The 227,398-nt window shown below is 75.2% G+C and carries 189 protein-coding genes and 5 pseudogenes (2 of these 194 running past the window's edge); 109 read left to right on the top strand and 85 right to left on the bottom strand.

All coding sequences use genetic code 11. The features are described 5' to 3' along the window. Positions 1 to 728: the 3' portion of an alpha/beta hydrolase family protein gene (locus ACSU53_RS28935; protein WP_437032494.1), read on the top strand. Its footprint begins 193 nt before the window's first position; the window shows 728 of its 921 coding nt (coding positions 194–921); the start codon falls outside the window, past its left edge; its stop codon occupies positions 726 to 728. A gap of 21 nt (positions 729 to 749) precedes the next feature. On the opposite strand, the gene ACSU53_RS28930 is transcribed toward ACSU53_RS28935, so the two are convergent. From ACSU53_RS28930 to ACSU53_RS28900, 7 genes are all read right to left on the bottom strand, one after another. Further along, the gene (locus tag ACSU53_RS28930; protein ID WP_437032492.1) at positions 750 to 1,544 is read right to left on the bottom strand and encodes an alpha/beta fold hydrolase; all 795 of its coding nucleotides are present in this window, start codon (positions 1,542 to 1,544) and stop codon (positions 750 to 752) included. An 84-nt stretch (positions 1,545 to 1,628) separates the two neighbouring features. Continuing rightward, positions 1,629 to 2,783 carry an alpha/beta hydrolase gene (locus ACSU53_RS28925; protein WP_437032489.1) on the bottom strand — a complete coding sequence of 385 codons (1,155 nt, stop codon included), beginning with the start codon at positions 2,781 to 2,783 and terminating at the stop codon, positions 1,629 to 1,631. After that, entirely contained in the window at positions 2,780 to 5,419 is a 2,640-nt protein-coding gene (locus tag ACSU53_RS28920; protein WP_437032488.1) for a thioester reductase domain-containing protein, read from the bottom strand. The genes ACSU53_RS28925 and ACSU53_RS28920 overlap by 4 nt, the downstream gene beginning before the upstream one ends. 27 nt (positions 5,420 to 5,446) lie before the next feature. Beyond that, positions 5,447 to 20,077, bottom strand: coding sequence for an SDR family NAD(P)-dependent oxidoreductase (locus ACSU53_RS28915; protein ID WP_437032486.1), 14,631 nt, complete (start codon positions 20,075 to 20,077; stop codon positions 5,447 to 5,449). Between the two features lie 208 nt (positions 20,078 to 20,285). Further along, a complete protein-coding gene (locus ACSU53_RS28910; RefSeq protein WP_437032484.1) occupies positions 20,286 to 22,013 on the bottom strand; it encodes a fatty acyl-AMP ligase in 1,728 nt (575 codons plus the stop codon). Between the two features lie 363 nt (positions 22,014 to 22,376). Further along, a complete protein-coding gene (locus ACSU53_RS28905) occupies positions 22,377 to 22,613 on the bottom strand; it encodes a hypothetical protein (protein WP_437032482.1) in 237 nt (78 codons plus the stop codon). Positions 22,614 to 23,224: 611 nt separating this feature from the next. After that, positions 23,225 to 24,721: a helix-turn-helix domain-containing protein gene (locus ACSU53_RS28900; protein WP_437032480.1), complete on the bottom strand. Its 1,497-nt coding sequence runs from the start codon at positions 24,719 to 24,721 to the stop codon at positions 23,225 to 23,227. A 469-nt stretch (positions 24,722 to 25,190) separates the two neighbouring features. Between ACSU53_RS28900 and ACSU53_RS28895 the strand changes: the two genes are divergently transcribed. The 5 genes from ACSU53_RS28895 to ACSU53_RS28875 all read left to right on the top strand — a co-directional run bounded on the left by ACSU53_RS28895 (position 25,191) and on the right by ACSU53_RS28875 (position 30,638). After that, entirely contained in the window at positions 25,191 to 25,811 is a 621-nt protein-coding gene (locus tag ACSU53_RS28895; protein WP_437032478.1) for an L-threonylcarbamoyladenylate synthase, read from the top strand. Between the two features lie 2 nt (positions 25,812 to 25,813). Beyond that, a complete protein-coding gene (locus ACSU53_RS28890) occupies positions 25,814 to 26,569 on the top strand; it encodes a dienelactone hydrolase family protein (protein ID WP_437033469.1) in 756 nt (251 codons plus the stop codon). A 480-nt stretch (positions 26,570 to 27,049) separates the two neighbouring features. After that, complete coding sequence (locus ACSU53_RS28885) at positions 27,050 to 28,576, top strand: metallophosphoesterase family protein (RefSeq protein WP_437032476.1); 1,527 nt, start codon at positions 27,050 to 27,052, stop codon at positions 28,574 to 28,576. A 558-nt stretch (positions 28,577 to 29,134) separates the two neighbouring features. Further along, positions 29,135 to 29,965, top strand: a complete 831-nt coding sequence (locus ACSU53_RS28880; RefSeq protein ID WP_437032474.1) for an aldo/keto reductase — start codon at positions 29,135 to 29,137, stop codon at positions 29,963 to 29,965. A 61-nt stretch (positions 29,966 to 30,026) separates the two neighbouring features. After that, entirely contained in the window at positions 30,027 to 30,638 is a 612-nt protein-coding gene (locus ACSU53_RS28875; RefSeq protein ID WP_437032472.1) for a DNA polymerase ligase N-terminal domain-containing protein, read from the top strand. 195 nt (positions 30,639 to 30,833) lie between these two features. Here ACSU53_RS28875 and ACSU53_RS28870 read toward each other — a convergent pair whose 3' ends face one another. After that, a complete protein-coding gene (locus tag ACSU53_RS28870) occupies positions 30,834 to 31,310 on the bottom strand; it encodes a peroxiredoxin (protein WP_437032470.1) in 477 nt (158 codons plus the stop codon). A gap of 477 nt (positions 31,311 to 31,787) precedes the next feature. On the opposite strand from ACSU53_RS28870, the gene ligD reads away from it, so the two are divergent. Together ligD and ACSU53_RS28860 are read left to right on the top strand one after the other, a co-directional pair. After that, complete coding sequence (ligD, locus tag ACSU53_RS28865; RefSeq protein WP_437032468.1) at positions 31,788 to 32,768, top strand: non-homologous end-joining DNA ligase; 981 nt, start codon at positions 31,788 to 31,790, stop codon at positions 32,766 to 32,768. 132 nt (positions 32,769 to 32,900) lie between these two features. Beyond that, complete coding sequence (locus ACSU53_RS28860) at positions 32,901 to 33,677, top strand: NPP1 family protein (protein WP_437032467.1); 777 nt, start codon at positions 32,901 to 32,903, stop codon at positions 33,675 to 33,677. A 75-nt stretch (positions 33,678 to 33,752) separates the two neighbouring features. Here the strand turns inward: ACSU53_RS28860 and ACSU53_RS28855 are convergent, their stop codons facing one another. Next, complete coding sequence (locus tag ACSU53_RS28855) at positions 33,753 to 34,274, bottom strand: hypothetical protein (RefSeq protein ID WP_437032465.1); 522 nt, start codon at positions 34,272 to 34,274, stop codon at positions 33,753 to 33,755. 563 nt (positions 34,275 to 34,837) lie between these two features. Here ACSU53_RS28855 and ACSU53_RS28850 point away from each other — a divergent pair. Then, positions 34,838 to 35,644 carry a SigB/SigF/SigG family RNA polymerase sigma factor gene (locus ACSU53_RS28850; RefSeq protein ID WP_437032464.1) on the top strand — a complete coding sequence of 269 codons (807 nt, stop codon included), beginning with the start codon at positions 34,838 to 34,840 and terminating at the stop codon, positions 35,642 to 35,644. Positions 35,645 to 35,777: 133 nt separating this feature from the next. Here ACSU53_RS28850 and ACSU53_RS28845 read toward each other — a convergent pair whose 3' ends face one another. Next, complete coding sequence (locus tag ACSU53_RS28845) at positions 35,778 to 36,098, bottom strand: ANTAR domain-containing protein (protein ID WP_437033467.1); 321 nt, start codon at positions 36,096 to 36,098, stop codon at positions 35,778 to 35,780. A gap of 265 nt (positions 36,099 to 36,363) precedes the next feature. Here ACSU53_RS28845 and ACSU53_RS28840 point away from each other — a divergent pair, with 265 nt between their 5' ends. Then, on the top strand, positions 36,364 to 37,164 hold the full coding sequence (locus ACSU53_RS28840) for a VOC family protein (protein WP_437032462.1): 801 nt from the start codon (positions 36,364 to 36,366) through the stop codon (positions 37,162 to 37,164). Between the two features lie 78 nt (positions 37,165 to 37,242). Here the strand turns inward: ACSU53_RS28840 and glgX are convergent, their stop codons facing one another. Together glgX and ACSU53_RS28830 are read right to left on the bottom strand one after the other, a co-directional pair. Continuing rightward, positions 37,243 to 39,387, bottom strand: a complete 2,145-nt coding sequence (gene glgX / locus ACSU53_RS28835) for a glycogen debranching protein GlgX (protein ID WP_437032460.1) — start codon at positions 39,385 to 39,387, stop codon at positions 37,243 to 37,245. After that, positions 39,384 to 39,896: a pep a2 gene (locus ACSU53_RS28830; RefSeq protein ID WP_437032458.1), complete on the bottom strand. Its 513-nt coding sequence runs from the start codon at positions 39,894 to 39,896 to the stop codon at positions 39,384 to 39,386. Before ACSU53_RS28830 ends, glgX begins: the two co-directional genes overlap by 4 nt. A 340-nt stretch (positions 39,897 to 40,236) precedes the next feature. Between ACSU53_RS28830 and ACSU53_RS28825 the strand changes: the two genes are divergently transcribed. The 6 genes from ACSU53_RS28825 to ACSU53_RS28800 all read left to right on the top strand — a co-directional run bounded on the left by ACSU53_RS28825 (position 40,237) and on the right by ACSU53_RS28800 (position 49,133). Beyond that, positions 40,237 to 40,536, top strand: coding sequence for a DUF5133 domain-containing protein (locus ACSU53_RS28825; protein ID WP_437032457.1), 300 nt, complete (start codon positions 40,237 to 40,239; stop codon positions 40,534 to 40,536). Positions 40,537 to 40,609: 73 nt separating this feature from the next. Next, the gene (locus ACSU53_RS28820; RefSeq protein WP_437032455.1) at positions 40,610 to 42,607 is read left to right on the top strand and encodes a maltotransferase domain-containing protein; all 1,998 of its coding nucleotides are present in this window, start codon (positions 40,610 to 40,612) and stop codon (positions 42,605 to 42,607) included. After that, positions 42,604 to 44,322, top strand: coding sequence for a maltose alpha-D-glucosyltransferase (gene treS, locus ACSU53_RS28815; protein ID WP_437032453.1), 1,719 nt, complete (start codon positions 42,604 to 42,606; stop codon positions 44,320 to 44,322). The genes ACSU53_RS28820 and treS overlap by 4 nt, the downstream gene beginning before the upstream one ends. A gap of 28 nt (positions 44,323 to 44,350) precedes the next feature. Further along, positions 44,351 to 45,709 carry a maltokinase N-terminal cap-like domain-containing protein gene (locus tag ACSU53_RS28810; protein ID WP_437032451.1) on the top strand — a complete coding sequence of 453 codons (1,359 nt, stop codon included), beginning with the start codon at positions 44,351 to 44,353 and terminating at the stop codon, positions 45,707 to 45,709. Between the two features lie 3 nt (positions 45,710 to 45,712). Then, a complete protein-coding gene (glgB, locus tag ACSU53_RS28805) occupies positions 45,713 to 47,938 on the top strand; it encodes a 1,4-alpha-glucan branching protein GlgB (RefSeq protein WP_437032449.1) in 2,226 nt (741 codons plus the stop codon). Between the two features lie 109 nt (positions 47,939 to 48,047). Continuing rightward, a complete protein-coding gene (locus ACSU53_RS28800) occupies positions 48,048 to 49,133 on the top strand; it encodes a glutamate--cysteine ligase 2 (RefSeq protein WP_437032447.1) in 1,086 nt (361 codons plus the stop codon). 28 nt (positions 49,134 to 49,161) lie between these two features. Here ACSU53_RS28800 and ACSU53_RS28795 read toward each other — a convergent pair whose 3' ends face one another. Beyond that, a complete protein-coding gene (locus tag ACSU53_RS28795; RefSeq protein WP_437032445.1) occupies positions 49,162 to 49,395 on the bottom strand; it encodes a DUF6480 family protein in 234 nt (77 codons plus the stop codon). A gap of 150 nt (positions 49,396 to 49,545) precedes the next feature. Here ACSU53_RS28795 and ACSU53_RS28790 point away from each other — a divergent pair, with 150 nt between their 5' ends. Next, on the top strand, positions 49,546 to 51,447 hold the full coding sequence (locus ACSU53_RS28790; RefSeq protein ID WP_437032443.1) for an AMP-dependent synthetase/ligase: 1,902 nt from the start codon (positions 49,546 to 49,548) through the stop codon (positions 51,445 to 51,447). Between the two features lie 273 nt (positions 51,448 to 51,720). Beyond that, a complete protein-coding gene (locus ACSU53_RS28785; protein WP_437032441.1) occupies positions 51,721 to 52,155 on the top strand; it encodes an ATP-binding protein in 435 nt (144 codons plus the stop codon). Positions 52,156 to 52,198: 43 nt separating this feature from the next. Here the strand turns inward: ACSU53_RS28785 and ACSU53_RS28780 are convergent, their stop codons facing one another. Continuing rightward, entirely contained in the window at positions 52,199 to 52,570 is a 372-nt protein-coding gene (locus ACSU53_RS28780) for a PRC-barrel domain-containing protein (protein ID WP_437032439.1), read from the bottom strand. A 441-nt stretch (positions 52,571 to 53,011) separates the two neighbouring features. Here ACSU53_RS28780 and ACSU53_RS28775 point away from each other — a divergent pair, with 441 nt between their 5' ends. The 10 genes from ACSU53_RS28775 (at position 53,012) to ACSU53_RS28730 (ending at position 68,876) form a co-directional block, all read left to right on the top strand. Beyond that, a complete protein-coding gene (locus tag ACSU53_RS28775) occupies positions 53,012 to 57,019 on the top strand; it encodes a HAMP domain-containing protein (protein WP_437032437.1) in 4,008 nt (1,335 codons plus the stop codon). A 118-nt stretch (positions 57,020 to 57,137) separates the two neighbouring features. Beyond that, positions 57,138 to 59,513: a SpoIIE family protein phosphatase gene (locus tag ACSU53_RS28770; RefSeq protein WP_437033465.1), complete on the top strand. Its 2,376-nt coding sequence runs from the start codon at positions 57,138 to 57,140 to the stop codon at positions 59,511 to 59,513. A 378-nt stretch (positions 59,514 to 59,891) separates the two neighbouring features. Continuing rightward, positions 59,892 to 60,290: an STAS domain-containing protein gene (locus ACSU53_RS28765; protein ID WP_437032436.1), complete on the top strand. Its 399-nt coding sequence runs from the start codon at positions 59,892 to 59,894 to the stop codon at positions 60,288 to 60,290. A gap of 150 nt (positions 60,291 to 60,440) precedes the next feature. Then, positions 60,441 to 61,340 (top strand): STAS domain-containing protein, encoded by a 900-nt coding sequence (locus ACSU53_RS28760; protein ID WP_437032434.1) that lies wholly within the window; start codon positions 60,441 to 60,443, stop codon positions 61,338 to 61,340. After that, positions 61,337 to 61,762 carry an STAS domain-containing protein gene (locus ACSU53_RS28755; protein WP_437032432.1) on the top strand — a complete coding sequence of 142 codons (426 nt, stop codon included), beginning with the start codon at positions 61,337 to 61,339 and terminating at the stop codon, positions 61,760 to 61,762. Before ACSU53_RS28760 ends, ACSU53_RS28755 begins: the two co-directional genes overlap by 4 nt. Continuing rightward, complete coding sequence (locus tag ACSU53_RS28750) at positions 61,762 to 62,202, top strand: anti-sigma regulatory factor (RefSeq protein WP_437032430.1); 441 nt, start codon at positions 61,762 to 61,764, stop codon at positions 62,200 to 62,202. Before ACSU53_RS28755 ends, ACSU53_RS28750 begins: the two co-directional genes overlap by 1 nt. Beyond that, positions 62,202 to 63,293 (top strand): SpoIIE family protein phosphatase, encoded by a 1,092-nt coding sequence (locus ACSU53_RS28745; RefSeq protein WP_437032429.1) that lies wholly within the window; start codon positions 62,202 to 62,204, stop codon positions 63,291 to 63,293. Before ACSU53_RS28750 ends, ACSU53_RS28745 begins: the two co-directional genes overlap by 1 nt. Then, positions 63,290 to 64,993: a PP2C family protein-serine/threonine phosphatase gene (locus ACSU53_RS28740; protein WP_437032427.1), complete on the top strand. Its 1,704-nt coding sequence runs from the start codon at positions 63,290 to 63,292 to the stop codon at positions 64,991 to 64,993. The genes ACSU53_RS28745 and ACSU53_RS28740 overlap by 4 nt, the downstream gene beginning before the upstream one ends. Positions 64,994 to 65,177: 184 nt before the next feature. Then, positions 65,178 to 66,554, top strand: a complete 1,377-nt coding sequence (locus ACSU53_RS28735) for an NAD(P)/FAD-dependent oxidoreductase (RefSeq protein WP_437032425.1) — start codon at positions 65,178 to 65,180, stop codon at positions 66,552 to 66,554. Positions 66,555 to 66,632: 78 nt separating this feature from the next. Continuing rightward, positions 66,633 to 68,876, top strand: a complete 2,244-nt coding sequence (locus ACSU53_RS28730) for an FUSC family protein (RefSeq protein ID WP_437032424.1) — start codon at positions 66,633 to 66,635, stop codon at positions 68,874 to 68,876. A gap of 439 nt (positions 68,877 to 69,315) precedes the next feature. Here ACSU53_RS28730 and ACSU53_RS28725 read toward each other — a convergent pair whose 3' ends face one another. From ACSU53_RS28725 to ACSU53_RS28705, 5 genes are all read right to left on the bottom strand, one after another. Beyond that, positions 69,316 to 69,744, bottom strand: a complete 429-nt coding sequence (locus ACSU53_RS28725) for a hypothetical protein (protein WP_437032422.1) — start codon at positions 69,742 to 69,744, stop codon at positions 69,316 to 69,318. Between the two features lie 91 nt (positions 69,745 to 69,835). After that, complete coding sequence (locus tag ACSU53_RS28720) at positions 69,836 to 70,672, bottom strand: DUF1206 domain-containing protein (RefSeq protein ID WP_437032420.1); 837 nt, start codon at positions 70,670 to 70,672, stop codon at positions 69,836 to 69,838. A 128-nt stretch (positions 70,673 to 70,800) separates the two neighbouring features. Continuing rightward, entirely contained in the window at positions 70,801 to 71,040 is a 240-nt protein-coding gene (locus ACSU53_RS28715; protein ID WP_437032418.1) for a DUF5133 domain-containing protein, read from the bottom strand. Positions 71,041 to 71,211: 171 nt separating this feature from the next. Next, positions 71,212 to 72,075 (bottom strand): SigB/SigF/SigG family RNA polymerase sigma factor, encoded by an 864-nt coding sequence (locus tag ACSU53_RS28710; RefSeq protein ID WP_437032416.1) that lies wholly within the window; start codon positions 72,073 to 72,075, stop codon positions 71,212 to 71,214. Between the two features lie 214 nt (positions 72,076 to 72,289). After that, entirely contained in the window at positions 72,290 to 72,730 is a 441-nt protein-coding gene (locus ACSU53_RS28705; protein ID WP_437032413.1) for an ATP-binding protein, read from the bottom strand. Between the two features lie 161 nt (positions 72,731 to 72,891). Between ACSU53_RS28705 and ACSU53_RS28700 the strand changes: the two genes are divergently transcribed. The 3 genes from ACSU53_RS28700 to ACSU53_RS28690 all read left to right on the top strand — a co-directional run bounded on the left by ACSU53_RS28700 (position 72,892) and on the right by ACSU53_RS28690 (position 75,514). Continuing rightward, complete coding sequence (locus ACSU53_RS28700; protein ID WP_437032412.1) at positions 72,892 to 73,110, top strand: hypothetical protein; 219 nt, start codon at positions 72,892 to 72,894, stop codon at positions 73,108 to 73,110. A gap of 61 nt (positions 73,111 to 73,171) precedes the next feature. Then, complete coding sequence (locus tag ACSU53_RS28695; RefSeq protein WP_437032411.1) at positions 73,172 to 74,650, top strand: aminotransferase class I/II-fold pyridoxal phosphate-dependent enzyme; 1,479 nt, start codon at positions 73,172 to 73,174, stop codon at positions 74,648 to 74,650. A 405-nt stretch (positions 74,651 to 75,055) separates the two neighbouring features. Further along, entirely contained in the window at positions 75,056 to 75,514 is a 459-nt protein-coding gene (locus ACSU53_RS28690; protein WP_437032409.1) for a cyclic nucleotide-binding domain-containing protein, read from the top strand. A 164-nt stretch (positions 75,515 to 75,678) separates the two neighbouring features. On the opposite strand, the gene ACSU53_RS28685 is transcribed toward ACSU53_RS28690, so the two are convergent. Further along, positions 75,679 to 76,296 carry a LysE/ArgO family amino acid transporter gene (locus tag ACSU53_RS28685; RefSeq protein ID WP_437032407.1) on the bottom strand — a complete coding sequence of 206 codons (618 nt, stop codon included), beginning with the start codon at positions 76,294 to 76,296 and terminating at the stop codon, positions 75,679 to 75,681. Between the two features lie 71 nt (positions 76,297 to 76,367). Between ACSU53_RS28685 and ACSU53_RS28680 the strand changes: the two genes are divergently transcribed. Continuing rightward, the gene (locus ACSU53_RS28680) at positions 76,368 to 77,351 is read left to right on the top strand and encodes a LysR family transcriptional regulator ArgP (RefSeq protein WP_437032405.1); all 984 of its coding nucleotides are present in this window, start codon (positions 76,368 to 76,370) and stop codon (positions 77,349 to 77,351) included. Between the two features lie 151 nt (positions 77,352 to 77,502). Here ACSU53_RS28680 and ACSU53_RS28675 read toward each other — a convergent pair. Beyond that, positions 77,503 to 78,210 (bottom strand): annotated as a pseudogene (locus ACSU53_RS28675) (TetR/AcrR family transcriptional regulator); the annotation flags it as partial. Between the two features lie 165 nt (positions 78,211 to 78,375). Between ACSU53_RS28675 and ACSU53_RS28670 the strand changes: the two are divergent. Together ACSU53_RS28670 and ACSU53_RS28665 are read left to right on the top strand one after the other, a co-directional pair. Beyond that, positions 78,376 to 79,596 carry a saccharopine dehydrogenase family protein gene (locus tag ACSU53_RS28670; RefSeq protein WP_437032403.1) on the top strand — a complete coding sequence of 407 codons (1,221 nt, stop codon included), beginning with the start codon at positions 78,376 to 78,378 and terminating at the stop codon, positions 79,594 to 79,596. Between the two features lie 100 nt (positions 79,597 to 79,696). Next, the gene (locus ACSU53_RS28665; protein WP_437032401.1) at positions 79,697 to 79,948 is read left to right on the top strand and encodes a WhiB family transcriptional regulator; all 252 of its coding nucleotides are present in this window, start codon (positions 79,697 to 79,699) and stop codon (positions 79,946 to 79,948) included. Positions 79,949 to 79,978: 30 nt separating this feature from the next. Here ACSU53_RS28665 and ACSU53_RS28660 read toward each other — a convergent pair whose 3' ends face one another. After that, the gene (locus ACSU53_RS28660) at positions 79,979 to 80,428 is read right to left on the bottom strand and encodes a DUF6098 family protein (protein WP_437032399.1); all 450 of its coding nucleotides are present in this window, start codon (positions 80,426 to 80,428) and stop codon (positions 79,979 to 79,981) included. A 190-nt stretch (positions 80,429 to 80,618) separates the two neighbouring features. On the opposite strand from ACSU53_RS28660, the gene ACSU53_RS28655 reads away from it, so the two are divergent. Then, positions 80,619 to 80,969, top strand: coding sequence for a DUF488 domain-containing protein (locus ACSU53_RS28655; protein WP_437032397.1), 351 nt, complete (start codon positions 80,619 to 80,621; stop codon positions 80,967 to 80,969). A 49-nt stretch (positions 80,970 to 81,018) separates the two neighbouring features. Here ACSU53_RS28655 and ACSU53_RS28650 read toward each other — a convergent pair whose 3' ends face one another. After that, positions 81,019 to 82,692, bottom strand: a complete 1,674-nt coding sequence (locus ACSU53_RS28650) for an FAD-binding dehydrogenase (RefSeq protein ID WP_437032396.1) — start codon at positions 82,690 to 82,692, stop codon at positions 81,019 to 81,021. 38 nt (positions 82,693 to 82,730) lie between these two features. Next, positions 82,731 to 83,345: pseudogene (locus tag ACSU53_RS28645) on the bottom strand (TetR/AcrR family transcriptional regulator); the annotation flags it as partial. A 223-nt stretch (positions 83,346 to 83,568) separates the two neighbouring features. Between ACSU53_RS28645 and ACSU53_RS28640 the strand changes: the two are divergent. From ACSU53_RS28640 to ACSU53_RS28630, 3 genes are all read left to right on the top strand, one after another. After that, positions 83,569 to 84,216 (top strand): alpha-ketoglutarate-dependent dioxygenase AlkB, encoded by a 648-nt coding sequence (locus ACSU53_RS28640; RefSeq protein ID WP_437032394.1) that lies wholly within the window; start codon positions 83,569 to 83,571, stop codon positions 84,214 to 84,216. A gap of 78 nt (positions 84,217 to 84,294) precedes the next feature. After that, positions 84,295 to 85,539 carry an acyltransferase family protein gene (locus tag ACSU53_RS28635; RefSeq protein WP_437032393.1) on the top strand — a complete coding sequence of 415 codons (1,245 nt, stop codon included), beginning with the start codon at positions 84,295 to 84,297 and terminating at the stop codon, positions 85,537 to 85,539. 277 nt (positions 85,540 to 85,816) lie between these two features. After that, on the top strand, positions 85,817 to 87,076 hold the full coding sequence (locus ACSU53_RS28630; protein WP_437032391.1) for a DUF4032 domain-containing protein: 1,260 nt from the start codon (positions 85,817 to 85,819) through the stop codon (positions 87,074 to 87,076). A gap of 48 nt (positions 87,077 to 87,124) precedes the next feature. Here the strand turns inward: ACSU53_RS28630 and ACSU53_RS28625 are convergent, their stop codons facing one another. After that, complete coding sequence (locus tag ACSU53_RS28625) at positions 87,125 to 87,997, bottom strand: universal stress protein (RefSeq protein ID WP_437032390.1); 873 nt, start codon at positions 87,995 to 87,997, stop codon at positions 87,125 to 87,127. Between the two features lie 87 nt (positions 87,998 to 88,084). Here ACSU53_RS28625 and ACSU53_RS28620 point away from each other — a divergent pair, with 87 nt between their 5' ends. The 9 genes and pseudogenes from ACSU53_RS28620 to ACSU53_RS28580 all read left to right on the top strand — a co-directional run bounded on the left by ACSU53_RS28620 (position 88,085) and on the right by ACSU53_RS28580 (position 97,994). Beyond that, the gene (locus tag ACSU53_RS28620) at positions 88,085 to 88,459 is read left to right on the top strand and encodes a VOC family protein (protein WP_437032388.1); all 375 of its coding nucleotides are present in this window, start codon (positions 88,085 to 88,087) and stop codon (positions 88,457 to 88,459) included. A 103-nt stretch (positions 88,460 to 88,562) separates the two neighbouring features. After that, positions 88,563 to 88,910, top strand: a pseudogene (locus tag ACSU53_RS28615) (response regulator); the annotation flags it as partial. A 1-nt stretch (position 88,911) separates the two neighbouring features. Continuing rightward, a pseudogene (locus ACSU53_RS28610) lies at positions 88,912 to 89,112 on the top strand (histidine kinase); the annotation flags it as partial. A 154-nt stretch (positions 89,113 to 89,266) separates the two neighbouring features. Further along, positions 89,267 to 89,617: a UBP-type zinc finger domain-containing protein gene (locus ACSU53_RS28605; RefSeq protein WP_437032386.1), complete on the top strand. Its 351-nt coding sequence runs from the start codon at positions 89,267 to 89,269 to the stop codon at positions 89,615 to 89,617. A 60-nt stretch (positions 89,618 to 89,677) separates the two neighbouring features. Next, positions 89,678 to 92,674 (top strand): helix-turn-helix transcriptional regulator, encoded by a 2,997-nt coding sequence (locus ACSU53_RS28600; RefSeq protein WP_437032384.1) that lies wholly within the window; start codon positions 89,678 to 89,680, stop codon positions 92,672 to 92,674. 134 nt (positions 92,675 to 92,808) lie between these two features. Further along, complete coding sequence (locus tag ACSU53_RS28595; protein WP_437033463.1) at positions 92,809 to 94,041, top strand: serine hydrolase domain-containing protein; 1,233 nt, start codon at positions 92,809 to 92,811, stop codon at positions 94,039 to 94,041. A 76-nt stretch (positions 94,042 to 94,117) separates the two neighbouring features. Then, entirely contained in the window at positions 94,118 to 94,795 is a 678-nt protein-coding gene (locus ACSU53_RS28590; RefSeq protein WP_437032382.1) for an AIM24 family protein, read from the top strand. A gap of 221 nt (positions 94,796 to 95,016) precedes the next feature. Next, positions 95,017 to 95,976 carry a threonine/serine dehydratase gene (locus ACSU53_RS28585; protein ID WP_437032381.1) on the top strand — a complete coding sequence of 320 codons (960 nt, stop codon included), beginning with the start codon at positions 95,017 to 95,019 and terminating at the stop codon, positions 95,974 to 95,976. Between the two features lie 389 nt (positions 95,977 to 96,365). Continuing rightward, complete coding sequence (locus ACSU53_RS28580; protein ID WP_437032379.1) at positions 96,366 to 97,994, top strand: serine/threonine-protein kinase; 1,629 nt, start codon at positions 96,366 to 96,368, stop codon at positions 97,992 to 97,994. 25 nt (positions 97,995 to 98,019) lie between these two features. Here ACSU53_RS28580 and ACSU53_RS28575 read toward each other — a convergent pair whose 3' ends face one another. Next, positions 98,020 to 99,465, bottom strand: coding sequence for a serine hydrolase domain-containing protein (locus tag ACSU53_RS28575; protein WP_437032377.1), 1,446 nt, complete (start codon positions 99,463 to 99,465; stop codon positions 98,020 to 98,022). A gap of 71 nt (positions 99,466 to 99,536) precedes the next feature. On the opposite strand from ACSU53_RS28575, the gene ACSU53_RS28570 reads away from it, so the two are divergent. Both ACSU53_RS28570 and ACSU53_RS28565 read left to right on the top strand, forming a co-directional pair. After that, complete coding sequence (locus ACSU53_RS28570; protein ID WP_437032375.1) at positions 99,537 to 100,508, top strand: LLM class F420-dependent oxidoreductase; 972 nt, start codon at positions 99,537 to 99,539, stop codon at positions 100,506 to 100,508. A gap of 114 nt (positions 100,509 to 100,622) precedes the next feature. Then, on the top strand, positions 100,623 to 101,048 hold the full coding sequence (locus tag ACSU53_RS28565) for an SsgA family sporulation/cell division regulator (RefSeq protein ID WP_437032373.1): 426 nt from the start codon (positions 100,623 to 100,625) through the stop codon (positions 101,046 to 101,048). A 79-nt stretch (positions 101,049 to 101,127) separates the two neighbouring features. On the opposite strand, the gene ACSU53_RS28560 is transcribed toward ACSU53_RS28565, so the two are convergent. Next, entirely contained in the window at positions 101,128 to 101,673 is a 546-nt protein-coding gene (locus tag ACSU53_RS28560) for a DUF6328 family protein (RefSeq protein ID WP_437032372.1), read from the bottom strand. Positions 101,674 to 101,825: 152 nt separating this feature from the next. Here ACSU53_RS28560 and ACSU53_RS28555 point away from each other — a divergent pair, with 152 nt between their 5' ends. Next, the gene (locus ACSU53_RS28555) at positions 101,826 to 102,170 is read left to right on the top strand and encodes a hypothetical protein (protein WP_437032370.1); all 345 of its coding nucleotides are present in this window, start codon (positions 101,826 to 101,828) and stop codon (positions 102,168 to 102,170) included. Positions 102,171 to 102,213: 43 nt separating this feature from the next. Here the strand turns inward: ACSU53_RS28555 and ACSU53_RS28550 are convergent, their stop codons facing one another. Both ACSU53_RS28550 and ACSU53_RS28545 read right to left on the bottom strand, forming a co-directional pair. After that, the gene (locus ACSU53_RS28550; RefSeq protein WP_437032368.1) at positions 102,214 to 103,197 is read right to left on the bottom strand and encodes an aldo/keto reductase; all 984 of its coding nucleotides are present in this window, start codon (positions 103,195 to 103,197) and stop codon (positions 102,214 to 102,216) included. A 13-nt stretch (positions 103,198 to 103,210) separates the two neighbouring features. Continuing rightward, positions 103,211 to 104,437 carry an FAD-dependent monooxygenase gene (locus ACSU53_RS28545; protein ID WP_437033461.1) on the bottom strand — a complete coding sequence of 409 codons (1,227 nt, stop codon included), beginning with the start codon at positions 104,435 to 104,437 and terminating at the stop codon, positions 103,211 to 103,213. A gap of 399 nt (positions 104,438 to 104,836) precedes the next feature. Here ACSU53_RS28545 and melC1 point away from each other — a divergent pair, with 399 nt between their 5' ends. Continuing rightward, positions 104,837 to 105,292, top strand: coding sequence for an apotyrosinase chaperone MelC1 (melC1, locus tag ACSU53_RS28540; protein ID WP_437032366.1), 456 nt, complete (start codon positions 104,837 to 104,839; stop codon positions 105,290 to 105,292). Positions 105,293 to 105,327: 35 nt separating this feature from the next. Next, a complete protein-coding gene (gene melC2, locus ACSU53_RS28535) occupies positions 105,328 to 106,149 on the top strand; it encodes a tyrosinase MelC2 (RefSeq protein WP_437032364.1) in 822 nt (273 codons plus the stop codon). Here melC2 and ACSU53_RS28530 read toward each other — a convergent pair. After that, positions 106,137 to 106,856 carry a ribonuclease H family protein gene (locus tag ACSU53_RS28530; RefSeq protein WP_437032363.1) on the bottom strand — a complete coding sequence of 240 codons (720 nt, stop codon included), beginning with the start codon at positions 106,854 to 106,856 and terminating at the stop codon, positions 106,137 to 106,139. The two genes, melC2 and ACSU53_RS28530, sit on opposite strands and share 13 nt — an antisense overlap. Positions 106,857 to 106,911: 55 nt before the next feature. Next, a complete protein-coding gene (locus ACSU53_RS28525; protein WP_437032362.1) occupies positions 106,912 to 107,706 on the bottom strand; it encodes a VOC family protein in 795 nt (264 codons plus the stop codon). Between the two features lie 313 nt (positions 107,707 to 108,019). Between ACSU53_RS28525 and ACSU53_RS28520 the strand changes: the two genes are divergently transcribed. Next, positions 108,020 to 108,976, top strand: a complete 957-nt coding sequence (locus ACSU53_RS28520; protein WP_437032360.1) for an SGNH/GDSL hydrolase family protein — start codon at positions 108,020 to 108,022, stop codon at positions 108,974 to 108,976. Positions 108,977 to 109,295: 319 nt separating this feature from the next. Here the strand turns inward: ACSU53_RS28520 and ACSU53_RS28515 are convergent, their stop codons facing one another. Continuing rightward, the gene (locus tag ACSU53_RS28515; RefSeq protein ID WP_437032358.1) at positions 109,296 to 109,778 is read right to left on the bottom strand and encodes a VOC family protein; all 483 of its coding nucleotides are present in this window, start codon (positions 109,776 to 109,778) and stop codon (positions 109,296 to 109,298) included. 302 nt (positions 109,779 to 110,080) lie between these two features. On the opposite strand from ACSU53_RS28515, the gene ACSU53_RS28510 reads away from it, so the two are divergent. Next, complete coding sequence (locus tag ACSU53_RS28510; protein WP_437032356.1) at positions 110,081 to 110,737, top strand: ATP-dependent Clp protease proteolytic subunit; 657 nt, start codon at positions 110,081 to 110,083, stop codon at positions 110,735 to 110,737. After that, positions 110,737 to 111,339, top strand: coding sequence for a ClpP family protease (locus tag ACSU53_RS28505; RefSeq protein ID WP_437032354.1), 603 nt, complete (start codon positions 110,737 to 110,739; stop codon positions 111,337 to 111,339). Before ACSU53_RS28510 ends, ACSU53_RS28505 begins: the two co-directional genes overlap by 1 nt. A 72-nt stretch (positions 111,340 to 111,411) precedes the next feature. Here ACSU53_RS28505 and ACSU53_RS28500 read toward each other — a convergent pair whose 3' ends face one another. Further along, complete coding sequence (locus ACSU53_RS28500; RefSeq protein ID WP_437032352.1) at positions 111,412 to 111,846, bottom strand: helix-turn-helix domain-containing protein; 435 nt, start codon at positions 111,844 to 111,846, stop codon at positions 111,412 to 111,414. A gap of 283 nt (positions 111,847 to 112,129) precedes the next feature. Between ACSU53_RS28500 and ACSU53_RS28495 the strand changes: the two genes are divergently transcribed. Beyond that, entirely contained in the window at positions 112,130 to 113,017 is an 888-nt protein-coding gene (locus tag ACSU53_RS28495) for an RNA polymerase sigma factor SigF (protein WP_437032350.1), read from the top strand. Positions 113,018 to 113,267: 250 nt separating this feature from the next. Here the strand turns inward: ACSU53_RS28495 and ACSU53_RS28490 are convergent, their stop codons facing one another. Continuing rightward, a complete protein-coding gene (locus ACSU53_RS28490; protein WP_437032348.1) occupies positions 113,268 to 113,723 on the bottom strand; it encodes an ATP-binding protein in 456 nt (151 codons plus the stop codon). A 176-nt stretch (positions 113,724 to 113,899) separates the two neighbouring features. Here ACSU53_RS28490 and ACSU53_RS28485 point away from each other — a divergent pair, with 176 nt between their 5' ends. Together ACSU53_RS28485 and ACSU53_RS28480 are read left to right on the top strand one after the other, a co-directional pair. Further along, positions 113,900 to 114,484: a PRC-barrel domain-containing protein gene (locus ACSU53_RS28485; RefSeq protein ID WP_437032346.1), complete on the top strand. Its 585-nt coding sequence runs from the start codon at positions 113,900 to 113,902 to the stop codon at positions 114,482 to 114,484. Further along, a complete protein-coding gene (locus ACSU53_RS28480; RefSeq protein WP_437033460.1) occupies positions 114,484 to 114,942 on the top strand; it encodes a PRC-barrel domain-containing protein in 459 nt (152 codons plus the stop codon). The genes ACSU53_RS28485 and ACSU53_RS28480 overlap by 1 nt, the downstream gene beginning before the upstream one ends. A gap of 110 nt (positions 114,943 to 115,052) precedes the next feature. On the opposite strand, the gene ACSU53_RS28475 is transcribed toward ACSU53_RS28480, so the two are convergent. Further along, positions 115,053 to 116,222 carry a DUF6777 domain-containing protein gene (locus ACSU53_RS28475; protein WP_437032344.1) on the bottom strand — a complete coding sequence of 390 codons (1,170 nt, stop codon included), beginning with the start codon at positions 116,220 to 116,222 and terminating at the stop codon, positions 115,053 to 115,055. Positions 116,223 to 116,405: 183 nt separating this feature from the next. Here ACSU53_RS28475 and ACSU53_RS28470 point away from each other — a divergent pair, with 183 nt between their 5' ends. Beyond that, a complete protein-coding gene (locus ACSU53_RS28470; protein ID WP_437032342.1) occupies positions 116,406 to 117,692 on the top strand; it encodes a streptophobe family protein in 1,287 nt (428 codons plus the stop codon). A gap of 64 nt (positions 117,693 to 117,756) precedes the next feature. On the opposite strand, the gene ACSU53_RS28465 is transcribed toward ACSU53_RS28470, so the two are convergent. From ACSU53_RS28465 to mgrA, 5 genes are all read right to left on the bottom strand, one after another. Beyond that, positions 117,757 to 118,740 carry a serine/threonine-protein kinase gene (locus ACSU53_RS28465; RefSeq protein ID WP_437032341.1) on the bottom strand — a complete coding sequence of 328 codons (984 nt, stop codon included), beginning with the start codon at positions 118,738 to 118,740 and terminating at the stop codon, positions 117,757 to 117,759. Further along, on the bottom strand, positions 118,730 to 119,779 hold the full coding sequence (locus ACSU53_RS28460) for a hypothetical protein (RefSeq protein ID WP_437032339.1): 1,050 nt from the start codon (positions 119,777 to 119,779) through the stop codon (positions 118,730 to 118,732). Before ACSU53_RS28460 ends, ACSU53_RS28465 begins: the two co-directional genes overlap by 11 nt. Before the next feature lie 8 nt (positions 119,780 to 119,787). Continuing rightward, on the bottom strand, positions 119,788 to 122,118 hold the full coding sequence (locus ACSU53_RS28455; protein ID WP_437032337.1) for an FHA domain-containing protein: 2,331 nt from the start codon (positions 122,116 to 122,118) through the stop codon (positions 119,788 to 119,790). Between the two features lie 68 nt (positions 122,119 to 122,186). Next, positions 122,187 to 122,597 (bottom strand): hypothetical protein, encoded by a 411-nt coding sequence (locus tag ACSU53_RS28450; RefSeq protein WP_437032335.1) that lies wholly within the window; start codon positions 122,595 to 122,597, stop codon positions 122,187 to 122,189. Positions 122,598 to 122,923: 326 nt separating this feature from the next. Continuing rightward, positions 122,924 to 123,916, bottom strand: a complete 993-nt coding sequence (mgrA, locus tag ACSU53_RS28445; RefSeq protein ID WP_437032333.1) for an L-glyceraldehyde 3-phosphate reductase — start codon at positions 123,914 to 123,916, stop codon at positions 122,924 to 122,926. A gap of 129 nt (positions 123,917 to 124,045) precedes the next feature. Between mgrA and ACSU53_RS28440 the strand changes: the two genes are divergently transcribed. Together ACSU53_RS28440 and ACSU53_RS28435 are read left to right on the top strand one after the other, a co-directional pair. Continuing rightward, entirely contained in the window at positions 124,046 to 124,945 is a 900-nt protein-coding gene (locus tag ACSU53_RS28440) for a LysR family transcriptional regulator (protein WP_437032331.1), read from the top strand. A gap of 91 nt (positions 124,946 to 125,036) precedes the next feature. After that, entirely contained in the window at positions 125,037 to 125,552 is a 516-nt protein-coding gene (locus ACSU53_RS28435) for a mycothiol transferase (RefSeq protein WP_437032329.1), read from the top strand. Here ACSU53_RS28435 and ACSU53_RS28430 read toward each other — a convergent pair. The 4 genes from ACSU53_RS28430 to ACSU53_RS28415 all read right to left on the bottom strand — a co-directional run bounded on the left by ACSU53_RS28430 (position 125,534) and on the right by ACSU53_RS28415 (position 129,686). Continuing rightward, positions 125,534 to 126,610, bottom strand: a complete 1,077-nt coding sequence (locus tag ACSU53_RS28430; protein ID WP_437032327.1) for an adenosine deaminase — start codon at positions 126,608 to 126,610, stop codon at positions 125,534 to 125,536. The two genes, ACSU53_RS28435 and ACSU53_RS28430, sit on opposite strands and share 19 nt — an antisense overlap. Further along, complete coding sequence (locus tag ACSU53_RS28425) at positions 126,607 to 127,044, bottom strand: VOC family protein (RefSeq protein ID WP_437032325.1); 438 nt, start codon at positions 127,042 to 127,044, stop codon at positions 126,607 to 126,609. The genes ACSU53_RS28430 and ACSU53_RS28425 overlap by 4 nt, the downstream gene beginning before the upstream one ends. A 261-nt stretch (positions 127,045 to 127,305) precedes the next feature. After that, complete coding sequence (locus tag ACSU53_RS28420; protein WP_437032323.1) at positions 127,306 to 128,685, bottom strand: phospholipase; 1,380 nt, start codon at positions 128,683 to 128,685, stop codon at positions 127,306 to 127,308. Between the two features lie 110 nt (positions 128,686 to 128,795). Next, positions 128,796 to 129,686, bottom strand: coding sequence for a glycoside hydrolase family 19 protein (locus tag ACSU53_RS28415; protein WP_437032321.1), 891 nt, complete (start codon positions 129,684 to 129,686; stop codon positions 128,796 to 128,798). A 438-nt stretch (positions 129,687 to 130,124) separates the two neighbouring features. On the opposite strand from ACSU53_RS28415, the gene ACSU53_RS28410 reads away from it, so the two are divergent. The 4 genes from ACSU53_RS28410 to ACSU53_RS28395 all read left to right on the top strand — a co-directional run bounded on the left by ACSU53_RS28410 (position 130,125) and on the right by ACSU53_RS28395 (position 136,836). Then, positions 130,125 to 130,565 carry an SPW repeat protein gene (locus ACSU53_RS28410; protein ID WP_437032319.1) on the top strand — a complete coding sequence of 147 codons (441 nt, stop codon included), beginning with the start codon at positions 130,125 to 130,127 and terminating at the stop codon, positions 130,563 to 130,565. A gap of 573 nt (positions 130,566 to 131,138) precedes the next feature. Beyond that, positions 131,139 to 131,624 (top strand): nucleoside deaminase, encoded by a 486-nt coding sequence (locus ACSU53_RS28405; protein WP_437032317.1) that lies wholly within the window; start codon positions 131,139 to 131,141, stop codon positions 131,622 to 131,624. 119 nt (positions 131,625 to 131,743) lie between these two features. Further along, the gene (locus tag ACSU53_RS28400) at positions 131,744 to 136,102 is read left to right on the top strand and encodes an aminotransferase class I/II-fold pyridoxal phosphate-dependent enzyme (RefSeq protein ID WP_437032315.1); all 4,359 of its coding nucleotides are present in this window, start codon (positions 131,744 to 131,746) and stop codon (positions 136,100 to 136,102) included. After that, the gene (locus tag ACSU53_RS28395) at positions 136,099 to 136,836 is read left to right on the top strand and encodes a class I SAM-dependent methyltransferase (RefSeq protein WP_437032313.1); all 738 of its coding nucleotides are present in this window, start codon (positions 136,099 to 136,101) and stop codon (positions 136,834 to 136,836) included. Before ACSU53_RS28400 ends, ACSU53_RS28395 begins: the two co-directional genes overlap by 4 nt. 21 nt (positions 136,837 to 136,857) lie before the next feature. On the opposite strand, the gene ACSU53_RS28390 is transcribed toward ACSU53_RS28395, so the two are convergent. Further along, the gene (locus tag ACSU53_RS28390) at positions 136,858 to 137,295 is read right to left on the bottom strand and encodes a chaplin (protein ID WP_437032311.1); all 438 of its coding nucleotides are present in this window, start codon (positions 137,293 to 137,295) and stop codon (positions 136,858 to 136,860) included. 286 nt (positions 137,296 to 137,581) lie between these two features. Between ACSU53_RS28390 and ACSU53_RS28385 the strand changes: the two genes are divergently transcribed. The 3 genes from ACSU53_RS28385 (at position 137,582) to ACSU53_RS28375 (ending at position 142,067) form a co-directional block, all read left to right on the top strand. Beyond that, on the top strand, positions 137,582 to 139,171 hold the full coding sequence (locus ACSU53_RS28385) for an alpha/beta hydrolase (protein ID WP_437032309.1): 1,590 nt from the start codon (positions 137,582 to 137,584) through the stop codon (positions 139,169 to 139,171). 79 nt (positions 139,172 to 139,250) lie between these two features. Next, on the top strand, positions 139,251 to 140,345 hold the full coding sequence (locus ACSU53_RS28380) for a chemotaxis protein (RefSeq protein ID WP_437032307.1): 1,095 nt from the start codon (positions 139,251 to 139,253) through the stop codon (positions 140,343 to 140,345). 306 nt (positions 140,346 to 140,651) lie between these two features. Beyond that, complete coding sequence (locus ACSU53_RS28375) at positions 140,652 to 142,067, top strand: PP2C family protein-serine/threonine phosphatase (protein ID WP_437032305.1); 1,416 nt, start codon at positions 140,652 to 140,654, stop codon at positions 142,065 to 142,067. 47 nt (positions 142,068 to 142,114) lie between these two features. On the opposite strand, the gene ACSU53_RS28370 is transcribed toward ACSU53_RS28375, so the two are convergent. After that, positions 142,115 to 143,608: a DNA-binding protein NsdB gene (locus tag ACSU53_RS28370; RefSeq protein WP_437032303.1), complete on the bottom strand. Its 1,494-nt coding sequence runs from the start codon at positions 143,606 to 143,608 to the stop codon at positions 142,115 to 142,117. A 232-nt stretch (positions 143,609 to 143,840) separates the two neighbouring features. Between ACSU53_RS28370 and ACSU53_RS28365 the strand changes: the two genes are divergently transcribed. After that, on the top strand, positions 143,841 to 144,977 hold the full coding sequence (locus tag ACSU53_RS28365; protein WP_437032302.1) for an aminoglycoside phosphotransferase family protein: 1,137 nt from the start codon (positions 143,841 to 143,843) through the stop codon (positions 144,975 to 144,977). A gap of 102 nt (positions 144,978 to 145,079) precedes the next feature. On the opposite strand, the gene ACSU53_RS28360 is transcribed toward ACSU53_RS28365, so the two are convergent. The 3 genes from ACSU53_RS28360 to ACSU53_RS28350 form a co-directional block, all read right to left on the bottom strand. Further along, the gene (locus ACSU53_RS28360; RefSeq protein ID WP_437032300.1) at positions 145,080 to 145,577 is read right to left on the bottom strand and encodes a hypothetical protein; all 498 of its coding nucleotides are present in this window, start codon (positions 145,575 to 145,577) and stop codon (positions 145,080 to 145,082) included. Positions 145,578 to 145,738: 161 nt separating this feature from the next. Beyond that, positions 145,739 to 146,641: a universal stress protein gene (locus ACSU53_RS28355; protein ID WP_437032298.1), complete on the bottom strand. Its 903-nt coding sequence runs from the start codon at positions 146,639 to 146,641 to the stop codon at positions 145,739 to 145,741. Positions 146,642 to 146,819: 178 nt separating this feature from the next. Further along, complete coding sequence (locus tag ACSU53_RS28350; RefSeq protein ID WP_437032296.1) at positions 146,820 to 147,062, bottom strand: DUF397 domain-containing protein; 243 nt, start codon at positions 147,060 to 147,062, stop codon at positions 146,820 to 146,822. Positions 147,063 to 148,363: 1,301 nt separating this feature from the next. Here ACSU53_RS28350 and ACSU53_RS28345 point away from each other — a divergent pair. Beyond that, positions 148,364 to 149,974, top strand: coding sequence for a sulfatase (locus ACSU53_RS28345; protein WP_437032294.1), 1,611 nt, complete (start codon positions 148,364 to 148,366; stop codon positions 149,972 to 149,974). Between the two features lie 210 nt (positions 149,975 to 150,184). Then, complete coding sequence (gene paaK / locus ACSU53_RS28340) at positions 150,185 to 151,480, top strand: phenylacetate--CoA ligase PaaK (RefSeq protein WP_437032292.1); 1,296 nt, start codon at positions 150,185 to 150,187, stop codon at positions 151,478 to 151,480. A gap of 242 nt (positions 151,481 to 151,722) precedes the next feature. Here paaK and ACSU53_RS28335 read toward each other — a convergent pair whose 3' ends face one another. Continuing rightward, positions 151,723 to 153,234 (bottom strand): acyl-CoA synthetase, encoded by a 1,512-nt coding sequence (locus ACSU53_RS28335; protein WP_437032290.1) that lies wholly within the window; start codon positions 153,232 to 153,234, stop codon positions 151,723 to 151,725. A gap of 354 nt (positions 153,235 to 153,588) precedes the next feature. On the opposite strand from ACSU53_RS28335, the gene ACSU53_RS28330 reads away from it, so the two are divergent. Continuing rightward, entirely contained in the window at positions 153,589 to 155,379 is a 1,791-nt protein-coding gene (locus ACSU53_RS28330) for a serine hydrolase (protein ID WP_437032288.1), read from the top strand. Between the two features lie 115 nt (positions 155,380 to 155,494). Here ACSU53_RS28330 and ACSU53_RS28325 read toward each other — a convergent pair whose 3' ends face one another. The 4 genes from ACSU53_RS28325 to ACSU53_RS28310 all read right to left on the bottom strand — a co-directional run bounded on the left by ACSU53_RS28325 (position 155,495) and on the right by ACSU53_RS28310 (position 160,668). Continuing rightward, on the bottom strand, positions 155,495 to 155,686 hold the full coding sequence (locus ACSU53_RS28325; RefSeq protein WP_437032286.1) for a DUF2795 domain-containing protein: 192 nt from the start codon (positions 155,684 to 155,686) through the stop codon (positions 155,495 to 155,497). A gap of 127 nt (positions 155,687 to 155,813) precedes the next feature. After that, a complete protein-coding gene (locus tag ACSU53_RS28320) occupies positions 155,814 to 157,400 on the bottom strand; it encodes a phytoene desaturase family protein (RefSeq protein WP_437032284.1) in 1,587 nt (528 codons plus the stop codon). A 131-nt stretch (positions 157,401 to 157,531) separates the two neighbouring features. Further along, positions 157,532 to 159,793, bottom strand: coding sequence for a tetratricopeptide repeat protein (locus ACSU53_RS28315; protein WP_437032282.1), 2,262 nt, complete (start codon positions 159,791 to 159,793; stop codon positions 157,532 to 157,534). 503 nt (positions 159,794 to 160,296) lie between these two features. Next, entirely contained in the window at positions 160,297 to 160,668 is a 372-nt protein-coding gene (locus tag ACSU53_RS28310) for a four-helix bundle copper-binding protein (RefSeq protein WP_437032280.1), read from the bottom strand. Between the two features lie 95 nt (positions 160,669 to 160,763). Between ACSU53_RS28310 and ACSU53_RS28305 the strand changes: the two genes are divergently transcribed. The 7 genes from ACSU53_RS28305 (at position 160,764) to ACSU53_RS28275 (ending at position 166,288) form a co-directional block, all read left to right on the top strand. Continuing rightward, a complete protein-coding gene (locus ACSU53_RS28305; RefSeq protein WP_437032278.1) occupies positions 160,764 to 161,141 on the top strand; it encodes a DUF6479 family protein in 378 nt (125 codons plus the stop codon). Between the two features lie 134 nt (positions 161,142 to 161,275). Continuing rightward, positions 161,276 to 161,626 (top strand): hypothetical protein, encoded by a 351-nt coding sequence (locus ACSU53_RS28300; RefSeq protein ID WP_437032276.1) that lies wholly within the window; start codon positions 161,276 to 161,278, stop codon positions 161,624 to 161,626. Between the two features lie 255 nt (positions 161,627 to 161,881). Next, the gene (locus tag ACSU53_RS28295) at positions 161,882 to 162,388 is read left to right on the top strand and encodes a SigE family RNA polymerase sigma factor (protein ID WP_437032275.1); all 507 of its coding nucleotides are present in this window, start codon (positions 161,882 to 161,884) and stop codon (positions 162,386 to 162,388) included. A gap of 12 nt (positions 162,389 to 162,400) precedes the next feature. Next, positions 162,401 to 162,946: a cellulase gene (locus ACSU53_RS28290; RefSeq protein WP_437032273.1), complete on the top strand. Its 546-nt coding sequence runs from the start codon at positions 162,401 to 162,403 to the stop codon at positions 162,944 to 162,946. 146 nt (positions 162,947 to 163,092) lie between these two features. Then, complete coding sequence (locus ACSU53_RS28285; RefSeq protein WP_437032271.1) at positions 163,093 to 164,376, top strand: glycosyltransferase; 1,284 nt, start codon at positions 163,093 to 163,095, stop codon at positions 164,374 to 164,376. Next, a complete protein-coding gene (locus ACSU53_RS28280) occupies positions 164,373 to 165,761 on the top strand; it encodes a hypothetical protein (protein ID WP_437032269.1) in 1,389 nt (462 codons plus the stop codon). Before ACSU53_RS28285 ends, ACSU53_RS28280 begins: the two co-directional genes overlap by 4 nt. 119 nt (positions 165,762 to 165,880) lie before the next feature. Continuing rightward, positions 165,881 to 166,288, top strand: coding sequence for a hypothetical protein (locus tag ACSU53_RS28275; RefSeq protein WP_437032267.1), 408 nt, complete (start codon positions 165,881 to 165,883; stop codon positions 166,286 to 166,288). A gap of 29 nt (positions 166,289 to 166,317) precedes the next feature. On the opposite strand, the gene ACSU53_RS28270 is transcribed toward ACSU53_RS28275, so the two are convergent. Continuing rightward, positions 166,318 to 166,662: a DUF6343 family protein gene (locus ACSU53_RS28270; RefSeq protein ID WP_437032265.1), complete on the bottom strand. Its 345-nt coding sequence runs from the start codon at positions 166,660 to 166,662 to the stop codon at positions 166,318 to 166,320. Between the two features lie 280 nt (positions 166,663 to 166,942). Here ACSU53_RS28270 and ACSU53_RS28265 point away from each other — a divergent pair, with 280 nt between their 5' ends. The 3 genes from ACSU53_RS28265 (at position 166,943) to ACSU53_RS28255 (ending at position 170,641) form a co-directional block, all read left to right on the top strand. Beyond that, a complete protein-coding gene (locus tag ACSU53_RS28265; RefSeq protein WP_437032263.1) occupies positions 166,943 to 169,054 on the top strand; it encodes a SpoIIE family protein phosphatase in 2,112 nt (703 codons plus the stop codon). Between the two features lie 230 nt (positions 169,055 to 169,284). Beyond that, positions 169,285 to 170,088 (top strand): polyphosphate kinase 2, encoded by an 804-nt coding sequence (gene ppk2, locus ACSU53_RS28260; protein WP_437032261.1) that lies wholly within the window; start codon positions 169,285 to 169,287, stop codon positions 170,086 to 170,088. Between the two features lie 106 nt (positions 170,089 to 170,194). Then, positions 170,195 to 170,641 carry a universal stress protein gene (locus ACSU53_RS28255; protein WP_437032259.1) on the top strand — a complete coding sequence of 149 codons (447 nt, stop codon included), beginning with the start codon at positions 170,195 to 170,197 and terminating at the stop codon, positions 170,639 to 170,641. Positions 170,642 to 171,110: 469 nt separating this feature from the next. Here ACSU53_RS28255 and ACSU53_RS28250 read toward each other — a convergent pair whose 3' ends face one another. After that, positions 171,111 to 171,914 carry a CBS domain-containing protein gene (locus ACSU53_RS28250; RefSeq protein ID WP_437032257.1) on the bottom strand — a complete coding sequence of 268 codons (804 nt, stop codon included), beginning with the start codon at positions 171,912 to 171,914 and terminating at the stop codon, positions 171,111 to 171,113. 302 nt (positions 171,915 to 172,216) lie between these two features. After that, positions 172,217 to 173,566: a PP2C family protein-serine/threonine phosphatase gene (locus ACSU53_RS28245; protein WP_437032255.1), complete on the bottom strand. Its 1,350-nt coding sequence runs from the start codon at positions 173,564 to 173,566 to the stop codon at positions 172,217 to 172,219. 234 nt (positions 173,567 to 173,800) lie between these two features. On the opposite strand from ACSU53_RS28245, the gene ACSU53_RS28240 reads away from it, so the two are divergent. From ACSU53_RS28240 to dhaM, 4 genes are all read left to right on the top strand, one after another. Continuing rightward, entirely contained in the window at positions 173,801 to 174,016 is a 216-nt protein-coding gene (locus ACSU53_RS28240; protein WP_437032253.1) for a lipopolysaccharide assembly protein LapA domain-containing protein, read from the top strand. A 297-nt stretch (positions 174,017 to 174,313) separates the two neighbouring features. After that, on the top strand, positions 174,314 to 175,306 hold the full coding sequence (dhaK, locus tag ACSU53_RS28235) for a dihydroxyacetone kinase subunit DhaK (protein WP_437032251.1): 993 nt from the start codon (positions 174,314 to 174,316) through the stop codon (positions 175,304 to 175,306). Between the two features lie 49 nt (positions 175,307 to 175,355). Next, entirely contained in the window at positions 175,356 to 175,973 is a 618-nt protein-coding gene (gene dhaL / locus ACSU53_RS28230) for a dihydroxyacetone kinase subunit DhaL (protein ID WP_437032249.1), read from the top strand. Beyond that, positions 175,966 to 176,373 (top strand): dihydroxyacetone kinase phosphoryl donor subunit DhaM, encoded by a 408-nt coding sequence (dhaM, locus tag ACSU53_RS28225; RefSeq protein ID WP_432055657.1) that lies wholly within the window; start codon positions 175,966 to 175,968, stop codon positions 176,371 to 176,373. The genes dhaL and dhaM overlap by 8 nt, the downstream gene beginning before the upstream one ends. Before the next feature lie 197 nt (positions 176,374 to 176,570). On the opposite strand, the gene ACSU53_RS28220 is transcribed toward dhaM, so the two are convergent. Continuing rightward, on the bottom strand, positions 176,571 to 177,269 hold the full coding sequence (locus ACSU53_RS28220) for a glycoside hydrolase family 75 protein (protein ID WP_437032247.1): 699 nt from the start codon (positions 177,267 to 177,269) through the stop codon (positions 176,571 to 176,573). A 515-nt stretch (positions 177,270 to 177,784) separates the two neighbouring features. On the opposite strand from ACSU53_RS28220, the gene ACSU53_RS28215 reads away from it, so the two are divergent. Further along, positions 177,785 to 178,732, top strand: a complete 948-nt coding sequence (locus tag ACSU53_RS28215; protein ID WP_437033458.1) for a fibronectin type III domain-containing protein — start codon at positions 177,785 to 177,787, stop codon at positions 178,730 to 178,732. 172 nt (positions 178,733 to 178,904) lie between these two features. Then, the gene (locus tag ACSU53_RS28210) at positions 178,905 to 179,441 is read left to right on the top strand and encodes a hypothetical protein (protein ID WP_437032245.1); all 537 of its coding nucleotides are present in this window, start codon (positions 178,905 to 178,907) and stop codon (positions 179,439 to 179,441) included. Between the two features lie 280 nt (positions 179,442 to 179,721). Here the strand turns inward: ACSU53_RS28210 and ACSU53_RS28205 are convergent. The 3 genes and pseudogenes from ACSU53_RS28205 to ACSU53_RS28195 form a co-directional block, all read right to left on the bottom strand. Further along, positions 179,722 to 180,258, bottom strand: a pseudogene (locus ACSU53_RS28205) (PadR family transcriptional regulator); the annotation flags it as partial. Positions 180,259 to 180,368: 110 nt separating this feature from the next. Further along, positions 180,369 to 182,384: an FAD-dependent oxidoreductase gene (locus ACSU53_RS28200; protein WP_437032244.1), complete on the bottom strand. Its 2,016-nt coding sequence runs from the start codon at positions 182,382 to 182,384 to the stop codon at positions 180,369 to 180,371. Between the two features lie 153 nt (positions 182,385 to 182,537). Beyond that, entirely contained in the window at positions 182,538 to 182,909 is a 372-nt protein-coding gene (locus ACSU53_RS28195; RefSeq protein WP_437032242.1) for a hypothetical protein, read from the bottom strand. Positions 182,910 to 183,211: 302 nt separating this feature from the next. Between ACSU53_RS28195 and ACSU53_RS28190 the strand changes: the two genes are divergently transcribed. Further along, positions 183,212 to 185,290 (top strand): SpoIIE family protein phosphatase, encoded by a 2,079-nt coding sequence (locus ACSU53_RS28190; protein ID WP_437032240.1) that lies wholly within the window; start codon positions 183,212 to 183,214, stop codon positions 185,288 to 185,290. On the opposite strand, the gene ACSU53_RS28185 is transcribed toward ACSU53_RS28190, so the two are convergent. Then, positions 185,262 to 186,071, bottom strand: coding sequence for a putative protein N(5)-glutamine methyltransferase (locus ACSU53_RS28185; protein ID WP_437032239.1), 810 nt, complete (start codon positions 186,069 to 186,071; stop codon positions 185,262 to 185,264). The two genes, ACSU53_RS28190 and ACSU53_RS28185, sit on opposite strands and share 29 nt — an antisense overlap. 449 nt (positions 186,072 to 186,520) lie before the next feature. Here ACSU53_RS28185 and ACSU53_RS28180 point away from each other — a divergent pair, with 449 nt between their 5' ends. From ACSU53_RS28180 to ACSU53_RS28155, 6 genes are all read left to right on the top strand, one after another. Further along, on the top strand, positions 186,521 to 187,126 hold the full coding sequence (locus tag ACSU53_RS28180; RefSeq protein ID WP_437032237.1) for a sulfite oxidase-like oxidoreductase: 606 nt from the start codon (positions 186,521 to 186,523) through the stop codon (positions 187,124 to 187,126). A gap of 34 nt (positions 187,127 to 187,160) precedes the next feature. Next, positions 187,161 to 187,901, top strand: a complete 741-nt coding sequence (locus ACSU53_RS28175) for a ferredoxin reductase (protein ID WP_437032235.1) — start codon at positions 187,161 to 187,163, stop codon at positions 187,899 to 187,901. Positions 187,902 to 188,097: 196 nt separating this feature from the next. Further along, positions 188,098 to 188,682, top strand: a complete 585-nt coding sequence (locus ACSU53_RS28170) for an Rv1733c family protein (protein ID WP_437032233.1) — start codon at positions 188,098 to 188,100, stop codon at positions 188,680 to 188,682. A gap of 91 nt (positions 188,683 to 188,773) precedes the next feature. Further along, a complete protein-coding gene (locus ACSU53_RS28165) occupies positions 188,774 to 189,742 on the top strand; it encodes an acetylxylan esterase (protein WP_437032231.1) in 969 nt (322 codons plus the stop codon). A gap of 175 nt (positions 189,743 to 189,917) precedes the next feature. Beyond that, complete coding sequence (locus ACSU53_RS28160) at positions 189,918 to 191,084, top strand: serine hydrolase domain-containing protein (protein WP_437032229.1); 1,167 nt, start codon at positions 189,918 to 189,920, stop codon at positions 191,082 to 191,084. A 130-nt stretch (positions 191,085 to 191,214) separates the two neighbouring features. Continuing rightward, positions 191,215 to 191,955 carry a GntR family transcriptional regulator gene (locus ACSU53_RS28155; RefSeq protein ID WP_437032227.1) on the top strand — a complete coding sequence of 247 codons (741 nt, stop codon included), beginning with the start codon at positions 191,215 to 191,217 and terminating at the stop codon, positions 191,953 to 191,955. A 73-nt stretch (positions 191,956 to 192,028) separates the two neighbouring features. Here ACSU53_RS28155 and ACSU53_RS28150 read toward each other — a convergent pair whose 3' ends face one another. Beyond that, positions 192,029 to 192,757: a class I SAM-dependent methyltransferase gene (locus ACSU53_RS28150; protein WP_437032225.1), complete on the bottom strand. Its 729-nt coding sequence runs from the start codon at positions 192,755 to 192,757 to the stop codon at positions 192,029 to 192,031. Between the two features lie 69 nt (positions 192,758 to 192,826). Continuing rightward, positions 192,827 to 193,423, bottom strand: a complete 597-nt coding sequence (locus tag ACSU53_RS28145) for a PadR family transcriptional regulator (protein WP_437032223.1) — start codon at positions 193,421 to 193,423, stop codon at positions 192,827 to 192,829. A 70-nt stretch (positions 193,424 to 193,493) separates the two neighbouring features. Here ACSU53_RS28145 and ACSU53_RS28140 point away from each other — a divergent pair, with 70 nt between their 5' ends. Next, complete coding sequence (locus ACSU53_RS28140) at positions 193,494 to 193,898, top strand: nuclear transport factor 2 family protein (protein WP_437032222.1); 405 nt, start codon at positions 193,494 to 193,496, stop codon at positions 193,896 to 193,898. Positions 193,899 to 194,122: 224 nt separating this feature from the next. Then, positions 194,123 to 195,328, top strand: coding sequence for a D-alanyl-D-alanine carboxypeptidase family protein (locus tag ACSU53_RS28135; protein WP_437032220.1), 1,206 nt, complete (start codon positions 194,123 to 194,125; stop codon positions 195,326 to 195,328). A 46-nt stretch (positions 195,329 to 195,374) separates the two neighbouring features. On the opposite strand, the gene ACSU53_RS28130 is transcribed toward ACSU53_RS28135, so the two are convergent. From ACSU53_RS28130 to ACSU53_RS28110, 5 genes are all read right to left on the bottom strand, one after another. Next, positions 195,375 to 196,307: a glutaminase gene (locus tag ACSU53_RS28130; RefSeq protein ID WP_437032219.1), complete on the bottom strand. Its 933-nt coding sequence runs from the start codon at positions 196,305 to 196,307 to the stop codon at positions 195,375 to 195,377. A 25-nt stretch (positions 196,308 to 196,332) separates the two neighbouring features. After that, complete coding sequence (gene crcB, locus ACSU53_RS28125) at positions 196,333 to 196,707, bottom strand: fluoride efflux transporter CrcB (protein WP_437032217.1); 375 nt, start codon at positions 196,705 to 196,707, stop codon at positions 196,333 to 196,335. Further along, positions 196,704 to 197,198 (bottom strand): fluoride efflux transporter FluC, encoded by a 495-nt coding sequence (locus tag ACSU53_RS28120; RefSeq protein ID WP_437032215.1) that lies wholly within the window; start codon positions 197,196 to 197,198, stop codon positions 196,704 to 196,706. The genes crcB and ACSU53_RS28120 overlap by 4 nt, the downstream gene beginning before the upstream one ends. A 410-nt stretch (positions 197,199 to 197,608) precedes the next feature. Continuing rightward, a complete protein-coding gene (locus ACSU53_RS28115) occupies positions 197,609 to 197,866 on the bottom strand; it encodes an ArsR family transcriptional regulator (RefSeq protein ID WP_437032213.1) in 258 nt (85 codons plus the stop codon). Positions 197,867 to 198,126: 260 nt separating this feature from the next. Further along, complete coding sequence (locus ACSU53_RS28110; protein ID WP_437032211.1) at positions 198,127 to 198,531, bottom strand: SseB family protein; 405 nt, start codon at positions 198,529 to 198,531, stop codon at positions 198,127 to 198,129. A gap of 179 nt (positions 198,532 to 198,710) precedes the next feature. Between ACSU53_RS28110 and ACSU53_RS28105 the strand changes: the two genes are divergently transcribed. Both ACSU53_RS28105 and ACSU53_RS28100 read left to right on the top strand, forming a co-directional pair. Next, entirely contained in the window at positions 198,711 to 200,156 is a 1,446-nt protein-coding gene (locus tag ACSU53_RS28105) for a glyceraldehyde-3-phosphate dehydrogenase (protein ID WP_437032210.1), read from the top strand. A gap of 408 nt (positions 200,157 to 200,564) precedes the next feature. Next, complete coding sequence (locus tag ACSU53_RS28100; protein ID WP_437032208.1) at positions 200,565 to 201,536, top strand: hypothetical protein; 972 nt, start codon at positions 200,565 to 200,567, stop codon at positions 201,534 to 201,536. Between the two features lie 23 nt (positions 201,537 to 201,559). Here ACSU53_RS28100 and ACSU53_RS28095 read toward each other — a convergent pair whose 3' ends face one another. After that, a complete protein-coding gene (locus ACSU53_RS28095; protein WP_437032206.1) occupies positions 201,560 to 203,218 on the bottom strand; it encodes an FAD-dependent oxidoreductase in 1,659 nt (552 codons plus the stop codon). A gap of 299 nt (positions 203,219 to 203,517) precedes the next feature. On the opposite strand from ACSU53_RS28095, the gene ACSU53_RS28090 reads away from it, so the two are divergent. The 7 genes from ACSU53_RS28090 to ACSU53_RS28060 all read left to right on the top strand — a co-directional run bounded on the left by ACSU53_RS28090 (position 203,518) and on the right by ACSU53_RS28060 (position 208,880). Then, complete coding sequence (locus ACSU53_RS28090) at positions 203,518 to 204,639, top strand: SchA/CurD-like domain-containing protein (protein WP_437032204.1); 1,122 nt, start codon at positions 203,518 to 203,520, stop codon at positions 204,637 to 204,639. Positions 204,640 to 204,706: 67 nt separating this feature from the next. Next, positions 204,707 to 205,174 (top strand): cupin domain-containing protein, encoded by a 468-nt coding sequence (locus tag ACSU53_RS28085; protein ID WP_437032202.1) that lies wholly within the window; start codon positions 204,707 to 204,709, stop codon positions 205,172 to 205,174. Then, positions 205,171 to 206,439, top strand: coding sequence for a beta-ketoacyl-[acyl-carrier-protein] synthase family protein (locus ACSU53_RS28080; protein WP_437032200.1), 1,269 nt, complete (start codon positions 205,171 to 205,173; stop codon positions 206,437 to 206,439). Before ACSU53_RS28085 ends, ACSU53_RS28080 begins: the two co-directional genes overlap by 4 nt. After that, on the top strand, positions 206,436 to 207,719 hold the full coding sequence (locus ACSU53_RS28075) for a ketosynthase chain-length factor (RefSeq protein WP_437032198.1): 1,284 nt from the start codon (positions 206,436 to 206,438) through the stop codon (positions 207,717 to 207,719). Before ACSU53_RS28080 ends, ACSU53_RS28075 begins: the two co-directional genes overlap by 4 nt. Positions 207,720 to 207,745: 26 nt before the next feature. Next, positions 207,746 to 208,006, top strand: coding sequence for an acyl carrier protein (locus ACSU53_RS28070; RefSeq protein ID WP_437032196.1), 261 nt, complete (start codon positions 207,746 to 207,748; stop codon positions 208,004 to 208,006). A gap of 2 nt (positions 208,007 to 208,008) precedes the next feature. Then, entirely contained in the window at positions 208,009 to 208,491 is a 483-nt protein-coding gene (locus ACSU53_RS28065) for an SRPBCC family protein (protein ID WP_437032194.1), read from the top strand. 56 nt (positions 208,492 to 208,547) lie between these two features. Continuing rightward, positions 208,548 to 208,880: a TcmI family type II polyketide cyclase gene (locus ACSU53_RS28060; protein WP_362100571.1), complete on the top strand. Its 333-nt coding sequence runs from the start codon at positions 208,548 to 208,550 to the stop codon at positions 208,878 to 208,880. 186 nt (positions 208,881 to 209,066) lie between these two features. Here the strand turns inward: ACSU53_RS28060 and ACSU53_RS28055 are convergent, their stop codons facing one another. The 5 genes from ACSU53_RS28055 to ACSU53_RS28035 all read right to left on the bottom strand — a co-directional run bounded on the left by ACSU53_RS28055 (position 209,067) and on the right by ACSU53_RS28035 (position 214,653). Continuing rightward, positions 209,067 to 210,092 carry a methyltransferase gene (locus tag ACSU53_RS28055; protein ID WP_437032192.1) on the bottom strand — a complete coding sequence of 342 codons (1,026 nt, stop codon included), beginning with the start codon at positions 210,090 to 210,092 and terminating at the stop codon, positions 209,067 to 209,069. 62 nt (positions 210,093 to 210,154) lie between these two features. After that, a complete protein-coding gene (locus ACSU53_RS28050) occupies positions 210,155 to 211,219 on the bottom strand; it encodes a right-handed parallel beta-helix repeat-containing protein (protein ID WP_437032190.1) in 1,065 nt (354 codons plus the stop codon). Between the two features lie 349 nt (positions 211,220 to 211,568). After that, the gene (locus tag ACSU53_RS28045) at positions 211,569 to 211,787 is read right to left on the bottom strand and encodes an EF-hand domain-containing protein (protein WP_437032188.1); all 219 of its coding nucleotides are present in this window, start codon (positions 211,785 to 211,787) and stop codon (positions 211,569 to 211,571) included. Between the two features lie 110 nt (positions 211,788 to 211,897). Then, entirely contained in the window at positions 211,898 to 213,004 is a 1,107-nt protein-coding gene (locus ACSU53_RS28040; RefSeq protein ID WP_437032186.1) for a cobalamin B12-binding domain-containing protein, read from the bottom strand. Further along, on the bottom strand, positions 213,001 to 214,653 hold the full coding sequence (locus ACSU53_RS28035; RefSeq protein ID WP_437032184.1) for a SpoIIE family protein phosphatase: 1,653 nt from the start codon (positions 214,651 to 214,653) through the stop codon (positions 213,001 to 213,003). Before ACSU53_RS28035 ends, ACSU53_RS28040 begins: the two co-directional genes overlap by 4 nt. Positions 214,654 to 214,860: 207 nt before the next feature. Here ACSU53_RS28035 and ACSU53_RS28030 point away from each other — a divergent pair, with 207 nt between their 5' ends. After that, complete coding sequence (locus ACSU53_RS28030) at positions 214,861 to 215,229, top strand: STAS domain-containing protein (protein WP_437032182.1); 369 nt, start codon at positions 214,861 to 214,863, stop codon at positions 215,227 to 215,229. Positions 215,230 to 215,407: 178 nt separating this feature from the next. On the opposite strand, the gene ACSU53_RS28025 is transcribed toward ACSU53_RS28030, so the two are convergent. The 7 genes from ACSU53_RS28025 to lnt all read right to left on the bottom strand — a co-directional run bounded on the left by ACSU53_RS28025 (position 215,408) and on the right by lnt (position 223,138). Then, positions 215,408 to 216,223 (bottom strand): GvpL/GvpF family gas vesicle protein, encoded by an 816-nt coding sequence (locus tag ACSU53_RS28025; protein ID WP_437032181.1) that lies wholly within the window; start codon positions 216,221 to 216,223, stop codon positions 215,408 to 215,410. Continuing rightward, positions 216,220 to 216,534 (bottom strand): gas vesicle protein K, encoded by a 315-nt coding sequence (locus ACSU53_RS28020; protein ID WP_164335082.1) that lies wholly within the window; start codon positions 216,532 to 216,534, stop codon positions 216,220 to 216,222. Before ACSU53_RS28020 ends, ACSU53_RS28025 begins: the two co-directional genes overlap by 4 nt. Before the next feature lie 253 nt (positions 216,535 to 216,787). After that, positions 216,788 to 217,726 carry a gas vesicle protein gene (locus tag ACSU53_RS28015; RefSeq protein WP_437032179.1) on the bottom strand — a complete coding sequence of 313 codons (939 nt, stop codon included), beginning with the start codon at positions 217,724 to 217,726 and terminating at the stop codon, positions 216,788 to 216,790. Next, the gene (locus ACSU53_RS28010; protein ID WP_437032178.1) at positions 217,716 to 218,297 is read right to left on the bottom strand and encodes a gas vesicle protein; all 582 of its coding nucleotides are present in this window, start codon (positions 218,295 to 218,297) and stop codon (positions 217,716 to 217,718) included. The genes ACSU53_RS28015 and ACSU53_RS28010 overlap by 11 nt, the downstream gene beginning before the upstream one ends. A 78-nt stretch (positions 218,298 to 218,375) precedes the next feature. Beyond that, a complete protein-coding gene (locus ACSU53_RS28005; protein WP_437032176.1) occupies positions 218,376 to 220,565 on the bottom strand; it encodes a helix-turn-helix domain-containing protein in 2,190 nt (729 codons plus the stop codon). 113 nt (positions 220,566 to 220,678) lie between these two features. After that, positions 220,679 to 221,158 (bottom strand): NUDIX hydrolase, encoded by a 480-nt coding sequence (locus tag ACSU53_RS28000; protein WP_437032175.1) that lies wholly within the window; start codon positions 221,156 to 221,158, stop codon positions 220,679 to 220,681. A gap of 342 nt (positions 221,159 to 221,500) precedes the next feature. Then, positions 221,501 to 223,138: an apolipoprotein N-acyltransferase gene (lnt, locus tag ACSU53_RS27995; protein WP_437032173.1), complete on the bottom strand. Its 1,638-nt coding sequence runs from the start codon at positions 223,136 to 223,138 to the stop codon at positions 221,501 to 221,503. A 371-nt stretch (positions 223,139 to 223,509) separates the two neighbouring features. Between lnt and ACSU53_RS27990 the strand changes: the two genes are divergently transcribed. Further along, positions 223,510 to 224,511, top strand: a complete 1,002-nt coding sequence (locus tag ACSU53_RS27990; protein ID WP_437033455.1) for an O-antigen ligase family protein — start codon at positions 223,510 to 223,512, stop codon at positions 224,509 to 224,511. 33 nt (positions 224,512 to 224,544) lie between these two features. Here the strand turns inward: ACSU53_RS27990 and ACSU53_RS27985 are convergent, their stop codons facing one another. Then, positions 224,545 to 225,090: a hypothetical protein gene (locus ACSU53_RS27985; protein ID WP_437032172.1), complete on the bottom strand. Its 546-nt coding sequence runs from the start codon at positions 225,088 to 225,090 to the stop codon at positions 224,545 to 224,547. Positions 225,091 to 225,179: 89 nt separating this feature from the next. Further along, positions 225,180 to 225,965: a glutamate racemase gene (locus ACSU53_RS27980; protein ID WP_437032170.1), complete on the bottom strand. Its 786-nt coding sequence runs from the start codon at positions 225,963 to 225,965 to the stop codon at positions 225,180 to 225,182. Between the two features lie 39 nt (positions 225,966 to 226,004). Between ACSU53_RS27980 and ACSU53_RS27975 the strand changes: the two genes are divergently transcribed. After that, entirely contained in the window at positions 226,005 to 227,198 is a 1,194-nt protein-coding gene (locus tag ACSU53_RS27975; RefSeq protein WP_437033454.1) for a glycosyltransferase, read from the top strand. 19 nt (positions 227,199 to 227,217) lie between these two features. Here the strand turns inward: ACSU53_RS27975 and ACSU53_RS27970 are convergent, their stop codons facing one another. Further along, a protein-coding gene (locus ACSU53_RS27970; RefSeq protein WP_437033452.1) for a TerD family protein crosses the window boundary here: on the bottom strand, positions 227,218 to 227,398 show its 3' portion. The gene runs 1,088 nt beyond the window's last position; the window shows 181 of its 1,269 coding nt (coding positions 1,089–1,269); its start codon lies beyond the right edge, outside the window; its stop codon occupies positions 227,218 to 227,220.

Raw genomic sequence — 227,398 nt, 5'->3', positions numbered from 1 at the left:
GGGCCGCCGCCGGCTTCGTGGTCCTCCAGCCCACGCACCTCGACTCCCGCACGCTCGCCCTGCCGGCGACCGACCCGAGGACCCCGCGGATCTGGCGGTACCGGGTCGAGGACCTGGTCCGCGTGCTGGACGGTCTTCCCGCCCTGGAGAAGGCCCTGCCCGGGCTCGCGGGGCGGGTCGACCGGGAGCGCGTCGCCGTCGCCGGTCACTCGTGGGGCGCCCAGACGGCGGGCGTCCTGCTCGGCGCGCGGGTCCTCGGAGCCGACGGCGAGCCCGGCGAGGACCTGTCCGACGCCCGGGTCGGCGCGGGCGTGCTGCTGGCCGCGGCCGGCCTGGGCGACGACCTCACGCCGTTCGCCGTCGAGCACCTGCCCTTCATGCGGCCGCATTTCGCCACCCTGACGACGCCCACGCTGGTCGTCGCCGGGGACCGGGACCGGTCCGCGCTGACCACCCGGGGGCCGGACTGGTTCACCGACGTCCACCGGCACGGTCCGGGGGCCGCGGACCTGCTCACGCTGTTCGGGGCGGAGCACTCGCTCGGCGGGATCTCCGGCTACGAGGCCGCGGAGACGACGGACGAGAGCCCGGCCCGGGTGGCCCTCGTCCAGCGGCTCACCACCGCCTACCTGCGCAGCGCCCTGCGGCCGGACGACCCGTCGTGGAAGGAGGCGGCCGCGGCGCTGGGCGCGCAGGCAGAGCCGCTCGGGGAGCTGCGGAGCAGGTAACCGCGCTCGGGGCCGGCCCCGTTACGCGGTCGGCTCCGGGGCCGGGGCGGTGAGGAAACGGTCCAGGGCGGCGGTGAGTTCGGCGGGCCTCTCCACCGGGAGTTCGTGTCCCGCGTCCACGATGCGGATCACCGCGTCCGGGTAACGGGTCGCCATGCGCAGCATCTGCCGCACCGGCAGCTGGATGTCGTGCAGGCCGTGCACCAGCAGGACCGGGACGCGGATCTCGCCGACCCGGTCCAGGACGTCGAAGGCCCGCATCGCCGCGTACAGGGTCATGACGACCTCGCGGGGCGTGGCCGCCGAGTCGCGGATGTACCGTCTCACCTCCTCCCGGGGGTGGCCGGGGCCGAAGGCCCGCTGGATGTTGGCGGCGACGAACACCTTGAATGGCACCCGGGTGGACGCCGCCATCAGCAGCCCCCGCCCCCGGCTGTAGGTCATCCGGCTGATGGAGTTCACCAGCACCAGGCGCTCGACCCGGTCGGGGTGGGCGAGGGCCAGGGTCTGGGCGATCATGCCGCCCATGGAGTGGCCGACCGGGACGAAGCGGTCGACGCCGAGGTGGTCCAGCAGCGCGACGACGTCCCGGGCCAGCGCGTCGATGGTGGGCACGCCGGCGCCGCCGCTCTCGCCGTGCCCGCGCAGGTCGAGGCGGATCACCCGGCGGCCGGCGCCGAAGTGGGCCACCTGGTGGTCCCAGCGGCGCCGGTTCGCCGTCCAGCCGTGGATGAACACCAGGGGGGTGTCCTCGGCGTCGCGGGGCCCCTCGTCGTCGTACGTCAGGTCCGCTCCGTCGACAGCGAACTGCGGCATGGGGGTCGCCTCCTGGGGTGCGATCCGGTGCGTCGGGCGCCATCCGGTTACTGGCGGGTAGCGTAGCGGGCGGCGGGGCGGCCGTCAGCGCCGTTCGGCGAGGAAGTCCAGGATGTGCCCGTACACGTCCAGGGCGGCCCCGCGGCCGAGGAACGTGTCGAGGTGGCCGTAGCCCGGGATCTCCGTGTACCGCACGTCCAGCTGCGGCTGCCGGCGGGTCAGCACCTCGTGGCAGAGCTTCTGCGAGTCCAGCCAGAGCCCGTTCTCGCTGCCCGACAGCAGCAGCAGCGGCGCGTCGATCCGGTCCGCGGCGTCCAGCGCGTTGGCGGGCAGGGCGCGGTAGCGGTGGTCGGTGTCGTGCCAGCGGACCACCGAGCGGGCCAGTTCGATGCGCCGCAGGTGGGGCAGGATCCACAGCGGCGCGGGACCGAGCAGGTCGGCGAGCCGGTCGTGGGTGGCCGCCGCGAGGTTCTCGTGCCGGAACAGTGAGGCGCCGCTCCCCCAGGCCGAGTGGTGCAGGATCCGGCAGGTGGGGTCCGGGCAGCCCTCCCCGCGGGAGGCGAGGGCGAACAGCGGGGTGTACTTCGACCACAGGCCGACCTTCCGGAAGTCGACCGGGATGTGGTCGGTCCGGTTCCTCAGCAGCTCCCCCGCCAGCGACATCCGCAGGGAGGTGCGGCCGGACAGCTTCGGCGTCAGGAACACCCCCTGGGCGACCACTCCGGCCAGTTCCGGGACCAGGCCCGCCGTCATGCTCAAGGACAGCGAGAGGGCACCGATGCAGTGCGCGACCACGAACAGCGGCCGGTCGCCGACGCGGGAGCGGACGTGCTCGACGGCCGCCGGGATGTCGTACAGGGCGACGTCGTCGTAGGTGTAGCGCCCGCCCGTCTCGTTGTAGGGCAGCCGGCAGCTGCCGCGCCAGTCGAGCAGCCAGGGCTGGCAGCCGTCGTCCAGGAGCACGTCGACGAGGTTGCGCACCTCCGGCAGGAGGAACATGTCGGCGGACGCGGTGTGCCCGTGCAGCAGCAGCACCGCCGGCCGGCCGGGGCCCCCGGGGCCGACCCGGGTCAGGCCGAGGCGGACGCCGTCGCCCGCCCGCAGGGGGATCTCCTCGACGGCGGCCGGGTCGAGCCGGTGCCGCAGGGGCCGCAGGGCGGGACCCGACCGGACCCTGCGCAGGGCGGGCCGGGGGGCGGAACGGGCGGTACGGGCGGAACGGGCGGAACGGAAGATCATCGGTGGCGCTCCGTGAGGGTGGTGGTGCGGCGCAGGTCGAGGAGGTCCGCGGTGACCCGGGCGAAGGGGGCGAGCAGGCCGCGGCCCATTTCGAGACCGAACCAGGCGAGCCAGGCCAGCTTGGCGGCCCGCGCCTCCCGCTCCGTCAGCCGCGGATCGGTCCGCAGGCCGTCGATCTGGTCTGGGACGTAGGAGTCGGCGGGGACGACGACCTCGCCGTGGAAGGCGGCCGGCTCGCCCTCGCGGCCGATGCGCACGCCCAGCGCGCGGGCCTGCCGCCACAGGTCGCGGCGGGCCCGGGCGTGCTTGCGTCCGTCCAGCCACCAGTGGCCGCCGTCGGGGTCCCGCAGCCGCAGCCGGTAGCGGATGAGCTGGTGCGTCGTGCCGTGCTCCTCGGGGATGCCCTCCTCGGGACGCACCCACAGCGCGCCGCGCTCCACCGTCAGCGGACCTGGGTGCACGGCGGGGCAGGTGACCTCGCCCCGGACGTCGACGCGGCGCTCGGTGACCAGTTGGTGCATGCTCGCCACGGACAGCGTCAGCGCCATGGAGCACGGGCCGGCCGCCTCCTCGCCGACGGGCCCGACGGTGCCCCCGGTCGTCTCGGTGAACCACAGCAGGGGCGGGTCGGCGGCGCCCGGCAGCCGTCCCAGGCCGTCCTCGGCGAGCCGCTCGAACGTCTTCAGCCGGGCCCGCGCGTCGTAGCGGGCGGCGCGCGGCAGGTCCAGTGCCTCGACGAGGGCGGCGGTGCGTTCCGCCCCGGCGGCGGGCCCCGTGAGGGTCGCCTCGCACAGCTTCAGCGCGGTGGGGCTGCGCAGCACCCGGGTGAGGAAGTCCAGCGCGGGGACCGGCTCGGCCTCCAGCCGGGCCAGGACGTCGGCGCGCCACTCGTCCCAGTCCCGCACCCGGACGTGCAGACCGCCGGCCGCCATGTCCCGGACGACGTCGTCCAGGGTGTTGGGCACGCCGGTGAGGTGGTAGTCGAAGCCCCACGCGTCCGGTTCGCAGATCACCGCGACGGCCGTCCGGCTCACCCAGTCGACCGGCGCGGCGTTCAGATGACGGAAGGCGGGGACGGTGCGGAAGCGGCCGAAGGCCGAGAGCAGCCCGCTGCTGAGGTCCTGCGGGTTGTACGCGCCGGTGCGGGTGTGGCCGCCGATGCCGCCGGGACGCAGTGCGGTGACGACCAGCCCGTGGTCGCGTGCCCGGCGCAGCGCCACCTCGGCGGCCCACTTGCTCTGGTCGTAGCCCGCGACGAGGCGGTCGACGTGCGCGAGCGGGTCGTCCTCCCCCATCGAGACGATCCCGGCCTGGTTGAACACGGCGATGGAGGAGACGTGGTGCAGCGGCTTGGGGCGTCCCGACGCGGCCAGGTCGGCGAGGGTGAGGGCGCCGAGGACGTTGCTGCCTCGCAGCGACGGGTAGCCCCGCAGGAAGTCGACGGCGGCGGCCACGCCGACGACGCCGTCCAGCTCGTCCGCGAGGCGGGTCCAGGTCTCCTCGGTCAGGCCGAGACGCGGGCGGCGCAGGTCCCCGGGCAGGACGGTGATCCGGCGGCGCACCTCCGACGACCAGGGCAGGCGGTGGCTCCGCAGCGCCTCGCCCAGGCGGTCCAGTCCGGCCCGCTCGTCGGCGGCGCGCACCAGGCAGTGGACGTGGGCGTCGCTGTGCCGCAGCAGGTCCAGCAGCATGTGACCGCCGAGGAATCCGGTGGCGCCGGTGAGGAGCAGCCGCCGGGGCGGCACCGGCTCGGGGTCCGCCGTGAAGGGCAGGCGGTCGGCCAGGGCCAGGTCGGCGAGGATCTGGTCGAGGTCCTCGCGCCGGGCCCCGGTGGGTGCCCGCTCCGTGACGGCGGCGACGGGCGCGGGGCCCCGGGCGGGGGGCGGTGGCGGCGCGGGGGCGTGAGGGGTGCGCGAGGTGCTGACGGCGCGGGGCGCGACGTCCTCGGGGGCCGCCGGCGGCTGCGGCACGAGGGCTGCTCCCGGGCCCGTGCCGTTCGCGGGCGGTGGCGCATCGGTGCTGAGCGCCGGGCCGGTGCCCGGGTCCGGTACGAGGGCGGCCGTCCGTGAGCCGGTCGCGGTCCCGGCGGCGGGCCGGCAGCGGCGGGCCAGGCTGTGCGGGCGGGCGTCGGCGAAGAGGTCGTCGAGGTCGAGGACCAGGCCGAGTTCGTCCTCCAGGGCGGCGGCGAGTTCGACGGCGTGGACGGAGGTGCCGCCGGCGTCGAAGAAGTCGGCGTCGGCCGGGAGGTGCCCGTCGGGCAGGAAGCGGGCGGCCAGCGTGGCGATGGCGGCGGCGAGGCCGTCCGGGTCGTGCGGGGCGGCAGCGTCGGACGGGGGCGTGCCCGCCGGGGCGGCGGGGCGGGGCACGTCCGCCGTCGGGGTGTCCGCCGTGGGGGTCCCGGTCGCCGTGGGGGTCCCGGTCGCCGGCGGGGTCCCGGTCGCCGGCGGGGTCCCGGTCGCCGGCGGGGCGTCGGCGGAGGCGGGGTGTGTCGCCTCGGCCGGCGGGGCGTCGGCCCGGGCGGGCCGTGCGGCCTCGGCGGCCTCGACCCGGGCGAGCAGGTCCGCCACACCGAGGGGGCCGCCGCCGCGTTCGATCGCCTCGGCCCGGGCCACCGCGTCCTGGTCCGTCTCACGCATCGGGGTCCCCCGCCGCCTTCGGTTCCGTCACTGTTCGGTGTCCTTCCGTTCCGCAGTCGCGGATGCGGTCGCCGGTGAGTCGTCCGTGGGGGGCGGCGGGGCCTCCGCCGCGCGCCAGGACCGGAAGGTGCGCAGGTGTTCCGGCGTCACGACGGCCTCCAGCCGGTCGTCGTCCGGTGCCCCGCCGCCGAGCGCGGCCAGCAGCCGGCGGGCCGGGGCGTTGCGCGGGGTGCGGTCCGCCGTCAGCCGGACCTTGGTGCAGCCCAGGGCACCGGCGCGGTCGGCCAGCCACTGGAGCAGTCGTTCCTCGACGCCGCGGCCGAGGGCCCGGCAGCTCATCGACCAGGCGAGCACGTCGAGCAGCTCGCCGTCCGCCCGGACGGCGAGCAGGGCGATCTGGCCGTAGTCGCCGAAGCGGTCGCGGGCCGCGGCCGTCCACACCTCGCCGGCCGACCGCCACCTCTGCAGGTCCCGGCCGTCGGACGCCCGGGCACGCAGCGTGAACTGATTGGTGCGGCGCACGAGTTGCTCAGCGCGCCGCACGTCGGCGCCGGTCAGCGGGCGGACGTCCACCGTCAGCCGCAGTCCGGCCAGGAACTCCTCGAAGCCCGCCTCGGCGCGGGCTGCGTCGCGCTCGCCTTCCTGGGCGTAGAAGCGGGCACGCAGTCCGTCCTCGGCGGTCGTCGCGGCCGGGACCAGCGGCCACAAGCGCTGGAGCAGATCCGGCAGTTGGGCAGCCGGCGGGCAGGTCACCGACAGCACCCGCGGGTGCGCGGAGCGCATGCGGGCGATCTCGGCGGGGTTGTCGTCCAGGAAGAGGAAGGTGTCGAGACCCAGGCCGAGGGTGCGGGCGGCCCGGGCGAGGCGTTCCGGCTTGGGCTCCCAGCCGGCCGACAGCACACTGAAGTGCTCGGGCGCCAGCGGGCTGTCGGGGCGGTCGAGCACCGCGCGGACGACGTCCTCGTCGTTGTTGCTGACGAGCACCAGCAGGGTTCCGGCCTGCCTCCAGCGCAGCAGGCGGCGTGCCAGCAGGGCCCGCGGTCCCGTCAGATCCACGGCCCCGGGGCCGCTCTCACCCGCCACGCTGCCCCACAGGGTCTCGTCGCCGTCCACGGCGATCACCTTCGGGGCGGGGCGGCGCACCGCCTCCACGACCTGCGCGAGGGTCAGGGCGACGGCCGCCTGGAACTCGGCGGTGAACGGCAGGTGGGCGAGCCGTTCGGTGCGCTCGTCGAACCGCTCCCCGACCGGGTGGTGGCGGGTCCAGTCGTCCGGGCCGAGGACCGCGACGCCCGGCTGCTCGGCGAGGGCCGCCGTGACGTCCCGCTCCCACGCGGTGAACCGCTCCTCGGGGCGGGCCGTGGGCAGGACGCCCACGACGAACGGCTTCCCCGTCCGTGCGGCCAGGTCGCGCACGGCCTCCGGGAGAGCGGTGCCCAGCTCGGCGAGCACCGCCTCGTCCACGGGGCCGAACCGGGTGAGGTCGGCTCCGCGCAGCAGCACGACGCCCACGGCCGTCCGCGGGTCGGCGAGGACACCGGACGGGTCGCGGAGCGCGGTGACCACCTGGTGGTACGGGGCCTCCGCGACCGTCACCCTGCCGTGCTCCCCCGATCCGGGCGCGCCCCCCTGCCCGGCCTCGACGGCCGCGGCGCACATCAGAGGCAGGCGGCCCGTGGCGAAGGTGGCGGCGAGGGCCAGACGGACCGCGTCCTCACCGTCGGCGGTTCCGGCAGCAGGGACGGGAACGGGGGCGGGAACGGGAGCGGGGCCGGGGGCGGCACCGGAGTCGGCGTCGGTTCCGGTGCCGAAGTCGGCGTCGGCGTCGGTGTGGACTCCGCTGCCGGAGTCGGCCCCCGTGACGGTGCCCCGGTCCGGCTCCGCCGCGACCGTGCCCGAGGGGTCCTCGGCCGCCGTCTCCAGCAACTCCAGGAACGCGCGGGCCAGTTCGCCCGTCGCCCGGGCGTCGAGGATGTCGAGGTTGTGGTCCAGCAGGATCCGGCCCGCGTCCGGCGTCATGGTGATCATCAGGTCCAGGTCGGACCAGCCGGTGCCGGCGGGCAGCACCTCCAGGTGCTCCGGCCGGGCGGCGCCGGAGCGTACGTGGTTGAAGTAGACCTCCACCAGCGGTGCCTCGGGCCGGTGCAGCCCCTGCCGGGCCAGGGCCGGCAGCACGTCGGAGAACATGGCGCCCCGGGTGAGGATCCGCCGCAGCCTGCGGTCGGTGCGGCGCAGCACCTCCTCGATCCTCTCCCCCGCCCCGGCGCACGCCGGGAACGGCACCGGTACGCCGAAGAAGCCGACGGCACCCTGGGCGTCGGCGTGGATGCGGGTGTCCACGGGCACGGCGAGGACGAACCGTTCCCGCTGCCGCAGCCGGGCCAGCAGGACGGTGAGGGCACCCAGGCAGAAGGCGGCGGGGGTGACGGCCAGGCGGCTCGCGGCGGCCGCGATCCGCGCGGTGAGGCCGTCGGGCAGGGGCACGGTGACGCTGCCCGCCCGGTACGTCCGGCGGGCCGGGCGGGGGTGGGTGAGCGTCAGGTCGAGCCGGGCCGCGCCCTCGAAGGCCGCACGCCACTCGGAGGTGCCGGGGGCGTCCTCCGCGGAGGCCGCGGCGGGCGGCTGGGCCTCGGCCAGCAGGGCGAGGCCGCGGTTGTCGGGCGTGCCGTCCAGGACGGTGCCGGACAGTTCCGCGTCGATCTCCCCGGCGACGAGGAGCAGGGACTGCAGGTCGCTCACGACGTGGTGGGCGCCGTAGAGGAGAAAACGGCCGCGGGCGCCGCCGTCCACGAACTCGAACCGCCACAGGGGCGGCTCCGCCAGGTCGAACGGCGGCTCCAGCAGCGCCCGGAGCCGTTCGGCGGGGTCCAGGTGCCCGGAGCCGGGGACCGTGGTCCAGCGCAGCAGCGCCCCGCCCGGCTCACGGTCGGCGCGCAGCAGCGGGCCCCCGTCGGCGCCGGACACCACGGCGGTGCGCAGGGCGGCGTGGCGGGCGGCGAGGCGGGTGAGGACGCCGGTGAGGTGCTCGCGGGTGACGGGGGTGGTGACGCGGACCGCGAGGCCGACGGCGTGGGCGGCGGCGGGCATCCCGGGCCGGGCGCTGCGCAGCAGGCGGACGACGTCACGGGTGGCCGGGAACAGCTCGCTGCCGGGCACGGGCGCCGGAGGGCGTGTCCCGGGTCCCGGCGCCGGTGCCGGTGCGGCCGTCCGGCCGGGGAGGGCGGCGGCCAGCATCCGGGTGAGCCCGCGGGTGTCGGCGGCCGCGAACACCTCGGCGGCCGGGATCTCGATGCCCAGGTCGCGGGCGAAGTCGTTGCGCAGCCGGACCAGCATCAGGGAGTCCAGGCCGAGTTCCTTCAGCGCCGCGGTCACGGACACGTCGGCGGTGCCGCCGGAGACGGCGGTGATCCGGGCGCGCACGTACACCTCCAGCCAGGTGGCGCGGTCGGCGTCGGTGGTGGCGGCCAGGGCCCTGGCGGCGAGGCCGTCGGTGTCGCCGGGTGCGGTCGTGCCGTCGGCCAGGCCGGCGAGCAGGGGCCGGGTGCGGACCAGGCCGGGCGCGAGTGCCAGCAGTTCCCGGTCCAGGGCGAGCGGGGCGAGCTGGCGCCGGGGGCTGCCCAGCACCCGTTCGAAGAGGGCGCCGCCCTCCTCCGGGGTGAACGCGACGAGACCGGAGCGGCCGGTCCCGGCGGCCCGCGCGTCGGACGCGGCGACCATGCCGACGCCGCTCCAGGCGCCCCAGTCCAGGCTCAGCGCGCGGCGGTCGGCGCGGGACAGGTGGTGGGCCCAGGCGTCCAGGAAGGCGTTGGCGGCGCAGTACGGCGCCTGCCCGGCCGACCCGAGGAGTCCGGCGGCGGAGGCGAACAGGACGACGGTGCCCGCCTCGGGGGCGAGTTCGGTGAGCAGGGCGGTGCCGAGGACCTTGGGCGCCAGGACGCGGCGGACGCGGGCCTCCGTCAGGTGGGCGAGCGCGGCGTCGTCGAGGACGCCGGCCGCGTGGACGACCGAGGCGATGGGGCCGGCGTCGCGGCGCAGGGCGTCCAGGGCGGCGGTGAGGGCGGCGCGGTCGGCGACGTCGGCGCGGGCCAGGTGCACGGTGACGCCGCGGGCCTCCAGGCCGGCGATCCAGGCGGCGGTGTCCGCGTCGGGGGTGTGGCGGCTCATCAGGGCGAGCCGTCGGGCGCCGCGCCGGGCCAGCCGTTCGGCGACGACCCGGCCGAGGCCGCCCAGGCCGCCGGTGACGAGGTGCACGCCGTCCGGGGAGGGCGGGGCGCCGTCGTCGTCGGGGCGGGTGCGGGTCAGGCGGGGCACCAGCCGTCCGGTGTCGCGCAGGGCCACCAGGCGTTCGTCGTCGGCGTGGGCGACGGCGGTCCACAGGGCGTCGGTGCCGCCCTCCTCCGGCAGGTCGATCAGGGTGGCCGACAGCTCCGGGTGCTCCTGGGCGACGGCGAGTCCGAAGCCCCAGGCGAGGGCCTGCTGCGGGTGGGCGACACGGGTGCTGCCGCCGGCCGCCTGGCTGCCCCGGGTGACCACGAACAGGCGGGGCGCGGGGCCGCGTCCGGTGAGCGCCCGGACCAGGTGGAGGGTGGTGAGGCAGCACAGCCGGGCGGCCTCGTCGGCGGTGTGCTCGTCCACGACGGCCGGGGCGTCCAGGGCGGACAGCTGGACCACCCGGGCGGGCGGGGCGCCCGCGAACGCCTCGTCCAGGAGCCGGCTCAGCTGGTGCGGGTCGGCGGGGTCGAGGACGTAGCGGCCGGGGCCCTCGGCGGTGTACCGCGGCCCGCGCCGGGCGACGACGTGCGCCTCCGCCGCACCGAGGCGGCCGGCCAGGCCGTCCGCGGCGCCGGTGTCGTCGGCGAGGATCAGCCAGCGCCCGCCGGCGGGTCGCTCGGACGGTTCGGGACGGGGCTGCCAGCGGGTCTCGAACAGGGCGCCGTCCAGGGGCGAGAGGGCGGCCAGCCGGACCTCCTCGGCCTCCAGGACGAGCTGCTCGTCGGCGTCCCACAGCCGCAGGTCGCACAGGGCGCTGTCACCGGACACCGAGCGCAGGGCGCAGGTCACCCACGTCGGGGCGGTGCGCCGTCCGGTGTACCGGAGGCGGCCGACGCCGGCGGGCACGAAGGCCCGTCCCTCGGGCGCCCCGCCGGGCAGGGCGGCGGTGTGGAGGGCCGCGTCGAGGAGCGCCGGGTGGATCAGGTGGCCCTCGGCGGACCGGCCGGTGAGGCGGGCGAGGGCGGCGCCGTCGGTGCGGTGGCCCTCGGCGAGAGCGCGGAAGGCGGGGCCGTAGTCGATGCCGAGGGCGGCGAACGTGCCGTAGAGGGCGGGCAGGTCCGCCTCCCGCGTGCAGCGGGCGCGCAGCGCCGAGGGCGGTTCGGGTGCCGTCGGGACGGCCGGGGGCGTGGTGGCGAGGCGGCCGGTCAGGTGCTGTTCCCAGCGGGCGCCGGGGGCGGCGGCCAGGACGGTGACGTCGTGACCGCCGTCCTCGGCGGGCCGCAGCACCAGCTGCAACCGCACCGGCCCCTCCTCCGGGAGGCGCAGGGGGCGCAGGAGGACGGCGTCGGTCAGCTCGACGCCCTCTCCGGGACGGAGCACGGCGGCCGCCTCCAGGACCGCCTCCAGGAAGGCGGCGGCGGGCAGCCACACCTCTCCGCTCACCCGGTGCTCCGCCAGGTAGGCGAAGCGGCTGTCGCGCAGGTCGACCGTGCTCTGGAACAGGTGCCGTCCGGGCTGGTCGGCGGCCTCCACGTGGGTGCCCGCGAGCGGCCGGGCGCCGGGGGCGGCGGCCGGGGCCGGGGCGAGCCAGTGCCGGGAGCGGGCGAAGGCGTAGGTCGGCAGGACGGCGGGCCGTCCGGCGGGGAACAGGACCGAGGTGTCGGGCGTGTACCCGCCCGCGTACAGCTCGCCGGCCCGGCGCAGTAGCGCGTCCGGCCCGTCCTGCTGGCGCCGCAGCGATCCCACGGCGCACACGGGGGTGCCGGTCTCGGCGGCCACCGCCTCGACGGCGCCGGTCAGCGAGGGGTGCGGGCTGAGTTCGACGAAGTACCGGCAGCCGTCGTCCAGCAGGCGGCGGACGGTGTCGGCGAAGCGGACGGGGCGGCGCAGGTTGTCGAACCAGTGGGCGGCGCCGAGCCGTTCGCCCGGGACGGGTCCGGCGTGCACCGCTGAATAGAGGGGGACGTCGCAGGGGCGGGGCCGGACGGGAGCGAACCGTTCCAGGAGTTCGTCGCGCAGGGGCTCCATCAGCGGCGTGTGGGAGGCGAAGGGCGTCGACAGCGGGCGCACGGCGACCCCCCGCTCCTCCAGGCGTCCGCGCAGCGCGGCGAGCGCGCCGGACTCGCCCGAGACGGCCGTCGAGCGCGGGCCGTTGACGGCCGCCACGAACAGCCGCCCGGCCTCGGGGGCCAGGAGTTCCCCGACCTCGGCGGGCGGCAGTTCGACGGCCAGCATGCCGCCGTGTCCGACGTGCGGGACGACGGCGTGGGCGCGGGCGGTCACCACGGTCACCGCGTCGTCGAGGGCGAGGGCGCCCGCGGTGTACGCGGCGGCGATCTCGCCGAGGCTGTGGCCGACGACCGCGTCCGGGCGGACGCCGAGGCCCCGCCAGGCGGCGGCGAGGGCCGCGTCGAGCGCGAACAGCACCGGCTGGAGGTACTCGGTGCGCTGCAGCGGGGAGAACTCCTCCGGTGCGCGCAGCACGTTGAGCACCGACCACCCGGCGTGCCGCCGCACGGCCTCGTCGACGCGGTGCAGTTCCTCGTCGAACTCCGGTGACCGGCCCACGAGTCCGAGGCCCATGCCGGGCCACTGCCCGCCGTGCCCGGCGAACACGAAGGCCACCTTGCCCGCCGGGTCGGCGGCGGCCGGGGCCACGGGCGTGCGGCCGCTCGCCAGCGCGTCGAGGCGGGCGCGGAGTTCGTCGCGGTCCCGGGCGACCGGTGCGGCGCGCCACTCGAAGTGGCCGCGGTGCCGGGCCAGGGTGTGGGCGACGTCCGGCAGCGGCGTCCCGTGGTCGAGGTGCCGGGCCAGCCGCGCGGCCTGGCCGCGCAGGGCGCCTTCGCTGCGCGCGGACAGCAGGAACAGGTTCCGGCCCGGCGCGGGCGGCTCCGCTCCGGGGTCCGTTCCGGTCCCGGCGACGGTCCCGGGGTCGCTCCCCGTTCCGGTCCCGGGGGCGGGCGGGGCCTCCTCGACGACGACGTGCGCGTTGGTGCCGCTGATGCCGAAGGCGCTGACCCCGGCCCGCCGCACCCGCTCCCCGGACGGCCAGGGCGCGGGCTCGTGCAGCAGGCGCAGTCCGCTGTCGTCCCAGTCGACGTGCCGGCTGGGGGTGCCGGCGTGCAGGGTGCGCGGCAGGGTCCCGTGCCGCAGCGACTCGACGACCTTGATGAGGCCCGCGACGCCGGACGCCGCCTGCACGTGGCCGATGTTCGACTTGAGCGACCCCAGGTACAGCGGCCGGCCGCCGGGGCGCCGGCCGCCGAAGACCCGCGCCAGGGCGTTCGCCTCGACCGGGTCGCCGAGGGTGGTCCCGGTGCCGTGGGCCTCCACGTAGTCGATGTCGGCGGGCCCGAGCCCGGACCGGTCCAGCGCGCGCCGGATCACGTCCTCCTGGGCCGGGCCGTGCGGGGCGGACAGGCCCTGGCTGCGGCCGTCCTGGTTGACGGCGGTGCCGCGCAGCACGGCGAGCACCCGGTCGCCGTCGCGCCGCGCGTCGCCCAGCCGCTTCAGGACGACCATGCCCGCGCCCTCCGCCCACACGGCGCCGTCGGCGTCGTCGGCGAAGGAGCGGCAGCGCCCGGTCGGGGACAGCCCGCCGAGGCGGCTGAACTCCACGAACGTCTGCGGGGTGACCATCAGGGTGGCGCCGCCCGCGAGGGCCAGGTCGCACTCCCCGTTGCGCAGCGCCTGCACGGCGAGGTGCGTCGCCACCAGCGACGAGGAGCAGGCGGTGTCCACGGTCATCGCCGGGCCGTGCAGCCCGAGCGTGTAGGCGAGGCGGCCGGAGGCCACACTGAGCGCGGAGCCGGTGCCGACGTAGCCGTCGAGGCGGTCCAGCGGGGTGCCGGCCAGGTAGTCGCTGCCGAACATGCCGACGTACACGCCGGCGGTGCCGCCCGCCAGGTCGCCGGGCACGATCCCGGCGCGTTCCAGGGCCTCCCAGGCGGTCTCCAGCAGCAGGCGCTGCTGGGGGTCCATGGCGGCCGCCTCCTTGGGCGTGATGCCGAAGAAGCCCGCGTCGAAGGACTCGATGTCGTCCAGGAAGCCGCCCTCGCGGACGTAGGACGTGCCGGGGGTGGCCGGGTCGGGGTCGTGGACGGACTCCACGTCCCACCGGTCGGCGGGGAACGGGCCCACCGCGTCCCGCCCCTCGGCGAGCAGCCGCCACAGGGCCTCGGGGTCGTCGGCCCCGCCGGGCAGCCGGCAGGCGGTGCCCACGACGGCGATCGGCTCGCCGGCCGCCGGGGCGGGGGCGGCGGGCCCGGTGCGGGCGGTGGCCGGGGAGCCGGTGCGCAGACGGGTGAGCAGGTGGGCGGTGAGCCGTGCCGGGGTCGGGTGGTCGAACAGCAGGGTGGCGGGGAGCCTGGTCCCGGTGCGGGCGCCGATGCGGTTGCGCAGTTCGACGGCCGTCGCCGAGTCCATGCCGAGGTCGCGCAGCGGTTCCTCGGGCCGGACCGGGCCGGGGCCGGGGAGGCCGAGGGCGCGGGCGGCCTCCTCGCGGACCAGCGCCAGGACCCGCGCGCCGCGTTCGGCCTCGGGGAGGCGGGCCAGCCGTTCCGCGAACGCGGTGCCGGAGCCCGGTGCCGGGCGGGGCGCGGGCAGCAGGCTGCGCCAGAGCGCCGACGTGGCGGCGGGGCCGGCCGTCACGGCGTCCCGCAGGCGCGGCAGGTCCAGTGCCGCGGCCACCAGGTGGGCGGAGTCCCGGCGCAGGGCCGACCCGAGGAGGTCGCCGCCCTGCTCGGGGGTGAGCGCGCGGTGGCCGAGGCGGGCCAGGCGGTCCAGGCCGGCGTGTCCGGCGGCGAGCCCGGCGCCCGCCCAGGCGCCGAAGGAGACGGACACGGCGGGCAGGCCCAGCGCGCGCCGGTGGTGGGCGAGTTGGTCGAGGAAGGCGTTGGCGGCGGCGTAGTTGGCCTGGCCGGCGTTGCCCAGGACGCCGGCCGCCGAGGAGACCAGCAGGAACAGGTCGACGGGCAGGTGCGCGGTGAGGCGGTGCAGGTGGGCGGCGCCGTCGGTCTTGGGGCGCATGACCTCGGCCAGGCGGTCGGCGGTCAGGTCGGCGAGGGCGGCGTCGGCGAGGGTTCCGGCGCAGTGCACGATCCCGCGCAGGGGGGCGTCGTCGTCGATCGCGTCGAGGAGGGCCGCCAGCGCGTTCCCGTCGGCCGCGTCGCAGGCGGCGATCTCCACCCGGGCGCCGAGCGCGGTGAGTTCGGCGGTCACCTCCCGCGCGCGCGGGTCGTCCGCGCCCCGGCGGGAGACCAGCAGCAGGCGCGGCGCCCCCTGCCCGGCGAGCAGACGGGCGACGCTCCGGCCGATCGCGCCGAGGCCGCCGGTGATCAGCACGGTGCCGTCGGCCGGCACCGGGGCGGTGCGGCCGGCCAGGTCGAGGACGACGGGACGGGCGGGCCGGGAGCGGGCCCGCCGGACGCCCGTACCGGCGGCGGTGACCGGCAGCACCTGCGGGGGCGGGCCGGCGGGGTCCGTCCCGGCGGCGCCGGCGGGGAACGGCACGCCGTCCGGCAGCACGGTGACCGACCCGGCGGCGGCCGTGACGCGGGGGCCGGGGGCGGTCCCGGCGGGGAGGGTCACCCTGGTGCCGGGGGCGAGTCCGTCGACGCCGGGGCCGCACTGCGTGATCACGCCGCCGGCGGCGCCCGGTACACCCTCGTCGGTGAGGGCGAGGGCCCGTACGTCGATCAGCACCTGCCCGGGGCCGGGTGCGGCGACCGGGACCGGGTGGGCCCGCGGACCGTCCGGGAAGCCGGTCAGCGCATAGTCCCCGGCGGGGAGGCGCAGTCCGGCGTCGGAGCGGGCCCGCACCAGCCGGGGGACGAGCAGCGAACCGTCCCGCAGCGCGAGTTCGGGCTCCTCCTCCCCGGCGTCCCGGGCGGCGGCGAGCAGCAGGGCGGGGACGGCGGCCGCGGCGTGGTCCGGCCCGGCGGCGTCCGTCCCGGCCCCCGCCGCGGCGGCGGTGCCGGCACCGTCGGCGGGGGCGTCGAGGTCCAGCAGGGTGAGGCCGAGGCCGGGGTGTTCGGCGCGGACGCCGCGGGCCAGGCCCCACAGCACCGACTGGGCGAGGCCGGGTACCGCGTCCCCCGGCCGGGCCGCGACCGCTCCGCGGGTCACCCACAGGATCCGGCCCGGCGCCCGGTCCGGCGGGAGGGCGGCCGTCTCCCGCGCCTCGGTGAGGGCTTCGGCGGCCAGCGCGTGGGCGGCGGCGGCCGGGTCGTCGTCCGCGCCGGGGAGCGGCCAGAGGCGGACCAGGACCTCCGGACGGGCGCCGGGGGCGGCGAGCGGCACGCCCGCCGCCGTGAGCGCGGCCGTGAGGGAGGTCTCCCCGGCGGGCTCGCGCACGTGCCAGGCAGCGGCCTCCGCCCCGGGAGCCGGCGGCGGGGTGCCGGGCAGCGGCGTCCAGGTCACCTCGTACAGGTGCCGGGCGTTTCCGGCAGCTTCGGCGAGGCCGGCCGGGTCGGCCGCGCGCAGCCGCACGTCGTCCAGCCGGCCGGCGGGCAGGCCGTCGGCGTCCCAGAGGCGCACGTCGAGGGTGACGTCCGTGCCGGCGGCGCCGGTGCGCCGTACGGACGCCGTGAGGTCGCTCGCGCCGGTGGGCGGCAGGGAGCACCGGCCCACCGCGACGGGGAGCAGCACCCGGCGGCCGGCGGGGTCGAACGCCGCCGCCGCCTGCAGCGCCGCGTCCAGGAGCGCGGGGTGGACCGGGTGGGCGGCGGTGTCTTTCGGGTCGCCGTGGGCGGCCGGGGGCAGGGACAGCCGGACCAGGAGCGTGTCGGCGTCGGTGCGGACCACCTCGCGCACTCCGCGGAAGGCGGGGCCGTAGCCGAGTCCGAGACCGGCGAGCCGGTCGTAGGTGTCCTCGGTCCACAGGGGGTCGGCGCCCTCGGGGCGCGGCGGCGGGCGCTCGCCCGGGTCGGGGAGCGCGGGGTGCGCCGAGGCGGTGGCGTGCAGGGCCCAGTCGGTGCCCTCCGGGCCGCGCCGGCGGCTGTGCACGGTGACCTCCGGCACGGGCAGGGCGGTGGAGACCTCGACGGACACCTCGACGGTGCCGCCGGCGGGCAGGGCGAGGGGGGCCGGCAGCAGCAGGCCGGTGACGTCCGGCGGGCTGTCCGGACGGGCGGCGGCGAGGGCGGCGCGGCACAGCTCCAGCAGGGTGGTGCCGGACACCACGGTGCGTCCGAAGACCTCGTGGTCGGCCAGCCAGGGCGCGGTCGCGGGCGACCACTCGTTGCGGAACGTCCAGCGGGAGGCGTCCGCCGAACGCAGCTGCACGCCGAGCAGGGGGTGCTCGGCCCGGTCGAACAGGCCGGGGGCGGTCTCCGCACAGGCCGGCCGCGCCCAGTAGCGGTGCGGCTCCCAGGCGTACGTCGGCAGGTCGGCGGGGGTGGTGCGGGGCACCAGGCGCGGCCAGGCGACGGGCAGTCCCCGCACGTGGAGTTCGGCGGTCGCGCGGTCCAGGCAGGCCGCGCCGTCCTCGTCGCGGCGCAGGGAACCCACGGCGACCACGCCGGCGGTGTCCTCGGTTCCGTCCCCGCCGTCGGCGTCCCCGGCGACCGTGCGCAGGGCGGTGAGCAGCGCGGGGTGGGGGCCGAGCTCGACGAACCAGCGGTGCCCGTCGGCGATCATGCGCGTGACGGCGGACGCGAACCGGACGGGTTCGCGCAGGTTGGTGTACCAGTACCCGGCGTCCAGTTCCCCGGTGACGGGCTCGCCGGTGACGGTGGAGTACCAGGTGACGGGGGTGGGTGAGGTGAGGACGCCGTCGAGTTCCCCGAGGAGTCCGGGGCGCAGGGGTTCCACCGCGGCGGTGTGGGAGGCGTAGTCGACGTCGAGGCGGCGGGCGAAGACCTGCTCGCGGTCGAGCGCGGCGAGCAGGCGCTCCACCGCTTGGGTGTCCCCGGCGAGGACGGTGGAGCGGTCGCTGTTGACGGCGGCGACGGACACCCGGCCGCCGGACTCGGCGAGGCGGGCCTCTGCTTCGGCGTGCGGGAGGCCCACCACCGCCATGGTGCCGGTGCCGGACAGGCGGGTGAGGGCCTGGCTGCGCAGGGCGACCACGGCGGCCGCGTCGTTGAGGCCGAGGGCGCCCGCGATGCAGGCGGCGGCGACCTCGCCCTGGCTGTGGCCGATCACGGCGTCGGGCCGGACGCCCCGGGCCCGCCACACGGCGGCGAGGGAGACCATGACGGCGAAGAGGACGGGCTGGACGACGTCCACCCGGTCGAGCCCGGGGGCCGCGTCGTCGCCGCGCAGGACGGCCGCCACCGACCAGGTGGTGTAGGGGCGCAGGGCGGCGTCGCAGCGGTCGAGTTCGTCGGCGAAGACGGGGTCGTGGGCGAGGAGGTCGCGGGCCATGCCGTCCCACTGGGAGCCCTGGCCGGGCAGGACGAAGGCCACCTTGCCGCCGTGCGGGCGGGTGTGCCCGGGCCCCACGACGGCCTCGTGGCCGTGGGCGTCCGGGCCGTCGGAGGCGAGGGACCGCAGCGCGGTGAGCAGGGTGCCGTGGTCGGCGGCGGTGAGGACGGCGCGGTGGGCGAAGTGGGTGCGGTGGTGTGCCAGGGCGGCCGCCACCGCGGCGAGGGGTGTCCCGGGCCGGGCGGTGAGGGCTTCGGCGAGGCGGTCGGCCTGCCGGCGCAGGGCGGCCGGTGTCCGGGCCGACAGCGGGAACAGCAGCGGGCGGGGGGCGGGCGGTGGGGTGTCCCGCCGGGCCCCGGGGCCGTCCCGGCGTGCCGCGGCGCCCCGCGTGCCGTCCGGCGCGGGCTCCTCCTCCGGGGCGGGCGGCGCGGGGGCCTCCTCGAGGATCACGTGGGCGTTGGTGCCGCTGATGCCGAAGGCGCTCACGCCCGCCCGCCGGACGCGGTCGGGGTCGCGGGGCCATGGCACGGGGGCGTCGACGACGCGCAGCGGTCCCGCCCCGAGGCCGGCCTGCTCCGCCGGGTCGCCGGCGTGCAGGGACGCGGGGAGGGTCTCGTGGCGCAGGGCCAGGACGGTCTTGATGACGCCGCCGATGCCGGCGGCGGCCTGGGTGTGGCCGAGGCTGGACTTCAGGGAGCCGACGGCGAGCGGCCGGCCGTCGGGACGCTCCGGCCCGAAGACCCGGGCCAGGGCGCGCAGTTCGATCGGATCGCCGAGCCGGGTGCCGGTGCCGTGCGCCTCCACGTGGTCCAGGTCGTCGGGCTCCAGGCCGGCCGCGGCGAGCGCGGCGCGCACCACGCGCTCCTGGGCCGGGCCGCTGGGGGCGGTCAGGCCCTGGCTGCGGCCGTCCTGGTTGATGGCCGAACCCTTGACCACGGCGAGGACCCGGTCGCCGTCGCGTTGGGCGTCGGCGAGCCGCTTGAGCAGCACCAGACCGCAGCCCTCGGCCCACACCACGCCGTCGGCACCGGCGGAGAAGGGGCTGCACCGCCCGCTGGGCGACAGGCCCCGCAGCCGGCTGAACTCCACGTGGGCGCGCGGGGTGACGAGCAGGGTGGCGCCGCCCGCCAGGGCCAGGTCGCAGGTGCCGTCCGCCAGGGCGCGGGCGGCCAGGTGCAGGGCGACGAGGGAGGAGGAGCAGGCCGTGTCGACGGTCACGGCGGGGCCTTCGAGGCCGAGGGAGTAGGCGATGCGGCCGGAGGCCACGCTGGGGGCCGATCCGGTGCCGACGTGGCCGTCGAGGCGGTCCAGTCCGGCCCCGGCCAGGTAGCCGCTGTCGTAGAGGCCGACGTAGACGCCGGTGGCGCTGCCGTTCAGCGTGGCGGGCACGATCCCGGCGCGTTCCAGGGTCTCCCAGGCGGTCTGGAGCAGCAGCCGCTGCTGGGGGTCCATCGCCTCGGCCTCGCGGGGCGGGATGCCGAAGAACGGGGCGTCGAAGCGGTCGATGCCGGTGAGGTAGCCGCCGCGGAGGCTGTACGCCGTGCCGGTGGCGTCCGGGTCGGGGTCGTACAGGCCGCCGGTGTTCCAGCGTCCCGGGGGGACGTCGGTGACGGCGTCGCGGCCTTCGGCCAGGAGCTGCCACAGGGCGTCGGGGTCGTCGGCGCCGGGGAAGCGGCAGGCCATGGAGACGACGGCGATGTCGTCCCCGGCGGGGCCGGTCCGCCCGGCGTCCGCGGGGCCGGTCCGTCCGCGGGGGGCGGGCGGCTGCGGGCGGGTGCCCGGCGCCGGGCCGGGGGCGTGCAGGACGGCGGCGGCGAGGGCGTTGACCGTGGGGTGGTCGAAGATGACCGAGGCGTCCGGTTCCTGGCCGGTGCGGGCGGCGAGCTCGGCGGCGATGCCGACCAACTGGCGGGACCCGAGGCCGAGTTCGGCCATGGGACGGTCCGGGTCGACGGAGTCGGGGTCGAGCCCGGCCGCCTCGGCGACGGCCGACACCAGCCATGCCCGCACGCCGTCGAGGGTGGTCGGGACCTCCTGGTCCAACTGGTGCGGGCGGTCGTTCGCGGGCGTCTTCGGCACGGGTTTCCTAGGCGGCTCGGGCGCGGGGCGGGAGGGTCGGCGGCGGGAGCGGGAGAGGCACGGTCACCGTTCGTAGGCGGTCCGGCCGTCCGGCGGTCCGGCGGGGCGGGGCGGCGGGGCGTGCCGGTGGCGGGCCGTGCCGCGGCGGCGGCCCGCGGGGGCCGGGAGCGGCGGTGCGGCACGGCCCGGCGGGCGGTGCGGCCCCGCGTCACCCGGCGGGCGGCGCGTCGATCCGGGACAGGGCCCCGTCGAGGAACGCCGCCCGGCAGGCGTGGCGCTGGATCTTCCCGCTGGACGTCTTGGGGATGGTGCCGGGCCGCACCAGGACGACGTCGCGGACGGCGAGTCCGTGGGCGTCGGCGAGGGCGCCGCGGACCACATCGGTGATCTTCTCCGCCTCTCCCGCGGCCTCCGGTGCCGTCTCGGCGACGAGGGCGGCCCGTTCGCCGTCGGCGCCGGCGTCGACGGCGAAGGCGGCGGTGCAGCCGGGGCGGAGGGCGGGGTGGGCCGTCTCGGCGGTGAGTTCGAGGTCCTGCGGGTAGTGGTTGCGGCCGTCGACGACGATGAGGTCCTTGAGGCGGCCGGTGACGAAGAGTTCGCCGCCGCGCAGGAAGCCCAGGTCGCCGGTGCGCAGGAACCGTCCCTCCCGGCCGTTGACCCCGGCGCGGAACGTCTCGCGGGTGGCGAGGGCGTTGCGCCAGTAGCCCTGGGCGACGCTCGGCCCGCCGACGCGGATCTCGCCGACTTCGCCGTCGGGCAGTTCGGCGTGGGTCTCGGGGTCGGCGATGACCACGGTCAGACCGGGGCCGGGGCGCCCGGTGCCGACGGCCGCCGCGTCGGCCGCCCCGGAATGCGGGCCCTCGTCGTCGGCGCGCAGCAGGGTGGGCGGGGCACCGACCGGGCCCGCGGTGACCATGAGGGTGGCTTCGGCCAGGCCGTAGCAGGGGTTGAGGGCCTCGGGGCGGAACCCGGCCGGCGCGAAGGTGTCGGCGAAGCGCCGCAGGGTGGCCGCCCGCACCGGCTCGGCGCCGTTGAAGGCGACCCTCCAGCGGCTGAGGTCGAGTCCGTCGAGGACGTCGGGCGAGGCGTGCCTCAGGGCCAGTTCGTAGGCGAAGTTGGGGGCGCCGCTGGTGTGCGGACGGTAGCGGCTGACGGCGTCGAGCCAGCGCCGGGGCCGGCGCAGGAAGTCCAGCGGGGAGAACAGGGTGCTGGTGGCGCCGGTGTAGACGGTGTTCAGGACCGGGCCGATGAGGCCCATGTCGTGGTACACGGGCAGCCAGCTGACGAACAGCTCGTGGTCGTACGCGGCGAGGACGTCGGGGGTGTGGCCCAGCCGCTCGGTGATGACCCGCTCGTTGTCCAGCAGGTTGCCGTGGGTCACCATCACCCCGCGCGGGGCGGAGGTGGAGCCGGACGTGTACTGCAGGAAGGCCACGGTGCCGGGGCCGAGGCCGGGCTCCCGCCAGGCGGCGGCCAGTTCGTCGGGGATGTCCTCGGTGGCCACCCGGGTGGTGGGGCCGGCCGGCTCCGGCAGGTGCTCGGCCAGGGCGTCCAGCCCGGTGACCACCTCGTGGTCGCCGAGGACGACGGTGGCCTCGGCGTCGGCCGTCAGGCGCCTCATGCGGGTCAGCGCCCGGTGGTCGTGGGCGCGGCCGCGCGGGGGAACACCGGGGACGGCGACGACTCCGGCGGCGAGACAGCCGAGGTAGGCGGAGACGAACTCCAGGCCGGGCGGGTACATCAGCAGGGCGCGCGAGCCGGTCAGGCCGCGGTCCTGCAGCCAGGCGGCGACGGCGCGGGCCCGTTCGGCGAGCCGGGCGTAGGACACGGTGCGGACCTCGCCGTCGCCGTCCCCGGAGACGAGGAAGCGGTAGGCGGTCCGGCCGGGGTGCTCGGCGGCGTGGTGGAACAGCAGGTCGACCAGGGATCGGGCCATGGAGGAGAATCACCTGTTCTGCGTCGGCGCGTCGGTGCGAGGAACCGGAGTGAGGGCCGCGTCTTCCGGGTACGCGCGACGCCGCGGCGGGCCTGGCCCCCTTGCCAGACCGTGCCGTTGACACCCCAGGGAGCACCGGTGTGGTCAACACCCGCTCCCCGAGCCCCCGTTGGGCGAGCTACCGGCGCGTGGCACGGCAGCAACCGCTTCCGCCCGCTACGACGGGCGGACGTGAACACTGCGTAACCAACCGAGTTGGACGCGTAGGCGACCGTAGCAGATGTGTGCGACTCCTCCGGGGGGAACGCCGAAGGCCCGGCCGGCGCGCGGTGCGTGCACGGCCGGGCCCGGTCCGCCGGAGCGTCAGCCTCCGCCCAGGCGCCCCCGCAACAGGTCCTTGCCCAGCTCGGCCCCCTTGCGGCTGTCGGCCTGAGCCTTGCGGAACAGGTCGGCGACCTCCTTGTCGCCGGCCCGCTCGGCGTCCTGGATGTAGCTCTCGAGGCGGAGCGCGTTGCTCAGGCATGCCTCGACGTACCAGATCAGGTTGTAGTCCTTGTCCTTCGTACCGGTGACGCCGCCGGTCTCCGACTCGCTGCCCATTCCGACCTCCTCCATAGCGGTGCTTCGGCCGGGGCCCTCCGCCGGTCGCGGCGCCGGTGGACCGCTCCGCGACCGGGGCGCCGGACCCCGCTGCGGCGGTCGGGTACCCCTCCCGTACGGGGGCACACGGTACCTTCCGGACGGGGACACACGGCACCTTCGGCGTGATGGGCGGGCGCCGGGGCCGGGGGCCGTACGGGAGCGGGGGCGCGGGCGGGAGGCGCGCGGAGTCGCCGGGCGCCGCCGGTGGGCGACGGCCGGGGGCGGCCGACCGGGGCGCCGGAAACCCGGGGCGGCGGAGGGGACGGCCCCCCGGGGGCGGGACCTGGCAGGCCGGAGGACGGCCGTGGGGCGGCGGACGACGGACGGCGCGGGAGCCGACCGGTCCCCCGTTCCGGTCGCACTCCCGCGCCACGCAGGAAATTACGTGACCTGCCGCGGACCTGGGTACTGCGTCCGTGCCCGGTGGAGCCGCCGGAGGACTCAACCGTGCACAACCGCGTCCGGTACGCCCGGGTATGCCCGCCTCGGGGACAAACGGCCGGCGGACCGGCTCCGGCCGCTCCGCCGCTGCGGCGCCCCCGGCCGGTCACCGGCCGAGCCCTCCGCGGTCACGCGGGCGACGGCCGGCGGTCCGCTTCCCCGGCGAACGCCGGCCGGGGCAGGTCGCCCACCGCGAGGTGGGCGAGGACGACCTCGTAGAGGTCCGTGCCGAAGGCGGGCAACTGGCGTTCCAGGACCGGTTCCGCGCTGCGCACGTGCTCGCGCACGGTCTGGGCGTGGACCCCGAGGGACTGCGCCGCCCGCTCGGCGTTGCCGCCCGCGGCGATCCAGGTGCGCAGGGTGCGGCGCAGGTCGCGGGAGTCCTCGTCGAGACGGCCGAGCAGTTGCTCGGCCCAGGTCCGCACCGCGGGGCCGGCCAGCAGGCCGGCGAGCCCGGTGGGCGGCGCCCCGGGGTCGGCGCCCACCCGCCCGTCCTGGAGGTTGATCTGGGTGCGCAGTGCCAGGTGCACGACGGCCCGTGCGGCGATGTCGTCGAAGTCGGTGCCCAGCATGGACTCGACGCGCTCCATGCGGGCGCGCACGGTGTTGCGGCTGACGCCGAGGATCTTGGCGGTGTTGACCGCGGTGAACTCCAGACCGAGGCGGGTGGTGGCGACCAGTTCGGCCCGGGTGTGGTGCGGCAGCGCTTCGAGCGGACGCAGCACGGCGGCGGTCCAGCCGCGCAGGGCCGCCGGGTCCATCAGGCGTTCGGGACGGGTGCGCTCGGCGTACACGGCCGTCCTGTCGGGCCGGAAGCGGGCGACGGCGAGGGCGCTGACCGCCTGTCCGTACGCCGTGGCGGTGCGGGCGAGGCTCTGCCACACGCTGCCGCCGAGGTAGGTGCCGGGGTGGCGCCGCACCAGGGAGCGCAGGGCGGCGGCCGTGGCCTCGCGGGGGCTCACGACGATCACGTGACCGTCCATGGCCGGGCACCGTACGACCAGGGCCTCCTCCTCGGTGGTGTCCAGGCACTCCTCGGCGAGCCGGTCGCGCCGTGCGGCGTCGGACTCCATCACGTAGACGCACGCCGTCTCCGCGTCGAGCAGGCCCGGCCAGAGCCCGGCGGCGACCCGGCGGGCGGAGACGGTGTCCTCCACCATGAGCAGTTGCAGGATCGCCAGCCGCAGGTCGGCGGTGGCGCGGCGCAGCCGCCGGCCGGCCACCGTGCTCTCCCGCGCGGCCAGCAGGAGTTCGATCACCTGGGCGGTGTGCGTGACGGCCTCGGAGGCGTGCCGCTCGAAGGGGTCCGGGCGGGAGACCGCCAGCACGTGGACCCGGTCGGCGTGCCCGACCTTGGCCAGCCGCAGGTGCCGTCCGTTCCCCTCCCAGGCGGCGGAGGCGAGCCGCCCGGAGGTGATCCCGGTGACGAGGTCCCGGTCCAGTGGCAGGGGCACCCCCGCGAGGAGCGTGCCGTCCGCGTCCTGGAGGGTCGCGGTCCCTCGTACGTTTCCGGCCAGCCAGTCGACGACCCTCCCGAGGTCGCGCCCGGCCGGGCGCAGGTGCTCCAGCAGTTCCCGCGCCCAGGCGGGGCTGTCGCCGCCCCCGGGCCCGGAGTCCCCCGCCACCGCGCCGCGCCGGGCGGTCCGCCCTGTCCCTGCGGCCTCTCCGGGCCCTTCCGTCGCTCCCGTCCGCGCCCCACGAGGCACGTCCGCCCCACCTGTCCCACTCGGCCGCCGGACACCGTCCCTACCGCCTGTCACCTCGGCCTTCCCCTCGTCGCGCTCACTGTTCCGGCCAGTCCGGGGACGTTACCCCACCGCCGTGCGGGGCTCATCCCGAGCGGAGGTGAGCCGCCTGCGCGTGGGGCCCACCGGGCGAGGGGACGGCTCCCAGCGCGGAGCCGCCCGCTTGCGCCGGTCGCCGGCCGCGGGACCGGAGGACGGCCGCGGGACCGGAGGACGGGTGCGGCCGCCGCCGGTCCCCGGCACGGCGGCGGCCCGTCACGGTCCGGGCCCCGGGCGGGGACACGCGACCGGCGGGGACGCCCGGGGCCGGTGGTGCTCCCCTGCCGCGTGGGAGGCATAAGCTCGGTGAATGGCGAAGTACTTCGACGTGCACCCCGACAATCCGCAGCCGCGCACCATCTCCCAGGTGGCCGAGAGCATCCGTTCGGACGCTCTGATCGCGTATCCGACGGACTCCTGCTACGCCCTGGGCTGCCGCCTGGGCAGCCGTGACGGCATCGACCGGATCCGCACCATCCGCAAGCTGGACGACCGGCACCACTTCACCCTGGTGTGCCGCGACTTCGCGCAGCTGGGCCAGTTCGTCCGGATCGACAACGACGTGTTCCGCGCGGTCAAGGCGTCCACGCCGGGCAGCTACACCTTCATCCTGCCCGCGACGAAGGAGGTGCCGCGCATGCTCCAGCACCCGAAGAAGAAGACCGTCGGTGTGCGCATCCCCGACCACGTCGTCACCCAGGCGCTGCTCGCCGAGCTCGGTGAGCCCCTGCTGTCCAGCACGCTGCTGCTGCCGGGCGAGGACGAACCGATGACCCAGGGCTGGGAGATCAAGGACCGTCTCGACCACGTGGTGGACGCGGTGCTGGACTCGGGTGACTGCGGCACCGAACCCACCACGGTGATCGACTTCTCCGGCGGCGAGGCCGACATCGTCCGCCGGGGCGCCGGCGACGTCTCGCGCTTCGAGTGACCGTGACCGCCGTGCGGGGCACCCGCGTCGACGTGCCCACCGCGGACGGGGTCGCCGACGCCTACCTGACGCATCCGGCGGACGGGGAGCCCCGCCCCGCGGTGCTGGTCCACACGGACGCCTTCGGTCTGCGCCCGGCCGTACGGGCGATGGCCGACCGGCTCGCCGGGGCCGGCTACACGGTGCTGGTGCCGAACGTGTTCTACCGGCGTGGTCCCGCCCCGGTGGCCGAGGTGCCCGCGTTCGTCGACGACCGGTCGCGCGGCCTGATCCTCCGTCGGATGATGCCGCTGATGCGCCAGTTGACGCCCGAGCGGGCGGTGCGCGACGCCGGCGCCCACCTGCGGTGGCTGGCCGCGTGCCCGGCGGCCGCCGAGGGCCCGGTGGCCGTGACCGGCTACTGCATGGGCGCGGCGCTCGCCCTGCGCACCGCGGGCGGCCACCCGGACCGGGTGGCGGCGGCCGCCGGGTTCCACGGAGGGCGGCTCGCCACCGACCGGCCGGACAGCCCGCACCGCGTGGCGGGCCGGGTGACCGCCGAGCTGTACTTCGGCCACGCCGATCAGGACCCGTCACTCCCCCGGGAGCAGATCGAGCGCCTGGAGGACGCCCTGACCGAGGCGGGGGTGCGCCACCGCTGCGAGGTGTACGCCGGGGCCGCCCACGGCTTCACGCAGGCCGACACGTCGGCCTACGACCGGTCGGCCGACGAACGCCACTGGGCGGCGCTGCTGGACCTGTTGCGGCGCACCTTCTGAGCCGCCGACCGGTCCTCAGGACGGACGGCCGCCGGTGGACGCACCGGCGGGCGGAGGGCGGAGCGATGGGGCGGCGGACGGAACGGCGGCGTACCGACCGGGGGACGGAGAACGAACCGACTCGGGACGGACCGGTGCAGGACGGACCGGTGCAGGACGGACCGGTGCCGGTCGATCCGTGAAGGCGACCGGCCGGTGCGGGACCGGCCGGCCGGTGCGGGACCAACCGGCCCGTGCTGGGAGGAACGGCGGGGGCGACGAACCGGCGGCCGGCAGACCGACACCGACAGCCGGCCACCGGCCGCCGACAGCCGGCCACCGGCGGCCGACAGCCGACGGGACCGCGAACGCAGCACGCACTGCACTGCGGGACGCCCGCGGCACCCATCCCAACCACCGCCGCCACAGCGGCAGTTCCTCCCCGCCCACGCGTCCGCCCCGCCCTCCGGCCCCCGGTCGCACCGTTGTTACGGTTCCCCGATGTCCACCTCATCGCGCGAGACCGCCGAAGGAGCCGGCTGGGGGCCCGCGGAACGCGGCACCTACCGGCAGTTGATGCCCGCCTCGGAGCGCCGGAGCCGGATCTCCTGGCTCGACCCGAGGATGCTGTGGGCGGCCCGCAACGGCGTCCTCGCGTCCTGGTTCGGCGACCCGACGGGAGCGACCCGCGACCGGTGGGTGGCGCAGCGGGAGGCGGCCGGCGCGCCCGCCGACAAGGTGATCCGCCGGGACGACCCCGACCGTTTCTCGTTCCTGGTGATCGGCGACACGGGTGAGGGCGGCGAGCCGCAGTACGCGGTCGTGCCGGGGCTGCTGGAGGCCGGCCGGGACACCCGGTTCGCGGTGCTGGCCAGCGATGTGATCTACCCGGTGGGCAGCGCCGACGACTACGCCGCCAAGTTCTTCCGGCCCTACCGGGACTATCCGGCGCCCGTCTACGCGATACCCGGCAACCACGACTGGTACGAGGACCTCGGCGCGTTCATGCGCGTCTTCTGCGGCGACGCCCCGGCCCTGCCGCCCGGGCCCGCCCCCCGCCTCCTGACGCGGGCCTGGTTCCGCGCGCTGCTGTGGCACCGGCCGCGCCCCGGCGACGGGCTGCGCCTCGACGAGGCCCGGGCCCTGCGGCCGGCGCCCGGCCAGCAGGCCGTGCAGCCCGGCCCGTACTGGGCCCTCGACGCCGGACCGGTGCGGATCATAGGCATCGACACCGGGCTGCTGGGCACCGTCGACGCCCGGCAGGGCGCCTGGCTCCGGGAGGTCTCGCGCGGCCCGCGCCCGAAGATCCTGATCACGGGATCGCCGCTGTACGTGGACGGCCGGCACCGTCCGTGCGCCATCGAGGGCGGCGGCACCGTCGACGCCGTCGTCCGCGACCCCGAGCACCGGTACGTGGCGGCGATCGGCGGCGACATCCACAACTACCAGCGGTACCCGGTGCGGCTGCCCGACGGCCGTGTCCTGCAGTACGTGGTGGCGGGCGGGGGCGGCGCGTTCACGCACGCCACCCACACCATCCCGCGCGTCGACGTCGCCGGCGTGACGGAACGGGACTTCCGCTGCTACCCGCTGCGCGGCGACTCCCTGGCGTTCTACAGCGCGCTGTACGGGCGGCGGCTGCGCCTGCCCCGCCTGTTCTCCCTGACCGAGGCGGAGGCCGCCGCCGTGATCGCCGAACGCCTGGGCATCGGCCCGACGCGGGCGCCGGGCGCGCCCGCCCGGGTGACCCGGCGCATGCGGCTGGTCGCCGGGCTGCTGGGCACCGGCCGCCGGCCCGACCGGGCCAGGCGGTTCCGGCTGCCGGTTCGCAAGCTGTACGCGCAGCTGTTCTCGCCCGGGTCGGCGACGTACAGCCCGCCGTTCTTCAAGAGCTTCCTGCGCCTGGACGTCACCCCGGACGCCGTCCGGCTGCGCTGCCACGCGGCGACCGGGAACCGCGCGCACGAGACCGATCCGCCGGTCGAGGACGAGGTGCTGATCCCGCTGCCCGGCGCGGCGTCGGGGTGACGACGGCTCACCGGCGTCCGGGGCGGTGCCCGTCAGCGCTTCGGACGGGCGGCCGTCCACCCCACCGGGGCGTCCACGGCGACGAGCATCACGCGGTGCATGACGCGTGGTTGGCCGAGGCGGGCGGCGTCGGACGGGGCGAGGTGGATGGCCGCCCGGCCGTCCCGGCCCGCCGCGCTGCCCGGCTCCCGGCGGAAGCGCACCGGGTACGCGGGCCGGGGCCCTGGTCCAGCAGCATCCGCACACCGTCGTCGCCCGTCCCGCCCGTCCCACACGCCCCGCCGGTCCCGCACGCCCCGCCCGACCGCCTCCGCCCGGCCGGTCGCACGGCTCGCCCCGATCCCGCCGGTCCCGCCCCGCAGACCCTCGTGTCCGTCACCTCCCCGGCTCCGGCACGCCTCTCCCGTCGGCCGGCCGGCCGGTTCCGAGGGGACAGGAACGGGAGGCGGGACGGCGCCGTTGCCGAAGCCCCGCCGTGCCGCGACCGCCCTCCGGTTGATCACCCCCCGTCCCGTCCAGGAGGGTGGAGGGACGAGACTCCCACCGGAAGGTCCACCCGTGAGCAGCATCCCGAGCCACACGCTGAACGACGGCACGACGATCCCCGCCCTGGGCCTGGGCACCTGGCCGATGGACGACGCGGAGGCGGAGCGGGCGGTGACGACGGCCCTGGAAGCGGGCTACCGCCTGATCGACACGGCGGCGAACTACCGCAACGAGACCGGTGTCGGCCGTGCGGTCGCGCGGTCGGGCGTCCCCCGCGAGGAGATCGTGGTGACGACGAAGCTGCCGGGCCGCCACCACGGCTACGAGGAGACCCTCGCCTCGTTCGAGGAGTCCCGCTCCCGGCTCGGCCTGGACCACGTCGACCTGTACCTGATCCACTGGCCGCTGCCCCGCGTCGACCGGTACACCGACTCCTGGCGGGCGATGATCGAGCTGCGCGAGCGGGGTCTCGTGCGGTCGATCGGCGTCTCGAACTTCACCGCGGAGCACATCGGCCGGCTGGAGCGCGAGACGGGCGTGCTGCCCTCGGTCAACCAGATCGAGCTCCACCCGTTCTTCCCGCAGGAGGAGCTGCGGGCCCACCACGCCGGGAAGGGCGTGCTCACCGAGAGCTGGAGCCCGCTGGGCCGGGGCTCGCAGCTCCTGGACGACCTGGCGGTGGCCGCCGTGGCGGAGGCCCACGGGGTGACGCCCGCCCAGGCGATCCTGCGGTGGCACGTCCAGCTCGGGGCGCTGCCGGTGCCGAAGTCCTCCGACCCGGCGCGGCAGCGGGCGAACCTGGACGTGTTCGGCTTCACCCTCGACGACGCCCAGATGCGGACCCTCTCCGACCGGGCGCATCGCCGGCTCGGCGGCGACCCGGACGTGCACGAGGAGTTCTGAGACCGCCGTGCGGGTACCCGGGGCCCGCGCGGGGAGGGCCCGCACGGAGAGGAGTGCCACCGTGGGCGAGCGGGACCGGCTGCGGGACTACCACGCCAGACGGGACTTCGGACGTACCGGAGAGCCCCGGGGCCGGACGGCGGACAAGGACCCGGCCCTCCGCTTCGTCGTGCAGATCCACGACGCGCGCCGGATGCACTTCGACTTCCGGCTCCGGGTCGGCGACGTGCTCACGTCGTGGTCGGTGCCCCGGGGCCCGTCCGCCGATCCCCGGGACAAGCGGCTGGCCGTCCCCACGGAGGACCACCCGCTGGAGTACGAGGAGTTCGAGGGCGTGATCCCGCGCGGCGAGTACGGCGGCGGCACGGTCATCGTCTGGGACCTCGGCACGTACGAGCCGCTCAGCCACGACAGACGGGGCCGCCCCGTCGACTTCGCCGAGTCGCTGCGCCGCGGGCACGCCACGTTCCGCCTGCGCGGCAGGAAACTGCGCGGCGTCTACGCGCTCACCCGCTTCCGCGGGGACGGGGAGGGCGACGGCGAGCAGGCGTGGCTGCTGGTGCGCAAGGCCCGGTCGGGGGGCGGCGGCCGCGGGGCGCCCGATCCGCGCCGGGCCCGTTCGGCCCGGTCGGGCCGCACCCTGGCGCAGGTCGCCGCCGACGAGGAGGGCTGAGCCGGGCGGCGGAAACGCGGGCGCTCGGTCCACGGCCTCCACGACCGCCGGGACGGACCGGCCGCACACCCCCTCGCGCCGACACGATCGTCCGCCGCGGTCCGGACGCCGGACACGTCGTCACCGGCACGCGGAACGCCACCGGTGACCCGACGCGTGCGGCGCCGCCGGGGCGGCCGCCGCCACCGGCCCCGGTCAGCCGGAGCCGGCGGCGTGCGCGCGGAGCGTGGCGAGCGCCCGGTCCGCGTGGGCGTTCATCCGCAGTTCGCTGCGGACCACGCCGAGCACGGTGCGGTCCCGGGCGACGACGAAGGTGGCCCGCTTGGTGGGGGCGAGGGCGAAGCCCCGCTTCACGCCGAACCGCTCCCGCACGGTGCCGTCGGCGTCGGAGAGCAGGGTCATCCCGAGGGTGTGCCGCCCGGTGAACTCCGCCTGCCGCTCCACGGGATCGCCGCTGATGCCCACCGGCCGGGCGCCGACGGCCTCGAACTCGGCGGCCAGGTCCCGGAAGTGGCAGGCCTGCGCGGTGCAGCCGGGGGTCAGCGCGGCGGGATAGAAGAACAGCACCACCGGCCCGTCGGCGAGCAGTTCCGACAACCTGCGCTCGGTGCCCGTCTCGTCCGGCAGCGCGAAGTCCTCGACGACGTCGCCGACGGCGACGCCCCCGCTCACGCGGCGCCCCTGGCGCCCCGGGCCGCCGCGCACGCCCACGGCGCCTGCGGCAGGTGCCGGGCCGGCAGCGCGCGGGCCGGCGTGCGCCGCCCGCCCTGCGGCACGGTCCGGTCCGCGGGTCGGGGTGCGGGGGCGGGGACAGCGTGCGTGCCCCCGGGGCGACGGACCGGGGCGGTGCCCGCGGCGGCCGGCGGGCCGGCGAGCGGCAGGGGCGTGCGGGGCGACCGGGGCACGGTTCCTCCTCCATGGGATGTGGGCCGCAACATTACCGGACGGTAAGTGGGCGTCCGGCGGGCCGGGCGGGTCTCCGGCGGCGGCAGGACGAGGGGCCCTCACCCGCCCCCGGCCGGGCCGGGGCGGCCCGCCGCCCGCCGGCGCGGCCGGCCGCTGAGACACCCGGACCGGTTCCGGCCCCCGTTCGGGGGAAAGCGCCGGGTGCCGCGCGTGGCGGCCCCGGCGGGCGTCCACACCTCACCCGTGACCCTGCCGCAGATCGCCCCCATGCTCGCCACCTCCGGCACGCTCCCGCCCCCCGCCGCGGACGCCCGCTGGGCCTACGAGACCAAGCAGGACGGTCAGCGCGTAGTGGTGTACCTCCCCGGGGACGGCGGTATCGTGCTGCGCGCCCGGTCGGGTCACGACATCACCGGCGCGTACCCGGAACTCCTTCCCCTGGCGACCGCGCTCGGCCGCACCCCGGCCGTGCTGGACGGCGAGATCCTGGCACTGGACGAACAGGGGCGCGCCAGCTTCCAGTTGCTGCAGTCCCGCATGGGACTGGCGCACGCGCCCGGCAGGGCGGCACGGCGGGCGGCGGCCGTGCCCGTCCACCTGATCCTGTTCGACGTGATGCACCTGGAAGGGCGGTCCCTGCTCCGCCTCCCCTACGTGCGCCGCCGCGAGGCCCTGGAGGGGCTCGGCCTGGAGGGGCCGTCCTGGTCCACCCCGTCCGCGCTGGTGGGACACGGCGCGCAGGCGCTGCGGGCCACCCGTGAGCACGGGCTGGAGGGGCTGGTCTGCAAGCGGCTGGACTCGGTGTACGAGCCGGGAGTGCGGTCCCGGGCGTGGATCAAGATCCGCAACATGCGCAGCGAGGACGTGCTGGTCGGCGGCTGGCTGCCCGGCAAGGGGCGGCTGACGGGGCTGCCGGGCGCCGTCCTCGTGGGGCAGCGGGCCGCGGGACGGCTGCGGTACGTCGGCGGGGTGGGCACCGGCTGGAGCGAGGACGAACGGACCGAGCTGGCGGGCCTGTTGCGGGCGGCGGCGACCGACGTGTGCCCCTTCGACCCGGTGCCGGCGGTGCCCGGCGCGCACTGGGTGGTGCCCCGGCTCGTCGGCGAGGTCCGCTACAGCACCCGCACCCGGGACGGGCGGCTGCGCCAGCCGTCGTGGCTGCGCCTGCGCCCCGACCTCGCCCCCGAGGAGTCGGCCGCCGACATTCCGGACGACGCGGGCTGATCCGGAACGGATCCACTCCCCCTCAACGGCCTTGCACCGTACGGCTCTTGGCACCGGAGCGTCCAGCCGCCAAGCTGAACGCCCTTGCCCCCCACAGCCGTTGGGCTGCGCCCGAGCCAGGAGGAGGACGCAGTGTCCCCGAGCACGTCCCGGACCCACCGCAGGAGATGGCTGACCGGTCTCGCCGGAGCCGCCGCGCTGGTGCTGGCCTTCCCCGCCACCGCCTTCGCCGCACCGCCACCGGCGCTGCCGGCCGACGCGAGCGAACTCGAGCGGACCTTCCAGCCGGCCTACGACTACGACAAGGACGGCTGCTACTCCTCCGCCGCCATCGGCCCCGACGGCACCGTCAACGCGGGACTGAAACCGACCGGCGCCCTCAACGGCAACTGCCGGGACGCCTCCGACCTGGACAACACCAACGGCTACGCGCGCTCCACGTGCAACAACGGCTGGTGCGCGATCGTCTACGCCCTCTACTTCGAGAAGGACCAGGCGCTGCCCGGCGTCAGCCTCGGCGGGCACCGGCACGACTGGGAGCACGTGGTGGTGTGGGTGCGGGACGGGAGGGCGGAGTACGTGGCGACGTCCAACCACGGCTCGTTCTCGGTGCACGCCCGCTCGGCCGTCCGCTTCGAGGGCACCCACCCGAAGGTCGTCTACCACAAGGACGGCATCAGCACGCACTGCTTCCGCCTGGCCACCGCGGGCGACGAGCCGCCGGAGAACCACAAGGGCACCTGGCAGTACCCGCCGCTGGTCGGCTGGGACGGCTATCCGCCCGGGCTGCGCGACAAGCTCGTCTCCCACGACTTCGGCAGCGCCCACTTCGGCCTCAAGGACGGGAGCTTCTCCTCCCACCTGGCCAAGGCGAAGCCGTCGGGGATCCCGTTCGACCCGAACGGCTGAGGGGTGTGAGTCGCGGGCGTCCACGCCGCCGTCACCGTGCCCCAGAGGGCTGTGGCGGCGGCGCGGACGCCCCCGTCAGGCGGTCCCCTCCTCCGCCTGGTCCTGGAGGAAGACGCTCACCTGCTGGGCGAGGCTCTCCCGGCCCGCCGCCGCGGGCGTCCCCGGTGTCCTCTCGTGCACACCGATGCCGCCGGTCCACAGCCGGCGTCCGGTCCACTCCTCGTCGACGCGCAGCTGGACCTGGACGTCGACGTGGCTCAGGGACGCCTCGCGTCCGGCCGCGTGGACGACGGCGGTGGCGCGGCGCAGCGGATAGACGTCGAATCCCTCGATGAACTGGGAGTTGCGCCAGTCGATGAAGGCACTTTCCCCGTCGGGGCCGACGCGTACGTCGATCTGGCCGTCCTCGAGATGAATTCCGACAGCGCGCCGCCCGCGGTTCTCGACGGTCACGCGGACACTGAAGTACGTCAGCCCTTCGGCCGCCTCGTCACGCCCCCGCGGCGGTTCGCCCGCTTCCAGACGGTGGACGCGGACGCGCAGACCGGCATGCTCGTCGTACTCCTGCCAGTCCCCGACCACGTTCGGCTCGTACACAGTGCCCCTCTCGACTTCTGTGGCAGTTTCCTATCTGTGGGCTCAGCGCACTGTCAAATGGGCAGAATGCGGCGTGGACAGGCAGTTCGCCCCTTCTGATCGACGATCAAGCGCTGCGCTGGAGCAATCGGCCGGGGGTCCGCGCCGGACCCCGGACGGGCGTGCCGCACATCACGTCCGGACGCCGTCCGCCGTCCGTCCCGTTGGGGGCGGGGGCAGGGCGGGCGGGCCGCCGCCGGCCGCCGCGCACCCGGCCCGGTCACCTCACCCTTCGAATTCCGCCGGTTCCGCACCGTGCGCGGCCCCGCATGTGTTTTCCGGTTCCGGAATGCATATTGTTCCCAGGGCTTCCCCGGGCCGATATCGCACGGCGTTCCCGAAGGATTTCGCATATCGCTGCGGAACCGTTTCGAAATGCCGCGCCACGGGAAAAGAACGCTCAGTGCTTCGGACAGGAGGCACGTCCGCGGGAACGGCGCGCCGCATCCCGGGTGTACCCATGATCCGAGTCCGCGCCTCCCCGGTGTCTGTCCCCCGGCACCCCGCTCAGGGAGGTGCGCCCCATGCGTATCGCCACCGGCCTCACCGGCACCACGAGCACGCCGCATCCGCACGACGACGCCCCCGACACGTCCGCCGACTTCGCCCGGCTGGCCCGGCTGCCCGACGGCTTGGAACGCCGGGAGCTGCGCAACTCCCTGGTACGGGCCTGGCTGCCCATGGCGGAGCGGCTCGCGGTCCGCTTCCGGGGCCGCGGCGAGACCCTGGAGGACCTGTACCAGGTGGCGTCCCTGGGCCTGGTGAAGGCCGTCGACCACTACGACCCGGCGCGCGGGCACGCCTTCGAGGCGTACGCGGTGCCGACCATCACCGGCGAGATCAAACGCCATTTCCGGGACCACATGTGGACCCTGCACGTGCCGCGCCGCGTCCAGGACCTGCGCAACCGGGTGCGCGTCGCCGTCCGGGACCTCGCGCAGAGCACCGCCGGCCGGGCGCCGACGGTCGCCGAGATCGCCGCGCACGCGCGGCTGACGGAGGAGGAGGTGCGGACCGGCTCGGAAGCCCTGGAGTGCTTCACCGCGCTGTCGCTGGAGGCCGAACTGCCGGGCACCGACGGCTACGCGCTGGGGGACTCGCTGGGCGGCCCCGACCCGGCGTTCGACCAGGTCGTGGACCGGGTGGCGGCCCGCCCGTGCCTGGAGGCGCTGCCGGAACGCGAACGGCTCATCCTGTACTTGCGCTTCTTCCGCGGGATGACGCAGAGCGACATCGCCGAGCAGCTCGGCATCTCGCAGATGCACGTCTCCCGGCTCCTGAGCGGCTGCTTTGCCCAGCTGCGGGCTCAGCTGCTGCCCGAGGGCTCCTGACGGCCGGCGCGGGCGAGGACCGGACGCGGAACGGAGACAGACGAGGAACGGGGACGGCCGCGGAACGGGGACGGTCGCAGGAGGAGGACGGCGGACCGGAGCGGCCGGAGACCCCGGCCGCCCGGCCGCGACGTCAGGGTTCCGGCGGTGCTCCCGGTACGCGGGTGGGGCCCAGCCGGTCCAGGGCGTCCTCCAGTTCCGCGCGCACCTCCGGGGGCAGGAGCCCCGTCCGGCCCCAGACCAGGATCAGGTCGGCGATGTTGCGGAGCTTGATGTTGGTGCGCTGGGAGACCTCCCGCAGCACCGTCCATCCCTGGTCGGGCGAGACCCGCCCGAGGGCGACGACCATGCCGATCGCCTGGTCCACCACCGCGTGGGAGACCACGGCGTCCTTGAGCTGCTGGACCTCCTCCTCCAGTCGGAGTATTCGGTCCGCGCCCTCGTCCGTGGGCATCGTCACGGTCACCTCCGGATCCGGTGTGCCGTCGTCGTGTTGCCGTCGTCTTGCCGTCGCAGAGTGCTTGAGTGCCTTCACTCAGTGTCCGCCCCTCCATGGTCGCCACTCGCCCCGCCCTCTGCCACCGGGGCGGAGCGGACCATTCCGGATCTTCGTTTCGGTGGTGCCGCCGGGGTACTCGGCAGGCGCCCGAGGCAGTCCGGGCCGGACACTGGTGTCCATGCGGTGGCTGCCCGGCCGAAGAGATCAGGACGCGACTTCCATGAACCACGACATGCCCTCCCCCACCGGCGCGACGGACGTCGTCTCGACGCACGCCGTGTACGGCGCGCCCTGCTGGGTGAGTCTGACGAGCCGCGACGTCCGGACGACCGAGGAGTTCTACAGCGCCGTGCTGGGCTGGCAATGGCGGCCCGCCCGGCTCGGCGACCCGTTCCGGGTGGCGCTCGCGGACGGAGCGCCCGTGGCCGGCATCGCGGCGGTCGCCACCATGTGGCAGATGGCCGTGGCCTGGACCCCGTACTTCGCCGTGCGCAGCGCCGACGAGGCGGTCAGCCGGGTGCAGGAGCGGGGCGGCACCCTCGCGGTCGGCCCCCTCTCGCTGCCGCCGGGCCGGGCGGCGCTGCTGGCCGACCGGGACGGGGCGGCCTTCGGGGTCTGGGAGGGTGAGCTGTTCACCGACTGGATGACCTGGCACCGCGCCCAGCCGGTCTCCATCCGGCTGCACACCCGCGACGCCTTCGACGCCGCCATCTTCTACGGCGAGGTCTTCGACTGGGGCACCCAAGGCCCGGGCCTGTGCGAGGTGCGCTACGAGAGCGACGAGGTGGTGCTGCGCAGCGGCGGGGACGTCGTCGCGCGGATCGAGTCGGGGGCGCTGGAGTCGGCGCCGGACCCGACGATCCGGCCGCACTGGCGGGTGCACTTCGCCGTGTCCGACGTCGCGGCCTGTGCCGCGGCCGCCGAGCGGCACGGGGGTGCCGTGCTCTCGCTGGACGAGGACGAGGCGGTGCTCGCCGACCCCGACGGGGCCCGGTTCACGGTGAGCCGGCGCCGCGGCTGATCCCCGCTCCCCCCGGCACGTCCGCGGCCGGCCGCCGGCCCCTCGCGGGGTTCGGGCGGCCGGCCGCGGACGTGCGGGTCAGCCGGCGGTGCGGGACGGCCGGGAGAGCACCATCAGGCTGCGGGCGCCGACGGTCAGCCGGGTGGCGGCCTTGTACTCCGACTCGTCGGGCGTCCCCTCCGGGTCGGCGGTGTCGATCAGCGCCGTCCAGCGCTCGCCGTAGGTCTTCGGGGGCAGCCGGAAGCCGACGGGCTCCCAGTGGCTGTTGAACAGCAGCAGGAAGGAGTCGTCGACCACCCTGCGGCCCCGTTCGTCGCGCTCGGCGATGGCGTCGCCGTTGAGGAAGACGCCCACCGAGTGGGCGTCGGGGCGCTGCCAGTCGTCGTCGGTCATCTCCTCGGCGCTCGGCAGCAGCCACACCAGGTCGGGCAGGGGCTGGCCGGCGTGCCGCACCGTCTCGCCGAGGAAGAAGCGCCGCCGGCGCAGTACGGGGTGGGCGGCGCGCAGGGCGATCAGGCGCCGGGTGAAGTCCAGCAGGTCGCGCTGCTCGTCGCCGAGCCGCCAGTCGATCCAGGAGATCTCGTTGTCCTGGCAGTAGGCGTTGTTGTTGCCGCGCTGGGTGCGGCCGAGTTCGTCTCCGTGGGAGAGCATCGGGATGCCCTGGGACAGCAGCAGGGTGGCGAGGAAGTTGCGCTGCTGGCGGGCCCGCAGTTCGAGTACGGCCGGGTCGCGGGTGGGGCCCTCGGCTCCGCAGTTCCAGGACCGGTTGGTGCTCTCGCCGTCCCGGTTGTGCTCGCCGTTGGCCTCGTTGTGCTTGTCGTTGTAGGAGACGAGGTCGCGCAGGGTGAACCCGTCGTGCGCGGTGACGAAGTTGACGCTGGCCCGCGGGCGGCGCCGGCTGTGCGCGTAGAGGTCGGCCGAGCCGGTCAGGCGGGAGGCGAACTCGCCGAGGGTGTGGTCCTCGCCGCGCCAGAAGTCCCGTACGGCATCCCGGTACTCGCCGTTCCACTCCGACCAGAGCTGGGGGAAGTTGCCCACCTGGTAGCCGCCCTCGCCCAGGTCCCAGGGCTCGGCGATCAGCTTGACCCTGCTGATCACCGGGTCCTGCTGGATGAGGTCGAAGAACGCGGAGAGCCGGTCGACCTCGTGGAACTGCCGGGCCAGGGTGGCCGCGAGGTCGAAGCGGAAGCCGTCGACGTGCATCTCGGTGACCCAGTACCGCAGCGAGTCCATGATCAGCTGCAGCACGTAGGGGTGGCGCATCAGCAGGCTGTTGCCGGTGCCGGTGGTGTCGTAGTAGTGCCGCCAGTCGCCGTCCACCAGGCGGTAGTAGGAGGAGTTGTCGATGCCCCGGAAGGAGAGCGTGGGGCCCTTCTCGTTGCCCTCCGCGGTGTGGTTGTAGACCACGTCCAGGATCACTTCGAGGCCGGCCGCGTGCAGGGTGCGGACCATCTCCTTGAATTCGGTGACCTGTTGGCCCCGGCTGCCCGCCGCCGAGTAGGCGTTGTGCGGGGCGAAGAAGCCGATGGTGTTGTAGCCCCAGTAGTTGGCCAGGCCGCGCCCCTGGAGGACCCCGTCCTGGACGAACTGGTGCACCGGCATCAGCTCGACGGCGGTGACGCCCAGGGAGGTCAGGTGCTCGACCACCGCGGGGTGCGCCAGGCCGGCGTAGGTGCCGCGCAGCTCGGGCGGCACCTCGGGATGGGTCCGGGTGAGGCCCTTGACGTGGGCCTCGTAGATCACGGTGTCGGCGTAGCGGCGGCCGGGCCGGGTGTCGTCGCCCCAGTCGAAGGCGGAGTCGGTGACCACGCCGAGCATGGTGTGTCCGGCGCTGTCGCGCGGGTCGGGCCCGTGCGGGTCGCGTTCGTGCAGCGAGGGGTGGTTGTCGATCTGCCCGTCCACGGCGGTGGCGTACGGGTCGAGGAGCAGTTTCGCCGGGTTGCAGCGGTGTCCGGAGGAGGGGTCCCACGGGCCGTGCACCCGGTAGCCGTACCGCTGTCCGGGGCCCACGCCCGGCAGGTAGCCGTGCCACACGAAGCCGTCGGCCTCGGTCAGCGGGACGGTGCGGTGCCGGCCGTCGTCGTCCACCAGGACCAGGTCCACGCCTTCGGCGACCTCGCTGAACAGCGCGAAGTTGGTGCCCTCGGCGTCCGGGGTCGCGCCCAGCGGACAGGGGCGCCCGCTCCACGCGGGCGCCCCTGTCGTGTTCTTCCGCCGGGTCACCGGGCCTCCTCCAGGACACCGGTCGGCGTGCGGACCATGCCGGTCACCTGGGAGACGGCCAGTTCGCGGGGCAGGTCCAGGCCCTCGCTCGTGCGCGGGTCGGGTGCGGTCGGCACCAGCGGGACGCGTTCCCCGGCGCGGGCGCGCTGGGAGAACCAGATGACCTTGCTGCCGCCCTCGGTGGCGCAGCAGCCCCAGCCGTCGCTGCTGGCGGCGATGCGCCGCAGACAGTCGCGCAGGTCCTGGTCCGGGCGCAGGGCGCGGTCGTTGTCCCCGATGGCCGTGATGAGGTGCTGGCCGTTCCACCACATCTCGATCGACGTGTTCTTGTCGGTGGCGTGCTCGTCGATGGCGCGCAGCAGCATCTCGGCGCCGTTGCAGACGGGCTCCATCAGGTTCTCCAGGTCCCAGAACCGGAGGTGGGCGGCCAGTATGCGGGTGACCTGGGCGACCTTCTCCGGGGCGACTTCCACGTCGAGGTGGTAGTAGCGGGGCACTGCGGTCTTCATCGTCGTTGGCTCCTCACCGCGATGCTCTGGCGTTCCTCTCGTCCGTGGGACGGACCCCGAGTACGGAACGTGAGCGGTTGGCGCTTCTGAGTCACCTTCAGCGTGAGGGGGTTGGTCCATTCGTGCAACACGAGCGCACGCCTGAGGCGAAGGGGGCGACATCTGAGCGTCTGCGGACGGGCAAACCGGTTGAATATCCAACAAGACGCGGAGTGATCGTCCGTGCACCATGTGTGAAGACCTCGATCGCCGTTACGGGTCCGTGCCGTCACGCGCACGGCCGCCGCCCGACCGTCGGGACAACGTGCCCTCATCGAGCCCCGGAAAGGTGAACGGCGCCATGCTGCTACCCGCCAAAGCCGAAGTTGCCCGGCAGTTGCGTCGCTACCGGGCCTGGGAACGGGTGATGCTCGCCGCTCCGGCGGACCTCACCGTGCGGGCCACCTTCGAGGATTCCGGTTACACCCTCTGCGTGCTGATGGGGAAGCGCTGCGCCCGGGAGGCCGCCGACGCCGCCGAACGGTATCTGCGCACCACTTCCGTCACCTATCTGCAGGAGCAGGGCGACAGGCCGCGTCCGGCCGCGACGGTCCGCGGGGGGCCGCCGGCCGGTGAGCGGCGTTCCACGGCGGGAAGGTGAGGACCTTCCCGCCTCGGTTTGGTCCCACGACCGGGCGCGGGCCCGGCGTCGAGCACGGCGGAGGTGCAGAACCATGAAGACGACCCAGCCCATCGGCCGCATCCCGGTACGGGACGTCCGCCCGTCCGTCGAGTGCGGCAGGAGGCCGGCCAAGGCGGTGGTGGGCGAGACCTTCGAGGTCTCGGCCACCGTGTTCCGCGAGGGGCACGACGCGGTGGCCGCCAATGTGGTGCTGACGGATCCGGAGGGCCGGCCGGGGCCGTTCACGCCGATGCGGGAGCTGGCGCCCGGCAGCGACCGGTGGGGGGCCGAGGTGACCGCCGACGCCGTCGGGCGGTGGACCTACCGTGTCGAGGCGTGGTCCGACCCCCTGTCCACCTGGCGCCGGATCGCCGGGGTGAAGGTGCCCGCGGGCATCGACGCCGGCCTGGTGCTCGAGGAGGGCGGCGACCTGCACGAGCGCGCGGCGGCCGGTGTGCCGCGGGAGGACGGGCGCGACCTCGTGCTCGCCGCGGCCGAGACCCTGCGCGACGACTCCCTGCCGTGCGCCACCCGGCTGGCGGCGGCCCTGACGCCCCGGGTGTGCGCGGTGCTGGCGCGGTATCCGTTGCGGGAACTGGTGACGAGCAGTGAGCCGTTGCCGCTGCTGGTGGAGCGGGAGCGGGCGCTGTTCGGGTCGTGGTACGAGTTCTTCCCGCGCTCGGAGGGCACCGAGCGGGAGCCGCACGGCACGTTCGAGACGGCCGCGCGGCGGCTGGACGCGATCGCGGCGATGGGTTTCGACGTGGTCTACCTGCCGCCGATCCACCCCATCGGGACGACGTTCCGCAAGGGGCCGAACAACACGCTGGACGCGGGTCCGGACGATGTGGGGGTGCCGTGGGCGATCGGGTCGGCGGAGGGCGGCCACGACGCGGTGCATCCGCGGCTGGGCACGCTGGAGGACTTCGCGCGGTTCGTGGCGCGGGCGGGTGAGCTGGGCATGGAGGTGGCGCTGGACTTCGCGTTGCAGTGCTCGCCGGACCATCCGTGGGTGCACAAGCATCCGGAGTGGTTCCACCACCGCCCGGACGGGTCGATCGCGTACGCGGAGAACCCGCCGAAGAAGTACCAGGACATCTACCCGGTCGCGTTCGACGCGGACATGGACGGGCTGGTGGCGGAGACCTGCCGGGTGCTGCGGCACTGGATGGGGGTGGGGGTGCGGATCTTCCGGGTGGACAATCCGCACACCAAGCCGGTGGTGTTCTGGGAGCGGGTGATCGGTGAGATCAACCGCACCGACCCGGACGTGATCTTCCTGGCGGAGGCGTTCACCCGGCCGGCGATGATGCACACGCTGGCGCAGATCGGCTTCCAGCAGTCGTACACCTACTTCACCTGGCGCAACAGCAAGCAGGAGCTGACCGAGTACCTGACCGAACTGTCGGGGGAGGCCGCCTCCTACATGCGGCCCAACTTCTTCGCCAACACCCCCGACATCCTGCACGCCTATCTGCAGCACGGCGGCCGGCCCGCCTTCGAGGTCCGCGCGGTCCTCGCCGCCACCCTCTCCCCCACTTGGGGCATCTACAGCGGCTACGAACTGTGCGAGAACACCCCGCTGCGCGAAGGCAGCGAGGAGTACCTCGACTCCGAGAAGTACCAGCTCAGGCCCCGCGACTGGGAAGCAGCCGAACGCGAGGGACGCACCATCGCCCCGCTCATCACCAAGCTCAACACCCTGCGCCGCGCACACCCCGCGCTCCGACGGCTCAGGAACCTGCGCTTCCACCGGACCGACAACGACTCGGTGATCGCCTACAGCAAGCGCAGCGGCTCCGACGCCGTCCTCGTCGTCGTCAACCTCGACCCCCACCACACCCAGGAGGCCACGGTCCTCCTGGACCTCCCGGACCTCGGCCTGGACCCACACGAACCGGTGACGGTGCGGGACGAACTCACCGGTGAGACCTATCACTGGGGCAGCGCCAACTACGTGCGGCTGGAGCCGGGGCGGGCTCCCGCGCATGTCCTGCACGTCCAGCGACCGCCCGCCGCACCGCGAAACGGAGGGTCACCCACATCATGATCGTCAACGAACCCGTGCCGGACACCTTCGAGGACACCCCCGCCGGGGACCGGGACCCCGAGTGGTTCAAACGCGCCGTCTTCTACGAGGTGCTGGTCCGCTCCTTCCAGGACAGCAACGGTGACGGCGTCGGCGACCTGAAGGGCCTGACCGCCAAGCTCGACTACCTCCAGTGGCTCGGCGTGGACTGCCTGTGGCTGCCGCCGTTCTTCAAGTCCCCGCTGCGCGACGGCGGCTACGACGTCTCCGACTACACCGCCGTGCTGCCCGAGTTCGGCGACCTCGCCGACTTCGTGGAGTTCGTCGACTCCGCGCACCAGCGGGGCATGCGCGTGATCATCGACTTCGTCATGAACCACACCAGCGACCAGCACCCGTGGTTCCAGGAGTCCCGCACGGACCCCGACGGCCCCTACGGCGACTTCTACGTGTGGGCCGACGACGACACGGGCTACCCGGACGCGCGCATCATCTTCGTCGACACCGAGGCGTCCAACTGGACCTACGACCCGGTACGCAAGCAGTACTTCTTCCACCGCTTCTTCTCCCACCAGCCGGACCTGAACTACGAGAACCCGCGTGTCCAGGAGGAGATCCTGGCCGCCCTGCGCTTCTGGCTGGACCTCGGGATCGACGGGTTCCGGCTCGACGCCGTGCCCTACCTCTACGCGGCCGAGGGGACCAACTGCGAGAACCTGCCCGCCTCGCACGCGTTCCTGAAGCGGGTGCGCAAGGAGATCGACGCGCAGTACCCCGACACCGTGCTGCTGGCCGAGGCCAACCAGTGGCCCGAGGACGTCGTGGACTACTTCGGCGACTACTCCGTCGGCGGCGACGAGTGCCACATGGCGTTCCACTTCCCCGTCATGCCGCGCATCTTCATGGCCGTCCGCCGCGAGTCCCGCTACCCCGTCTCCGAGATCCTCGCCAAGACCCCCGCCATCCCCTCCGGCTGCCAGTGGGGCATCTTCCTGCGCAACCACGACGAGCTGACCCTGGAGATGGTCACCGACGAGGAACGCGACTACATGTGGGCCGAGTACGCCAAGGACCCCCGCATGCGCGCCAACATCGGCATCCGCCGCCGGCTCGCGCCGCTGCTGGACAACGACCGCAACCAGATCGAACTCTTCACCGCCCTGCTGCTGTCCCTGCCCGGTTCGCCGATCCTGTACTACGGCGACGAGATCGGCATGGGCGACAACATCTGGCTCGGCGACCGCGACGCCGTGCGCACCCCCATGCAGTGGACCCCCGACCGCAACGCCGGCTTCTCCTCCTCCGACCCCGGCCGCCTCTACCTGCCCACGATCATGGACCCGGTCTACGGCTACCAGGTGACGAACGTCGAGGCGTCGATGGCGTCCCCGTCCTCCCTGCTGCACTGGACCCGCCGGATGATCGAGATCCGCAAGCAGAACCCGGCCTTCGGCCTGGGCACCTACACCGAACTGCCGTCGTCCAACCCGGCCGTCCTCGCCTTCCTGCGCGAGTACGAGGACGACCTGGTGCTCTGCGTCCACAACTTCTCCCGCTTCTCCCAGCCGACCGAGCTGGACCTGCGGGAGTTCGCCGGGCGGCACCCGGTCGAGCTGTTCGGCGGGGTGCGCTTCCCCGCCGTCGGGGAACTGCCGTACCTGCTGACCCTCGGGGGGCACGGCTTCTACTGGTTCCGGCTCACCCGAGTCGCATCCCGCATCGGCCGCCGCCCGTGAGCGTGCGCCGACGTCAGGAGGCGTCACCATGACGAAGACCGCATTCCTGCGCCCCCGCAGCGCCCCCGCCGAGCCGATGGAGTCGCTGGCCGGGCTGCTGCGCGACTGGCTCCCCGGCCAGCGCTGGTTCGCCGGCAAGGACCGCCCCGTCACCGACCTGCACGTGCTGTCGATGACGGAGCTGTTCCCGGGCTGCCTGCACGTGCTGGTCCACGCGGGCCACGGCGGCGTGCCCACGCCCGGGAACACGCCACCGGCCGGTGACTGCTACCAGCTCCTCCTCGGCGTGCGGGACCACCCCTCGCCGCGACTCGGCCGGGCGCTGATCGGCCGCGTCCAGGACGGCGCGCTGGCCGGCCGGACGGTCTACGACGCCCTCCACGACCCCCGGTCCGCCCGGCTGCTGCTGGAGCGGCTGCGCACCCCCGGGGCGGCGGGCCCGCTGCGCTTCGAATCCGACGCCCGCGAGCCGCTGCCCGCCGGACTGGTGCCGCGGCTGCTGGACGCCGAGCAGTCCAACTCCTCGCTGGTGTACGGCGACGAGTACATCCTCAAGGTCTTCCGGCGGATCCAGCCGGGGGTCAACCCGGACCTGGAGGTGCCCGGCGCGCTGTCCCGCCAGGGCTGCCACCGGGTGCCCGCGCCGGTGGCCTGGTTCTGCACCACCCACCCGTTCACGGCGACGCTGGGCGTGCTCCAGCCCTACCTCCGGGACGCCTCCGACGGCTGGACGCTGGCACTGGCCGCGCTGTCCGCGGGCGACGACTTCACCGCCGAGGCTCATGCGCTCGGCCGGGCCACCGCGGACGTGCACCTGGCGCTCGCCTCGGCCTTCCCGCTGGGCGGGCCGGGCGAGAACGGGCGCACGGCGGCGGCGATGACCGAGCGGCTGACCGCGGCGGCGCACTCCGTACCGGCGCTCCAGCCCTTCGTGCCGGGGCTGCGGGCGGCGTTCGCCGCCCTGACCACCTGCGACGCGGGGCCGCCCGCGCAGCGCATCCACGGCGACCTGCACCTCGGCCAGGTCCTGCGGGCCGGGCGCGAGTGGTTCGTCATCGACTTCGAGGGCGAGCCGTCCCGCCCGCTCTCCGAGCGGCGTAGCGCCCACTCCCCCGTGCGGGACATCGCCGGGATGCTGCGCTCCTTCGACTACGCCGCCCGCCAGCGGCGCCCCTGGCGCCCGGAGTGGGCGCGCCGCTGCCGCGAGGCGTACTGCGCGGGCTACGCCGCCCGCGCCGGCTGGGACCCCCGCAAGAAGCACGGTCTGCTCCGCGCCTACGAGACGGACCGTGCCGTGTACGAGGTGCTGTACGAGGCCCGGCACCGACCCGACTGGCTGCCCGTACCGATGGCGGCGATCGAGCGCCTCGCCGTGAGAGGAGACTGAGCCGTGGCCCTGCGTGACACCCCACTGCCCGAATCCGCGGGGCCCGCCCCGTCCGCCCCGGTGGCGGGCGGGACCGCGCCCCCGCTGGACCCGGCCGACCGGGGGCGCCTGCTGGCGGGCGCCCACCACGATCCGCACGCGCTGCTGGGCGCCCACCCGGTACCCGGCGGGATCGCCTTCCGTGCGCTGCGGCCGTTCGCCCGCGAGGTGGGCGTCGTGGTGGACGGCGAGGTCACCCCCCTCGTGTCGGAGGGCGACGGCCTGTTCTCCGCCGTCCTGCCGCTGGAGGCGATCCCCGCCTACACGCTGGCCGTGGCCTACGGGGACGAACCGGCCGTGCGGACGGACGACCCGTACCGGTTCCTGCCCGCGCTGCCCGAGTTCGACCTGCACCTGATCGGCGAGGGCCGCCACGAGGAGCTGTGGACGGCGCTCGGCGCCCACCCCATGACGCACCAGGGCGTGCGCGGCACCCGGTTCACCGTGTGGGCTCCCAACGCCCAGGGGGTGCGGGTCGCGACCGACTTCACGCACTGGGACGGCACCGCCTTCCCGATGCGCTCGCTCGGCTCGTCCGGGGTGTGGGAGCTGTTCCTGCCGGGCGTCGGCGAGGGGACGCGGTACAAGTTCGAGATCCACTCCCGGCACGGGCACCGCTTCCTCAAGGCGGACCCGATGGCGCGCCGGGCGGAGGAGCCGCCGAACACGGCGTCCGTCGTCACCGCCTCGCACTACGAGTGGCACGACCGGGAGTGGATGGAGAGCCGGGCCGCCACCCCCGTGCACGAGGCGCCGTTCTCGGTGTACGAGGTGCACCTGCCGTCCTGGCGGCCGGGCCTGACCTACCGCGAGCTGGCCGAGGAACTGCCCCGCTACGTCAAGGACCTCGGGTTCACGCACGTCGAGCTCATGCCGGTCGCCGAGCACCCGTACGGCCCGTCCTGGGGCTACCAGGTCACCGGCTTCTACGCGCCGACGGCCCGGCTCGGCACCCCCGACGACTTCAAGTACCTGGTCGACGCCCTGCACCGGGCGGGCATCGGCGTGATCATGGACTGGGTGCCGGCGCACTTCCCCAAGGACGACTGGGCGCTGGCCCGCTTCGACGGGGAACCGCTGTACGAGCCCGGTGACTCCCGGCGCGCGGACCACCCCGACTGGGGGACGTACACCTTCGACTTCGCCCGGACCGAGGTGCGCAACTTCCTCGTGGCGAACGCCGTGTACTGGTGCCAGGAGTTCCACATCGACGGACTGCGGGTCGACGCGGTCGCCTCGATGCTCTACCTGGACTACTCGCGGGAGGACGGCCAGTGGGAGCCCAACGCGTACGGCGGCCGGGAGGATCTGGCGGCGATGGCGTTCCTGCAGGAGATGAACGCGACCGTCTACCGGCGCTGCCCCGGGGTGGTGACGATCGCCGAGGAGTCGACCGCCTGGGGCGGCGTGACCCGGCCCACCGACACCGGCGGCCTGGGCTTCGGGCTGAAGTGGAACATGGGCTGGATGCACGACTCGCTGGAGTACGTCTCCCACGAGCCGGTGCACCGCAAGTACCACCACCACGAGATGACCTTCTCGATGGTGTACGCCTACAGCGAGAACTACGTCCTGCCGATCTCGCACGACGAGGTGGTGCACGGCAAGCAGGCGCTGGTGACGAAGATGCCCGGCGACTGGTGGCAGCGGCGGGCGAACGTGCGGGCCTACCTGGGCTTCATGTGGGCCCACCCGGGCAAGCAACTGCTGTTCATGGGGCAGGAGTTCGCGCAAGGCGCCGAGTGGTCCGAGGAACACGGGCCGGAGTGGTGGCTGCTCGACGACGGCTACCACTCCGCGGGCGACCACCGCGGAGTCCAGGACCTGGTCCGGGACCTCAACGCCCGCTACCGTGCCACGCCGGCGCTGTGGCAGCGGGACACCGATCCGGCCGGGTTCCGGTGGGTGGCGGTGGACGCCGCGGACGACAACGTCTTCGCGTTCCTGCGGTTCGACGCGGCGGGCCGGCCGCTGCTGGCGGTCACGAACTTCTCCCCCGTGGTCCGGCAGGACTACCGGCTCGGGGTCGGTGACGAGGTGGCCGCCTGGCAGGAGGTGCTCAACACCGACGCCGCCCGATACGGCGGGAGCGATGTGGCCAACCCCGGCCCGGTCAAGCCGGAGGACGGCTGCGTGCGGCTCACCCTGCCGCCGCTGGCGACCCTGTGGCTGAGTCCGTCCGTTCCGTGAGAAACCGCCGCCGCCGTGAGGTGTCCGATCCCCCAGCCGGGGCATCAGGGGTCGTACGGCCGGGGGCACCCCGGCGTCGACGCGGCGGTTCACGGAAAGGCGGCACCACGTGCGCACGGTGGGAGTGGAGGAGGAGCTCCTCCTGGTGGATCCGGATTCCGGCGAGCCACGGGCCCTGTCCACGGCCGTGCTCGCCCGGGCCGCCCGGGACGACGCGGACGACGTCTTCGAACGGGAACTGCACGAGCAGATGCTGGAGTTCGCCACGCATCCGCAGTCCTCGATGGAGCAACTGCACGACGAGATCGTCCGCTGCCGCAAGGAGGCCGCCGGGCACGCCGGACAGATCGGCTGCACGGTGGCCGCCCTGGCCACCTCGCCGCTGCCGGTCAGCCCGTCCATCGGCGTGAACCGGCGTTACCGGTGGATGGAGGAGCAGTTCGGCATCGCCACCCGGGAGCAGCTGGTCATGGGCTGCCACGTGCACGTCTCGGTGGAGTCCGACGAGGAGGGCGTCGCGGTCGTGGACCGGATGCGGCCCTGGCTGCCGGTGCTCACGGCGCTCAGCGCCAACTCGCCGTTCTGGCAGGGCAGCGACTCCGGGTACAGCAGCTACCGCAGCCGGGTCTGGCAGCGCTGGCCGTCGGCCGGGCCGACCGGCCTCTTCGGCACACCGGAGCGGTACCACCGGCTGGTGGCGGACATGGTGGCCACCGGTGTGATCCTCGACGAGGGCATGGTCTACTTCGACGCGCGGCTCTCCCCGCGCTATCCCACGGTCGAGACCCGGGTCTTCGACGTGTGCCTGCACGCGGAGACCGCCGCGCTGATCGCCACGCTGACCCGCGCCCTGGTGGAGACGTCGGCCCGTGCGTGGCGGGCCGGGAAGGACCCCCTCGACCCGGGGGTGAGCATGCTGCGCCTGGCCGCCTGGCAGGCCGCCCGCTCGGGCCTGTCCGGCGAGCTGCTGCATCCGCTGACCCTGCGCCGCTCGCCGGCCGAGGACGTGGTGCGGGCCCTGCTGGACCACACGGGCGAGGCGCTGGCCGACGCCGGGGACCTGGAGCGGGCGCGCGAGGGCTGTGCCCGGCTGCTGCGCGAGGGCAACGGGGCACAGGTGCAGCGCGCGCTGCTGGAGGACACCGGCAGTCTGCGGGACGTGGTCACGCGGTGCGCGCGGCAGACCCAGGCCTGAGGCGTCCGGGCGGGCCGGACGCCCGCGGTCAGAGGATCAGCACCAGGGCGTAGGCCAGGAAGAACGCCGCGACCAGCACCGCGACGACGATGATCGCGGTCAGCGGGCCCTTGCTCCAGCCCTTGGCCGGATTGTGCCGTTCCAGCGGGCCCGCCTCGGGCATGCTGCTCTCCCCGGGCGGAGTCTCGCCCGGGGGTACGCCGCCACCCGGTTCGAGGCCGGTGGTGCGGTCGGGTTCGGGATCGGGATTGAAGTGGCTCATGCCGTACGGGTCCCCCGTCGGGCCGAGATCATCGGTGTGGGAACACTTCCGCCATACCCGGCCCCGCGCGGCTCCGGCTGGGCTACATTCGGGGCCGCCGATGACCGTCCCCGTCGGCCCAGTCACACCGCGTACCTGTCAGGAGCATGCATGCGCGACCTCGCTCCGGCTCCCCCTTCCGCCCCGCCCCTGACCGGGGGCCTCACCGACAGTCTCTTCGAGACGGCGGTCCGCACGCCGACACTGCCGATGCTCGCCCGCCGCACCGGCCCGGCGTCCTCCACCTGGGAGGAGATCACGGCCGTGGAGTTCCGCGACGAGGTCGTCGACCTCGCCAAGGGGCTCATCGCGTCCGGGCTCTCCCCGGGCAACCGCGTGGCGATCATGGCGCGTACCCGCTACGAGTGGACCGTCCTGTGCTACGCGCTGTGGGCGGTGGGCGCCGAGGTCGTGCCGATCTATCCGACCGCCTCCCGCGACCAGGTCGAGTGGATCCTGCGGGACGCGGGCTGTGTGGCCGTGGTGGTGGAGGACGAGCAGGGCGTCATGACCGTGGGGTCGGTGTGCGCCACCCTGCCGCGGCTGCGGCACGTCTGGCAGCTGGACGCCGGCGCGCTGGAGCAGCTGGTGGCGCACGGCGAGTTCATCCCGCAGGCCACGGTGGACTCGATGCGCCGGATCGTGCTGCCGGACGCCACGGCCGTGGTCGCCTACACCTCCAGCACCTCCGGGCACGCCATGGGCTGCGCGCTCAGTCACCGCGGCATGGCCTCCGTGTGCGACGTCCTGCTGGCGGGCTGGGGCCATACGGCCGCGCCGCCGGGGCAGCAGGCCGCGGTCCTCGCCTTCCTGCCGTTCTCGCACGTGTACGGGCTGATGGTGCAGGGCCTGTGCGTGCGCGGGGGCCTGCTGATGGGGCACGAGCCGGACCTCGGCCCGGAGGCGCTGTCCTCGGCCCTGCGCACCTTCCGGCCCACTTATCTGTACGCGGTGCCCTCGCTCCTGGAGAAGATCTACAAGAACTTCCTGCGGGCGGCGCAGCAGGCCGGCCGCGGCGCCCTCTTCGAGAAGGCCGCCGGCACGGCGCGGGACTTCGCCGCCGCCGTGGAGCGGCAGCGGCTGGGGCGCGGCCCGGGACCGGGCCTGGACCTGCGGCTGCAGCACGCGCTGTACGAGCGGACGGTCTACCGCAGGCTGCGGGCGTCCCTGGGCGGACGGGTGTGCCGGGCCACCTCCGGCGGCTCGCCGCTCAGCCGCGACCTGTCGCTGTTCTACGAGGGCATCGGCATCTACGTGCACGACGGCTACGGGCTCACCGAGACCAGCGGCGGGGTGACCATGCAGCCCTTCGGCCGGGAGAAGTCCGGCACGGTCGGGCGCCCGCTGCCGGGCAGCGAGATCCGGCTGGCCGAGGACGGGGAGATCCTGGTGCGCGGCCCGTCGGTGTTCCAGGGCTACGTCAACGACGAGGCCGCCACGCGTGCCGCGCTGCGCGGCGGCTGGCTGGCGACCGGAGACCTCGGACGGCTGGACACCGAGGGGTACCTCACCATCACCGGCCGCAAGAAGGACATCATCGTCACCAGCAGCGGCAAGAGCGTGGCGCCGGCGGCGCTGGAGCAGCGGCTGCGCATGCACCCGCTGGTGCACCAGGCGGTGGTGGTGGGCGACAACCGGCCGTGCGTCGGCGCGCTGATCACCCTGGATCCGGAGTTCCTCACGCACTGGCGGGCGGCCCTGTCCCTGCAGGGGGACGCGCCGACGCGTCAGGCCCGGGAGGACAACGCGCTGCGCGAGGAGATCGGGCGGGCCGTCGCGGCGGCCAACAGCACCGTGTCCCCGTCGGAGTCCATCCGGGTCTTCCGGGTGCTGCCGGAGCCGTTCGACGTGGCGAACGGGCTGCTGACCCCGTCGATGAAGTTGCGCCGGGACGAGATCGTGCGCCGCCACGCGCTGGAGATCGACGCGATGTACCAGGCGCGGGTGCGTCCCGGGCGGGTGGCGGCGGAGCTGCCGCCCGGCTGGGACGACGCGGACAACGTCTTCCGCTGAGCCGCCGCCCCGAGGGGGCCGATCGTGAAGGGGCGTCCGCCGGCCCGGGCCGGCGGACGCCCCTGGCATGCTGCCCGGCCGCCGTCACGCCCGCCGGGGCACGGCCGGGCGGGGTCGCGCGGCCGGTGACGGGTTTGTCACCGGCCGCTCTCGGGCATGCGGGCGCGTAGGCTCCGTCGGCGCGGGAACCCACAGACCGAGAAGCCGCAGGGACGACACGGGACAAGGCCGCAGGGAAAGGACGCTGCCCCGCCCAGGGGCCGGGAAGGCGAGATGGCATTCGAGTCGCGTTGGGACAGGACACTGGCTGCCGAGGAGATCACGAGCCGCGTCGCCAGCTTCCCGGGGGAGCTGCACGATGTGACGGACGCACGCCTGGTCGCGGAGGAGTTCCTCTTCGACCTGGCCCGGTTGCAGGCGCCGTCCGCTCCCGAGCACTGGGACGACATCCTCCTGGTCGTCACGGAGCTGGCCGCCAACGCGGTGCAGTACGCGCCGGGGCCGTTCGAGCTGCGGCTGCGCCGGACGTTCGACGGTGTGCACGTGGTGATGCACGACACGAGCACCACCGAGCCGGCCCCGCGGCCCTTCCACCCCAGTCACGGAGGGGGCGGGATCGGCTGGCACCTGATCCACACGCTGTGCGACCAGGTCAGTGTCGTCACGGGCGACGGCGGCAAGGACATCCACGTCTTCCTGCCGTGGTGACCGGCGCCGGTGAACCGGCGCCGGACCGGGCGGACGTGACGGGTCAGCAGGTGGGTCCCGTTCCGCCGGACAGTCCTCGGTAGTAGGCGCCCACGGAGGACAGGTACTCCGGGTCCTGCGTCTCGCTGTCGGTCCGGAACCGGGGCGCGGCCTTCACCTCCGCGCGCGTGCAGGCGAGCGTGATCCTCCGCTCCCCGGGGTCGACGCCCTCGACCACACCGACCGGCACGAGCAGGCTCCGGCCGAACACCCACACCCCGGTGTCGACGACCAGGTGCCGCATGCCGTGATGGTCGGCCTGCCGGTCCACGTGCCCGACGGTGCCGTCGCTCGCGGCGACGGTGTAGCCGGTCAGGTCGCGATCCCGGGCGGGACCCAGGTCCGACGCGTAGGACCAGATGGTGTCGTTGGGCACGCTGTCCCCTGCCTTTCGGTGCGTGACGGTTCCGTGGAGCCGGCGGCGCGGGGGGCGCGCGGTCGGGGGTGCGCGGTCCGCGCGGCTTCACAGCACCGGATACCCGGCTACCGGCCTGCGCATACACCGCGCCGGGCCCGGGAAACCCGAGTGCTCCCGCTTGCCCCCGGGACGGCCGGACGCGGGGACGCGAAACCTGTCCGATTACCCCGGCGGGGCCAGGTCATGCACGCCGTCCGCCACGTGTTCCGGCGCCCTCCCGCACGGGTGCCCGCGCTTTGGTCCGGGCCCGCGAACTGGGTTAGCCTTCGGCGTATTTCTCATCTGGCGAAGCCGTGAACTGCACAAACGCGGGCACGGCGGCCGGGTCGCGCGGCGGCCCGGCAGGGGTGGTCGAGTTCCCGTCGGCGGGGACTCCCGGGGAGCGGAACGAGGGTGCGCATGACCAGCGGCAACAGTCCCGAGAGCACCGACACGGTGCCCGGGGACCAGGAGCTGCTCCGGCTGCTGGCCGGGCTCACGGCGGTGCGGGACGGGGACTTCGGCACCCGGCTGCCCGACGACGCCGACGGACTCCTGGGCGACATCGCCAAGGTGTTCAACGGCATGGTGGACCAGCTGTCGGTGTTCACCTCCGAGGTCACCCGGGTGGCGCGCGAGGTCGGCACCGAGGGCACCCTGGGCGGGCAGGCGCAGGTGCCGGGGGTCTCGGGCACCTGGGCGGACCTGACCGACTCGGTGAACGCCATGGCGGGCAACCTGACCACCCAGGTCCGGGACATCGCCCAGGTGGCCACCGCCGTCGCGCAGGGCGACCTGTCGCAGAAGATCGACGTGGACGCGCGCGGCGAGATCCTGCAGCTGAAGAACACCATCAACACGATGGTTGACCAGCTCTCCGCCTTCGCCGACGAGGTCACCCGCGTCGCCCGCGAGGTCGGCACCGAGGGCCGGCTCGGCGGCCAGGCGGACGTGAAGGGCGTCAAGGGCACGTGGCGCGACCTCACCGACTCGGTGAACTTCATGGCGGGCAACCTGACCGGCCAGGTGAGGAACATCGCACTGGTCGCCACCGCCGTGGCCCAGGGCGACCTGTCGCAGAAGATCACGGTCGACGCGCGGGGCGAGATCCTGGAGCTGAAGAACACCATCAACACGATGGTCGACCAGCTCTCCGCCTTCGCCGACGAGGTCACCCGCGTCGCCCGCGAGGTCGGCACCGAGGGCCGCCTCGGCGGCCAGGCCCAGGTCCGGGGCGTCTCCGGCACCTGGAAGGACCTCACCGACAACGTCAACGTGATGGCGTCCAACCTGACCGGCCAGGTCCGCTCCATCGCCCAGGTGGCCACCGCCGTGGCCCGGGGCGACCTGTCGCAGCGGATCACCGTCGAGGCGGCGGGCGAGGTCGCCGCGCTGGCCGAGGTGATCAACACCATGGTCGACACCCTGTCGGCGTTCGCCGACGAGGTCACCCGCGTCGCCCGCGAGGTCGGCACCGAGGGCCGGCTCGGCGGCCAGGCCCACGTCTCGAACGTGGCGGGCACCTGGCGCGACCTCACCGACAACGTCAACTCCATGGCCAGCAACCTCACCGGCCAGGTCCGCAACATCGCGCTGGTCACCACGGCGGTGGCCCGCGGCGACCTGTCGAAGAAGATCGACGTGGACGCGCGCGGGGAGATCCTGGAGCTGAAGACGACCATCAACACGATGGTCGACCAGCTCTCCGCCTTCGCCGACGAGGTCACCCGCGTGGCCCGCGAGGTCGGTACCGAGGGCCGCCTCGGCGGGCAGGCCGAGGTGGAGGGCGTGTCCGGGACCTGGAAGCGCCTGACGGAGAACGTCAACGAGCTGGCCGGGAACCTGACCCGGCAGGTCCGGGCGATCGCCGCGGTCACCAGCGCGGTCGCCGAGGGCGACCTGACCCGCTCCGTCGACGTGGAGGCGTCCGGCGAGGTCGCCGAGCTCAAGGACAACATCAACTCGATGGTGGAGTCCCTGCGCGAGACCACCCGCGCCAACCAGGAACAGGACTGGCTCAAGACGAACCTGGCCCGGATCTCCGGGCTGATGCAGGGCCACCGCGACCTGCCCGTGGTCGCCGAACTGATCATGGACGAGCTGGTGCCGCTGGTGTCGGCGCAGTACGGGGCCTTCTACCTCGCCGAGGACGGCGACGAGGGGCCCGAGCTGCGGCTGGTCGGCTCCTACGGCTACCCCGACGACCTGCAGCGGCCCACCCGGATCGCCTTCGGACGCACCCTCGTCGGCCAGGCCGCGCGCAGCCGCCGCACGATCATGGTGGAGGACCTGCCGCCGGACTACGTCACCATCTCCTCCGGCCTCGGCCAGGTGGTGCCGACCGCGCTGGTGCTGCTGCCCATCGTGATGGAGGGTCAGGTCCTCGGCGTCATCGAGCTGGCCTCGGTGACCCCGTTCACCCAGATCCACCAGGACTTCCTGGCCCAGCTGATGGAGACGGTCGGCGTCAACGTCAACACCATCGTCGCCAACGCCCGGACCGACGAACTGCTCGCCGAGTCGCAGCGGCTGACCGGCGCGCTCCAGGAGCGGTCCGCGGAGCTGCAGGTGCAGCAGGAGGAACTGCAGCGCTCCAACGCCGAACTGGAGGAGAAGGCGTCGCTGCTGGTGGCGCAGAACCGGGACATCGAGGCGAAGAACCTGCAGATCGAGCAGGCCCGGCAGGAACTGGAGACGCGGGCCCAGCAGTTGTCGCTGGCGTCCAAGTACAAGTCGGAGTTCCTGGCCAACATGAGCCACGAGCTGCGCACCCCGCTCAACAGCCTGCTCATCCTGGCGCAGCTGCTCTCCCAGAACCCCTCGCGCAACCTGACCCCGAAGCAGGTCGAGTACGCGCAGATCATCCACTCGGCGGGTTCGGACCTGCTGCAGCTGATCAACGACATTCTCGACCTGTCCAAGGTCGAGGCCGGGAAGATGGACGTCAGCCCCGAGCGGGTGGAGCTGAGCCGGCTCATCGAGTACGTCGAGGCCACCTTCCGGCCGATGACGATGCAGAAGAGCCTGGACTTCACGGTGACCACCGCCCCGGGCGCGCCCGCGGACCTGCTCACCGACGACTCGCGGCTGCGGCAGGTGCTGCGCAACCTGCTGTCGAACGCGGTGAAGTTCACCGAGCGGGGCAGTGTCGAGCTGCGGATCGAACCGGCGGCGGAGGACGAGGTGCCGGCCGGCGTGCGGGGGCACGGCGCGGTGGTGGCCTTCCGGGTCCGCGACACCGGGATCGGCATCCCGGAGCAGCACCTGGAGACGATCTTCGGTGCGTTCCAGCAGGCGGACGGCACCACCAGCCGCAAGTACGGCGGCACCGGCCTGGGGCTGTCCATCACCCGCGAGATCGCGCACCTGCTCGGCGGTGCGGTGAGCGTGGACAGCGCGCCCGACCAGGGCAGCACCTTCACGCTGTTCCTGCCCGTGGCCCGGCCGGACTTCGAGAAGCTCACGCTCGGCCCCGGCACGGCCGTGCGGGGCGAGGCGTCCGTCCTCCCCGCCGACGCGCCGTCCCGGGCGGTCCCGGCCCTGGAGGGCGGCGGGGACGCGCAGCGGCGTCCGCGGCGGCTGCTGGTGGTGGAGGAGCGCCCGCGCGGCCTGCTCACGCTGGTCGCGGAGAGCGTCGTCCAGGACGTCGCCGGGGCCCGGGGCCACGGGGCGAGCCGGCCCGTGGTCGACATCATCACCGCCGTCGGTGCCCAGGAGGCGGCCGGCGCGCTGGCGGCCGAGCCGTGCCACTGCGTGGTGCTGGAGCTGGGCATGGAGGGCGAGGCGGCCAGCTTCCTGGAGGCGCTGCGGGGCGACGCCGCGCTGGCCGCCGTCCCGGTGCTGGTGCACAGCGGCCACCGGGCGGACACCGCCATGGAGGAGACGCTGCGCTCGCGGGCGGCGGGCACCGCGCTGGAGTTCCTCTCCAGCCTGGACGAGCTGCGGGAGCGCATCGCGCTGCACCTGTCCGCCGAGGAGCCCGGCGACGTGCTGTCCCTGGTCCGGCCGGACGACCCGCAGCGGCAGACACCGGATCCGGTGGTGGACGACTCGCACGCCGGCCGCACGGTCCTGGTCGTCGACGACGACGCGCGCAACCTGTTCGCCCTCAGCGGGATCCTGGAGCTGCACGGCTTCCGGGTGCTGCACGCGGAGAACGGGCGCCGGGGCATCGAGACGCTGATGGCCAACCCGGACGTGGCGCTGGTGCTGATGGACGTGATGATGCCCGAGATGGACGGCTACACCGCGACGGAGGAGATCCGGGCCATGCCGCAGTACGCGGAGCTGCCGATCATCGCGGTGACGGCGAAGGCGATGCCCGGGGACCGGGAGAAGAGTCTCGCCTCCGGCGCCAGCGACTACGTCACCAAGCCGGTCGACACCCACGCCCTGATGGCGTGCGTCCGGCGCTGGCTGCCGGCGTGAGCCGCCCGCGCCCGTCCCGCCGCGCCCCAGGTCCCCGCAACCGAGGAGCATCCGCACCGTGAGCACCACCGACCGGCCGAGCCTTTCGCCGCACGAGGAGCCGCTGGACGGCACCGGCCTGCCGGCGGCCGCGCACCCGGCCGGGCCCGCCGGAGTGGCCGCGGACTCCCCCGTGGGACGTCTCGCGGCGACCGTGCAGCGGCTGAGCCGCGAAGTGCGGGCCGCCCAGGCGGAGGCCGAGGGGCGGGCCCTGCTGGAGCTGGCCAAGGGCATTCTCGTCGAGCGGCTGCAGTGCGGTCCCGCGCAGGCGGCCCGGCAGCTCGCCGAGCTGACCGAGCAGGCCGGGACCACGCCGCTGGAGTTCGCCGTCGAGGTCATCAACCAGGCGGCCCGGGACCGGATGTCGGAGGTCACCAGCGCGTTCCTGGCCGCCACCCGGGCGGCCGGGGAGGCGGAGGACGAGGCGGCGGCCGCCGTCCGGCTCCGCGCGGCGGAGAGCGGGGTCCTGGCGGCCGACGACACCCAGGCCGTCGCGGAGTCCCTGCTCCAGCACGCGCTGCGGCCGATCGGGGCGACGGCGGTCGCCATCTGGTCCGCGGGCTTCGACGGCTCGCTCACCCTGGCGGGCAGCGCCGGGTTCTCCCCAGCGGAGGCGGCGCGCTGGCGGTACGTGCCGCCGGACGTGGCGACGGTGGCCCGGTCGGGCCTGACCGAGCGGGACGGCCTGTGGATCGGCTCGCTGTCCGACACGGGCCTGCCCAGCGTCGGCCGGCACCAGCACCCCGACGGGGGCCGGGCGGCCGTGCCCGCGGGGACCGGCGGCCGGATCCACGGGGTGCTGGAGATCGCCTGGCCGGCGCCGCTGCCCGAACAGCCACCGCAGATAGTGCGCCAGGTGGAGGCGCTGGCGGAGCTGTGCGCGCACACGCTGGAGACGTACACGGCACCGGGCGACCCGGCCCAGCCGCCGCGGGTGCTGCCGGACGCCGCCGAGCTGATGGACCTGGCCGACGGGCTGCAGGACCCGGCTCTGGTCCTGGTGCCGCACCTGGACGCGTCCGGGAACCTGGTGGACTTCCGCATCCAGCACGTCAACGGCCGCTTCCAGGACCCGGCGGGCCGCTCCCGGGCGATGATCAGCGGGGTGCTGCTGCTGGAGGCCTACCCGCTGGCCGCCGGGGAGAGCGGGCTGTTCCAGCGGATCGAGCGGGTCTACGCGACGGGTGAGCCGTTCCGGGCCCGGCGCACGAACCTGACGGCGCTGGTCGACCAGGTCCCGCTGTCGGCGGTCGCGGACCTCAGCATCAGCCGGCACGGCTCCAGTGTGCTGTTCATCTGGCGGATCGAGGACGAGGCGGCCCGGCTGGCGAGCCTGCTCCAGCACGCCCAGCGCCTCGGCCGGATCGGCGGGTTCGAGGAGAACCTGCTCACCGGGGAGATCACCTGGAACGGCCAGCTGTTCGACCTGTACGGGCGTCCGCCGACGAGTCTGCCGGTGCCGCTGGAGGACCTTCCCGCGCACGCCCACCCCGACGACGCGGTGCCCATCGGCCGCTTCCTGCGGACGCTGATGCACCACGGGCGGCCGGCCTCGGCAGCCTTCCGGCTCCAGCGGCCCGACGGGGTGACCCGGCACATCCGGGTGGTCGCCGAGCCGGTCACCGACGCCGACGGCCGGGTGCTCACGGTGCGCGGCGCCTACCAGGACGTCTCGGCCCAGCACTGGACGGAGGTGGCGCTGGCCGCCACCCGGGACCAGCTCGCGCACACCGAGCAGCACGCCAGCGAGCGGGACCGGCTGGCGCTCCAGTTGCAGCAGGCCATCATGCCGCCCACCCAGGCCCCGCTGCGGGTGCCGGACCTGTCGGTGGCGGTCCGCTACCGGCCGGCGGAGGCGGAGCAGCTGGTGGGCGGCGACTGGTACGACGCGGTGGTCCTGCCGTCGGGGCTGGTGCTGCTGTGCGTGGGCGACGTCGCCGGTCACGGCATCGAGGCCGCGACCAGCATGGTCGTCCTGCGCAACGCGCTGCGCGGGCTGGCCGTCACCGGGGCGGGTCCCGGACAGCTGCTGTCCTGGCTCAACATCGTGGCCCACCACCTGACGGGCGCGGTCACCGCCACGGCCGTCTGCGGGCTGTACGACCCCGACGGGCGGACCCTGCGGTGGGCCCGCGCGGGCCATCTGCCGCCGGTGCTCGTCCGCGGTGACGGCGCCGCTCCCCTGCCGACGGTCAAGGGGCTGCTGCTGGGTGCGGTGCCGGAGGCCCACTACGAGGAGGCGGAGGTGACGCTGGCCGCGCAGGACACGCTGCTGATGTACACCGACGGCCTCATCGAGCGCCGCGACCGGACGATGGAGGAGGCGCTGACCCAGCTCCTGACGACGGTGGGCACCGCCCCCAGGTCGCTGGACCAGCAGCTGGACCGCATGCTCACGCACAGCAGGTCGGACACGGACGACGACACCTGCATCGTCGGCATCCGGGTGGGCTGATGAGGCGCGGAGTGGGCCGAGCCGGAGGACGGGGGTCCCGTCCGCCGGCCGCGGGGTCCGGCGGGGACCGTCCGTTCCCGCCGGGACCCGGGCCGGCCGGAGCCGGCTCCCCGCCGCCGCGGCCGGGCCGGGTTCCGTACGGGCGGTGCCGGGCATGAAACGCCGATCAGGGGGTACGCGCGGCTGCGCGGTGCGACTCGGCCGGTAGGTGAGGGAGTGCGGATGGCAGGCGGCGTGGGGGTTTCGGGCCCCGCAGCGGGGATGTGTCCTTGCAGGTCGTCGCCGTTGAGAGCTTGATCACTGCCGCGTCCCGGCCCCGTTCCGCGTGGCCCCCGGGGTGACCCCCGCCCCGGACGTCCGTACTTGTTGGAGGTACCCGTGCCCATTGCCCAGAACCCGCTGTCCGTCGAGGTGACCCTGCCCCGGGAGGACGTCGCCCTGCTCACGGTGGAGGGGTACTTGGACGTCGACACCGCGACCGAGTTCCAGCACCACCTGGCGAACCAGCTCCATCACGGCCGGCGCCACTTCCTGCTCGACCTGTCGGCCGTGCCCTTCATGGACTCCTCCGGCATGAACATCATCCTCCGCGTCTACCAGGAGGCCCGGGAGCTGCCGGGGAGCGTGCACATCATCTCCCCCACGTCCGCGGTGCGGCGCATCCTGGACCTGACCGGGGTGAGCATCACGGTCCCCGTCTCGGAGAGCGTGGACGAGGCGCTGGAGCGCGTGGACGGCATGCGGGACGAGAGCGCCCGGGAGGCCCCGGAGGGCTGAGCCGACCGGCCCGGCACGGACCGGGCCCCGCAGAGCAACACCACCACCCGACGGCGCGCCGCCGGCCGGTGCGCGCGGCCGGCGGCCGCACGGCCCGGTCGCCGCGCCCGCCGGTACGGGTGGGACATCGAGAAGACGAGGAGATGACAGGTGCCGGAGCACGAGGCGGACGGGGCGCTCGGGGCGCCGTCGCACGAGGTCGCGGACTTCCTGCGGCGACGACGGGAGCAGATCGCCCAGCGGTGGGCGGACGAACCCCTGTTCCGTACGGTGTTCACCGTCTCGCGGGACGAGGCCGTGGAGGCGGGCCGCACGGTCGTGGACGCCCTGGCCGAGGTCGCGGAGGCCGGGAAGGTCGAGGACCCGGACGCGGCGGGATTCAGCGGGGTGCGCGAGCAGCTCGCCCGGATGGGGGCGTCACGGTCGCGGGCCGGGCTGTCCTCGACGCAGGTGTCGGCGGAGCTGTCCGCCCTCTGGCCGCCGGCCGAGAACCTGCTGGTCGCGGACCTGGAGCAGGCGGAGCCGGAACGGCTGCGGAGCTGCTCGACCACGCTGAGCCGGCTGATGGGCACGCTGCGGCTGGTCGCGATGCAGACGGCGCTGACCGAGGGGCAGGCCCTCATCGACCGGCAGCGGCTGCAGCTGATGGAGGTCGCCACGCCGGTGATCAAGCTGTGGGACGGGATCGTGGCCGTCCCGCTGATCGGCACGCTGGACAGCGCCCGCAGCCAGGTCGTCATGGAGACCCTGCTGGACGCGGTGGTCGAGCAGCGCGCCCGGTTCGCGATCCTCGACATCACCGGGGTGCCGACCGTCGACTCGCTGGTGGCGCAGCACCTGATGAAGACCGTCGCGGCGGCCCGGCTGATGGGCGCGGAGTGCGTGGTCTCCGGCATCCGGCCGGCCATCGCGCAGACCATGGTCCATCTCGGACTGGACCTCGGTTCGGTCCTCACCCGGGCGAGCCTCGCCGACGCGCTGGGCTACTGCCTGCACGAGCTGGGCGCCGACATCGTGGCCGCGTCCCCGACGGCCGAGGGGCGGCGGTGAACGGAAACCCGTCGCACGGCGCCCCGGGCCAGGTGGCCGTGCCCGTCCTGCGGCTCGGCGACGTCCTGCTGGTCACCCTCCAGGGCGACCTGTACGACAGCACGGCACAGCAGCTCCAGCAGGACCTGGCGGAGACCATCGTGCGCAGCGGGGTCACCGGGGTCGTGATCGACATCTCCGGCGTGGAGATGATCGACTCCTTCCTGGGCCGGGTGCTCGCGGAGATCGCGGCGCAGACCGAACTGCTGGCCGCGCGGACGGTCGTGGCCGGCATGCGGCCGGCGGTCGCCATCACCCTGGTGGAGCTGGGGCTGACGCTGCCCGGCCTGCGCACGGCGCTGAACACGGAGGTCGCGCTGGAGATGCTCTCCCAGCCGGTCGTACGGTCCCGTCCGGGCGGCAGGCGCGGGGAGGGCGCGTAATGGACACGTCGGCGGGCGTGGACGCCTGCTTGCCGATCCGGTCGGACATGGACCTGGCGTGGGTGCGCCAGCACGTGCGGCAGTCGGCGGCCGCGCTCGGGTTCGGGCTGGTGGACCAGACGAAGCTGGTCACCGCCGCCAGCGAGCTGGCCCGCAACACCCTGGTGCACGGCGGGGGCGGCCGGATGGAGAGTGCGGCGATCAGCACCGCGGGCGTCGCCGGGCTGCGGCTGGTCTTCGTCGACGAGGGCCCGGGCATCGCGGACCTGGACCGGGCCCTCAGCGACGGCTACACCTCCGGCGACGGACTGGGCATGGGCCTGGGCGGGGCCCGGCGTCTCGTGCACGACTTCGCGGTGGACAGCTCCCCCGGGTCCGGAACCACCGTGCGGGTGACATCCTGGGTCTCCGGGCCTCCCCGGGTGCGGGAGGACGTCTGATGCCGCGCGTGTGGGAGGTGCCGGTGCGGGACTCGACCCGGGTGCGGGACGCCCGCGTCGCCGCCGAGGAGGCGGCCGCCGTGGCCGGGCTGGACGAGCGCCGGACCGCCGCGGCGGCGCTGGTGGCGACCGAGCTGGCCACGAATCTGCTGAAGTACGCGGAGGGCGGGACGATGCTGATCGACGTGGTGGACCCGCCCGTGCTGCCGGACGGTCCCGCGGCGCGGTCCGTGCAGATCGCCGCCGTCGACCACGGACCGGGCATGCCGGACGTGCCCACCGCCCTGCGGGACGGGTACACCACGACCCGTTCCCTGGGCGCGGGGCTGGGCACCTGCCGGCGCCTGTCCGACGACTTCGCCGTGCACAGCGCGCCGGGCCGGGGCACCGTGGCGGTGGCCCGCCTCTCCCCCGGCTCCCCGTCCGGTACGGCCGGGCGGGCCGCCGCCGGTCCCGGCGGGAGCGGGGCGTGGCGGGCGGCGGGCGTGCGCGCCGGGGGCGTGAACATCCCCTACGCCTCGGCCACGCATTCCGGGGACGCGTGGGCCTGGCACCGGCACGGCGACCGCTGCACCCTGCTGCTCGCCGACGGGCTGGGCCACGGCACCGAGGCCGCGCGGGCCTCGACGGCGGCGGTGGAGGCGTTGCGCCGGTGGGCGCACCTGCCGCCCGCCGAGATCCTGGGGCGGCTGCACGAGGCGCTCGCCGGGACCCGGGGGGCCGCCGTCGCGGTCGCCCAGGTGGACGGGCGCGCCGAGCGGCTGCGGTTCGCGGGGATCGGCAACGTGGGGGCCCGGCTGCGCGAGGGCGACCGGTGGCGGGCGCTGCTGTCGAGACCCGGCATCGTCGGCGTCCACCGGCCCGGCCGGGTGCGGGAGGACGACCTGCCGTGGACCGCCGACAGTCTGCTGATCCTGCACAGCGACGGCCTGACGAGCCGCTGGAGCCCCTCCCCCGACGCCGGGCGGCCGGCGACCGACCCGGCGGTGACCGCCGCGGTGACGATCCGGGACGCGAGCAGTTCCGCCCTGCCGGTCCGGGACGACACCGCCGTCGCCGTCCTGGCCCCCGACCCCCCGGACCGCCCATGACCCGGACGTGGCGCATCACCGGCACCGCCGACGCGGCCGGCGCGCGGGCCGCCGTGGGGCGGGCCGCCGCCCGCTGCGGCGTGCCGGCGGTCGAACGGGCCCGGCTGGCGGCGTCGCTCACCGGCCGGCTGCGGCAGTGCCTGGCCAAGGGCGGCACCTGGGTGCTCACCCTGGACCTGCCGTCCTCCGCGCCGGGCGCGGGGTCGCTGCGCGCGGTGCTGACGCCGCCGCCGGAACTGGCCGCGGCCGGGCAGATCCCGTGGGAGGTCGCGGTCGCCGCGCCGGAGCCGGCCGCGGGCGCCCCGGAGGAGGGGGCCGCCGACCCGGCCGAGGCGCTGCTGGACGCCGACGACGACACGGCCGCCGTACTGGACGAGCTGACCGCGCAGGAGGCGCTGGTCGCCTTCCACCGGGAGGAGCTGCACCAGACGAACCAGGGCGTGCTGGCGCTGCACGCCGAGCTGGACGCCGCCGGGCGGGCGCAGCGCACGGCGTTCGCCGCGGAGCGCAGGGCGCGCAAGGAGGCGGAGAACGCCCGCCGCCGGCTGACGTTCCTGGCGGACGCGAGCGCCGTGCTGAACGCGTCGCTGAACCTCGACGAGATCGTGCGCCGGCTGCCGGAGCTGCTGGTGCCGTCGTACGCCTCGTGGGTCGACGTGTGGCTGTTCGACGACGAGAGCGAGCAGGTGCACCCGGCGTCCCACGCCGCCGCCGCGGTCCGCGCCGCCCGCACCGGGCGCCCGCAGTACGCGGCGAGCCACCCCGGCGGGCTGCCGGGGGTCGACGACCAGCCCCCGTCGGCGCTCGACCCGCAGCGGCCGCTGCTGTGCGTGCCGCTGCTGACCCGGCGTGCCCCGCTGGGCGTGCTGACCCTGTCGCCGCCCGGGGAGCGCTGGGCGCCCGACGACGCGGTCATGCTGATCGAGCTCGCGCGGCGGGCCAGCATCGCCCTGGACAACGCGCGGCGCTTCGAGCACAACCGGGACATCGCGCAGACCCTGCAGCGCGCCCTGCTGACCGAGCTGCCCCACATCCCGCGGCTCGGCCTGGCCGCGCGCTACCTCCCGGCCACCCACGGGCTGAACATCGGCGGCGACTGGTACGACGCGTTCCGGGGCCCGGACGGCAGCCTGCTCACCGTGGTCGGTGACGTCACGGGGCACGGGCTGCACGCGGCGGTGATGATGAGCCAGCTGCGCACCGCGCTGCGCGCCTACGCCGTCGACGGCAGCAGTCCCGGCCGGCTGCTGACCCGGCTGCACCAGTTCCTGCACCAGCTCCAGCCGGACCTGTTCGCCACCGCCGTCATCGCGCGGTTCCATCCGGAGGAGCCGACGCTGACCTGGGCCGCCGCCGGCCACCCGCCGCCGGTGCTGCGGCTGCCCGACGGGCGGGTGCGCATCCTGGACGCCAAGCCGGGCGCGATGCTCGGCATCCCGCTGCACCAGGAGATCGCCGACCACACCGAGCCGCTGGTGCCGGGGTCGACGCTGGCGCTGTACACCGACGGGCTGGTGGAACGGCGCGCGCAGGGCATAGACCCGGGCATCGCGCGGCTGTCGGCGGCGCTCGGCTCCCTCGGCACCGCCGGACTGGACGCCGATCCGGACGCGTCCGCGGACCGGCTGCTGAGCCCGCTGCTGAGCGATTCCGAACGCGACGACGACATCTGCCTGCTGCTCTGTCACCTGCACGGGTGAACGGCGGCGGCCGGGCCCTTCCCGGGGCCCGGTGCCGCCGCTCCCTGCGGCCGGGCCGCCGTCCCCGGCCCCGCCGGCCGCCCTCTCCCGGTGCGCCCGCGCCCGGCTGCGGGCATCGTGGTGCGATACGGGGGCACGCGAAGGGCGTCGACGTACGAGGCAGGACACGCGCAGCCGGAGAGGGATGACCACCGTGACTCGACCCAGGATCCTGGTTGTGGGCGCAGGTTTCGCCGGAGTGGCGTGCGTCCGGCGGCTGGAACGCAGGCTCGCGCCCCACGAGGCGCGCATCACGCTGGTGACGCCGGTCTCCTACCAGCTCTATCTCCCGCTGCTGCCCCAGGTGGCCTCCGGTGTGCTGACCCCGCAGTCGGTCGCGCTGTCGCTGCGCCGGAGCACCAAGTACCGCACCCGGATCATCCCGGGCGGCGCCATCGGCGTGGACCTGCGGGCGAAGGTGTGCGTCATCCGGACCATCACCGACGAGATCGTCAACGAGCCGTACGACTACATCGTGCTGGCCCCCGGCAGCGTCACCCGGACCTTCGACATCCCGGGGCTGACGGACCACGCCTTCGGCATGAAGACGCTGGCCGAGGCCGCGTACATCCGCGACCACGTGATCGCCCAGCTCGACCTCGCCGACGCCAGTCACGATCCGGCCGAGCGCGCCTCCCGGCTGCAGTTCGTGGTGGTCGGCGGCGGCTACGCCGGGACCGAGACCGCGGCCTGCCTGCAACGGCTGACGCACGCCGCCGTCGAGCGCTACCCGCGCCTGGACCCGGGCCTGATCAAGTGGCACCTGATCGACATCGCCCCGAAACTCATGCCGGAGCTGGGCGAGAAGCTGGGCCGCAGCGCGCTGGAGATCCTCACCCGGCGGGGCATCGAGATCTCGCTCGGGGTGTCCATCGCGAAGGCGGGCCCGGAGGAGGTCACCTTCACCGACGGCCGGGTGGTGCCCACCCACACGCTGATCTGGACGGCCGGGGTGGTGGCGAGTCCGCTCATCGCCACGCTCGGCGCCGACACCGTGCGGGGGCGGCTCGCGGTCACCGCGGAGATGACCCTGCCGGGCTACGACGGCGTGTTCGCGCTCGGTGACTCCGCGGCGGTGCCCGACCTGGCGAAGGGCGAGGAGGGCGCCGTGTGCCCGCCGACCGCCCAGCACGCCCAGCGCCAGGGCAGGACGGTGGCCGACAACGTCATCGCGACCCTGCGCGGACAGCCGCTGCGCCGCTACACCCACCACGACCTGGGCCTCGTGGTGGACCTCGGCGGCACCGACGCGGTGTCCAAGCCGCTGGGCGTCGAGCTGCACGGGCTGCCCGCGCAGGTGGTGGCCCGCGGGTACCACCTGGGCGCCCTGCGCACCGGGGTCGCCAAGACGCGGGTGCTGACGAGCTGGATGCTGAACGCGGTGGCCGGCGACGACTTCGTCCGCACCGGGTTCCAGGCGCGCAAGCGCGCGAAGCTGCGCGACTTCGAGTTCACCGACGCCTATCTGACGCCGGAGCAGGTGCGGGCCCACGTCGAGGAGGAGGGCCGGCCGGTACGGTGATCCGGACGGCTGTGTGACGGTGCGGCGGGCCGGGCCGGAATCCGGCCCGTCGCTGGTGACGGGAGAGTGTGCGGGGGCGTGAACGCTGCGGGACGAGGGGTGCGGACCGGGCTGCGGGAGCGTTTCGTGGCGTCCGACCCCGGGCTGCTGCGGCTGACGTCCGCGCTGCGGACGGTGGGGGCCCTGGCCCTGACCCTGGCCGTGCTCGGTCTCGCGGGGGCGTCGACCAGCCTCATGGTGGCGGGAGCCATCTCCGCGATGGTCTCCACCTTCTCCATCCGGGAGCGCCGGCGCCCGGCCCAGGCGGTCACCCTGGCCCTCGGTCTGCCGGTGGCCCTGGCCTCGGTGTCGCTGGCCGCGCTGCTCAGCGAACGGGTCGTGGTGGGCGACCTCTGCTTCGTCGTGCTGATCTTCTGCGCGGTCTACGGGCGGCGGTTCGGCGACCGGGGCACGGCGCTGGGGCTGATCGCCTTCCAGGTCTACTTCCTGTCGCTGTTCGTGGGCGCCGACCCCGGTGGGCTGCCCGGACTGTGGGCGGCCATCGCCGTCGCGTTCGCGTGCAGCGCGCTGGCCCGGTTCGCCCTGGTGCCGGTGACGCCGACGGGCCTGATGGGGCGGCTGCGCGACGCCTTCCGGGCGCGGCTGGCGCAACTGGTGACGGCGCAGCTCGCGCTGCTCGACGCCGCTCCGGAGAACGCCGACAAGGCGCTGGAGGACCTGCGCGAGGGCACCGCCCGGCTGCACGAGACCGCCCTGATGATCCAGTCCCGGCTGGAGGAGGGCACGCCGGACGAGTCGGCGGCCCGGCTCGTGCAGCGCCGGGTCGCGGAGGCGGAGATCGCCGCCGAGCGGCTCGGCCTGCTGCTGCTGTCGGCCCGCAGCGCCCAGCGGGCGGACACCCTCACCCTGCACCTGCCCGGTGCGCCGGCACCCGAGGTGGGCCGGCTGCCGGGACCGGACGAGGCCGCGGCGGCGCTGCGCCGGGACCTGCTCGCGCTGCGCACGCTGATCCTGCACACCGGGACGCAGGGGACCGCGGTGGCCCATCTGCGCAACCGGCTGCTCGCCTACCGCGACGAGGAGAACCTGCCGCCCGCCTCCCGTGCCGTCCAGGACGTCTTCCGCGCCATCGGTGAGACCGGGCGGGCGGTGATGGGGCTGCGGGTCGCCCTGGACGGGCCGCAGGACGAGTCGGACGACACCCCGTCCACCGCCCGCTCGCGCGAGGAACTGGACGCCGAGGACGCCGCGATCGACGCCGGGGAGGAGACGGGCGACGCGGCGGAGGAGAAGGGCCTGCGGCGGCCGACCACGAGGGCGGCCGTGCAGGTGGCGGTGGGCTCGTCGCTGGCGATCGTCGGCGGCGAGCTGCTGTCGGCGCACCGCTGGTACTGGGCGGTCCTCACCTGCTGGATCGTCTTCATCAACACCGCGTCGACGGGCGAGATCCTGGTCAAGGGCTACCGGCGGCTGCTGGGCACGGTGTTCGGTGTCGTCGCCGGGATGCTGCTGGCCGCCGTGGTGGGCCGGAACACCTGGGCGGCGTTCGCCCTGGTGCTGCTGCTGATCTTCGCGATGTTCTACACGGCGCCGCTGTCCTACACGCTCATGTCGTTCTTCGTCACCGCGATGCTGGGCCTGCTCTACACCCTGCTGCACACCTACAGCTGGGAGGTGCTGGTGCTGCGCCTGGAGGAGACGGCCCTGGGGGTGGCCTGCGGGGTGGTCGCGGCGGCCCTGGTGCTGCCGATCCGCACCGACCGGCGGACCAACGAGCTGCTGGGCACGGTGCTGGAGCGGCTCGCCGAGGTGACGGAGGCGGCGGCGGCGCAGCTGAGCGGCGGGGCCGTGACGGACCTGCTGGAGAAGTCGCGGGAGCTGGACCAGGCGCTGGGCGACCTGCGCTCGGCCACCAAGCCGCTCACCCACCCGGTCACCCCGCTGCGGGCCCGGCGCGCCAACGCCCGGTACGTGGTGGCCCTCCTGGAGACCTGTGCCTACCACGCCCGGGCGCTGGCGGCGACGGCCGAGCTGCTGCCCGCCCATCCGTCCATCGCCGCGGACCCGCGGCTGAGCGGGGCGGCGGGGCGGACGGTGCGCAACATCCAGGCGATCGCCGCCCGGGTCGCCCAGGAGGACACCACCGCGAAGATCGAGACGGGTCCGAGCATCGCCTCGCTGCTGGAGGGGCTGGCGGCGGACGGCACCCCGCGGTTCGGCCGGGTCACCGACCGCGTGCTGCGGCACCTGCAGCGGCTGGACGAAGCCGTCCTGGGCCTCGCCCGGCCGCTGGGGGTGCCGCTCGCGCAGGCGGACCGGTGAGGACGGGCGGGCGCCGCCGCCGGGTGAGGTGAGGGACGCCGCCGGCGGGCGGCGCGCAGGCGCGCGCGAGGCGGGTCCGGCCGGTCCCCGCCGCGGGGGCGGGCCGGTGGGGGGCGGCGGCTCCGCCGGGCGGGGCGACACGGCGACGCGGGCGGCCCGGCACGGCGGACGACGCGGCCACACCGCACGACCGGCCGCACTGGACGACCGGCCACGGCGGGCGGTCGGCCACGGCGGACGGCCCACAACGGCGGGCGGCCCACCACGGCGGACGACCGCGGCCCGGCCACCCGGGGTTGCCGGGCGGCCGGGCCGGGCGGCCGGACCGATGAGGCCGGTGGGACCGGAGGGGCCGGAGGGGCCGGGGGCCAGAAAGCGGGAGGCCGGGACCGGGACCGGTGAGGCCGCCCCCGGCACACACTGCGGGGGCGTCCGCCCCTCAGAAGTCGGTGGGCAGTCCGCTGGCGGCGGCGATGCCGCGCAGTTCCTCGTTCTGCCGGTGGCGGTCCCTGATGTAGTCGGCGATCTCTCCCAGGCGGTTGGGGTCGGCGGCGGTCTGGGCGTCGGTGACGACACGGACCGGGCCGGTGTCGTCCACCTCGAGTTCGACCACCTCGTTGTCCAGGCGGCCGGTGACGGCGGTCGCGATGACGAGGGCGGCCTCGTCGCGGACCTCCTGGGGCAGTTCGTCGTCCCCGCCGTCGAGGGCGAGGTCGAGGCCGGACAGGCGGTGCTCCTCGATCGCCTCGAGGACCGGCTCCACCACTCGGAGCAGAAGCCGGTAGTCCTCGGTGTCCATCCGGACGCGCAGGAGGTCGAGGTAGACGTCCACGGGCCGGCCTTCCGGGGGGATCTCGGATTCGCTCATGGCACGCGGGTTCCCCGCATCCGGCTCGTCATACGGCCGCCGCCGCATCGGGGAGCGGCGGCGGACCAGCCGGGCCCCCGGTACGGCGGTGTCAGACGCGGCGCCAGCGGGCCAGGGCGAAGGAGAACACGCCGAACAGCACCAGTCCGGCGGCGACGGCCACCAGCAGCCACGGCCCGGCGGGGGTGTCCGCGAAGCTGCGGAGCGTGTCGTCGAGGCCCTTGGCCCGGTCGGGCTCGTAGTCGACGGCCGCCCGGACGGCGAACGCCCCGGCCGCGGCGAACACCAGGCCGCGGGCGATGCCGCCGCCCACGCCCGTCACGTCGACGAGGGTCCGGGCGCGGCGCCCGAGCTCGCCGAGACGCAGTTCGTCGTGGTACGTGCGGCGGGCGGCCCGCACCCCGATCCACACCCCGGCGCCGGCCACGACGGCTCCGCCCAGGGCGACCAGCCACGGGCCGGCGGGGAGTTCCAGGGCGCGGGCGGTGACGTCCCGGGACTGCCGGTCGCTCGATCCGCTGCCGTTGTCCCGGTCCAGGGCGAACGCCAGGACCGAGACGGCGACGAACGCGTAGAAGCCGCAGCGGGCCGCGGAGGCGAGCCGTTTGCGGGCCTTGCGGCCGTTCCTGCCGGAAGCGCCGAAGAGAGTCTCGGTCAGGCGCCACACGGCCATGCCGACCAGTCCGATGCCGAGCGCCCACAGCAGGACGGCGCCGAACGGCTTGTCGGCGAGTTCGGCCAGGGCCCCGCCCCGGTCGGCCTGCCGTTCGCCGTCGCCGAAGGCGATCCGCAGGGCCAGCACGCCGACCAGCAGGTAGATGACGCCCCGGGCGGTGAGACCGGCGCGCGCGGCGCCCTCCCGCACCGACCCGTTCGCGGCCCGCCGGGCGTCCGTGCGGCCTCTGCGGGCCAGCGTCCCCAGGTTCATGAGCCCCCCACGTCGTTCCTCGTGCCCCCCTTCGGGACATCGGCAGACATCCGGATGCCCCGGTCTCCGGCGCGCACACGTGGGGCGCCGGACGGCGGTCCGGCGCCCCACGTGTCACGCGGTCGCGCTCAGTCGGCGGCCAGGGCCGCGGGGCGCGGGCCGGCGGTGTCCCCGGAGGTCCCCAGCCACCGGTGCGCGGTCTCCAGGGCCTGCCGCACGTCCCGGGTGCCGGTGGACACGCACAGCGTGTAGGCCACGTCACGGACCCGGGGGTTCGGCCCGGCGGGGCCGGGCAGGGTGTCGGCGCCCACGAGGGCCTCGTACTCGTCGACGAGACGGCGCAGCACGACGGGGTGTGGCTTCAGCATGGGATTCGTTCTCCGGTCCGTGGGACGAGGGCGTCCGTGTCGTACGAGGGGTGGGACGAGCCGCGCGGGCCGCGCGAGGCCGACCGTGCGGGTGGTGCGGTGGTACGGGTGGTGCGGGTGGCGGGGCGGTCCGTGCGAGTGGTGCGGGCCGCCCGGTCGCTGCCCGGGGGATCAGGCGCTGGGCGACGGGCCCGTGGAGCCGCGGCGGCCGGGACGCTGCCCCATCGCCTCGGCGCGCACCCGGGCGCAGCTGCGGCTGATCAGGCGGGAGACGTGCATCTGGGAGATGCCCAGCCGGTCGGCTATGCGGCTCTGGGTCATGTCCTCGAAGAACCGCATGTAGAGGATGGCGCGCTCGCGCTCGGGCAGGCGGCGCAGGCCCTCCTTGGCCGACTCGCGGTCGATGACCGTGTCGTAGGAGCTGTCCGAGGCGCCCAGCGTGTCGGCCAGGCTGTATCCGTCGTCCTCGGTGGACAGCTCCGCGTCGAGCGAGAGGGTGCTGAAGCTCTCCAGGGCCTCCATCCCGGCACGGACCTCCTCCTCGGTCAGCCCGGTGTGGGCGGCGAGGTCCGCGACCGAGGGTTCGGGGCTGCCGGGGTGCTGGGTCAGTTCGCGGCGGGCGACCCGCACCTTGTTGCGCAGTTCCTGCACCCGGCGCGGCACCCTGAGGGCCCACATGCGGTCCCGGAAGTGCCGCTTGACCTCGCCGGTGATGGTCGGGACGGCGTAGCTCTCGAAGGCTCCGCGGGCCGGGTCGAAGCGGTCGATGGCCTTCACCAGGCCGAGCGCGGCGACCTGGCGCAGGTCCTCGACGGACTCGCCGCGGTCGCGGAAGCGGCCGGCGATGCGGTGCGCCATGGGCAGCCACGCGGTGACGAGCTCGTCGCGCACGGCGTCCCGCTCCGGTCCGTCCTCCAGGGCTGCCAGGCGGTGGAACAGGGCGGCGGTGTCAGGGGCGTCGTCGTGCCGCCTGCGGGGACGGGCCGTCTCGGCGGGCTGGGTCGCGGGGCGGGCGGCCGGGGTGTCAATGAGCATTGCGGTATCGCTCCCGAGCGGTGGTTGGGGGGTTCTACCGCGGGACGCGGACGCGGTGACCCGGAGGGGGTTCACAGCAGTCACAGCGGTCCCGCTGGCGCGCCTCCGGTCCGAAGCACGAAACTCCGGTTGCCCCGCCCCCAAACGAACAAACACCCCTGTGCCGGACAATCGTCGGAAGCGTTCCGGAGCCCGTGACGCCGGACGCCGGGCGTCACGAGAGGGGCACCACGGCGGTGATGCACTTGCCGCCGGTGGGCAGGTCGGCCACGAGCACGTCGCGCGAGAGGCGGCAGACGATGGGCCAGCCGTGACCGCCGGGCCGCCGGCCTCCGCGCGCCCGCTCGGCGGCGGTCCGGGTCACCGGGAGTTCGTCGCTGCGGTCGCTCACCGAGACGCGGACCGACGGCCCGGTGACGTCGACCCGGACCTCGGTGACGCCTCCGCCGTGCAGGATGGCGTTGGTGGTCAGTTCGGACGCGACGAGCAGCGCGTCGGAGAGGGCGTCGGCGTCGCACTGGGCGGTCCGGCACTGCTCGGACACCGCGCGGGCGACGGCTTCCCGGACGTCGCCCGGCCGGCACGGGGAGGTGCGCCGGACCGGGCCGTGGTCCGGCGGATCGGCAACGGGCAGGGTGGCATGCGCCTCTCGCATCCTCGGGCTCCCTGGTTCTCGGTCGGATCGGCGGCTCGCCCGGTCGGACGGATGCCGCGTTCTTCCCTTTTCGGCTCACCTGTCCCGGTGGCGGCAAACCTCCCGGGCCCCCATCCGGGCGCCCTGTCATGCGGGCGGCGGACGGGGGTACCCGGCCGTACATGACCGATGTGGTGGACTCGGACGAACTGCTGCGGCGCATCCAGCGGGCCCGGGCCCGGGCGGCGCAGGAGGAACGCGCGCTGCGGTCCGGGAACGGCTCCGGGGCCGACGACGGAGGGCCGGCCGGTGACGCCGAGGCCCGCAGAGTGGCCTACGAGGTGGTCCTGACCGTCCTGGACGAGATCCTCACCCCGGGCCGGCGCACCGTACGCGACTGAGCCGGGCGGCGGGCGGGAGCACCGGCGGAATGTCTCCGTCCGGCCCGGGCACCCGGCACGCATGACTGCCGACCACCACCGGGCACCGGTGCTCGAAGCGCTGCAGGAATACCGCCGCACGGGCCAGCTGGCCTTCACTCCGCCGGGACACAAGCAGGCCCGCGGAGCCGACCCCGCGGTGCGCGAGGTCCTCGGCGACGCGGTGTTCCTCGGCGACGTCCTGGCGTCCGGCGGCCTGGACGACCGGCTCACCCGGGGCCGCGTCCTGCAGCAGGCGCAGGAGCTGATGGCGGACGCGGTGCACGCCGACCACACCTTCTTCAGCACCTGCGGCAGCTCCCTGTCGGTCAAGGCGGCGATGCTGACGGTGGCCGGTCCGCACCAGAAGCTGCTGATCGGGCGGGACGCCCACAAGTCCGTGGTCTCCGGCCTGATCCTGTCCGGCATCGAGCCCGTCTGGGTGGAGCCCCGGTGGGACGCCGGACGGCACATCGCCCATCCCCCGTCGGCGGCCGAGTTCGAGCGGGCGTTCGAGGAGCACCCGGACGCGCGCGGCGCGCTCATCACCAGCCCGACGCCGTACGGGGCCTGCGCGGACCTGGCCGCCGTGGCCGAGGTGTGCCACCGGCGCGCGCGCCCGCTGATCGTGGACGAGGCGTGGGGCGCCCATCTGCCCTTCCACCCGGACCTGCCGTCGTGGGCGATGGACGCGGGCGCCGACATCTGCGTGACCAGCATCCACAAGATGGGCAGCGGCCTGGAGCAGGGGTCCGTCTTCCACCTGCGGGGCGACCTGGTGACACCGGCCCTGCTCGGGATCACGGCCGACCTGCTCGACACCACGAGCCCGTCGGTGCTGATCCACGCCGGGCTGGACGGCTGGCGGCGGCAGATGGCCCTGCGCGGCGAGGAGCTCATGGGTGCCGCGCTGGAGCTGTGCGGCGAGGTGCGGGCGGCGATCGGGGAGATCGACGGGATGCACGTCGACGACCGCGCCGACTACTGCGGCCCGGGCCGTGCGGACGCCTTCGACCCGCTGCCCTGCGTCATCGACCTCGACGGACTGGGCATCAGCGGGTACACGGCGGCCGACTGGCTGCGCGAGCACCGCAGCGTCGACGCCCATCTCGCCGACCACCGCCGGATCGGCATGCAGCTCACCCACGCCGACGACCGGGAGACGACCGGTCAGCTGCTGGCGGCGCTGAAGGACCTCTCGCGGGCGGCGCCCAACCTGCCGCGGGGGCCGCGGGTCGAGGTGCCGAGCCCGGGCGAGCTGCGCCTGGAGCAGGCCCTGCTGCCGCGCGACGCGTTCTTCGGCCCGGCCGAGGAGGTACCCCTCGCCGAGGCCGCCGGCCGGGTCGCGGCCGAGATGATCACGCCCTACCCGCCGGGCATCCCGGCCGTGCTGCCCGGCGAGCGGCTGAACGAGCCCGTGCTGCGCTACCTGCGGACGGGCCTCGACGCGGGCATGTACCTGCCGGACCCGACGGAGCCGTCGCTGGAGACGATCCGGGTCGTCGGCGAGCGTGCGGCGTGAGTCCCGGGCGTCCGCCTCCCGGGAGCTCGCGACCGGGACGGCACGCCCCTGGGGGAGCACCGGAAGCGGAAGGCAGCCACGGAAGCGGCCGCGAAAGTGAAACGGGTCACGTGACCGGGTTCCGGTTCCCACAAAGCGCCGGGTTTGGTTTATCGTTCATCTACACGTGGTCACGGAGTCGACGCGCGGTCCTCCGGCACCACTCCTTACGGCCCTGGCTGGTTTCCCCCGTCCAGCCAGGGCTTTTTCATGCCCGCCCCCGGACCCCGCCTCGGACCGGTCCCCCTCCCCGACGTGCCCCGGGCGCCCGGGGCGGCTCCAATGGAGGAGAGAGCAAGAAGGCCAGAGAACGGGAAGCGGGGGAACACGCCCCGGAACCGTCCGTACGGCTAGGAGCGCCGCGCCATGACCCAAGCGATCAAACTCCTGACCGCCCTCCCGCCTCCCCAGCGCGAACGCCTGATGACCCTCGCGCGGGAGGTCCACTTCCCCGAGGACACCAGGATCTTCGAATCGGGCGGCACCGCCGACCGTTTCTGGGTCATCCGGTCCGGCGCGGTCTCCCTGGACCAGCGGATCAACCACCTGCACCGCACCACGGTCGCCGGCCTCGGCTCGGGCGACCTGCTCGGCTGGTCCTGGCTCTTCCCCCCGTACCGCTGGGACTTCGGCGCCGTGGCCTTCAGCCAGGTGCGCGCCTACGAGTTCGACGCGGCGGCCGTGCTCGGCCTGTGCGAGCAGGACCCGCCCCTCGGGCTGACACTGGTGCGCGCGGTCGCGGAGATCCTCGCCCACCGGCTGGAGATGACCCGCGGCCAGTTGCTGGAGCAGTACGCGCTGCACCGGCGGGGCGTGGTGCCGTAGAGCCGGCGTCGGGCCCCGGGCGCCGCGGAAGGCCGCCGAGGTACGGCCGCGGGACGGCCGGCGAGATACGGCCGCGGGACGGCACGCCGGTCGTCCGGTACGGCCGACGGCAGCGGGTACGCCGACGGCGCGGTGCCGGCCGGGCGCCGCGCACGGCGGGCGCGTCAACTGCCCGCCAGCAGGCTCACTCCCAGGACGATCATGGTCGCGGCGACCAGGCCGTCCAGCACCCGCCAGGCCGCGGGGCGGGCGAGGAAGCGGCTCAGCAGCCGGGCGCCGAAGCCCAGGGCGGCGAACCAGCAGACGCTGGCCAGCACGGCCCCCAGGCCGAAGCTCCAGCGCAGCGGGCCGTGGTCGGCGGCCACCGAACCGAGCAGGAACACGGTGTCCAGGTACACGTGGGGGTTGAGCCAGGTCATCGCGAGGCAGGTGAGTACCGCCCGGCGGCGCGATCCGGCCGCCTCCCCCTCGGTGCGCAGCCCGTCCGCCTCCGGCCGGACGACCCGGCGTGCCGCCAGGGCGCCGTAGCCGAGCAGGAACAGTCCGCCGACCCAGCCCACCGCCGTCAGGGCCCCCGGCCACGCGACCACGACCGCGCCGATGCCCGCCACACCCAGCGCGATCAGGGCGGCGTCGGACAGGGCGCAGATGCCGACGACGGCGAGGACGGCGTGGCGGCGCACCCCCTGGCGCAGCACGAAGGCGTTCTGCGCGCCGATGGCCACGATCAGGGACAGGCCGGTGCCGAAGCCGGCGGCGGCGGTGGTCAGGCTGCTCGTCATGGGAAAGGACGCTAGTCGCGGCCGGTACGTGCAGTACAGCTAAGGATTCTTACGTACCCTTAGCGATTGTGATGCCGAAGCCCTCACCACCGGTTTCCTCCGAGCCGCCCGCGACCGGTCCCCCCGCCGCCCGCGGGTCCGGCGGCCCGCCCTCCCCCGCGTCGGAACTGCCGCTGGACCAGGTCAGGACCCTGCTCGCGGTGGTCGACGAGGGGACCTTCGAGGCGGCCGCGGCCGTCCTGCACGTGACGCCGTCCGCGGTCAGTCAGCGGGTCAAGGCCCTGGAGCAGCGCACCGGCCGGGTCCTGCTGCTGCGCACCAAGCCGGTGCGGCCCACGGAGTCGGGCCAGGTGCTGGTGCGGCTGGCCCGGCAGGTGGGGCTGCTGGAGCGGGACGCGCACGCCGAACTGGGCCTCAGCGGCACCGGCCGGGCCACGCGGGTGCCGGTGGCGGTCAACGCGGACTCCCTGGCGAGCTGGTTCCTGCCCGCTCTCGGCCGGGTGCCGCCCGAGGCCCGGATCTGCTTCGAGCTGCGCCGGGAGGACGAGGGCCACACGGCCGCGCTGCTGCGGGAGGGCACGGTGATGGCCGCGGTGACCTCCTCGCCCGAGGCGGTCCCGGGCTGTTCGGTCCGGCACCTGGGGCGGATGCGCTACCTGCCCGTCGCGCACCCGGACTTCACCGCACGGCACCTCGACGGGCCGCTGCGCGAGGTGCTGCCGGGGGCGCCGGTGATCGTCTTCGACCGGCTGGACGACATCCAGGACGGATTCGTCCGGCGGGTCACCCGCGGACGCTCGGAAGCGAGCGCCGACCGGCACTGGATCCCGACCTCGGAGGGGTACGCCGACGCCGTCGCCGCGGGACTGGGCTGGGGCATGGTTCCCGAGGCGCAGGCCGTCCCGCTGCTGCGGGCCGGGCGGGTCGTCCGCTTCGCCCCGCAGCTCCACGTGGACGTGTCCCTGTACTGGCAGCAGTGGAAGCTGGACTCCCCGGCCCTGGCCGCGCTGGCCGGGGCGGTCACCGCGACGGCGGCGGAGGCACTGCGCCCCTGACGGGACCGGCCGTGCGGACCGCGCCGGACGGTCCCCGGCGGCCCGGTCCGGGCGCGCCCCCGGCCGGACGTCCGCCGGGCGCCTCCGGTGCCTGCGTCGGCTCCGCGCCCGGCCCGCCGTCCGGTCGTTCCGCCGGCGTGCCCCCGGCGTCCGGTGTGCCGGCGGCGCGCAGGCGGCCGGCCGCGCTGTCCAGCAGCATGTCCAGCGCCGTCGGATACGCGCTGGTGACCATGCGGGCCGCCAGCAGCGGGGCCACCTCGGCGATGCGGGGGTGGGTGGCGGCCGACAGCCGGGCGTAGGTCGACTGCCACATGTCCTCGTCGGCGCGCCGGGCGTCACCGGGCAGGGCCAGGGACGCGGCGTCCAGGGCGGCGAAGCCCAGGGTGGTGTCGATGAACGCGTGGTAGACGCGGACCGTCTCCTCCCGGGAGAAGCCCGCCGAGCGCAGGATGTCCAGCACGGCCTCGTCGGCGGCGAGTTCGTTGGCGCGGCCTGAGACCCGGCTGGCGGTGAGCACCGCGGCCTGCGGGTGGGAGACGTAGGCCGCGTGGATGCGCAGCCCGACGGCGCGCAGGTCGGCCCGCCACCGGCCCGTCGGCCGCCAGCCGCTCAGCGCGCGGCCGACGAGCGCGTCCCCGAGGGCGAGCGTCAGGTCGTCCATGCCGCGGAAGTACCGGTACAGCGTGCTCGGATCGCAGTCCAGCGCGAGGCCGAGCCGCCGGGCCGTCAGGCCGGTGCTGCCGTGCTCGCGCAGCAGGCGCAGCGCGGTGTCGACGATCAGCGCCTCGGACAGCACCCGCCCGCTCCTGGTCGGCCGGCGGCGCCGCCGCTTCTCCTCCGGAACCACCCGCTTGGCCATCTCCGCTCCTCCCGCCGCCCGGCACCGGACGTGCCCCACGGGCCGGCGCCCCGCGCGCGGCCCTTATGCCAACACGATTGACCTTACGTCGCCGCGAGGCGTTGTATCTGCCCCACAGGAGCTCCTCGTATCGTCCTGATACGTCACGGAAAGGGAGTGTTCGTCATGCGCGTACTACTGGTGGGAGCGGGCGGGGTGGGGACCGCCATCACCCGGGTGGCGGCCCGGCGGCCGTTCTTCGAACGGATGGTGGTCGCCGACTACGACCCGGCCCGCGCACAGGCCGCCGTGGCCGCGCTCGGCGAGCGGGGCGGCCGGTTCCGCGCCGAGCGGGTCGACGCCGGCGACCAGGCGCAGGTGGCGGCCCTGCTGCGGGAGCACGCGTGCGACGTGCTGCTCAACGCCACCGACCCGCGGTTCGTGATGCCGCTGTTCCGTGCCGCGCTGGACGCCCGGGCCACCTATGTCGACATGGCGATGTCGCTGTCCCGGCCGCATCCCGAACGGCCGTACGAGGAATGCGGGGTCAAGCTGGGCGACGAGCAGTTCGCCCTGGCGGCGGACTGGGAGCGGGCGGACGCGCTCGCTCTCGTCGGCATGGGGGTGGAACCGGGCCTGTCGGACGTCTTCGCCCGGTACGCGGCCGACGAACTCTTCGACCGGATCGACGAGATCGGGATCCGGGACGGTTCGAACCTCACCGTGGACGGTTACGACTTCGCCCCGTCCTTCAACATCTGGACCACCATCGAGGAGTGCCTCAACCCGCCCGTCGTGCACGAGGCCGGCCGCGGCTGGTACACCACCGAACCGTTCAGCGAGCCCGAGGTGTTCGACTTCCCCGAGGGCATCGGACCGGTGGAATGCGTGAACGTCGAGCACGAGGAGGTTCTCCTCGTCCCCCGCTGGATCGACACCGGCCGGGTGACCTTCAAGTACGGCCTGGGCCGCGAGTTCATCGACACCCTCCGGACCCTGCACCTGCTGGGCCTGGACAGCACCGAGCCGGTGACCGTGCCGGGCCCCGGCGGGCCGGTGGCGGTCTCGCCGCGGGACGTGGTGGCCGCCTGCCTGCCCGACCCCGCGACCCTGGGCGAGCGGATGCACGGCAAGACGTGCGCCGGGACCTGGGTGCGGGGGGTCCGGGACGGGAAGCCGCGCGAGGTGTACCTCTACCACGTCGTCGACAACCAGTGGTCCATGGCGGAGTACGGCTGTCAGGCGGTGGTGTGGCAGACCGCGGTCAACCCGGTCGTCGCCCTCGAACTCCTCGCCACCGGCGCCTGGTCGGGGAGCGGGGTGCTCGGCCCGGAGGCGTTCCCGGCCCGGCCGTTCCTGGACCTGCTGAACGACTACGGCTCCCCCTGGGGTCTGCGGGAGCAGTGAGCGTGACCGCCGCCGCGGTTTCGCCCGGTATCGACAGGTCACCCGAAAAGGAGTAAGGCATCCCATGGTGCGGATCTACTGCGATCGCAGGTGACTTTCGATGGACAACTGGCGGAATCGCGCGGCCTGCCGGACCGAGGACCCCGACCTGTTCTTCCCGATCGGCACGTCCGGCCCGGCCCTGCTGCAGACGGAGCAGGCCAAGGCGGTGTGCCGGCGCTGCCCCGTCCAGCAGCAGTGCCTGGACTGGGCCCTGGAGACCGGTCAGTCCATCGGCGTGTGGGGCGGCACGAGCGAGAACGAGCGGCGCGCCCTGAAGCGGCGCGCGGCGGCGCGGCGGACGTCCGGCTGACCGGGAAGCGGTCCGGGAGGGCCGGCCCGCTCAGCGTCCGGTCCGGCGCAGTGGCCCCCAGGGGTGATCCTGGCGGGCCACTTCGCGCCTCGCCTCCTCGATGACGCGGTCGGCGATCCGGCACAGCGGACGGATGTCGGCCACCAGCGGCTCGTTGTCGGGCCCGCGGCCGACCTCCCGGCCGGTGAGGATCCAGCAGCGCACCCCCGGGCCCTTGTCGTGCGGCAGGTGCGCGTAGTCGTACAGCCTGCGGGCGACCCACAGGCGCACCGGCCGGTCCCGCCACCAGCCTTCGACGTCCAGGGGGTTGGCCGACAGACCCGGCATGGCCACCCCCGTCAGGTCGTCGACGCTGGACGCGGCCCGCAGGTCGGCCGCCGGGCCCCGGGACCACCGGACGTACAGCCGGCGGTCGCGCTCCACGAGCCGGACGAGACCGTCGAGCGAGCGCACGACCGGCAGGTCGTCCCAGGTGCTCATACGGCCTCCTTCCGGCCCGGCGGACGCGATCGGCGGAACAGGTACCCGCTCGACAGGGACGGGAACCGGCCCGTCTGGCGCACGAACCAGCCGACCGCCACGGAGGCGACGGGCGCCCGCCGCCGTGCCCGCCACCGGGCACGGCAGTACGCTCGCGGAACACCTGACCCGACCGGAAAGGGGTCCGAGCATGACCGTGCGGGTGCGCCGGGTCTACGAACCGCCACAGCCGGAGGACGGACTCCGGGTCCTCGTCGACCGGCTGTGGCCGCGGGGGCTGGCCAAGGACGCGGCCCGGGTGGACGAGTGGCCCAAGGACCTCACCCCGTCGACGGAGCTGCGCCGCTGGTACCACGCCGAGGAGCGGCCGTACGGGGAGTTCCGGGCGCGGTACGAGGCGGAGCTGGCCGCGCCGGGGGCCGCCGGGCTCCTCGACGGGCTGCGGCGGTCGGCGCGGGAGGGCGACGTGACGCTGCTGACGGCGTCGAAGTGGCCGGAGCGCAGTCACGCCGAGGTCCTGCGGCGGCTGTTGGAGGACTGATCGCGGAGGCGGGCCGGGGCCGTGCGCTCCCCGGCCCGCTCCCCGTCACTCAGGCGGTGCCGTCGGCGGCGGCCCGTCCCGCGGCCCGTCCCGAGAAGAGGCAGCCGCCGAGGAACGTGCCCTCCAGGGCGTTGTACCCGTGCACCCCGCCCCCGCCGAAGCCGGCGACCTCGCCGGCCGCGTACAGGCCGTCGACGGGGCGGCCGTCCGCGCCGAGGGCGCGGGAGTCGAGGTCGGTCTGGATGCCGCCGAGGGTCTTGCGGGTCAGGACGTGCAGCTTGACGCCGATCAGCGGCCCCGCCGACGGGTCGAGGATGCGGTGCGGGGACGCCACCCGGCCGAGGCGGTCACCGAGGTAGCGGCGGGCGTTGCGGATGCCCTGCACCTGGGCGTCCTTGGCGTAGGCGTGCGCGATCTGCAGGTCCCTGACCTCGATCTGCCGGCGGATGTCGGCGGCATCGAGCAGCGGCTCGTGGGTGAGCGCGTTCATCTTCTCCACCAGCTGCTCCACGGTCGGCGCGGAGACGAAGTCGGCGCCCCGGCGCAGGAAGGCGTCGACCGGCCCGGGAGCGCCCTTGCCCAGCACCCGTTCGCGCAGGAAGGCGGCGCGGTCCTTGGCCGTGATGTCCGGGTTCTGTTCGGAGCCCGACAGCGCGAACTCCTTCTCGATGATCTTCTGGGTGAGCACGAACCAGGAGTGGTCGTACCCGGCGATGTCCTCGGTGGTGCGCAGGTGCCGGAGCGTGCTCAGGGTGTCGTAGCCGGGCAGGCAGGGCGCGGGCAGCCGGCGGCCGAGTGCGTCGAACCACATCGAGGAGGGTCCGGGCAGGATGCGGATCCCGTGACCCGGCCAGACGGGGTCCCAGTTCCGCACGCCCTCGGTGTAGTGCCACATGCGGTCCCGGTTGACCAGCCGGGCGCCCGCCCGGGCGCTGATGTCGAGCATCCGCCCGTCGACGTAGGCGGGGACGCCGGTGACCATCTCGCGGGGCGGGGTGCCGAGCCGCTCGGGCCAGTACCGGCGCACGATGTCGTGGTCGGCGCCTATGCCTCCGCTGGTGACGATCACGGCCTGGGCGGTGAGTTCGAACTCACCGGCCGCCTCACGGCTGGAGGCGACGCCCCGGGGCGCGTCGTCGGGTGCCAGCACGGTGCCGCGCACGCCGTGGGCCCGGCCGTCCGTCATGACCAGGTCGTCGACGCGGTGGCGGTGGTGGAAGGTGAGCAGCCCGTCGCGCGCGGCCTGCCGGGCGGAGCGGACGAAGGGGTCGACGACACCGGTGCCGGTGCCCCAGGCGATGTGGAAGCGGGGCACGGTGTTGCCGTGGCCGTCGGCGCGCAGGTCGCCGCGCTCGGCCCACCCCACGGTGGGCAGGAACGTGATGCCGTGGCCGTTCAGCCAGGACCGCTTCTCGCCCGCCGCCCACTCGACGTACGACCGTGCCCAGCGGACCGCCCAGCTGTCCTCGTCGTCGAGCCGGTCGAAGCCCGCGCTGCCCCGCCAGTCGCTCCAGGCGAGGTCGAAGGAGTCCTTGATGCGCAGGCGCCGCTGTTCGGGCGAGTCGACCAGGAACAGCCCGCCGAAGGACCAGAAGGCCTGTCCGCCGAGGTTGGCGGCGTTCTCCTGGTCGACGAGGGCGACCCTGCGCCCCCTGCTGGTCAGTTCGTGGGCCGCGACGAGGCCCGCGAGTCCTGCTCCGACGACGATGACGTCGGCGTCCATGGCGACCGTCCCTTCCTTGGTCCGGGCCGCTGCGCGGCCGGCTCGGCGCTGCCGTCGGTGAGCAGCGCGGTCAGCAGTTGTCCCAGCAAGGCGCGGGCACCCGTCGTGTCCCGGTCCAGCAGCAGCCGGGTGGTGACGCCGTCGTAGGCGGCGACCACGGCGTGCGCGGCACCGTCGGCGTCGCCGAGCACGGCGGGCAGCGGCGTGCCGGCGCGCCGGAGCCGGTCCGCGATGGCCCGGCGCAGCCGGTCCCGGTGCTCCAGCAGGCCGCGCGCCACGTCGGGACGGCGGGCGGCGTGCACCAGGAAGTCGGTCTTCACCAGCAGCCAGTCCCGGTCGAGCAGCAGCACCTCGGTGACCCGGTCGACGGCGGCCGTGACGTCGAGGGCGGGTCCGTCCTGGGCGAGGGCCTCGGCGACCTGGTCGGCGAGGAGGCCGGCCCGCTCGCGGTAGAGCGCGAAGAACAGCTCGTCCAGGGTGGCGAAGTTGGAGTAGAAGGCGCCCCTGGTGTACCCGGCGGCCGTGCAGATCTCCTCGATGGAGACCCGTCCGAAGCCCTTGTCGGCGAACACCGCGAAGGCGGCGGTGAGGAGGCCGGCGCGGGTGCGCGCGCGGCGTCCGGTGACGCGGCCGTCCGCGCCTGGTGGTGGCATGCCCCCTCCTCCCCGCCGTTCGATACGAGAACGTATCCGATACAGCCGTGCATCCGATACCGCCGTGCATCCGATACCGCCGTGCATCCGATACGGCCGTGCGTCTGCGGCCGTATATCCGAAGGCCCGCGCGCCCCCGGCTTCTGCGGCGGTCCGGGCCCGCGCTCCGGAACGAACACCTCCTCGACTAGAACGCCTTTTCGATTCGGCGTACGCTGGAGCCATGACCACGCACCACCCCGAAGCGCTCCGGGCACTCCAGGGATCGCTCTTCGACCAGACGGACGAGGTGCGGCTCGGCCCCCTCGACGGGGTGCGCCGCACGCCCCTGGGACACGGCGCCTGGATCGACGTGCTGCCCGGCTGGCTCCACGGATCCGATGCGCTGTTCGGGCGGCTGGCCGCCGAGGTGCCCTGGCGGGCCGAGCGCCGCCGGATGTACGACCGGACCGTGGACGTGCCGCGGCTGCTGTCCTCCTACGGCGCCGGCGACCCGCTGCCGCACCCCGTGCTGGACGAGGCGCGGGACGCCCTCGGGCGGCACTACGCCGACGAGCTGGGCGAGCCGTTCGCCACCGCCGGGCTCTGCTACTACCGCGACGGCCGGGACAGCGTCGCCTGGCACGGCGACCGCATCGGGCGGGGCGCCCGGGAGGACACCATGGTGGCGATCCTCTCCGTGGGCACGCCCCGCGACCTGCTGCTGCGGCCGGTCGGCGGCGGCCGGACGGTGCGCCGCCCGCTCGGGCACGGCGACCTGATCGTGATGGGCGGCTCCTGCCAGCGCACCTTCGAGCACGCCGTGCCCAAGAGCACCCGCGCCACCGGGCCGCGCATCAGCGTCCAGTTCCGCCCGCGCGGGGTCAACTGACCCGCGGGGCGCACCGGAAGCCTGTCCTCCCCCGTCGCGCTCCCCCACACTGGGCCGCACACCGTACGGGGAGGGACCATGGGCGCGGATCCCGGGCGGCCGGACGGCACCGGACGGCGCGGCGAACTGGACGTGCTGCGGGCCCTCGTGGTCGTCGGCCTGGTCTTCTTCCACGCCGCCCTGGTCTTCTCCCCCGACGACGACTTCTACGTCAAGAACGCCGAGACCACCGGCGCCGTGACCGTGCTCGCCGGTTTCGGCGTGGTGTGGGCCATGCCCATGCTCTTCCTCGTCGCGGGGCTGGGCGCGCGGCACTCCATCCGCCGCCGCGGGCCGCGGGGGTTCGCCCGCGAACGCCTGCTGCGCCTCGGCGTCCCCCTGGTCTTCGGCACCGTCGTGCTCTGTCCCCTCCCCCAGTGGCTGCGGCTGCGCGCCGCCGAACCCGGTGACGACACGTCGTACTGGGCCTTCTGGCCCCGGTTCCTCGGCGTGCGCCCGGACCTCGCGGACTTCCCGTTCGTCCTGGACGGGGAGCACTTCGAGACCGGGCACCTGTGGTTCGTCGTCCTGCTGCTCACCTTCAGCCTGCTGCTCGCCCCCGGCGCCGGCCGGCTCGCGGGCGCGGCCGACCGCGCGGTGCCCGCGCTGCGGCGCCGGCCCGCGCTGCTCCTGCTGCCCGCGCTGCCACTGGCCGCGGTCAACGCGCTGCTGGGCATGGAGGAGGGCTTCGCGGGCTGGAACCGCTGGGCCTACCTGCTGTTCCTCCTGTACGGCTTCGCCCTCGCCGACGACGTCCGGGTCCGGGACGCGACCCGCCGGGTGCGGGTGCCGGCCGGGCTGCTCGGTCTGGCGCTGTTCGCCGGGACGGCACCCGGGTTCATCGCGGGGAACGACCCGTTCACCGCGTGGACACCGTCCGCCGTGACCACCCGGGCCCTGTTCGGAGCCGCGGGCTGGTGCTGGGTGCTGGCCCTCCTGGGGCTGCTGGACCGGCGCCGCGCACGGCCCGGCGGCTCCCCGGCCGACCCGCCGGAGGGCGGGCGGCCCGCCACCGCCTCCCGCCGGGCCGCCCTCCTGCGGTACCTCGCCGTCGCCGCCCTCCCCCTGTACGTCCTGCACCAGCCGGTGGTGGTCGCCCTCGCCTACGGCGTGACCGGATGGCGGGCGCCGATCGCCGTCGAGTACGCGGTCATCGTGACCGGCTCGCTGGCGGTGATCCTCGTGGTGTACGAGGCCGGGGTGCGCCGCAGCCGCGCCACCCGGTTCCTGTTCGGAATGCGTCCCCCCTCCCCCGGACCGCCCGCCCGCACCCCGGCGCCCTGACCCGCTCTCCCCGGCGCCGCGTCGCCTCCGGGGCGGGCGCCGGCCGGCACCGCCCCGCCGGACGGGTGGCGGGCCCAGGTGCGCCGCCGGGTATGTTCGACCACGACCGTGCCGCCGCGGTGGCCCCCGCCGACGCCCCGGCGGTCCTTGGACGGCGGCCTGCTGCCCGGGCCCGGGCCCGTACCCCGCGGGCCGGTGCGCGCCGCGCCCCCGAACGCCCGCGAGCAGGCCCCATAGGCTGGCAGCACGACCACCGCGAGAGGACGACCCGCGACCCATGGCCCTGCAGATCAACGCCACCAACCCGGAGCACCCCGCGCTGCTGCTGGAACTGCCGTGGCACCTCCCCCTGGAGGAGTGGCCCGAGGAGTACCTGGTGCCGCTGCCGCGCGGCATCTCCCGGCACGTGGTGCGCTACGCCCGGGCCGGCGACGAGGTGGTCGCGGTCAAGGAGCTGGCCGAGCGTCCCGCCCAGCGCGAGTACGGGCTGCTGCGCGACCTGGACCGGATCGACATCCCGGCGGTGGATCCGCTCGCGGTGGTCACCGGCCGCACCGACGCCGCCGGGGAGCCGCTGGAGAGCGTCCTGGTCACCCGGCACCTGGCCGGCTCGCTGCCGTACCGGTCGCTGTTCGAGACGACCCTGCGCCCGGCGACCATGCACCGGCTGATGGACGCCCTGGCCGTGCTCCTGGTGCGGCTGCACCTCGCCGGGTTCGCGTGGGGCGACTGCTCGCTGTCCAACACCCTGTTCCGGCGGGACGCGGGCGCCTACGCCGCCTACCTCGTCGACGCGGAGACCGGCGACCTGCACCCGGAGCTGACCCACGGGCAGCGCGACTACGACCTGGAGCTCGCCCGGGTCAACATCAGCGGCGAGCTGATGGACCTGGAGGCGTCCGGGGCGCTGCACCCCTCCGTCGACCCGGTCGAGTTCGGCTCGGAGATCTGCGCCCGCTACGAGGGCCTGTGGCAGGAGCTGACCCGCACCTCGGTGTACCCGGCGGGCAAGTACCACTACATCGAACGCCGCATCCGGCGGCTGAACGCGCTCGGGTTCGACGTCGCGGAGATGCAGATCGAGCACTCCCCGCTCGGCGACTCCGTGACCTTCGTGCCCAAGGTGGTCGACGCCGGGCACCATCCGCGTCAGCTGCTGCGCCTGACCGGGCTCGACGCCGAGGAGAACCAGGCGCGGCGGCTGCTGAGCGACCTGGAGAGCTGGATGGCGACCCAGGACGACTACGCCCCGGAGGACGGCGCGCCGGGCGGGGAGCGGTCCAACGGCGGCGGCGCCCGCACCGAGGTCCTCGCCCACCGCTGGGTGCGTGAGGTCTTCCGGCCCACCGTGCGGGCCGTCCCGCCGGAGCTGCGGGGCGGGATGGACCCGGCGGAGATCTACCACGAGCTCCTGGAGCACCGCTGGTACCTGTCGGAGCGGGCCCAGCACGACATCGGCCTGGACACGGCGGTCGCCGACTACATCGAGAACATCCTGCCCAGGACCCGGTCGGTGCCGGGACCTGCCGGGGACTGAGTGCCGGGCGGCCGGGAGCGGGCCGGACGGGCCCGCTCCCGACGTCCCTCAGCCCTGGGGCACCACGGCCACCGGGCAGTCCGCGTGGTGCAGCACGCCGTGCGCGACCGAACCGATGCGGGCGCCGACGGCGGTGCGCCGGGCGCGCCGGCCGACGACCATCAGCTGGGCGCTGCCGGCCACCGACAGCAGCACCTGCCCGGCGCTGCCCATCTCCACGTGCTCGACGACCTGCACGTCCGGGTGGCGCTCGCGCCACGGAGCGAGCGCCGCCGCCAGCGCCTGCCGCTCGTACGGCTCCAGCCCGCCCGCCTCGTCCATCAGCCGCAGCGCGCCGGGGCTGTAGGCGAACACCGGGGGCAGCGTCCAGGCCCGCACGGCCCGCACCGTGGCGCCGCGCGCGGCGGCGGTGCGGAAGGCGAAGTCCAGCGCGGCGGCGCTGTCCTGGGGGTCGCCCTGCTGGCCGACGACGATCTCGCGTCCGGCGACCTCGGCCGAGGGCCGGTCCTCGGCCCGGACCAGCACGACCGGGCTCGGCGCGTCGACGATGACCTGCTGGCCGACGGAGCCGACCAGGAAGCCCATGATGCGCCCGTGCCCGCGCGAGCCCAGCACCAGCATCTCCGCGTCCGCGGCCACCTCGACCAGGGTCTCCACGGCGTCCCCCTCCAGGGCGTCGCCGCTCACCTCGAGACCGGGGTGCCGCCCGGTGACCTCGCGCACGGCCTCCGCCACGGAGTCGCGCACCCACTGCTCCTGGGTGGCGGCGTCCCCCGCGTCGACCGTGTCGTACGCCTGGAACCGCCAGGCGTGCACCACCCGCAGGGGCAGCCCACGGCGGATCGCTTCGCGCGCCGCCCAGTTGAGTGCGGCGAGGCTCTCCCCGGTTCCGTCCACCCCTGCCGTGATCGGGCGCGTCATGCGGCCCCTCCCTGGTTCTCCGGTCGGTCTGTACGCGGCGGGCCGGTCCGTCCCCCGCGCGGGTCCAGTCTTCCCTACGCTGTGCGGATGGTTCTGCGGTGGGAGCAGGTGGTGGTGGACGCGGCCGACCCGCACGCCCTCGGGCGCTGGTGGGCCGAGGCTCTCGGCTGGGTGGTGGTGGACGAGTCGGCCGACGAGCTGGAGATCCGTCCGGCACCGGACCGGCTGCCGGGGCTGCTGTTCGGCTCGGACCCGGGCCGCAAGACGGTGAAGAACCGCCTCCACCTGGACTTCCGGCCGGACGACCGGGACGCGGAGGTGGCCCGGCTGCTCGCCCTGGGCGCCCGGCACGCCGACGTCGGCCAGAGCGGCGAGGAGCCCTGGGTGGTGCTCGCCGACCCCGAGGGCAACGAGTTCTGCGTGCTCGCGCCCCGCCGCGGCCCGGCGCCCGGCGCAGGCTGAGCGGACCCGCACGCGGGCCCCTACGATGGGCTGAGTCGGCGCGGTGACCGACGTCGCAGCGGGGTCCGCCGTGCCGGACCCGACCACGCGATGTGGGGGACCCATGGCACAGGTCACCGACGCGGCGCGCACCGTCATCATGACCGTGGACGACGATCCGGGAGTGTCCCGTGCCGTGGCGCGGGACCTCAGGCGGCGCTACGGCCCCGCGTACCGGATCGTGCGGGCCGAGTCGGGCGAGGCCGCCCTGGACGCGCTGCGCGAACTGAAGCCGCGCGGTGATCCGGTGGCCGTGCTCCTCGCCGACCACCGGATGCCGCGGATGAACGGCATCGAGTTCCTGGAGCAGGCCCTCGACATCCACCCGGGCGCGCGCCGGGTGCTGCTGACGGCGTACGCCGACACCGGCGCGGCGATCGACGCGATCGACGTGGTCGGCCTCGACCACTACCGTGCGGGAGTGGTTCCCGATGGCGGTCCACCTGCTGGAGGGCCTGTTCTTCGGGTCGAGGAGCACCCAGCGGGCCGTCGGACAGCGCGAACGGCTGCTGGCGCCGGGCTCGTTGTCGACGGGTCTGACGCACGAGCTCAACAACCCGGCCGCGGCGGCCGTGCGGGCCACCGCGACGCTGCGCGAGCGGGTGCGCCGGATGGCACCGGGCTCGGGCTCGACATCTCGTGGCGGATCGTGGTGGGCAAGCACCACGGCACCCTGCGGTTCGGCTCCGAGCCCGGCGACACCCGCTTCCGGGTGCGGCTGCCGCTCACCGCCCCCTCCCCCGGCGACGACACCCCCGAGGAGCAGGCATGACCAGCACCCCCATCGACCCCTCCGTGCCGCCCAGCGGTCCCGGATGCGCCGACTGCGAGGCCACCGGCGGCTGGTGGTTCCACCTGCGCCGGTGCGCCGCGTGCGGGCACGTCGGCTGCTGCGACAGCTCGCCCGGGCAGCACGCCACGGCGCACTTCCGGGTCAGCGGCCACCCCCTGGTGCACAGCTACGAGCCGGACGAGGACTGGTTCTTCGACTACCGCACCGGCCGGCTGTACGAGTCCGGCCCGGCCCTCGCACCGCCGCCCAGCCACCCGGCGGCGCAGCCCACCCCCGGACCGGCGGGCCGGGTGCCCGCGGACTGGGCGGCCCGGCTGCACCGCTGAGCTGCCCGGCCCGGCTCCTCGCCGGTCCGGGGGCCGGCGCGCCCGTGCCAGGATGGGTGCGTGTCACAGAGCTCCTTCGCCGGCCCGCTCGTCGGCCGGGACGACGAACTCGCCCGTCTCGCCGGGGTGCTGGAGGGTGCCCGGCGCGGTCAGGCGCGTGCCGTGCTGCTCGCCGGGGACGCCGGGGTGGGCAAGACCCGGCTGCTGGACGAGGTCGCCGTACGGGCCGCCGCGGACGGGATGACGGTGGTCACCGGCCACTGCGTGGACCTGGGCGACGTGGGCCTGCCGTACCTGCCGTTCACGGAGGTGCTGGGGCGGCTGGCCGCCGACGAGCGGTTCGCGGCCGTCGTCGGCGCCCGCCCGGCGGTCGGCCCGCTGCTGGGCGGCGGCACCGGCGCGGAGCGGGACGCGGACGGCCGGCTGCGGCTGTTCGAGGGCGTGGCGGAGCTGCTGGCCGAGGCCGCGGAGGTGGCGCCGCTGCTGCTGGTGCTGGAGGACCTGCACTGGGCCGACCAGTCCTCGCGCGACCTGCTGCGCTTCCTGCTGGGCCGGGGGGTGCTGCAGCGCCCCGCGGTGGGGGCGTCCGCGCCCCGGCTGGCGGTCTGTGCCTCGTACCGGGCGGACGACCTGCACCGGCGGCATCCGCTGCGGCCGGTGCTGGCGGAGCTGGTGCGGCTGCCCGTGGTGGAACGGCTGGAGCTGCGTCCGCTGCCGGACGCGGACGTGACCCGGCTGGTGCGGGCGCTGGAGGCGCGGCCCCTGCCGGACGCCACCGTCCGCCGGATCGTGGAGCGCGCGGAGGGCAACGCCTTCTACGCCGAGGAACTGGTGGCCGCCGCCGGCACGCCCGCCGGCGGGGTGCCCAGCGGCCTCGCCGACGTCCTGATGATCCGGGTCGAGCAGCTGTCGGAGACCGCGCAGCAGGTGCTGCGCACCGCGGCCGTCGCCGGACGCCGGGTCCACCACGAGGTGCTGCGCGAGGCGGTCGGGCTGCCCGAGGACGAGCTGGAGGCTGCCCTGCGGGAGGCCGTCGGACGGCAGCTGCTGGTCGCCGGGGAGGGCGGCACGTACTCCTTCCGGCACGCCCTGGCCCGGGAGGCGGTCTACGCGGACCTGCTCCCCGGCGAACGGGCACGGCTGCACGGGGCGTTCGCCCGGCTGCTGGCCGGGCGCGGACCGCGCGGGGAGACGGCGGCGGAGCGGGCGCACCACCACCGGGAGAGTCACGACCCGGCGCGGGCGCTCGCCGCGTCCCTGGAGGCCGCCGACCACGCCCGGCGGCTCGGCGCGCCCGCCGAGGAGCTGCGGCACCTGGAGGCCGCCCTGGACCTGTGGCCCGGGGTGGGCCCGGAGGGCCTGCCCGAGGGCACGGCGGCCGACCCGGTGGCGCTGACCCTGCGGGCGTCGGCCGCGGCCGCGCACGCCGGTGAACTGCACCGCGCGGTCGCCCTCACCCGGTCCGCGCTGGCGGACCTCGGGCGGGATGCCGACCTGGAGCTCGCCGCCCGGGTGCGGTACACGCTGGCCGGGAACCTGCTGCGGGTCGACAGCCTGACGGCGGCGTTCGCGCACAGCAGCGAGGCGCTGGCGATGATCCCCGAGGAGCCGGCCTCGCCGACCTGGGTGTGGGCGGCGGCCACGCACGTGATGACCGCGCGGCAGGTCGGGGAGACCGGTACGGCTCTGTCGGTGGGCCGCCGGGCGCTGGCGGCGGCCGAACGGCTGGGCATGGCCGACGCGCAGGCCGACCTGCTGATCTCGGTGGTCGGCCTGGAGCAGTTCAGCCGCCACACCCCCGAGGGGCGCCGGCGGCTGACGCGGGCGAGGGAGCTGGCGCGGGAGGCCGGCAACGCGGCGGTGGAGCTGCGGGCGCTGTACAACCTGGCCATGGGCGCCTACGAGGCCGGTGAGCTGGAGGCGTGTCTGCCGTCGCTGACCGAGGGGCTGGACCGGGCCCGCAGGGCCGGGCTGCTGGCGTCTCCGTACCCGCTGGCGATGCGCTACCTGCGGCTGCTGGTGCTGTACGCGACGGGCCGCTGGGACGAGTGCGTGCGGGCGGCGGAGGCCGATGCGCGGGTGCTTCCCCCGCTGGGCGGGTACGCGGTCGCGCCCGCGCTGTACGTGGCGCTGGCGCGGGGCGACTTCTCGGTCGTGGAGCGGGTCCGGCCCACGCCGGACGAGCCGTTCGACTGGATGGCGACGCTGGTCGCGGGAATCCTGCTGACCGACGCGGCCGCGCTGCGGGGCGACGCGGAGGAGGCCGTGCGCACCATGCGCGGCACGCTCACGGCGCTCACGGACGCGTCGGGCACGGTCCCGGACGTCACGGTGCGGCTGGCGGCGCTCGCGCTGGCGGCGGTCGCCGACGCGGCGGCCGGGCGGCGGGCGGCCGGTGACGAGGCCGGTGCCCGCCGCTGGGCCGGGACCGCGGACGACCTGGTGGCGCGGGCGCGGTCGTCGGCCGCGCACAGCGAGGACGGGATGGCGCAGGGCAGCGAGGGCCAGGCGTGGCTGGCGCGCGCGGAGGCCGAGTGGCGCCGGGCGGTGTCCGGGCCCGAGACCGCTCCGTGGGAACGGGCCGTGGCCGCGTTCGGCTACGGGGACGTCTACGAGCGGGAGCGGTCCCGGCTGCGGTACGCCGAGGCCCTGCTGGCCGCCGGGCGGCGGGAGGAGGCGGCGGCCGCGATCCGTGCCGTGTGCGAGGCCGCGGGCCGGCTGGGCGCCGCACCGCTGCGGGAGCGGGCCGAGGCGCTGGCGGCGCGCGGCGGGCTCGGCGGTCCGTCCGGTGCGGGGGGACGCGGGGGTGTGCTCACCGCGCGCGAGCGGGAGGTGCTGCGGCTGCTCGCCCGGGGGCGCAGCAACCGGCAGATCGGTGAGGAGCTGTTCATCAGCGGCAAGACGGCGAGCGTCCACGTGTCGAACATCCTCGCCAAACTGGGCGCGGGCGGCCGTACGGAGGCCGTGGCGATCGCGTACCGGGAGGGCCTGGTCGTCCCGGAGTCCGAGGGGGCGGACCGGGTGGCCGACACGCCCCGCCGCCCCACGTCCGCCTGACCGTTTCCTCCGCTTTCCGTCGCCATACTGTGGCGACCGGCGACGCCAGCGCCCCTGTGCCGACTGCGCGCCGACCGGGCCCGGTTGACGGTGCGGCAGAAGCGGAGCGGCGGCGGATGGTCTCGACAGCGACGATGCGTTCGGGTGCGGTGGCGGCGGTGGCCGCCCTGTCCCTCCTGGCGGTTCCGGCGCACGCCGCCGGGGCGGTCCCGGCGCACGCCCCCCGGGCGGTCCCGGCCCCGTCTCCCGCCTCCGCACCGGCGCTCGACGCGCCCGACCTGGCCGGGGTCGAGAAGCTCCTGCGCACGGCGCGGACGCAGGGCGCGCCGGGGGCGATGGCACGCATCGACGACCACGGCACGGTCCTGCGGGCGGCCACCGGGGTGGCGGACCGCGCGACGGGGCGGGCCCTCGCCGACGCCGACCGCTTCCGCATCGGCAGCGTCACCAAGGTGCTGACCGCCGTGGTGCTGCTGCAACTGGTCGACGAGGGACGGCTGGAGCTGGACTCCCCCGTCAACCGGCACCTGCCGGGGCTGCTTCCGGACGACCGCATCACGGTGCGTCACGTCCTGAGCCACCGCAGCGGGTTGTACGACTACACCAACGACATGTTCGCCCGGACGGTGCCCGGCTTCGAGGCGGTCCGCACCACGGTCTTCACGCTGCGGGCGCTGGTGCGCAGGTCGCTGCAGCATCCGCCGACCACGGCGCCGGGCGGCGCCTACCGCTACTCGAACACCAACTTCGTCGTCGCGGGGATGCTCGTCCGCACCCTGACGGGCCGGTCCCTGGCGACCGCCTACCGGGAGCGGATCACCGGACCGCTGGGGCTGCGGGACACGTTCTACGTGCATCCCGGCACCGCGCTCCCGGGCCGCCACACCCGCGGCTACCTGACCCCGGACGCGGCGGGCGGGGCACTCGTCGACGCCACCGAGCAGACGGTGTCCTGGGCGCAGAGCGCGGGCGCCGTCATCTCCACCACGCGGGACGTCAACACCTTCCTCACGGCGCTGATGTCGGGGCGGCTGGTCTCGGCGGCGGCCCTGCGGGAGATGCGGCGCTGGGTGCCGGCGGGCACCGGCCAGGCGTACGGGCTGGGGCTGCGGCGCCGCGACCTGTCCTGCGGGGTCTCGGTGTACGGGCACACCGGCGCCGTGCAGGGCTACTACTCCTACGCGTTCACGTCGGCGGACGGCCGGCGTTCCCTCACGGCGCTCGCCACCACGTCGAACAACGCGAAGGTGATGGGCACGATGCTGCGCACGCTGGACGCCGCGTTCTGCGGACGCACGGCCGCCCGCAACGCGGCGCCGGCCGCGCCGGTGCACGAGGACGTGGCGCCGGACGTGGCCCGCCGCTGAGGGCGGGCGGCCCCGCGCGCGAGGTGCCCCGCCCACGATCTTGGCGGAGGGCGTGCGTCCGGGTGAGGATGACGCCATGAAGGGTGATCTCTTTTCCAGCCGGCACATGGTGCAGCCCGCTACGGCCCCGGGCATGACCGTCGAGAACGCGAAGTGCATCCGGTACGCGGTCGACGGGGAGATGCTGGCCCGGCAGGGTGCGATGGTCGCCTACCGCGGCAGCCTGCAGTTCGAACGCAAGGGCCAGGGCGTGGGCGGCATGCTCAAGCGCGCCGTGACCGGTGAGGGGCTGCCGCTGATGGCGGTGCGCGGGCAGGGCGAGGCGTGGTTCGCGCAGGAGGCGCAGAACTGCTTCATCGTCGACGTCGAGCCCGGTGACGAGTTCACCGTCAACGGCCGCAACGTCCTGTGCTTCGACGCCACCCTGTCGTACCGCATCAGCACGGTGAAGGGCGCCGGCATCACCGGCGGCGGCCTGTTCAACAGCGTGTTCACCGGGCACGGCCGGCTGGGTCTGGTGTGCGACGGCAACCCGCTGGTCATCCCGGTCTCGCCGCAGCAGCCGGTCTACGTCGACACGGACGCCGTGGTGGGGTGGACGGCGGGGCTGACCACCTCGCTGAACCGGTCGCAGTCGCTGGGGTCGATGCTCCGCGGCGGTTCGGGCGAGGCGGTGCAACTGGCGCTCCAGGGCGAGGGGTACGTCGTGGTGCGGCCCAGCGAGGCGACGCCGCACAAGCCGCAGCAGCACTGAGGGATCCGGGGCAGGAGGGGGCGGCACCCCACGGCCCACGGCCCGCGGCCGGTGCCCGGCGGCACCGGTCCGGCGCTCCCGGCGCCCGTGCCGCCCCGGCCTCCCCGGCGGCCGGGGAGGCACGCGGCGCCCGGTGCCGCCCCGGTTGACCCGGGCCGCGCGCCGGGGTGAGGGTGCGTCGTGGCGCGGATCACGACCCCCGCGCGGGAAAGGTGACCCAGATGATCGGGATCTCGCGGATCGAGGCGGCGGCCGAACGGATCGCCGGGCACGTGGTGCGGACGCCGACCGTGCCCAGCCCCGGACTGTCGGCCCTGCTGGGCGTCCCGGTCACGGCGAAGCTGGAACTGCTGCAGCGCACCGGTTCGTTCAAGGCCCGGGGCGCGGCCTCCAGGCTGCTGGCGCTCGGGGAGGCCGAGCGGGCCGCCGGGGTGGTGGCGGTCAGCGGCGGCAACCACGGCATCGCGCTCGCTGTCATGGCCTCGGCCCTGGACGTGAAGGCGACGGTGGTGATGCCGCGTTCGGCTCCGGCGCGTGCCGTGGAGATCGCCGAGTCCGCCGGGGCGTCGGTGCGGCTCACCGACGACATGGACGGTGCCTTCGCGCTGACGGCCCGGCTCCGGGAGAAGGGACTGACCCTGGTCCATCCGTTCGACGACCCCGAGGTGATCGCCGGGCAGGGCACGGTGGGGCTGGAGCTGGCCGAGGACGCCGACGACGTCACCGACGTCCTGGTGAGCATCGGGGGCGGCGGACTGATCTCCGGCGTGGCGGCCGCCCTGCGGGCCCGGCGGCCGGGCGTGCGGGTCTGGGGCGTGGAGACCGAGGGCGCGCAGGCCATGTCCGAGGCGCTGGCGGCGGGCGGTCCGGTGCCGGTCGCGCTGTCCTCGATCGTCTCCACGCTGAGCGCCCCGAGCGTGTCCGCGCTGACGTACGAGCACGTCGCCGAGCTGGTCACCGAGGTGCTGGTGGTGCCGGACCGGGAGGCGGTGCGCGGGTCGCTCGACCTGGCGGAGCACGCCAAGGTGTGGACGGAGCCGGCCGCCGGCTGTCTGCTGCCCGCGGCCCGTCAGGTGCGGGAGCGGGCCGGTGACGGCGCGCGGCTCGCCCTGGTGGTCTGCGGCGGCAACGCGACCACCGCCGACATGGCGGCCTGGGCCGGCCGCTTCGGACTGCGCTGACCCCGCCGGCGGCGGCCGGACCGGTCGGGTCCGTCGGGCCGCCGCCGGGTCCCGCCGGCGTCCCCGCGCATTCCGGTGCGCCCGGCGTCCCGGTGCCTTTCCTGGCCCCCTCGCGCCTTTACCGCGGGTTACGCCAGGTAAGCCGGGAGGAATGCTTTCACCGACGCAGGAAAAAGGGGCGGGGCCGCCCGGGAGACGGCACAGCGTGCCAGGTGAGCCCCGCACGGCCCGGGTCCGGGGCCCCGCCGATACCTGCGTACACCACGGTTTTCGCATGGGGCCGGGAAATACCCGGCGCCGGAATTCGGCCGCGTTTTCGTTGAACCGATCGGGCTCCGTTGTCCGTACCTGTGCCCAAGGCGGAAACAGCGGTCGGACGAGGGATGGCCATGGGCAGGGCGCACGTCTCCACGCACGAGTCGGTCGGTGGTCGGTTCCGGTTGGTCGAGGTCCTCCACCGGGAGACCAACCGCGTCTGCTGGTACGCCGACGACACGCGGTCGGGCCGCCCCTGCCTGGCCACCCGGACCGGACTGCCCGAGGGCACCTCCGACGACACCGCGCGCCGGGCCCTGTCCCGCGTCCTGCGCACGACCGAGAGCGTGGACCGGCTGGCGCCGGGGCGGGTGGCGACCGTGGTGGACGCCCTCGACGAGGACGGCTCGCTGTGGACGGTCACCGCGTGGATCGACGGCGTCCCGCTCGGGCAGCTCCTCGCCGAGCAGGGCACGTTCAACCCCGTGCGGGCCGCCCGGATCGGCCTGGAACTGCTCGACGTGCTGGACGCCGCCCACGCCCAGGGCATCACGCACGGCGAACTCAGCCCCGGCCAGGTCTTCGTGCGGGACACCGGCCCGGTCGTCGTCGCCGGGTACGGGCTCGCCGGCGCGACCCCGGCGCCCCGGCTGACCGCGCCGTCGTACGCCTCGCCCGAGCAGGCCCGCGACGAACGCGTCGGACCGGCCGCCGACCTGTGGGCGCTGGGCGCGCTCCTGTACACGATGGTGGAGGGGCGTCCGCCGTTCCGGGACCGGGGCCGGCACGAGGCGACGCTGCGGGGCGTGGACCGGCTGCCGCTGCGCTCCCCCGTGCGGGCCGGTCCCCTCACCCGGGTCGTGCAGGGGCTGCTGCGCAAGGACGCGCGGGAGCGGCTGACCCGCCAGGTGGTGCGCGAGGCCCTCACCCGTGTCCTCAGCGAGGAGCCCGGGGCGGGACCGGCGGCGGAGGCCGGCCGGGTGCGGCTGCGCGGCGTCGGCTTCGCCGTGGTGCGCCGCACGGGCCGGGACGTCAGCCGCCGGACGGCGGTCCTCGGCGCCGCCCTGGCCGTCCTCACCGTGACGGTCGCCGTGCTGGCCGCGACGCAGGCGGCGCCCGGCGGTCCGTCCGCCGCCCCTCCCCCGGCCGCACCGCCCGCGGCCACCTCGGCTCCCCCGTCGGCGCCGGCGGCCCCGCCGTCGCCCGGCGGGAACCCGGAGGGCGGGGGCCGGGACACGGCGGCGCCTGCCACCCCGCCGGACGCCGCCGAGCCGTCCCCGTCGGGCACGGGCGGGCTGCCCCCGGGGTTCCGGGTGCTGCGCGCGCCGGAGGGCTTCTCCGTCGCGCTGCCCGCCGGCTGGGAGCGGCTGTCCACCACACCGGGCGCCGACGGGGCGTACCGCGCCCGGTTCGGCGCCGACGGCGATCCGCGGACCCTGGCGGTCACCTACAGCGAGCGGGTCGGCCCGGACCCGGTCGCGGTGTGGCGGGACGACGTGGAGCCGGGCCTGAAGCGCATCGCGGGCTACGAGCGGATCGGCGCCATCCGGGCCCTGACCTACCAGGGCCGCAGCGCCGCCGACATGGAGTGGTACGCCACCGCCGGCGGCACGCGGACGCGCACCCTGGGCCGCGGGTTCCTCCTCGGCGGCGGGCGCAGTTTCTCGCTGCGCTGGACGGCACCGGCCGCGGACTGGGACGAGCCCGCCGGCCAGGAGGCGCTGGGCACCGTGCTGCGCACCTTCCGCCCCGGCACGGGCTGACGCCGCGTCCCGCGCGCCGTGCCGCTCAGGCCGGACGGCGCAGTCTGCGCAGCCGGGCCGGGGGCAGGGGGCGGGTCGTCCAGCGGGCCGTGAACGTGCGGTCGGCCAGGGAGCAGGTGAGGCGCAGGCGGTGCGGTGTCTCCAGGAACAGCACGTCCGCCGACAGCGTCGCGGGCCCGGTCCAGCCGCCGCTGACCGCGGTCGGGACGGGCTCCTCGGCGACCGTCCAGCCCGCGTCCGGAAGCCGCAGCGGCAGGGGGTCGCCGCGGTCGGTGAGGGTGAGCGTCCAGCCGCCGTCCGGGGCGGCGGTGACCTCCGCCCCGGTGAGCGTGGGCTGGTCGGCACAGGTGCCGCCGTCCGGGGTGAACACGGCGCCCGCCCAGTCCGCGGCCCGCTCCGGCGGCACCGGGCCGCCCGGGGCCGGGGGCAGGGACAGCCGGGCGAGCCGGTCGCGCAGCGCCGCGTCCTCGGCGTCCCGGCCGGTGAGCGGTGCCGGGTGAAGGGCGGGCAGCAGGTGCCGCCAGACCAGGTCCAGGTAGTCCTGCATGCGTTCGGTCGCCGAGGTCGCGGCGATCACGGCGTGGTGCTCGGGCAGCACGAGGCAGAACTGGCCGTAGGCCCCGTCCCCGCGGTATCCGTGCCGGGAGATCCAGAAGTGGTGGCCGTACCCCTGGTCCCAGTCCGGGCGGTCCTCGCCCAGGGCACCGGCCGTCGGGACGTGCGGGCGCGAGGCGCGGGCCACCCACCCCTCGGGCAGCAGCCGCCGTCCGTCGTGGACGCCGTCGGCGAGGTACAGGGCGCCCAGCCGGGCGACGGCCTCGGTGGGGGCGTACAGGCCGCTGAAGCCGATCTCGCGTCCGGTGCGGTCCCGGACCCACCCGGTCGGGCCGATGCCGAGCGGGTCCAGCAGCCGGGGCCGCAGGTAGCCGGTGAGGGACTGGCCGGTCACCTGCTGGACGATGGCGCCCAGGGTGTAGGTGCTGGGCTGGTTGTAGGCGAAGAGGGTGCCCGGGTCGCGGTCGGGCGGGATCAGCAGGAAGCCGCGCACGGGTTCGGCGGGGTCGCGGGCGTACGCCTCGTCCACGGTGTCGCGCGCGTGGCCGCCAGCCATGGAGGCGAGGTGCCGGACCCGGATCGCGCGGCTGCGGGGGTCGGTGACGTCCGCCGCGAACCGGGGGAAGTAGGAGATCACCGGCGCGTCGAAGTCGAGCAGGCCCTCCGCCTCGGCGAGGGCCGCGGCGGTCACGGTGAAGGACTTGCTGAGCGAGTACAGCAGGTGCGGGCGTCCCGATGTGTACGGGGCCCACCAGCCGGAGGCGACCACCCGGCCGTGGCGCAGGACCATGAGGCTGTGCGGCTCGATGTCCCCGGCGGCCTCCAGGGCGTCGAGGAGGGCGTGGACACCGGCGGCGTCGACGCCCTGGGCGGCGGGCGCGGAGGCGGGAAGCGGATCGGCACTGGTGCGGCTCATGCGGCGATCCTGCCCGGCCGGGGCCGGGTGATCCACCGTTTCCGGCCGGCGCGGGCGGGGACCCGGACATCATGGTGCAGATCGGATACACGATGATGACCGAGCAGGCCGGGCCGCGGGAGCTGGTCGATCACGTGGTGCGGGCCGAGGAGGCGGGCTTCGACTTCTCGGTGACCTCGGACCACTACTTCCCGTGGCTGCGGGCCCAGGGCCACTCCCCGTACGCCTGGAGCGTGCTGGGCGCCGCCGCCCAGGCCACCTCCCGCATCCCGCTGATGACGTACGTGACGTGTCCGACGTTCCGCTACCACCCCGCGGTGGTGGCCCAGAAGGCGGCGACGCTGCAACTGCTGTCCGAGGGCCGGTTCCGGCTGGGCCTCGGGTCGGGCGAGAACCTCAACGAGCACGTGGTGGGCGGCGGCTGGCCGTCGGTCGACGTGCGGCACGAGATGTTCGAGGAGGCGGTGGAGATCATCCGCGCGCTCTTCGAGGGCGGTCACGTCAACCGCCGCGGCACCCACTTCGACGTGGAGTCGGCCCGGCTGTGGGACCTGCCGGACCAGCCGCCGCCGATCGGCATCGCGGTCTCCGGGGAGCGCTCCTGCGCGCTCGCGGGGCGGCTCGCCGATCTGGTGATCGCCACGGAGCCGGAGGCCGGGCTGCTGGACGCGTTCGACCGGCACGGCGGCGCGGGCAAGCCGAGGGTGGGGCAGCTGCCGGTGTGCCACGACGCCGACCGGGAGGCGGCGGTGCGGCGGGCGCATGCCGAGTTCCGCTGGTTCGGCAACGGGTGGAAGGTGAACTCCGAACTCCCTCACCCGGACTCCTTCGAGGCCGCCACGCAGTTCGTGCGGCCCGACGACGTGGCCGCGTCGATCCCGTGCGGCGACGACCCGGACGACTTCGTCGAGGCGGTCCGCCCCTACGCGGAGGCCGGGTTCACCGAGATCGCGCTGGTGCAGATCGGCGGCGACTCCCAGCCGGCCTACCTGGACTGGGCGGAGAAGACGCTGCTCCCGGCGCTGCGGAACGCCTTCGGCTGAGGTGCCGCCGGGCCTGGGCGGCCCGCCGCGAGGATTCACTCGGACGATGGAGCATTCCGGCGGGATGCGGGGTACTAGAGGGCTCTACGTCCTACGCGTCCCGGAGGCCCTTTCGTGAACCCGTTCGTGCACAAGACCGTGGTGGTGGAGCTCCAGGCGGGGGGTTCGGAGCGCTTCCCCGTGCTCGCCCACCTCAGCTACGACCCCGCCGACCCGTTCGCCGTCACCGCGGTCTTCAGCCACGACGGCCGGGTGCTGGCCCGCTGGCAGCTCGACCGCGAGATGGTCGCGGACGGCCTGCGCGGACCGGTGGGCATCGGGGACGTGCGCCTGTCGCCGGAGGTGCGGGGGGCCGGCCGGGAGCTGCGGATGGAGTTCCTGGGCGAGCCCCGCCCGGACGGGGGCCGGCACCACGCGGTGGTGTTCGCGTGGGCGGAGACGGTCGGTGAGTTCCTCGACGAGACCCGGCGCCTGGTCGCGCCGGGCAGCGAGGACGTCGGCATCGACGACTTCCTGGCGGACGTCCTCGCCGGACGCTGACCCGCCGGCCCGGGCGTGGCCGTCCGGCGCCCGGTCGTCCGGCGCGCGGCCGGCGGGCCGGGGGGCGGTGCCGGGCGCCTCAGCGGCTCGTGTGCCGGTAGCGGGCGTACAGGGGCAGCCCGAACCAGCACAGCAGGTACCAGAAGACGACTCCGGCGACCAGGTACGGGACGAAGCCGTCCTGGGTCGCCACCCGCAGGATCAGCAGCAGGGACGCGCTGGTGGTGGCGAGCAGCAGCAACAGTCCCAGCAGGGTCAGCCGGGAGGCCAGCCGCACCGCCTGGGCCTTGATCCGCCGCCCGGAGACGAGGCGGTGCAGGGAGACCGGGGCGATGAGCGCACCGGTGGCACAGGCCCCGAGGACGACGGTGACGAGGTAGATGGTCTGGTCGGTGTCGGACAGGTCGTCGTACTTCGGGGTGAAGACCACGGTGAGCAGGAAGCCGAAGAGGATCTGCACGCCCATCTGGGCGACGCGGACCTCCTGGATGAGCTCCTGCCACATCCGGTCCGCTCTCTCGTCCTCGGTCTCGTTGCGCCCCCTGCGCAGCGGCCCGTCCCCTCCGGCGCGCGCCGGCCCGTCCCGCCCCGCACGCACCGGCCCGCCCTGCTCCGCGTCGGACACGCCGCCTCCCGGTCTGCTCGGCCCCCGCTGCCACTCTCCCACCGGGTTCCCCGTCCCGGTGCGCTTGCCCGCTCGGCGCGCCACCGGTTTGGCCGCCGGGCGCCCGGTTACACGGACCGCTACGACACCGAGGCCGGGAGGTTGTGAACGACATGTCGGACACCCAGCTCACCGTGACGCTGAGCGGCGGCGGCATCGACGACGCCCGCGCGGTCGTCCGGACCCTGGAGGGGACCTTCGGCGCGTCGGACGGCCTGCCCTCCGACGAGCACGCCACCGTGCGGACCGCGACCTTCGGCGCTCAGGGCCCGGCGGACACCGGAGCGTCGGCCGCCGACGCGGCCGAGCTGACGGCGCCCGTGGCCGTGACGGTGCAGGGCACGCCGGACGCGGTGCGCCGGGCGGGGGACGCCCTCGGGGCGGCGTTCAGGGTCCGCGACGACGGGACGGCGGCCGGCGACCAGGAGCAGGAGAGGCAGTTGCTCCTGGAGCCGTGAGTGCCGTGCGCGCCGTCCCGTCGGCGGGCCGTGGGCGGCCGTGCTACCAGCGGGACTCCACGTGGTCCCGGATCCGCCGGGCGTAGAGCTCGTCGATCGCCGCGAGGGTCTCCCGCGGCAGTTCCGGCAGGCGCGCGGCGGCCGCGTTGGCGCGGGCCTGCTCGGGCGAGCGGGCGCCGGGGATCACGGTGGTGACGCCCGGCAGGCCGGCGATCCAACGCAGCGCCAGCTGGGCGGGGGTGTACCCCTCGGGGGCGAGGGCGGAGAACTCGGCGGCGGCCTCGACCCCGGTGGCGTAGTCGACGCCGGAGAAGGTCTCGCCCTGGTCGAAGGACTCGCCGTGCCGGTTGAACGTGCGGTGGTCGTTGTCCGGGAAGACCGTGTCCTTGGTGTACTTCCCGGACAGCAGGCCGGAGGCCAGCGGGACACGGGCGATGATGCCGACGCCGGCCTCCCGGGCCGCCGGAAGCACCTCGCGCAGCGGCTTCATCCGGAACGGGTTGAGGATGATCTGCACGCTCGCCACGTTCGGCCGCGCGATCGCCGCCAGGGCCTCCGCGCAGGTCTCCACGCTGACGCCGTAGGCGGCGACGCGCTCCTCCTCGACCAGGGTGTCGAGGGCGTCGAAGACCTCGTCGCGGGAGTAGACGGCGGTCGGCGGGCAGTGCAGCTGCACGAGATCCAGCCGGTCGACGCCGAGGTTGCGGCGGGAGCGGTCGGTCCAGGCGCGGAAGTTGTCCAGCACGTAGTGCTCGGGGATCTGTTCCACCCGCCGGCCCATCTTGGTGGCGATCATCACGTGCAGGTCGGGGCGGCCGCTCACGAAGGACGCGATGGTCTGCTCACTGCGGCCGTCGCCGTACACGTCGGCGGTGTCGAAGAAGGTCACCCCCGCCTCGGCGGCGGCCTCCAGCACCGCGAGGGCCTGCTTGTCGTCCACGTCGCCCCAGTCGGCGCCGAGTTGCCAGGTGCCCAGTCCGATCACGGAGGCGTGCTGACCGGACCGTTCGAATGTGCGCTCGTCCATGGGCGACAGTCTGTCATCCGTCCCGGCCGGCCAGGCTCTGTGCCCGGCGCGCGAGCCGCGGGCCGGCCCAGCGCTTGAACCGCCGCAGCGTGTCCACCCGCCCGGCCGCCCGGTCCAGCCGGTAGTACAGCTGCGGCGGCACGTACGGCAGCAGGGGCGAGTGCCGCTGGCCGAGCAGGGCGAACATCTGCTCCGGGGGGAGGCGGATGTAGCGCGGCAGGTCCGCGTACCAGCGGGCGCTGTGCCGGGCGGCGCTCTGCGCGGGCAGCAGGGCGGCCCGGCGTTCGCGTTCGTAGCGCGCGAGGGCGGCGGGCACGCCGGGGCTCTCGCGCAGGGCTCCGGCGAGGGCGACGGCGTCCTCCAGGGCGAGGCTGGTGCCGGCGCCGACCGAGTAGTGGGTGGTGTGGGCGGCGTCGCCGAGGAGGACGAGGTTGCCGCGGTGCCAGGTGCGGTTGGTCACGGTGCGGAAGGTCTCCCACCGGGCGGCGCCGCCGGGGCCGGGCCGGCCGGTGAGCCGGTGGCCGTCGAGGACGTCGGCGAAGAGCTCCTCCAGCCGCGCGAGCCCCGCGGCCTCCCCCGCCCGGTCGAGCCCGAGGCCGGCGAGGGTGCCGGGGCCGCACTCGATCACGCAGGTGCTGCGGTCCGGGGCGTAGGGGTAGCCGTAGCACCAGATCCAGCCGTGTTCCGTCTCCACGAAGGCGTGGGTGAAGGCGTCGAAGACCTTGGTGGTGCCGAGCCAGACGTAGGGGTGCGGCCCCGCGGTGACACGGGTGCCGAAGTGGTCGGCGTGACGGGCGCGCAGGGAGCTGTGCACGCCGTCGGCGGCCACCACCAGGTCCGCCTCGGGCAGCCGACCGGCGGGGACGTCGCTGCCGGGGACGAGGCGCACGCCGAGACAGCGGGCGCGGTCGGCGAGCAGGTCGAGCAGCCGGTGGCGCCCGATGCCGTACCCCCGGTCGCCGCGGTGGCGGGTGGTGAGGTCCCGCTCGTGGTCCCGGACGCGGGCGACGCCCTCCTGCCAGTGCACCGAGTGGGCCTCCAGGGCGTCCGCCGACTCGGGGTCGTGGGCCCGCAGCAGGTCCAGCAGGGCCTGCCAGTAGGTCACGCCCCACCCGTAGGTGGAGCCCTCCGGGTTGCGTTCGTGGACGGTGATGTCGTGGGACGGGTCCTGGAGTTTCAGCAGGACGGAGAGATACAGACCGGCGGGCCCGCCGCCGACGCAGACGACCTTCACGCGCACCTCCGGGCGACTGTGGGGGAACTCCGGTCCGCCGTCGGCATCGGACCGCTGCCGGGATCCCGGCATGACGGACAGGAGCCGGACGATCACGCAGGGTAGCAGGCGGGCGGCGACGATCCACGGGCCTGCGGATCGCGCCATTCTCGCGGCGTGACGGACACCACGGGATCCCCCGCCGTCGCACCGGAGTCCGGGCCGAAGTGCGCCGACCGCTCAAGGAATTCCCCGTTCCGCCCCATGGAACGGCACGGTGGAGCAAGATCATCTTGGTTCAACCCTGTACCGCGTGCGGCGACATGCCCGGATCACAGCCAACCGGGTCGGGCGGATTTCTCCGCAATCCGGCGGGCCCGGTAGGTATGCGGGGTCCCTACCCGCCCCGCCCCTCCTGGAGGTCCCGTGCCCGAACTCAGCCGTCGCCGTGCGCTCACCGCAGCCGCGGCCCTCACCGCCACCGCCGGCGGCGCCGCGGCACTCGGCCCCGCCGCCCGCGCCGCCGGCCGCGGCCCTCACAGCTCTCACGGCTCTCACGGCTCCTCTGGTTCGGCCGACCATTTCGACGAGGTGTACCGGGGACGCCGCATACAGGGCCGGCCCGCCTCCGGCGGCGGGCATCACCACCACGGCGGTCCCGCGGTCGCCGTGTTCGTCGACGGTGTGGAGCTGCACGTGATGCAGAACGCCGACGGCAGCTGGATCAGCGTGGTCAGCCACTACGACCCCGTGCCCACTCCCCGGGCCGCCGCCCGTGCCGCGGTGGACGAGTTGCAGGGCTCCCCGCTGCTGCCCTTCCCCGCGGCCACCGCCCCGGCCTCGCCCGCCTCACCAGCCTCGCCCGCCTCGCCCGTCAACTGAGCCGTGCCGTCCGCACGTTGGGAGCACCACCGCACATGACCGTCCGCAAGAACCAGGCGTCGCTGACCGCCGGGGAGAAGCGCCGCTTCGTCGCCGCCCTGCTGGAGCTGAAGCGCTCCGGCCGCTACGACGCCTTCGTCACCACGCACAACGGCTTCATCGTCGCCGACACCGACCACGGCCCCCGCACCGGGCACCGGTCACCGTCGTTCCTGCCCTGGCACCGAAGATTCCTGCTGGAGTTCGAGCGTGCGCTGCAAGCGGTGGACGCCTCGGTGGCGCTGCCGTACTGGGACTGGAGCACCGACTCCTCGGTGCGCTCCTCCCTGTGGGCCCCCGACTTCCTCGGCGGCAGCGGGCGCAGCCGCGACGGCCGGGTGATGGACGGCCCGTTCGCCGCGTCCACCGGCAACTGGCCCATCACGGTGCGGGTGGACGAGCGCACGTATCTGCGGCGGGCGCTCGGCGCGGGCGGCCGGCAGCTGCCGACCCGGGCGGACGTGGAATCCGTGCTCTCCCTCCCCACCTACGACATGCCGCCCTGGAACAGCGGCTCGGACGGCTTCCGCAACCATCTGGAGGGCTGGCGGGGCGTCAACCTGCACAACAGGGTGCACGTGTGGGTCGGGGGGCAGATGGCCACCGGCGTCTCCCCCAACGACCCGGTGTTCTGGCTGCACCACGCGTACATCGACAAGCTGTGGACCGAGTGGCAGCGCCGGCACCCCGGCGCCGGCTACCTCCCGGCCTCCGGCACACCGGACGTCGTGGACCGCGACGAGACGATGGGGCCGTGGCACGACACCAGCCCCGCGGACCTGCTGGACCACACCCCGCACTACACCTACGACGCCTGACCGGCGCTCCCGGCCGTCCGGCACTCCGGGTGGCCCCAGCCGCCGCCGTTCCTGGCGATGGGCTCGCCGGCCGCGTAGGAGCGGCCGCACTGGCAGCGTCCGGGGAACTTCGCCTTCAGGGTGCGCGCGGAGGAGCCGCCACGCGGGCGGGCCGCCCCGGACCTGCCCGGCCGCCGCTTCGCGGCACCGGCGGCCGGGGCGTCGGGGGCGGGCGGCGGCTCGGGCGAGCCCAGCTCGCTGCCCGCGTCCTCCTGTGCCGTCGCGGCCTGGCTCGCCGCCCGGTCCGCGAAGTCGTTGAGGCGGTCCCCGTCCACCTGGTGGGCGGGGACGTAGCGGAACTCGACGGACCGCTCGCGCAGGAGCTCGTCGATGCGCACGACGAGTTCCTGGTTGGCGACCGGCTTGCCGGCCGCGGTGCGCCAGCCGTTGCGCTTCCAGCCGGGGAGCCAGGTGGTGACGGCCTTCATGGCGTACTGCGAGTCCATCCGGACCTCGAGCGGCACGGTGGGGTCCACGGCGTCCAGCAGCCGTTCCAGGGCGGTGAGTTCGGCGACGTTGTTGGTGGCCCGGCCGAGCGCGCCGGCCTGCCAGCGCACCGGGGTCTCCGTGTCGTCCGCGATCACCCAGGCCCAGCCGGCGGGTCCGGGGTTCCCCTTCGACGCGCCGTCGCACGCGGCCACCACTCGTTCACCCATGGCTCCGATCATGCCACGGGTGCCCGGCCCGTCCGCACGGGCCGGGCACCCGCCCCGCAGACGTCGCTCAGTCCACGTCCGTGGTGTCCGGCACGTCGCCCTCGGTGGTGGTGAGATCGATCACGGAGAAATGGGCGCCCTGCGGGTCGCTGATCGCGGCCAGCCGGCCGAACGGCGTGCTCATCGGCCCGAACCGCAGGATGCCGCCCAGCTCGGCGGCCCGGGCCACGGCCGCGTCGCAGTCCGGCACGGTGAAGTACACGTTGATGTACGGCGGCACCTCGGGCGGGAAGTCCTCGGTCATCCGCATCCGGCCCAGCACGCTCTCCTCGCCCAGGTCGTAGATCCGGAAGTCCATCTCGTCCGCCATCTCCTTCTGCCGGTAGGAGAAGACGCCCGGGAAGAACGCGTCGGCCGCGTCCGGATCGCGGGTGTACACCTCCGCCCAGCAGTAGGCGCCGGGGACGCCCATCGCCTGGAAGCCCTCGTGCGTACCGGCCTGCCAGACGCCGAACACCACCCCGCTGGGGTCCCGGGCCAGGCACATGGTGCCGAAGTCGCCGACCGGCATGGGGTTCATCAGCAACTCGCCGCCGTGCTCCCTGATCCGCGCGGCGGTGGCGGCGGCGTCGTCGGCCGCCAGGTACAGGCACCACTGAGAGGTGCCCTCCTGCCCGGGCATCGGCGGCACGACGGCGGCCACCGCCTTCCCGTCCGCGTAGGCCTGGGTGTAGTTGCCGTACTCGGACGACGTCTCGCCGAAGGTCCAGCCGAGCACCGATCCGTAGAAGCTCTTGGCCCCCTCGATGTCGTTGAACATCGCGTCGGCCCAGCAGGGGGCTCCCTCGGGTTGTACGGCCATGACGGCGACCCTCTCTCGAACGGGCGGGCGGGCGGTCCGGTACTCCACGCTAGCGAGGGCCGCACCGGTGCGCGCGACGAAGGCGACCGGCGCGCCGGGGGTGCCGGAGGACGGAGCCTGGCGCAGGCCCCGGCGCTCCGGGGCGGGCGGCCTGCGCGGGCCCGCCCGGGAGGGGCGGGGACGAGGCGGGCGTCCCCGCCGGCATCGAGTCGTCGTACGGGCGCGGCGAGTTGTCGGGGGAAGGTCTTCCGCCGCCGCCCGCTCTGTGCTTGCCTGAGGGCCGATTCCGCGGGCCGTGGTGGGAGGCCGCCCTATGCGCAAGGCGTGGATCGTGGGTGCGGTGCTGTGCGCCGCCCTGCTCGGCGCGTGCGGGGACCCGGTGTCGGAACCGGTGCCCGGTCCCCCGCCGTCCGCGGCACCCGAGGCGTCGGCGACCACGCACCAGCGGCCCGCCGCCACCGCGTCCCCCCGCTCCTCCTCCCCCGGCACCCCGCGCGCCGCGGCCGGCTCCCGGCCCGCCCGGCGGCCGACGGTGCTGTACCTGGGCGACTCGCTCGCGATGGAGAACCAGAGGGTGCTCGGGCGCGAACTGCGCTCCCGCCTGCGCGCCCGCTACACCAGCGCGCCGTACTCGGGCACGACCCTGTGCGACTACCTGGAGGGGACCCCCGGCCGCTCCCTGGTGCCGCCCGCGGACAAGGCCGCGGCCCTGGTGCGCTCGGTGCGGCCGGACTACGTGGTGCTGCAGTTCTGGGGCAACGCCTGGGACTACACGCCATGCATGAAGGGCATCTCCCACGCCACCGCGCGGGACGCCTACTTCCGGCGGTACGCGGCCGACGCCCGGCGGCTCACCGAGCAGATCCACGCTGCGGGCCGGGCCGGCGGGCCCCGGATCGTGTGGGTGCTCCAGGGACCCGACCCCATGACACCCGACCGGGTCCGCCGGGTGAACGCGCTCTACCGGGAGCGGGCCGCCGCCTCCGGTGACCTGGTCGCCGACGCGGGCCGGGCGGTCAGCTCGGAGGGCGGACGGTACACCTGGTCGCAGTACCTGCCGTGCACCGCCCACGAACGCGCCCACGACGGCTACTGCACCCAGCCCGGGCGCGACCGGACCGCGCTGCACCGGGACGACGACCACCTGCACTTCTGCCTGGCGCCCACCACGTCGAAGCCGAAGCCGTGTCCGGTGCCCTCCCCCGGGATCCTGCGCATCGCCCGGGAGATCACGCGGGCGGTCGGTGAGCACGTCCGCGCCTCGGGCTGACCGGTGCGCCGGGCCGGTGGACGCGGGACGCCGGGCGTCGGACCGGAAGGACGCTGGACGGCGAGCGCGGCGCACGGGGCGGTGGGCACGGGGCGCCCGGCGGTGGGCGACACGCCGGACACCGCGCGGAGGACGGCGGGCGGCGCCACCCGCCGCGCCGCACCCGTCCCTCCGACGGAACCGGAGGCCCGGCGTCCCGCATCCACCGTCCCGGCTCCGGACGTGCGGGCCGGCCCGGGCGCGCCCTGAGCGTCCGCGCGCGCGGCTCGTCACCCCGCGCGGGGGTGTCCCGGCCCGCCTCCCCCGCCCGTTCCGGCGCTCACTCGCCCGCGTACGCCTTCTCCAGGGCCGCGAGGTCGAGCTTGTGCATACCGAGCATCGCCTTCATGGCGCGGTCGGCGCGGGCCGGGTCCGGGTCGGCGATCATCTCGTCCAGACGGGTGGGGGACACCTGCCAGGACACCCCGAACCGGTCCTTCAGCCAGCCGCACGGGCCGTGACTGCCGCCGCCCTCCAGCAGTTTGTCCCAGTAGAGGTCGATCTCCGCCTGGTCCTCGCAGCCGATCTGGAAGGAGATCGCCTCCGTGAAGCTGAACTCCGGACCGCCGTTGAGCGCGACGAACTTCTGGCCGTTGGCGGTGAACTCCACGGTGAGGACGCTTCCCTCCGGCCCCGGGCCGGCCTCGGTGTAGCGGGTGACCCGGCCGAGGTGGGAGTTCTTGAAGACGGAGACGTAGAAGTGCGCGGCCTCCTCGGCGCGCCCGTCGAACCACAGGCAGGTGGTGAATCCGTCGGTGGTCATGAGTACCTCCAGGGAGTGGGACCGTGTCGGGAGTAGGGACCGGACCGGGACCCGGAACTCATCGGTGCCGCGCCGTCCGGCCGGGCCCGGGCCCGCCTGACCGGCCCGGCCACGGGACGGGCCGCGGCCCCGGCGGCCGGTCCCGCGGCCCGGCCCGCGGTTACGTCCGGCCGCCTCTCCGGGCGCGCTCTGCCCGTGGCGAATCTGCCGGGGGCAGAGCCGGGGCCCCGGCGGGCGCCCGCCGGTCGACAGTGGAGGCACGCGGTCGCACCGGCCGCGTGCCGACGACCACCGGGAGCGCCATGTCCCCCTTCACCACCGGCCCGTGGCCGGACCCGTCACCGCGTGCCGAGGACGCGGGCACCCCGCCGACCCGGTTCGACGACCAGCTCGCCGACCGTCTGCTCGCGCAGCGCATCGTGCTGCTGGGCACGCAGGTCGACGAGGTCTCCGCCAACCGCGTCTGCGCCCAGCTGCTGATCCTCTCCGCGGAGGACGCGCACTCCGACATCGCCCTGTGCATCAACAGCCCCGGCGGCTCGGTGCACGCCGGGCTGGCGATCTACGACACCATGCGGCTGATCCCCAACGACGTGTCGACGCTCGCCATGGGCTTCGCCGCCAGCATGGGCCAGTTCCTGCTGAGTGTCGGCGCGGCGGGCAAGCGCCACGCCCTGCCGAACGCGCGGATCATGATGCACCAGCCGTCGGCGGGCATCGGCGGGACCACCGCCGACATCGAGATCCAGGCGGAGAACCTGGAGTTCACCAAGCGGACCATCGAGCGGATCACCGCCGAGCACACCGGCCGGACGGAGCAGGAGATCTCGCGGGACGGCGACCGCGACCGCTGGTTCACGGCCGAGGAGGCCCGGGAGTACGGCATGGTCGACCGGGTGGTGGAGTCGCTCGCCGACATCCGCCCGGCCGCCGGCCGTCCGAGGATGGGACTGCGCTGATGGGCACCTACACGATCCCGAACGTCGTCGAGCGCACCGCGCGCGGCGAGCGCTCCTACGACGTGTTCAGCCGGCTGCTGTCGGAACGGATCGTCTTCCTGGGCACCGAGATCGACGACGGCGTGGCCAACGTCGTCATCGCGCAGCTGCTGCACCTGGAGGCCGAGGCGCCGGAGAGCGAGATCGCGCTCTACCTCAACTCCCCGGGCGGCTCCTTCACCTCGCTGATGGCGATCTACGACGCGATGACGTTCGTCCGGGCTCCGATCTCCACGTTCTGCGTGGGGCAGGCGGCCTCCACGGCGGCCGTGCTGCTGGCCGGCGGCGACCCGGGGCGGCGGTTCGTGCTGGAGCACGCACGGGTGCTGCTGGGCCAGCCGGCCACGGGCGGACAGCGGGGCACGGTCTCCGACCTGGCGCTGCGGGCCCAGGAGATGGTGCGGATCCGCTCGCAGGTGGAGGAGGTGCTGTCCCGCCACACCGGCCACGACGTGGCGACGCTGCGGGCCGACATGGACCGCGACAAGGTGTTCACCGCCCGGGAGGCCGTCGCCTACGGCCTCGCCGACGAGGTGCTCGGCCGCCGCGTCGTCGGCGTCTGACCCGCCGCCCGCCGGCGCCACGGGGCGGTGGCGCCGGCGGGCGCGCGGCGGATCACGCGGGCGGGCGGCGGATCACGCGGCCAGGCACAGTCCGCCCTGCGGCGCACGGGCCGGGGCGGGAGCGGCGCCCGGGGCCGGAGCGGCGCCCGGGGCGGGGGCCGCCCCCGGGACGGGCTGCCCGCCGGCCCGGCGGACGGTGCTGCTCGCGAGGTCGTGGTGGACGCGGGCCAGCAGGTCGGCCAGCCCCAGGCCGAGGGCCCGGGCCGCGGCGGCGAGGACCTCCGAGGAGGCCTCCTTGCGGCCCCGTTCCACCTCCGACAGGTACGGCATGGAGATGCGGGCCGCGTCGGCGACGTCCTTCAGGGTCCGTTCCTGGGCCAGGCGTTCCCGGCGCAGCACGTCTCCGACGAGGTCCCGCCACAGGGGTTCCCGCGGTACGGGCGCGGGGCGGCCGGGAGCCGGTCGCAGGGGGATGACCCGGGCGTCGTGGGGCGCTTGGTTCGTCACCCTCCCAGCCTAGGAATCCCGGCGCCCGGCGGAAGGGAGCGGCGTTCCGCCCTCAGTGAAGCCGGGGCCCGCAGCCGGCCGGAACACGAGGTTCCGCCCCACGGCTGCCGTCCGGCCGGAGCACCCGTACCATCGAACGACGGAGTGCCTTTCCCCGTGGTGGGCACCCGTTGCCAGATGTCCGGAACTCGGTGTGCATGGGTGGGGACAAGCGGGGTACCCGCTCGTCCTGAGGGCGAGGCAGCCCAGCACATGTCCGCCGTGACGCTCGTGGGGAGAGGTAATGGAGACCGCCGTGATCCGGTCGCAGGCGCAGGTCGTCGAAGAGAACACCGAGGCCAGTACGGGTGACGGAGACCTGCTCGGGGGGACGGATCCGCGGGCGGTCGCGCCGCGCGACGCCCGGGCGCTGTCCCGGCAGTTCTTCCGCCGTCTGACGGAGCTCGAAGAGGGCACCCACGAATACCAGTACGCCCGCAACACCCTCATCGAGATGAACATGTCGCTCGTGCGGTTCGCCGCCGGCCGCTTCCGCGGCCGCGGCGACGACATGGAGGACATCGTCCAGACCGGCATGATCGGCCTCATCAAGGCGATCGACCGGTTCGAGCTCTCGCGCGAGGTCGAGTTCACCTCCTTCGCGCTGCCGTACATCGTCGGTGAGATCAAGCGTTTCTTCCGGGACACCACCTGGGCCGTGCACGTGCCGCGCCGGCTGCAGGAACTGCGGGTGGAGCTGGCGAAGGCCCGCGAGGAGCTGGCCAGCCGGCTGGACCGCGAGCCGACGGTCGCCGAGCTCGCCACCCTGATGAACATCACCGAGGACCAGGTGATCGAGGGCCAGATCGCCGCCAACGGCTACAACTCCTCCTCCCTGGACGCCGCCCTCACCGGTGACGGCCCGGAGCAGGGGGAGGCGGTGCTGGCCGACTTCATCGGCGTGGAGGAGGAGGGGCTCCAGCTCGTCGAGGACTTCCACGCGCTCGCCCCGCTGATGGCGGAGCTGAGCGAACGCGACCGGCAGATCATCCACATGCGGTTCGTGGAGGAGGCCACGCAGGCGGAGATCGGTGAGCGGCTGGGCTGCTCGCAGATGCACGTCTCCCGCCTGATCAAGCGGATCATCACCCGCCTCCGCGAGGGCATGCTCGGCGAGCTGGGCTGCGCCTGAGCCCCCTCCCGTCTCCGGGCCTTCACACACGGCTGCCGTCCCGTCCGTCCGCGCAACCTCGCGGAACGGCCGGGACGGCAGCCGTGTCGGTGACAGGAACACGTGGGGACGTTCCGGTGACCCGGGTCGGCGGTGTCCGCGGTGGCGTGAGGACCGGGCGCACGGGCGTGCTGGTGAGTCCGGGTGGTGAACGGAGCGGACGCCCGGCGGTCGACGGACCACGGACGCCCGGGGCGGATCGGCCGACGGCTCAGCCGGCGGCGAGTTTCAGTTCGGCGCGCACGCACTTGCCGACCGGGACACGTTCCACCGTGACGGTGTCGACCAGGGCGCGGACGATCTCCAGACCGTGCCGTCCGACGCGCTCGGGGTCCCGGGGGAACACCCTCGGCAGGGTGACGCTGCTGTCGTAGACCGTGACGGCGACCGAGGCGTCGGTGCCCTCCAGCTCCAGGATGTACGGGCCGTTGCTGTGCCGGTCGGCGTTGGTGACCAGCTCGCTGACCACCAGCAGGACGGCTCCGTCCGCACGCTCGTCGATGGTAGCGCACCAGTCGGTCCGCAGCTGCTCGAGGAACAGTGAGGCGAAGGCACGCGCCTCGGCGATGCATCCGGGCTCGCCGGTGAAGTGTGCGGCCCGCCGCAGCGGCTCCACGGGCACGTCGAAACCAGTCGGTATCACTGCCCCGTCCAGGTGGTCGGTCATGCGTGTCTCTCTGAAAAGCCGGGCTGGCCGGACGCTCTGCACCAGTCCGCGTACCCCGAGTCGGACGCGGCACTCCTCCCGGCCGGTGTATGCCCGAGCACACCGGGGAACCCGGCTGCCGGTACCCCGGCGGCGGACCCGGTCCACCGGCGGTGCCGGCGGCGGGAGGAGGTGCCATGAACGAGCTGATGGCGGTGCGGAGCCTGACGATGCTACCCGTGGTGACCCTGGGGGGCGACGCCGTCGCCCACGTCAAGGACACCCTCCTGGACGCCGCGGCCGGACGCGTCACCGGATTCTCCGTCACCGGCCGGGGCCTGCTGTCCGGCCCCCTGCGGCAGAGCCTGCCGTGGCCGGCCGTGCACTGCCTCGGTCCCGACGCCGTCATGGTCCGCGACGAGCGGGCGCTGCTCGGCCTGCCGCTGTCGGCCGTGCGGGGGGACGCCTCGCGCGGGCGGCTGCTGGGGGCCCGGGTGGTGACCGAGGAGGGCGAGCCGGTCGGCACCGTGCTCGACGTGCTGGTCGAGGGCGGCACCAGCGGCCGGGTGGCCGCGTTCCGCCTCGCCGCACGGCGTGAACTGGTGCGCGGCTCCCGGCACCACCGTCACCGCGCCTACCTGCCGCGGGCCGAGGCGCTGTCCGTCACGGGACGGACCCTCGTCGTCCCGGACCACGCGACCGCCTACGTCGCCGACGACCTGACGGGGTTCGTGTCCCGGGCGGGTGCCCGTCACGAGCGGGCGGGGGGTGTGCCGTCGTGATGCCGTACTCGCGGTTGCGCGGGCTGCCCGTCGTATCGGCGGGGGCGCGGGGAGGGAAACGGCTCGGCACGGTCGGCGCGCTGACCGTCGACGTGTCCTCGGGTGAGGTCACGCACCTGAGGGTGCGGCGCGGGCGGCTGCGCGGCGGGAGCGTGCTGCCGTGGAGCGCCGTCGAGGCCGTCGGCCCGGAGGCGGTCCGGGTGCGGGTGCCGGGCGGCCCCGTGCCGGTGCCGGAACACCACGAGCTGATCGGCCGGCCGGTGCTCACCGACGCGGGCGAGGACCGCGGCACGGTGCTGGACGTGGCGTTCGATCCCGCCACCGGGCGCCTTGAGGCGGTGCTGACGACGTCCGGCGTGCTGCCCCCGCAGCGTCTGCGGGGGCTCGGCGATCACGCGTTGGTCGTCCGGGCCGCCCCGGCCGGGCGGCGCAACGCCTCCCGGGCGCCCGGCCTCTGAGACAGCGGGGCCCCTGCCGTCCCGGGCCCCCTGCCGTCCCGGGCGGGCGCGGCGCCCCGGCCCGTTCAAGCACCCAGCCCGCGTGTCACCAACGTGCCGGGACAGCACACCTAGGACGAGACGTCCGGTGGCGCGCTCACGGTGCCGGCGGACTCCGGCGTGTCGGAGACGGGCGGAGGCGGAGGCGGAGCCGACGACTCGGACGCCGGGGGCTCGCCGGTCGGCGTGGTGTCGCCGGTGTCCGGTGCCGGTTCCGTGCCGGTCGTCGGCGGGTCGGCCGGAGTGGTGAGGCCGTCCGGCGTGGTGGACCCGTCGGTGGGCGGCGTACTGGGGGTGCTCGGCGTGGCCGACGGGCTCCGGTGGTCCGGCGGCTCGGTCGGGCGGTCCTTGCCGCCCGTGTCGCCGGGGTTCCGTTCGAACCAGCCGCCGTCCGCGTCGCGTACGACGAACTTCTTCACCGGCCGGTCGGAGGGTTCCACCACGACCGTGTTCGCCTCGTCGAACCCGGGCCACGGCGTGCCGGTGAGGCGGGGCGAGGACTGGGCGACGGGCTCGGTCAGCGGGTTGCCGCAGGCGCAGCGGACCCGGGGCACGCCCCGGTCGTCCACCAGGACCGCCGTGCCGGCCTGCAGCACCGCCTGGAACCGGGTGGCGGCTCCGTCGCGGTATCCGTGGTTGGTGACCCGGGTGTCCATGCGCAGCTGCAGCGGCGTGAGGGAGCGCAGGTAGCCGGGGACGTCGGACGGGGCGACGTCGGCGACCGCCGCGAACGCCTCGTTCTTGGCGGGCACCTCCCGCAGGTACCGGATCTGCTGTTCCACGTCGCAGGCGGCGGCGTCCCGGGTGCCGCCGTACAGGCCGGGGGCGGCGCCGTCGACGGTGCGCACCTCGTTCGCGCCGGCGGATCCGGTGGGGGCGACGGACGGGGTGGCCGTCGGGGCGGAGTCGTCCTTGGCGGTGGACTCGGTGAACGGGTCGGGGCCCTCGGAGTCGGCGGCCTGGAGGAACACCTCTCCCCCGCCCGCCTGGGTGCTGCCGCCGTCGGGGCGGGTGAACACCACGGCGAGGATCACCGCGGCGGCCACCGCCGCCGCGACCGCGGCGATGCCGGGTACCGAGCGCCACCACGGCCGCCGTCCCGGTCCGGGCGGGCCGGCGGAGGAGCCGCCTCCGCCCGGGGGCGGCGGGGAGGGCGGCCCCGAAGGGGGCTGGGAGGGACCGGACAGCGGCCCGGAGGGGGGTCCGGTGGGCCGGTCCGAGGACGGGGGTTCGACGCTCACGAGCTCTTCTTCCCGCGCGGTGGTCCGCGGCAGCCGCCCTGTCGCGTCCGGAGGGCCGGGCGGCGACGCGTGCGGCTGTGCGCCCTACGTTCCATTGTGTGCTCCGGGGGCGCGGCGCTCGCAAGCCGACGCGGACGGACCTCCCGGCAGGCGCCGCGGGCCGGGTCTGCTTAGCGTGACCGGGTGACTTCACACCCCCTCTCCGCCCCGGCGGTGGCCCGGCACGGGTGGGTCCAGGCCCTTTCGACGGTGCTCGCCGGGCTGCTCGCGATGGGCGTGGTCGCGGCGCTCGGCCTCTGGGCGGCCGGGGCCGCGGACCTGCCGGACGGCGCCTTCCCCTCCGTGGTCGCGGCGACCGTGGTCACGGCCGTCGGCGGCACGGTGAAGCTCTCCGGTGACGCCGGCGGGCTGGCCGGCACCGAGGGCGGACTGACGGTCATGCCGCTCTCCGTCACCCTGACCGGGGCCCTGGTCGTCGGTCTGGGCTTCCTGCGTCCGCTGCGGCACCGGGCGGTCGCGGAGGCGCCCGAACTGGCGGGCTGGGCCGCGCGGATCGCCGCCCTGTGGCTGCTCGCCCTGCTCGGCCTGGCGTTCGGGGCCCGGCACACGTTCGAGATCTCCCTCGGGGAAGGCACGCTCGGTGACCTCGGCGACCTCTTCGGCGTCCGGCCGGAGGTCGGTTTCACCACCGACGTGCTGCCGACCGTGCTGATCGGTCTGGTCTGGCTGGCGGGGGTGCTGGTGCTGGCCCTGCTGGTGTCGCGCGGCGCGCCCCTGCCGGGCGGGCTGCTGCGCCTGCAGACGTCGGTGCGGCCCGCCGCGCACGCCATGGTCCAGCTGCTGCTGGCCTACGTGGTCGTCGCCCTGCTGATCGCCCTCGTCGTCGCCGCCGTCCGCGGCCGCCCCGCCGAGACCTTTGCGGTGATCCTGCTCGGGCTGCCGAACGTCGCCTGGCTCGCGCTGACCATCGGGCTCGGGGCCACCTGGGACGGCAGGGTGAACGGCCCGTTCGGGCTGCCGATGCCGCGGGTCCTGGACGAGGTGCTGCGCACACCGGACATCTCCGCGCTCAATCTCGGCACGCTCGCCGAGCACGACGGCCGGGTGTGGTGGCTGCCGGTCGTCGCCGCGGTGCTGCTGCTGACCACCGCGTTCCTGATGGCGGTCCTGTCGCCGTCCCGCATCCGGGCCTGGCAGCACGCCGTTCACCTGGCGGTGGCGCTCGCCCTCACCGTGCTGATGGTCTGCCTGCTGGGACGGATCTCGGCCCGCCTCGGGCTGTCCGTCCTGGGCATCGGCGACCTGGGCGAGGGCCTGTCGGGCCAGGTGCTGCTGAAGCCGCGGGTGTGGGGCGCCGTGGGGCTGGGCCTGCTGTGGGGTCTGGTCACCGGCTTCCTCGGGGCCCTTCTGGCCCGGCGGGTCGGCAGGCGGAGCGGGAGGGCCCCGGACCCGGCGCCGGACGGTCCCTGAGCACGGCGCGGCGGCCGGGCGGCGCCTGCCGGGGCACGGCGGCCGGATCCGCCCGCCGGCCGGTCTAGGCAGGCGGCTCGAACACCGGGAGGGCCCAGCGGGGCGGTCGTTTCGGGGGGCCCTCCTCCGGCCGCGGCACCCGGGCCGCCACATGGGTGGCGGGGCGGGCACCGCCCGTCGAGGCGGTGCGCAGCGCGGCGACGAAGTCCAGGCAGGAGGCGTAGCGGTCGTCGGGGCTCTTGGCGAGGGCCTTGGCGAGGACGGCGTCGGTCTGCGCCGGGAGGCCGGGGCGTCCGGCGGTCAGGCGGGGCGGGTCGTCGTACTGGTGCGCCCACAGCAGCGCCATGTCGTCGTCGCGGCGGAAGGGCGGGTGCCCGGTGAGTGTCTCGTGGACGACGCAGGCGAAGCCGTAGACGTCGCAGCGGGCGTCGACCGGGCGGCCGGAGATCTGTTCGGGGGCGACGTAGTCGAGGGTGCCGACGAACTGGCCGACGGTGGTGAAGCCGGTCAGCGACAGCGACTTCTTGGTGAGGCCGAAGTCGGTGAGGTAGACGTGCTCGGGGTGGTCGCTGTCCGTGCCGCGCGCGACGAGGATGTTGCCCGGCTTCACGTCCCGGTGCACCAGTGCGTGGTCGTGGGCGGCGTCGAGCGCGGACGCCACCTGGGTGGCGATGCGCAGGGCGGTCGGCAGGGGCAGCGGGCCCTCGCGGTCCAGGAGGTGGCGCAGGTCGCTGCCCTCCACGTAGCGCATGGCGATGTAGAGGATGCCGTCCGTCTCCCCCGCCTCGAACACCGGCACGATGTGCGGGTGGTCGATCGCGGCGGCGGTGCGGGACTCGTGGGTGAAGCGGCGGCGGAAGGTGTCGTTGCGGGCGAGTTCCGGGGCGAGCAGCTTCAGGGCGACGGTGCGGTCCAGGCGCAGGTCCCGGCCCCGGTAGACGACGGCCATGCCGCCCCGCCCGATCTCCTCCTCGATCCGGTACCCGGCGACCTGCTGTCCGGTCAGGTCGGCGGGCCGTCCGGCGAAGAGGCTGGTGTCACGGCTCATCGGACGTCCCCGCGCCCGGGTTCACGACCCGGGTCGGCTCCTTGTGTCCGGGCGGCGGGCCGCTCCCGGACACCACGCGCGTGGGCGGATGGCCGGCCGGCCCGTCGGGCCCGTCCGCGGGCCGCTCCGGGGCGCCGGCCCGGCCGTCGGACGGCTGGGCGGCCGGTGCGCCGGCGTCGGGGCCCGCGCCGGCGGGTCCGGGCTCGCGGCGCCGGGAGACGTCCGGCGGTCCGGACACCACGCGGGTCGGGACGGCGTCCGGCGCCCGCGGTCCGGCGGGCGCCCCGGTCCGGTCGCCGCCCGTGCCGGGCGGTGTCCCGGCTCCGGGGGCGGGTGTCTGCCCGGACGGTGCCTCCCGGGGGACGGCTTCGTCCGGCACGACCCGGGTCGGCGTGTACGACCGTGCGCCGGCGGCAGGGCCGGGCTCCTCCGGCGCCGCCGGGCCACCGTCCTCCCCCGCCTCGGGCACCACCCGCGTCGGCGGGTGCGCCGGGGTCCGCGGGCGGGGCGCGGGTTCCGCGGCGGCGGCCGGGGGCGCGGGCTCCGGGGCCTCCCGCGGGGGCTCGTCGGCGGCGTAGGGCTGCAGGTGGGCGCCGTCGGTGTACAGCCAGCGGCCGTGGGCGGAGTCGTAGAGCCAGGCGGACTCCCCGTCGACGACGATGCCGACGCGCAGCCCGCGGGTACGCTGCCGGAAGGCCTCGCCGTCGAGGCCGCCCTCCGCCAAATTCTCGGCGGCGACCAGGTAGCGGGCCAGGGTCTCCTGGACGCGGGTCAGCAGGGGCCGGGGGTCGGCGGTGCGGGCCGGCGGGGCGTCGGAGGCGGGCGGGTCCTCGGGCACGGCGACCAGGCGGCGGCCGTCGACCCAGGCCGACCAGCCGTTGGAGCACAGGACGTGCCCCCAGTCGCCGCGCGACTCGGTGAGCCGCACCGGCAGCAGCGGGTCCAGGCCGGCGGTGGGCCGGGACGGGTCCGGGGCCTCCCAGGCGGGCAGGCCGTGCCGGGGGACGACGTGGGTGGGCCGGAACGCGGGCGTGGTCATCGGGGGGTCTACCTCCGCATCACGACGGGTTCGTGACGGCGCAGCAGCCGGGACACGGCGAACGCGAACAGCGCCGACAGCACCACGAGCATCCCGATGTCGAGCAGCCACATGCCCGCCGAGTGCCGCATGATCGGGTCCGAGGTCAGGTCCCCGGGCGACATCCTGGCCAGGTCGACGGTGCCGGCCATCGCGCCGAGCGCCCAGCGCGAGGGCACCAGCCACGACAGCTGTTCCAGGCCCGGCACGCCGTCGAGCTTCAGCAGGGCGCCGCAGAACACCACCTGGACGATGGCCAGCAGCACCAGCAGCGGCATCGTCACCTCCTCCTTGCGCACCAGCGCGGAGACGAGGAGGCCGAGGGTCATGGCGGTGAAGGCGAGCAGCGCCACCGCCACGGTGATCTCCACCAGGGGCGGCATGAGGACGCCGTGACCGCCGGGCGCGTTGAGGTCGACGCCGAGGAGGGCGACCAGGGTCAGCACCACGGCCTGGAGCACGGTGACGGTGCCGAGCACGACGATCTTGGAGAGCAGGTAGGCCGATCTGGACAGGCCGACGGCCCGCTCGCGGCGGTGGATGGCGCGCTCCTTGACCAGTTCCCGTACGGCGTTGGCGGCGCCGGTGAGCACCGCGCCGACGCACAGGATCAGCAGGGTGTTGGAGACGGTCTCCCGGGTCAGGGCGCCGCCGGCGAGGGCGCGGGCCATGGCGCCCATGACGAACGGCAGCGCGATCATGATCGCCAGGAAGGTGCGGTCGGCGCTCAGCGCGGCCGCGTAGCGGCGGACCAGGGTGCCCAGCTGGGCGGTACGGCTGCGCGGCCGGGGCGGCGGGGCGATGACGACCGGGCCGGACCGGGGCCGGTGCGGCTGGTCGGTGGCGTCGGCGATGTAACGGCCGTGGAAGGGCGAGGTCCGGTAGTCGCCGGCCCAGTCGCGGTCCCGGTCGTGTTCGAACGCCTCGAAGGCCTCGGGCCACTGCTCGAAGCCGAAGAACGCCAGGGCGTCGTCGGGCGGCCCGTAGTAGGCGATGCGGCCGCCGGGGGCGAGGACCAGGAGACGGTCGCAGACGTCGAGGCTCAGCACGCTGTGGGTGACGACGATGACGGTGCGGCCGTCGTCGGCCAGGCCGCGCAGCATGTGCATCACGGAGCGGTCCATGCCGGGGTCGAGGCCGGAGGTCGGTTCGTCGAGGAACAGCAGGGACGGCTTGGTCAGCAGTTCCAGGGCCACGCTGACCCGTTTGCGCTGTCCGCCGGAGAGGCTGTGCACGGGCTGGCCGGCCCGCTGCTCCAGGCCCAGTTCGCGGATGACCTCGTCGACCCGGGCCCGGCGTTCGGCCTTGGCGGTGTCCTGGGGGAAGCGGAGCTCGGCGGCGTAGGACAGGGCGCGGCGGACGGTGAGCTGGGCGTGCAGGATGTCGTCCTGCGGGACCAGGCCGATGCGCTGGCGCAGCTCGGCGTAGTCGCGGTACAGGTCGCGGCCGTCGTAGAGGACCGTGCCGTGGTCGGCGGGGCGCTGCCCCGTGAGGGCGTTGAGCAGGGTGGACTTGCCGGCGCCGCTGGGGCCGACCACGGCGAGCAGGCACTTCTCCCCCACCGGGAAGGAGACGTTGTCGAGCAGGACCTTGCGTCCCCGGTCGACGGCGACGGTGAGGTCCTGGACGTCCAGGGAGACCTCGCCGGTGTCCACGTACTCCTGGAGTTCGTCGCCGACCAGGCAGAACGCGGCGTGGCCGATGCCGACGATGTCGCCGGGGCCGACGGGGGCGCGGGTGACGGGCGCGCCGTTGAGGTAGGTGCCGTTGTGGCTGCCGAGGTCGGCGATCTCGTAGGTGCCGTCGGGCAGGGCCCGCAGTTCGGCGTGGCTGCGGGAGACCACGAGGTCGTCGAGGACGAGGTCGTTGTCGGCGGCGCGGCCGATGCGGAGGGTGCGGGCGGGCAGCGGCCGGACCTCGGTGGGCCGGCGGTAGGTGCCGGTGAGCGCCGGGTGGGAGACGGCCGAGAGGCGTTCCGGGGCGGGCGGCGCGGGGTCGGTGAGCACGGCGCGGGGGCCCGTGTCGGGGCTGCCGAAGCGGATGACGCTGCCGGGGCCGACGTCCCGGGCGGCGACGCGCTGCCCGTCGGCGTAGGTGCCGTTGGTGCTGTGCTCGTCCTGGAGGGTCCAGTGGCCGTCCGTGGGGCGGAGCACCGCGTGGTGCCAGGAGACCCGGGCGTCGTCGATGACGATGTCGCACAACGGGTCGCGTCCGACGTGGTAGTCGCGGACCGGAGTCATCCGGGTGGAGCCGGTGTCGGTCTCCAGGACGAGCTCGGGCGCTGCCGATCGCTCCGCCATGCCTGGATTCTACCGATTGGTCCGTTCGGGTGCCCGGCGTGGCACGGCCGCCCCGTCCGGGGCGCCGGTCAGCCGACGGGAATGCTCAGCACCGGGGCGGTGCGCTGCATGCGCAGGGTGTCCACGGATTCCGCCAGCAGCTCGTACTCGGTGGTGTCGTCGCCGGTGGCGACGCGGACCATCCGGCCGGCGGCCAGCGCCTCGGCCATCTCCTGCTGCCGGGCGACGTCGCCGCACCAGGCGCGCAGGGTGGCGGGTACGTCGGGCACGCCGTCCGGGACGGGGACGAGCGCGCCCGGCGGTAAGTGCTCGGCCTCCGGCCGGGGGTCGAGGCGTTCGGCGATCCAGGAGGCCCGGTCGCGCAGCCACCACAGGGCGAGCGCGAGGGTGGGCGCCCGGTAGGTGCCCAGCGGGACCCCGATGCGGCGTCCGTCGCAGACGCCGTACGCCGTGACGTGGCACAGGAATTCGTCGTGCACGGTGTCTCCCCCGCTGCGTGGCTCGCGTGTGCCGCTGAGTGCTGGACGCCCGGCGTGCCTGCTGTGCGTGAGGGCGCCGTCGCGCGGTGTGAAGCGCTCTCTCTGAGTATGTTCACGACTGAAACACTGTCACCATGTGTTTCCGGCCAGTCTCCTGGCATATTCGCCCGGCCCTGCGACGCGGCGGAGGACGGCGCGAGCGGGGGCGGCGCGGCCCGGAACGGCGGCCGGGAGCAGGCCGGGAGGGGTGCGGCCCGGAACGGCGGAGGGCCGGGCCCGCGGCCCGGCCCCCTCGTCCGCCCGGGCCGGGGGTCCGGGCGGGGCGGTCACTGCTGGACGACGGCGTCGATCCGTTCGAGTTCCTCCGCGTCGAAGGAGAGGTTGCGGGTGGCCGCGACGCTGTCCTCCAGCTGGCCCGGGCTGCTCGCCCCCACCAGTGCGGAGGTCACGCGCCCGCCGCGCAGCACCCAGGCCAGCGCCATCTGCGCCAGGCTCTGCCCCCGGGACCGGGCGATCCCGTTGAGCGTGCGCAGCCGTTCCACCAGGTCCTCGGTGAGGGCGTCCGTCTTCAGGAACGGGCTGTCGCCGGCGGCCCGCGAGTCCTCGGGGATGCCGTCCAGGTAACGGTCGGTCAGCAGCCCCTGGTCGAGCGGCGAGTAGGCGATGGACCCGACCCCCAGGCCGTCGAGCGCGTCCAGCAGGCCCTCGCTCTCCGGGCGGCGGTCCAGCATGGAGTAGCGGGGCTGGTGGATCAGCAGCGGCGTGCCCAGCTCGCCGAGGATGCGGGCGGCCTCCCGGGTCTGCTCCGCCGAGTAGTTGGACACCCCGACGTAGAGGGCCTTGCCCTGCTGGACCGCCGAGTGCAGGGCGCCCATCGTCTCCTCGAGCGGCGTGTCCGGGTCGAAGCGGTGGGAGTAGAAGATGTCGACGTGGTCGAGGCCCATGCGCTCCAGGCTCCGGTCCAGCGACGACAGCAGGTACTTCCGGGAACCCCATTCGCCGTACGGGCCGGGCCACATCAGGTAGCCGGCCTTCGTCGAGATCACCAGTTCGTCGCGGTACGGCGCGAAATCCTGCCTCAGCGCCTCGCCGAGGGCGGACTCGGCCGCGCCGGGCGGCGGGCCGTAGTTGTTGGCGAGGTCGAAGTGGGTGACGCCGAGGTCGAAGGCGCGGCGCAGGATGGCGCGCTGGGTGCGGGCCGGGCGGTCGGGGCCGAAGTTGTGCCAGAGGCCGAGCGAGAGCGCGGGCAGCTTCAGACCGCTGCGTCCGGTGCGCCGGTAGGGCATGTCCGCGTAACGGTCGGGGTGCGGGGTGTACAACGCGACTCCAGAGGGGTGGGCACACGGGTCGGGGCGGTTCGGTGGAACCGTGCGTCCACTCTGTCCCGGCCCGCGCACAGCAGTCCAACAGAAGAATCCGATGGGATTGTGCGGTTAGGCTTCTCAATCATGGAACTGCGCCACCTCCAGCATTTCGTCGCCGTCGCCGAGGACCAGCACTTCACCCGGGCGGCGGAACGGCTGATGGTCTCCCAGTCGGGTCTGTCGGCGTCCATCCGCGCGCTGGAGCGGGAACTGCAGGCGTCGCTGTTCGTGCGGACGACGCGCCGGGTGACGCTCACCGAGGCGGGGCGGGCGCTGCTGGCGGAGGCCCAGCGGATCCTCGCGCAGGTGCGGGCGGCACACGAGGCGGTGGCCGCCGTGCAGGGCGTCCTGCGCGGGACGCTCGCGGTGGGCACCGAGCAGTGCATCGCCGGGGTGCACGTCGCGCAGCTGCTCGCGGCCTTCCGGCGGCTCCACCCCGACGTGGAGATCAGGCTGCGCCAGTGGGGCTCGGCCGCGCTGGCCGAGGAGGTCGCGGCGGGGCGGCTCGACCTGGCCTTCGCCTACCGGACGGCGGGGGACGCCGACCACCTGCGGTCCGTCCCGCTGACCAGCGAACCGGTGACGGTGCTGTGTCATCCGGGGCACCGGCTCGCCCGGGCGGGGGCGCCGGTGACGCCGGACGACCTGGCCGGGGAGGTCTTCGTGGACTTCCACCCCGACTGGGGGCCGCGCCGGGCCACGGACGCGGCGTTCGCCGCGGCGGGCGTGCGCCGCACGGTGGCGCTGGAGGTGAACGACGTGCACAGCCTGCTGGACCTCGTCGACCAGGACCTGGGCGTGGCCGTCGTCCCCCGGCACTTCCGGCACAAGCGCGCGGGCCTGGCCGCGCTGCCCCTCAAGGGGGCGGACGAGGCCGTCTACGAGACGGTCGCGCTGATGCCGTCCCCGCGGGCCACCAGCCCGGCCGCGCGGGCCCTGATGTCCCTGCTGGACGACCACCACGGCGACCACGGCGACGGCTGAGCCGGCGGGGACGCCGCCCGGTGCGACGCGGGCCGGGTGGCGCGGGACGGTCCGGGCCGCGGCCGGGCCCGGGATGCGCCAGGGTGGACCCATGCATGCCAAGGACATCCTCATCGACGGCTTCGGCCGGGTCCGGGAAGAGGTCCACGCCGCGATCGCGGACCTCGGTCCCGACGGGCTCGACGCCCGGCCCGCGCCCGGCGCCAACTCCCCCGCCTGGCTCGTCTGGCACCTCACCCGGGTCCAGGACGACCACGTCGCCGACGCCTTCGGGCTGGACCAGGTCTGGCTGTCCCAGGGCTGGGAGGAGCGCTTCGGGCTGGGCCTGCCCCGTCACGACACCGGCTACGGCCACACCCCGGCGAAGGTCGCGAAGGTGCGGGTCGACTCCCCCGGCCTGCTGACCGGATACCACGACGCGGTGCACGCCCAGACCCTGGCGGCGCTGCGTTCCCTGACCGCCAAGGACCTGGAGCGGATCGTCGACGAGCGGTGGGATCCGCCGGTCACCCTGGGCGTCCGTCTCGTGAGCGTCCTGTCCGACGACCTCCAGCACGTCGGACAGGCCGCCTACGCGCGCGGGCTGCTTCAGGCGACGGAGGCGTAGCCGGGCAGCACCACGTCGCGGATGAGGGCGTTGCGCTCGTCGTACGGGAGGAAGGCGCTCTTGAGGGCGTTGACCGTCACGGTGCGCAGGTCCTCGGCGGTCCAGCCGGCCTCCTCGACCAGCAGGGACATCTCCCGGGTCATCGTCGTGCCGGACACCAGACGGTTGTCGGTGTTGAGGGTGACGCGGAAGCCGAGGTCCTTCAGCGCGGTGATCGGGTGCGCGGCGATGGAGGTGGCGGCGCCGGTCTGGAGGTTGGAGGTGGGGCACATCTCCAGGGCGACGCGCCGGTCGCGGACCCAGCCCGCGAGGCGGCCCAGCTTGCCCGCCGCCAGGTCGGGGATGTCGTCGGTGATCCGCACGCCGTGGCCGATGCGCTGGGCGCCGCACACCTGGAGTGCCTGGTGGATGCTGGGCAGGCCGTGGGCCTCACCGGCGTGGATGGTGAAGGGCACGTTCTCGCGGCGCAGGTGCTCGAAGGCCGCGAGGTGGTCGGCGGGCGGGAAACCGTCCTCGGCGCCGGCGATGTCGAAGCCGACGACACCGGCGTCCCGGTACGCCACCACCAGGTCGGCGATCTCGCGGGTCCGGTCGAACATCCGCATGCCGCACAGCAGCGTGCCCACGCGCACCGGGGTGCCGGCGGCGGCCGCCCTGGCCATGCCGGCCGCGAGCCCCTCCTGCACGGCCTCGACGACCTCGGGCAGGGTCAGGCCGCCCCGGGTCATCAGCTCGGGGGCGTAGCGGACCTCGCCGTAGACGACTCCGTCGGCGGCGAGGTCGAGGACGTACTCCTCAGCGGTGCGCAGCAGGCCCTCGCGGTACTGCATCACGGCCAGGGTGTGCTCGAAGGTGGCTATGTAGCGGACCAGGTCGCCGGAGTTCGCGGCCTCCACGTACCAGGCGGCGAGCCCGTCGGGGTCCGTGACGGGCAGGGTGTGGCCGACGGCGTCCGCGAGCTCCACCAGGGTGGCGGGGCGCAGGGCGCCGTCGAGGTGGTCGTGCAGCACGGCCTTGGGGAGCCGGCGGAGGGTGTCGGTGGTCAGGGGCGCGCTCATGTGCGGGGTGTTCCTCGGCGGTCGGTGGGGTGCGGGGTGGGTCGGGCGGCGGGCTGGAGCAGGTCCCAGCGGTTGCCGTAGGGGTCCTGGAAGACGGCGACCGTGCCGTACGGCTCGTGGCGCGGCTCCTCCAGGAAGGTCACGCCGGCGGCCGCCATGCGGGCGTGGTCGCGGGCGAAGTCGTCGGTGTGCAGGAAGAAGCCGACCCGGCCGCCGGTCTGGTCACCGATCCGGGCGTGCTGCCGCTCGCCCTTCGCGCGGGCGAGCAGCAGTCCGGTGCCGGTGCGGCCGTCGTCCGGCTCGACGACGACCCAGCGGGAGCCGTCGGGCCGGGGCGTGTCCTCGGCGAGCCGGAAGCCGAGGGCCTCGGTGAAGAAGCGGATCGCCTCGTCGTACGCGTCGACGACGAGGGTGACCAGGGCGATGCGTCTCATCGACACCTTTCCGGGTGGGATTGACCGGAGAGGTTATACGTAAAACCCACGGACGCGCCAGTCCGGGCGGGGCGGCGTGCGGGGGAGGCGTGCCGCACCGGCAGCACGCAGGGGCCGGGCCCGCGGCCCGGCCGCCTGCCCGCCGGCCGTCGCGCGGGGAGGCGGTGGCACCGTCGCGCGACGGTGCGGCGAGGCCCTGTCGCCACATTCCGTCTGCCGTGCGCCGCCCTGCGGGCGGACGACGGGAATGGACGACAGGACCTACGGATAGGTGTACGTGTTCAGCGCGGCGACGGCGGCCGCCGGGTCGCCGAGGTCGTAGCGGTCCACCGCGAGGTACGTGGGCTTCTTGCGGGCGGCGGGCTCACAGAACCGGCGGGCGCGGTCGGCGAGTTTGGCGTTGTCGGTGCCCACCGTGGAGGCCAGGGGGACGTCCCGGAAGTGGTTCATGACGAACAGCGGGCGGAAGCCGGGCTCGGTGCGGGTGAGCGGCAGGGTGGTCCCGGCGTCGTACCACCGGCTGTAGCAGGACCAGTCGGAGGCGCCCACCCCCGGTCCCATGGACCAGTGGTTCTCCACCGTCCACTCGCGCTGGTACATCACGCCGAAGGTGTCCCGGGTGACCCCGCCGGCCGCGTCGGAGGCGCGGGTGCGGTCGGTGAAGATCAGCAACCGGTGCCCGGCGGCGGCCAGTTCGGCCATCGTGGGCCAGCCGTTCTGCCGCACCCCGGTGCGGTCGGGCCGGTACAGCACGTCCTGGAGGCCGTCGACGCGGGCGAGTTCGGCACGCAGCACCTCCTGGTCGACGTAGTCCTCCAGGAACACGGTGACGAACTGGTCGGGGTGGGAGCGCAGGAAGTCCACGATCCGCTGGAGGTCGACCCAGAGGGCGACGGGCCGGCTGACCAGGGTGCAGCTGTTGTGGCAGAGGATCGCGCCGTCCGGGGTCTGATGGATGTCCAGCATGAAACCGCGGACGCCGTCGGCGAGTTGGCGTTCGATACCGCGGGTCTGGTTGGGGAAGAGGTTGACGAAGGGCGGCGCGAACCCGCCGTCGACGCCGTTGGCGTAGGCGTTGTGGGAGGTCAGGAAGGTGACCTGGTCGAGGGTGCGGCGGTCCGGGGGCGGCATGGGGGAGGTGACCGGAACGACCGGGGTGAGGTACCACGCGGCGAGGTCGTCCGGGGCGGCGCCGACGGAGAGCGGGGCGGGGTGGACGGCACCGGCGGGCTTGGGGGCGACGGCCAGGCGCCGGTCCGTCCCGGGCGCGGCGAGGGTGAAGCGGCCGTCGCCCACGGGGGTGACGGTCCAGGGGGCGTCGGCGCTGCCGCAGGGGACGGTGCGGGCCCGGTCCGCGGTCCGGCCGAGGCAGGAGCCGGGGGCGTCGGTGTTCTCCAGGAGGTGCGAGGAGCCCTGGACCCGCAGCCGCCACTGCTGGCGGTCCTCGTCGCCGCGGGGTCTGTGCTGCTCGACCGCGCCGCCGCGGTCGGAGGCGTTGAGCCCGGTGACGGCGCTCTGCACGTAGTAGGCGCCGGGCGGCGGGACCGCGTCGGCGCCTGCGGCCCGTCCCGGTGCCGCGACCGTCGCGGCCAGCGCGACGGCCGCGACGGAGGCGGCCAGCAGGGCGTGGGGGGTGCGCATGGTGGGTGCCCTTCGTCCGGGGACGGCCGTCGCGCGGCGGGACGCCGGCGCGCGACGGCCGTGACGGCGAGTGGCGGTCAGGTGCATGACACCACGGCGCACCGTCCGTGTCAGCAGTAGAGGTTGCCGCCGGGCGTCGTCCCGAGGATCTGGGCGAACCGCTGATAGGTGCTCACCCTGCTCTGCACCTGCGCCGGGTTGCGCCCGTCGCACTCCAGCGAGCCGTTGATGCTGCGGATGGTCTGGCCGAAGCCCGCCTGGGAGACCATGGCGTTGTGCCCGGTCATCGTCCCGGGACCGGTCTGGGTGTTCCAGTACCACAGGGCGGTCTTCCAGGCGACGGCCGAGTCGTTCTGCACCAGCCAGGGGTTGCCCAGCAGGTCGATGCCCAGGGCGTCGCCCGCCGCCTTGTAGTTGAAGTTCCAGCTCAGCTGGATCGGTCCGCGCCCGTAGTAGGCGGCCTGGCCGGCCGGGCAGCCGTAGGGCTGTCCCCAGTCGCAGTAGTGCGGGTAGTTGGAGGTGTTCTGCTCCACCACGTGCACCAGACCGCCGGTCTCGTGGCTGACGTTGGCCAGGAAGGCGGCGGCCTCCTGCTTCTTCACGGTGTCGCTGCCGGTCTTGGCGAAGCCCGGGTAGGCGCCGAGCGCGGCCTTGAGCCCGCTGTAGGTGTAGAAGGAATTCCGGTTCGGGAACATCTGGTTGAACTGGGCCTCGGAGACCACGAAGTCCCCGACGGGCGCCCCGGGCCCGTTGTCACAGGCGTACGGCTCCCAGTACCAGGTGCTGATGACCGGGTCGTAACCCGGGTTGGCGTGCTCGGCGATGTACGCCCGGCCGTCCGTGTAGCGCACGATGTCACCGGCGTTGTAGGACTTCCCGGCCTGCCAGTTCGGGTAGCTGGAGCACGCGGCGGCGGAGGCGGGCGAGGCGGGGAGGAGCACGGGCGCACTGCCGGCCAGGGCGAGCACGGTGAGCGCGGCGGCGATGCGGTGTCTCGACAAGGGTCCAACTCCTTTGCGGGACACGGCCGCTCCAGCGGGGGACTACGCTCGGACGCGGGCCCGTGGGCGCGCGCCGGTGACCGGTCACGGGCGGTGGGGCGGCCGTGGTGGGGGGGTATGGACGCACACTCAACCGCTTTGGTCTGTACCAGTCAAGGGTTTAGACCAGTCACGTTGGCCGATACGCGACGCCCGGCCCCGGCGCCCTCGTCCCCGTGCGCCCCGCGACGCCCTCCGCCCTCGCCCCCGTGCGTCCCGCGGCGCCCTCCACCCTCGGCCGGACGCCCCGCACCGCGCACGCCGTGCCCCGCCCGGCCGGGACCGGAAGGGCCTTCCCTCCCCTACACATAAGGGAGAAACAAGAGCAGAATGAGCAATCGCGGCACCTACCGCATACCGCGTCACACGCGGTCAGGACGGCCAGCGAAGGAGACGGCCATGGCCAACGTCTCGCACCCCAGGGGTGACATCACGGGCCACCCCGATGCCTCCGAAATGCGCGCCCGCTACGACCGCGTCCTCGGCGGTCGCGACGTGGCCCTCGTGGACGGACCGGTGTTCCTCCTCGGTCTGTACTGCGCGGTGTCCCCGTGGATCCTCCACTACACGACGAGTCAGCCCGCCCTGGTGCCCCACAACCTGATCGTGGGCATCGCCATCGGGCTGCTCGCCCTCGGCTTCACCGCCGCTCCGGCCCGGATGTACGGGCTCAGCGGTGCCATGTGCGCCATGGGGCTGTGGATGATCGTCTCGCCGTGGATCGTCGGCGAGAGCCCGGACGCCGGAGTCATCTGGAACAACATCGTCATCGGGGCCCTGACGGTGATCCTGGGCACGGTGTGCCTCGCCACGGCGGCGCGGAGCACCCGGAGGACGTAGCACCACAGCCGAGTCCGCGCGGGACCGGGCGGCCGGGCGACCCCGGCCCCCGACGAGCGGGCACCGACCCACGGGAGGTGGACCTGCACAGGCGTGGTGGTGAGCGCGGCGGGCCCGGCACTCCAGGGCGGACGGCTCTCACCGGAGGCGTCCGCCCGAAGGCACCGGGGCAGCCGCGCTTCACCGCTGCCCGGGCGGGGTGGCGTGCGGCGTGCGGCGTGCGGCGTGCGGCGTGCGGTGAGTGTTCCGGCCGCTGCGGCGCGGCCGCGTGCCGGCCCCCCGCAGCCCGGCGGCCGGCCCCGGTACCGCGGACCGAACCGGCCGGCCCCGGTACCGCGGACCGACTCCGGGCGGGCCGCGCGGAGCGGCTCGTCCCCGGCGAGCGCCACGACCGCGAGGTGCCGGGCCGGGCTCGGGGGGCGGCCGCCCGCCGGTCCGCCCGCCGTGGTCCCGCGCCCCGCGCTCGTGCGCACGCGGCGCGGCCCGGCGGCCCGGCGGACGGGCAGGTAGGGTCCACAGGCCGGGCTTCCCTTGACCGGGAACCGTGGTCACCCCCTGCGAGAAAGGCCGGTCATGGTCGTGAAGGACAGCGAACTGCCCCACCTGCGCCGCTGCGTGGAACTGGCGGCCGAGGCACTGGAGGCGGGGGACGATCCCTTCGGCTCCGTCCTCGTCGCCGGGGACGGCACGGTGCTGGCGGAGGACCGCAACCGCACGGCCGCCGGGGACCGCACCCGGCACCCCGAGTTCGAGCTGGCCCGCCTGGCCGCCGAGCGGATGACGCCGGCCGAGCGCGCCGCCGCCACGGTGTACACCTCCGGAGAGCACTGCCCGATGTGCGCGGCCGCGCACGCCTGGGTGGGCCTCGGACGCATCGTGTACGCCGCCTCGTCCGCGCAGCTGACCGACTGGCTCGCCGAGTTCGGCGTGCCCGCCCCGCCGGTGCGGCCGCTGCCCGTCGCCGAGGTCGCGCCGGGGGTGGAGGTCGCCGGACCCGTCCCCGAACTCGCCGCCGAGATCAAGGAGTTGCACCGGCGGTACCACCGCGGCGACGGCTGACCACAACCGGGCCGGGTGCTCGAGATGCACGGCCCGAACCCCGGTGTCTACCATCGTCGGGACAGTCAGACCAGGTACCGGCTCCCGGCTCCCCTGGTCTCCCCGACGGGGGACGGCGTATGCGCTCGCTTCCGGCGGCCCGCCTGATGGCGGGCTTCACAGCGTGGGTCGTCGTGGCGACCGTCGTCTACCTGGCGGTTCCCGCGGCCTGCGCGCCGCTGTGGGCGGCCATCGGCCTCTCGGGCGTCGCCGCCGTCGTGGTCGGCATCCGGGTCAACCGGCCCGCGCGCACCTGGCCGTGGTGGGCGCTCGCCGGAGGACTGCTCACGTTCGTCGCGGGCGACACGTACTACAACGTGATGGAGGAGTACTTCGACGCCTCCAACCCCTTCCCGTCCCCCGCGGACGCGCTCTACCTCACCACCTACCCGCTCTTCGCCGTCGGACTGTCCGGCCTCATCCGGTACCGCTGTCCGGACCGCGACCTGCCGAGCCTGCTGGACGCGCTGATCGTCACCGCGGGCCTCGCCCTGCCGGTGTGGGTGTTCCTGGTGCAGCCGCTCACCGAGGTTCAGGGGCTGAGCTGGCAGCAGCGGGCGATCAGCATCGCCTACCCGTTGGGCGACGTCCTGGTCCTCGCCCTGCTGGCGCGGCTGCTGAGCCCGGCCCCGCTCAGCAGCGCGGACCGGTCCATCCGGCTGCTGGTGATCGGCACCCTCGCCCTGCTCGTCTTCGACATCGGCTACGGCATCCTCCAGCTCAGGGCGATGTGGCAGGTGGGCACCCTGCTGGACGCGGGGTGGATCGTCTTCTACGCGGCCTGGGGGCTGGCCGCACTGCACCCCTCCATGGTCCGGCTGACCACCGCGCTGCCCCAGCGGCGCTCCCCCTCCCTGCTGCCGCCGCCGCACCGGCTGGTGGTCCTCGCGGTGGCCACCCTCATCGCCCCGGCGATCCTGCTCTACGAGGGGGTCACCCACAGCGCGCACGACGCCACCGTGATCGCCGCCTTCTCCGCGGGACTGTTCCTGCTGGTCATCCTCCGGCTGGGCAGCATGGTCTTCGCCCACCGCCGGGCCGTCTCCCGCGAACTGGCCCTGCACGGCACCGGGGCCAGCCTGGTGTCGGCGGTGCGCCCGAGCGAGGTGGTGTTCTCCTGCCAGACGGCCGTGGACCGCGTCCTCGGGCCGGACGTCGGCCACCGGACCCTGCTGCTGCCCGCCGACCGGGTCGCCGACCTCGCTCCCGAGGGCACCCGGCTCCTCACCCCGGACGCCCTCGGCCCCGAACTGGCCACCGCCCTGCAGGACATGCCCGCCGTGCTGGTGTGCCCCATGACGCAGCCCGACCGCCCGGCCGAGCGCGTCCCCGGGGTGCTGCTCGTGGCGGGCCCCGAGCGGGCCCTGGCGGAGGCGTGGGGGCCGCTGGAGATCCTGGCGTCCCACGTCGGGCTGGCGATGGAACGGCTGGTGCTGCGCAAGGAGATCATCCGGCGGGAGAACGAGGCCTACTTCCGCACCCTCGTGCGCAACGCCTCGGACGTCATCCTCATCGTGGAGGACGACGACACCATCCGGTACGCGAGCCCGTCGGCCGCGTCGGTGTTCGGCACCTCCGACCTCACCGGCCAGTCCCTGCCCGGACTGCTCGACCCCGCGGACCGGCAGCGCGCCGTGCGGGAGCTGGCGGCCGTGCGGGAGCGGCAGTCCCGCGCGGGCCACGACCACTGGTGGGTGCGGCGCCGCGACGGCCGGGTCGAGGTCGAGGTGCGGTGCAGCGACTTCCGTGCGGAGCGGACCGTGGCCGGGCTGGTGGTCACCCTGCGGGACGTGACCGAGCAGCGGCGCCTGGAGCACGAGCTGACCCAGCGCGCCTTCCACGACGCGCTGACCGGACTGCCCAACCGCACCCTGCTGCTGGAACGGATCGAACGCGCCCTGCTGCGGGGCCGCCGTGAATCGTCCCTGGTGTGCCTGCTCTTCATCGACCTGGACGACTTCAAGCTCGTCAACGACACCCTGGGGCACGCGGCGGGCGACGGCCTGCTCGTCGCCGTCGGCAACCGGCTGTCGCGGGCCCTGCGCCGCACCGACACCGCCGCCCGGCTCGGCGGGGACGAGTTCGCCGTGCTGATGGAGGACGCCCGCGAGCCGAGGGACGCCGAGGTGCTCGCCGCGCAGATCATCCAGACCGTCGGCCGGCCCTTCGAGCTCGCCGACGAGTCGGTCACCGTCTCCGCCAGCGTCGGGCTCGCCACGGCCCGCGACAGCTCGGACGCCCAGGAACTCCTGCGCCACGCCGACCTGGCGCTGTACGCCGCGAAGGCCGCCGGCAAGCGGCAGTGGCGGCGCTTCCGGCCGCTGCTGCAGGACCGCATGATCGAACGCCACGACCTGCAGACGCAGCTGGCGCGGGCGGTGGCCGGCAAGGAGTTCACGCTGCGCTACCAGCCCGTCGTCGACATCACGGCCGGTGAGGTCGTCGGCTTCGAGGCCCTGGTGCGCTGGCCGCAGGCGTCGTACGACGCGGTGCCGCCCGAACGGTTCATCGGCCTGGCCGAGGAGACCGGGCACATCGCCCCGCTCGGCTCCTGGGTGCTGGAGAACGCGGTGAGCGACATCGCCGGACTGCAGCGCACCCACGGCACCGACCGGCCCCCGTACGTCAGCGTCAACGTCTCGGCGCGCCAGTTCCGGGACGTCGGGTTCGTGGAGCAGGTCGGCGAGGCCCTGCGCACGCCGGGACTGGTGCCCGGGTCCCTCCAGCTGGAGCTGACGGAGACGGTGCTGCTGCGCCACGACGACCGGATCCGCTCGGTCCTGGACTCGCTGAAGGACCTCGGGGTGCACATCGCGGTCGACGACTTCGGCACCGGCTTCTCCTCGCTGCGCTACCTGCGCGACTTCCCCATCGACGTCCTGAAGATCGACAAGACCTTCATCGACGACATCACGCAGGACACCCAGCAGGTGGCGCTGGTCGAGGGCATCGTGCGGATCGCCGACACCCTCGGGCTGCAGGTGATCGCCGAGGGGATCGAGCAGTCGGACCAGCGCGACCTGCTGGCGGGCATGGGGTGCCGCTTCGGCCAGGGCTACCTGTTCGCGCGCCCCATGACGGTGGAGGAGAGCGCCCACGTGCTGCGCCGGCCCGGCCGGCGGCACTTCGCGCCCGGTCCCGCCCGGACCGGGCTCGCACAGCGTCGCGGGGCCGTCGAGGACCAGGCCGCGCGGGCCGCCCGGGTGCGCCGGCGGGCACACCGCTCGGAACTGGACCGGCTCCGGCGCACCAGCCCGATGAGCGACGCGGTCCTGGACGAGGTGCGCGGGCGCCACATCCGCAGCGGCGACCACTGGCTGATCGACTTCGCGTCCTGCAACTACCTCGGCTTCGACTGGGACCCGGAGATCATGGCGGCCGTGGAACCCGCCGTGCGCAGCTGGGGCACGCACCCGAGCTGGTCCCGGCTGCTGGGCAGTCCGCGGCTGTACCCGGACATCGAGGAGCGCCTGGCCGCGCTGCTGGGCGCCCCCGACACCCTCCTGCTGCCGACGCTCACCCTGATGCACTCCTCGGTCATCCCCGTCCTGGCCGACCAGGGGCACGTGTTCGTGGAGGCGACCGCGCACCGCACCCTGTACGACGGCTGTGTCGTGGCGCGCGCCGAGGGCGCCACCCTGCACCGCTTCCACGCCGAGCGGCCGGGCGAGCTCAACACCCTGCTGGACTCGGTGCCGGCGGGCACGCCCCGGCTGGTCTGCCTCGACGGCGTCAACAGCATGAGCGGCAACATCCCGGACCTGCCGAACCTGGCGGCGATCTGCCGGGCCGCGGGCGCCACCCTGTACGTGGACGACGCCCACGGGTTCGGGGTGATCGGCGAACGCGGGCCGACGGAGCCGTGCCCGTACGGACTGCGCGGCAACAGCATCGTGCGCCACACCGGGGAGACCTACGACTCGATCGTGCTCACCGGCGGGTTCTCCAAGGCGTACTCGTCGCTGCTGGCGTTCCTCGCGCTGCCGACGGACCTGAAGAACCGGCTGAAGACGGCGGCGGCACCGTACCTGTACTCGGGGCCCTCCCCGACGGCGTCCCTGGCCACCGCGCTGGCCGGGCTGGACGTGAACGACCGGCGCGGCGACGCGATGCGGGCCGACCTGTACCGCAAGACGGTGCGGCTGCTCGACCACCTCGACGGTCTCGGGGTGGACACCCTGAACACCGACCGGCTGCCCATCGTGGAGATCCCGCTCGCCGACCCGGACGACCTCGACGCGGTCGGCTCCTACCTGTGGGACGAGGGCATCTACGTGACGCTGGCGGCCTACCCCCTGGTGCCGCGGGACCGGGTGGGCTTCCGGGTCCAGATCACCACGCTCAACTCCGACGAGGACATGGACCGGCTGGCCGGGACGCTGACCCGGCTGGCCGCGCGTTTCCCGCTGCGGGCGAAGGCGAGGGACCGGACGTCATGACCACCCACAACGACGACGTGGACTGGGACCGCTGGCCGGTCGCCGACTACCTGGCGGAGAACTACCGCGACGTGCACCCCTCGGACGCCGCGGTGATCGCGCACCACTGCGCCTACTACCGGCGGCTGCCGCGCGGCTCGGTGGACCGGTCGGTGGAGTTCGGGGCGGGCCCCAACCTGTATCCGCTGATCCTCGCGTCGGCGGTGAGCCGGCGGATCGACGCCGTGGAGGCCGGGGCGAGCAACGTGGCCTACCTGCGGCAGCAGCTGCAGCACCGGCCGGACGCGAGCTGGCAGGAGTTCCACGCGCTGTGCCGGCGCCTCGACCCGGACGTGCCGGCGACCCTCGCGGGGGCGCTGGCGCCGGTGAACGTGGTGCACGGGGACGTGCGCGACCTGCCGCCGGGCGCGTACGGCCTCGCCTCGATGCACTTCGTCGCCGAGGGCGCCACCGAGGACCTCGCGGAGTTCACCGCCTTCTGCCGCGCCTTCGTGCGCACGGTGCGCCCCGGCGGCCACCTGGTGGCGGCGTTCATGGAGAACATGCCGACGTACCGCATCGGTCCGGCCTCGCGCTGGCCCGGCTGCCCGGTCGACCCGGACACGGTGCGCCGCGTTTTCACGCCGCTCACCCGCGAGCTCACGGTCACCCGCATCGACAGCGACACCACCCTGCCGGACTACGGGGACTCCGGGATGGTGCTGCTCACCGGGGTGTCCCGGGGAACGGCCTGACGCGGGCCGGACCGTGCGGTGTCAGCCCTGCGGCCGGGGGCGGGAGCGGCGGTGCAGGGCGACCCCGCCGAGGAACAGGGCCGCGCCGGCCCCGGCCAGCGCGGCGGTGCCGGCGGAGCCGGTCTCGGCCAGCTCCGTCCGCTCGGTGTGCGGGTCCGGGTGGGGCGCCGGGAGGGGGTGCGGGGGCACCTCGGCCGGCGGGGGCGCCGGGACGGCCGCGTCCTCCTCGGCACAGGTGTTGCCCAGAGCCGGGTCGAGCAGCCCCACCACGTCCACCGTGTTCCCGCAGGCGTCGACCGGCAGGTCCACCGGCAGCTCGACGGCGTTGCCGGAGACCAGGCCCGCCGACCCGGTCGCGCTCCCCTCCGCCCCGGCGTCGGCGTGCGCCGGCCCGGCCACGGCCAGCGCGCCGGACGCGGCGGCGAGGACGATCATGCCGCTCCGAGTGATCCGTCCCATCGTTTCCTGCCTTCCGGACGTCGTCGCGGGCGCTCGCCCGCACCCGGCTCAACGCCGGGACCCGCCCACGGGTGCGGCCCATCCGCACCTCGTCCGGCGTTCACCCCCTCGGGTGGCCCGCGGCTCGAACCCCGGGCAAAGGCGTCGAACGCGCACCCCTCCCGCGGACCGCCTCCGGCGCCGGGCCCGCCCCCGCCCGGCCGGCAGGCGGGTCCGGCGAGGTCCGCCTAGGGTGAGCGGGGGCGCCGGTTCCCGGTCCGCAGCGCAGTGCCGCTGGGAGGCATCCATGCTGAGCAAGCTGTCCACGCGACCCCCGGTCCGCAGCTGCGCGGTGACCGGCGCGGTCGGGCTGGCCCTGCTGGGCCTCGGGCTGCCGGCCGCGGTCACCGCGGAGACGGCCGGGCGGGACGAGCCGAATCTGAGCCGGTTCTACGACCAGCGGATCACCTGGTCGAAGTGCGACGGCATGGAGATGCCCGAGGACCTGCAGTGCGGGAGGATCACCGTCCCCGTCGACTACTCCGCACCCGGGAAGGGCACGCTGGAGCTGGCCCTGGCCCGGTACCGGGGCACCGGCGAGCCGCGCGGCTCCGTCGTGGTCAACTTCGGCGGTCCGGGCGGTTCCGGTGTCCTGGGGCTGGCCCACGGCGGCAAGGAGTTCATGAACCTCACCGACGACTACGACGTGGTCTCCTTCGACCCGCGCGGGGTCGGCCGTTCCGCGCCGGTCAGCTGCGGTGCCGAGGCCACGGGGCAGGCGCTGGAGGCGACGGACGGCGAGGACATGAACCCGCGCGAGGCCATGACCCAGCTGCGCGAGGTGGCCGCCGAGTGCGCCGAGCACTCCGGCCCGGTCCTCCCCCACATCGGCACCGTGGACGTCGCCCGGGACCTGGACGTCATGCGGGCGGTCCTCGGCGACGAGAAGCTGAACTACCTGGGCTTCTCCTACGGCACCCGGCTGGGCGCGGTGTACGCGGCGCAGTTCTCCGACAAGGTCGGCCGGTTCGTGCTGGACGGCGTCGACACGCTGACCGGGTCACTGGCCGAGCAGGGGCTGGCGGGCGCGGCCGGGCAGCAGAAGGCGCTGGAGTCCTTCCTCACCTGGTGCACCGGGGACATCGCCTGCCCGTTCGGGCAGGACCCGCGCACGGCGCGCGAGCAGATGCTGGACCTCGTCGGCTCCCTCGACGAGAACCCGGTGGCCACGGACTTCGGCTTCGAGTTCACCGGCCAGGACCTCGCCGGGGCGATAGGCCAGGGCCTGTACAGCAGGGAGCTGTGGCCCCTGCTGCAACGGGCCCTGGCCCAGCTGATGGAGGACGGGGACACCCGGGGCGTGGAGGCGTTCGCGACGGGCGGGGTGACCGCTCCGCTGCCGGTGCGCGAGCACGAGCCGCTCGCGGACGAGGAGGAGATCCCGCTGGACAACCTGCCGGCGGCGCTGATGGCGGTGAACTGCGCGGACGACCCGGACCGCCCGTCCGCCGACGAGATCACCCGGGCCCTGCCCGGGCTGCGCGCCCGCTACGAGAAGGCCTCGCCGGTCTTCGGCCCGTACCGGCTCGCGCAGGTGCTGATGTGCTACGGCCGCCCCAAGGGCACCGACTACATCCGCGACCACGTCAAGGACCTCGACACGCCGAAGATGCTCCTGGTGGGCACGCGGGGCGACCCCGCGACGCCGTACCGCTGGACCGTGGAGACGGCCGAGCGGCTGGGTCCGTCGGCGGTGGTGCTCGACAACCGGGCGGAGGGGCACACCGGCTACGGCTCGTCGAAGTGCGTGCAGCGCAAGGCCGACGACTTCCTGCGCTACGGTTCCCTGCCCCGCGACGGGAGTTCGTGCGGTTCCGAGGAGGACACCGCCCGCTGAGCCGGCACCGCAGGACCCCGGGGACGTGTCCGGACTTGTCCCCGATGCCGTACCCGGGAATCGGTTCTATGGTGCTGTCATGGAGCACGATCTGAGTCCCACGACCCTTGCCGAGCTTCGCCGTCCGCGCCCCTACCCCGCGGTGTCCGTGCTGACACCGACCCACCGGCGCGATCCCCTCAACACGCAGGACCAGGTCCGGCTGCGCAACATGGTCGCCGAGGCCAAGAAGCAACTGGAGGCCGACCCGGCGGTCAGCCGGGACCGCCGGGCCCAGGTGTCCGAGGAACTCGACCGGGCCCTGTCCGAGGTCGACCTGAGCCACACCGAGGACGGCCTGGCCATCTTCGCCGCCCCGGGGGAGCACCAGGTGTGGACGCTCGCCCGCTCCGTGCCCGAGCGCGTGGTCCTCTCCGACACCTTCCTGACCCGCAACCTGGTCTCCGCCCACACGGCCGAGCAGCCGTTCTGGGTGCTCTCCGTGTCCGCGGACCGGGCCACGCTGTGGAGCGGCGGGGTGGACCGGGTCGCCGAGGAGACCGCCGGCGGCTTCCCCCTCGTCCGTTCCGAGCCGAACTTCGACCCGGAACGGCAGGAACGGGTGGGCGACCAGCCGAGCAGCTTCCGGGACGAGGACACCCGCCGGTTCCTGCGCGCGGCCGACGCGGCCGTGGCCCAGGTGCTGCGCGACCGGCCGCGCCGGCTCTACGTCACCGGGGAGCAGGCGGCGCTGTCGCTGCTGCACGACTCCGGCACCGTCACCCGGGACGCGGTGCACGTCCCGCACGGCGGACTGACGCACAGCACGCCCGACGCCGTGTGGCAGGCCCTGCGGCCGGTCCTGGAGGCGGAGGCGCGCCGGCGGACCGAGGAGGTGCTCCAGGCCCTCGAAGCGGCGCGCAGCCGCAAGGAGTTCGCCGCGGGCGTGGACGAGCTGTGGCGCAGCGCCCTGGAGGGCCGCGTCGGGCTGCTGGCCGTGGAGGAGAACCTGCGGCTGACGGTGCGTGACGACGGCGAGCACCTGGTGCCGGCCGAGGAGGGCGACCTGGACGCCCGCGAGGACATCGTGGACGAGATCGTCGAGCAGTGCCTGGAGACGGGCGCCGAGGTCCACTTCGTCCCGGACGGCACCCTCGGCGACGAGGTGGGCATGGCGGGCGTGCTGCGTTACTGAGGCGGCCGGCGGGGGCCCTCCCCCACCGGTCCCGGCCGGGCACACATGTGCGTGTCCCGAACACCCGGGTGACACGTGGTACGGGTGGGAGTGTCACGTCAACTACCCTTGCTCGCGCGCAACTTGCACCACCCGGACGGGCCGGCGAAGGTACCGCGGAGTAACTCCGTGAAGACCGTGACATATGCCGGAGGCACCGCCGTATCGTGTGTTGCCGAATCCCTTACGGGCCGTCGCGCGCTGTGCGACAGTCGTAGCGGTCCCTTCCTCCGCCTCTGGCCCCACCGTCCCGCATCGGAGTGCGTCATGCCGTCCCACCTCTCCGAGGACCGTCCCGCCGCCCGGCCGCCGGGACGCGGCCCCGTCGACACGCTTCTGACCCGGGCCCGGCGCCTCAAGGGCGACGTGGACGCCGCGCGCCGGGGCACACCGGCGGACGGGACCGGCCCCGAGGACCGCTGGCAGCGCGCCCTGTACGACCTGACGGTGCACCAGCTCGACGACGTGGGGCGGTACTTGGCGCAGCTGCGGGACGGGCCGCCCGGCACCGCCGACGGCCCGGCGCCCGCCGGGTCCCCGTCGTCCGGGCGCGGTTCCCTGCTGAGCCGCGTCGGCAGCGCCGAGTGGAACCTGCTCACCGACGAGGCCACCTGGTCGGAGGAGCTCTACCGCATCCTGGGCCGCGACCCGGGCACCGCCCCCCTCACCCTCGACGAGCTGCCCTCGCTGGTGCACGACGAGGACCGGCCCACGCTCACCGGCATGGTCACGGACTGCCTGATCGACGCCCGGCCCATCGACGGCGAGTTCCGCGTGGTGCGCCCGGACGGTGCCGTGCGGACCGTGCACATGATGGGCGAACCGGTGCTCGGCGCCGACGGCGGCACCGCCTCCATGTGGGCCGTGCTGCGGGACGTCAGCGAACTGAGGCGCTGCCGCCGGGCGGTGAGCGAGAGCCGGGCGTCATTGCGCTCCGCGCAGCCGGCCGCCGGCCCGTCCGGCGACCGGATCGCCACCGAACTGCGGGAGGCCGTACGGCCGGTGTGGCGCGGCCTGCTGCGGCTGCCGCCGACCGGGCCCGGCGCCCTGGAGGTCGCCGCGCTGTCCCTGCCCGCGGCGGCGGCCGGGACCGGCGGCGACTGGTACGACGCCCTGCACCTGCCCGACGGCACCGTGCAACTGGCCGTCGGCGACCTCACCGGCCAGGGGGCCGGGGTGCCCCCGGCGCTGGCGATGCTGCTCGGCGCCGTGCGGGCCCTGGGCACGGCGGACACCGCACCGGGCCCGTTGATGACCTGTCTGAACCGGCTGGTGGACACCGCCGACCACCCGGTGCTCGGCAGCGCCCTCTGCCTGCGCTACCGGCCCGCGTCCCGCTCACTGGTGTGGGCGCAGGCCGGCCACCCCGCCCCGCTGCTGTTCCGCGACGGGACGGGGCGGATCCTCGACGCGCCGGACGGCGTGCTCCTCGGGGCCGCCGCCCGCCCCCGCTACGGGGAGGCGGCGACGACCCTTCAGGCGGGGGACCTGCTGCTCCTGCACACCGAGGGCCTGCTGCCCGGACCCCCCGGAGCCGCCGGCGCGCACCGGCTCCTGGCCCTGGCCCCACGCCTCGCCCCGGCCGCCACCGTGCAGGACTGCGTCCGTGCGGTGGCCCACGAGCTCGGGGAGGAACGGCGCGAGGACGACGGCTGCCTGCTGGTCGCCAGGGTCACCGCGTAGGGCACGGTCCCGGGCGCACGCGCACCGCCGGCCGGCCCCGCCCGGGGTCACACCCGGGTGCCCCCGCCGCCCTTCCCGCGCGGCTTCGGCAGCGCCAGTTCGATCTCCTCCCGCAGTTCCTCGATCCGCGGGTAACCCGAGTAGGCGGCGGTCAGCCGGTACATCTCGCGCAGCCGGTCCCAGGTGCGGTGGGAGGAGTTCTGGCCCATCGACACCAGGGCGAGGCGGGCGAACCGGTCCGCCTGTTCGGGGTCGTCGGCGATGAAGCACGCCGAGGCCATGGAGAGGAAGTCGAAGATCTTCGACCGCTGCTGGGCGTCGACGCGCAGCGCCAGCGCCTTGTCCGCATAGTGCTGGGCGTGCGTGGCCGCCTGCGGCTCGAACTCCGCGAGCGTGCGGTACGCCAGCGCCTGCATGCCGTACAGGTCCGCCTCGTTGAACAGCTGCATCCAGCTCGGCGGCGGCACGTCCCCCTTGTCGGAGACGAACAGGTCCTCGGCCCGGCCCAGGGTGCGGCGCATCGCCTGCCCCTTGCCCATGGACGCCTGCGCCCACGCCTCCACGGTGTGGAACATCGCGCGGGTGCGCGGCAGGACCTCCTCGCCGGAGCCGGACTGGGCCAGCTTCATCAGGTCCATGGCGTCGTCCGGGCGGCCCAGGTGCACCATCTGGCGGGCGGCCCGGGACAGGGCCTCGCCGGCGCGCGGCCGGTCGCCGCCCTCCCGGGCGGCGTGGGCGGCGATGACGAAGTACTTCTGGGCCGTGGGTTCCAGGCCGACGTCGTGCGACATCCAGCCCGCCAGCACGGCGAGGTTGGCCGCGACGCCCCACAGGCGCCGCTGGAGATGGGGAGGGTGGTGGTAGGCGAGCATGCCGCCCACCTCGTTGAGCTGGCCCACCACCGCCTTGCGCTGGAGGCCGCCGCCGCGGGCGGCGTCCCAGGCACGGAACACCTCCACGGACCGTTCCAGTTCCTCGATCTCCTGCGACCCGATGGGGGCGGCCTCGTACCGGTCGAACCCGGCGGGGTCGGCGTGCAGGGGACGGGGGGAGCCGGGAGCGTCGGCCACCAGGGCAGGGTCGGAGTGCAGCCAGTCGTGCATGGCGCTGCTGAGTGCGGATCCCGCGGCGAGCGCGGCGCCCGCGCCCACCAAGCCGCGTCGGTTGAGCATGAGGTCCATTCCCGTGAATTCGGTGAGGACCGCAGCCGTCCGCTCGGGCGCCCACGGCACGTCGTCGGGATGTTCCGCACTCCCGCCGCGCGACCGTTTCCCCGCACGCCCGTGCCGGACCAGACCGAGGTCCTCGATGGTCACGACACGGCCGAGACGCTCGGTGAACAGCGCCGCCAGTACCCGCGGCACGGGATCGCGCGGGATCTCTCCCATGTCGATCCACCGCCGCACCCGGGAGGTGTCGGTCGCCAGCTGCGGATGGCCCATGGCCGCCGCCTGCCGGTTGACCAGCCTCGCGAGTTCGCCCTTGGACCAGCCGGCCAGGCCGAACAGGTCCGAGAGACGGGTGTTGGGTTGTCCGCTCACGTCAAGCCCCCAGGTTCTCGGCTGAGTTGACAGTAGCCCCGGGAAAGATGCCGGGCGACTATTCGCCAGGGTTCGCCAGGGTGCGCCAGATGGTGTGCCAGGGGACATCGGGTGTCGAGTAGGAATGCGCCACCACGACCCGGCAGCCGCGGGGACACTCCCCAGGGTGTGCCGGGCTCCGGGCCGGGTGGTGCGCTGTCGTCGCAGGCACACGAAGGGATCTGTTTCGCCCATGTACGCAGCATCGTCCTCCGTGTCCGCCCCGCCCCGGCTCCGTCCGCGTCCGGCGGACGGCGGCCCCTACCTCGCCCCCGCGCGCCCGACGGCCCCCGCCCTGGGCGCACCCCGGGCACGCCGCGCCGCGGGGCCCGGCACGCAGCCGCTCAGCGGCCGGCTCGACCTGTCCGGCCCCCACGGCGCCCAGTTGCGCACGGCGATCGCCTCGGTGCACCGCATCTGCCCCGAGTTCGCGCCGGTGCAGGTGCTGCGGCGGACCGGACGGTCCGTCCTGCTGGTCGGGACGACCGGCAGGAGCACGGCGGTCGCCAAGTGCTTACTGGACCACTCCCCCGCCTGGTCGGAGCGGATCCGCCACGAAATAGCGGCCTACCGCTCGTTCGTCCGGCACCGCCCGCCCGTGCGGGTGCCCCGGCTGATCGCGGCGGATCCGGACCACTGCACGCTGGTGATCGAGCGGATGGCGGGCCGGGCGGCGGCGCTCCAGCGGCACCCGGTCGAGGCGCCGCCGCGGGCGGACATCAGGGCGGCCCTCGGCGCGGTCTGCCGGCTCAACGCCTGGCGGCCGCCGGCGGGCACGTTCGACGCGCCGCTGGACTACGCGGCCCGCATCGCCCGGTACCACGAGCTGGGTCTGCTCACCGACCGGGACCTGGGCGACCTGCAGAAGCTGCTGCACGGCATCGCGCACGCGGCCGGGCGGCAGGGCATGGGCCAGTTCTGCCACGGCGACGCGCTCCTGTCCAACATCCTGATGTCCCCGTCGGGCCCGGTGCTGGTCGACTGGGAGCACGCGGGGTGGTACCTGCCGGGCTACGACTTGGCGACGCTGTGGGCGGTCCTCGGGGACGCCCCGGTGGCGCGGCGGCAGATCAGCCAGATCGCGCAGGCGGCCGGTCCGGCCTCCCGTGACGCGTTCCTGGTGAACCTGATGCTCGTGCTGACCCGGGAGATCCGGACCTACGAGACGGCCGTGCAGCGTTCGATGCACGACCCGGCCCCGACGGCGCCGGGCACGGCCCAGCCGGGTGCGGTGCCGTCCGGCGAGGAGCAGCGGCTGCTGCTGCGGCGGCTGCACGACGACTGCCAGCTGGCCCGCCGGGCCGTGCGCGCGGCGGTCGGTACCCGCTGACACGACGCGAAGGTCCGCGGTCCGTCCGGAACCGGACGGACCGCGGACCTTCGTGCGTCCGGCGTCGATCGCGAGCGGCGGGAGCGAGTGGGGCCCGTCCGCTCAGCCCTGCTGGAACAGCTCCGCGGGCAGCGGCTTGAGGAGGGCGTACAGGTCGTCGGTGATGGGGCGGTCCCAGGCGGCGATGGTGACCAGGACCTTGTCGCTGCGGTCGAACTGCACGCACGAGATGCGGCTCTCGGAGAGCTTCACGCGGCGCACGATCAGCAGGTTGTCGCCCTGCATGACCGGCACGTCCTCGGTGCCGACGACGGTGATGTCCTCGTCGTTCTCCAGCGCGAGCAGCAGCTGCCCGACCTCGAAGGGGATCTCGTCCTCGGCGATGTCGCGCGCCGGGGAGCCTTCCGGCAGGTTGCCGATGATCATGGCGGGCCCGCGGCCGCCGAAGAGGTCGTACCGCAGGAAGACGCCCTGGCAGCTGCCGTCGGGGGCGGGCAGCAGGCCGGCGCCCAGGTTGCCGGGCCAGTCGCCCGGGTCCATGGCCAGTACGTCGAAGTCGGGCCCGGCGGGCGTGGCGCTGCGGCGGCGGAGGAACGACATGCCGCCATGGTACGTGGCCGGGCCGCGGGACACGTCGTGGGCCGGCGCCGCATCCCGTGTGCCGCACGGACGTCCGAGCGGAGGGGGCGCGGCGCCCCGGTGCCGGATCCCCGGCCGTCCTCCGGTGCCCGGCCTGCTCCTCCGCGGGGCCGGTGCCCGGCCTACTCCTCCGCGGGGGCGGGCGGGACGACCGCGACGGGGCTGGCGGCGTGCAGCAGGACCGCCTGGGTGACGGACCCCATCATGCGGGCCGGTGCCAGCAGCCGCCGCCGGTGGCGTCCCACCACGACCAGACCGGCACCGCGCGAGGCGTCCACCAGGTGGCCGGCCGCGTCGCCGGGCAGGGTCAGGATGTCGACGGCGACCTCGGGATGGCGTTCGCGGTGGGGGGCGAGGAAGCCCCGGGCGAGGACGCGGCTCTCGTGTTCGACGGCGTCCTGGTCGATGCCCGGCGGGGGCATCTCCCCGGGCAGCATCCAGGTCTGCAGCGGCCAGGGGTAGGCGGCGACGACGGACAGCCGTGCCCCGCGCAGGGCCGCCTCGGTGACGGCGAAGGCGAGGGTGGCCTCGTCCGGACTGTCCACGTTGAGCCCGGTCACCACCCGGGGGCCGGGTGCGGGCGGGGCGTCGTCGTCGGTCTGCTCGCGGGGGCGGGGCACGACGACGACCGGGCACTCGGCGTCGCGGGCCGCGGCCAGCGAGTTGGAGCCGAGGAGCAGGCTGGCGAAGCCGCCGCGGCCCCGGGAGCCGAGCACCAGCAGTCCGGCGGTCACGCCGAGTTCCGGCAGGACCGCGCCGGGGGCGCCGTCGAGGGCGGTGTACTCGACGTCCGGCAGGCCGGTCCGGCCCTTCAGGTGGTCTCGCACCTGTTCCAGCACGGCGTCGTCGTCCGGATCGGGCGGCGCCGCGGCCAGGGCCTCGGCCTGCGGCCAGGGGGCGTACTGGCGCACGTGCACCACCCGCAGCGGGGCTCCGCGCCGGCGCGCGGCGTCGAGCGCCCAGTCCAGGGCGCGCAGGCTGTCCTGCGAGCCGTCGACCGCCGCCACGACCGGCTGGATGCTCATGGATGTCTCGCCTCCGGGGTACGACGTTCGGGTTCCGCCGGGGCCAGCCTGGCTCAGACCCGGCCCGGGTACGGTGTTTCCTCTCGCGTGTCCGGAAATCCGACGTGAACACCCGTCGGCGGGCGGGCACCTCGCGCTCCGCGCGCCGGGGCGGGCACCGGGCCCCGCACGGGCCGGCTCACGTCAGGTCGAACTCCCCCTCTCGGGCCCCCGACACGAACGCGCCCCACTCCGCAGGGGTGAAGATCAGGGAAGGGCTCTCCGGGCGGCCGCCGTTGCGCATGGCGATGAAGCCCTCCACGAAGGCGATCTGGACATCGCCCAGGCCGCGACTGCTGGACTGCCACTGTGCCTCGCTGAGGTCCAGGTCCGGCTTGTCCCAGCCCGTCGGCGGGCGTTGTTGGGTGGTGCTCTCGGCCACGTCCGTGCTCCTCCCGGGTCGTCGTCCGCGGCCAGCCTAGCGATCGGTCCGGCCCCTCGACAGGCCACGTGAGAAGTACCTTTGCCGGGCTCGGACGGCGGAGGGGCGAGCCGGGGGTCCGTCGTCCGCCGGCGGGCCCGCGCGGACGGGGAAGCACCCGCCGGCGGGCACGATCCGCCCTCCGCCGGGCGGGAGGCGGTCCGGCGGTCACCCGACGGCGGGACGGGCCGCCGCGGCGCCGGGAGGCGATGTCCCGGGGGTCTGCCGGAACCGGCATTGAACACGGGGCGACCTGCGGACGTACTGCTGGGGGCGGGCCCCGTGACGGGTCCTGTTCGCCATGCCATCGCACCACCGCACGGAAGGACCTCCGGGTGTCGCTCTTCACTCGCTCCCGCAGGCTGTCGGACGCTCCCGGGAGCGGGGCGGACCCGGACGACGTCCCCCGGGACGACGCCCCCCGCACGACGCCCGCTCCGGACACTCCTGATCCGCGCGGGACGGAGGACGCGCACGGGCAGGCAAACGCGGGCCCGGGGCAGGACGGGGGCGGACGAGGGGACGGGAACGGACCGGCGGACGGGACCGCACCGGACGCCGGGGCCGACGCCACGGCGGACGACGGGCCGGTGCCCACCGCGGGCTCCGGGCCGGGATCCGCCGCGGGCTCCGGGCCAGGATCCGCCGGGGGCCTTGATCCTGACCGGTCCGACGCGGCCCGCCGTGAGGACACCGGCGGGCCGGAGCCCGAGGACGACGGAGGGACGAGGCCCGAGCGAGGCGAAGCGCCCGGACCCGGCCGGGGCCGGTCGGCACCGGACGAGCCCACCGCCACGACGGACGGGCCGCCCGCGCGTCGGCCCGCACCGCAGCAGGAGCCGCAGCCGGACCGGGAGCCGAAGACCGAGCAGGAACCGCAGCCGGACCAGGAACCGAAAACCGAGCAGGAACCGCAGACCGAGCAGGAACCCGGGCCGGATCGGGAACCGGAGGCCGCGCCCGGGACCGAGACCGAGACCGGGCCGGCCCCCACCCCACCGACGGAGCCCCGGTCCCGCTCCACCGGTCCGGCGGAGCACGGGCCGGCCAAGGAGGCCGAACCGGCGACCGCCGGGCGGTCGGAGTCCGGGCCCGCCCGGCCGGCGGAACCGGGGTCCAGCGAGCCGGCGGAGCCCGGGACCTCCGGGGACACGGAGTCGTCCCCCGCCCCGGAGGCGCGGTCCGGGACGCTGCCGGCCGGACGGTCCGGCTGGCGCCGCCGGTATCCGCGGGCGGCGCGGGGCGTCACCGTCGGGACGACGGTGCTGGCCGGGGCCCTGGTGCTGTTCGCGCTGCTCGTCCCCAACCGCGTGGAACGGCTGGCCCCCGAGGCGTTCCTGCGCCTGCCCGCCGAGGGCATCCTCCTCGCGGCCCTGCTGCTCGCGCTGCCGCCGCGCCCACGGCGGATCGCGGCGGCCGTGACCGGTGTCCTGCTCGGTCTGCTCACCATGCTGAAGTTCCTCGACATGGGCTTCTACCAGGTGCTGGCCCGGCCGTTCGACCTGGTGCTCGACTGGATCCTGCTGGACGACGCCACGGACTTCGTCCGGGAGTCGTTCGGCCGGGGCGGTCAGGTGCTGGCCGTCGTCGGGGCGGTCGTGCTGTTCGTCCTGCTGCTCCTGCTGATGACGCTGGCCATGACCCGCGTCACCCGTCTGATGACCCGCCACCGTGCGGCTGCCGCCCGCACCACGCTGGTTCTCTGCGTCGCGTGGATCACCTGCGTGACCCTGGGCGTGCAGGTGTCGGGCGTGCGGGTCGCCACCAAGGGCACGGCGGAGATGCTGGGCAACCGGGTGGAGCAGGTGCAGGCGGGCATCCGGGACGCCCGGGTCTTCCGCAAGCAGGCGGCCGTCGACGCGTTCGCGGACACCCCGCCCGACCAGTTGCTCACCGGACTGCGCGGAAAGGACGTCCTGTTCACCTTCGTGGAGAGCTACGGCCGGACCGCGATCGACCACCCGGAGATGGCCGCGGAGACCGACGCGGTCCTGTCCGAGGGAACCGAACGGCTGGCGGCGGCCGGGTTCGGTTCCCGCAGCGGCTGGCTGAAGTCGCCGGTGACGGGCGCCGGCAGCTGGCTGGCCCACTCGACGTTCCTGTCCGGCCTGTGGATCAAGAACCAGCAGCGGTACCGCAGCCTGACCACCAGCGACCGGATGACCCTGACCAGCTACTTCCGCCGGGCCGGCGACTGGCGCACCGTCGGCATCGTGCCCGGCGTGCGGCGGGCCTGGCCGGAGGGGAAGTTCTTCGGCCTGGACCACATCTACGATTCCGAGCAGCTCGGCTACCACGGGCCGTACTTCAGCTGGACGCCCGTACCCGACCAGTTCACGATGGAGGCGTTCCAGCGGCTGGAGCACGGCAAGGCGGACCGTCCTCCGATCATGGCCGAGATCATCCTGGCGTCCAGCCACAACCCCTGGTCCCCCATCGCCCGCATGATCGACTGGGAGGACCTGGGGGACGGGTCGGTCTTCCACCGGATCAAGAAGGAGGGCACCGACCCCAAGGAGGTCTGGCAGAACCCGGAGAGCATCCGCACCGAGTACCGGCGGGCCGTCGAGTACTCGCTGCGCAGCCTGATCGAATGGATCGAGCGGTACGGCGACGAGGACACCGTGGTGGTGTTCCTCGGCGATCACCAGCCCGTCCCGGCGGTCGTCGACGGCGACCCGAGCAAGGAGGTGCCGGTGACGGTCGTCGCCCGGGACGAGAAGGTGCTCGACCGGATCGACGACTGGGGGTGGACCGACGGCCTCAAGCCGGCCCCCGACGCCCCCAGTTGGGGCATGGACCGCTTCCGCGACCGCTTCATGACGGCCTACGGCCCGGACGGGGGCCGGTCCGCGGCCGCTCCTCGCGACTGACCGGGCCGGCCCGGTTCGTACGGCCGCTGCCGGAGCGGAGGGTTCCGAAGTCCGATGTCCGGTGTCCGGTGTCCGGGGCGGGGCGGGGCGAGGCGGGGAATTCGTGCCGCCCCGCTCTTGCCCTGAGCGCGCCCGCCTGGATTACTGGTCCCCGGGCAGTCGACCGAACGATCGGTCGTCCGTGCGGCGCGAGGGCGAGGAGACGGTCAGATGACGGAGACGACGCACCTGCTGGACCCGGCGGAGCGGCTGGACGAGGCGGGACTGAGGACGCTGCAACGGGAGCGGCTGCGGGCGTCGTTGCGGCACGCCTACGACAACGTGCCGTTCTACCGCCGGTCCTTCGACGCGGCGGGGGTCCACCCGGACGACTGCCGGTCGACGGCCGATCTGGCCCGGTTCCCGTTCACCACCAAGGCGGACCTGCGGGCGCACTACCCGTACGGGATGTGCGCGGTGCCGCGCGAGCGGCTGCGCCGGATCCACGCCTCCAGCGGCACCACCGGACGGCCGACGATCGTCGGCTACACCGAGAACGACCTGTCGATGTGGGCGGACATGGTGGCCCGCTCGATCCGCGCGGCGGGCGGACGGCCGGGGGACACCGCCCACGTGGCGTACGGCTACGGCCTGTTCACGGGCGGCCTCGGGGCCCACTACGGCGCCGAGCGGCTCGGCTGCACGGTGATCCCCGCCTCGGGCGGCATGACGGCCCGTCAGGTGACACTGATCCAGGATCTGCAGCCCCGGATCATCATGGTGACGCCGTCCTACATGCTCACGCTGCTGGACGAGTTCGAGCGCCAGGGCGTCGACCCGCGCAGCACCTCGCTCAGGGTGGGGATCTTCGGGGCCGAGCCGTGGACCGAGCGGATGCGGGCGGAGATCGAGGAGCGGTTCGCGATCGACGCGGTGGACATCTACGGGCTGTCCGAGGTGATCGGCCCCGGTGTGGCGCAGGAGTGTGTGGAGACCAAGGACGGACTGCACATCTGGGAGGACCACTTCTACCCGGAGGTCGTGGACCCGGTCACGGGCGAGGTGCTGCCGGACGGGGAACGCGGTGAGCTGGTGTTCACCTCCCTCACCAAGGAGGCCATGCCGATCGTGCGGTACCGCACGCGGGATCTGACCCGGCTGCTGCCGGGCACGGCGCGGGTGTTCCGCCGGATGGAGAGGATCACCGGCCGCAGCGACGACATGGTGATCCTGCGCGGGGTGAACCTGTTCCCCACGCAGATCGAGGAGATCGTGCTGCGCACCCCGGGGGTCGCACCGCACTTCCAGCTGCGGCTCACCCGGGAGGGCCGCCTGGACCGGCTCACCGTCCGCGCGGAGGCCCGGCCCGACGCGGACAGCGGGATCCGCGAGAAGGCGGCCCGCTCCATCGAGGCGGCGGTGAAGGACGGCATCGGGGTGTCGGCCGCTGTGGAGATCGTGGACCCCGAGACCCTGGAACGGTCGGTGGGCAAGATCCGCCGGATCGTGGACCTGCGGCCCCGGTAGGCCGCGCCGTGCGGGCCCGGGGCGCGGCGCGCCCGGCCGGGCCCGCGCCGCCGGGACGGCGGGGACGGCGGGACGGCGGGGACGGCGGGACGGCGGGGACGGCGGGACGGCGGGGACGGCGGGACGGCGGGGACGGCGGGACGGCGGGGACGGCGGGACGGCGGGGACGGCGGGGACGGCGGGGACGGCGGGGACGGCGGGGACGGCGGGGACGGCGGGGACGGCGGGACGGTGCCCGGTGGTCAGCCGGCGAAGCGGTCGCGCAGCTCGCGCTTGAGGATCTTCCCGCTGGCGTTGCGCGGCAGTTCGTCCACGAACAGCACCTTCTTGGGCGCCTTGAACGGCGAGAGCCGCTCGCGGGCGTGGTCGATCAGTTCCTGCGCCAGGGCGGCGTCCCCGGTGCCGTCGCCGCGCGGGACCACGACCGCCGTGACGGCCTCCACCCAGCGCTCGTCGGGCAGACCGATCACGGCGGCCTCGGCCACCGCCTCGTGGGTGTAGAGGGCGTCCTCCACCTGCCGGGAGGCGACCAGGACGCCACCGGAGTTGATGACGTCCTTCACCCGGTCGACGATCGTGAAGTACCCGTCGGCGTCGCGCACCGCGAGGTCCCCGGAGTGGAACCAGCCGTCGCGGAACGCCTCCTCGGTCTCCTCCGGCTTGTCCCAGTAGCCCTCGCACAGCTGCGGGGAGCGGTAGACGATCTCGCCGGGCGTCCCGTCGGGCACGTCCTTGCCGTCCTCGTCGACCACCCGCGCGTCGACGAACAGCACGGTCCGTCCGCAGGAGTTCATGCGCCCCTTGTGCTCCGCCGGGCCGAGCACGGTGGCCAGCGGACCGATCTCGCTCTGGCCGAAGCAGTTGTAGAAGGCCAGCCCCGGCAGCCGTTCGCGCAGCCGCTCCAGGACCGGGACCGGCATGATGGACGCACCGTAGTACGCCTTGCGCAGCCCGCCGAGGTTCCGGGTGGCGAAGTCGGGGCGGTTCGACAGGGCGATCCACACCGTCGGCGGCGCGAACAGGCTGTCCGCGCGGTCCGCCTCGATCAGGTCGAAGATCCGGTCGCCGTCCGGCGCGTCCAGGATGATGTTGGTGGCGCCGACGGCGAGGTACGGCATCAGGAAGACGTGCATCTGCGCCGAGTGGTACAGCGGCAGGGAGTGCACGGGCCGGTCGCCCGCGCCCAGGTCGAGGGCGGTGATCGCGCTCAGGTACTCGTGGACCAGGGAACGGTGCGTCATCATCGCGCCCTTGGGCAGCGCGGTGGTGCCGGAGGTGTACAGCAGCTGCACCAGGTCCTCGGTGCGCGGCTCCGGTCCGTCGTGGACGGGCGCGTGCTCCTGCCGGGCGAGCAGGGCGTCGTCGCTGTCGCGCAGCGCCAGGACGGGGACGCCGCCGGGGAGCCGCCCGGCGAGGCCGGGGTCGGCGAGGACGAGGGAGCTGCCGGACTGGCCGACGAGGTAGGCGAGGTCGTCGCCGGTGAGGTTCTGGTTGACCGGGACGTGCACCAGGCCCGCGCGGGCGCAGGCGAGGAAGGCGATCAGGTAGGCGTCGGAGTTGTGCCCGTAGGCGGCGACCCGGTCGCCCGGGGACAGTCCCTCGGCGAGCAGGACGCTCGCCGTGCGGGACACCGCGGCGTCGAGTTCGCCGTAGGTCCAGGTGCGGTCGCCGTACTCGACGGCGACGCGGGCCGGGGTGCGCCGGGCGCTGCGTCGCAGGATGCCGTCGACGGTGCTGCCGTGTCCTGACGTCATGACTGATGATCCTCGGTCGGCGTCCGGGGAAGGTCAAGGGACGGGGCGGGACCGGGCCGGGCGGTGCCGGGCACGCCCGGACGGCGCGGCCCTCCGGGCGCGGTGCGGGCGGCCGGTGTCCGGGCGCCGCCCGGGGGAGGCCTGCGGAAGGTGCCGGTGAACACGACGCCGTCGTACGGGCGTCGGCGGGCCCGCGCGGGCGGTGGGGCGGCGGCGCACCGGTCGAGGAGCCCGGGAGCCCGGCCCGCACGCCCCATTGACACATCCCGTCCCTGACAGGAAAGTTTCACCCCGCGAGACGATCCCGAAAGATTCTTTCAGGCCCGGTGCGGCCACGGACACGGGAGGAACGTCATGGCGGACGCGGCAGCACGGGGGATGACCCGTCGTCAGCTGGGCGGCTCGGCACTGGCGCTGGGCGGCGCGCTCGCCTTCGCCGCGCTTCCGGCCGACCCCGCCGTCGCCGCGGACGCCGGGCGGGGCGGGCGGGACGGGCGGCACCCGGTCCTGCGGTACGGCTCGCCCCGGCGCGCGGGGCTGCTGGCCGGGCCGCTGCGCGACCTCGTCGCCGAGGCGAAGGCGTTCCTCGGCCCGTCCCCCGTGCACCCCTGGTACGCGGGCGCGGTGCTGCTCGCCGGCCGGGGCGGGACCATCGCCCTGCACGAGCCCATCGGCGCGGCGGTGCGCTACCGGGCCTACGACGAGGAGTCCGACACCGGGATCGAGTTCCCGCCGGACCAGCGGATCCCCATGGCCCGGGACACGGTCTTCGACCTGGCGTCGGTGTCCAAGCTGTTCACCTCGATCCTCGCCGTGCAGCAGATCGAACGGGGCACGGTGGGCCTGGAGGAGAGGGTCGCCGCGTACCTCCCGGACTTCGGCCGGGCGGGCAAGCAGGAGGTGACGGTCCGTCACCTGCTCACCCACACCTCCGGGTTCCGCGCCTGGATCCCCCTCTACACCTCGCCCTCCCGCGAGGAGAAGGTCCGGCGCGTCTTCGACGAGGAGCCCGTCGCCGCGCCCGGGACCGCGTACCTGTACTCCGACCTGAACCTGATCTCGCTCCAGCTGGTCCTGGAGGAGGTCACCGGCCGCACCCTGGACACCCTGCTCCGTCAGGAGATCACCCGTCCGCTGGGCATGCGCCGCACCCGCTACAACCCGCCGGCCGCCTGGCGCCCGCGGATCGCGGCGACGGAGGACGCCCGCCCGCCGTGGTCCGGGCTGGACCGCGGACTGGTGTGGGGCGAGGTGCACGACGAGAACGCCCACAGCCTCGGCGGAGTGGCGGGCCACGCCGGGGTGTTCTCCACCGCGCGGGACCTCGCGGTGCTCGGCCGGACCCTGCTCAACGGCGGGACGTACGGCGGGACGCGCATCCTGCGCCCGGAGTCGGTGGAGCTGATGTTCACCGACTTCAACACCGGCTTCCCCGGGGACGAGCACGGGCTCGGCTTCGAGCTCTACCAGCACTGGTACATGGGCGCGATGGCCACCCCGCGCACGGCGGGCCACACCGGCTTCACCGGGACGTCCCTGGTCCTGGACCCCACGACCGACTCGTTCCTCGTGGTGCTGGGCAACTCCGTGCATCCGGTGCGCGGCTGGCGCTCCGGTTCGGCACCCCGGGTGGCCGCGGCCGACCACGTGGCCCGCGCGGTACCGGTGCGGCCGGCCCGGGGGCGGACGGCCTGGTTCTCCGGCATGGCGAGCTCGGCCGCGGCCACCCTGACGCTGCCGGCACTCGACACGTCGTCCGGCGGCGCGCGGTTGCGCTGCGCCCTGTGGTGGGACACCGAGCCGGGGTCCGACCCGCTGGTGCTGGAGGCGTCCGCGGACGGCGGTACGACCTGGGAGCCGGTGCCGTTCGAGACGCGGCGCCCGGGTGCGCCCGCGCGGGCGCACCCCGAGGGCGCGGCCGGCGGTTTCTCGGGCCGCGTCTGGCACGCGCTGGGCGCGCCCCTGCCCGCCGCCCGCGGCCTGACCGTGCGCTGGCGGTACACGACCGACCGGCTCTACGTGGGACGGGGCGCCTATGTGGACGCCCTCCGGGTGGAGACGCCCCGCGGCCCCCTGTTCGACGACGCCCGTCCGGGTGACGCCCGGCGCGTCGAGGCCCGGGGCTGGGAGGCGTCGGCCGACTGACGCGCGCACCGCCGGCTCCCCGCCCCCGGTTCCGGGCCTCGTGCGCACCGGCCCGGAACCGCCCCCGGGCGGGGGCGGGTGCCGGGCGGGGGGCGGTCGCGTCGACCGGTGTGCGTCAGCCGCTGAAGACCGCCTTCTGCACCTGGTCGGGACCGTCGTAGCTCTGCTCCTTCAGGCCGTCCAGACGGCTCACGATCGCGTCGTCCGCCTTGTTCTGGCGCGCGCGCTCGACGAGCGCCGACTTCTCGGCCGGGTAGTTGATGCCGCTGAGGGCCTTCTGCAGGTCGATCGGGTTGGGGTCCGCCATGGGAGAACCTCCTGAATCGAGTGAGGTGAATACCGGACATATCGCCCGTACTGCCCGGTACCCGTCACCCCGTGGTGCATGCGGGCCGATCGGCCCCGCCCGGCCCGCCGCCCGCCGGGCCCGCCCGTCACCCCTCCCCCGGCGCCCCCGGTTCCCCCGCCTCCAGCACGGCCATGGCCGCGTTGTGTCCCGGCACTCCGCTCACCCCGCCGCCGCGCACCGCGCCCGCGCCGCACAGCAGGACGTTGGCGTGCCGGGTCTCCACGCCCCAGCGGCCCGTCCCCTCCTCGGCGTGGGGCCAGGACAGGGGGCGGTGGAAGATGTGGCCGCCGGGCAGCCCCAGGTCGTGCTCGAGGTCCAGCGGGGTCCGGGCCTCCAGGCAGGGCCGTCCGTCCGCGTCCCGGGCCAGGCAGTCGGCGAGCGGTTCCGCCAGGTGGGCGTCGAGCTGGGCGAGGGTCGCCGCCAGCAGCGTCTCCCGGGCCGCGTCGTTGTCCCGCTCGAACAGCCGGGCCGGCGTGTGCAGCCCGAAGAGCGTGAGCGTGTGGAAGCCCCGTGCGGCGAGATCCGGGCCGAGGATGCTCGGGTCGGTCAGCGAGTGGCAGTAGATCTCGGAGGGCGGTGCGGCGGGCAGGTCCCCGGCGGCGGCCTGGGCGTACGCGGCGGCGAGCTGTCCGTACCCCTCGGCGATGTGGAAGGTGCCGGCGAACGCCTCGCGGGGGTCGACGGCGGTGTCGCGCAGCCGGGGCAGCCGTTCGAGCAGCATGTTCACCTTCAGCTGGGCGCCCTCCGCCCGGGCCGGCGGAGCGTCGCCGGTCAGCGCGGCGAGCGCCTGCGGCGAGGCGTTGACCAGGACGTGCCGGGCCGCGGCCACCCCCTCCCCGTCGGCGGTGCGGTAGGCGACCTCGGCACGGCGGCCGTCGGTGTCGACGCGGACCGCCTCGTGACCGGTGGCGAGGACGGCCCCGGCGGCTCGCGCCGCGCCGGCCAGCGCGTCGGTGAGGGCGCCCATGCCGCCGACGGGCACGTCCCAGGCGCCGGTGCCGCCGCCGATGACGTGGTAGAGGAAGCAGCGGTTCTGGGCCAGGGACGGGTCGTGGGCGTCGGCGAAGGTGCCGATCAGCGCGTCGGTGAGGACGACACCGCGCACCAGGTCGTCGGTGAAGTGCTCCTCGACCGCGACCCCGATCGGCTCCTCGAACAGGGTCCGCCAGGCCGTCTCGTCGTCGACGGCGCGGCGCAGGTCCTCCCGTGCGGGCAGCGGTTCGGTGAGGGTGGGGAAGACCCGCTCGGCGACCCGTCCGGTCAGGGCGTGGAAGCGCTGCCACGCCTCGTACTCGCGGTCCGAGCCGGTGAGCCGGGCGAACGCCTCGCGGGTGCGCCGTTCGCCGCCGCCGACGAGCAGGCCGGTGGGCCGTCCGTCGCGCACGGCGGGCGTGTACGAGGAGATCGAGCGGGAGCGCAGCCGCACGTCCAGGCCCAGGTCGGTGACGATCTTCCCGGGCAGCAGGCTGACCAGGTACGAGTACCGGGACAGCCGGGCGTCCACGCCGGCGAACGGGCGGGTGGAGACCGCCGCCCCGCCGGTGTGGTCCAGGCGCTCCAGGACGAGCACCGACCGCCCGGCGCGGGCCAGGTAGGCGGCCGCGACCAGGCCGTTGTGGCCGCCGCCGACGATGACGACGTCGTAGGTTCCGGGTCCCTCGTGTGCGGTCATGGTTCTTGGTAGCACGGGGTGATCGGCACCGGCCAGACGGCACCGGGGCCCGTCACGGGCCCGGTGCGGCGGTGCTGCGCGGCGGTGCATGGCCGCGGCCGGCCCGCCCGCGGACCGGGCGGCGGCGCGGGTCAGGGGCCGCCGGCCACCCGGGCCTGCCGCAGGGAGGCGACCGTGCGGTACAGCTCGGCGGCCTCGCCGGGACGGTCGAGCCGTTGCAGGCACTGGGCCTCGTCGTTGCGCGCGCCGAGGGTGTCGGGGTGTTCCGCGCCGAGCACCCGCTCGCGGGCGTCCGCCACCTGCCGGTACTCGGCCAGCGCCTCGCCCCAGCGGTCCAGCCAGCCGAGGGCCACGGCGATCTCGCGGCGGCTGACCAGGGTGTCGGCGTGCTCCGCGCCCAGCACCCGCTCGCGCAGCGCGCACACCTCCCGCGCCTCGGCGAGGGACTCCTCCCAGCGGCCGAGCCGGCCGAGCGCCACCCCGAGGCCGTGCCGGGTCCGCAGCGTCTCCGGGTGGTCGGGTCCCTGTGCGCGGGTGCGGTCCGCCACCAGCGCGCGGTAGGACTCCAGTGCCTCGGCGGTGCGCCCGAGGCGGCCCAGGCCGACGGCGGTCTCGTGGCGGGCGGCCAGGGTGTCGGGGTGGTCGGCGCCGAGGGCGGTGGCCCGCGCGGCGGCGACCTCCCGGTGGATGTCCAGCGCCTGTTCCCACCGGCCCAGCCGGCTCAGGGTGAACGCGGCCTCGAAACGCGTGGCGAGGGTGTCCGGGTGCTCGGCGCCCAGGACCCGCGCGCGGGCCTCCGCGACGTCGCGGGCCATGGTGTACGCGTCCTCCAGGCGCCCGAGCCGGCCGAGGTTGAAGGCCAGGTCGTGCCGGCAGCGCAGGGTGTCCGGGTGGTCGGGGCCCTGGGTGCGCTCCCGGGCGGCGAGGACGGCCAGGTAGCTCTGGTGCGCGTCGAGGGGGCGGCCCGTGCGGGCGAGCACGTGGGCCTTCTCCTGCCGGGAGGCGAGGGTGTCGGCGTGGTCGGCGCCCAGGACGCGCCGCCGGGCCCCGGTCACAAGCTGGAACTCGCGCAGCGCGTCGGCGGCGCGGCCGGTGCGGCTGAGGCTGAGGGCGACCTCGTGGCGGCTGGCGAGGGTGTCGGGGTGCTCGGGACCGAGGAGGTGCTCGCGTTCGGCGGCGACCGCGCGGTGCACCTCCCCCGCCTCCGCCCACCGGCCCAGGCGTCCGAGGCTGAGGCCCGCGTCGTGCCGGCCGTCGAGGGTGGTCAGCGCCCGCGACGGCGGGGCGGGCCGGGTGTCGGCGGGCGGCTCCTCCTCGCGCAGCCCGGCGGGGCGGGCGATCCACTCCCCGGACAGGGCGGCCGCCGGGTCCGGGGACGACGGTGCCGGTGCCGCCCCCGCGGCCATGCGTCCCGTGGTCATGCCCCGGGTCCAGGAGGGCAGCCGCGCGCCGCGCCCGCCCGGGACGTCCGGGACGCCGGGCCCGGACGGGGCGGCCGCGACGGCGGCGGTCACCCTGCCCCGGGGAACGGCCGCCCTGTCGGGCCGCGGGGAGACCTCGGCGAGCCGGTCGGCCAGGTCGTGGGCGCTGTCCGGGCGGTGGCCGGGTTCCTTGGCCAGCAGGTCGAGGATGATGCGTTCGAGGTGTCCGGGCAGCTCGGCGCGGTGCTCGCGCGGCGGCGGGGGCGGGGTGTCGCGGTGACCGACGAGGACCGCCCACGCGTCGTCGAGGTCGAAGGGCGGGACGCCGGTGGCGATCTCGTAGAGCACGCAGCCGAGGGAGTACAGGTCGCTGCGCCGGTCGACCGCCGAGCCGCCGATCTGCTCGGGGGACATGTAGTGCGGGGTGCCCATGGCGATGCCGGTGCCGGTGAGCCGGGAGGAGCCGAGGTCGTGTCCGAGGCGGGCGATGCCGAAGTCGCAGATCTTCACCGTGCCGTCGGTCAGGCGGACGATGTTGGCCGGCTTCAGGTCGCGGTGCACGATGCCCTGGTCGTGGGTGTGGGCGAGGGCCGAGGCGACCTGGCGGGCGATGTCCACGACCTCGTCGACCGGCAGCGGGTGCTGCTTGTTGTCCTCCAGCAGCCGGCTGAGGTCACGGCCCTGGAGCAGTTCCATGACCAGGTACGGCACCCCGTCGGCCTCGCCGAAGTCGTGTACCACCGTGATGCCCGGGTGCTGCAGCGACGCCGCCACCCGGGCCTCCCGCCGGAAGCGTTCCCGCAGCACCCGGCCCGACGCCCGGTCGTGCTCCGGGCCGATCGGTTTGAGGCACTTCACCGCCACCTGCCGGCCCAGCGACTCGTCCCGCGCCCGCCACACCTCGCCCATGCCGCCGCGCCCGATCCGGTCGAGCAGCCGGTACCGGCCATGGATCAGTCTGCTGTCCCCCATGTCGGCTGCCCGCCCCCGTCGCTGTCCGCCGCGCCCTCCCCTGGCCCGTCCAGTATGGCGACATCTCGTCCGTCTTTGTACGGCACCGGTCGGCCGCCGGCCGCGCCACCCCGCGCGCCGGCCGTCGGCCTCCCGGACGGCGCCCGTTCCGGACAGGGTGGCCGGGACGGTACCCGCTCGTCCCGGTGCGGTCGAACGCCGCACCCCCGTGCGGCGGCGGCGCGAGGCCCGGACGGGTGCGGCGGACGGATGCGGCGCCCGGACGGTCGCGGACGGTGGGGGGCGCCCGGACGGTGGGTGGCGCCCGTACCCGGTGGCCGGACGCGGACGCCCACGACCGGCCACGCCGTCGGCCGCCACCGCTTCCCCGCCCCTGCCGCGCACCCGGGTTCTGCCGCGCCCGGGGACGGCGCGGAAGCACACACGGCGAACCGCCGCCCGGACCCGGCTGGTGGCCGCCCCGACCCGGCTGGTGGCGGCCGTGCCCGGCGGCCACCGGAGGCTCAGTTCAGGATGCCGAGGAACTCCGTGCAGGCCCGTGCGCAGTCGCGGCACGCCCGGGCCGTCTTCTCGGCCCCGGGATGCGCGTCGAACACGTGGGCGGCCTCCAGGCAGACCTGACGGCACCACTCCACCTGGGCCCGGATGGTCGCCTCGTCCACCTGGTTCTGCTCGGACAGCACGCGGCAGGTCGCGTCGCAGACCTCCGCGCACATGATGCCCTTGCGCCGAACCTCTTCCTGGCTCTCTGTCCCGTCCGGATCCACCAGGCTCGCTCGCAGCGCACAGGCCCGGGCGCATTCGGTGCACGCCTGGGCGCAGGCGAAGCGGTCCTCCAGGAACCGGAACAACTCCTGCTGCGAAGATGTCGTCACACGGCGCGGGTTGCCGGGTGCCCCACGGTCAAACCCGGCGGCGGCCCAGGGCGGACAGGTGTTCGTCGGCGGCGGTCGGGGGTACCCGCGGGGCCATGGTGAACACCGCTTTGATGGAGACGACCGACCTGGCCGCGGGCCGCGGCGTCCTCGGCATCGGACTGGCCGTGGGTGTCGTCGTGGTGGCGGTACTGATCGCTGCCTTCGCCTTCGGCAGCAGGCGCGTGCGGCGCGGCGAGTCCGCCCGGCCACGCCCCGAGGAGCAGCCCCGGGTCCCCGAGGGCGGCCCGGTCCGCGAGACGCGGGAGCAGCGCGAGCCGCGCGAGATGCCGCGCAGCGATCACCGGCTGTCGCCCCACGACCTGGACGGCCGTGGCAACTCCGGTACCCGTACCGGCACGTCGCAGGAGCGGCCGCGCTGGGACGAGGGCAGCAGCGGTGGATTCGGCAGCGGGGGCCCGGGCACCCGTTGACCGGCGCGTGCCGCGGGCCCGGCCCCGACCGCCCGACCGCCCGCCCGGCACGACCGGCACGACCGGCGCCGGCAGGTCAGCACGGCACGTCAGCACCCACAAGCACACGCACCTCGTACAGGGATGTGAGAACCATGGCCGATCCCGCCCGCAGCGCGCTTCCGCTGCCCGACTACGACCACCTCCCCGTCGGCGGTCTGGAGAGCCGGGTGCGTTCCCTGAGCGCCGGTGAGGTCGAGGAACTCCTCGCCTACGAGCGGACGCACGCCGACCGGCTCCCGGTGACCGAGGTGCTGACCGCCCGGCTCGATCAGCTGCGGGCGGGGGCCGAGCCGACGTCGGGCGACCCGACGGCCCTGCGCCCCGAGCAGGACGCGGCCCGCGGCGGCAGCCCGGTCAGCCCCGCCACCTCGCCGCAGCCGTTCTCGCCGCCGCCGCACGGCACCCCGGACCAGCGCGGCAAGCCGAAGGGCGACCGCACGTAGCCCCTTCCCGCGCGGCTCCGGCCGCCTGCTCCCCCGGCGGGCCGTGGGGCTTCGGACACCTGGCGTGTCCGGAGCCCCACGGCCCGCCTTCGTGCGGGGCCGCCCGTTTCCGCAGCGGGCCGGCGGACGCCGTACGACCACGACCGGCCGACGCGTCCCGGTGACACGGATCACAGGCCCTGGGTGCATCGTTTCCGGGGGCCGCGCGTCTTTGTCTCCTGTGTAAGGGGTTCTCAGGACACGGGGGCGGTGGGAATGGAGCGGTCCGGAACCGACGGCTTCGACGGATTCGTGGCTGCCCGCTGGTCGGCGCTGCTCCACGTCGCGCGGCTGCTCACCGGCGGGGACCGGCAGCGGGCCGAGGACCTGGTGCAGGAGTCCCTGGTGAAACTGTGGTTCGCCTGGCCGAGGGTCGCCGACCAGGCACCGGAGGCGTACGTCCGCACGGTGCTGGTACGGCTCGCCGCCCGCTCCGCCCGGCGCCGCTGGTGGGGTGAGCGCCCGGTGGGCGAACTGCCCGACCGGGCCGAACCGGACGACGTGTCCGCGGCGGTGGCGGAGCGTTCCCGCCTGGAGGGCGCGCTGGCGCTGCTCTCCCCGCGGCAGCGCGCGGCCGTGGTGCTGCGCTACTGCGAGGACCTGCCGGAGGCGGAGGTGGCCGAGGCCCTCGGCTGCCCGGTGGGGACCGCGCGGTCCCACGCCTCACGCGGGGTGGCCCGCCTGCGGCAGCTCCTGTCCGACACCGTCCGGCCCGTGGGCTGAGGGGGAGACGCCATGGACGACTTCGAGCGCGAGCTGGCGCGCATGATGCGCGAGACCCGGCAGCAGACCCCCTTCGCGGCCGAGCAGCGACAGCGCCTGCGGCACGGCATCCGGGCCCGCCGGCGTGCCCGGATGCTGTGGCGGGCGGGCGGCTCCGCCCTGGCGGTGACCGGTCTCGGCCTCGGGCTGGCGCTGCTGCCCGGTGTGGACTCCCGGACGCAGCCGGCGGGCCCCGGGCCACTGCCCGCCGTCAGCCCGACCCCGCCTCCGGCCGCCCCGACGCCCACGCCGTCCCCGACCGGTTCCGCGGCGAGCCCGGACGCCCGGGTGTCCCGGCCGCCCACCACCCCGCCCGCCACGGGCTTCCCGGGCACCACGCCCCCCGCGGCCGGCCGCGGCACCCCGACCTCGCCGCCGACCTCCACCCCGGAAGGCGCCGCGGGCCGGGAAGGGCCCGGCACGACTCCGCCGCACTCGCCGTCGGCCGGTTCCGCCCCGCCGACCTCCGCGAGGCCGCCGTCGTCGTCGGCCGGAGCCGAATCGGCGGGCAGCGGCTGACCGCTCCCGGCCCCTCCGGGCCCCTCCCGGACGGCTCGCCACCCCGTGAACCGCCGCACCGCTGCCCCCGAACCTGCGCGATCACGGCATGCTCCCGCCAAGAAGGGGAGCCATGCCGTCCGCCGGAAAGAGACCGTGAACCAGCCATGAGAACCGCCCGGCGGTCCCCCGCGACCGGCCACCGCCCGTCTCCCGCAGCCGCGGCTCCCGCCGCGCTGCCGCGGCGCGCGCCGCTGCCCGCCCGCCATCCGGATCCGGTCCTGGACGTCGTCGTCCCCGTGCACAACGAGGAGGACGACCTGGAGCCGTGCGTGAGGCGGCTCCACGCCCATCTGACGGAAACGTTTCCCTACCCCTTCCGGATCACGGTCGCCGACAACGCCAGCACCGACCGCACCCCGCTGATCGCGGCCCGTCTGGCCGGCGAACTGCCCGGCACCCGCTGGATCCGGCTGGCGGCCAAGGGCCGCGGCCGGGCCCTGCACAGCGCCTGGAGCCGGTCCGGCGCCCCGGTCCTCGCCTATCTCGACGTGGACCTCTCCACCGATCTGACGGCGCTGCTGCCCCTGGTCGCGCCCCTGATCTCCGGGCACTCCGACATCGCCATCGGCACCCGGCTGGCCCCCGCGTCCCGGGTGGTGCGCGGACCCAAGCGGGAGATCATCTCCCGCTGCTACAACGGGCTGCTGCGCGGCACCCTCGCGGTGGGCTTCACCGACGCGCAGTGCGGGTTCAAGGCGGTGCGGCGGGACGTCGCCGAGCGGCTGCTGCCGCTGGTCGAGGACCGGGAGTGGTTCTTCGACACCGAGCTGCTGGTGCTCGCCGAGCGCGCCGGCCTGCGCATCCACGAGGTCCCGGTGGACTGGGTGGACGACCCCGACAGCCGGGTCGACCTCCTCTCCACCGCCCTGGCCGATCTGCGCGGCATGGCCCGGCTCGCGCGGGCCCTCGCGGGCGGGCGGCTGCCGGTGGCCGCGCTGCGCCGCACCGCCGACGGCCTGCCGCCCGGTCTGGTGCCCCAGCTGCTGCGCTTCGCCGCGGTCGGTGCCGCCAGCACGGTGTTCCACCTGCTGCTGTACACGGTGCTGCGGCCCTGGACCGGGGCCCAGGCGGCCAACGCGCTCGCCCTGCTGGCGAGCACGCTCGCCAACACCGCCGCGAACCGCCGGCTCACCTTCGGCGTCCGGGGGCGCGGCGGGGCGCTGCGGCACCACCTCAAGGGCCTGGCGGCCTTCCTGGTCGGGCTCGCCCTGACCGGCGGCTCGCTGGCCCTCCTGCACCGCGCCGTCCCGGGCGCCGCGCCCGGCGCCGAGCTGCTGACCCTGGTCGCGGCCGGCCTCGCCGCGACCCTGCTGCGCTTCCTCCTCCTGCGGGCCTGGGTGTTCCCCGGCGCCCGTGCCCGCCGCACGACAGGAACCTCCGCTCCATGACCACCGGCACCCCCCGGGCCGTCCCGGCCCCGTCCGCCGACGTCCCCCGGCCCACCGACCGCCCCCGGCCGGCCACCGCGCCCCACGAGCCCCCGCACCCCGCTCCTGCGGACGTGCCCGAGGGGGCCTCCGGGGCCGCCGGGTCCTCCCGTGTTCCCGGTCCTCGCCGGCCCGGTCCCGCCCGGGAACCGGGCCGGGCGGCGGGGCTGCGCCGGGCGGTCCGGGAGTACGGTCCGGTGCTCGCGACGTACGGCGTGCTGAAGCTCGCGGGCTTCGCCGTGTTCCTGTACCTGCTGGACTCGGCCGGGGACTTCCGCGACAAGCACCCCCGGTTCGGCGGCGGCGCGCGCCCCTGGGACGTATTGGGCAGCTGGGACGGCTGGTGGTACCAGCAGATCGCCCTGCACGGTTACGACCCCGCCCTGGAGCCCGTGCCGGGCGCGACCGGGCTGATCACCCTGGAGGGCAACTCGGCGGCGTTCTTCCCGCTGTACCCGGCCCTGATGCGGTTGGTCTCGGAGGTGACCGGGCTCGGCCCGTACGGCTCCGGCATGGCCGTCTCGGTCGGCTTCTCCTTCGTCGCGGCACTCGGCATCCACGCGGTGACGGCCCGGCTGGGCGGCCGCAGGGCCGGACTGGTCGCCGTGGGGCTGTGGGCGGTCTGGCCCGGGTCGGGGGCGCAGTGGGCGGTGTACTCGGAGTCCGTGTTCACGGCCCTCGCCGTCTGGGCCTGCTACGCCGTGATGACCCGCCGCTGGCTGACCGCGGGCGTCCTCGCCTTCACGGCCGGGCTGGCCCGGCCGACCGCCGTGACCCTGGCCGCCGCCCTCGCCGTCGCCGGCCTGGCGGCGGTGTGGCGCAAGGAGGAGCGCCTGCGCCGCCCGCTGGCCGCGGTCCTCCTCGCCCCGCTGGGCACCGCAGGTTACCTCGGCTGGGTCGGGTACCGGATGGGCGACTGGAAGGGTTACAGCACGCTCCAGGAGGGCGCGTGGGCCCACACGTTCGACTACGGCCGCCACACCCTGGACGTGCTGACGTCCGTGCCCGTGGGCCACTTCGACTACCTGTTCGCGATGCCCTTCGAGGACGTCGTCGGGGTGGGGGTCGTGCTGCTGGTGCCGGTGCTCACCGTGCTGCTGCTGCGGCTGCGCCCGCCCGCCGTGCTGGTGGTGTACACGGTGCTGTCGTTCCTGATGGTGATGGGCACCCAGCAGATCTTCGGCAACGTCTCCCGCTACCTGCTCCCCCTCTTCCCGCTGCTGATCCCCCTCGCCGTGGCGATGCGGCGCCTGCGCGCCCCCTCGCTGGCCGTGGTCCTCGGGACGGCCGCGCTGGCCTCCGGTTCCTACGCGGGGTACGTCCTGTTCGAGCTGGGCGTGCCGTGACCCGAGCGGGTGCCGCGGCCGGAAGCCGGCCGTGTCGGGCGCGGCACCCGGGGGCAGACTGGAGGCATCCGCCGGTACGGCGCAGCCGAGCCGTCGTGCCGTCGTCCGCGGGAGTCCTCATGTGGAAACGCGTTCGGCGCGGTGGGCGTCCCCACCGCGGCACCGTCCCGCCGGTCGACCTGTGCGACCTGTGCGCCGTCACCCTCCCCGCGGACCACGCGGTCCGCTGCCTGGTGCCCGACTCCTCCTGCGCCTCGGCGCGCGGCGGCCGGGCGGACGGCCTGCGCCTGCTCACCGCGTGCGGTGAGGAGCACCTCGAGGAGCTGCGGGAGGCCTACCGGCGCCGCCCGTTCGTCGAGGAGGAGCTGTGGGCCGCGAAGGTCGCGCAGGTGCTCGGCCCCGGCCCGCACGCCCTCACGGTCGCCGAACTCGCCCGCCGCACCGGCCTGCACGAGCCGGAGATCCACCGCGCCGTGGTCTGGCACAACCGGCGTCTGCGGGAGGCGCGGGAGCACCCGGGCCCGTGACCCGTTCGGCGCAACGGCCGCGGGGCGTCTCAGCGGCCGGGCGCGGAGCTCCCCCGCTCCCTGCGGCGCCGCCGCAGGACGACCACCAGGTCGGCCGCGGCGATCAGCGCCAGCACCGCGCACAGCACGGTGATCCCCACCAGGGGCCCCCGGCCCGGGCTGTCGCCGTCGTCCGAGCCGGCCGCCCACAGGGCGAACAGCACGGTCGCCGCGCAGAACACCGGCAGGAAGAAGCCGGACAGCAGCGCCCTCAGGCCGAGGGGACTGCGGGCGGTGACCGGTTCGGTGCCGGTCCGCGGGAAGCGGCGGCCGATGGTGCCGGAGCGCGAGCGGGGGACGGGTTCCTCCGGCCGGCTCCGCGGGTCCTGGTGCATCCTTCCTCCTTCGAGCCCGGGTTCCGGCCCGCGCGGGCCGGCGGCCGACGAGGGCCGTACCGGTCGCGTAGCCCGGACGGGGCGCGGCAAACCGGCGGGCGGTGACGGTCCGGCCGTGCCTGGATGCCCGTCCCGGGGGCCGGGCGTATGGTCCAGGTATGGACGACGCTCGGTGCGGCCGGAGCGGTGCGGCCCCTCCGTCGGCGTCGCGCCGCCGCTCCGCAGCCGTCAGGAAGCGCCGCCCGGGGACGCCTCCCTGCCTGGCCGGAACGGGCAGCTGATGGACACGGCACTGACCGCGGTGGTGCGCAACAGCGCGGCGTCCGGCGGTCTGCTGTACGTGCTGCCCCCGGGCGGGAGTGCCCTGTGGCTGGTGATGACCACCGGTGCGCCCCAGGAGATGGCCTCCCCGTGGCGGCGGGTGGCCCTGACCGATCCCATCCCGGTGGCGGACGCCGTGCGCAACCGGCACCTGGTGTGGGTCGGGGGCCAGGAGGACATGGCCCGCCGCTACCCGAGAACCGCGCTCGTCCTCCCCTACGACTTCGCGCTGGCGGCCGTCCCGATCACCGCCGGGTCCTCGGTGTGGGGCGGGCTGGTACTGCTGTGGCCGTCGTCCCACCCGCCGGTCCTCAGTGACGCGGAGCGCGACGCCGTCGAGGCGGGCTGCCAGCACCTGGGGCGCCTGTTCCAGCAGGCCGCCGAGCGCGGTGACCCCCTGATGCCCACCGGCCGGCCCCGCACCGTCCCCCCGCTGCCGGACCGGATCCGGCCGGCCGCCGAGGTCAGGGCGATGACGGCGTTCGTGGAGCGCCTGCCGGGCGGTTCGTGCGCGCTGGACCTCAGCGGCCGCATCACGTTCATCACGCCGGCGGCCGCCGACCTGCTCGGCACCGACCGCGGCGCCCTGCTGGACGCCCTGCCCTGGGAGGCGCTGCCGTGGATGGACGTCCCCCACGTCGAGGACCGCTACCGGGCGGCGCTGGTCAGCCGCCGGCCGCAGTCGTTCACCGTGAAGCGCCCGCCGGACACCTGGCTGCGCTTCGAGCTGTACCCGGACTCCTCCGGCATCAGCGTCCGCATCCTGCCCGGCCGAGCGGACGACGGCGCCCAGGACGCCCGGCCCGCACCGACCGCGGGGCCGGGGCGTTCCACCGTGCTCTACCACCTGATGCACCTGGCCGCCACGCTCACCGAGGCGGTCGGGGTGCAGGACGTGGTGGACCAGACCGCCGACCAGCTGCTGCCGGCCCTCGGCGCGCAGGGCATGGTGCTGATGACGGCCGACGACGGCCGTCTGAAGATCGTCGGCCACCGCGGCTACGCGGCGCACGTCGTCGAGCGTTACCACGCGGGACCGCTGTCCCCGGACATCCCCGGCGTGCGCGCCCTGACGACGGGTGAGGCGGACTTCTTCGCCTCGTTCGACGAACTGAAGCGCGCCCACCCGGACATCGTGCACGAGGACGGGATGTCCGCCTGGGCGCTGCTGCCGCTGATCGCCTCGGGCCGCCCGATCGGCTCCCTGCTGCTCGCCTACCGGCGCCCCCACCACTTCTCGCCCAGCGAGCGCGCCGTCCTCACCGCCCTGGCCGGGCTGATCGGCCAGGCGCTGGACCGTGCCCGCCTCTACGACAGCAAGCACGACCTCGCCCACCGGCTCCAGTCCGCCCTGCTCCCCCACACCCTGCCGTCCGTGCCGGGCCTGAAGGTGGCCGCCCGCTACCTGCCGGCCGCCCGCGGCATGGCCATCGGCGGAGACTTCTACGACCTCATCCGGCTCGACGAGCACACGGTGGCCGCCACGATCGGTGACGTGCAGGGCCACAACGTGGACGCCGCCGCGCTGATGGGGCAGGTCCGTACGGCCGTCCACGCGCACGCCGCGGTCGGCGCCGACCCGGGCACCGTCCTGGCGAGCGCGAACCGGCTGCTCGCCGACCTCGATCCGGGCCTGTTCACCAGCTGCCTCTACGCCCACCTCGACCTGGCCGGCCAGCGTGCCTGCCTGGCCACCGCCGGACACCCGCCGCCCCTGCTGCGGCACGCCGACGGGCGGACCGAGGTGCTCCACGTCCCGCCCGGGCTGCTGCTGGGCATCGAGGGGCACGCCGAGTACCCGGCCCTGGAGCTGCCGCTGCCCCCGGGGTGCGTGCTGGTGATGTACACGGACGGCCTGGTCGAGGCGCCCGGGGTCGACTTCGACGACGCCACCGCCGCCCTCGCCGGCCTGCTGGAGGCGGCCGATCCGGCCGACCTGGACGGCATGGCGGACACCCTGATCCGGCACGCGCCCGCGCCCGAGGACGACATCGCGCTGCTGCTGATCAGCCCGCAGGCGGGCGCCGGGGCCGCCAGGGGTCCGGTGCGGCCCGTCCGGGGCGGGATCTGAGCCGGCCGGGCAGCGGCCCCGGCTCCCCGCTCCCGGCTCCGGACCCCCGGCTCGCGGCTCGCGGCTCGCGGCTCTCGGCTCTCGGCTCGCGGCTCGCGGCTCCTGACGGGAACCTCCCGGTCCGGGCGACCGGGTGCGGGGCGCGGATCCGCTCAGTACCGTGGCGCCCGTGCCGGACTCGGCCGAGTGGCCGACGGCGCACGTCCGGATCGGCGGGCAGTGGAGGCGTGATGGCGGACGGGACGGCGGCGAGGGTGCCGCGCAAGGTCTACGAGAAGGAACTGCTGCGGCTCCAGTCGGAGCTGGTACGGCTGCAGGAGTGGGTGCGGGCGGAGGGCGTCCGGCTCGTGGTCGTCTTCGAGGGCCGGGACGCGGCCGGCAAGGGCGGCACCATCAAGCGGGTCGCGGAACACCTCAACCCGCGCGTCGCCCGGATCGCCGCCCTCCCGAAGCCGACGGAGCGCGAGCGGACGCAGTGGTACTTCCAGCGGTACGTGGAGCATCTGCCGGCGGCCGGGGAGATCGTGCTGTTCGACCGGTCCTGGTACAACCGGGCCGGGGTCGAGCGCGTCATGGGCTTCTGCACCGAGCAGGAGTACCAGCTGTTCCTGCGCCAGTGCCCGGTCTTCGAGCGGATGCTCGTGGAGGACGGGATCCTGCTGCGCAAGTACTGGTTCTCGGTCAGCGACGCCGTGCAGCAGGAACGGTTCCAGCGGCGGCTGGAGGACCCGCTGCGCCGCTGGAAGCTGTCGCCCATGGACCTGGAGTCGATCACCCGGTGGGAGGCGTACTCCCGGGCCAAGGACGAGATGATGGTGCACACGGACATCGCCGAGGCGCCCTGGTACGTCGTGGAGAGCGACGACAAGCGCCGGGCGCGGCTGAACACCATCGCGCACCTGCTGGACTCCGTGCCCTACTCCGACGTGCCGCCGCCGGTCATCGAACTGCCGGAGCGCCCGCCCTCGACCGGCTACCACCGCCCGCCGCGCGAGCTGCAGACCTACGTCCCCGACCACGCAGCGCGACTGTGACCCACCCGTCCGGCCGTCCGCGGGGGCGGGCCGCACGCCCGGTTGGCGGGGCGGCCCCGGGCGGGGCAGCGTGGACGTAGCACAACGACGACCCAGTGAGGTGGCCATGGAATCCCCTGAGCCGGTTCCCCTGGTGGTGGTGGGCGTGGACGGTTCCCCCGCGTCGTACGAGGCGCTGCGCTGGGCGGCGCGGTACGCGGAGCTGGTCGGGGGCGAGGTCGAGGCCATCCACGCCTGGGACACCTGGGTGACCCCGAGCTGGGGCGGGCGCGCCGTCGAACCCGACCTCGACCTGGAACAGGCGCGGTACCGCTTCGGCCGAGCGCTGGAGGCGGCCTTCCCGGGCGAGCGTCCGCCGGGGCTGCGGGAACGCCTCATCGACGGCGACCCGTCGGAGGTGCTCATCCGCGCCTCGGAGCGGGCCGACCTGCTCGTCGTCGGCCACCGCGGGCGGGGCGGCTTCGCCCGCACGATGCTGGGCTCGGTCAGCACGCGCTGCGCCCAGCACGCGCTGTGCCCGGTGGTCGTGGTCCGGGAGAACCGCCGCTCCTGACGGGGCCGCCGGGCGGCGTGTTCGACCGCCGTACCGGGGGCCGTGCCTCGAGGCGGCCCCGCTCCCGTCCGGCCGGGGCGTGCGCTGCCCTGCCGGGGCCGGGGTTCCCGGTCCGTCGGGACCGCGCGCGGTGCCGCCCGCGGGGCCTCCGACGTCTTCTCGCCCCGTGACGCGCCGTCAACGGCGGGGCGCCCGCGGCTGCTTCCCCGGCCACCGCGCCCGCGGGCCGGGCCGGGCCCACCGGCCCCCCGTTCGGGGCCGGTGGGCCCACGGACGGGCCGGACCCCCGCGTGGGAGGCTGGTGACCGCACCACGGGGCGCCAGGAGCTCACGGTCCCGGTTGACGGAAGGGGAGGCCGGTTCCGGGTCCGTTCCGGTGCGGCCGGTTCCGGCGGTCCCGTCGGAACCGGCCGCACGCACGGGTGTGCGGGCGACGGCCGGTGCCGCACACCCGTGCCCCGACGGCGGGTCAGGAGGTGCCGGCCGCCCGGGGCGTGCGCGGCCGCTCCCCGCCCTCCCGCGGGTCCTGGCCGGCGGTCGCCCGGCCACCGGACTCGTCCCCCGTGACGGCCGATGCCGCGCGGCCACCGCCCCCGTCGGGGAAGTCCGGTTCGAGGGGCGGGCGGCCACGGGGTCCCGACAGCACGGGGTGCACGTCCACGACGCCCTCGACCGAGCGGACCACCCGCACCGCGAGCGGCACCAGGGAGAGGTCGGGCACGTGGCCGGTGAGCGTCACCACGCCGTCGCGCACGTCCACCCGGACCGACTCCATCGAGGCGGGGAAGCGTCCGGAGGCGATCTCGTCCCTGATCTCCCGGGCGAGTTCGCCGTCCTCGCGCAGGAACACCTTCAGCAGGTCGGCGCGGCTGACGATGCCCTTCAGCACGCCCTCGCGGTCGACCACGGGCAGCCGCTTCACCTGCCGGCGGGCCATGACGCGGGCGGCCCGGGCGAGCGGGGCGTCGGCGTGGACGGTCACGGCCGGGGCGGTCATCAGCTCGCGGGCGCTCACCGCCATGGCCTTGTGCGGTTCGCCGGGGCGGCGTCGGAAAACGGGCCCGGGCGGGTCGCCGTCGCGGTACTCCTCCTTGCGGAGCAGGTCCGCCTCGGACACCACGCCGATCACCCGGCCCGCGTCGTCGAGGACGGGCAGCGCGCTGACCGCCCACTGCCTCATGGTTCTCGCGATGTCCTTGAACGTCGCCCCTTGGGACAGGGCCACCACGGTGCGGGTCATGACGTCGCCGACGGTCTTCGGGGAGCTGTCCATGTCCTCACCCACCTGCTCGGTTCCGCTCGGGCGGACACCTCCAGGGTCGGTCACCGCACGGCCGCCCGGCAGGGCCGAAGGGCCCCCGCCGGGTGCCATGGGTCTCTCGTCGGGGCCGTGCCCCCGTATGGGGCCGGCCTGCGGCCCCGCGACGACGGCGACGGCAACGACAGCGGCAGCGGCAGCGGCAGGGCCTACTCGGCCTTCGACCAGGTGAAGCCGAGCGGCACGGGCAGCGTGCCCCGGGCCGCGCGTCCGTGGCCCCGGGGCCGTCGGCGGCGGGGGCGTCGGCGGCGGGGGCGTCAGCGCGGTTCGCCGGAACCGGTACGCGACGGAAGCCGCAGGGCCAGCACGGCGAGGTCGTCGTGCCCGTCGCTCGGGTGGTGGTCCGCCAGCACCCGGCACAGCTCGTCGAGGTCCAGGCCGACGTGGGCGGCGGCGAGGGCCGCCAGTTCGTCCAGGCACGCGTCCAGGGAGCGGCGGGGGTGCTCGACCAGCCCGTCGGTGAACAGCAGCACCGTGTCCCCGGCCGCCAGCGGATGGGTGTGGTCGGGCCGCGGCACCGCCTCGTCGACCCCGAGCGGCAGCCCGCCGTCGGCATGGAGGTAGCGGGTGCGCCCGCCGCCGGTCACCACCAGCGGCGGCAGGTGGCCGGCGGTGGACCAGTGCAGGCGCCACCCGCTGCCGGCGGCCTCGATGCGGGCGAGGCAGGCGGTGGTGACCGGCGCCTCGGTGATCGCGTGCAGGGTGTGGTCGAGGCGGTGCAGGACCAGGCTCGGCGGCGTGCGCCGGTCGTAGAGCAGCGCGCGCAGCATGTTGCGGATCTGCGCCATGGCCGCGGCGGCCGGCAGGTCGTGGCCCACCACGTCCCCGATGATGACCGCGCAGCTGCCGTCCGGGAGGAGCAGAGCGTCGTACCAGTCACCGCCCAGGTGGTGCCCGGGGGCGGTGGCGGGCCGGTAGACGGCGGCCGCGTCGAAGGGGGCGAGGCCGGGCAGCCGGGGCAGCAGGAGCCGCTGGAACTGCTCGGCGGCGGCGCGGGTCTGCTCGAAGAGGCGGGCGTTCTCGATGGCGATGCCCGCCGCACCGGCCAGGGCCGTCACCACGGCCTCGTCCTCGTCGTCGAACGGCTCGCCGTCCCGCCGGTCGCACAGGTACAGGTTGCCGTAGATCCGGCCGCGCACGCTGATGGCCACCCCGAGCAGGGTGCGCATCGGGGGTGGCCCGGCGGGAAGCCGATGGAGTCCGGGTGTCCGGGCAGGTCGCGCACGCGCAGCGGTTCGGGGTGCCGGATCAGGTGCCCGAGCAGGCCGCGGCCGTGCGGGAACTCGGAACCGGCCAGGTCCGCGTACTCCTGGTCGTTCAGTCCGAGAGGGATGAACGACTCCAGGCCGGTCGCCTCCTCGTCGAGGACCCCGAGCGCGCCGTAGCGGGCGTCGACGAGGTCCATCGCGGTGGTCACGATGCGCCGCAGCACCACGGGCAGTTCCAGCTCGCGGCTGAGTGAGAGGACGGCGGCGAGCAGGCCCGCCATGCGCCGCTCCGCGGATGCCGGCCGGCCGGGCCGCGCGGCAGGGTCCGGGTCGTGCTCCGCGTCCGGGCGGGGCGTTCGCGGACGTCCCCGCCCGTCGTCCCGCGCCACGGCCATCCACCCCTTTCCGGACCGGGGCGGGGCCGCCGGATCACGGCACCGCGCCCACCTCATCGTGCCCCGCGTTCCCGCCTCCCGCACGCAGGAACCACCCGGACCGCGGACGCCGGCCCCGGGCGCCGTGCCGGCGGCCGTGCGCCGGGGGGACCGGAGGTGCCGCGCCCCGGGAACGCGCCGACCATGGCCTCAGTCCCGGAACGACCGGAGCACCGCGAACGCGTACGGGCCGCCGACCGTGACGGTCACGGGGCGGGTCGTCAGGGTGCGCACCCTCGGTTCCCTGCTGCTGGTGGCAGCGGCCGTAGGGTTCATCGCGGCCGACACCGGGTCGGTCACCGTCCGGCTGTGGGTCCCGACGATCACGCTCCCGCTGTGGAGCGTCCTGACGGTCACCTTCCTCGCCGGACTGCTGCTCGGCCTGCTCGTCGTCCACCGGCGCGCCCGCCGGTAGCGGACGGCCGCCGTCCCCGCCGTTGCGCCACGGCCCGGCGGGACGGGCGGACCGCGTCGTGCGCGTGCTCTCGGCCGCGCCAGGGCCGATACTGCCCACGAGCGGCCTTTCGGCCGAGTACCGTCCGAAGCGACCGACGTGCCCCTTCCCGAACACCACCGCACCGCAGACGCCCGAACCGATTCCCGTTCCTCTCCTCTTCGTGTTCCCGTACGTGTCCGTGTTCCTGCTCCTTCCGACCAGCGGAGTCCGGCGGCCGGCGGCAGACCCGCCCGCCGGGGTCCACAGGAGGCACTCATGAAGATGCTCATCAACGTCCCGGAAACCGTGGTCGCCGACGCGCTGCGGGGCATGGCGGCGGCCCATCCCGAACTGACGGTGGACGTGGAGAACCGGGTGATCGTCCGGAAGGACGCGCCGGTGGCCGGGAAGGTCGGTCTGGTGTCCGGCGGGGGTTCCGGACACGAGCCGCTGCACGGCGGCTTCGTCGGGCCGGGGATGCTCTCCGCCGCCTGCCCCGGCGAGGTGTTCACCTCCCCGGTGCCCGACCAGATGCTCCGCGCCGCCGCGGCCGTGGACAGCGGGGCCGGTGTCCTGTTCATCGTGAAGAACTACACCGGTGACGTGCTCAACTTCGACATGGCCGCCGAACTCGCCGAGGACGAGGGGATCCAGGTCGCGAAGGTACTGGTCGACGACGACGTCGCGGTGACCGACAGCCTGTACACCGCCGGCCGTCGCGGGACCGGTGCGACGCTGTTCGTGGAGAAGATCGCGGGGGCCGCGGCGGACGAGGGACAGCCGCTGGAGCGGGTGGCGGCCGTCGCCCGGCAGGTCGACGAGAACTCCCGCAGCTTCGGCGTCGCGCTCAGCGCGGTCACCACGCCCGCCAAGGGCAGCCCCACCTTCGACCTGCCGTCCGGCGAGCTGGAGTTGGGCATCGGCATCCACGGCGAGCCGGGGCGGGAGCGGCGCCCGATGATGACGGCGGGCGAGATCGCCGAGGCCTCGCTGGACGCGATCCTGGCGGACGTCACGCCCCGCAACCCGGTCCTGGTCCTGGTCAACGGCATGGGCGCCACCCCGCTGCTGGAGCTGTACGGCTTCAACGCCGAGGTGCAGCGGGTGCTCGGCGAACGCGGGGTCCCCGTCGCGCGGGTCCTCGTCGGGAACTACGTCACCTCGCTGGACATGGCCGGCGCCTCGGTCACCCTGTGCCAGGTCGACGAGGAGCTGCTGCGCCTGTGGGACGCGCCGGTCAGCACGCCCGGTCTGCGCTGGGGCATGTGACGGGCACCCGGGCAGGGACCGAGGAGTACCTACCATGCAAGGAGTTTCCGTGCTCGATGCCGAATTCTTCCGCCGCTGGATGACGGCGACCGCCGCGTCCGTGGACCGCGAGGCGGAGCGGCTCACCGCCCTCGACTCGCCCATCGGGGACGCCGACCACGGCGGCAACCTGCGGCGCGGGTTCACGGCCGTGCGGGAGTCGCTGGAGAAGGAACCGCCCGCCACGCCCGGGGCGGTGCTGACCCAGGCGGGCCGCCTGCTCATCTCGAAGGTCGGCGGCGCCTCCGGACCGCTGTACGGGACGCTGCTGCGGCGGGCCGGCAAGACGCTGGGCGACGCCGACGAGGTCGACGCGGCGCAGCTGGCCGAGGCGCTGCGGGCCGGGCTGGAGGCGGTGAAGCAGCTCGGGGGTGCCGCGCCCGGCGACAAGACCATGATCGACGCCCTGGAGCCGGCGGTGGACGCGCTGGGCCAGTCCTTCGCGGCGGCCCGCAGCGCGGCCGAGGAGGGTGCCGTGGCGACGACCCCGATGCGGGCCCACAAGGGCAGGGCCAGCTACCTGGGCGAGCGCAGCATCGGACACCAGGACCCGGGGGCGACGTCGGCGGCGCTGCTGATCGCCGCCCTGGAGACGGCCGCGTCCGGGACGGGGGCCGACGGTGAGTGACGCGACGGTGGGCATCGTGCTGGTGTCGCACAGCGCGGCGGTGGCCACGTCCGTCGCGGAGCTGGCGAAGGGGCTGGCGGGAGCGGGGGACGCGGTGCCCGTCGCCCCGGCGGGCGGCACGGACGACGGCGGGCTCGGCACCAGCGCCGAACTGGTCGCCGCCGCGGCGGCGTCCGTCGACCGCGGGGCCGGTGTCGCCGTGCTGACCGACCTCGGGAGCGCGGTGCTGACCGTGAAGACGCTGCTCGCCGAGGGCGACGAGCTTCCCGCGGACACCCGGCTGGTCGACGCGCCGTTCGTGGAGGGCGCGGTGGCCGCGGTGGTCACGGCGGCCACCGGAGCGGACCTGGCCGCGGTGGAGGCCGCGGCGGCGGAGGCGTACACGTACCGCAAGGCGTGACGCGGCGCGCGCCGGCGGCGGGGCGCGGCGGCGGACGGCGGCCCGTGGGACGGGCGGCGGACCGGGCCGCCGGCCCCGCACGCCGACGCCCCCGCACGCCGCCTGAGCGCGCACCGCCGCCCCCCGCGCACCGGACCACCCGTGCCGCCCGGCCCGCGCTCCGCCCGGCTCGCGCCCCGCCGGCTCCCGCCACCCGGTCAGCCGCCGTCGACGAACCGGCGCGCCAGTTCCTCGCCCAGGGCCACCGCCGCGTCGGGGTCCTCGATCGGGGTGACCCTGCTGTCCTTGAAGACGATGTACGTGACCCCGTCGGGGGTGCCGCCGGTGCGCGGGTCCGGGTCGATGCCGAGCGCCTCGGCGGTGGCGTAGGAGGCCTCGCCGATGATGTGCGCGGGGCCCACGTCTCCGACGACCGCGTACTGGACCCGGTCGCGGTGGATCACGGCGGCGACCGAGCCGCCGCGCACGCCGTGCGCGCGGTAGTCCCAGACCGCGCTGGGGGTGGGCACCACGATGTGGGGGAGCGTCTCGGAGTTCAGCGGGCGGCCGTCGGACTGGGCGAAGGCCGTGGCGGCGGAGAAGGTGGGGTCGGTCGCGGCGTTGCAGCGGGGGCCGGGACGGCCGTCGCAGTCGATGTCCATGTCGGCCTTCCAGTGCACGACGTCGCGGGTGCCGCAGACGGGGACCGTCGCGGCGGTGCCGTGGTCGGTGCGGTAGAGGCCGTCGGAGACGCGGGTGCAGTCGCGCACCTTGTCCAGCAGGTCGGCGGCGGACACGGAGCTCTCGCTGCGGGCGACCGGTGCGCCGGGGTGCTGCCCGGCCGGTCCGGGGAGCAGGGTGGGGGCGAGCAGGGCGGCACCGGCCGCGGCCAGGGTGAGCGAGGGGGCACGGAACACGTTCGAGGGGGCCTCTCGTCGGGGACACTGACAGGCACTCAGCCCTCAGCCAACCTCATCCCGGGCCGCCGACGCGGCCACCGCGGCGGGCCGGGCGGTGCGTGACGGGAGGCGCTCGGGCACCCGGGGGCCGAGCCGTGTTCCGGCCCGGGCCGCCCGGTCGCCCTCTCGGACGCGGGACAAGCGACGACAGCGGCCCGCGCCACGGACATGAACCACCGAGCCCTCGCGAGCAGTTCAGCCGTTCGGATGGTCAGCATACGTAATGCCGCGGACCGCGCACCAACGACGACCTCTTGATGTGATCGCGTCAGGAACGGCATATTGGTACGGACCATTACGGGGCCCAGATCCGTCCGTTCGGCCGGGGGCTCCGGCGTGTCGCCCGGACCGGCGTCCAGGGAGGAGAGGCCGTGCACCGTCCCGCAGCCGAGAGGCCCGCCGGCACACCCCCGAGCGGCCCGTCCGCGCCCCCGCGCCCGGCACGCCGGGCGGGTGCGCTCTGCGCCCTCCTCCTGCTGCTGGCCGCCTGCGGACCGGGCGGCTCCGGGGACCGGGCCGGGGACGAGGGCCGGCTGCCCGGGGCGCCGACCGGAGTCACCGCCGAGGCCGGGAGCGCCACCAGCGTGCACGTGATGTGGAACGCCCTGTCCCCCGCCGACGGCGAGGTCTCCCGGTACGAGGTGTACCGGGACTCCACTAAGGTGCGGGAGGTCCCCGGCTCCGCGCACATGGTGGACGTCACCGGACTCCGGCCCGCGACCGCCTACGCCTTCACCGTCCGGGCGCGGGACGCGCAGGGGCGGCTGGGGCCGCGCAGCCGGGAGGTCCGGGCGACGACCCCGCGGGCCGCGCCGGAGGACCGCTCGGCGCCCACCCGGCCGGCCGGGGCGGCGGGCCGGGCGGTGGGCAGCAGGGCGGTCCAGCTGTCCTGGTCGGCCGCCACCGACGACCGGGCCGTGGTCTCGTACGACATCCTCCAGGCCGACACGAAGATCCACGGGGTGGGCGGAGGGCAGACGGCGACGGTGGTCACCGGCCTGCGGCCGGGCACCCGGTACTCCTTCACCGTCCGGGCCCTCGACGCCGCCGGCAACGCCTCCCCGGCGAGCACCGCCGTGCGGATCACCACGCCGGGCCCGGGGGACGACGGCGCCGGGACCGCACCCACCCGCTTCGAGGCGGACGTGCGCCGGGCCGACGGGGCCTACCACCTCGACCTGAGCTGGGTCCCGCCGGAGGTGGACGGCGTGGTGACCGAGTATCAGGTCCACCTGGACGGCCGTGCGGCCACCTCGCTGGTCTTCGGCGGACAGGCTCCGCGCGACCGGGCCACGTACTCCTTCTACGTGGGGAAGGAGCCGGGCGTCACCCACCGCGTGCGCATCCGGCCGATGCTGCCGGACGGGACGTGGGGCGCCTTCTCCGCGGAGCGCACGGTGACCACCGGAAGCGGGAACTGACCGTCCCCCGCACCCGGGTGGGGCGCCGGCACCCGCCCGTCACCTGCCCGGCGGCGGCCGGGGTGCGGGAGGCGTCCGGTGCGCCTTGGCTGGCCCTGTGCGGCACGGGCGTTCCCGACCCTCGGCGGCGCAAGGGATGTACCGCCAACCGTGCCGCCGGAAGGCAGTCCACATGCGCTACTCCATGTCCCCGTTCCGCTCCGGCCCGACCGCGGCAGCCGCCGCCGCGCTCACCCTCGCGCTGGCCGCTCCGGCCGCCGCCGATTCCGGCATCTCGGTGAGCACCACCGGGTCGACCGTCTCGGTCACCACGTCGGCGTGCACCCAGATCAACGGCAACTGGGGCACGGCCTCGCTGCTCAACAGCAGCCAGACCAGCTTCGCCCAGGGCCGGCAGGTGGCCCTGTCGGGCACCGCCTCGTCGCAGTCGGCCGCCTGGTCGAACGTCACGGCCGGCACCTACACGGTGATCGTGATGTGCTCCAACGGCAGCACCGCGGGCAGCCAGTCCGTCATCGTCTCGCCCGCTCCCAGCCCGAGCCGGGTCACCCCCACGGCCTCGCCGTCCCGGGGCGTCATGGGCGGCGTCGGCGGCGGTTCGACGGACTACGGCACGGTGACCCTCGTGGCGGGCGGGGCGCTGGTCGGTACCGGTCTGCTGGGCGCCGCGTGGTTCCTGCGCCGCCGCAGCAAGCCGCACCGCCTCTGAGCCGGCGCCGGCCGCCACGTCCGACGCGCTCCGGTCCGGCGGCCGGCGTCACCCTCACCCGTCCCTGTCCCCCGCTGACCCGTCCTTCCCCGCCCGCCCCCCTTCTTCCGGGGGCTCAGCCGGCGTTCCCCGCGCCCGCTTCCGGCCGGCCGGGGCGTCCCGCGTCCTCCTCCGGCCCGCCGGCGGCCGGCGTCTCCCGCCGGTCCCGGTCCGTCCCCCGCGGGCCGGGCCGGCCGGTGCCTTCGTCGCCGGGTTCGGCGAGTTGGTCGTGTTGGGTGCGTTCGGTCAGTTCGGCGAGTTCGGTGAGCGCGTGTTCGAGCCAGCGGGTCCAGAACGTCTCCAGGTCGATGCCGGCCCGGAGCACCAGGTGCCGCAGACGGTCCTCGGGGCCGTCCCTGCCGGGCGGGAAGTCGCGCCGCTGGATGTCCTGGTACTCGGCCAACTGCTGCCGGTGCAGCTCCAGATGGCGGCGCAGGTCGTCCTCGATGCCGTCGGTGCCGACCACCGCGGCGGCGCGCAGGCGCAGCAGCATCGCGTCGCGGTGCGGCTTGGGATCCTGGGACGCGGCCGTCCAGCGGGCCAGTTCCGCGCGGCCCGCGGCCAGGACCTCGTAGGACTTCTTCTGTCCGCGGGCCGGCTGCCGGGTCGGCAGCGCCCGGATGAGCCCCGCGGCCTCCAGCCTGCCCAGCTCGCGGTAGATCTGCTGGTGCGTGGCGGACCAGAAGTAGCCGATCGACCTGTCGAACCGGCGCGTCAGCTCCAGCCCCGACGACGGCTTCTCGAGCAGGGCGGTGAGGATCGCGTGCGGGAGGGACATGGGCTCATCCTAGGGACGGGGCCGGTCCCCCCGGCCCGGGCGTCCGGAGCGCGCGCGGGGTCGCGCGGGGCGGGACGGCACGCTCCGGGCGGCGGGCCGGGACGTCGGAGCTACAGCGTCGCGGCCAGTTCGGTGCCCTGCTTGATGGCCCGCTTGGCGTCCAGTTCGGCCGCCACGTCGGCGCCGCCGATCAGGTGGACGGGGCGGCCGGCGGCCACCAGCTCCTCGTAGAGGTCCCGGCGCGGCTCCTGGCCGGTGCACAGCACCACGGTGTCGACCTCCAGGACGGTGCTCTCGCCGTCGACGGTCACGTGCAGCCCGGTGTCGTCGATCCGGTCGTAGGCGACTCCGGGGACCATGGTGACGCCCCGGTGCCTCAGTTCGGTGCGGTGGATCCAGCCGGTGGTCCTGCCGAGGCCGGCGCCGACCTTGGTGGTCTTGCGTTGGAGCAGGTGCACGGTGCGCGGCGTCGCGGGCCGGTCGGGCGTGCCGAGGCCGCCGGGGCCGGTGTAGTCGAGGTCGACGCCCCAGTGCCGGAAGTAGGTCCCGGGGTCCTCGTGGGCCTTCTCCCCGCTGTCGGTGAGGTAAGCGGCGACATCGAAGCCGATGCCGCCCGCGCCGAGGACGGCGACCCGGTCGCCGACGGGGGCGCCGTCCCGGAGGACGTCCAGGTAGCCGAGGACGCTGGGGTGGTCGACGCCGGGGATGTCGGGGACGCGCGGCACGACTCCGGTGGCGACCACGACCTCGTCGTGGCCGGCCACGTCGGCGGCGGTGACGCGGGTGTCGAGGCGCACGTCGACGGCCAGTTCCGCGAGCCGGGTGCGGAAGTAGCGCAGGGTCTCGTCGAACTCCTGCTTGCCGGGGACCTTGCGGGCCACGTTGAGCTGCCCGCCGATCTCGCTCGCGGCGTCGAACAGGGTGACGTCGTGGCCGCGTTCGGCCGCGCCGACCGCGCAGGCGAGGCCGGCCGGTCCGGCGCCGACGACGGCGACGCGCTTGCGGCGGCGGGTCGGCGAGAGCACCAGTTCCGTCTCGTGGCAGGCCCTCGGGTTGACCAGGCAGGAGGTGATCTGCCCGCTGAAGGTGTGGTCGAGGCAGGCCTGGTTGCAGCCGATGCAGGTGTTGATCGCCTCGGGCCGGCCCTCGGCGGCCTTGGCGACGAAGTCGGGGTCGGCGAGCATCGGCCGGGCCATCGACACCATGTCGGCGTGGCCCTCGGCGAGCAACTGCTCGGCGAGTTCGGGGGTGTTGATGCGGTTGGTGGTGACGAGCGGGACGGACACCTCGCCCATCAGCCGCCGGGTGACCCAGGTGTAGGCGCCGCGGGGCACGGAGGTGGCGATGGTGGGGATGCGGGCCTCGTGCCAGCCGATGCCGGTGTTGATGATGGTGGCCCCGGCCGCCTCGACGGCCTTCGCCAGGGTGACGACCTCGTCCAGGGTGGACCCGCCGGGGACCAGGTCGAGCATGGAGAGCCGGTAGACGACGATGAAGTCCTCGCCGACCGCCTCGCGCACCCGGCGGACGATCTCGACGGGGAAGCGCATCCGGTTCTCGTAGGAGCCGCCCCAGCGGTCGGAGCGGTGGTTGGTCTGCCGGGCGGTGAACTCGTTGATCAGGTAGCCCTCGGAGCCCATGATCTCGACGCCGTCGTAGCCGGCCTGCCGGGCGAGACGGGCGGCGCGCGCGTAGTCGTCGATGGTGCGCTCGACCTCGGCGTCGGTCAGCTCGCGGGGCGGGAAGGGGCTGATCGGCGCCTGGAGGGGGCTGGGGGCGACGAGGTCCTGGTGGTAGGCGTAGCGGCCGAAGTGCAGGATCTGCAGCGCGATGCGCCCGCCGGCGTCGTGCACGGCGTCGGTGACGACCCGGTGCTGCTCCGCCTCGGCCTCGGTGGTGATCTTCGCGCCGCCCTCGTAGGGTCGGCCCTCGTCGTTGGGCGCGATGCCGCCGGTGACGATGAGGCCGACCCCGCCGCGCGCGCGGGCCGCGTAGAACTCGGCCATGCGGGCGAAGCCGCCCTCGGCCTCCTCCAGGCCGACGTGCATGGAGCCCATGAGGACCCGGTTGGGCAGGGTGGTGAAGCCCAGGTCGAGGGGCGTCAGCAGGTTCGGGTAACGGCTCATCGGGCCCTCCGTGCGCGGTGTGGTGCCTCTGTTGTAGAGGACGCGCGGCACCTTGTGCAACTAGTTGCATAAAGGTGGCGGAGGACACAGGCGGACCCCGGAGCGGCGCTCCGGGGTCCGGTGGGTGCCGGCCGGCCGGGCCGGCGGCCGGTGTCAGCGGCTTTCGAGACGGACGTGCAGCTCCCTCTCCTGGTCGCCGGAGACCGTGGTCAGGTCGTGCACGGCGAACAGGTCGTCCAGGGTGCTGCGGAACCGGTCGATGGCCCAGGGGCCGCCGTGCAGGTCGGCGTCGACGGAGGACGACAGCCGGGCCGGGGCGGCGCCGGCGCCGTGCGGTGCGGCCACGTCGAACGTGCCGAGCCACACCGTGGGCCGGGTCTCGTGGAACTCCTCGGGGACGTCCTCGGCGCACCGGTCGGACGTGAAGCACGCGCACAGCGTGTCGAACACGATCCGGGCGTCGTGCTTGCTGCATCCGCTGATCTCGACCGAGACGGATTCCGGGTGCGGTCGCTCACTGCTCATCGGGATCGCTCCTCTCGTGACCCCCGCCGTGCCCCGCCTCTCCCCCAGCAAAGCACCGCCGGCGCCCGGGCACGACCCCGTGCGCCGCCGGACCTGGGGACGACTGACGGAAAGCGGGCCCCGCGGGTACCCGCGGACCGGCACGCGCATGCGCGCCGCGCCGGGGTGAGAGCCGCACCGGAACGCGAGAAGCTGGAAACCGGGTCGGCGAGAGCGGCGGAAAATCGCCCCCGCGCGCGGTAGAACAAGGGAAGCCGGCAGCGCGAGGTGGTGCCGGCCCGAGCGGCGAAGGCGGGCATGGGATGAGTGCAGCCGGGGCATCCCCGGCCGGGGACGGCGGCCCGGAGCGGGGGCCGGTGCGCCCCAGCGGGCTGCTCGACGTGCTGGGCGTGGCCTCGGTGGTGCTGGACGCCGAGGGACGCGTCGTCCTGTGGAGCCCCCAGGCCGAGGAGCTCTTCGGGTACACGGTGCACGAGGCGCTGGGCCAGTACGCGGCCCGGATCATGGTGCACGAGAAGCACCTGGACCTGGTCGTCGACCTGTTCGCCGACGTGATGCGCACGGGGCAGAGCTGGGCGGGCGCGTTCCCCATCCGGCGCAAGGACGGCGGCACCCGCCTGGTGGAGTTCCGCAACATGCGGCTGCTGGACGACCAGGGCGAGGTCTTCGCCCTCGGCCTCGCCGTCGACCAGTCGACGGTGCGGCGGCTGGAGCAGGACGTGGCGCTGTCCACCCGGATCGTCGCCCAGTCCCCCATCGGGCTGGCGGTGCTCGACACCCGCCTGCGGTACGTGTCCGTCAACCCCGCGCTGGAACAGATCAACGGCATTCCGGCCGCGAAGCACCTGGGCCGCACGGTCCGCGAGGTGCTGCCCCAGCTGGACGTCGACGTCCTGGAGAACGCCGCCCGTCAGGTGCTGGACACCGGGCAGCCGGTCATCGACCGGTCCGCCGTCGGCCGCACACCGGCCGACCCGGACGAGGACCATGCCTGGACGGTGTCGCTGTACCGGCTGGAGAACGCCCTCGGCACGGTGCTCGGTGTCGCCCTGTCGGTGGTCGACGTCACCGAGCAGTACCGGGCCGGTGTCGAGGCCGAGGCGGCCCGGCGCCGGCTGGCCCTCATCGCCGACGCGTCGGCCCGTATCGGCACCACCCTGGACCTGGACCGCACGGCGCGCGAGCTGGCCGAGGTGGCGGTGCCGGAACTCGCCGACGTAGCCGCCGTGGACCTGCTGGACGCGGTGGTCCGCGGCCGCCGCAGCACCCTCGGCCCGGGGGAACCCGCGGTGATCCGGGCGCTGGCCGTCCAGGGCGACCGGGCCCCGGACGCGCTGCGGGCCGCCGACCCGCCGGGCGGCCTGGCCCGTTACGCGCCCGACCGGCTGGTCACCGAGTGCGTGCGCACGGCCCGGCCGGTGATGGTCCCGGTGGTGAAGGACGAGGACCTGCCGCGCATCGCCCGCTCCCCCGAGGCCGCCGAACTGCTCAGCCGGGCCGGCGTGCACTCGTACCTCGCCGTGCCGCTGATCGCGCGCGGCGAGGTGCTGGGCGCGCTGGACCTCAAGCGCTGCGGCAATCCGCTGCCGTTCGACGGCGACGACCTGCTGCTGGCGCGGGAACTGGCCTCCCGGGCGGCCGTGCAGATCGACAACGCCCGCTGGTACCAGAACGCCCGCGCCACCGCGCTGACCCTCCAGCGCAGTCTGCTGCCCAGCCTCCCGCCCCGCACGGGCGGGCTGGAACTCGCCTCCCGCTACCAGCCGGCGGGCGCCACCAGCGAGGTGGGCGGGGACTGGTTCGACGTGATCCCGCTGGCCGGCGACCGGACCGCGCTGGTCGTCGGGGACGTGATGGGCAGCGGCATCCCCGCCGCGGCCACCATGGGCCGGCTGCGGACCGCGACCAACACCCTGGCCTCCCTCAACCTGGAGCCGGCGGTGCTGCTGGAGCACCTGGACCGCATCTCCGGCGACCTCGACCAGGCGATCGCCACGTGCGTGTACGCCGTCCACGACCCCGCGCGGCGGCAGTGCCTGATCGCCAACGCCGGGCACCTGCCGCCGGTGCGGGTGCGCGACGGGGGCGTGCCGGAGCTGCTCGACCTGCCCACGGGGGTGCCGCTCGGGGTGGGCGGGGTGTCGTTCTCCACCACCGTCGTCGGCCTGGACCCGGGCGACCGGCTGGTGTTCTACACCGACGGGCTGGTGGAGACGCGCCGGCACCCGCTGGACGAACGGCTGGACCGGCTCCTCGGCCTGCTGGACTGTCCCGACCTGCCCCTGGAGGAGGTCTGCGACCTGCTCCTGCGCACCCTGCACGAGCCCGACAACTTCGACGACGTGGCCCTGCTCATCGCCCGGGCGACCGCCCCGGGCTGACCGCCCGCGTCCGGTTCGGCGGACCGCCCGGCGCGGGAGCGACCCCGATCACCACGTGGGCGTCCTCCTCCTCGGCCACGGCCGACCGGGTCCGCAGGCCGGCTGCGGTGAACGCCTCGGCCGCCGCGGGCGCCTGCCGGCGGCTCGTCTCGATCAGCAGGCACCCGCCGGGCGCCAGCCAGTCCGGGGCACCGGCGGCCACCCGGCGCAGCACGTCCAGGCCGTCCGCCCCGCCGTCGAGCGCCGTCCGCGGCTCGTGGTCGCGGGCCTCCGCGGGCAGCAGGCCGATCTCACCGGTGGGCACGTACGGCACGTTGGCGGCGAGCACGTCGACCCGGCCGCGCAGCCGGGGCGGGAGCGCGTCGAACAGGTCACCGGTGTGGACCCGGCCGCCGGTGCCGGCGAGGTTGCGCCGGGCGCAGCGCACGGCCGCCGGGTCGAGGTCGGCGGCGTGCAGCTCCACGTCCCCGAGTTCGGCGGCAAGGGCCGCGCCGACGGCACCCGAGCCGCAGCACAGGTCCACGACGACGGTGGCGTCCGGTGCCTGCTCGAGGGCCTGCGCCACCAGGAACTCGGTGCGCCGGCGCGGTACGAAGACGCCGGGCGCGACACCGATGCGGCGGCCGCGGAAGCCGGCCCAGCCGACGACCTGTTCGAGGGGCACCCCGCCGGCCCGGCGCCGGGCCAGCTCGGCGGCCTCCCGCCCGGTGCGCGCGGTCGCGAGGATGAGGTCGGCCTCGTCCTCGGCGAACACACAGCCCGCGGCCCGCAGTACGGCCACGACCGCGTCCCGGGAGGAGGGGCCGGTCGGCGGGGCGGGGGGCGGGAGCACCGGGCTCCCGGCGGGCGGCGGGACGAGGGGGGCCGGGCCGGCGGGCGGTGGGGCGGCCGGCGCGGGCGGTGCCGGACCGTTCCCGGTCGGCGGGCCGGCGGGCGGGGGCGGTGGGGTCACGGGCGGCTGGGGCGGCATGGCGGTGGGCCTTTCGAGAGCCGTGGGGCGCTCCCGCGGTCACCTACGACCGGTGATCCGCGTCGCTGCGAGGCGGGTGCGCCCGACCTGACTGAGCGGTGATCGGTCCCACCTCCCCCGGCTGCCGGGGCCGCGCCCGTGCGCGGCGGAGGGCCACAGTACCGGACGCCGCGCGGCCCCCGCACCGCCGCGACGATCACCCGCACCCCGTACCGTGGGACCCTGGAACACCCCGCACCCGCAACGGAACCACTGATCACGTGAACATCACCCGAGGCTTCACCGGCCGCCCCCGCGCGGCCGGTCCCGGCCTGCCGCCCGGCCAGTACGACGCCCGTGACACCTGGCCCGTGCTGTCCGCCGAGGTCACCCCGGACCTGGCCCCCGCCGACTGGACGTTCCGGGTCGACGGGCTGGTCGCCCGGCCGCGCACCTGGGACTGGGACGAGGCGCACGCCCTGCCGGCCTCGGCGTACGAGGGGGCCATCCACTGCGTGACGGGCTGGTCGAAGTTCGGGGTGCGGTTCGGGGGCGTGTCCCTGGACGCCTTCCTGGACGAGGTGCGGCCCCTGAACACCGCGAGCCACGTCGTCGCGTACGCGCACACCGGGTACACCGCGAGCCTGCCGCTGGCGGACGTGACCGGCGGGCGGGCCTGGATCGTCTGGGACGCCGACGGCGAGCCGCTCACGCCCGAGCACGGCGCCCCGGCGCGGCTGGTGGTCCCGCACCTGTACTTCTGGAAGAGCGTGAAGTGGGTCGCCGGCCTGCGCGTCCTGGACCGGGAGGAGCCGGGCTTCTGGGAGGGCAACGGCTACCACCCGCGGGGCAACCCGTGGCAGGAACAGCGGTACTCCGGTGACTGAGGCCGGGGTCCCGGGGGCCGCCCGGGAGCGCTTCGTGCCGCCGACACGGTTCGCCGTGCCCGGGCGGATCGCCGTGAACGAGCGGACCGCGTCCCGGTGGCGGACGGCGACGCTGACCCGGATCCGCCAGGAGACGCCGCGCGCGGCGACGTTCCGCTTCGCCGTGCCGGGCTGGTCCGCCCACGTGCCGGGCCAGCACCTGATGGTGCGGCTGACCGCCCCCGACGGCTACGTGGCCCAGCGGCACTACTCCATCGCCTCCGCGCCCGACGACCCTGGGCACGTCGAGCTGACCCTGGACCGGGTGGCGGACGGCGAGGTGTCGGGCTGGTTCCACACCGTGGCGCGGCCCGGTGACCGGGTCGAGATGCGGGGCCCGCTCAGCGGCTTCTTCGCCTGGCCCGGCGACCGGCCCGCGCTGCTGCTCGGTGCCGGGTCCGGGGTGGTGCCGCTGATGTCGATGGTGCGGCACCACCGGGCGCGGGGACTGTCCGTGCCGCTGCGCCTGCTGGTGTCGGCGCGCAGCCCCGAGGACCTGATCTACGCGCGCGAGTACGGCGCGGAGACCACCCCGGTGTTCACCCGGAGCGCCCCGCCGGGCGTGCCGGTGGGCCGGCTGACGGCCGGTCACCTCGCCCCGCTCCTGGCCGCGCCGCCGCCCGGCGGCTGGGAGGCGTACGTGTGCGGCTCCAACTCCTTCGCGGAGCACGCCGCCCGGCTGCTGGTGGCCTCCGGTCAGCCCGTGGACCGGATCCGCATCGAGCGCTTCGGCTGACGTCGGCCGTGCACCGCCGCCGGTCCGGGAGGCGGTCCGTTTCGGCGCGGTGCGCCCGGGCACTCCTGCGGAGGGCCGGCGGGCGGGTGCGCGGCCCGCGCCACGGGGGTCGCGGCGCGGTCCGCGCGCCCGCTGTCCGGCCCGGCGGCAGTGCGAGAAGACGTGACGACGGCTGACGACGGCTGGGGAGGCCGGGATGCGAACCCCGATGGTGAGGGGTCGGCTGCTGCGGGGCAGTGCGCTGCGGCGCCGGTCGGACGCCGTCGAGGCGTGGACGGCCCTGGTGGTCGCCGTGCTGGTGGCCGTGGGCGCCCCGCTCGCGGGCGTGGCCGCGGCCCGGTGGGCGTACGCCGACGCGCGGACCGCGGCGGCGGAGCAGCGCGCCGAACGGCAGCGGGTGGCCGTGGAGGTCACCGGCCGGGCCTCGGGCGCGCGCCCGGCCACCCTGGAGCGCGGCCACGCCTACCGGGCGACCGTGCGCTGGGCGGACCCGGACGGGGGCATGCGCGAGGCCGTGGCCCGGGTGCCCGCCACGGCGGGGGCGGGCGACCGGGTGCACGTGTGGTTCGACTCCCGGGGGCGCGACGTGGCGCCGCCGGCGGACGCCGGGTCGGCGTGGCAGCACGCCGTCGGCGTGGGCGGCTTCGCCGCGGGCGGTGCGGCGGCCGCGGTGCTGGTGGTCCACGCCGCCGTGCGGTCGGCGGCGATGCGCCGGCGGCTGGCCGAATGGGAGCGGGACTGGGCCCGCACGGAGCCCGAGTGGACCCGGCGCGGGCTCTGACCGGGTGGCCGGGCGGGCCCTGGCGCAGGCCCGCGCGACGCCCGTACGGTGTGATCGTTTGCGCGTACTTCGCTGACGGAGGCGGTTGTTGATGGCCCGGTTCGACCTTCCCCTCGACTCACTGCGCGAGTACCGCGGGTCCACGACGGAGCCCGGGGACTTCGACGCCTTCTGGTCGAAGACGCTCGCGGAGGCGCGGGCGCACGACCTGGACGCCCGTTTCGAGCCGGTCGGCACGGAGCTGTCCACGGTGCGGGTGTTCGACGTGACCTTCGCCGGGTTCGGCGGTCACCCGGTCAAGGGCTGGCTGACCCTGCCCGCCGGGGCCACCCGCCCGCTGCCGCTGGTGGTGGAGTTCATCGGCTACGGCGGGGGCCGCGGCCTGCCGCACGAGCACCTGTTGTGGGCGTCCACCGGCCGGGCGCACTTCGTGATGGACACCCGGGGCCAGGGCAGCGGCTGGGGCCCCTCGGAGGGCACCGCCGACCCGGTGGGCAGCGGTCCCGCCCACCCCGGGTTCATGACGCGCGGTCTCGACGCCCCGGAGAACTACTACTACCGCCGGGTGTTCACGGACGCGGTGCGGGCGGTGGAGGCGGCCCGCGCGCACCCGCTGGCGGACGCGGCCCGCACCGTGGTCGTGGGCTCCAGCCAGGGCGGCGGGCTCGCGCTGGCGGTGGGCGGCCTGGTGCCGGACCTGGCGGGTGTGGCACCGGACGTGCCGTTCCTGTGCGACTTCCCGCGCGCGGTGACGCTCACCGACCGCCCCCCGTACCGGGAGATCGCGCTGTTCCTCAGGACCCGGCCGGGCCGGACGGACGACGCGCTGCGCACCCTGGCCTACTTCGACGGGGTGCACTTCGCGTCCCGGGGCCGGGCGCCGGCGCTGTTCTCGGTGGCCCTGGAGGACCAGACGTGCCCGCCGTCGACGGTGTTCGCCGCGTTCAACTCCTGGGGGCACGAGGACAAGTCGATCGAGGTGTACGACTTCAACGACCACGAGGGCGGCGGTCCGTTCCACGAGGCGGTCAAGCTGCGCTGGATGCGCCCGTACGCCTGACCGGCCGTCCGGCGGGTGCGCGCCCCCGGGGGCCGGTGTGCCGCTCCCCGGCGGGCGCGTGCGTGCCGTGCCGCCGGGGCCACGCCCTTCCTCCTGGTCCGACCAGTCGGTATGTTCTGGGCTGCGCCGGGCCGCGTCGTCGGGGCCCGGGCTCCACGACGGCCACGGAGGGCCCATGTCCGAGCACGGGGTACTGGTTCACGGTCACTGCGATCCGCGCTTCGCGGCGGTGCGGGAGGCGTTCGAGGAGAACTTCCGGACGCGGGGGGAGCTGGGCGCGGCGGTGGCCGTGACGGTGGACGGCCGGACCGTGGCGGACCTGTGGGGCGGGTGGGCGGACGCGGCGCGCACGAGGCCCTGGGAGCGGGACACCGTGGTGAACGTGTGGTCCACGACCAAGGGCCCGGTGGCCCTGTGCGCGCACCTGCTGGCCGACCGGGGGCTGCTCGACCTGGACGCCCCGGTGGCCTCGTACTGGCCGGAGTTCGCGGCCGCGGGCAAGGAGGGCGTCCTGGTCCGCCACCTGCTGTCGCACCGGGCGGGCCTGGCGGGGCTGCGTGAGCCGCACACCCTGGAGCAGCTCTGCGACTGGGAGCTGACCACGCGGCGGCTCGCCGCGACGGAGCCCTGGTGGGAGCCCGGAACCCGGTCCGGCTACCACGCGCTGACGTACGGTCACCTGGTGGGCGAGGTCGTGCGGCGGGTGTCGGGGCTGCTGCCCGGCGCCTTCCTGGAGCGCGAGGTGACCGGCCCCCTGGGCATCGACTTCACGCTCGGCCGCCCGGAGAAGGACGCCGGGCGGATCGCCGAACTGGTGCAGGGCCCGGCCGTCCCGGGCGGGGAACGGGCCGCGCCCGCGGTCCGCCCGACGCCGGTCGTGCTCGCCGCACTGGCCAACCCGGTGGCGGGCGCGGCCGCCGCCAACACCGCGGCGTGGCGGGCGGCGGAGATACCGGCCGCCAACGGGCACGGCACCGCCCGGGCCGTCGCGGACCTGTACGGCCTCCTCATGGGGCGCGACCCGCGCGAGGGCCGCCGGCTGCTGTCGGCCGGGGCGGCGGAGCGGGTGCGCGAGGGGCAGGGCAGCTGCCGGGACCTGGTGCTCGGCGCGGGTTTCGAGCAGGACACCGAGATCGGGCTGGGGCTGTGGCTGAGCGGACCCAACGCCTCCTACGGCCCCAACCCGAGGGCTTTCGGACACGACGGCTTCGGCGGCTCGTGCGGGCTCGCGGACCCCGAGGCCGGGGTGTCGATGGGCTACGTGATGAACCGGATGGGGCCCCACATCGCCGACGACCCCCGCAAGACGGCCTTGATCGAGGCGGTCCACCAGGCCCTGTGAGGCGGGCGGCGTCCGGTGCGGTTTCGGCCGAAGTAGAGGATTGCTCTTCCCTGCTGGTTTAGACCAATGGTAGATGTGATGGCGCACCGAGCCCGAGCGCATACGGAACGTCACCACCAGGAGGCGCGGCATGACCCGCACCACCCCGCAGGACCCCCCGCCCGCCGAGGACGAACCCCTGTACCGGCGGATCGCGACGGAACTGCTCGGCGAGCTGCACGCCGGGACCATCCCGCCCGGTGAGCGGCTGCCGGGCGAGCGGCAGCTGGCGGGGCACTTCGGTGTCAGCCGGGAGACCGTACGGCAGGCGCTGGAGGTGCTGCGCCGCGACGGTCTGGTCGCCACCGACCGCCGGGGCAGCCACGCCACCCTGCCCGGCCTCCCGGTGGAGACACCCGCCTCCCTCACCTTCCCGGTCGGCGCGCGGTGCGCCGGACGGGAGGCGGCGACCCGGGCGACGGTCGCCTGGGAGCATCCGCCGCCCGGGCACGCCGAGGCCCTGGACCTGGCGCCGGCCCGGCCGACCCTGGTGCACCGCTACTGGTCGGCGTCGGCCGACGGGCGCGAGCAGCGGACCGCGGTGACATCGTTTTCCGCGACGGCGCTCGCCGAGGTCCCGGAGCTGGCCCGCTACCGCGGACGGGCCGACGGCAGCGCCGCCGAGCTGCGGCGCGCCTACGACTGGCTGCGCCGGGCCGGTCTCACCCTGCACCACCGCGACACCATCGCCCGGATCGCGGGCACGCCGTCGGTGCGGGTCACCCGGCGGGTGCACGACCAGTACGCCCGGCCGCTGGAGATCACCGAGCTGGTCGTCGACAGCCAGCAGGACGCCCTGGTCTACGAGTTCACGCTGCCGGCCGCCGTGTGACGAGGACTCCGGCGCCGGAATCCACGTCGGCCCCGGCGGCCGGCCGTGCATGAGGGGGACACGTCCCCGCGCGTCACTCCCGCGGGCGCACGCCGACGACCAGACGGACCCGCGGACTGCCGTCGGGCCGGCGGCCGAACTCGGGCAGCGGCTGGAACTCCACCCCGAACCCCGCCTCCTCCAGCGCCCGCACGAGGTCGCCGAAGCGCAGGGCCCGGTAGTACATGACGAACGGTGGGCGCCACAGGGCGTTGCGCACCCGCATCACCGTGTCGAAGCCGAGCAGGACGGCGTGGGCGGGCGTGCCGGGCCGGGGCGGGGCGACGACGGGGAGGGCGAACCGGCCGCCCGGCCGCAGCACCGAGTGGACCTGGGCGAACAGTCCGGGCACCTCGCGCGGGAGGAAGTGGCCGAGGGCCCCGAAGCTCACCACGAGGTCGAAGACCGGGCCGAACGGCAGGGCCCGGGCGTCGGCGCGCACCCAGCCCACCGGCGGCCCGCCGGGCCGGGTCCGCTCGCGTGCCACGGTCAGCATGCCGGCGCTGAAGTCGACGGCGGTGACGCTCTCCCGGCACAGCCGGGCGAGCACCTCCACGCCCGCGCCGGTGCCGCAGCACAGGTCGAGCCCCCGGTCGAAGGGTGCCGTCCGGGCCAGCGCCGAGGCGGTGGCGCGCAGCAGCCGGTCGGGGGTGCGGAAGGGGGTGTGGTCGAACTTCGGCGCGAGCAGGTCGTAGCCGTGCTCCACGGACGACAGCGCCTGGACGGCGAGTTCCCGCAACCGGGGGCCTTCGGGGCTGAACATCGGCTCAGCCTAGTCACTCCCGTGGGCTCCCGTGGTCCGTCCGGCGAGGGCGTCCGTCCGGGCCCGCGCTCACCCGTCCCAGCGGGCGGTCCCGGACGGTTCCGCGGTCCGCTCCCCGCGGCCGGCCAGGACCGTCAGGACCCGCTCGCACCAGCGCAGGTTCTCCTCCTCGAAGCCGATGCCGCCGAGCAGGGTGAGGTACGGGCCGATCCGGTCGGCGTCGCGGAGGTACTCCTCCTCGGTGCGGCCGTCCAGGAGGCGTTCGCGCACGCGCGCATAGCGGGCCAGTTTGCCCAGGGCCCAGTCCCTGCGCTCCTCGACGAGGGCCCGGGTCGCCTCCGGGGGGACCCCGTCCATGGCCTGGATCTTGATCAGCAGCTCGTCGCGGATGGCGGTGGGGCGCCGGGGCGGCGTCGCGGCGAAGTGGTCCAGCCCCGCGCGGCCCGCCTCGGTGAGGGAGAACATCCGCTTGTCCGGGCGGCGTTCCTGCCGGACCACCCGGGCCTCGATGAGCCCGTCACCGGCGAGCCGTTCGAGTTCCCGGTAGAGCTGCTGAGGGGTGGAGGCCCAGAAGTTGGCGAACGAGACGTCGAACAGCTTGGACAGTTCGTAGCCCGACGCCTCGCCCTCCAGGAGCGCGGCCAGCACGGCGTACCTGAGGGACATGTGGACATGGTAGCGACGAGTGATTAATCTCTTCCACACCTATTCAATTTGTTGACTATGAAGGAGCGCGATGCGCGCATTCCGCGAGGCGGTCGAGGCCCACGACCTGGACGCCGCCGTGGCCCTGCTGGCCGAGGACGTCGTCTTCACCAGCCCGGTGGTGTTCAAGCCCTACACCGGCCGGGCGATCACCGGCGCGATTCTGCGCGCGGTCGCCGAGGTCTTCGAGGACTTCCGCTACGTGCGCGCGATCGACGACGCCGGGGGCCGCGACCACGCCCTGGTCTTCACCGCGCGGGTCGGTGACCGGGAGATCGAGGGCTGCGACTTCCTCCACGTCGACGACGACGGACAGATCGACTCGTTCACCGTGATGGTCCGCCCCCTGTCGGGCGCGCAAGCGCTCGCGGCGGCCATGGGGGCGCGCTTCGACCAGATCGCCCAGCAGGCGGGGCAGGCGTCGGGCCCGGCCTGACACGCCCGGCCCGACGCGCGCGGGGCCGCCCCGGCCGGGCCCCCGGCCGGGCCCCCGGCCGGGCCCCCGTCCGGCCGCCCGGCGGGCGGCCCGGGGGCACCGCGCCCCGGTCGCTCCCCCGGGCCGCCCGCCGGGGAGGCCCGGCGTGCGGCATCCGGGTGCTCGGGACCCCCGTCCGGCCCGGGCAGCACGGTGCGGCTCCGGACGGTTTCTACGTTGGCGGAATGACGATCGGATTTGCTTCGCGGGCCCTCGCCGCCGGGTGCGCCCTCTGCACGGCCGGCCTGCTGGCGGCCGCGCCGGCCGCCGCCACCGCCCGCCCTGGCGGCGGCACGGACCCGCGACCGCCGGGCGGCCCGGCCACGGCCGCCACCGCCCCGGCGTCGCTGCTGTACCGGTCCGGTACCCAGGTCCGCCCCCGCGAGGGGGCCCCCGGCGTCCCCGACGTGTCCGCCCGGTCGTGGCTGGTGGCCGACGCCGACACCGGCGCGGTGCTCGCCGCGCACGACGCCCACCGGAAACTGCCGCCCGCCAGCACCCTCAAGGCCCTGTTCGCGCTCACCCTGCTGCCCAGCCTGCCGGGCGGGCTGCGCCACACGGTCAGCGCGAAGGAGCTGAAGGGGATCGGGGCCGGCAGCAGCCTGGTCGGGGTGGCCGAGGACCGCGCCTACCGGGTCTCCGACCTGTGGAACGGCGTGTTCCTCAGCTCCGGCAACGACGCCGTGCACGTCCTGTCCGCCCTCAACGGCGGGCGGCGGGCGACGGTGGAGCGCATGCAGGCCAAGGCGCGCGCCCTGGGGGCCCGTGACACCCGGGTGAAGTCGCCCGACGGCTACGACGCGCCCGGCCAGGTGTCCTCGGCCTTCGACCTGGCGGTGTTCGGCCGGGCGGGGCTGCGCAACCCCGACTTCGCCCGGTACTGCGCCCGCGCAGAGGCCCGCTTCCCCGGCCGGGACGGGGGCTCGTACGGGATCCTGAACACCAACCGGCTGCTCACCGGCGCGGACGGGGTCAAGCCCTACCGGGGCCTGGTGGGGGTCAAGAACGGCTACACCACGCACGCCGGCCACACACTGATCGCGGCGGCACGCCGGGACGGGCGCACCCTGGTGGTGACGGTGATGAACCCCCGCTCGGGCGGGACGCACGCCGTCTACGAGGAGGCGCGCTCCCTGCTCGACTGGGGGTTCGGGGCGGCCGGCCGGGTCGACCCGGTCGGTTCGCTCGACGCCCGGCGGGCCGGGGACCCCACCGAGGCCGCCGTGGCGGCGGGCCCTCAGGCCCGCCCCGTCGGGGCCGCCGCGGCCGGGGACGGGGGCGGCACACCCGACCGTCCGGTGGCGTGGACCGTCGCCGGCGCCGCGCTGCTGGGGGCGGCGGCCGTGGCGCTGGTGCTGCGCCTCCTCTTCGGTCCGGTCCCGCGCGACTGAGCCGCGCCGCCGGGCCCCGCCGCTTCCGGGTCCGGGGCTCCCCCGCTCAGAACACCGACAGGCCGGTCAGGGTGGTGAAGCGGTCCAGGGCGGCCACGCCCGCCACCGAGTTGCCGTGCTCGTCCAGGCCCGGGCTCCAGACGCACAGGGTGCAGCGGCCGGGCACGACGGCGATGATGCCGCCGCCCACCCCGCTCTTGCCCGGCAGGCCCACCCGGTACGCGAAGTCCCCGGCCGCGTCGTAGGTCCCGCAGGTCAGCATCACGGCGTTGACCTGCTTGGCCTGGCTGCGGCTGAGCAGGCGGGTGCCGTCGGCGCGGACGCCGTGCCGGGCCAGGAAGGAGGTGGCCGGCGCCAGATCCGCGCAGGACGCGGCGACGGAGCACTGCCGGAAGTACTGGTCGAGCAGGACCGGCACGGGGTTGTCGATGTTGCCGTAGGACGCCATGAAGTGGGCGAGGGCGGCGTTGCGGTTGCCGTGGGCGTCCTCGGAGGCGGCGATCTCCAGGTCGAAGTCCAGGCCGGGGTTGCCGCTCTCGGCGCGCAGCAGGGCGAGCAGTTCCCCGGCCGCGTCCCCGGTCCGGGTGTGCAGCCGGTCGGTGACGACGAGGGCGCCCGCGTTGATGAACGGGTTGCGCGGGATGCCGTCCTCGTACTCCAGCTGCACCAGTGAGTTGAAGGGATTGCCGGACGGCTCGCGGCCGACGTGCTCCCACAGGACGTCCCCCTCCCGGGCCAGCACCAGGGCCAGGGTGAAGACCTTGGTGATCGACTGCGCCGAGAAGGGCTCCCGCCAGTCCCCCACCCCGTACACCGTGCCGTCCAGTTCGGCGACGGCCATGCCGAAGCGGCGCGGGTCGCGGGCCGCGAGCGCCGGGATGTAGTCGGCGGGAGCGCCCCGGCCGGGCGTGCGCCCGATCTCGTCGGCGATGCGCTCCAGCACCGGCAGGAAGGTCATGGACGTGGTCATGATCCCCATTGTGGACGCTCCCCCGCGCGCCGCCCTACGCCCACAGCAGGCGGGCCAGCGCGGCGCCCGCGAAGGCGGCGCCCGTGCCGGTCACGACGCTCGCCGTGACGTTGGCGGCCGCGAGGAGCCGGTCGCCGGACTCCGCCAGCCGGAGGGTCTCGTGGGAGAAGGTCGAGTACGTGGTGAGGGCCCCGCACAGGCCGGTGCCGAGCAGCAGCCCGAGCCGGGGGCCGGCGGCACCGGCGGCGATCGCGCCGGTGAGCAGGCCGAGGACCAGGCAGCCGGTGACGTTGACGAGGAACGTCCCCCACGGGAACGACGCGTTCCGCCGGGACCGCACCGCCTGGTCGGTGAGGTGCCGCAGGACGGCGCCGGCCATGCCGCCCAGGACGACGAGCAGCCAGGTCACGACGACGCTCCCGACCCGGAGGGCCCGGCGGTCCCCGGGACGGAGCGGAGACCGGGGCGGGGCACCCGCAGGGCACGGCGGGTCGCGGCGGTGGCCGTCCATACGGCGGCCAGCGCGACGACCGGGGTGCCCGCGAGGAGCGCGAGCGCGGGGCCCGCCCGCCCCGACTCCAACAGCTGCACGCCGCCCACGGCGTACGTGGAGAAGGTGGTGAAGCCGCCGAGGAAACCGGTCCCGAGGAACGGCCGGACGAGCGGGTGGACGGTGCGGGCCTCGGTGACGGCCACCATGAGCACCCCGATCAGGGCGCAGCCGAGGACGTTGACCCCCAGGGTGGTCCACGGGAAGTGGTCCGGCGCGCCGGGCCGCCACAGCGCGGCCGCGTGGCGCGCGGCGGCGCCGGCCGCTCCGCCGAGGGCGACGGCGGCCAGGACCGGGAAGCCGGCCGTCCGCACGGCCCGGCCGGGTCGTGTGCTGGGCGGGGGTGTCACCGGGGATGCGTCTCCTACTCGCGGGCGGCCCGGACGTCGCCGGGTACGGTCATGAGCAGGGACCGTCGGCGGCGGTGCCGCGGTTCGGGACGGCGGGCCCCACCGCCGTGCCGTGGGCGGGCCCACGGCGGCCTTCAGGGTAACGCGGCGGACCGGGGGGTCGGCGTCCGGCGGGAAGGGCGGGCCGGCACCAGGGCCGGGCAGCGGGTTGCCGGGCTCCGGTCCGCCGGGCAACGGACTGCCGGCCAGCGAACTGCCGAACACCGGACTGCCAGGCACCGGACTGCCGGCCAGCGAACTGCCGAGCACCGGACTGCCGTGGCGCCTCACCGGGACCGGTGACACGCGCCCCGCCGGCGCACTGCCGCGCAGCAGGCGAGCAGGCCGGCCGGGGTGCGGCGTGCGGGGCGCTACCAGCCCTTCTCGACCAGGCGCGCCACCTCGGCGATCCGTACCTCGTCACGCCGGTAGCGGGGGTCGCCCTCGGAGCGGTCGACGTGCAGCAGGCCGAGCGCGGCGAGCAGGCGGAGGTGGGTGAGGGCCACCGGGCCGGGCATCCGGAACCGTGCCGCGACGGCGTCGGCGGTGGCGCCGTTCCCGGCGAGTGCGGAGTGCTTGAGCCACATCAGGATGTGCAGCCGTGTCCCGTCGACGGGAGTCCTCAGCATGTCGTCCACCTCCACCGCGGATGCCGCTCTGCGGGCTCCTCCACTGTCGCGCAGTCGGGGTCCCGCTGTCCGCGACTCGGGCCCGCTTTGGCGGATCAACGCCGTTGCTGGGTACCCAAGTTGGCCGGTGTGGCCCTCATCGGGCCCCGGAGCCGCACGGGCCGGACGACCTCCCCGCGACGCGGGCGGCGGTGCGGCGCACCGCGACCCGCCGGCGGGAGCGGCCGCCCGGACGCCCGGGCGGTGGACCGTGCCGCGCCTCAGGGGCGGGCGAGCAGGGTGCGCACACCCTCCGAAGTGAGCGTCAGGCGGTGTTCGGAGCTGCCGTCGATCGTGAGGGACAGCTCCTCGGCCGGCCACTGGGCGGCGAGCGCCCCGAGCGGCACCAGGCGGTAGCGGGAGACGAAAGGCAACAGCCCGGCCATCTCCAGCTCCGAGGTGAAGACCGGCACCACCTGGGTGCCGCCCGGCTGCTCCAGCACCGGCAGCGCCACGGCACCGGGGTCGGCCGCCTCCTCGTCGCCCGCGTCGTCGGGGACCGGGATCAGGACGTCACTGCCGGCCAGGGCGTCCAGCGCGGCGGCGTCCTCGGTGTTCTGCGCGAGCACGTCCAGGGCGCGCTGCGCGGGCGTCGGGGCGTTGTTCTCGTGCGCGGGTGTTTCCATGACAGATTCCCTGATGGCGGAGGTGCGGGGGACTCGCCCGGATCAAGATCGTTTCCGGGCGCGGGTGCTGCACGCGTACCCGGTCCACGACGGCGCAACCCTGCGGAAACCGACCCCCTGCCGCTCCCCTGAAACACGTGGCTATCATATGAGCGCCGTCTAGCTCGAAAGATGATCCTGTGACTGTCAACGAAGACTCGTTCACCGCCTGGCAACACCGCGAGGAGATCGCGGAGTCGATGATCCCGATCATCGGGAAGCTGCACCGCGAGCGGGACGTCACCGTCCTGCTGCACAGCCGCTCCTTGGTGAACAAGTCGGTGGTCAGCATCCTCAAGACCCACCGCTTCGCCCGGCAGATCGCCGGCGAGGAACTCTCCGTCACCGAGACGCTGCCGTTCCTGAAGGCCCTGACCGCGCTCGACCTCGGCCCGTCCCAGATCGACATCGGCATGCTGGCCGCGACGTACCGGGCGGACGACCGCGGCCTGTCGGTGGCCGAGTTCACCGCCGAGGCGGTGGCGGGCGCGACCGGCGCCAACAAGATCGACCGCCGCGAGCCGCGCGACGTGGTCCTCTACGGCTTCGGCCGCATCGGCCGGCTCCTCGCCCGGCTGCTGATCGAGAAGTCCGGCTCCGGCAACGGCCTGATGCTGCGCGCCATCGTCGTCCGCCAGGGCGGCGAGCAGGACCTCGTCAAGCGCGCCTCGCTGCTGCGCCGCGACTCCGTGCACGGGCAGTTCCAGGGCACCATCACCGTGGACGAGGCGAACAGCACGATCGTCGCCAACGGCAACAGCATCAAGGTGATCTACGCGAACGACCCCTCACAGGTCGACTACACGGCGTACGGCATCAAGAACGCCATCCTGATCGACAACACCGGCAAGTGGCGTGACCGTGAGGGCCTTTCGCAGCACCTGCGCCCCGGCATCGACAAGGTCGTCCTGACCGCGCCCGGCAAGGGCGACGTGCCCAACATCGTGCACGGCGTCAACCACGACACCCTGAAGCCGGACGAGCAGATCCTGTCCTGCGCCTCCTGCACCACCAACGCCATCGTGCCGCCGCTGAAGGCGATGGCAGACGAGTACGGCGTGCTCAGCGGGCACGTGGAGACCGTCCACTCGTTCACCAACGACCAGAACCTGCTGGACAATTACCACAAGTCCGACCGTCGCGGCCGCTCCGCGCCGATGAACATGGTGATCACCGAGACCGGTGCCGCGTCGGCCGTCGCCAAGGCGCTGCCGGACCTCAAGGCGCGCATCACCGGAAGCTCCATCCGCGTCCCGGTGCCCGACGTCTCCATCGCCATCCTGAACCTGCGCCTGGGCCGGGCCACCGACCGCCAGGAGGTCCTGGACTACCTGCGCAACGTGTCGCTCACCTCGCCGCTGAAGCGCCAGATCGACTTCATCAGCGCCCCCGACGCGGTCTCCAGCGACTTCATCGGCTCGCGTCACGCGTCCATCGTCGACGCCGGCGCCCTGAAGGTGGAGGACGACAACGCGATCCTCTACCTCTGGTACGACAACGAGTTCGGCTACTCCTGCCAGGTCGTCCGGGTCGTCCAGCACGTCTCGGGCGTGGAGTACCCGACCTACCCGGCACCGGCGGTCTGACGCCGGACGTTCCGCCGATCCCCTCGGTGCGCACCCCAGGTGCGGGACGGGCCCCAGGGCCACGCCCCGCCGGGGTGCGCACCGTCTGCTTCTCGCGTCTCAGGAGCCGCCCGCCGGCGGCCGCTTCACCTCCCTGGGCGGTCACCCGGCCCGCCGCCGCCCTGACCCCGGCAGCCCCCGCCGCCCCGGCCGGCCACTGCGGCGGCTCCCCCGGTACGGGGTGCGGCGGGCGGCCTTCCGGGCGACGGCGCCGCTCCGCGCCGTCGCGCCCGGTACCGGGTGATCGTCACCGGTCCGGACGGAATCGCTCCACCCCCATCGGTGACGGTCAGCGAACCTCTGGGTCCAGATCGGTAACGATCACCCGGTAACGCTTGCCGAGTGCGAAACACTTCCTACGCTGCGTGCATGTCCCTCTTCAGCAGTCGCACCAGCAGACGTCCCCGTATCGTTCCCGCCCTCGACGACGCCGATCTGGCGCGTGGTCTGAAGCAGTTGAACAAGCGAGGTGTCGGTGGGGGCCGGGCGCCGGAGGTGACGGTCGTCGCCACGCTGCTCCGGGAGGCGGGCGACGACTGGGACCGCCGCAGCCACCGCGCGTCCGTCCTGGCCGAGGCGGCGGCCGGGACCGGGCTCGCCTCCGCGTGGCTGGACCGGGAGCCGGACAGTGCCGACGCGCTGGTGTTCCACTCCTGGGTCGGCCTGGTGCGCGGCCTGCGCGACCGGCGGGTGGAGGACGCCGCCCAGCTGGTGCACCAGTGCCACCGGGCCGCCGAGATCGACCCCGCCGACCCGACGCCCTGGGTGGTCCTGCTCGGCCTGGCCCGGGTCGAGCGGTACGCGCAGAACGACGTCAACGCCATCTGGCGGGAGGCCACCGCCCGCGACCGCTGGCACCGCGAGGCGTACGTGCAGATGCTCGCCTACCTCTCGCCGGAGGAGGGCGGTTCGAGCGCGTCCGTGCTGGACTTCATCGACGTCGTGCGCACCCGCATCCCCGCCAACGCGCCGTGCGCGGCGATCGAGATCACGGCCGCCGTCCGCCAGTACCAGGGACTGCTGGCGCAGGGCGGGGTGCGGGCGATGACCGCGGGCCAGCTGTGGGACGGCGGGCAGATCGCGGCGGCCCTCGAACAGGCCGCCGGGCTGTGGGCCAAACCGGGCTTCTTCCAGCACGCGGCGGCCCAGGCCGATCTGAACGTGCTGGCGTACGCGCTGTGCGCGGCTGGACGGGCCGCCGACGCGTACCACGTCTTCCAGGTGCTCCAGGGGACGGTCACCCCGTGGCCGTGGGACGTCGACGGGCCCGCGGTGCAGCGGTTCGAGCAGCACCAGGCCAAGGCCGAGCGGGGGCGGCAGGGAGGCATCGGGGGAAGCTGACGCCGCCCGGCCGCCGTCCGTGGTCAGTGCCGGTCGAAGACCGTCCCGACGACCTCGCGCAGCTCCGCCTCGGGATCCGCGACCGGGCCCTCGGAGCGCCAGGCGACGAAGCCGTCGGGGCGCACCAGGACCGCGCCGCCGGGGGTGATGCCGTGCGCCGCCGCCCAGTCCGCGCCGTCCGCCGGGCGCAGGTCGGTGTCCGGCCCGTCGCCCACCCGGTACGAGGTGAGCGGCACGGACAGGCGCCGCGCCACCCGGTCCGCGGCCGCGTGCCAGGGACAGCCGGAGCCCGCGGCGCTCAGCAGCACGGGCGTGCGCTCGTACAGGTCCAGCGTGGACAGGCGCGCGCCGTCCCGCTCCAGCCACAGGTGCGGGGCGCGGCTGCCGGGCTCGCCGGTCAGCCGCACCCCGTCGGGGACGACGGGCGCGGCGGGGTCGGCGCCGACGACCGCGCCGTGCGGGTAGCGGTAGGCCAGGGCCACGTTGAGGATGCCGCCCTTGCGTCCGCCGGGCCCGCCGGCCTGCTCGGCGGGGGTGTAGCCGGGGTGGCTGTGCTCGACGGAGCGTGAGGAGGCGCGGGCGCTGGTGGCCTCGGCGACGGGGCGGCGCTCGGCGTCGTAGGAGTCCAGCAGCCCGGGCCCGGCCCAGCCGCCGAGCACCGCGGCCAGCTTCCAGGCCAGGTTGTGGGCGTCCTGGATACCGGTGTTGGAGCCGAAGGCGCCGGTCGGGGACATCTCGTGTGCGGAGTCGCCGGCGAGGAACACCCGGCCGTCGGCGTACCGTTCGGCGACCCGCTCGGCGGCGTGCCAGGCGGCGCGGGCGGTGATGTTGACGTCCAGGTCGGGTACGCCGACGGCCCGCCGGATGTGGGCGGTGCACCGCTCGTCGGTGAACTCCTCCAGTGTCTCGCCGTGTTCGGGGTGCCAGGGGGCGTGGAAGACCCAGCGCTCGCGGTTGTCCACCGGCAGCAGGGCCCCGTCGCCGTCCTCACCGGTCAGGTAGCAGACGATGAACCGCTGGTCCCCCACCACGTCGGCGAGGTCGCGGGAGGTGAAGGTGATGCTGACGTTGTGGAACAGGTCGCCGGGGCCGTTGTGGGCGATGCCGAGCCGCTCCCGGACGGGGCTGCGCGGACCGTCGGCGGCGACGAGGTAGTCCGCCCGGATGGTGGTGTGCTCGCCGGTGTCCCGGCTCTTGACCCGGGCGGTGACCCCGTCGGCGTCCTGGTCGAAGCTCATCAGCTCCGTGTGGAAGCGCAGGTCGCCGCCGAGTTCGCGGGCCGCTTCCACCAGCACGGGTTCGACGTCGTTCTGGCTGCACAGGCACCAGCCGGTGGGGCTGAAGCGGGCCAGGCCGCCGCCGGGGTCGATCTCGCGGAACAGCCACTCGCCCGCGTCGCTCGTCAGGCTCGGCGTCTGCAGGATGCCGTGGTTGTCCGCCAGCACCGTCGCGGCCCGCTTGATCCGCTCCTCGATCCCGGCGGTCCGGAACAGTTCCATGGTGCGGACGTTGTTGCCGCGCCCGCGCGGGTGCACGGACGTTCCGGCGTGCCGTTCGACCAGGGTGTGGGGGACGCCGAGGCGTCCCAGGAACAAGGACGTGGACAGGCCCACGAGCGAGCCGCCGACGACGAGGACGGGCGTGCGGTGCCCGACCTCGCCGGCCTCTTCGATTCGGTTCATGACGAAGCGCCTCCAGCATCGCCCGCGCGGGGCTGCGGAAAGGGACGCCCCTTTCATGCCCGGTGGACGGGGCCGCGCGTCGCCGCGGCACCCGGTTGGCGCGCGGTTCACCCGGGTGCACCGTGTCGCTCGCGCCCTCCGGGGGCCGCGTCGACCATCGAGGCATGGCGACCCCGGCCCCCTTCGGACAGGCGGTCGTTCCTGCCCCCGAGAAGAACGTCCGCGAAGAACTTCCGCGAATGACTTCCGTGAATGACTTCCGCGAATGACTTCCGCGAAGAAGAGGAGAGGTGTGCCGGATGACCACGTCGGGACGCATATCGCAGTCCGCCTTCGACGGCTCCAGGCTGCGGGTGATCCTGCTGCTCGACCTGTACGAGGGAGCGCAGCAGCAGTTCCTCGACGCGTACGAGCACATGCGGAGCAAGGTCGCCTCCGTCCCCGGTCACATCAGTGACCAGCTCTGCCAGTCCATCGAGAACCCCTCGCAGTGGCTCATCACCAGCGAGTGGGAGAGCGCCCCGCCGTTCCTCGCCTGGGTGAACAGCGAGGAGCACGTCGAGACCGTCCGGCCGATGCACAGCTGCGTCCGCGACACCCGCTCGATGCGCTACACCGTCCTGCGCGAGACCCACCGCGACCAGCCGTCGGACGGCGGTGCGGCGGCCGGCCTGCAGACCGCCGCCCGCGTGGGCGACGGAGTGGCCCGCCACGCCCTGACGTTCACCGTGAAGCCGGGCTCCGAGTCGAAGGTCGCCGAGCTGCTGGCCGGGTACGAGTCCCCCGAGGCCCAGGTCGACGAGACCACCCGGCTGCGCCGCACCTCCCTGTTCATGCACGGCAACCGGGTCGTGCGGGCCGTGGAGGTGGAGGGCGACCTGCTGGCCGCGCTGCGGCACGTGGCGAAGCAGCCCGGGGTGCGGGCGGTCGAGCAGGCCCTGGACCCGTACCTGGAGCAGGAACGGGACCTCACCGACCCCGACTCCGCCCGGGTGTTCTTCACCCGCGCCGCCCTCCCGGCCGTGCACCACGTGGTGTCCGCCGGCCCCGAACCCGCCGGTCTGCGGCGGCACATGCTGTTCTACCCGGCCGTCACCGGCCGCGGCACGGACCTCGCCCGCTTCCTCGCCCACCAGGACGAGGCCGCGGCCGACGACCCGTCGGGCCCGGTGTACGCGAGCACCGTCTTCCAGCGCGACGACATCGTGGTCCGCCTGGTCGACGTCACCGGCGACCTCGACCTCGACCTGCACGCCGCCCTCGGCATCAAGGGCGCCGGCAAGGCCGCCGAACTGGAGCGGCTGCTGGACGGCGTCGCGATCGGCGTGGAGGGCTCCCTGGACTCGGAGCGCACCCTCAACCGGCTCCTGTCGCACGCCGACATGATGCCGGTCACCGACCGCAGCCCGGCGGCTTCCTGACGGTCAACCGCGGTGACGCCGGGCCGTCGACGCCCCGGCGTCACCGCCCCAACCGGAGGTACTCATCATGTCCAAGCAGCATCCACGCATCGTGGACCTGAGCGAGACGGAACCCAACCGCCGGCGCGGCGGTGACCTCAGGACCCTCCTCACCCCCGCCACGGTGGGCTCCACCAGCGGCTTCATGGGACTGGCCATCATCAAGCCCGGTGAGCGCATCGGCGAGCACTACCACCCGTACTCCGAGGAGTTCGTGTACGTCGTCAGCGGCGCCCTCGAAGTGGACCTGGACGGCGAGCCGTTCGCGCTGCGCGCCGAGCAGGGCCTGCTGATCCCCGTCGACATGCGGCACCGCTTCCGCAACGTCGGCGACGAGGAGGCCCGCATGGTGTTCCACCTGGGTCCGCTGGCCCCGCACCCGAGCCTGGGCCACGTCGACACCGAGGAGAACGTCTCCGACGAGGCCGGACCGCAGCTCACGGTCGGCGGGCCCCAGCACGGACGGCCGTCCGAGCCCAGTGGGGCCATAAAATGACCCGGCGAGTGGCCGTCACCGGTATCGGTGTGGTCGCTCCCGGGGGTACCGGGACGACGGCGTTCTGGGACCTCCTCGCAGCCGGCCGCACCGCCACCCGCGGCATCACCCTGTTCGACCCGGCGGGACTGCGCTCCCGCATAGCCGCCGAGTGCGACTTCGATCCCTTCGAGCACGGCCTCGACCCGGACCTGTGCCAGCACGCGGACCGCTACATCCAGTTCGCGGCGGTCGCGGCCGACGAGGCGGTGCGGGAGGCCGGGCTCGACTCCTCCCCCGCCGACCCCTGGCGCACCGCGGTCAGTCTCGGCAGCGCGGTCGGCGGCACCACCCGGCTGGAGCACGACTACGTCCGGGTCAGCGAGCACGGCAGCCGCTGGGACGTCGACCACCGGGCGGCCGATCCGAAGCTGCACCTGGCGTTCCAGCCCAGCACCCTCGCCTCGGTCGTCGCCGAACGTTTCGGCGCGCGGGGCCCCGTGCAGACGGTCTCCACCGGCTGCACCTCCGGGCTCGACGCGGTCGGCTACGGCTTCCACACCGTCGCCGAGGGCCGCGCGGACGTCTGCATCGCGGGGGCGTCCGACTCCCCGATATCCCCGATCACCATGGCGTGCTTCGACGCCATCAAGGCGACGTCGCCCAACAACGACGATCCCGCGCACGCCTCCCGGCCCTTCGACGCCCGTCGCGACGGGTTCGTCATGGGCGAGGGCGCCGCGGTGCTCGTCCTGGAGGAGTACGAGCACGCCAGGGCCCGCGGCGCGGAGATCCTGTGCGAGATCGGCGGGTACGCCACCTTCGGCAACGCCTACCACATGACCGGGCTGACCAGTGAGGGCCTGGAGATGGCGCGGGCCATCGACAGCACGCTGGAGCAGGCCCGGATCGATCCCACCCGGATCGACTACGTCAACGCGCACGGATCCGGCACCCGCCAGAACGACCGGCACGAGACGGCGGCGGTGAAGCGGTCGCTGGGCGCGCACGCCCACGACACGCCCATGAGCTCCATCAAGTCCATGGTGGGGCACTCCCTCGGCGCGATCGGCGCGATCGAGGTGGTCGCCTGCGTCCTGGCGCTCAAGCACCAGGTGGTGCCGCCGACGGCGAACTACGAGACCCCCGACCCGGAGTGCGACCTGGACTACGTGCCGCGCACCGCCCGCCCGCGGAAGCTGGACAACGTGCTCTCCGTGGGCAGCGGGTTCGGCGGCTTCCAGTCCGCGGTGCTGCTGACCGGGCCGGGCGGGAGGACCCGATGAGCACACAGCGCACACAGCGCACACAGCCCGCACGGCGCAGCCGGCGTGCCCGGAACGCGGCCGTCACCGGCATCGGTGTGGTCGCGCCCAACGGGATGCGCACCGACGCCTTCTGGAAGGCCGTCAGCGAGGGCGTCGTCGTGCTGGACCGGATCACCCGTGAGGGCTGCGACCACCTGCCGCTGCGGGTGGCCGGCGAGGTCCGCGCCTTCGACGCGGCGGCCCTGATCGAGGACCGGTTCCTCGTGCAGACCGACCGGTTCAGCCACTTCGCGATGGCGGCGGCCGCCCTCGCCCTCGACGACGCCGGGCTCGGCAGCGGTGACCCCGCGGAGCCGTTCGGCGTGGGGGTGGTCACCGCCGCCGGTTCCGGCGGCGGCGAGTTCGGCCAGCGGGAGCTGCAGAAACTCTGGGGCCAGGGCCCCAAGTTCGTCGGGCCCTACCAGTCGATCGCCTGGTTCTACGCGGCGAGCACCGGCCAGATCTCCATCCGCGGCGGCTTCAAGGGGCCCTGCGGTGTGGTGGCCAGCGACGAGGCCGGCGGGCTGGACGCCCTCGCGCACGCCACGCGTGACGTGCGGCGGGGCACCGGCACGATGCTGGTGGGCGCCGCCGAGGCGCCCCTCGCCCCCTACTCGATGGTGTGCCAGCTCGGCTACCCCGAACTGAGCACCGTCGAGGAGCCCGACCGGGCCTACCTCCCGTTCACCGAGGACGCGTGCGGTTTCGTGCCCGCCGAGGGCGGTGCCCTGCTCGTCGTCGAGGACGAGGAGCAGGCCCGTCAGCGGGGCGCCGCCGTGCGGGCCACCCTGGCCGGGCACGCGGCCACCTTCACGGGGGCGTCGCGCTGGGCGGACTCCCGCGCGGGCCTGGCCCGGGCGATCGAGGGTGCCCTGGCGGAGGCGGGCTGCGCTCCCGAGGACGTCGACGTGGTGTTCGCCGACGCGATGGGCGTGCCCGAGGCGGACCGTGCCGAGGCCCTGGCGATCACCGACGCCCTCGGCGCGCACGGCACGCGGGTCCCCGTCACGGCTCCCAAGACCGGTTACGGGCGGGCGCACTGTGCGGCGCCGGTGCTGGACACGGTGGCCGCGGTGCTCGCCCTGGAGCACGGCCAGGTGCCGCCGACCCCCAACGTGACCGCCGGCTGCCACGGCCTCGACCTGGTGACGTCGCGGGCCCGCCCGGCCGAGCTGCGCACCGCCCTGGTCCTCAGCAGGGGACTGATGGGTTCCAACGCGGCGCTGGTCGTGCGCCGCGGTGGCGAGTCCGCCCGGTAGGTCCGGGCGGGGAAGGAGCAGACAGCATGATCACCACCGAAGTGACCTTCGACGAACTGGCCGCCCTGATGAAGAAGGCGGCCGGCATCACCGTCGAACCGCAGGAGCTGAGGCAGGCCGCGGAGTCCCCCTTCGACTCCTTCGGTCTGGACTCGCTGGGCCTGCTCGGCATCGTCGGCGAGCTGGAGAACCGGTACGGCCGGTCGCTGCCGCCGGACTCGGAGCGCTGCAAGACGCCCCGGGAGTTCCTCGACCTCGTCAACAACACCCTCAAGGCTGGAGCCTGACCGTGGCCGGACACACCGAGAACAGCATCACCATCGACGCTCCCTTCGACCTCGTCTGGGAGATGACCAACGACCTGGAGAACTGGCCGGATCTGTTCAGCGAGTACGCCTCCGTCGAGGTGCTCGCGCGGGAGGGCGACACCACCCGGTTCCGCCTGACCATGCACCCGGACGACAACGGCAAGGTCTGGAGCTGGGTGTCCGAGCGCACCCCGGACCGCGCCACGCGGACGGTGCGGGCCCGCCGCGTCGAGACCGGCCCGTTCGCCCACATGGACATCCTGTGGGAGTACGCGGACGTGCCGGGCGGGGTGCAGATGCGCTGGACGCAGGACTTCGCGATGAAGCCCGACGCCCCCGTCGACGACGCGTGGATGACGGACAACATCAACCGCAACTCGCGTACGCAGATGGCGCTCATCCGGGACCGGATCGAGCAGGCCGCCCGCGAGCGGGACGACGCGTCCGTCGCCTCCACCCGCTGAGAGACACCGGTCCGGGAAGGTCCGGGAAGGCCCGAGGTCCAGGAAGGACACCACCGATGCACCACGCCCTGATCGTCGCCCGGATGGCTCCCGGGTCGGAGTCGAAGATCGCCGATGTGTTCGCCGCCTCCGACCGGGGGGAACTCCCCCACCTGGTCGGGGTGAGCCGGCGGCGGCTGTTCCGGTTCGGCGACGACGTGTACCTGCACCTCATCGAGTCCGAGCAGGACCCGGCGCCCGCCATCGCGAAGGTGGCCGGGCACCCGGAGTTCCGCAGCATCAGCGAACAGCTGGAGGCGTACGTCAGCCCGTACGACCCGGCCACCTGGCGCGGCCCGAAGGACGCCATGGCGCAGTGCTTCTACCACTGGGAGCGCGGCGGCTCCTAAGGGGAACACACCGAGGCCGCCGGTTCCGCGTTCGTCGCGGGGCCGGCGGCCTCGGTGCGGGCCGGGTGCGGCCGGACCGGTCGTCCGGGGCCAGTCGTGCGCCCGGGACCTCTCGTGCGGCAGGGACCTCTCGTGCGGACCGGACCGGACCGGGGAGCGGGGTCCGGCCCGGTGCGGACGGAGGACCTAGGGGACGGTGCAGTCGAAGGCGTGCAGGTAGGCGTTGACCGGGCTGACGTCGTCGATGACGAGGCCGGCGTCGGTCAGGCGGTCGGTCATGCTCTGCCGGGTGTGCTTGGCACCGCCGACGTTGAGGAGCAGCAGCAGGTCCATGGCGGTGGTGAACCGCATGGAGGGGGTGTCGTCGACGAGGTTCTCGATGACGACGACCCGGGCCCCGGGCCGCGCCGCTCGGCGGACGTTGGCCAGCGCCCTGCGGGTGCTGTCGTCGTCCCACTCCAGGACGTTCTTGATGATGTACACGTCCGCCTGGACGGGGATGTCCTCGCGGCAGTCGCCGGGCACGACCGTCGCCCGGCCGGCCAGGGCGCCGCCCTCGCGCAGCCGCGGGTCGGCGTTGTCCACGACGCCCGGCAGGTCCAGCAGGGTGCCGTGCAGGTGGGGGTGCTTCTCCAGGAGGCTGGCCAGGACGTGGCCCTGGCCGCCGCCGATGTCCGCGACGGAGGCCGCGCCGCTCAGGTCGAGGAGCCGGGCGACGTCCCGCGCGGACTGCTCGCTGGACGTCGTCATGGCGCGGTTGAAGACGTGCGCGGACTCGGGGGCCGAGGTGTTGAGGTGGGTGAAGAACTCCTCGCCGTAGACGTCCTCGAAGACGTTGTGCCCGGAGCGCACGGCCTCGTCGAGCTGCGGCCAGACGTTCCAGGTCCACGGCTCCGTGCACCACAGGGCGATGTAGCGCAGGCTGTGCGGGTCGTCCTCGCGCAGCAGGCGGGACATGTCCGTGTGCGCGAAGGTGCCGTCGGGCCGTTCGGTGAAGACGCCCTGGCAGGTCAGCGCGCGCAGCAGGCGGCGCAGGGTGTGCGGCGGGGCCTTGACCGCCTCCGCCAGGTCGTCGACGGTCAGGGGGGTGTCGTCCAGCGCGTCCGGCACGCCGAGGCGGACGGCGGCGCGGACGGCGGCGGCGCAGGCCGCGCCAAAGACGAGCTCCCTCAGCCGCATGGGCGGCGGGGGAGCCGGATCAACGGTGGTCATCCGTTGCCTCGCTTCTGATGGTGCTGGGGTGTGGGGGGTGTGCGGGTCGGGCGGGGCCGGGGTCAGCACAGTCCGGCGGGCTCGGAGAGGGTGCAGGTGTTGCCGCGGAACGTGTTGGTGGTGGCCGTGTCGCGGTTGGCGAGGTCGGCCGGGCTGTTGCCGGTCACCAGGTTGTCGCGGATGTCGTTGCGCTCGTTGACGGCGCCGACGAAGCTCTTGAACAGCACGATGCCGCCGGAGAGCGGGGAGGTGCCCCGGTTGTCCTCGACGCGGTTGCGGGCCACCACCGTGTCCTCGGCGCCGGTGAGGACGATGCCGGAACCCTGGAGGAAGGGCAGCCGGGGGGTCGCCGCGCAGTGCTTGTTGTTGGCGTGGATGTGGTTCCGGGTGACGCTCAGGGCGCCGGCCCGGGGCGTGGACTCGTCGCCCACGACGAACACGGCGGCACAGTTGCCGGTGGCCTCGTTGCGTTCGACGCTCAGGTTGCGCAGGCGGCGCACGGTGACGCCGATGCGGTTGCCGGACACGCGGTTGTGGCGGACCACCGTGCCGTCGGCGTCCCGGGCGCCCTCCTCGGTGTCGATGGTGTTGGACACGAACAGTCCGGCGTCGCCGTTGTCCTCGGCCACGTTGTGGCTGATCACGCTGCGCACCGAGCGCTCCTGGGCGATGCCCCACTGGCCGTTCTTCTCGGCGGTCACGTCGCGCACCTCGAACCCTTCGGTGCGGGTGGCCCACAGGCCGTTCTTCTCGAACCCGCGCAGGGTCAGGGACCGTACGGAGACGTCCTCGAGGGGCTTGTCGTCGGTACCGGTGACGCAGACGCCGTTGCCGGCCGTGGCGCAGGCGTCCTTGCCCGTGCCGGGGACCAGGACGGTGCGCCCCGCGCCGGAACCGCGCAGGGTGAGGTCCGGGACGGTGATGCGGACGCTCTCCTTGTAGGTGCCGGGCGCGACGAGGACGGTGTCGCCGGGCTCGGCCGCGTCGACGGCCTTCTGGATGGATTCACCGGGGTTCACCCGGTGCACGGAGCGGTGGTCCGCGGACGGTGCGGACGGTGCGGCGGCCAGGCCGGTACCCACGATCGCCGCGGTGCAGGCGAGGTAGGTGAGGTGTCGTTTGGTCATGTGCCGAAGCTATGAGCGGGGGTACCGCCCCGCCACCGGTGATCGTCCAGGTGGGCTCGGCGTGCGGTGTGCCGGCGGAATGGGAGGCGACGGCCCGTCAGGGGGGCGGCCGGGCACCGGGGATGGGACACGGCCGGGAGGTGCGGCGGCTGCCCGGGGCCGTGACCGCGCCGGGGAGCCGGTGCGGTCCGGCGCGGACGCGCCGACGGCGGCCCGGCCGGGTCCCGGTCCTCTCCCCCGCCCGCGAAGGCCCGGCGCGGTACCCGCCGTGCTCGAGCGGCGCCGGACTCCCGACGGCACCCGCGGCCGGGCACGCCGGTGCGTGCCGGGCCCGGGGGCGGGGGCGGGGTCAGCGGTTCATGGCCGCCCAGAACTCCTCGAAGGACATCCGGCCGTCGCCGTCGGTGTCCAGCGAGCCGATCAGTTCGCGGGCCTGCGCCTCGGTGATGTGGGAGCCCTCCAGCTCGGCCACGACCTGCCGGTACTCCTCCGGGGTGACCTGGCCGTCCCCGTCCAGGTCGTAGCGCTCGAAGACCGTGCGCGCCGCCGTCTCCACGATGTCCGCCATGTGTTCCGTCCTTCCGCGATCTTGCTGACGGGCCCACCGTAGTGCCGGGCACGGCGCGGGCGGGGCGCGGGCCGGGCGGGGCCCGGCGCTCCCGCGGGGTCCGGGCGGAGTCAGGCCCCGCCGTCGAGGGCGGCGCGTCCGGCGCCGAGCAGCCCTCGGGCGCGGGGGAAGTCGCGCAGCTGCTCCTCCAGGACGTCCAGGGCGGGCGGCAGCGAGCGGGCGGGCACGCCCCGGGCGGTCAGGATCCCGGCGGTCCAGGTGAGGAAACCGGTGAAGATCTCGGCGTCGTCGACGTAGAGGGCGGCGGCCAGGAAGTCGACGATGTGGGCCAGGTCCTCGGCGGTGCGCTCGCGCTGGTCCGCGTCGTAGTCGCGCATCGGCGGGAAGCGCTGCTCCAGCCGCTGGACGGTCTCGCGCACCAGGTCGTGCGCGGCGCGGGTGACCATCGTGTACTCCTGGTCCGCGAGGTGCGGCAGGTCGTCGACGGCCTGGTGGCGCGGGCGGGGGACGGGCAGCGGCCCGGCGTCGAGCCGGTCGGCGGCGGTGCGGGCGTCCGGCGCCCATCCGTCGGCGCCGAGCAGGCGCGCGTAGCGGCCGTCCACGCCGAAGCCGAGACCGCCGACCATGACGGGCACGCCGGTCGCCTGGACCGCGGTGATCGCCGCGTGCGCCATGGGCAGGCGGGTGGACAGGGCGGCGGACAGGCACACCACGGACGATCCGGTGCGGTGCAGCTGCCGCACCAGGTGGGCGGTGGGGACCTGCGCTCCCAGGTAGGCGACCTGCCGGCCCCGCAGCCGCAGGGTCTCGGCGAGCAGCCGGGCGGGCAGCGCGTGCCACTCCTTGTCCACGCAGGCGACCGTCACGCTGCCCCGCGCCGTGTCGGGCCGGGGCACCGGCAGGACGGAGACCACCCGGTCGCTGATGGCGGTGGCGGCGTGCTCGTCGGCGACGCCGATGCGGTTGGCGGCCCACTCCAGCCCCACCCGGCGCTGGACGGCGCCGATCACGTCCAGGAGCACGGTCTCCGCGTCCAGCCCCGCCGCGAGGGCCTCGGTCACGACGTCGACGGCCGCGTACTCGTCCGCCGCCAGGGCGGCCTGCCAGAGCTTCTCGGCGTACTGCTCGGTCCGCTCGGCGCCGGCGGCGGGGGCCCGGCGGCTCCCGGCCCGGTGGGCGGGCCCGTCCTGTCGGGAGGATGCGCGTGTGACCGTCATGCGGTACGAGTGCCCCCTGTCGCCGTGTCCACGGCACCCGCCGGCCCGCCGCGGGGCGCGGTGACGGCGAGGACCGCGATGTCGTCGTGGCGTCCGCCGCCGATCCAGGCGTCCGTCAGCATCTGCACGCGCTCGACCACGGCCGCCGCGGGCAGCCCGCCGCACTCGGCCAGGGCCCGCTTGAGGCGTTCCTCGCCGAACTGGGCGTCGCCGAGCGGCCCGCCCTTGGCCTCGGTGACGCCGTCCGTGTAGAGCAGGCAGGTCTCGCCCGGTGCCAGCCGGACGTGTGCGGTGCGGGAGACGATCTCCGGGAGGACGCCGATCAGGGTGCCCCCGGTGTCGGCCTCCTCGACGGTGCCGTCCCGCCGCACGATCAGCGGGGGCGGGTGGCCGGCGGACGTCAGGCGCAGCGCCACGGACCGGCCCTCGCGGTGGGCGGAGGCCAGCACGAGGGTCGCGAAGCGCACCCGGCCGCCCTCGCTGCGCATGGCGTTGTTCAGCAGGCGCAGCATGCGGCCGTGGTCGTCCGCCAACGGCCGCAGGGCGTGCAGCGTGTTGCGGATCCGGCCGGTGATCACGGCGGCGTCCAGGCCCTTGCCCGCCACGTCGCCGAGCACGGCGAGCGTCTCCGCGCAGTCCTCGCCGGGCGGGTGGACGTCGTAGAAGTCGCCGCCGACGCGGTCGGTGTCGACGCTGGCGCGGTAGCCGCCGGCGAATTCGATGCCCTCGACGTGCCGGAGGGCGGGCGGCAGCAGCGCCCGCATCAGGGTGTCGGTCACCTGGTTCTGCTCGGCGTACAGCCGCGCGGCGGACATCGCCGCGCCCGCCCGGGCGGCGAACAGTCCGGCGAGCTCCGCCTCGGCCGCTTCGAAGGCGGTCCGCGGCGCGCGGCGCAGCAGGATCAGCGCCCCGGCGGACAGGCCGTGGCCGGGGAGCGGGGCGACCGCCATCGCGCCGACCTCGCCGAATCCGTCCGGGACCAGCCAGGCGGGAGCGGCGGCCGGGTCGATCCACCTGGGGGGCACCGGCGGGAAGCCCTGGAGCGCCTCGTCCAGTCCGGGCACCGCGTCGGGTGTTGCGGCGACCGCGTCCCGGGTGATCCGGCCACGGTGGTCGCAGGCGACCACGGGGAGCTTGCGGGCACCGGTCGGGGTGATCACCGCCGCCGCGTCGGCCAGGTGCTCGGCGGCGAGGCGGGCGGTGACCTCCATGCACCGTTCCAGGTTCAGCGACGCGAGCAGGGCGCTGGACGCCTCGGCGAGGAACCGGGCGCGCCGGCGTTCCGCCTCCAGTTCGGCCCTCAGAGCGCGGTGGGCGGTCTCGTCCCGCAGCCACCAGGCCGTCCGGCCGCCGTCGAGCGGAGCGGCCGTGGCGGCGAAGAAGCGGTCGCCGACCGGACCGCGCGGGGTGCCGGTGCCGGGGGCGAGGTGTGCCTCGGCGAGCCAGACCGGGGAACCGAGGGGCCGGCCCGCGCGGGCGTCGGGCAGCAGGGCCGCCGCCCGGGCGTTGACCTCCACGACGTGTCCGGCCGCGTCCAGGACGACGACGGGGAAGGGGGCGGCGGCCGTCCAGCCGGCCGGTCGCGCCGGAACGGCGCCGATGCCGTCGGGCAGATCCGGCAGTTCGGGGAGGTCGGGGAGCGTCGTCATGCGCGGGCCGCGGGGTGGGCGGCCGCTCACCTCCCCTTTCCGTCAGCGATGGGTGGCCCATCCACCCTTCCTCACCCCGGGTCGCCGATGCAAGCCGGTGCCCCCTGCCACAACACCGGACGGCGAACCCGCCCGGACCCGGGGGATTCCGGCGGCGACCGGAGGGAACCTTTGGGGATGGACGCGGGAGGGTGGCAGAGTGCGGGCATGGGCGACGAGCAGATGGTGACGGTGCGGGAAGGCTCCCAGGCGTTCGTTCTCGAGGTGACGGGCGAGATCGACGTCGACACGGTCGACGCACTCGAGGAGGGCATGGCCCGGGCCTGGGAGGTGAACGCACCGGTGACGGTCGTGGACCTGTCCCACGTCCGGTTCGCCGACTCCAGCCTGCTGAACCTGCTGCTGGAGGCCCGGGCGCGGTACGGCTCGGCCGGCAGGCGGCTGGCGGTGGCGGGCCCCTTCCACGACGCGGTGCGGCGGCTCTTCGACCTCACGGGCACCGCCGGCCACCTTCCGCTGACCGAGGACGTGGCGACGGCCGTACGAGGGGCGGCGGCCGACACCGACGGCCGCTGAGGCGACCGCGTCCGCCGGTGCCCGGGCGGAGCGCGCAGAGCGGCGCACGCCCGCCGTCCGGGCCGTCCGCACCGCCCGGACCGGCCGCGGACGCGGTCCCGGGCCGTGATGAACGGCACGGCCGACCGCGTGTGACGTGCGACACGTCCCGGCCATGAGCCGCACGGAGCCGCGCGTGTCAGGGCGCGGACGGCTCCGCGTAGGCCCGGTGCCGGTCGTCGGTGAACGAGTACGGGGGCCAGGGGCCGAAGAAGCGGATGCGGACGGCGGGTTGCCGCGCACCGAGGTCGCTGAGGACGGCGCCGACCGCGTCGATGTCCTCGGTCCGGACCAGCAGGGCGGCGGAAAGCACGTCCGTCTCGTCGGCGGACCGGTGGACGGGCCCGCGGTCCCGGACGTCCTCGGCGACGGCCAGCAGGCGCTGCCGCACCTCGGCGTGCAGCGCGTCGGCGAGCCGCCCGGCCGCGTCGCGGGCCTCCCGCTCCCGTTGCTTGGCCAGCAGCCTGCGCATGCCGGGCGAGACGGACCCGTCCGCCGGCTGCCCCTCGGGAAGGCCGGTGCCGGGGCCGGACTCCACCGCCGCCGCGCGGTCCACGGTGATCTCCACCCGCAGCTCGCACCGTCCCTCCAGCGCCGCCAGCTGCTCGCCGACGCCGGGTTCCTGCTCGGCCACCCAGGCCGCGAGGCGCTGTTCGGCGGTGCGTCCGGATCCGGTGTCGTCGGCGACGAGCACGTTGAAGGTCATCGGCAGCACGCTGCCGGTGCGTTCCCAGACGGCGGTGACCGCCTCGCTCTGCTCGGCCACCCAGCGCCGCACCTCGTCGTCGCCGCCCTCGTACGGGGCGGGTGCCGCGTCGTGCACCAGCGCGGCCACACCGGTGCCGGGCACCCCGGCCAGCCGCAGCGGGCGGCCGTCCAGTCCGGTGATCCCGTCGGCCGCGCCGGGCCGGTCGGGCACCAGCGCGTACACGTAGAGCGCCGTGTGGTCGGTCATCCGTGTGCCTCCTCCGCCCAGCGCCGGGGGTTGATCAGCTTGTCCACGACGTCGTCGACCACTTCGTCCAGTCCGCGGTGCAGGTCGGCCACCGACGAGACGATCCCGTGGTCCTCCTTGATCTGTTCCAGTGCCTCGTCGAGTTCCAGCAGGGCGTCCGCGAGGCGTTCGGACTCCTCCGGTGTCAGGTCGCCGCCGTTCATGCGGCGCAGCGCCTGGCGGTCCAGTGCCTCCTGGATGACCTCGACCAGCGTCACGACGAGGGACAGGACCCCCTGCTTGAGGCTGTTCTCGTCGACCGTCAACGGCATGTCGGTCCTCCCTTGTCCCGTCCTCTGTCCTGCCGGGTGTCCTGTGCGCGGTCCGGCCGGGGGTGCGGTCGGCGGTCCCGCCGGGTGTCCCGTCCGCCGTCCTGCCGGGTGTCCGTCCGGCCGGCCGGGACACCCCGGACGCCGTCGTCCGCGTGTGCCGTTCCGGAGCCCCGGTGCGCCGCGGGCGGCCCCGGGCGGCGGTTCCCGCGGGTCCTGGTGCGCGGGGCGGGGCGGCCGTGCGGCCGCTGTGCGTTCATCCGGCGGCCCCCACGGGGCGGGCCGCGTCCAGCCGGCGGATCCAGGCCGCCGGGTCGTCGGCGGCCAGCCGCACCTCGTCGCCGGCGGCGGTGCGCAGGGCGAGGACGCTGCCCTCGCCGGCGGGGCCGTGGCCGGGCAGCCGCCGTGCGCCGGTGAGGTCGGCGGTGCGCAGCACGAGCGCGGGGCGGGCGTCCACCGGGGACTTCCAGGTCAGCCGGTCCTCGGTGAGCCGGGCCCGTCCGCCCCGCCACAGCGGTCCGGAGCGGCGGGGCTCCTCGTACCAGAGGTGCCCCTCGGCGAGCGCCGTGTCCTCGTCCCCCGCGGGCGGGTGCCCGAACGGCAGCGCGGGTGCGAGGCGCCCGGCGCAGGCCCGGGTGAGCAGGTCGTGCAGCGCCTCGGGTTCCCGGGCCGACAGCAGTTCCCGGGCCCCGTCGGCCAGGGTCAGTTCCAGACGCAGGCGCTCCTCGCCCCCGACCGTGCGCTCGGGCGTCATCCGCACGGCGCGCAGGGCCGCGAGGTCGGTCTGCCACAGGACCTCGCGCGGCTCGGCACGCAGCACCACGATCCGCTGGTCGGTGACGTGGACGGTGCCGGGCCGCCAGCCGCGGTAGACGCCCTCGGTGAGCAGGTGTCCGCCGCTGGTGCGGTGGAGCAGACGCTCCCCCTCGCGCAGGTCGAGGGCCCGCCGGGCGACGGACCGTTCGGCCCAGGCGCGGGTGGCCTCGTCCCAGTGGCGCATCATCCCGTACTCCAGCATCGTCTCCATCCCGGCGACGGCCGCCCGCAGGGAGACGCCGATCAGCGGGATGTCGGCCACGGCGACGATGAGGTCGAGGTGCAGGACCGCTCCCTTGTTGAGCAGCACCTCCACCAGGTCGTCCAGGGTCACCCGCGGGTCCCGGGTGGGCCGCATCGGGGCTCGCTCAGCCGTCACGCCGCGACGCCTCCCGCTCGGCGGCGGGCTCCCCCGCCGGGTCCGCGTGCCGCCCGTCCCCCACGGCCGGGGTGGCCTCCCGGCCTCCGGTCACGGCCTCCGGGGCCGTGTCGCCCTCGGCCGCGCGGGCCTGAGCCTGGGCGCTGCGCCAGCCGCACCAGGGGCACCACTGGTTCAGCAGTTGCTCCAGCGGGGCGCGCTTGCCGCACGCGGGGCAGGACTCCTTCTCCTCCCGCGTCTCCCGCCACGCGGCGGTCTCCGTGTCGGTGCCGGAGGGGAACTCCAGCCCGTAGCGGGCCGCCGTCTCGAACGAGGCCAGCGCCGCGCGCAGCCGGATGCCCAGCAGCTCCACCCCGGCCACCGAGACCATGATGTCCGCGTTCAGCACGAGTCCCTTGTCCAGCAGGGTCTCGACCACGTGCGCGAGGCTGCCCTCGCCGTCCCGCCGGGGCTGCATGGGGGACGCGCCCGCCCCCGCCGCCGGTACGCGGGCCGACGCGTCGCGCGGGGAGACCACCGCCGGGGGGAAACCGCCGTCGCCGGACCTGGTCCTTTCGGGATAGCTGCTCATCCCCCGCGTTTAACCGTTTCCCCGCCCCTCACACTCCCCGCCGCCCGTCCGGGGCGCGTGACGGCGCCCCGTCCGGGGTCAGTCCGCCACGGGCGGCGTGCGTCCCGCCAGCCGGCGCAGGCGCAGCGCGAGCTGGATCTCCAGGGCCCGGCCCGGCTCCTGCCAGTCCTCGCCGAGGAGCCGGCCGACGCGTTCCAGGCGCTGGGCGACGGTGTTGACGTGGACGTGGAGGTCGTCCTTGGTGCGGGCGGGGCTCATGCCGCAGGCGAAGTAGGCGTCGAGGGTGCGCAGCAGTTCGGTGCCGCGGCGTTCGTCGTACGCCATGACCGGGCCGATGGTGCGCTCGACGAAACCGCCGACGTCCCGGTCGCCGGCGAGCAGCAGGCCGAGGAAGCCGAAGTCCTCGGCGGCGGCACCGTCCCCGGCCCGGCCCAGCAGCCGCAGGGCGTCGAGGCAGCGCCGTGCCTCCGCGTAGGCGCGGGCCACCGTGTCGGGCACGGCGGTCAGGTGCTCGACGGGGGCGGAGGCACCGACGGTGACCGGTTCCTGCACGGCGGTGCCGAGCTGGCGGGCGGCGCGGCGGGCCAGGCCGGTGGCGGTGTCCCCGGGGGCGAGGGGCAGCAGCAGGACCGTGCCGCCGTCGCGGGCGGCGGCGAGGCCCTCGCCGGTGGCCGCCAGGTGCGAGGCCGCGGCCCACAGGCGCCGCCGGGCGTCGGCCTCCTGGTCCGCGTCGGCGGTACCGGTCTCCAGGCGGGTGGCGAGCACGGCGTAGGTGGCGTCGAGGTCGGCGTTCAGCCGGCTCGCCCGCTCCCGCAGCAGGCGGGGGTCCCGGTCCCGGGCGTCGAGCAGGTCGTCGAGCAGTTCGCCGCGGACGCGCTGCTCGGCCTCCGCGGCGGACCGGCGGGCCAGCAGCAGCAGCGAGGTCACCATGGCCGCCCGTTCCAGGGTGCGCTGGTCGACGGGGTCGAGTCCGGGCTGCCCGCGCAGGACGAGCGCGCCGAGCAGTTCGCCGCCTGCCGCCACGGCGGCGATCCAGTCGTCGCCGTGCGGGACCGCGTGGCCCTCCGCACGGGAGGTCTGCAGGGCGCGGGCGGGCGCGGCGGCGGCCTCGGTGAACTCGACGGCTCCGTCCAGGACCTGGGAGACGGCGGCGGCCACGTCGTGCACCCCGCCGCCGCGCAGGACGAGTTCGGCGAGCCGGTCGTGGACGTCGGAGGCGCGTTCGATGACGCCGCTGCGGTCGCGGATGATCTCGTTGGCGCGCTCCAGCCCGGCGAGGGCGGAGCGGGTCTCGGCGAGCAGGTTGGCGGTGTCGATGGCCGCCGCGGCGAGGGCGGCGAAGGAGCCGAGCAGCGCGATCTGCTCGCGTTCGAAGACCCGGGCCCGCCGGTCGGCAGCGAACAGCACGCCGATCACCGTGTTCCCGAGCATCAGGGGCACGCCCAGGATCGCCACGAGCCCTTCGTCGCGCACGCCGGTGTCGATGGGGACGGTGTGCTGGAAACGGTCGTCGCGGAAGTAGTCGTCGGTGACGTAGGGGCGGGCGGTCTGCGCCACCAGGCCGCCGAGGCCCTCGCCCATGCCCAGCCGCAACTGCTGGAAGCGGGCCGCGACGGACCCCTCGGTGACCCGCATGTAGGTGTCGCCGCGGGCCGGGTCGTTCAGGCTGAGGTAGGCGACGTCGGTGCCGAGCAGGGAGCGGGCACGCTGCACGATGGCCTGGAGCACGGCGTCCAGGTCCCGCAGCCCGGCGAGGTCGTGGGCGGTCTCGAACAGGGCGGACAGCTCCGCCTCCCGGCGGCGTCTGCCCTCCAGCTCGGCGCGGACGCGCAGGGCGAGCAGCTTGGCGTCCTCCAGTGCGGCGACCCGCTCGGCGGACCGCCCCTCGGCACGGGCGAGGAGCACGGGCTGCTCGTAGGCCTCGGCGGGCGCGCCCCGGGCGAGCAGTTCCAGGAACGGCGTCTCGGCGGGGGCGGGTGCGTCGTCGCCCCGGTCGCGGCCGGCCGGGCCGGCATCCGTGCCGGTGCCGGTCCCGGCCCCCGGGCGGTCGGCGCGGGGACGGCCGCCGGCTCCAGGGTCGGGTCCGGGCTCGGGTCCCGGTTCGGGTGCGGGTCCTCCCGGTTCGGCCCGGGGTCCCGGTTCGGGTGCGGGCCCGGGTCCGGTTCCGGCGGCAGGGGCGGCTGCCGCCGGCACGTCGGCCGGGGCCCCGGCTCGGGAGCGGGGCCCGGTGCGGGGGCGCCCGGCGGGCGGCACACGATCACGGGACATGGGCACAGGATTCCTCATCACGCGGCCGCCCCGTCAGGCCTGTGGACAACGCGGTCATGCGCCCGACCCTAGGCAGCGCCCTCGCCCCACCCCATGTGCCGGTCCTACACAGTTCAACCGATTCCTGTGGTGTCGAACCATGTAGGCGCATCCGACATGGCCTGCTTGACGCGAAAGCGCGCGAACTCGTTCAGCTCGGGCAGCGCGTCCACGTCGAACCAGGCCACGTCGAGCGACTCGTCGTCGTTGACCCGCGCCTCGCCGCCCACCGCACGGCAGCGGAAGGTGATGTCCATGTACTGGCAGATGTCGCCGTTGCCGTACGTCACCGGCGACAGCGCCTGGACCAGCACGACCCGTTCGACGACGCACCGCACCGCGGTCTCCTCCTCGACCTCCCGCACCGCACAGGCCGCGGGCTGCTCACCGGGATCCGGGATGCCGCCGATCACCGACCAGGCGCCGGTGTCGGTCCGCCGGTTCAGCAGCAGGCGGCCCCGGTCGTCGAAGACGAGGGCGGTGACACCGGGCAGCCACAGCAGCTGATGCCCGGCGGAGGCACGCAGGGTGCGGATGAAGTCGGGAGTGGCCATGGCCCGACCCTACGGCGTCCCCGGCGGAGCACGGACCTCGGGCTTCGCCGATGATCACCTTCGCGGACCGGGGGCGGGCGGGAACGGCACGCAACGGGGCCCGGCGCTCCCGCGGGGCCCGGCCGAGGCCGGCCCACGGTCGATCGGTCCGCGTCCGGAACACCGGATCCCGCCCGAGTGGGCCGACGCTCCGGCGGCACGCGGCAGTCTCCCGCGCCCGGCCGGAGCGGCCGTCACGGCCCGTCGTCCCGGCTCCCGGTCAGACGTCCCACGGCCTCGTCCGGCGCATCACGTCGCCACGCTGCCGCCGCGGGCTCCCGCCCCGGCCGCCCGTCGCACCCCTCAGCCGTCCGAACCGCGCACCTGGGCGTCACCGGTCCGCCGCCCGCGCACGCGGGCGGCGACGGCCAGGCCCAGGCCGCCCGCGGCGACCAGCACCAGGGCGGCCTCCGGCAGCACACCGAGGCGGGTCGCCGGGGTCCGCGAGGAACGCAGGGGCACTTCCTGCACCAGCGAGTCCGCGACGAACATGCCGGTCCGCTGCGTCACCGTGCCGTCCGGCATGATGATCGCGCTGACGCCGCTGGTCACCGGGACAGCGACGGTGCGGCTGTGCTCGACGGCCCTGACCCGGGACATGGCGAGCTGCTGGTAGGTCATCTCGCTGCGGCCGAAGGTCGCGTTGTTGCTCGGCACGGAGATCAGCTGGGCGCCCGCGGTGACCGTGTCCCGCACCGCCCAGTCGAAGGCCGCCTCGTAGCAGGTGACCAGGCCGACGCCCGCGCCGTCCATCTCGAAGACGCCGGGCTCGGAGCCACGGCTGAAGTCCTGGCGGACCATCGAGGTCCACTCGTCGTTGATCGCCCCGATCAGCGAGCGCAGCGGGAGGTACTCGCCGAACGGCTGGATCTGCCGCTTGTCGTAGGTGTCGACGGGGCCCTTGACCGGGTCCCACAGGATCTGCTCGTTGAGCAGCCTGCCGTCCTTCGACACCACACCACCGACGGAGACGGGCGCGCCCACGGCCTTGGCCGCCCGGTCGATCACGGCCCGGGCGTCGGCGTTGGTGAAGGGGTCGATGTCGGAGGAGTTCTCCGGCCACAGCACCACGTCGGGCCGCTCGACCCGGCCCGCGGCGACCTCGGCCGCCAGGCGTTCCGTCTCCCGCGCGTGGTAGTCGAGGACCGCGCGCCGCTGGGAGTTGAAGTCGAGACCCAGCCGGGGCACGTTGCCCTGGATCACGGCGACCCTCACGGTGCCGTCCTCGGCCGTGTCCGTCACCAGCGGCCGGGCGGCCACCGCCGCCACGAGCGGGACGGCCAGGCTCAGCAGGCCGGCGGCCGCCGCGCCCTTCCGCAGGCCGCCGGTGCCGCGGGCCGAGGCGGTCACGCGCACGGCCTCGTACAGGCCGAAGCCGCACAGGACGACCGCGAAGCCGAGCACGGGCGTGCCGCCCAGCGCGGCGAGCGGCAGGAACACGCCGTCGGCCTGCCCGAAGGCGACCTTGCCCCACGGGAAGCCGTCGAACGGCGCGCGGGCGCGGGCCGCCTCGCCGGCCGTCCACAGGGCGGCGGCCCACACCGGCCAGGCCGGGAGCCGGGACACGGCGGCGACACCGGCCCCGACCAGCGCGACGAACACCGCTTCGATCGCCACCAGGGCGATCCACGGCCCCGGCCCCACCTCGACCCCGGTCCACACCAGCAGCGGCAGCAGGAAGCCCAGGCCGAACAGGTAGCCCAGGCCCAGCCCGGTCTTGACGCTCCGCCCGCGCAGGGCCCAGCCGAGGACGGCGAAGGCGGGCACGGCCAGCCACCACAGGGTGCGCGGCGGGAAGCTGACGTAGAGGAGCAGGCCGGCCAGGGCGGACGCGGCGGCGGGCAGGAGGCGCCGGGCGCGTCCGAGCAGGCGGTCGCGGGTCGTGGGCGTCCCCGGTGGCACGGGGTCCGCCGCGCCGACGGGAGGTGCGGTGACGGTCACGCGGGGAGTCTACGGCGCGTGACCTCGGCGACGACAGCGCGGACGGGTGGCCCGGAGGGCCCCCCGCGGGCCGCCGGCCGGACCGGTGCCGCCGGGACCGCCCTGGCGGTCCGGCCGGGGCGCGTGGGCGGAAGCGCGCTGCCGCGGGTGCGCCGGACGGGACCGGTTCACGACCGTCCCGGATGCGGCCGCCACCCGTTACGGTGTGCCGGTGCCCTGGACGTGCCCGCGGGACGCGGCGGCGACGGCCGGGGTGCCGTCAGGGTCAGGGGGCGACGCGGTGCGGGGGGGGCGGGGTGGGTTCCACGGAGAGGTCCACGGCCGGTCCGGAGGCGGACGGCGACAGACGCACGGGTCCGGACGCCGCGGGGATCGTGATCCTGGGCGCCTGTGCGGCGTGGCCGCTGATCACGGCGGCCGTCCGGGGCGGGCGCCCCGAGGGGATGCTCCTGGCCGTGCTGGCCGTCGCGGCCGGGTACGCGGCGGGCCGGATCGGCGGGGCCCTGCTGCCGGTGGCGGCCCCGGCCGCGACGGCCCTGGCCGGAGCGGGACTGGCGGCACTGGTGCCGGACCTGACACCGGGCCCGCAGATGGTGACGCCACCGGGACACGCCGGGGCCACCGCCGCCGTCCTGGCCCTGTCCGCCGGAGCCGCCTGCTGCGCGGCCGGGGCCGCGGCCGCCCGGTCCGTCCGGCTCGCGCTGCGGATCCTGGCGGCCGGGGTCGCGGTGACCGGGGCGGCGCTGGGTTCGGTGGCGGGCTGCCTGGCCGCCGTGGTGGTGCTCCTCGGCTCCCTCGCCGCGGGCCGGACGGTCCGCCGCGGGCCGGGGCTCACCGCGCTGGCCGTGGCCGCCGCCGGGGTGACCGGGCTGACGTGGGCGGTGGCCGGCCGGGCCGTGCCGGAGGGGTTCGCCGCCTCTGTGGAGGGCCGGCTGACCCCGCAGCGGGTGGACCTGTGGCGGGACGCGCTGGCCATGGCGGGGCAGCACGCCGGGGTGGGTGTGGGGCCGGGGAACTTCGGGGAGCTGAGCACCGCGGCCGCTCGGTCCGTGCTGTCCGACGACCGGCCCCACTCGGCACCCCTGCAGCTCGCGGCCGAACAGGGGCTGGCCGGGGCGGCGCTGCTGGCGGCGGCGTTCGGGTGGGTCCTCTATGCCTTGTGGCGCAGTCCGCGGAGCACGGCGGTGGTCCTCACGGCGGGCGTCGCGCTGACGGCCGTGGCGGCCGTCGCCGCCGTGGGCAACGCCCTGAGCTTCACCGTGGTGTCGCTGGGCACCGGACTGCTGGCCGGACTGGCGACCGCGCGTCCCTTCGCCCAGGACCGGGCGCCGGCCCCCGCCGGCCCTCCGGAACCCTGGCGGCCGGTGCGGTGAAGGCTGCCCCTGCCCCGGCCGGTGCCGCGCGGGTCAGTGCGCCGCGCCGGACCTGTGCGGGTGCAGCCGGTCGCGGATGACGCGCACCGCCGCCTCCGCGTCGTCGACGGTGACCGTGAAGGTGTGTCCGTCCCACAGGCGCAGGACGATCCCTTCACCGCGCCGCACGACGACCGCGGTGCCCTTCTCGGGCCGCCAGCGGTAGCCCCAGCCGCCCCAGTGACGCGGGGTGACGTGCGGCGCGAACTCCGCCCCGGCCACCTGCGAGAGCGGGATGCGGCGGCGCGGCAGGCCGATGTGGCCGCACCGCACCTCCAGGTGGTCCTCGTCGACGCGCAGCGCCACGTGCACGAAGGCCAGGGTGCCGAACAGCACCAGCAGTCCGGCGGCGATGCAGCCGACGACGGCCATGACCAGGGGGGCGACCCCGGTCGTCCACGCGGAGTCGACGGCCAGGGCGATGCCGAGCGCCATGCACGCGGCACCGATCAGGGCGAGCAGCCACTGGATGCGGTTGGTGGCCCTGCCGATCCAGACGTCGGAGTAGGGGGCGGGCTTGCCGTGGGGGTGGTCCCTCATACCTTCGAGGTTACTCAGGTTTCGCTCCGCCGGTACGGCGTCACTCCGCGTGACCGGGCCGCCCGGGCACGGGCGCCGGGAGCCCGGGGTCAGCCGACCGGGGCGGTGCCGTCCAGGAGCCGGCCCTCGGCGTAGGTGAGCACCGCCGCCGGGAGCGGGCCCTCCCGTCCGCTCAGCAGCGCCGTCAGGGTGCCGGTCGCCGGGGCCCGCGGTGCGGGCTCCGCGCCGATCCGGCGCAGCGTCTGGGCGGCCACGGCGCCGGCCGAGCCGTACAGCGCGAGCCGCGGGCGGCCGGGCTGCTGGACGGCGGCCCGGATGCGCTCGCCGACCAGTTCATAGTGGGTGCAGCCCAGGACGACGGCCGTCACGTCGTCGGGGGTGAGGGCGGCGGCGGCCGCCACGGCGGTGTCGACGGCGGCCTCGTCGGCCCGCTCCACGGCCTCGGCCAGCCCCCAGCACGGCACCTGGGCCACGTCGACCCCGTCGGCGAAGGTGTCGATCAGGTTGCGCTGGTAGGGGCTGCCGGTGGTGGCCGGGGTGGCCCAGATCGCGATCGGCCCGCCCCCGGCCGCGGCCGGTTTGATCGCCGGGACGGTGCCGATGACGGGCAGTCCGGGTTCCAGGCGGGTGCGCAGGGCGGTGAGCGCGTGCACGGTGGCCGTGTTGCAGCCGACGACGAGGGCGTCGGGCCGGTGGGCGGCGGCGGCCTCGGCGACGGCCAGGGCGCGTGCGGTCAGGTCCTCCGGGGTCCGGGGGCCCCACGGCATGCCGTCGGGGTCGAGGGAGAGCACGAGATCGGCGTCCGGGCGCAGGCGCCGTACCGCGGCGGCGGCCGCCAGCAGACCGATTCCGGAGTCCATGAGCGCGATCTTCACCCGGTCACGATAATCGATGTGCCGGTCCCGGCCGCCGCCGTGGGGGACACTGCGCGGGTGAGCGTCGTCGTGTGGAGTGCCGCCGGATCACTCGCCGCGTGGCTGTGGCTGCTGCTCGGCCAGGGCTTCTTCTGGCGGACGGACGTCCGGCTGCCGCCCGGCCGGGAGCCGGACTCCTGGCCGCCGGTGTGCGTGGTGGTCCCAGCCCGGGACGAGGCCGGGGTGCTGCCCGTGAGTCTGCCGACGCTGCTGGCCCAGGACTACCCGGGCCGTGCCGAGGTGTTCCTCGTCGACGACGGGAGCACGGACGGCACCGGCGCGCTCGCGCGGGAGCTGGCCCGGGAGCGGGGCGGGCTGCCGCTGACGGTCGGCACGCCCGGTGAGCCGCCGGCCGGCTGGACGGGCAAGCTGTGGGCCGTGCGGCACGGCATCGCCCTGGCGGGCGAGCGGCAGCCCGCGTACCTGTTGCTGACGGACGCCGACATCGCGCACGCGCCGGACAGCCTGCGCCGCCTGGTCGCCGCGGCCTCGGGCGGCGGGTTCGACGTGGTCTCGCAGATGGCCCGGCTGCGGGTGGCGAGCCGCTGGGAGCGGCTGGTGGTGCCGGCCTTCGTCTACTTCTTCGCCCAGCTGTACCCGTTCCGGCGGATCTCCCGGCCGGGCGCCCGCACTGCGGCCGCGGCGGGCGGCTGCGTGCTGCTGCGGGCCGGCACGGCCGCGCGGGCCCGGATCCCCGACGCCATCCGGCACGCCGTGATCGACGACGTGGCCCTGGCGCGGGCGGTCAAGGACGCCGGCGGGCGGGTCTGGCTGGGCCTGGCGGACGGGGTGGACAGCGTGCGCCCGTACCCGCGGCTGGGCGACCTGTGGCGCATGGTGTCGCGCAGCGCCTACGCGCAGCTGCGGCACAGCCGGCTGCTGCTGGCGGGCACGGTCGCCGGGCTGGCGCTGGTCTACCTGGTCCCGCCGGCGGCGGTGGCCGCGGGCGCCGTGACGGGCTCGTGGCCGGCCGCGGCGCTCGGCGCGGCCGCCTGGCTGGTGATGGCGGGGACGTACCTGCCGATGCTGCGCCACTACCGGCAGCCGTGGTGGCTCGCGCCGCTGCTGCCGTTCACGGCGCTGCTGTACCTGCTGATGACGGTGGACTCCGCGGTGCAGCACCACCGGGGGCGCGGTGCCGCGTGGAAGGGCCGCACCTACGCCCGGCCGGACGTCGTCGCCGAGGAGGGCTGACGCCGGCCGGGCGCAGCGGTCACTTCCGGCCGGGGGTCCAGTTCATGCCCCAGCCGTAGGCGTGGTCGACGGTGCGCTGGGGGCTCACCCCGCGTTCCGGGATCAGGTAGCGGGCCTCGCGCTGCACCACGAGGTCGCCGTCCGGGGTGCCGGTGATCAGGGCGAGGGCGCACACCGTCGAGGGGACGGTGCACTCGTCG

The sequence above is a fragment of the Streptomyces sp. enrichment culture genome (assembly GCF_964273255.1).
Lineage (GTDB): Bacteria > Actinomycetota > Actinomycetes > Streptomycetales > Streptomycetaceae > Streptomyces.
The sequence above is the reverse complement of the archived record's forward strand: the minus strand, read 5'-3'. Positions and strand labels throughout refer to the sequence as shown.

Excerpts from the sequence above, each read along its gene's own strand:
- ACSU53_RS28930 (WP_437032492.1), bottom strand. The coding sequence starts at position 1,544 with ATGCCGCAGTTCGCTGTCGACGGAGCGGACCTGACGTACGACGACGAG.
- ACSU53_RS28925 (WP_437032489.1), bottom strand. The coding sequence starts at position 2,783 with ATGATCTTCCGTTCCGCCCGTTCCGCCCGTACCGCCCGTTCCGCCCCC.
- ACSU53_RS28920 (WP_437032488.1), bottom strand. The coding sequence starts at position 5,419 with ATGCGTGAGACGGACCAGGACGCGGTGGCCCGGGCCGAGGCGATCGAA.
- ACSU53_RS28910 (WP_437032484.1), bottom strand. The coding sequence starts at position 22,013 with ATGGCCCGATCCCTGGTCGACCTGCTGTTCCACCACGCCGCCGAGCAC.
- ACSU53_RS28905 (WP_437032482.1), bottom strand. The coding sequence starts at position 22,613 with ATGGGCAGCGAGTCGGAGACCGGCGGCGTCACCGGTACGAAGGACAAG.
- ACSU53_RS28895 (WP_437032478.1), top strand. The coding sequence starts at position 25,191 with ATGGCGAAGTACTTCGACGTGCACCCCGACAATCCGCAGCCGCGCACC.
- ACSU53_RS28885 (WP_437032476.1), top strand. The coding sequence starts at position 27,050 with ATGTCCACCTCATCGCGCGAGACCGCCGAAGGAGCCGGCTGGGGGCCC.
- ACSU53_RS28850 (WP_437032464.1), top strand. The coding sequence starts at position 34,838 with ATGCGTATCGCCACCGGCCTCACCGGCACCACGAGCACGCCGCATCCG.
- ACSU53_RS28845 (WP_437033467.1), bottom strand. The coding sequence starts at position 36,098 with ATGCCCACGGACGAGGGCGCGGACCGAATACTCCGACTGGAGGAGGAG.
- ACSU53_RS28840 (WP_437032462.1), top strand. The coding sequence starts at position 36,364 with ATGAACCACGACATGCCCTCCCCCACCGGCGCGACGGACGTCGTCTCG.
- ACSU53_RS28830 (WP_437032458.1), bottom strand. The coding sequence starts at position 39,896 with ATGAAGACCGCAGTGCCCCGCTACTACCACCTCGACGTGGAAGTCGCC.
- ACSU53_RS28825 (WP_437032457.1), top strand. The coding sequence starts at position 40,237 with ATGCTGCTACCCGCCAAAGCCGAAGTTGCCCGGCAGTTGCGTCGCTAC.
- ACSU53_RS28820 (WP_437032455.1), top strand. The coding sequence starts at position 40,610 with ATGAAGACGACCCAGCCCATCGGCCGCATCCCGGTACGGGACGTCCGC.
- treS (WP_437032453.1), top strand. The coding sequence starts at position 42,604 with ATGATCGTCAACGAACCCGTGCCGGACACCTTCGAGGACACCCCCGCC.
- ACSU53_RS28810 (WP_437032451.1), top strand. The coding sequence starts at position 44,351 with ATGACGAAGACCGCATTCCTGCGCCCCCGCAGCGCCCCCGCCGAGCCG.
- ACSU53_RS28795 (WP_437032445.1), bottom strand. The coding sequence starts at position 49,395 with ATGAGCCACTTCAATCCCGATCCCGAACCCGACCGCACCACCGGCCTC.
- ACSU53_RS28790 (WP_437032443.1), top strand. The coding sequence starts at position 49,546 with ATGCGCGACCTCGCTCCGGCTCCCCCTTCCGCCCCGCCCCTGACCGGG.
- ACSU53_RS28785 (WP_437032441.1), top strand. The coding sequence starts at position 51,721 with ATGGCATTCGAGTCGCGTTGGGACAGGACACTGGCTGCCGAGGAGATC.
- ACSU53_RS28775 (WP_437032437.1), top strand. The coding sequence starts at position 53,012 with ATGACCAGCGGCAACAGTCCCGAGAGCACCGACACGGTGCCCGGGGAC.
- ACSU53_RS28750 (WP_437032430.1), top strand. The coding sequence starts at position 61,762 with ATGGACACGTCGGCGGGCGTGGACGCCTGCTTGCCGATCCGGTCGGAC.
- ACSU53_RS28745 (WP_437032429.1), top strand. The coding sequence starts at position 62,202 with ATGCCGCGCGTGTGGGAGGTGCCGGTGCGGGACTCGACCCGGGTGCGG.
- ACSU53_RS28740 (WP_437032427.1), top strand. The coding sequence starts at position 63,290 with ATGACCCGGACGTGGCGCATCACCGGCACCGCCGACGCGGCCGGCGCG.
- ACSU53_RS28735 (WP_437032425.1), top strand. The coding sequence starts at position 65,178 with ATGACCACCGTGACTCGACCCAGGATCCTGGTTGTGGGCGCAGGTTTC.
- ACSU53_RS28725 (WP_437032422.1), bottom strand. The coding sequence starts at position 69,744 with ATGAGCGAATCCGAGATCCCCCCGGAAGGCCGGCCCGTGGACGTCTAC.
- ACSU53_RS28720 (WP_437032420.1), bottom strand. The coding sequence starts at position 70,672 with ATGAACCTGGGGACGCTGGCCCGCAGAGGCCGCACGGACGCCCGGCGG.
- ACSU53_RS28715 (WP_437032418.1), bottom strand. The coding sequence starts at position 71,040 with ATGCTGAAGCCACACCCCGTCGTGCTGCGCCGTCTCGTCGACGAGTAC.
- ACSU53_RS28710 (WP_437032416.1), bottom strand. The coding sequence starts at position 72,075 with ATGCTCATTGACACCCCGGCCGCCCGCCCCGCGACCCAGCCCGCCGAG.
- ACSU53_RS28705 (WP_437032413.1), bottom strand. The coding sequence starts at position 72,730 with ATGCGAGAGGCGCATGCCACCCTGCCCGTTGCCGATCCGCCGGACCAC.
- ACSU53_RS28700 (WP_437032412.1), top strand. The coding sequence starts at position 72,892 with ATGACCGATGTGGTGGACTCGGACGAACTGCTGCGGCGCATCCAGCGG.
- ACSU53_RS28695 (WP_437032411.1), top strand. The coding sequence starts at position 73,172 with ATGACTGCCGACCACCACCGGGCACCGGTGCTCGAAGCGCTGCAGGAA.
- ACSU53_RS28690 (WP_437032409.1), top strand. The coding sequence starts at position 75,056 with ATGACCCAAGCGATCAAACTCCTGACCGCCCTCCCGCCTCCCCAGCGC.
- ACSU53_RS28685 (WP_437032407.1), bottom strand. The coding sequence starts at position 76,296 with ATGACGAGCAGCCTGACCACCGCCGCCGCCGGCTTCGGCACCGGCCTG.
- ACSU53_RS28680 (WP_437032405.1), top strand. The coding sequence starts at position 76,368 with ATGCCGAAGCCCTCACCACCGGTTTCCTCCGAGCCGCCCGCGACCGGT.
- ACSU53_RS28670 (WP_437032403.1), top strand. The coding sequence starts at position 78,376 with ATGCGCGTACTACTGGTGGGAGCGGGCGGGGTGGGGACCGCCATCACC.
- ACSU53_RS28665 (WP_437032401.1), top strand. The coding sequence starts at position 79,697 with ATGGACAACTGGCGGAATCGCGCGGCCTGCCGGACCGAGGACCCCGAC.
- ACSU53_RS28660 (WP_437032399.1), bottom strand. The coding sequence starts at position 80,428 with ATGAGCACCTGGGACGACCTGCCGGTCGTGCGCTCGCTCGACGGTCTC.
- ACSU53_RS28655 (WP_437032397.1), top strand. The coding sequence starts at position 80,619 with ATGACCGTGCGGGTGCGCCGGGTCTACGAACCGCCACAGCCGGAGGAC.
- ACSU53_RS28650 (WP_437032396.1), bottom strand. The coding sequence starts at position 82,692 with ATGGACGCCGACGTCATCGTCGTCGGAGCAGGACTCGCGGGCCTCGTC.
- ACSU53_RS28640 (WP_437032394.1), top strand. The coding sequence starts at position 83,569 with ATGACCACGCACCACCCCGAAGCGCTCCGGGCACTCCAGGGATCGCTC.
- ACSU53_RS28635 (WP_437032393.1), top strand. The coding sequence starts at position 84,295 with ATGGGCGCGGATCCCGGGCGGCCGGACGGCACCGGACGGCGCGGCGAA.
- ACSU53_RS28630 (WP_437032391.1), top strand. The coding sequence starts at position 85,817 with ATGGCCCTGCAGATCAACGCCACCAACCCGGAGCACCCCGCGCTGCTG.
- ACSU53_RS28625 (WP_437032390.1), bottom strand. The coding sequence starts at position 87,997 with ATGACGCGCCCGATCACGGCAGGGGTGGACGGAACCGGGGAGAGCCTC.
- ACSU53_RS28620 (WP_437032388.1), top strand. The coding sequence starts at position 88,085 with ATGGTTCTGCGGTGGGAGCAGGTGGTGGTGGACGCGGCCGACCCGCAC.
- ACSU53_RS28605 (WP_437032386.1), top strand. The coding sequence starts at position 89,267 with ATGACCAGCACCCCCATCGACCCCTCCGTGCCGCCCAGCGGTCCCGGA.
- ACSU53_RS28595 (WP_437033463.1), top strand. The coding sequence starts at position 92,809 with ATGCGTTCGGGTGCGGTGGCGGCGGTGGCCGCCCTGTCCCTCCTGGCG.
- ACSU53_RS28590 (WP_437032382.1), top strand. The coding sequence starts at position 94,118 with ATGAAGGGTGATCTCTTTTCCAGCCGGCACATGGTGCAGCCCGCTACG.
- ACSU53_RS28585 (WP_437032381.1), top strand. The coding sequence starts at position 95,017 with ATGATCGGGATCTCGCGGATCGAGGCGGCGGCCGAACGGATCGCCGGG.
- ACSU53_RS28580 (WP_437032379.1), top strand. The coding sequence starts at position 96,366 with ATGGGCAGGGCGCACGTCTCCACGCACGAGTCGGTCGGTGGTCGGTTC.
- ACSU53_RS28575 (WP_437032377.1), bottom strand. The coding sequence starts at position 99,465 with ATGAGCCGCACCAGTGCCGATCCGCTTCCCGCCTCCGCGCCCGCCGCC.
- ACSU53_RS28570 (WP_437032375.1), top strand. The coding sequence starts at position 99,537 with ATGGTGCAGATCGGATACACGATGATGACCGAGCAGGCCGGGCCGCGG.
- ACSU53_RS28555 (WP_437032370.1), top strand. The coding sequence starts at position 101,826 with ATGTCGGACACCCAGCTCACCGTGACGCTGAGCGGCGGCGGCATCGAC.
- ACSU53_RS28550 (WP_437032368.1), bottom strand. The coding sequence starts at position 103,197 with ATGGACGAGCGCACATTCGAACGGTCCGGTCAGCACGCCTCCGTGATC.
- melC2 (WP_437032364.1), top strand. The coding sequence starts at position 105,328 with ATGACCGTCCGCAAGAACCAGGCGTCGCTGACCGCCGGGGAGAAGCGC.
- ACSU53_RS28530 (WP_437032363.1), bottom strand. The coding sequence starts at position 106,856 with ATGATCGGAGCCATGGGTGAACGAGTGGTGGCCGCGTGCGACGGCGCG.
- ACSU53_RS28525 (WP_437032362.1), bottom strand. The coding sequence starts at position 107,706 with ATGGCCGTACAACCCGAGGGAGCCCCCTGCTGGGCCGACGCGATGTTC.
- ACSU53_RS28520 (WP_437032360.1), top strand. The coding sequence starts at position 108,020 with ATGCGCAAGGCGTGGATCGTGGGTGCGGTGCTGTGCGCCGCCCTGCTC.
- ACSU53_RS28515 (WP_437032358.1), bottom strand. The coding sequence starts at position 109,778 with ATGACCACCGACGGATTCACCACCTGCCTGTGGTTCGACGGGCGCGCC.
- ACSU53_RS28510 (WP_437032356.1), top strand. The coding sequence starts at position 110,081 with ATGTCCCCCTTCACCACCGGCCCGTGGCCGGACCCGTCACCGCGTGCC.
- ACSU53_RS28505 (WP_437032354.1), top strand. The coding sequence starts at position 110,737 with ATGGGCACCTACACGATCCCGAACGTCGTCGAGCGCACCGCGCGCGGC.
- ACSU53_RS28495 (WP_437032350.1), top strand. The coding sequence starts at position 112,130 with ATGGAGACCGCCGTGATCCGGTCGCAGGCGCAGGTCGTCGAAGAGAAC.
- ACSU53_RS28490 (WP_437032348.1), bottom strand. The coding sequence starts at position 113,723 with ATGACCGACCACCTGGACGGGGCAGTGATACCGACTGGTTTCGACGTG.
- ACSU53_RS28485 (WP_437032346.1), top strand. The coding sequence starts at position 113,900 with ATGAACGAGCTGATGGCGGTGCGGAGCCTGACGATGCTACCCGTGGTG.
- ACSU53_RS28480 (WP_437033460.1), top strand. The coding sequence starts at position 114,484 with ATGCCGTACTCGCGGTTGCGCGGGCTGCCCGTCGTATCGGCGGGGGCG.
- ACSU53_RS28465 (WP_437032341.1), bottom strand. The coding sequence starts at position 118,740 with ATGAGCCGTGACACCAGCCTCTTCGCCGGACGGCCCGCCGACCTGACC.
- ACSU53_RS28460 (WP_437032339.1), bottom strand. The coding sequence starts at position 119,779 with ATGACCACGCCCGCGTTCCGGCCCACCCACGTCGTCCCCCGGCACGGC.
- ACSU53_RS28455 (WP_437032337.1), bottom strand. The coding sequence starts at position 122,118 with ATGGCGGAGCGATCGGCAGCGCCCGAGCTCGTCCTGGAGACCGACACC.
- ACSU53_RS28440 (WP_437032331.1), top strand. The coding sequence starts at position 124,046 with ATGGAACTGCGCCACCTCCAGCATTTCGTCGCCGTCGCCGAGGACCAG.
- ACSU53_RS28435 (WP_437032329.1), top strand. The coding sequence starts at position 125,037 with ATGCATGCCAAGGACATCCTCATCGACGGCTTCGGCCGGGTCCGGGAA.
- ACSU53_RS28430 (WP_437032327.1), bottom strand. The coding sequence starts at position 126,610 with ATGAGCGCGCCCCTGACCACCGACACCCTCCGCCGGCTCCCCAAGGCC.
- ACSU53_RS28425 (WP_437032325.1), bottom strand. The coding sequence starts at position 127,044 with ATGAGACGCATCGCCCTGGTCACCCTCGTCGTCGACGCGTACGACGAG.
- ACSU53_RS28420 (WP_437032323.1), bottom strand. The coding sequence starts at position 128,685 with ATGCGCACCCCCCACGCCCTGCTGGCCGCCTCCGTCGCGGCCGTCGCG.
- ACSU53_RS28410 (WP_437032319.1), top strand. The coding sequence starts at position 130,125 with ATGGCCAACGTCTCGCACCCCAGGGGTGACATCACGGGCCACCCCGAT.
- ACSU53_RS28405 (WP_437032317.1), top strand. The coding sequence starts at position 131,139 with ATGGTCGTGAAGGACAGCGAACTGCCCCACCTGCGCCGCTGCGTGGAA.
- ACSU53_RS28400 (WP_437032315.1), top strand. The coding sequence starts at position 131,744 with ATGCGCTCGCTTCCGGCGGCCCGCCTGATGGCGGGCTTCACAGCGTGG.
- ACSU53_RS28395 (WP_437032313.1), top strand. The coding sequence starts at position 136,099 with ATGACCACCCACAACGACGACGTGGACTGGGACCGCTGGCCGGTCGCC.
- ACSU53_RS28390 (WP_437032311.1), bottom strand. The coding sequence starts at position 137,295 with ATGGGACGGATCACTCGGAGCGGCATGATCGTCCTCGCCGCCGCGTCC.
- ACSU53_RS28385 (WP_437032309.1), top strand. The coding sequence starts at position 137,582 with ATGCTGAGCAAGCTGTCCACGCGACCCCCGGTCCGCAGCTGCGCGGTG.
- ACSU53_RS28380 (WP_437032307.1), top strand. The coding sequence starts at position 139,251 with ATGGAGCACGATCTGAGTCCCACGACCCTTGCCGAGCTTCGCCGTCCG.
- ACSU53_RS28375 (WP_437032305.1), top strand. The coding sequence starts at position 140,652 with ATGCCGTCCCACCTCTCCGAGGACCGTCCCGCCGCCCGGCCGCCGGGA.
- ACSU53_RS28365 (WP_437032302.1), top strand. The coding sequence starts at position 143,841 with ATGTACGCAGCATCGTCCTCCGTGTCCGCCCCGCCCCGGCTCCGTCCG.
- ACSU53_RS28360 (WP_437032300.1), bottom strand. The coding sequence starts at position 145,577 with ATGTCGTTCCTCCGCCGCCGCAGCGCCACGCCCGCCGGGCCCGACTTC.
- ACSU53_RS28355 (WP_437032298.1), bottom strand. The coding sequence starts at position 146,641 with ATGAGCATCCAGCCGGTCGTGGCGGCGGTCGACGGCTCGCAGGACAGC.
- paaK (WP_437032292.1), top strand. The coding sequence starts at position 150,185 with ATGACGGAGACGACGCACCTGCTGGACCCGGCGGAGCGGCTGGACGAG.
- ACSU53_RS28335 (WP_437032290.1), bottom strand. The coding sequence starts at position 153,234 with ATGACGTCAGGACACGGCAGCACCGTCGACGGCATCCTGCGACGCAGC.
- ACSU53_RS28330 (WP_437032288.1), top strand. The coding sequence starts at position 153,589 with ATGGCGGACGCGGCAGCACGGGGGATGACCCGTCGTCAGCTGGGCGGC.
- ACSU53_RS28325 (WP_437032286.1), bottom strand. The coding sequence starts at position 155,686 with ATGGCGGACCCCAACCCGATCGACCTGCAGAAGGCCCTCAGCGGCATC.
- ACSU53_RS28320 (WP_437032284.1), bottom strand. The coding sequence starts at position 157,400 with ATGACCGCACACGAGGGACCCGGAACCTACGACGTCGTCATCGTCGGC.
- ACSU53_RS28315 (WP_437032282.1), bottom strand. The coding sequence starts at position 159,793 with ATGGGGGACAGCAGACTGATCCATGGCCGGTACCGGCTGCTCGACCGG.
- ACSU53_RS28305 (WP_437032278.1), top strand. The coding sequence starts at position 160,764 with ATGGTGAACACCGCTTTGATGGAGACGACCGACCTGGCCGCGGGCCGC.
- ACSU53_RS28300 (WP_437032276.1), top strand. The coding sequence starts at position 161,276 with ATGGCCGATCCCGCCCGCAGCGCGCTTCCGCTGCCCGACTACGACCAC.
- ACSU53_RS28295 (WP_437032275.1), top strand. The coding sequence starts at position 161,882 with ATGGAGCGGTCCGGAACCGACGGCTTCGACGGATTCGTGGCTGCCCGC.
- ACSU53_RS28290 (WP_437032273.1), top strand. The coding sequence starts at position 162,401 with ATGGACGACTTCGAGCGCGAGCTGGCGCGCATGATGCGCGAGACCCGG.
- ACSU53_RS28285 (WP_437032271.1), top strand. The coding sequence starts at position 163,093 with ATGAGAACCGCCCGGCGGTCCCCCGCGACCGGCCACCGCCCGTCTCCC.
- ACSU53_RS28280 (WP_437032269.1), top strand. The coding sequence starts at position 164,373 with ATGACCACCGGCACCCCCCGGGCCGTCCCGGCCCCGTCCGCCGACGTC.
- ACSU53_RS28275 (WP_437032267.1), top strand. The coding sequence starts at position 165,881 with ATGTGGAAACGCGTTCGGCGCGGTGGGCGTCCCCACCGCGGCACCGTC.
- ACSU53_RS28270 (WP_437032265.1), bottom strand. The coding sequence starts at position 166,662 with ATGCACCAGGACCCGCGGAGCCGGCCGGAGGAACCCGTCCCCCGCTCG.
- ACSU53_RS28265 (WP_437032263.1), top strand. The coding sequence starts at position 166,943 with ATGGACACGGCACTGACCGCGGTGGTGCGCAACAGCGCGGCGTCCGGC.
- ppk2 (WP_437032261.1), top strand. The coding sequence starts at position 169,285 with ATGGCGGACGGGACGGCGGCGAGGGTGCCGCGCAAGGTCTACGAGAAG.
- ACSU53_RS28255 (WP_437032259.1), top strand. The coding sequence starts at position 170,195 with ATGGAATCCCCTGAGCCGGTTCCCCTGGTGGTGGTGGGCGTGGACGGT.
- ACSU53_RS28250 (WP_437032257.1), bottom strand. The coding sequence starts at position 171,914 with ATGGACAGCTCCCCGAAGACCGTCGGCGACGTCATGACCCGCACCGTG.
- dhaK (WP_437032251.1), top strand. The coding sequence starts at position 174,314 with ATGAAGATGCTCATCAACGTCCCGGAAACCGTGGTCGCCGACGCGCTG.
- ACSU53_RS28210 (WP_437032245.1), top strand. The coding sequence starts at position 178,905 with ATGCGCTACTCCATGTCCCCGTTCCGCTCCGGCCCGACCGCGGCAGCC.
- ACSU53_RS28200 (WP_437032244.1), bottom strand. The coding sequence starts at position 182,384 with ATGAGCCGTTACCCGAACCTGCTGACGCCCCTCGACCTGGGCTTCACC.
- ACSU53_RS28195 (WP_437032242.1), bottom strand. The coding sequence starts at position 182,909 with ATGAGCAGTGAGCGACCGCACCCGGAATCCGTCTCGGTCGAGATCAGC.
- ACSU53_RS28190 (WP_437032240.1), top strand. The coding sequence starts at position 183,212 with ATGAGTGCAGCCGGGGCATCCCCGGCCGGGGACGGCGGCCCGGAGCGG.
- ACSU53_RS28170 (WP_437032233.1), top strand. The coding sequence starts at position 188,098 with ATGCGAACCCCGATGGTGAGGGGTCGGCTGCTGCGGGGCAGTGCGCTG.
- ACSU53_RS28165 (WP_437032231.1), top strand. The coding sequence starts at position 188,774 with ATGGCCCGGTTCGACCTTCCCCTCGACTCACTGCGCGAGTACCGCGGG.
- ACSU53_RS28160 (WP_437032229.1), top strand. The coding sequence starts at position 189,918 with ATGTCCGAGCACGGGGTACTGGTTCACGGTCACTGCGATCCGCGCTTC.
- ACSU53_RS28155 (WP_437032227.1), top strand. The coding sequence starts at position 191,215 with ATGACCCGCACCACCCCGCAGGACCCCCCGCCCGCCGAGGACGAACCC.
- ACSU53_RS28150 (WP_437032225.1), bottom strand. The coding sequence starts at position 192,757 with ATGTTCAGCCCCGAAGGCCCCCGGTTGCGGGAACTCGCCGTCCAGGCG.
- ACSU53_RS28145 (WP_437032223.1), bottom strand. The coding sequence starts at position 193,423 with ATGTCCCTCAGGTACGCCGTGCTGGCCGCGCTCCTGGAGGGCGAGGCG.
- ACSU53_RS28140 (WP_437032222.1), top strand. The coding sequence starts at position 193,494 with ATGCGCGCATTCCGCGAGGCGGTCGAGGCCCACGACCTGGACGCCGCC.
- ACSU53_RS28135 (WP_437032220.1), top strand. The coding sequence starts at position 194,123 with ATGACGATCGGATTTGCTTCGCGGGCCCTCGCCGCCGGGTGCGCCCTC.
- ACSU53_RS28130 (WP_437032219.1), bottom strand. The coding sequence starts at position 196,307 with ATGGGGATCATGACCACGTCCATGACCTTCCTGCCGGTGCTGGAGCGC.
- ACSU53_RS28115 (WP_437032213.1), bottom strand. The coding sequence starts at position 197,866 with ATGCTGAGGACTCCCGTCGACGGGACACGGCTGCACATCCTGATGTGG.
- ACSU53_RS28110 (WP_437032211.1), bottom strand. The coding sequence starts at position 198,531 with ATGGAAACACCCGCGCACGAGAACAACGCCCCGACGCCCGCGCAGCGC.
- ACSU53_RS28100 (WP_437032208.1), top strand. The coding sequence starts at position 200,565 with ATGTCCCTCTTCAGCAGTCGCACCAGCAGACGTCCCCGTATCGTTCCC.
- ACSU53_RS28095 (WP_437032206.1), bottom strand. The coding sequence starts at position 203,218 with ATGAACCGAATCGAAGAGGCCGGCGAGGTCGGGCACCGCACGCCCGTC.
- ACSU53_RS28090 (WP_437032204.1), top strand. The coding sequence starts at position 203,518 with ATGACCACGTCGGGACGCATATCGCAGTCCGCCTTCGACGGCTCCAGG.
- ACSU53_RS28085 (WP_437032202.1), top strand. The coding sequence starts at position 204,707 with ATGTCCAAGCAGCATCCACGCATCGTGGACCTGAGCGAGACGGAACCC.
- ACSU53_RS28080 (WP_437032200.1), top strand. The coding sequence starts at position 205,171 with ATGACCCGGCGAGTGGCCGTCACCGGTATCGGTGTGGTCGCTCCCGGG.
- ACSU53_RS28075 (WP_437032198.1), top strand. The coding sequence starts at position 206,436 with ATGAGCACACAGCGCACACAGCGCACACAGCCCGCACGGCGCAGCCGG.
- ACSU53_RS28070 (WP_437032196.1), top strand. The coding sequence starts at position 207,746 with ATGATCACCACCGAAGTGACCTTCGACGAACTGGCCGCCCTGATGAAG.
- ACSU53_RS28060 (WP_362100571.1), top strand. The coding sequence starts at position 208,548 with ATGCACCACGCCCTGATCGTCGCCCGGATGGCTCCCGGGTCGGAGTCG.
- ACSU53_RS28055 (WP_437032192.1), bottom strand. The coding sequence starts at position 210,092 with ATGACCACCGTTGATCCGGCTCCCCCGCCGCCCATGCGGCTGAGGGAG.
- ACSU53_RS28050 (WP_437032190.1), bottom strand. The coding sequence starts at position 211,219 with ATGACCAAACGACACCTCACCTACCTCGCCTGCACCGCGGCGATCGTG.
- ACSU53_RS28045 (WP_437032188.1), bottom strand. The coding sequence starts at position 211,787 with ATGGCGGACATCGTGGAGACGGCGGCGCGCACGGTCTTCGAGCGCTAC.
- ACSU53_RS28040 (WP_437032186.1), bottom strand. The coding sequence starts at position 213,004 with ATGACGGTCACACGCGCATCCTCCCGACAGGACGGGCCCGCCCACCGG.
- ACSU53_RS28035 (WP_437032184.1), bottom strand. The coding sequence starts at position 214,653 with ATGACGACGCTCCCCGACCTCCCCGAACTGCCGGATCTGCCCGACGGC.
- ACSU53_RS28030 (WP_437032182.1), top strand. The coding sequence starts at position 214,861 with ATGGGCGACGAGCAGATGGTGACGGTGCGGGAAGGCTCCCAGGCGTTC.
- ACSU53_RS28025 (WP_437032181.1), bottom strand. The coding sequence starts at position 216,223 with ATGACCGACCACACGGCGCTCTACGTGTACGCGCTGGTGCCCGACCGG.
- ACSU53_RS28020 (WP_164335082.1), bottom strand. The coding sequence starts at position 216,534 with ATGCCGTTGACGGTCGACGAGAACAGCCTCAAGCAGGGGGTCCTGTCC.
- ACSU53_RS28010 (WP_437032178.1), bottom strand. The coding sequence starts at position 218,297 with ATGAGCAGCTATCCCGAAAGGACCAGGTCCGGCGACGGCGGTTTCCCC.
- ACSU53_RS28005 (WP_437032176.1), bottom strand. The coding sequence starts at position 220,565 with ATGTCCCGTGATCGTGTGCCGCCCGCCGGGCGCCCCCGCACCGGGCCC.
- ACSU53_RS28000 (WP_437032175.1), bottom strand. The coding sequence starts at position 221,158 with ATGGCCACTCCCGACTTCATCCGCACCCTGCGTGCCTCCGCCGGGCAT.
- ACSU53_RS27985 (WP_437032172.1), bottom strand. The coding sequence starts at position 225,090 with ATGAGGGACCACCCCCACGGCAAGCCCGCCCCCTACTCCGACGTCTGG.